The sequence below is a fragment of the Arcanobacterium buesumense genome, from assembly GCF_012563545.1.
Classification (GTDB): Bacteria; Actinomycetota; Actinomycetes; order Actinomycetales; family Actinomycetaceae; genus Arcanobacterium; species Arcanobacterium buesumense.
Map to the genome: position 1 here is coordinate 461,371 of NZ_CP050804.1, position 230,686 is coordinate 692,056.

A 230,686-nucleotide genomic window follows, 5' to 3' on the forward strand; every position below is an offset into this window, starting at 1 on the left:
ACATGAGCCCAACATACCGTGCTGTGTATAACGTGGTATTACCTCAGGCAACTCAAATAGCTGATCATTTCCATGTGATTACGTTAGCCAATCGTGTGTTAGATACTGTACGTAGACGCGTACAAAATCAGACCTTGGGACACCGTGGGCATAAAAAAGATCCTTTATACAAGATTCGGCGTTTACTGACATATGGTAGTGAAAAACTACTGCCAGCAATGGTCCAGCGTCTAGAAAGCATGCTTGTGTTAGGAGATCCTCACGCTGAAGTAGCGATTGCGTATCGGATAAAAGAACGCTTACGAGAGTTTTATCAGCAAACAGATCTTGGTGTTGCGACCACCATGCTTGCAGAATTGATACAAACATGCCTGGATGTGGCTATGCCCCCAGAAATTCAGCAGCTAGGACGCACGCTACAACGATGGCAGCTTCAAATCTTGGCGTATCATCAAACGCATCTTTCTAATTCCATCACCGAGGCGTTAAACAATCTCATCAAACGTATTAAACGTATCGGATTTGGGTTCACGAATTTCAACAACTATCGCATTCGTGCATTACTGTATGCCGGTAAACCTAACTGGAGACTGCTGCATAATATCTTCGTGTAACCTGTTTACCAGTGAGAAGATCACAAGGCATTTTCTATCATCGAGTGTTCCTCGCACTAACAACAACGGGTTAACAAAGACAATGTATATTGCTTACTTTTGTATAGTTATTCCGGGCCACTAAAAATCTCATCACCGCCACATTAACGGCAACGAAAACACAGCTACTAACTTTAAAATCACTACACCAGCACTTGATACTAGGCCTGTAAACCCACCGAGTAACAACGTTTCACCCCGCTAAAACGCGAAGAACCCTTTTACTACAGCAATGCCTGGCGTCAGTAGTTGTCTGGTGTTTATTGATGAAGTTATGAAGGATGAGATTCTCTATGTGAATGGGAATAAAAGAAGTGTTTTGGTGGTTGGGGAAGTGGTAAAACGGGAGAGAATATGTATATCGTAGTACGGCAAGTAAAAGAAACACTATTCCCAGTCGAGGGCAATCCGCATGGTCCATTGCCTGCATATTTTGTGTTATGGACGGTAGTAACTGGCTTAGTGGATGCATACTCGTATCTTGTTTTAGGACGAGTGTTTGTTGCTAATATGACGGGCAACGTGGTGTTTGTAGGATTTGCCCTGGGTGGAGCTCCCGGGTTCACGTGGTGGGCGTCTATTTTAGCTATCTGCGCCTTTATCGTTGGTGCTTTTACTGGCGGGAAGCTCCGGCGTAGCCGTCTTGGTAACCATCGGGCGCAATTCTTAGCTGCAGTGATGACTGTTCAACTACTGCTTATGCTTTTTGCTATGGGGACGTCGTTGCTTCTTAACTCCACACTACAGTTGGTGGGACTTGTGGCGACTATTAGTTTATTGAGTACGTCGATGGGGTTGCAAAATGCTTCTGCGCGAGCTATCGCTGTTCCAGATTTGACGACAACCGTTTTGACGTTGACTATTACTGGGTTGGCTGGTGATGGAAGCCCGGTTGGAGAAAAAGAGCATAATGTTGGCAGACGTCTTGTCTCGATACTCGCAATGGCATTTGGGGCTTTTGTGGGAGCCGGATTTATTGTGCACGATCTGCCGATAGCTGTTTTGATCATGGCAGTTATTTTATTGAGTATTATTTTATGGCGATTGCTCGTGCATTCGCGGGATACTGAAGAATGGGTGAAACGATAACATTAATACTTGTTGCTAGTTTAGCTATGGTTTGCAGCTAGGGAGAAGGTGGTTTTGTGCGTTTATGGAGTTTAGATCCAAGCCATTTGGATAGGGCGGCATTAGTTGCTGGTTGGCGTGAGGGGCTATTGGCACAAAAAGTGCTTGCTGGCTTGACCAAAGGATATCAGCACCATCCGCAGCTCGAGAGATTTCGGGCCCAAGATGATCCGATGGCTGCTATTGGCGCTTGGCTAGCTGGACTCCATGAAGATGCTACTCGGCGTGGATACGCATTTGATGCTACAAAAATTACTTTCCCACCGCGGGTGATAACTAACATTCAAGTACCAGTTACGTCTGGACAGTTGGCGTACGAGGCTCAATGGTTACGAGCTAAAATTGAACGACGTGCACCACAGTTATTGCATCATGAGCCGTGGGTCAGTGGTAAATTTCGGACTCATCCGATTTTCGTCCTCACTGCAGGTGACGTGGAGGGGTGGGAAAGGAATTCGAAAGATGAGAATCCCTGTGGCTTATTTGACGATAGATAATTTATGCTTATATCGTTTTACTTATTCACTTGTAGGGTAAAATAATCACACGTGCAGTGGAGATTGCCTACTTAGAGAGCTAATTTAACTATGCCTACTTTTAATAGTTCCCATTCGGATTATGCTGTGCTGGCTGAGCGTTATGAGGATTTTGTGGGTTCAAGCCCGTATGGGACTTTTATGCAAAGTGTTGGTTGGGCGCAGGTGAAGAATAATTGGGATGCGGACTATGTTTATGTAGAAGATGAAGCTGGCAATATTAAGGCTGCCATGAGTTTGTTGTCTATTTCGAATGATGGTGGGCGGTCGTCGTTTACTTATGGTCCGGGTGCTCCGGTGTGTGACTTTTCTGATCGGGAATTGGTTGAGGAACTGATTGCTGAAGCTGAACCAGTATTGCGTCAGCGTCATTCATTTTTACTGCGCCTAGGAGTTTTCCAACCTTGGAATCGTGGACTCATCGAGCTTTGGCAGGATTCCCCTTATGTTGTGCGTAGCCAAGAACTACTTCCACGAGTTTTTACTAATCCACGGACGGAAATGGTTTTAGATCTTGCTGATTTCGATGCTGTAGATCCACTTGCTAGTTTTTCATCTAAAACTCGAAATAAGATTCGCAAGGCCGGAAAAAATGGTGTTAGTACTCGCTATGTGACTGTGGATTCATCAGATTACTACCATGTTTTGGATGAGTTTTATCGCCTCATTGAGATTATGGCGCAACGGCATGGTATTTCGCATCGGCCTTACGTTTATTTTGACAGGCTTATACGCGCTTATCCGAATGCTCGGTTATGGATAAGTGAACATGAATCAGGACAAGTATTAGCAGCGTGTATTGTTATTAGCTACAACCAGGTAGCAAGCTATGTTTACTCCGCATCTTCTGATCTTATGCGCCATCATCGGGCAACCTACCAGATGAACTATGAAGCTATTGCGCAAGCGGTTAGTGAGGGAATGTGCTCGTATAACATGGGTGGGATTTTAGCAGTTGATCCGACAGAAGGCTTGTATCAGTTCAAAGAGAGCTTTACTGGAAAAACTGGGGTGCGAGAATATTTTGGTGAGCTAGATATTATTCGGGATCACGCAGGCTATGGCCAGTTCACTGCATAAATAATCAGCTGAATATCTAGATAGATTTTCGGATGCTGAGCGGAAAAGCTAAATTAACGTCAGTGCCGTCTGTGTTAAAATATCTTTGTATTTTTAGTTTTATTTCCAAAGAAAGCTAACTTATTATGCCTACTTTTAATAGTTCCCATTCGGATTATGCTGTGCTGGCTGAGCGTTATGAGGATTTTGTGGGTTCAAGCCCGTATGGGACTTTTATGCAAAGTGTTGGTTGGGCGCAGGTGAAGAATAATTGGGATGCGGACTATGTTTATGTAGAAGATGAAGCTGGCAATATTAAGGCTGCCATGAGTTTGTTGTCTATTTCGAATGATGGTGGGCGGTCGTCGTTTACTTATGGTCCGGGTGCTCCGGTGTGTGACTTTTCTGATCGGGAATTGGTTGAGGAACTGATTGCTGAAGCTGAACCAGTTCTACAGGATCGGCACTCTTTTGTACTGCGCCTTGGGAGCTTTGAGTTGTGGAACCAAGAGTTGGTAGATATCTGGCGGGCATCATCATATATCATGCGATCGTCGGAATCCGCTCGAGGATCTTTTACCAATCCACAACTTGTCATGGTTTTAGATCTCGATAAGATTGACGAAGAAGATCCTATGATTTCTTTCCCTGCTAGCGTACGAAATAAGATTCGCAAAGGGGAGAAAAATGGAGTTGCAACACGATTCGTCACTGTTGATTCTCCCGATTATCGTGACGTTTTAGATAAGTTTTATCAGCTTATTGAAACCATGGCAGAGCGTCAAGGTATTCCGCATCGCCCGTATGACTATTATGATCGAATGATGCATGCCTTCCCTCAAGCACGGTTGTGGATTACCGAGCATGTTTCCGGTAAAGCACTAGCCGGAAGTTTAGGCGTGACATACAATCGGGCCGCCAGTGATGTTTATGAGGCGTCCTCGAACGATATGCGACAGACTCGTCCAAGTTTTCAGATGAATTATGAAGCTATCGCTCAAGCGAAACGCGATGGCGTGGATATTTACGATATGGGCGGAATTTACACAGCTGATCTCAGTGATGGTTTGTATAACTTCAAGGAGCGGATCTGTGGTCCAGATGGCGTTCGTGAGTATGTTGGTGAGCTCGATGTCGTGCGCAACCAGGAAAAATATCATGAGTTTATGGCGAAGTGGATGTAGTACACCAAGCTTGTGTTACGGATACCTTCCAGATAAAAGTTAGGGTGGTTTAATATGCCTACTTTTAATAGTTCCCATTCGGATTATGCTGTGCTGGCTGAGCGTTATGAGGATTTTGTGGGTTCAAGCCCGTATGGGACTTTTATGCAAAGTGTTGGTTGGGCGCAGGTGAAGAATAATTGGGATGCGGACTATGTTTATGTAGAAGATGAAGCTGGCAATATTAAGGCTGCCATGAGTTTGTTGTCTATTTCGAATGATGGTGGGCGGTCGTCGTTTACTTATGGTCCGGGTGCTCCGGTGTGTGACTTTTCTGATCGGGAATTGGTTGAGGAACTGATTGCTGAAGCTGAACCAGTATTGCGTCAGCGTCATTCATTTTTACTGCGTTTAGGTGTGTTTCAGTCCTGGCGGCAAGAGCTGGTAGCTTTATGGCAAGCGTCAGATTATATCATTCGCCCGGATGAAAATAGTAAAGGACGTTTTTCAAATCCCCGCACTATGATGGTTGTTGATTTATCGGCCATCGATCTCGATAAGCCGATGATGACTTTTTCTTCTAGTGTGCGAAACAAGATCCGCAAAGGGGAGAAAAATGGTGTTAGTACTCGCTATGTGACTGTGGATTCATCAGATTACTACCATGTTTTGGATGAGTTTTATCGCCTCATTGAGATTATGGCGCAACGGCATGGTATTTCGCATCGTCCGTATGACTATTATGATCGGATGATGCATGCCTTCCCTCAAGCACGGTTGTGGATTACTGAGCATGAATCAGGTTTGGCCTTATCTGCTTGTTTAGTTATTAGCTATGGTGATACGGCTACCTATGTATATGCCGCCTCGTCAAATGATATGCGGCAAACACGGCCAAGTTACCAAATGAATTATGAGGCTATTGTGCAGGCGAAGCGTGACGGTATGAGTCGCTACGATATGGGTGGCGTGCCACTTGTTGATTTAAGTGATGGGCTATATCGGTTTAAAGAGCGGTTTTGTGGTCCTGATGGGGTGTTCGAAACAATCGGTGAGCTTGATGTAGTCCGTGATGAGAGTTTGTATAGTCGTTTCATCGGAGCATAGAAATCTTTCCTTTTTATAACTTGTTGACTTCTTAATTACCGCGACTATACACTGAGTGACTAGAAGAACTAGTCACTCAGTGTATAGGGGGTTGTATGGAAGTCCAGTACGCATTCCTTGGTCTGCTCACCCAAGAACCAAATTACGGCTATGAGTTGAAAAAACTATACGATCAGCTGTTCGCTGGCGACAAACCAATTTTGCCTGGCCAAGTCTATTCCACTTTGGCTCGCCTCCTCCGCGACGCCAAAGTGATCGAAGTTGACGACGACGGCGCATCCAACGGACCTAGTCGTACCAGATACGCCCTCACCCCAGCCGGCCGCAACGCCGTCGTCGAATGGTTGGGAAAACCAGAAATGCCTTCCCCAACGCTCCAAGCAACCATGTACGGTAAAACAGTCCTCGCGCTCATCGTCGAAGGCGATGCTGCTCCCTACCTACGTGCCCAACGCAAACTGCATCTCGAACGCATGCGTGACCTTACCCGGCGTAAAAAAGACGCACCGATGGCCGAAAAACTCCTTCTCGACAACGCAATTTTTCATATCGAAGCAGACCTGCGCTGGATCGAACTTGCCAGTGCACGACTCGGAAAACTCAAGGAAGAGCTATGTCTGAAATAATCCTCACCGCCCGCGATCTGACCAAAACATACGGCACAACTCGCGCTATGCGTGGAATATCACTCGACGTCACGCGCGGCGAAGCCCTTGCTATTATGGGGCCATCTGGCTCCGGAAAATCTACCTTGCTCCACGCCCTAGCCGGTATCGAACTCCCTGATTCCGGAACAATCCAGGTCAACGGACGTGAACTCACCACCATGAGCGAATCGGAACGCACAATACTGCGCCGGCGCGACTTCGGCTTCGTTTTCCAATTCTCCCAACTCGTCCCTGAACTCACCGCACGTGACAATGTTGCCGTGCCACTCCTGCTCGACGGCAAATCAAAATCCAAAGCTTACTATGAGGCCGATAAATGGTTAGACACCGTCGGATTGCTCGAACACGCAACCGCGTTGCCTGGTCAGCTTTCCGGTGGCGAAGCTCAACGAATCGCTATCGCCCGCGCCCTGTGCCCGAAACCATCCATCCTTTTCGCCGACGAACCTACCGGGTCCCTCGATTCGCTCAACTCCGAAACCGTGATGACCATGTTTATGGATATTGCTCGAACAACCGGGATGACTGTCATTATGGTCACCCATGAGCCACTGATCGCTGCCTATGCCGATCGGGAAGTCGTTGTGCGTGACGGCCTGCTGGAGGGATAAACAATGTATCTATCGTGGACACTCCTGCGCACCTCTCTCGCACATACTAAAGGGCGCCTCTCGCTGATCGCCGGGGCAGTGGCACTCGGTGTCATGCTCTTGCTGACTGCTGCCTCATTTAATAATGCGCTATCTGTGGACTCGCCGTCGTTATGGTTACGAAGTATCGGTGATGAAATGGATGCCCAAGAAGGCGGCCGCCTGGCACCTGATCCAGCCAATTCTGTGCGGGTAACAAAAGATGACTTCAACCCGCTCATGAAAGTCGGCGCCAGTGAGATCCGCGGCGTCATAGTCGATTCCACGGCCACCGTGAACGCCCCAGAACTCTACGATATAACGTGGCCAGCTCCTGGAGAATATCTCGTTTCAGCTGGGGTGCGAACTCTGATGGAAGAGCATCCGGAATATCAACTTCACGATCGCTTTGGGGTAACCGATATCGGAAATCTGCCTCAGGAATTAACGGCCGGCCCAGACGATCTGTTCGTTATCCGCGGTGCACACTTTGGCGATACCGGGGTAGTAATCTCTGATTTTTCCCAAGCACCACCAGAATCGATCAAAGTCAGTGTTGTTATTATGTACCTCGGGCTGATCGTTATTCTCTTCCCCGTTTTGCTATTGATCTCTATCTCAGCCACCCTCGGCAGTGTGCAACGCGAACAACGCTATGCTGCACTGCGGCTCGTCGGTGCCACCAGCGGGCAAGTTGTGCGAATACTAGTCATGGAAGCACTGGTTGGTGCAGTGATCGGCTACATAATTGGACTAGCACTATTTTTGGCAGTGCGCCCCATCTTCCCAACCATTCGGATTGACGGCATGCGATTGTGGGCAAACAACTTTGCGATTACCCCGCTCCAAGCAGGTATCGTTGCCATTGCAGCTACTGTCTTAGTGGTCCTTGCCCACGGCTGGGGTATGCGCCACATCCATGTGTCACCATTAGGGGTCATACGCCGGCAGACCGCCACCGGCAAACCACATTGGTTACGGCTCCTACCGCTTGCAGTGAGCATTGGCGTGATCGCCTACGAATATGCGGTTGTAGACTACAATTCTGGCGTTGTTAATGATTCATATATTTTGATGGGAGCCGTTATTGGCGTGATGGCCGGCTTAGTGATCGCTAGTGCGTGGCTAACCTATAGCGTGGCACGGATCAGTGCTCGCTGGGCCCGCTCTGCACCAACGATTATTGGCCTGACGTATGTCAAAGCGCATGCTTCACGGATCTCACGTTCAGTTTCCGGTGTGGTACTCGCAGTTTTCGCCGGTTCCTTCTTCCTGACTGCCGTGTCCCAAACAGATGATGTTTTTGCCCGTGCTTCGCAAACCGTCCACTCGTTGCGTCCCGGTTCGTCAGCCATTCTTGGTTTCGACGACGACGCACCGGCACAACGCCTCAACGAACTGCTACAAGCTGAACCGAGCATCGAACACAGCCATGTTTTCCCGTTTATTGCAGGATCCTGGACAGTGTTTGACTGCCAAGTAGTCAATGACTACCTTGATACTTCTTGTGCCGATGGTGTTATTGGTATCAACCTGTGGGCATCGAATACCAACGAACAAGCACAGGTTAGCGCCACTAACCTTTCAGATTTCAAGCAACACGTGGGATCGGCTTATGGTGCAGCAACCGAGGGCACCCAGTATACGGTGATGGTAAAACTCCGTGACCCAAGCCAGCTAGAACAGTTGCGTTCCCTACTAGCACGTACACATCAGTTAGAAAACAACGAAGAGTCGATATGGATTTTCTCCGCCGGTGACAAATCCTCGTTTGCTGGAGTAGATGCCATTATTTTGCTCACCTACCTGGTTTACTTCGGCATTGGAGGAACAATCGCCGTCGCAATTATATCGATGCTGGTATCAACCTATGCTGGTTTGCTTGAACGCCGTCGTTCCCTGCTCACTCTCCGGCTCAGCGGTATGCAACCCAAAAGCATTACCCGCATGATGCTCATCGAAACCGTCGGACCGTTGACGACCATGCTGGTTATCGCCGGCTCACTCGGGTTCGGTGCTGCCTGGGTGATGCTCCAGATATTCTCCTCGACCCTTGATGCTACCTTCGACCCGATCCTCCTCGCAGTCCTCATCTGTGCGTTGATCCTGGCTGGTTGTGCGATTGTCGCATTGGCCCCAGCTATGCGACGCATTACCCAACCGGCAACAAACAGACAAGAGTGAGAGGATCAGAACTCATGTTTAGCACGCAAATCTAGTGCTTTACCTACGCGCGCCTCACGGGCCTGTGCCCACGGGATAGAAATATCACGCATGAGGCGCGCGACCTCCTCCGCGCCGCCTGCTTCCATAGAATCAGCAAGGTTCGCTAAATCAGAGGAGGACAGGTTTTGATGAAGTTTGGCTTTGCCAACCACTTCAGTAACAGCAAGTTCCATTCCTACGATGGCGCTGTAGGCTCGCTGAATCCGATGGGGCTGACTATCAGCCATCGTCCATACCGGTTCGTGATGCGCAACGAGTTGTTGCCAATGTTCGTGTTTCCAGGCGTCGTCGTCGAACGTATGGAACGCGCCCCGAATATGAATCGTCACATAATCCCAACTTGGCGCGGTAGGCATAACCGATCCGGGTTTTTCTGGCGGTAAATAGTGCCCGGGAACGTGCGCGTCAGCTCCAGTGACGATCAGTAACGCATCACCAGAATCGTGAACTTGTGGATTAACTCGGTTCAGGTGTGCTTGAACAACCTGCTTGCCGTCTTTTTCAACGACGACGAACGGGACCCGCGTTGCGTTAATACCATTCTTTCCAGTAGTGATCAGTTCCCCAACGCCGATACGGCTGGCGTAAGCGAGAGCAGCTTGCGGATCGAGCATATGTTGATGAGCGACGTACATCGTATTATTTTCCGATCAATCTGGTGATCTCATACTGCGTGAGTTCGGCATCTGGGCGGGTGTAAACACTGACATAAAAGTTTAATCCAGTTTCTGACTGGTGTTCTTGCCCGCGACATTCTTTCCAGCTAGGGGGAATATGTGGAGCATAGGAGTCGGCTTCTGGAATCATGAGATCAATGTGGGTGACAACAGCGAAATCACAATGTTCTAGCATGCTGCGATAAATATGACCGCCACCAATGACCCAGCAGTATGTGTCTGTGTGCTGGTGAGCATGCGTTAGTGCGTCAGTGATATTCCTAGCGACGATGCCTCCCGAAGCAACAAACTCGGTATCAGTTGATAAGACGATATTTGTGCGTCCAGGCAACGGACGAAATCGGTCTGGTAGCGACTGCCACGTATGCCGTCCCATAATGACTGGATAGCTCATCGTAGCGCGCCGGAACAAGGCTAAGTCTTCAGGCAAATGCCATGGTATCTGCCCATTTTTGCCCAGTGCGCCGTCGTGCGCTTGAGCCCATATTGCCCCGATCTTCATACTGCAACCGGGGCAAATAATGCTCGATGGTGCTGGTAGCCATCTGCGGCAGAAATATCATCCATCGTGTAGCTGAAAATATCGGGAGCCTTTCGGAGATGAAGAGTGGGGAACGGATAAGGTTCCCGAGAGATCTGTTCGCGGACTTGCTCAAGATGGTTGAGATAGATATGGCAATCTCCACCAGTCCAGACAAACTCACCTACATCAAGATCAGCTTGTTGGGCAATCATGTGAGTGAGTAACGCATAGGAGGCAATATTAAACGGTACTCCGAGGAACAGATCGGCGGAGCGTTGATAAAGTTGGCAGGACAATTTCCCATCAGCTACATAGAACTGGAAAAAGGCATGGCATGGTTGTAATGCCATCTGATCTAAGTCCGCCACATTCCATGCGCTAACGATCATACGGCGAGAATCAGGAGTTTCTCGTAACTGCTCTATCACCCGGGAGATCTGGTCAATATGGGAACCGTCTGGAGTTGGCCAGGAACGCCACTGATATCCATATACTGGACCAAGATTTCCATCTTCGTCTGCCCACTCGTCCCAAATAGTGATGCCGTGTTCGTGAAGCCAGCCAATATTGGTATCGCCACGCAAAAACCATAAAAGTTCGCCTTTAACGGCTTTCATAGCGACAAACTTGGTGGTGATACGCGGAAAACCTTGCGCTAAATTGAAACGCATCTGGCGACCAAAAACGGAAAGTGTTCCAGTTCCAGTGCGGTCTGTTTTCCGTGTCCCATTCGCTAAAACATCGGCTAGCAAATCTTCATATTGACGATTAATCATTGTATTCTCCGCGCGCCTTAACTAATAATTCGTTAACAAGCGCAGTGTCCTTGACTAAAATCTCTGGAACCTTATTCTCGATACCACGTTCGATCATCGCCCCGGCAAATGGAACCGAAACTTTCAGCTGTAACTCCAGCTTTCCGGCAGTACCACTGTCAGTATCAACCAGTAGAATCCGAGCAGTGCACTTAACCGGAAGCTTCGTCGACACAAGATAATCAATCTGTGCGCCGGCATCGGTTACCGTCTCTACGCTCGTAATTGTCACCGTTGCGCTCTTACCCAAAAACATCGATAACTGATCAGGGATCTGATTCGGTCCAGCAACAACTGTCAGCGTAGTACGTGCCTTGCCATCAACTTCCTCGCGGACTACGTCGTAATCGGGATGTCCGACCTCCTGCAACCGCCGGAAAACCAGTTCCTCGGAGCTCAAAACCTCAAGAACCTCAGTGAGGGTTCCACCATAGTGCAGATCATGTGTGATGTTCATACTCCTATTCAACACCATTTACCTCTATTGTTAAACTGTGTCTACACTAACAAATATTTTGCAACAACGAACTGCCCTTGCGTTCGACCAACGCGAGTGGCTTCACATGCTCACTGGAGACTGGCAAATACTGGCTGATATTTTGTTTGCTGACCTATTTTTAGTCGCGACAACAGCTGACGGTCCAGTCATTGCTGCCCAAACACGTCCAGCTACCGCAACCACACTGTACGAAAGTGATGCGGTTGGTACAGTTGTGGAACGAATTTATCTCAAAGGTTTTGAAGAAGCATTAGCTACCGGAGAGGTTATTACTTGGGGTGATGATGAAGTTGAAACAACATTCATCCCGGTGTTTTACCGAGGCCATAATATTGCCGTGGTGATTGCGGTTAACGCGCTTTTCCCTGATCGGCTACTGTCTCATGCGCAACATAATTATGATTCTATTGCTCAAGATCTCGCCCGGATGATCACGACCGGAGAATTTCCGTACAGTGAAGCCCCCTCGGGTTATCGACATGGTACCCCGCGCGTCTCAGATGGTGTCATCCATTTAAATGAAGATGGGGTAGTGCTATTTGCTTCTCCTAATGCGATATCCCATTTTCGGCGTATTGGAGTTGATGAGCCGCTCCATGATCGGATCTTGGCGGAATTGGTAACTGAAAAAATTGATGATTATTCGGCAGTTGATGAGTCTTTACCAGTTGTTTTGATGGGAAGAGCTGCCTGGATGGCAGAGCTGGAATCGCATTCGGTAACAGTATCGATGCGAGCAGTTCCCTTACGGCGCGATGGTGAACGGCTCGGCGCAATGTTGCTGTGTCGCGATGTGTCAGAATTACGCCGCCAAGAAAAAGAACTTATTACAAAGGATGCAACAATACGCGAAATTCATCACCGGGTGAAGAATAATTTGCAGACAGTATCAGCGTTATTACGATTACAAGCACGGCGAGCATCCTCTGAAGAAACTCGTGCGGCATTAGAAACTGCACAACGGCGAGTATCGACGATCGCTCTTGTTCACCAACAGCTATCGCAAACTATCAACGAAGTTGTCGACTTTGATGAATTATTTATTCCGGTGTTGAAAATGGCTGTTGATATCGCAGTTAACGATGTGGTGGTCACTTCCTCGTTCACCGGCTCATTTGGGTTTGTACGCGCGGAGGCTGCTGCGGCATTGTCTGTGGTGCTCAATGAGATTATTTCCAACGCAGTTGAACACGGTTTACCTCACGGTGGGCATGTGAACGTCGATGCGTTGCGTGATGGCTACGAGCTTATCGTGACAGTGCACGACGACGGCGTTGGAATCGGTGAGAATGGACCAGGATCTGGATTAGGGACACAGATTGTTAAGACCATGGTTTCATCTGAGCTCCATGGCAGAATCACTTGGGAAAACGGTGAAGATGGCGGAACTGTTGTCACTATAACTATGCAGATGAATTAACTTGCTTTGTGGGGGCATCCGTTCGATGGAACGGATGCCCCCACAAAGCAAAAACGCGATATAAGTTATGGAACGCGATGTACTCGTACTGAACGACGTTTAAGCGAACGCCGCTCATCTTCCGATAGTGCGCCCCACACGCCGGCATCCTGATTAGTTTCTAGCGCCCATTTTAAACAAGTTTCGACGACTGTGCAGGTACGGCATATACTCTTAGCCCGTTCTACCTGTGCTAAGGCCGCGTTGGAACTACCAACCGGGAAAAATAATTCCGGATCTTCGTCCAAGCATGCAGCATGATGTCGCCAGTCCATTGGGTACTATCTACTCTCCTATAGCCATTTTTATCTCCTATGGATACCTTCGCAGTTTTTCTGGTCAGAAGAAAGAGATAACGCTGTGACGTTTGTCAGTTTAGGGATACGTCACATCCAAATACTTATCGTAAGGAATTATCCGGCGTTGATAATTAGTTCGGATAAAAACGAATGCCAACGTGAAAAATAACAGGAGCCCCACTAGCATCCCAATAGAAATAAACGGAATGAATAAATCTTCATGGTAGTGCGAGCCTAATAAATAGAACCATAGTAGTGGCATGGAGCTTAAGCCCAGCAGCGCGCCAATAATAATATGGATACAGACATATCCGAGGTTTTCAATGATATAAGAGCGTTCAAGTCGGGTAGTAGACACCCCTAAACTGAGCAGTAGTCGGGTATTATCTCGATGGTGCTCGTGATGATACGTCGTCGTCGCTAGCTGAGCAATCAGTGAAGCGATAAGCCCGTAAAAAATAAGTAACGACAAAAGAGGGATAATCCAATTTGCTCGTTCCGCACTAGTTAAAACATCGTAGCTCACCCCGGTATCGACCCGGAACGGTTCAGATAATTGTTTTGAAATAAGTGAAGAACGGAACTTAACAAAATATTTTGATAAATCAGAATGTTGAGATTCTGTAGCGCGAACCCACACTTCGTCAACTACTGGAGCAGAAGAAAGTAGTCCAAGATCAGAAAGATCCATCACAACCCACGGACTAGAAGCCGTTTTCACGCTAAACAATACTAGTGAGCCGTCATCAGCCATAAACTCAAGGGAATCCCCGGCGGTCAGACCAAGATGGGACATAACATCACGGGGAACAAAAATCGTGCCAGGCACAGGAATATCAGCATGCTCCGAAGGTGAAAAATATGCTTGAGCCTGATCAGGATCAACTGCGCGAACTCGCATATCAGTTGACTCTAGATCTGTATATCGGTTAGTTAAGGAAAGCGTCGCATGCGTAACCGGCAGAAAAGAATCAACCCCTGGATACGAGGAAATCGTAGAGATAACGCTATCGGAAATACCGCTAGGGGAGTTCTCATCTGCCGTGACTGTAATATCGTAAGGGCTCACCTTATTAGCACTATGATTAACCGAATATGACGACGAAGAGTAGGTTGTCAAAACAATCACCAACATCGCTACCCCCAACACCACAAGCCGAGAACTAAATAGCGCATGGTGGAAAACATCAGGCTTCGTACCCGGATTAGCCGAAAGGAAGAGCGCCAAGGGGTTTTGTGTACGAGTAAGAAGACGACGGAACAAGCGGGTGGCATATAAGTGCGCCACAAGACTACCAAATACCAATAATGCAACTCCCAGCAGCGCCAAAGCATCCGTGTAAGAGGACCACGAATCAATATTTTGCACATGCCTACTGGCCAATGCAGAAAATACGAGTAACGTCGTCATAAGCACTATCCCGGCAAACCAGCGGGTAGCGCGGATGAAGATCTGCGTCTTCTTCGCTGGTGGACGCACTAAAAATAAGGGTGAACCGGCGGTATGCCAGGCGCCAGAAATTGCTGCCAAACACAAGGTTGTCAGCATAATCAACATGGTTTGGATTCCAGCGAAGGCTGAGGGCCGATAATAGGGCGAAAGGAAATGATAACCGGGAATAAACTGAATAAGAAGATGCAGTAACTTACCTAAAATGTGCCCAACAAGCATTCCGGCGGTAATGGATAAAATGCCAACAAGCAATAATTGCAGTAATGCTAGCAAAAAGATATGGCTTTGGGTTGCTCCCAAACTGATCAGTATGCGGTAGTCCCCGGTACGTGAGTGCAGAATTTTACGTCCGGCAAAATAAAGGGCAGATAAGGAACCCAACGCGGGAAGAAGGAGAATGCCATGGCCAGCTCCTCGAAGATTCGATATGTAGGCGTTGATGTGTCGTAAATGTTGTTCATAAGCTTGTTCCCGGGTAACAACAACTGTACCGGGAATATCTAGCAAAGAATCTTTGAATTCTTCAATCCCTACATTTTCTTGTTTGGTAACACGTATCACAGATTTTGCGATGGGCTGTTGACCAGCTGTTTTTTCCCATAAATCACGCATATCCATGCCGGAAATTGCATTAAATAGCGAGTCGAAGCTTTCATTTAGCGGGCTGTATGAGTAGAGTCCGCGCACTACTACTTCTTTAGTAATACCATGGGTGTTTAAACATGGGATGGTAAGAATAAGCCTGTCACCAACGGTAATATCAAGAGCACGAGCAATAGCTACTGGCAGGGCAATTTCGTCAGGGTTAGTGGGATATGAGCCTTTGTAAAAATCCTCATTCCGAAAGGATTTGGGTGGAATACTACCGATTTTTACTTGAGCTGAGCCTGAGCTACTCATAACTGATCCCCATAGTGGGGTGGCGGAATAAGCTTCATTAACTGTCGGCAACTGTTCCACCTGCGTTAAAAAATCCCGTCCTGGAAGGTCGGAATTATGAACGTTAACGTCTGCGCTCGTCAACAATGCTTGGGCAGAATATGATGCGGATTGATCCGCGTATTCTTGAGCAGCTAGTCCCAAAAAAATAAACATCGTTGAGACGAGAGTGACAATAATGGGAACTAAGTACAGCCGCCAATACGCAACAACATGTTCGAAGACGAAAGCTAACATTATGACGTCCGGGTAGCAGTGTTTTCCTGTGCGTATGACAGTGAGTGGAGCGAAGGATTAACAATCATGCCAGTTGGTTCGCCGTCGAGGAATAAATGAACGTGATCTGCATACGATGCTACGAAGTTACTGTGAGTAGACATAATGATTGAAATTCCATACTCTCGACAAGAACGCCGAAGACTGTCGAGGATCATTTCAGATGATTCATGGCGTAAAAATTGTGTTGGTTCTTGAGCCAAAATAAGTTGGGACTCTTTTAAAACTGCCCGGGCAATAGCAATCCGTTGGAGAACATCGGCTGTTACTTCCATCGGATTCATAGCCAAATAGGATTGAAGATTAAAGGAGGTAATGACGTCGTCTAAAAGATCTTCATTTACTGGTAAAGACGAAATAGTGTGTGCTAGTAATAAGTTTTCTTCGATAGATAGAGTTTCGACGATGTTGTGCCGGCTAAAAACGAAAGCCACATCGGTAGCTCGCAATGTAGCAAGTTCGCTGGCTGTGCTACGCGTGACATCAACGTCACACGTTATTATGCGCCCAGAAGTGACGGGATAAAGCCCACCGATAGCTTCGATCAGCAATGATTTAGAAGAGCCATTAGGACCCAGAATTGCCGAGAATTTTCCTCTCTGAAATGTCATGGACACATTGGTTATTTCACGATCTTGTGGAGTGGCATGAGAACGAACAGAGACGTCGATTAGTTGGGCAATGGACATGATTATTAGAGCTCGATATGTCCTGGGGTTACAATGCCAGCCTCATAGGCGATGACAACTGCTTGAACTCGGTCACGGACACCTAATTTTGAAAAAATACGTGTCACGTGGGTTTTAACAGTTGCTTCTGCAACAAAAAGGTGTTTGGCAATCTCAGCATTGGTTAGTCCGCGAGCAATGAGATAGAAAACTTCGCGCTCGCGGTCCGTAAGAACATCAAGGATTTCTGGTTTACTGGCATGAATTTGGATAGATTCGCGCGCGAGGCGATCGACTAACCGACGTGTTGTTGACGGTGCGATAACCGCATCGCCTCGATAAATAGTCCGGATCGCTTCAATCATTTTTTCAGTTGGTGCATCTTTTAGCAGGAAGCCGGATGCGCCAGCTCGAATTGCTTCCATCATGTAATCATCTTCGTCGAAGGTGGTCAGAATGATGATTTTAGGGTCAACTCTGGTAGGCAGGGTGGTACGTGTAATTTCTCGGGTGGTTGTTAAACCATCCATTCCTTCCATACGGATGTCCATGAGAATAACATCAACTGCTACCGCTTGGAGGCGATTAATAGCTTGCTGGCCATCACTTGCGGAGAGAACTACTTCCATATCATCGAGTGAATCGATAACCATCGTGAGACCAGAGCGCATCAGGTCCATATCGTCAACGAGGCCAACTCGAATAATTTCCTCAGCCATTATGCTCTCCTTTCATGCGGGTTTCCATCGTAAGGGATTGTCGCACGAACAATAAAACCGCCACCGGGACGTGCCCGTGCTTCTAGTGTGCCACCAAATAGCGCTGCGCGTTCAGTCATTCCTAAAATTCCATTACCTTTTCCGTCATTAGCAACAGATGCGCCACGTCCATTATCAATCACTGATAACGTAACATCAGTTTCATGCCATTCTAGTTTTATGACGATAGCAACATTGGGGCCGCCATGTTTCATCGCATTCGTGACTGACTCTTGGCAGATGCGATACAAAACGTTCCCGATACCAGCAGGCAATGTTTGAATAGGACCGATCTGGACAAACGCGATATCAAAGCCAGACTTTTGGACGCGCGCAACAAGACTATCAATATCCTGGGTGACTGGTTGGGGAGAAAGGAGTTCTTCCTCATCGGCTGGTTCGCGCAAGACGCCAACAATCGAACGGATATCGGTTAATGCAGCCCGGCTCATATCTGCGATTGTATCGAGAGCAACGAGCGCCTTGTCAGGATCTTTACGTCCTGCGTAGCGTCCGCCATCAGCTTGAGCGATGACGACGCCGAGCGTGTGGGCAACAATATCGTGTAAATCGCGAGCAATCCTGGTGCGTTCACGAACGACAGCACCACGTTGATTTTCCTCAGTTTCTTGTTGTAAAAGGTGTTGTGTGACATCGAACTTTCGGGCTTGGGCAACCTGGGAACGGCGCGCAAATCCAGCCAGTGTTGTGGTTCCAATAAGACCGAGGAGTGCGATGAAAAAGATGATGTCATGCCATGAATGACGCGGCAGGTGTTGAACCCAAAGAAATGCTAGCGCGCCAACGGCTGAGAGAATAACGAGGACGGCTAGGGCAATTCTTGCTTGGGTGGCAGCTGAATAAATCATGATAAGAACAACAACGTCGGCCACCATTAAAACACCGGGAAAAAATATACATCGGCATAAAAGGAAAAAGATAAACAGAATATGGGCGGATGTGGGATCGGAACGACGAATAAGAATATTGACAGCACACGCAACGCTTAACAGCCACAACAACAGAATTTGCAAGGAGGATAACAACGAAAAAGAGGTTAACAGTGGTATACAACCCGTTAAGCCAATAAAGCTCGCTAAGGTGATGTCCGAGCTGTGCGGAAAAGTGTTCGTTGGTTCTTCGGTCATACCATTTAGGATACGTGTTTTTAGGTACGATGGATACGTGGATGCAAAGAATTTTGAAGAGGCGCAAAAAAGTTGGCAAACGTTAGCGCCGAAGTTATTACATGCGCAAGAAGTCTACTATTCAACTGGTGAAATGGTCATGGTTGATGCGACTTACGATACCTATATGCGTCAGTTGCGGGAACTAGAAGAGCGCTTTCCGCAGTTATGGTCTCCGGATTCACCATCCACTAAAGTTGGTGCCAAACCGTCGCGAACTAATGTACCAGCTGTGCGTCATGCCCAGCGCATGTATTCTCTGCAAGATGTTTTTTCGCGTGAAGAACTTGCTGAATGGATGGCTAATGTTGGTCATGATTTGCCTGAGGGTGCGCAGTTTTCGGTAGAAGTGAAGATTGATGGTTTAGCTGTCAACTTAACCTATCGTCAGGGTCTTTTAGTGCAGGCAGCCACTCGTGGAGATGGAGTGACCGGTGAAGACATCACCAGAAATGTCGCAGCAATTTCGACTATCCCGCAACGTCTTTCTGGAGAGCATATTCCTGAGCTGGTAGAGATCCGTGGCGAAATTTTTTTCCCGGTTGCTCAGTTCCTTGAATATAATCAGAAAGTTGACCAGCGCAATAAACTCATCGATGAAAAGAATCAGTTAATTGCCGAGGCTAACAAAGAAATCGCCATTGAGAATCGGCGCATTCGTCAAGCTAATGCAACACTTGCCGAACATGAGCGGAAGGCTGAACGTCCAACGAAGCGTCGGGAAGCGCATATTAAGCCTTTCGTTAACCCACGCAATGCTGCCTCCGGTACGATGCGCCAAGATGATTCAGGATCGCTTGCCTTACGTTCACTGGACTTTATTGCCCACGGTATCGGTGAATTACGTGGAGTCGACGACGATTTACGTGCCACATTAGGGCACCAAGAAGGCGTGTACCAAACGTTTAAGGCGTGGGGATTGCCGGTTTCTGATGCAACTCAAATATGTACTACCTTGGCGCAAATCAATGATTATCTTGATAAATATCAGCACGCGCGTGATTCGTTACCATTTGAATTTGATGGCGTTGTAATAAAAATTGATGATCGGCGTATTCAAGAAGAGCTAGGCTACACAACACGTGTGCCACGCTGGGCTGTTGCTTACAAGTTTCCACCCACTGAAGTACAAACTCGGCTTCTAGATATTCGGGTACAAGTTGGACGCACCGGACGAGTGACTCCCTATGCGGTAATGGAACCGGTATTTGTTGATGGTTCGACTGTTTCGCAAGCAACTTTACACAACCCCTCAGAAGTGGCTCGTAAAGGCGTCAAAATTGGTGACATCGTCGTCGTACGCAAAGCAGGAGATATTATTCCGGAAGTGGTCGGTCCAATTGAAAGCGAACGCGATGGCACCGAAGTTGACTTTGTTATGCCCACTCAATGCCCAGACTGTGGTGCACCGATAGCCGCTATATCGGAAGGTGACGTTGATCTACGATGCACGAACCAACAATCATGTCCCGCCCAGCTGACTCAACGAGTAGCTCATATCGGTTCGCGTGGGGGATTAGATATTGAAGGCTTAGGAGAAGAATCCGCAGCATGGCTATGCCAGCCGGATAAAAACCGGCCGGACGCCTTAATGGCCTTAGCCACCGGTCATACTCTTATCGTAGAAGATAGCAATGGTCGAACACGCAAAATTTTCTTGACCTTCGCTCAACGCCAAGAACGAGAAATTGTCGATGCTCACGGGGCTATTGTGGACCATCAAGATATTATTTCACCGCGGCTCCAAAAAGAACTTGAAATCCCGGCGCAGCAAACTCCGATTCTGAGCACCGAAGCAGACCTCTTCCACCTTCAGGCTGATCAAGCACGTGATGTTTGGGTTTGGCAGCCAGAAAAATCTCGGGGTGAAGTGACAGGGAATTGGAAATATGTCCGCGCTGCATGGACTAAACCACAGTGGAGCGGCGCTGGGGATAAGCGTACAATCGTTAAACCATCCGTACCGGCAAAACCACTGTTAACCATGCTGGACGAAATAGAAAAGGCAAAAACTAAAGATTTGTGGCGCAAAATAGTCGCGCTCAATATTCGCCACGTTGGGCCAGTTGCTGCAAGGGCATTGTCCGATGAATTTGAATCTCTGGATGCGATGCGCGCAGCGTCGCTAGAATCACTTGCACAAGTAGACGGCGTTGGCACGATCATCGCTTCATCTTTCTTGTCGTGGTTTGACCAATCATGGCATGAGGAGATTGTTACGCGATGGACCGAGGCTGGGGTAACGTTTACCCATTGTAAGCCTACGGCCGAGGTTAATCAAACACTGGCCGGGCTCACTATTGTTGCTACCGGCAGTCTAGAACACTTCACCCGTGACGGGATTAACGAAGCGATTAATGCTGCGGGAGGAAAAGCAACCGGTTCAGTTTCTGCGAAAACAGACTTCGTCGTCGCCGGACCTGGTGCTGGTTCTAAAGCTACAAAAGCAAGCAACCTCGGGATTCGGATCTTAACCGAAGAACAATTCCGCGAATTATTAGCAACGGGCATCGCTCCGCAGTGAGCTGACGTCGATGTGGTAGGCACAACCCAGTTGCGATACGAGGTTTGGCTATCACACGAACGGAGCCAACGGCTTCATAAGCCTTTCTGCCAACCGGGCAAGTTTCGAGCGGGCGTCCCACGACTGGTGTGTCAGCTCCACGCAATTACTCAAATCAAGGCGGAAAGTTTCTTCCATAATCGCAGCGAGGTCGGCGTCGTATATTTCGGCGTTGACCTCATAGTTGCCAGCCATCGACAACCGATCCAAATTTGCGGTTCCAACCGTTGTCCAAATACCATCCACAGTCATCGTTTTAGCGTGAACCATTGCGTCTTTATACAGGAAAATACGGCAACCAGCATCGAGTAATTCAGTGTAATGCGGACGGCCCACCCAATCGGCAATAATGTGATTCGAATACTGTGGGATCAAAATCCGCACGTCCACACCCCGCCGGGCAGCGTCAATTAACAGTGTTTTAATCGCATAATCAGGGATGAAATATCCCATGGTGATCCATATGTTTTTCGACGCCCGATTAATTGTTTCTAGATACTTGGCGCGAATAGGGTAGGAGCGATACACTGGCACGTTCTGAGTCACCGTAAAGGTTGATACCCACGAACGAACCGAATCATCTGGAATAATCGGATGATGTGAAGCACGGTAAACATTCCACAAATCGATAAAAGCGCTTTCCAATTCCCACGCGCGCGGTCCAGTGACTCGAATATGAGTATCGCGCCAATGATCTGCGTATAGCCGGCCAATATTGTAGCCACCCACAAAGCCGATCTTCCCGTCAACAACCAAAATCTTGCGGTGATCGAACCCAGAATCTTTCGAACGAGCAGTCAAAATCCACGGGCGCAACAGTGGGAAGCGAATAACATGAAGCGAAGGAAAATCAGGGAATCTACGAGATTTAGGATTCTGATTTAAATTGCCGAGGGTATCAAGAATAATAAACACGTTAACTCCGCGCGCAGCGGCAGCAATTAAGGCATGACGGAAGCGATAGCCAACGTCGTCAGCTTTCAAAATATAAGACTCGAAATAAACCCGGTCAGTAGCGGATTCGATAGCCTCGATCATGTCATCATAAAGATGATTGCCAAATGTGTATACTGTCACTTCAGAATCTGAAACCCGAGCGGTGCGCGGTTGAAGATGCGGAAACTCGCCTGTTTGCGGGTTTCGCCGTTTGCGTTGTGCATCCACTGCAATAATTGCACCAATTGCTGCGACTTGGACAGTTAAGCCAGCCAAAGCAGTATATTTTAGAACTTTTTTTGCACGTGATGCGGAGCGATTTTTCCAAAATGCCATGCACATAGTTTACTATACGTTTCGCCACAACCGCGGTGGGAAGATACCATTGAAGTATGTCGACATTTTCTAAAGAAGAGGTAGCCCGCTTAGCGGACCTCGCACGCATTTCCTTAACAGATCAAGAGCTCGAACAATTCGCTGCGGAACTTGAGGTTATTAACAAGTCAGTTTCGCGATTAAAAGAAGTAGTGAGCTCTGATATTCCACCAACATCCCATCCGATTCCACTAACTAATGTGTGGCGTGAAGATGAGGTCGTTTCCGGATTAGATCGGGACGAAGTTTTAGCAATGGCCCCGCATGCTGAAGATGGCAAATTCGGTGTTCCAGCAATCTTGGGTGAGGAGTAAGACGTGGTAAAAGATTTACATAAGAAAACCGCATGGCAGCTTGCTGAGTTGCTTCGTTCAGGAGAAACAACCTCGGTAGAAGTAACGACGATGTTTTTGGATCGGATTGAAAAACTCAATCCGAAGATGAACGTTTACTTAGCTATTGATGCCGAAGGTGCACTTAAGGAAGCTAAATCCGTAGATGAGGATCGGGCAGCTGGGAAAGATTTACCTTTCTTTGCCGGTGTCCCGGTAGCTCTTAAGGACAATATGTGCCAACGTGGGGTTCCTACTACCGCGGCATCGAAGATGCTAGAAGGTTGGTTGCCACCATACGATGCTACGGTGGTGCGACTGCTGAAGGAAGCTCGCTTGCCAATTCTCGGGCACACTAATATGGACGAATTTGCTATGGGTTCGTCAACTGAGCATTCAGCTTTTGGTCCGACGCAAAACCCGTGGGGCCACAATTTGATCCCCGGCGGTTCCGGTGGTGGTTCGGCTGCTGCAGTAGCAGGCTATTTGGTTCCATGGGCGCTTGGTTCGGATACGGGTGGTTCGATTCGCCAGCCAGGAGCAATGACTGGAACTGTGGGCACTAAACCAACATATGGTGCGGTATCGCGCTATGGGATTATTGCGATGGCTTCGTCATTGGATCAAGTGGGGCCAGTTGCCCGCGATGTACGTGACGCAGCAGCCTTACAAGAAATCATTTCCCAACACGATCCGCTCGATTCGACGTCGTTAAACAATGATTTTTCCACTCTCGTTAAGGCAGTGGAAGAAGGTTATGACCTTGGCGATCTATCTGGAGTCACATTTGGTGTGGTCAAAGAACTTGATGGCGAAGGTTTTGCTGCCGGGGTGCTTGACGCGTTCCATACTGTGGTAGAGAAGTTAAAGGCTGCCGGAGCGAAATTCGTTGAGGTGTCTTGTCCCTCATTTGACTATGCGATGGCTGCCTACTATTTGATTATGCCGGCTGAAATGTCGTCAAATTTGGCGCGCTACGATGGTGTACGTTTCGGTAATCGTGTACTGCCAAAAGAGGGCCCGGTAACCGCTGAAACGATGATGGCAGCAACTCGTGAAGCAGGATTCGGTACGGAAGTTAAGCGCCGGATTATTCTTGGCACTTATGCTTTGTCTGCTGGAACGTATGACGCGTATTACGGCTCAGCGCAACGGGTTCGCACGTTGGTCCAGCGAGATCTCACGGCTGCTTATGAGCAAGTCGATGTTCTTTTGACACCGACGACGCCAACTGTGGCATTTAAGTTTGGTGAAAAGCTTGATGACCCGATTGCTATGTACAAGAACGATATGACGACTATTCCAGCGAATTTGGCTGGTACGCCAGCGATGACGGTTCCAATTGGGCTGTCGGAAGGTTTGCCGGTAGGTGTCCAAATTATGGCGCCAACCTTTGAAGATGCACGAATGTACAAAATAGCAGCAATGGTAGAAAAGGTGGCTGATCCAGCTGCTAGCCAACCTGCTATGGATATGTGGGAGGACTGAAAGAAATGACTGAATTGAATGACTATGCAGACGTCGTCGCACATTATGATCCGGTACTTGGTATCGAAGTGCACGTCGAGCTTTCCACAAAAACTAAAATGTTTGATGGCGCTCCCAATGAATTCGGTGGTGAACCAAATACGTTTATTACCCCAGTATCATTGGGCTTGCCTGGATCATTGCCTGTGGTTAATAAGAAGGCAATCGAGTATGCGATCAAACTTGGTCTGGCGCTAAATTGCAAAATTGCCGAGTCGTGCCGGTTTGCTCGTAAAAACTATTTTTATCCGGATTTGGCGAAGAATTTTCAGACATCGCAATCTGATGAACCCTTGGCTTTTGATGGCTACTTAGACGTCGAACTCGATGATGGTGCGGTGTTCCGAGTCAAGATTGAGCGTGCACACGTTGAAGAAGATGCTGGTAAGAATACTCACATTGGTGGCGAAGGGCGTATTCATGGTGCTGACCATTCGCTAGTTGATTACAACCGTGCAGGCGTGCCACTTGTGGAAATCGTGACTCGTCCGATTGAAGGTTGTGGCGATCGTGCACCAGAGGTTGCCGCGAAGTATGTTCAAACTATTCGCGATATTGCCCGTGCAATTGGAGTTTCAGAAGCTCGTATGGAGCGCGGTAATGTTCGTGCAGATATCAATGTGTCTTTGCGTAAGACTCAGCAGTCGCCGTTGGGAACGCGCACTGAAACAAAGAATGTTAATTCTTTCCGCTCGATTGCTGCCGCAGTTGAGTTTGAAATGCGCCGACAGGCGGCAATTTTGGATGCCGGGCAAGCAGTACTTCAAGAGACTCGTCATTTCCAGGAGCTTGATGGTACGACGTTGCCGGGACGGCCAAAGTCGGATGCAGATGATTATCGTTACTTCCCAGAACCGGATTTGGTGCCATTGGCGCCACCGCGTGAGTGGGTTGAACAGTTACGGGCAACATTGCCAGAGCTTCCGGAGCAAAAGCGGCGGCGTTTGCTTGCTGAATGGGGCATCTCTGCTAAGGAAATGCGCGATATTGTCAACGCTGGTGCGTTAGTTTTGATCGAAGATTCTGTCAAAGCTGGAGCGACGTCGGCCGGGGCGCGCAAATGGTGGATGGGTGAGCTTGCTCGTTATGCTAAGGATAATGAGATTGAACTTGCCAATGTTCCAGTCACTAGTGAACAGGTAGCCGAACTGGATGAACTTGTGGAGTCTGGAAAGCTAACCGATAAGCTAGCACGGCAGGCCCTGGCTGGGGTGTTAGCTGGTGAAGGCTCACCAGCTGAGGTTGTGGCAGCTCGTGGTTTGGAAGTAGTGAGCGACGACGGCGCGTTGAACGCAGCGGTTGATGAAGCGTTGGCTGCTAACCCCGACGTTGTTGAAAAGATCCGTAGCGGTAAAGTCCAGGCTGCTGGCGCTATTGTGGGGGCTGTTATGAAAGCAACACATGGCAAAGCAGATGCTGCCCGGGTTCGAGAACTTATCATGGAGCGCGTTCAGCTCTAAAATAGTAATGCGCAGGAGCAGGAATTTTTCTGTTCTCCTGCGCTTTACTATGTGTAGCTATTACAAGGAGAATTTATGTCAAAAACACTGCCTAGCTACAATGTGACCATACGTATTGCGCTTCCATTTGAACCGCGAGCGACGGCCATGTTAGTTAAAGAATTTGTTGATTATGGTGCGATTGTTACCGGTGTGGATATGGTGGAGTCGGATGAAGCTAATCTGCTGACCGATGTGACTGCTAAAGTCGATGATATCGAGCACGCTGAGCATATTGCATCCAAATTAGAGGCGCTAGATGGCGTGCATGTGCTGGGAATTCACGATTCAACAGTGCAAGCGCATTTGGGTGGAAAGATTGAAATCGCGCTGAAACGGCCGTTGAATACGCGTCAAGATTTGTCGCGGATTTATACTCCTGGAGTGGCGCGAATTTCGAATCTCATTGCTAAGGATCCGCAGCTTGCGCGTAAATTGACGATTAAGCGAAATACGGTTGCTGTTGTTTCAGATGGTACCGCCGTTCTTGGTTTAGGTGATGTCGGGCCTAAAGCAGCAATGCCGGTGATGGAGGGTAAGGCAGCACTCTTTAAGAAGTTTGGCGACGTTGATGCCTGGCCAATTTGCTTAGATACAACTGATACTGAAGAGATTATCAGCATTGTGAAAGCGATTTCGCCGGGTTTCGGTGGAATTAATTTGGAGGATATTTCTGCTCCGCGCTGTTTTGAAATTGAGCGTCGATTACGCGAAGATCTTGATATTCCGGTCTTTCATGATGATCAACACGGTACTGCCGTAGTAGTTTTAGCCGCTTTGATCAATGCGTTAAAGGTTGTTGGGAAGAAGATAGAAGATATTCGCATCGTTGTGTCTGGTGTGGGTGCTGCAGGCAATGCGATTATTCGCTTGCTGATGAATCAGGGAGCGCGTGACATTATTGGTGTTGGACGTAATGGTGCACTTGGACCCTTCCGTGAAGAAGAAGGTGAAGATCGTAATTGGATTGCGCAAAACACTAATCCGCGTCGTCAGCAAGGAAGCTTGCGAGACGTGTTAGAGGATGCTGATGTTTTTATCGGTGTGTCAGCTGGAAATATTTTAGTTGGCGACGATATTGCTACGATGGCGAAGGATCCGATTGTTTTTGCGTTGGCTAACCCAACGCCGGAAGTCGATCCAATTCAAGCTGCGCAACATGCGGCGATTGTGGCGACTGGGCGTTCAGATTATCCAAATCAGATCAATAATGTGCTGGCTTTCCCGGGAATTTTCCGTGGAATGCTTGATGTGAAGGCAACACAGGTAACTGATCGCATGCTTGTGGTTGCGGCGAATGCGATCGCCCAATCGGTGTTACCCGAACAGTTGAATGCCAATTTCATCATTCCAGGTGTTTTCCACCCAACGGCTTCTAAGCAAGTAGCGCGTGCTATCCGTGAGGAATTTAAGCATTCGTTAGCTATGGAAAATGAAATGTGATTCTGGTATTTGGTAGGCCTAGGCAGGCGAGGCAATATCATTGCCTCGCCTGCTATTTTTTGCTAAAAATCAGCAATTACTTTATATGTGATGGGTGTTACGTTGTTTTGGTTTGACGGTTGGGGTGGGGGTGCGTAAAGTTTTTATCTGTCGCCGGGAGCGCGGTTGTGTTCTTTGGTGGTGGCGCTGGTTTGGTGCGTGGTTGTGACTGGGTGTTTTTGCTTGGTTGTGGTTGTGTGTTAGACTGGTGTGGATAGCCTTCTTGATGGTTGCCTGGCTTTGTTGTTGGGTGGTTGTTGGGTGTGGGTGTGTTGTTTGATATCTCAATAGTGTGTCAGCTTTTTACAATGATTTTTTGTTTGGGAAGCGGATTGTGCTGGTTGCTTTTTTGGTGGCTGGTGTGGTTTGTTTTCTTTTTTATTTTGGATGAGCTAGTTTTGGTTTGTCTGTTTTGTTGAGTCTGTTTTTGGGCTTTTCGAACGTGTATTGATTGGATGCCTTTTTGTTGGGTGTTTGGTTTTTGTTTGGAGAGTTTGATCCTGGCTCAGGACGAACGCTGGCGGCGTGCTTAACACATGCAAGTCGAACGATGAAGCCCTAGCTTGCTGGGGTGGATTAGTGGCGAACGGGTGAGTAATACGTGAGTAACCTGCCCCCTTCTTCGGGATAAGCCTTGGAAACGGGGTCTAATACTGGATATTCTGCTTCTGCCGCATGGTGGGGGTTGGAAAGGGTTTCTGGTGGGGGATGGGCTCACGGCCTATCAGCTTGTTGGTGGGGTGATGGCCTACCAAGGCGTCGACGGGTAGCCGGCCTGAGAGGGTGACCGGCCACATTGGGACTGAGATACGGCCCAGACTCCTACGGGAGGCAGCAGTGGGGAATATTGCACAATGGACGCAAGTCTGATGCAGCGACGCCGCGTGGGGGATGAAGGCTTTCGGGTTGTAAACTCCTTTTAACACTGAACAAGGCGTAAGTTGAGGGTAGGTGTTGAATAAGCGCCGGCTAACTACGTGCCAGCAGCCGCGGTAATACGTAGGGCGCGAGCGTTGTCCGGAATTATTGGGCGTAAAGAGCTCGTAGGCGGTTTGTCGCGTCTGCTGTGAAAGACCGGGGCTTAACTCCGGGGCTGCAGTGGGTACGGGCAGACTAGAGTGCGGTAGGGGTAATTGGAATTCCTGGTGTAGCGGTGGAATGCGCAGATATCAGGAGGAACACCGATGGCGAAGGCAGGTTACTGGGCCGTTACTGACGCTGAGGAGCGAAAGCATGGGGAGCGAACAGGATTAGATACCCTGGTAGTCCATGCCGTAAACGTTGGGCACTAGGTGTGGGGCCTATTTCCATGGGTTCTGTACCGTAGCTAACGCATTAAGTGCCCCGCCTGGGGAGTACGGCCGCAAGGCTAAAACTCAAAGGAATTGACGGGGGCCCGCACAAGCGGCGGAGCATGCGGATTAATTCGATGCAACGCGAAGAACCTTACCAAGGCTTGACATACACTGCGACATGCTAGAGATAGTGTGGCCTTCGGGGTGGTGTACAGGTGGTGCATGGTTGTCGTCAGCTCGTGTCGTGAGATGTTGGGTTAAGTCCCGCAACGAGCGCAACCCTTGTCTTGTGTTGCCAGCACGTTATGGTGGGGACTCACGAGAGACTGCCGGGGTTAACTCGGAGGAAGGTGGGGATGACGTCAAATCATCATGCCCCTTATGTCTTGGGCTTCACGCATGCTACAATGGCTGGTACAGAGGGTTGCGAGCCTGTGAGGGTGAGCGAATCCCTTAAAGCCAGTCTCAGTTCGGATTGGGGTCTGCAACTCGACCCCATGAAGTCGGAGTCGCTAGTAATCGCAGATCAGCAACGCTGCGGTGAATACGTTCCCGGGCCTTGTACACACCGCCCGTCACGTCACGAAAGTTGGTAACACCCGAAGCCCGTGGCCTAACCTTTTGGGGGGAGCGGTCGAAGGTGGGATTGGCGATTGGGACGAAGTCGTAACAAGGTAGCCGTACCGGAAGGTGCGGCTGGATCACCTCCTTTCTAAGGAGCTGCCTTACACCTGGTTTTATTTGTTTGATTGTGGGTGTGCTGATGCCTTTGTTGGTGTTGGTTTGGTGGTTTTTAGTGGAAAATTTTTTTGTTGTGGGAAGTTGGCATGCTGTTGGGGTGTGGGGTAATACTCCGTGCTGCCTGTGGATGATTGATGGCCTGTGTGGTTGTTGGTTGTTTGTGGTGTTGGTGTGGTGGTTGAGAATTGTATAGTGGACGCGAGCATCTTTGGTTTTTTGTAAGTGTTCAAGAGCGTTCGGTGGATGCCTTGGCATACGGAGCCGATGAAGGACGTTGTAGCCTGCGATAAGCCTCGGGGAGTTGGCAAACGAGCTGTGATCCGGGGGTGTCCGAATGGGGGAACCTGGCCAGAGTTGTTTCTGGTTACCAGCATCTGAATGTATAGGGTGTTTGGGGGTAACGCGGGGAAGTGAAACATCTTAGTACCCGCAGGAAAAGATATTCTGTGAGTAGTGGCGAGCGAAAGCGGATGAGGCTAAACCATGCGCGTGTGATAGCCATCGGGTGTTGCGTGTGTGGTGTTGTGGGGCCATGTTTGACCTTGCCGATGTGGGGTCGGGTAGTGATAAATGCTAGCGTGTAGACGAATCAGTTGGGAAGCTGGACCGTAGACGGTGAGAGTCCGGTAGTTGTAATGTGTTAGCCTGCCTTATGTGGTGCCCGAGTAGCACGGGGCCCGTGAAATCCCGTGTGAATCTGCACAGACCACTGTGTAAGCCTAAATACTCCGTGTGACCGATAGTGTAGTAGTACCGTGAGGGAATGGTGAAAAGTACCCCGGGAGGGGAGTGAAATAGTACCTGAAACCGGACGCTTACAATCCGTCAGAGCCTCCTTGGTAGGGGTGATGGCGTGCCTTTTGAAGAATGAGCCTGCGAGTTAGTGGCATGTAGCGAGGTTAACCCGTGTGGGGGAGCCGTAGCGAAAGCGAGTTTTAAAAAGCGGTTTTTAGTTGCATGTTCTAGACCCGAAGCGGGGTGATCTACCCATGGGCAGGTTGAAGCACGTGTAAGAGCGTGTGGAGGACCGAACCCACTTCAGTTGAAAATGGAGGGGATGACCTGTGGGTAGGGGTGAAAGGCCAATCAAACTCCGTGATAGCTGGTTCTCCCCGAAATGCATTTAGGTGCAGCGTCGTGTGTTTCTTATCGGAGGTAGAGCGACTGGATGGCCGATGGCCCTTATCGGGGTACTGACGTCAGCCAAACTCCGAATGCCGGTAAGTTAGAGCACGGCAGTGAGACTGCGGGGGATAAGCTTCGTAGTCGAGAGGGAAACAGCCCAGACCGCCGGTTAAGGCCCCTAAGCGTGTGCTAAGTGGGAAAGGATGTGGAGTTGCTGTGACAACCAGGAGGTTGGCTTAGAAGCAGCCACCCTTGAAAGAGTGCGTAATAGCTCACTGGTCAAGTGATTCTGCGCCGACAATGTAGCGGGGCTTAAGTACACCGCCGAAACCGCGGCAATGAAATTTTTTTTGTTTTGTTGGGTAGGGGAGCGTCGTGCGTGAGGTGAAGCAGCACAGGTGACTGGTTGTGGATTTCGTACGAGTGAGAATGCAGGCATGAGTAGCGAATGACGGGTGAGAATCCCGTCCGCCGAATAACTAAGGGTTCCAGGGCCAGGTTCGTCCGCCCTGGGTTAGTCGGGTCCTAAGGCGAGGCCGACAGGCGTAGTCGATGGGCAACCAGTTGATATTCTGGTACCGGCGAAAGACCGTCCGTGTTGAATCGTGGGATACTAACCATCCGAGCTATGGTTCCTTCCTTCGGGTTGGGGTTGTGGTGAGCGTGGGAACTGATCGCGTAGTAGGCAAGCGTGTTAACAGGGGTGACGCAGAGTGGTAGCTTCGCGTGGCTAATGGCTTGCCACGTTTAACAGCGCAGCCTGTTTCCTAGGTAAATCCGGGAAGCGTGTAGGTGAGGCTGGATGATGACCCATTTTTTGTGGGGAAGTAGAGTGATCCTGTGCTGTCGAGAAAAGCCTCGACGTTAGGTCTTAGCCGCCCGTACCCTAAACCGACACAGGTAGTTGAGTAGAGAATACTAAGGCGAGCGAGTGAATCGTGGTTAAGGAACTCGGCAAAATGCCCCCGTAACTTCGGAAGAAGGGGGGCCCGGACCTTGAAGCCTTTTAACAGGCTAGGGGGAAGGGCCGCAGAAACCAGGGAGAAGCGACTGTTTATCAAAAACACAGGTCCGTGCGAACACGTAAGTGGATGTATACGGACTGACGCCTGCCCGGTGCTGGAAGGTTAAGAGGAACGGTTAAAATACTTTTGTGTTTGAAGCTGTGAATTTAAGCCCCAGTAAACGGCGGTGGTAACTATAACCATCCTAAGGTAGCGAAATTCCTTGTCGGGTAAGTTCCGACCTGCACGAATGGCGTAACGACTTCTCCACTGTCTCAACCGCGAACTCGGTGAAATTGCATTACGAGTAAAGATGCTCGTTACGCGCAGCAGGACGGAAAGACCCCGGGACCTTTACTATAGCTTGGTATTGGTGTTCGGTACGGCTTGTGTAGGATAGGTGGGAGACTTTGAAGCGGCCACGCCAGTGGTTGTGGAGTCATTGTTGAAATACCACTCTGGTCGTGCTGGATGTCTAACCTTGGACCATGATCTGGTTCAGGGACAGTGCCTGGTGGGTAGTTTAACTGGGGCGGTTGCCTCCTAAATGGTAACGGAGGCGCTCAAAGGTTCCCTCAGCCTGGTTGGCAATCAGGTGTTGAGTGTAAGTGTACAAGGGAGCTTGACTGTGAGACCGACAGGTCGAGCAGGTACGAAAGTAGGAACTAGTGATCCGGCGGTGGCTTGTGGAAGCGCCGTCGCTCAACGGATAAAAGGTACCCCGGGGATAACAGGCTGATCCTGCCCAAGAGTTCATATCGACGGCATGGTTTGGCACCTCGATGTCGGCTCGTCGCATCCTGGGGCTGGAGTAGGTCCCAAGGGTTGGGCTGTTCGCCCATTAAAGCGGCACGCGAGCTGGGTTCAGAACGTCGTGAGACAGTTCGGTCCCTATCCGCTGCGCGCGTAGGAAACTTGAAAAGGGCTGTCCCTAGTACGAGAGGACCGGGACGGACGAACCTCTGGTGTGCCAGTTGTACCGCCAGGTGCATGGCTGGTTGGCTACGTTCGGGAAGGATAACCGCTGAAAGCATCTAAGCGGGAAGCCTGCTTTGAGATGAGGTTTCCATAAACATTATTGTTTTGTAGGCCCCCTATAGACCATGGGGTTGATAGGCCAGGCGTGGAAGCATCGTAAGGTGTGGAGCTGACTGGTACTAATGGCCAACCATTTACAAAAAAGTTTCCTTATCGTCAGTGTTTTATTATGGAACATGTTGATGGTAATGCTGCTCGCGTCTACTATACGATTCTTGACTCCCACACGTTGTAGTGCGTGTGTGTTATGTCAACCATTTTGACGGTGGTCATAGTGGTAGGGAAACGCCCGGTTACCATTCCGAACCCGGAAGCTAAGCCTACCAACGCCGATGGTACTGCACTCGAGGGGGTGTGGGAGAGTAGGACACCGCCGTCACTTAACGTGATATAAGGGGAGGGTGTTGACGATAAGTCAACACCCTCCCCTCACCTATACTCACAAGCGATCCGACATACAGTTTGTAACCCACTGAGATGTATGTTTTTCTTGGTGAGTCTTTATTTCTTTTGGTTAGTCCGCGACTTTTATTATCTCGTTTAGTGTTGATTGATGCTCAACGCACTAGGGTATAGTAAATCTATGCATAGAATCTTGATTGCTGCGGTAGCTTATCTTTTGCTTGGACTGTTTCTTAGCGCTTTGTACCGGCTGTTTATTCGTCTCATTCAGTTCGATGGCCCGACAGCTTTTGGCTCGATGTATATGTATACATTTGTTCTAGGAACACTGTTTTTTCTTTTGTTGAGTATTGTCGATAAATATTTTGAACTCTCTGATCACTCTTTGTTTACACGGTGGTTCATTTTGTACAATGTTGGTCTGATCTGGACCGTTTCTGGTATGGCAATTCAAAACGTTGTTACTGCGTTGTACGGCCAACAGGTATGGGATGCTACATTATCCGGTGTTGTAGGTATCGGGCATCTTATCGTGGCTATTTCATGGTGCTGGTTATTCAGCATCATATACGTCGCGATACGTGGCGATATACAGGCGGGTGACCACTTACATTTTCGATAATCACGAATGGTCATGGTCATTTATATTGTTGTGGGCACGTCATCAATGACGTGCCCACAACAATATTTACCCGCTTTTACTTGCAGATTTAACGGCTTATTTCAAAAACATCCGGAATGCCATCGCCATCCTCATCGCGTAACTTTTCCTTCTCCAGTTCCTTGTAATATCGATTGCGTGGAGTCAAAATAAGTACCGCTAATAATGCTGCGAGTACAGAGGCCAACAATATGCCCACTTTGGCGGCATCGTTGTTAGCGTCACCTAATCCGAACGATAATTCTCCCACCAGCAGGGATACGGTGAAACCAATTCCTGCTAAAAAGCCAACGCCAATAGTGTCAAACCATGTTATTGAACTATCTAGATTTGCGCGTGTTAGCTTTGTAAGCAAGAAAGTAGATAAGACGATACCGATTGGCTTTCCGAGTACCAATCCAACGATTATTCCCAAAGCTACTGGAGAACTGAGCGAGTTCAGTAACCCATCCCAACCTCCGATTGCCACTCCTGCTGAAAAGAAAGCGAATACTGGTACGGCAAAACCAGAAGATAGAGGCCTGATTCCGTGTTCAAACATTGAAACTAGACCAGGGTTATGGCTACCATGCCCTGTCACTTCAGGCCGATGATGCGCGAGCGCTGTTTGAGCAGTTGTAGAATCCAACGATACTGGAACTACGAAACCTAAAACCACCCCAGCGATTGTGGCATGAATGCCCGCTTCATGAAGAAAATACCATGCCGTCAGTGCTACCGGGAAAAGTATCAGCCAAGATGCCCAACGATTTTTTACCCAAAAAATATGAAATCTGCGTACCAAAAAAGCAAAGATCATAACTGGTATAACGAAAAGCGCAAGATACAAGGCGTGAACTTCATTGGTGTAGAAAATGGCGATAATTGTGATAGCAATGAGGTCATCAACAACCGCTAGTGTGAGCAAGAAAAGTCTGAGCGGACTAGGAAGGTGAGAGCCAATAATCGCTAATACAGCTACTGCAAATGCGATATCTGTGGCTGTGGGTATTGCCCAGCCTTGAATTGTCTCTGGATGGCCCCAGTTAATAGCTGCATATATCCCAGCTGGCACAATGACCCCGCCAATAGCGGCGACAACTGGAACGATTGCTCGCGAAGGAGAGCGCAAATCACCGATCGCAAATTCCTGTTTGAGCTCAAGCCCGACAAGAAAAAAGAATATAGCAAGTAAACCATCCGCTGCCCAATGCCCAACGCTAAGGTGTAGATGTAAAGAGTCAATACTTAGCGTGGTATCTCGTAGGTTTAAGTACGCTTCACTCCATGGCGAATTTGCCCATACAATAGCGATGACAGCAGCGATCATTAATGCAATGCCGCCAGTTGTTTCTTTGCGAAGAATTCCTCCGATACGCACATGCTCGGCGTAACTACCGTACGAAAGAATAGTGCGTAGTTTAGATGGTTGAGGTTCAGTCACGGTGTCCCTTTTCATGTAACGGTCAAAGAATGTGCCGACCAGACTTCCCGGCTCTCCTGACCACAAGTGTACGGCACATTAGCCGATGAGATCTGTATTGGCTGGTTAGATTGGTCAAGTTTGGGATATATGACGCGCATGAGGCAAGCAAATACTTAACAATAGTTCCATGACGTTACCGACGAATCCATACTACGATGTTGCCACTATAGCCGAAGCTTACGTTGATGTCCGGCCGGGTTATCCGCTTGAGTTACTGAGGATTGTATGTGCCGACGACGGTCAGAACCGGTGTCTTGTGGATATAGGGGCTGGAACTGGGAAACTCACAACCACGCTATGCGATATTGCTGGGCAGCGTGGGCGCGTTTGGGCTATCGAGCCTAGCCCAGACATGCGCGAGCAGCTTATTCGGCTTATGCCAAACCTTAAAGGCCAAATACTGCCTGCGAGTGGTGAAGAAACAACGCTCAACGATGCGATGGCAGATATTGTGTTTTATGCTCAAAGTTGGCATTGGGTAGATCCCATCAAAGCTAGTAGGGAAGCGGCTCGTATCCTACGTCCAGGTGGAAAACTCGTCGTTTTATACAACCAAATGGATGTGTCAATTCCATGGGTAAAAAGACTGAGCCGTATTATGCGTTCTGGTGATGTGCACCGTCCGACTGATAAACCGCTCGTCGTCGAACCTTTTACGCAACCTCGATTACATATGGCAACATGGCAAGATCGGCTGACTCCAACCCAAGTATGCCAACTTGGTACAACGAGATCGTCATGGATTACCTCCACAAACGAAAATCGCGCGAAAATGCAAGCGAATCTGAGATGGTACTTATACCAAAACCTTGGATATGGCGATGAAGATATTGTCGAAATTCCATATTTGACGTATATGTGGGTGATGGAGCGGGCAGAAGTGTGAGATAAAATTCCCGGAGAAAAATCATAATTGGGCGATACGGCCCGGTCAAAGCTTGTAAGTCGGGCATAAAATGGAGCACGCATATCCTACCGTTTTAGACCAGTTATGAGAGAAGTATGGACGATCAGCCCACCAACAATCCGGTACAGAGCCAGGAAACGATAGCCGAAAAAATTCATTGTATTTTAATGCTTGGAACGATGCTTTTAGCGTGTGGCGCTGGAGCTTATCGAGTCAAAGCTGCGATGTCACGAGCAGCTAAAGCAATTGGCTTAACAAAGTTAGAGTCAGCGGTGTCCATGACTGACATTACAGTTACTGCATGGCGGGGTAAAGAATCTTACACAAGCTTTGGCGAACAGCGTCGTGTAGGCGTTAATGCGGAAAAGCTCGATCGTATTATGCAGGCCGTTGCGCAATTGCATGAAGGAATGACAGCTGAGCAATTACGTGTGATCTTGCAAGAAACAACTAAACGAGATCGCCATTACGGTTTGTGGACAACAGTTTTTGCTTCGGCGATTGCTTGTGCGGGATTCTGTTTCCTTAATGGTGGGCGCATAGTTGAATGTACCTGTGTTTTCTTTGCTGCTGGAATTGGTCAGCTTATTCGCAAACTTTTATTAGGCCGCGGAATTGCGCATTTCATTATTTGGATTTTATGTGCAGTGGCATCGACGATGGTTTATATTCTGCTACTTGAGATTGGTAGCGTAGGTGGCTTGCCTTATCTTATCCAGTATGAGTCTGGATTGATTTCCTCTATTCTTTATTTGATTCCTGGATTCCCGCTGACGACGGCGATGCTTGACTTTGTTCGAAACGATACGCAATCAGCTCTTGATCGTTTTTCATATTGCATCATGGTGATTGGTTCTGCTGGTGTCTCTGTGTGGATCGTTGTGCATGCCCTTAATTGGCATGTTGATGCAGCTGTTGTTCCGCCGCTACCATTTTGGACAATGACGTTCTTACGTCTTCTGACGTCTTTTGTGGCGGCCTATGGATTCGCGGTACTATTTAATGCTCCGTGGAAGGTGTGTGCTGCGGCTGCAGTAGCTGGAGCTTTTGCAAACACTAGCCGTTTATTATTGCAGGAGAACTTTCATTTGCCTTGGCAGCTCGGAGTAGGTTTGGCTGCCATGCTTGTTGGAATCGTGGCAACGATGGTGGCATGGAAGACGTCGCATTCTCGCGTGTCACTCTCCGTACCGGGGGTGGTTATTATGATTCCTGGAGTCCCATTCTATCGCGGTCTAGTGGCGTTAAATGAAGGTAATTTCCAAGGCGCAATTTCGACATTCGCAGAAGTTTTCTTCGTCATTATGTCGATTGGATTTGGTTTGGCAATTGCTCGTGTACTGATGGATGACGGCTGGCGTCATGATATGGATACGTCACACTTGCCAGAGACCTTAGGCTCTGATGTGCGCGACGCAGTGTAATTGTTTTGGGTATTAAAAGGTGGAGGTTGCAACCTCCACCTTTTAATACCCAAAACCTCAATGGTCTTTAGAACCCGGCAAAGGAACCGAGTATTTGGCCAACGAAAATTTTGGCTACCATGGCAACTGGATAAACCATTGCATAGCCTAGTGCGACGCGTGGATCGAACGATGTGCGGTCGTTAGCGAAAGCGAGAACTGCTGGCTGTGTTTGGATACCACCCAGAGCGCCAGCCAAGCGTGTACCGCCGGTGGATGTCAGTAGGCGCATAGACAAGTAGAATCCACCACCCACGATGCAGGTAATCATCATTCCGAGGAAGAGGATTTGAAGCCATGCTCCGCCGGTGAAGGCAACTAGGATCTGAGAACCTGCCTTTGTTCCAGCATAAGCAAGGAAGACCAGTAGACCTAGTTCGGCAAGAACCTGACATGTGGTATATGGCAAAGTTGTTACGATTCGACCTATGCGGCCCAATCGTCCCATGACTAGGCCGACGATGAGAGTTCCGGCTGCCGAACCGATAGAGAAGGTTAAGCCAGAAGGAGTTAGAATTTCCCATTCACCGATGATGATGCCCAGTGCCATACCTAGGCCAAGAGCAATTGGGTTAATATCGGTTAAGCCATGCGAAGAATCACCGAAGTACTTTGAGATCTTTGCTAATGAATGAGTTGGTGCAACGACGCGGACCCGATCGCCTTGCTGAAGCCGAATGCTCGGATCAGCAGACATATCCGTATCGCCACGTCGAATTCGGGAAATAGTGGCACCGAATTTATCTTCTAAATCCAGTTCCTCAATTTTTCGTCCCGCAATATCAGAGTTAGAGATTGTGATTCGTCGGAAATCGAGGTAGCGCCGATCGGCAATCAATGAATGCGACGAACCGTGACCAACGAGTTTGATAGCTCGATCAACCTCGGCAACCGTTCCAATAACAGTTACTAGGTCATCTTTTTCCAAAATATCGGAATTGCTAGGCAACCAAATTGGACCAGTTTCTCCCCGTCGAATACGAGAAAACTGCAGAGTACCGCCAATTGCATCTACAAGCGAGCCGATCGTTGGTTGGTCAGTGCGCTCAACTCTAATAGTTCGGTTGCTAATCGGTGACGGCTTATCTTTATCTGCACTTCGCCGAGATAACGCTAATGCGGCAAAGCCCAGCATTCCAATGACTCCAAAGAGGTAGGCAATTGCGTACCCAACTGTGGCTAGCGCTGGATCACCTGAAGCTGTGCTTGCGGCAGAAAGGGCTGGGGTATTTGTTGTAGCACCGGCAAATGTACCAGCAACAAGCGCCCAATCCATGCCTAGTGCTCGACCAACACCGGCAGCAGCGGCTGCTGCTACGGCAAATGTGCCTAGCATTAGTAAAATGGGAACAATTGAGGACTTAAGCGTGCTGAAGAAGGTAGGCCCAGCGGAAATACCGATCGCAAAAGCAAAGAGGGCAAGGCCAAGAACACCAAGATCGTGTTCGACCTCGAGCTTATAGCCTGAATGGAGTGCCCACGCGGTGACTCCGATAGATAAGAAGAGCACGGCGGCAGCACCCAAAGAAACTCCGCGAACACGGAGTTTGGACAAAATAGCACCACTTCCGACGAGGAAGAAGAGCAAAAGAACTTGATTGTCAGCAAAAAGCTGAAATAAGAACGACATTAGACTCCTGAAGAGCAAGTGATGGACAAAACACTATGATTTTATAGATAGTTCACATCCATCATAGCTGGCTTTCTACATAAACTTGAGTAGATAGTCCCAAGTTTCGTTTAGCTGCGCCTAAAGACAGCCATTGATGGCGAATATTTCTGCCTATGCTGAAACTCTAAGTGAACGCCGTTATGCTTATTAATATAAGAATCGAGGAAGATTCAAGGAGAAAAATGGCTACCGTCCGCGTTGAAGAAGATTTACTTGGTACTCGAGAAATTCCTAATGATGCCTACTATGGAGTTCATACTCAACGTGCAATCGAAAACTTTAATATTTCCGGTGTCACGATCAATGATGTGCCAGAATTTATTAAGGCCATGGTATGTGTTAAAAAGGCTGAAGCATTAGCTAATCGGGACAAGCGAGTTCTGTCTGCCAAGGTGAGTAAAGCTATTGTGACGGCATGTGACTTGATCTTAGAAGATGGCCGTTGCATGGATCAGTTCCCGGTAGATGTTTTCCAAGGCGGAGCAGGGACATCGGTCAATATGAATACCAATGAAGTCGTGGCCAACTTAGCTCTAGAAGTATTAGGCGAGCCAAAAGGTAGCTACGACATCATCAATCCTAACGATCATGTTAATAAATCCCAGTCAACAAACGATGCTTACCCGACTGGTTTTCGGATCGCGTTATATCGTATGGTGGAGCATCTTATTGCTGAAGTTGAACGGATGGGTGCCTCGTTTACCGCTTTGGGAGAAAAACACGCGAACGTGCTAAAGATGGGACGGACTCAACTTCAAGATGCAGTCCCTATGACTATTGGGCAAGAGTTTGTGGCTTTCGGCGTCCTCATGAACGAAGAAATTCGTAATCTTAAGCTGGCTTCGGATTTGTTACTTGAAGTAAATCTTGGCGCTACAGCAATTGGAACAAAACTGAACACTCCTGAGGGTTTCCAAGATATCGTCGTCGCCCGCCTAGCAGAGGTTACTGGACTCGATGTCATTGCTTCACCAAACCTTATAGAAGCGACATCTGACACTGGTGCCTATATTTCAATCCATTCGGCGCTCAAGCGGCTAGCGGCCAAACTATCAACGATCTGCAACGATTTACGTCTTATTTCTTCTGGGCCGCGGGCTGGCTTGAATGAAATTAACTTGCCTGAAATGCAGGCCGGATCGTCAATTATGCCGGCTAAAGTCAATCCGGTTATACCGGAAGTAGTTAATCAAATTTGTTTTAAAGTCATGGGCAATGACAGCACGGTTATGCTTGCTGCTCAAGCAGGGCAGCTTCAACTCAACGTTATGGAACCAGTTATCGCACAAGCGATTTTCGAATCTATTTTGTTACTTGAACGGGCGCTGGTCACACTTCGGGAACGATGTGTTGACGGCATTACCGTGAACGAAGATATCTGCCTGGGGCACGTGATGAACTCAATCGGTATTGTCACCTATTTAAACGATATTATCGGTCATCATAACGGCGATCTCGTTGGGAAAGAAGCGGCGCGAACGGGTAAATCAGTACGCGATATCGTGTTAGAACGAGGTTTGATGACACAAGCTGAACTTGATCGGGCATTATCCGTGGAGAACTTAATGGCTCCCGTGTACATGGGGGAGATCTTCCCAGATGATTCCCACATGGAGATCCGTGACTAAAGTAGGTAGCAGTAGGCGTACCATAGACTGGTAATACTAACCTGTTCAAGGAGTTGAGTCCATGGTACGCATGCCTACGTCGTTAGAAGAACAAGCTGGCCTTTGCTGGCCACTTGCCGATGAGGTAGCGCGACGTTTTCCCATTGTTGAGCATCCAGCACCAGCTAGTGAAGAGAAATATCGTGCGGTGATGAAATCGCTAAAGTTCGGTGAAGGATTTGGCGATTATATGGCTCGGGTATCGTGGGATGGGGAGCGAGGCTGGCATGGACACCGGATTGAGCCATATGGACCGCTTGCTCTTGATCCGGCTGGGGCGGTACTGCATTATGGTCAGGAAGTTTTTGAAGGTTTGAAAGCCTACCGTCACGCAGATGGGTCGGTGTGGACTTTTCGCCCCGCCTATAATGCAGCACGGTTAAACGCGTCAAATCAACGATTGATGATTCCGCAATTTCCGATTGAAGATTTTTTGGGCTCAATTGCAGCGTTGGTGCGAGCTGACCGGCGGTGGGTTCCGGCTAGTGCTGGGGCGAGTCTCTATTTGCGTCCTTTTGTTTTTGGTTCCGAGGCTTTTTTGGGCGTGCGGGCAGCTAATCGGTTTGAATATGCCGTCGTGGCTTCGCCGTCGGGTCCTTATTTTACGCATGGTTTTACGCCGATTAATGTGTGGGTGGAGCAAACTCATCACCGTGCTGGTCCAGGCGGAATGGGAGATGTAAAAACTGGTGGCAATTATGCGGCGTCCTTTTATGCTAAGTCGCATGCTTTTGAACGTGGTTTTGACGAAGTTCTTTTCCTAGATGCGGCTACTAATTCGTTTATTGATGAATTGGGCGCAATGAATGTTTTTGTGGTGATGGCTGATGGTTCAGTGCGAACGCCGGCGTTGTCTGGGACGATTTTGCCTGGATCAACGCGGTCTGCTATTTTGTACATACTAGATGATGAGGGCGTGTTGGCTCATGAGGAATCTATTGGGTTAGATGAGCTGTGGGCAGGAATAAAGTCGGGTGCGGTAGTAGAGATGTTTGCCTGTGGTACGGCCGCAGCAGTGGTATCCATTGGGTCGTTAACGAAAGGTCACGAGCGACTTAATTTGCCGGGTTCAGCGTTTGCTCATCGGATATATAAGGCGCTAACAGATATCCAGTTCGGTATTGCTCCAGATCGTTTTGGTTGGATGTATAAATTGGCCGATGGGGAATAAAAACCGTCCGTAATACCCTTATCTAGTAAGGGTATGGGTGAAGATCCTGTGCTCAAATAAGGACTTTAGTCCCTACGGTGATAGTGCTGTGAGCAGGACTACCGTCAGTTTTCTGCCGATAGCTGTTTTCGCTAAGTATCTTCAGCTCTGGGAGACTAATCTATAAGTAGCGCCAGCAGTCAGTTGCTGGGTAACAAATGCGGTCAGTGTGGACTGACATATAACAAAAGTCCCGCTGGTTGCTATGAAAAGGAGTAGTGAACCGTGACTCAAACAGCCGAAACTGCTACACATCCAGAGTGGGAAGGCTTTAAGGACGGTCTATGGCAGGATGCTATTGACGTTCGTGACTTCATCCAGAAGAACTACACTCCATATGAAGGTGATTCCTCATTCCTCGCTGATGAGACTGACAAGACTCGTCGCGTGTGGGAAACCTTAGAGGAAAAGTACCTCTCGGTGGAGCGTCAAAAGCGTGTGTATGACGTAGATGTCGATACCCCAGCTGATGTTGATGCTTTTGGTCCTGGCTACATTTCGGAAGATGACGACGTTATCGTCGGTCTGCAAACCGATGTTCCACTCAAGCGTGCGATGATGCCAAATGGTGGATGGCGCATGGTTGAAACTGCGATCAAGGAAGCGGGCAAAGAACCAAATCCTGAAGTGAAGGAGATCTTCACAAAGTACCGTAAGACTCACAATGATGGGGTCTTTGATATCTACACTCCACGCATCCGGGCAGCGCGTTCATCCCATATTATTACTGGCTTGCCAGATGCTTATGGCCGTGGTCGTATTATTGGTGATTACCGCCGAGTTGCTCTTTACGGCGTTGACTTCCTCATCGAACAGAAGATGAAGGACAAGGATCTATACGCAGATCAGCCATTCAGCCAAGATTGGGCACGCAATCGTGAAGAAATTTCGGAGCAGATCAAGGCTCTCAAGAAGCTGAAGAACATGGCAGCAAGCTATGGTTTTGACATCTCCCGTCCTGCAAAAACTGCGCAAGAAGCTGTTCAGTGGACTTACTTTGGCTATTTGGCATCAGTTAAGTCGCAAGATGGCGCTGCAATGTCCTTCGGCCGTTTGTCTGGCTTCTTCGATATTTATTTTGAACGTGATCTAGCTGCTGGCTTGATTACTGAAGAAGATGCCCAGGAAATTATCGATCAGCTTGTGATCAAGCTTCGTATTGTACGTTTCTTGCGTACTACGGCTTATGATGAGATCTTCTCTGGTGATCCGTACTGGGCAACTTGGTCCGATGGCGGTTTCGGTGAAGATGGACGTCCACTTGTGACAAAGACTTCTTTCCGTTTGCTCCAAACCCTCGTCAACCTTGGTCCAGCTCCAGAACCGAATATCACCATTTTCTGGTCTGAGAAGTTGCCACTCGGATACAAGCGCTTCTGCGCGCAGGTATCTATTGAAACTTCTTCGATTCAATACGAAGCTGATGAGCAGATCCGTGGTTACTGGGGCGATGACGCCGCTATTGCATGCTGTGTTTCGCCAATGGCTGTGGGTAAGCAGATGCAGTTCTTTGGTGCTCGCGTCAATGCTGCAAAGGCATTGCTTTACGCCGTGAATGGCGGCCGCGATGAAATGACTGGTAAGCAAATCGTCGATGGCTTTGAAGGTATTCAAGGTGATGGTCCACTCGACTTTGATGAAGTTTGGGCTAAGTACGAGGACATGCTTGACTGGGTAGTTGGAACCTACGTTGAGGCACTCAATATTATCCACTACTCCCACGATAAGTACGCATACGAAGCTATGGAAATGGCGTTGCATGATTCGGAGATTATCCGAACCATGGGCTGTGGTATTGCTGGTCTATCTATTGTTGCTGATTCGTTGGCTGCAATTAAGTATGCAAAGGTTACCCCAGTCCGTGATGAAACTGGATTGATCGTTGACTACAAGACCGAAGGTGATTTCCCAACCTACGGTAACGATGACGATCGCGCTGATGATATCGCGGCAACTATCGTTCACACAGTGATGGAAAAGATCAAGAAGATCCCGATGTATCGCAATGCGATTCCAACCCAGTCAGTTCTTACCATTACGTCCAATGTGGTTTACGGCAAGGCAACTGGAAACTTCCCATCAGGTCACCGTGCTGGAACGCCATTTGCTCCAGGTGCAAACCCAGAAAATGGTATGGATACGCACGGTATGCTTGCTTCGATGCTATCGGTTGGTAAGCTACACTACCAAGATGCCCTTGACGGTATCTCATTAACAAACACTATTGTCCCATCGTCCCTCGGCCGTGACTTGGCTGAGCAGGTCGATAACTTGGTTGGCATCATGGATGCTGGCTTCATCAAGAAGGGCTAAAGCCCAGTTTCGTTTAGCGAAACATTTCACTCCCACGAAAGGAAAATAACATGGCTACGACGTATGAAGAGCGTCTTGCATCGATGAAGGCACAGCGCGCCGCCAAGGGTGGCGTTCAGGGTCTTTACCACGCGAACATCAACGTGCTCAACCGCGACACCCTTGAGGACGCAATGGAGCATCCAGAGAAGTACCCACAGCTAACCGTTCGCGTATCTGGTTACGCTGTCAACTTTGTTCGTCTCACCCGCGAGCAGCAGCTCGACGTTATCTCCCGTACCTTCCACGAGGGTATGTGAGAACTTTTAAGGACTGATCTACTCTATGACGACTTCTACGCAAAACTCGAGTGGCGAGCAATTTGACGCTACCCGGTATTGGGGCTCCGAAGGGAGCACTGGTGAATACCGCCCCCAACCAATTGAGGATGAAGTCCCACGTTTGAGTGGAGCAGGTCTTGACGGAGTTTCCTTGGCAGGGCCGATGTCACATCATGAACACGTTTCTGGTGTGCAAGCTGGTGACATCGGCTCTGTCCACTCTTGGGAACTTGTAACGGCAGTCGACGGTCCAGGTACCCGGTTAACAACATTTTTTGCGGGATGCCCACTTCGTTGCCTATACTGCCACAATCCCGACACCTTAAAAATGAGAGAGGGCACAGCGGTACGCACTGCTGATATGCTCGAAAAAATTTCTCGCTATAAGGCTGTTTTTACTGTCTCGAATGGCGGCGTCACCTTCTCTGGTGGCGAGCCAATGATGCAACCGAAGTTTTTGGCCCAATTATTACAGGGCTGTAAAGATATGGGTATCCATACTGCAGTTGATACGTCCGGTTTCTTGGGCGCAAATATGACTGACGAGATGCTCGATAATGTTGATCTTTTCTTACTCGATGTGAAATCGGGTATTCCCGATTACTATAAACGTACGACGGGCCGCGATTTAGAACAAACGTTAAAATTCGGGAAACGACTCGTTGAGCGTGGAAACAAGATATGGATCCGCTTTGTTCTTGTTCCTGGGCTAACAGATGATCCAGACAATGTTGAAGCCATTGCTGACATTGTTGAAAGCTGGGCCACAAGTGTTGAACGAGTAGAAGTGCTACCATTCCACCAAATGGCCCGCGATAAGTGGGCATCGCTCGGTTTGGAATATCAACTCAACGACGTCGAACCGCCGTCGAAAGAATCAACTGAAGCGGTGCGTGAGGTATTCCGTAGCCGCGGACTGACAGTTTTCTAACTCCTCACTTTAGGCTCGCGTAACCGAATAAGGATACGTAATCCTTGGTCTTACGTAAATATTAGTCTTACGTATTTATACTGGTCATTGAGCTCTCATTGAGATCTATGTGCTAGAGGATCTCCTAAGACTGCCAGTTCCTCTTTTGAGAGCTCCCATGTCAGAGGCGCAAGAAGCGGAATTCCAGTCGACATGACATATGGATAATTCTCATAAACAAAAAATTTTACTGTTGTTTCTTTCCCATCGGCACGAAGATGCGTGATCTCATACGTGTACTTCGTGCGTGCATCTTCTGGAACCTCTCTGGTTAACCCGGCAAAGGCATCTTTGTCGGCATCGGAGGCAACGATATTTGCAAGTAAGGTTGAGAAAAAAATCGAGATCTTTTCGCGCTGTGAACGTGGTGATCTGTTGCTCATCAGCATTAAATACAGTGACGCTATCAGATGTATTCTCTTGGTATTCTGTGCGCATAGCAGACGAGCAAGCGGTGAAAAACAAGACAGACACGACAAACAGTATCGAGAATCTAGTAACTCTGTTAATGTTTGCAGTCTATTCGCGGCCAGAATGACGCGCAAACAGTTTGCATTTTCTCGATTAATTGACTGGCGAGCACATGAAAATCGTTAGTATGCAACCGAAGAATCATGCTTGTTGTGCTGGACGAGCACCGAAAATTGCGGTGCCGACACGAACAACAGTAGAGCCTTCTTCAATGGCAATACGCATATCGCTGCTCATTCCCATCGAGAGCACATCGGCGTCGGCTAACCCGGGAAGGTTCCGCATCTCTTCCGCTAGTCTCCGCGTCAGCACAAACGAGGAACGAATGTCTGTGTCGGTGCCCTGAGCGCCAATCGTCATCACCCCCGCAATGTGAATGGAAGGCAGAGCCGATATCGCGCGCGCCAATTCAACAAAACTATCCGGGGAACAACCGAACTGAGTGGATGCGCCAGAAGAATTTATTTGTAGAAGTATCGGATATAGGCCGGTTACTTCACCACAAGCTAATCGCGCTTCTTGCCGGCGGTTAATACGTTGTGCAGTTTTTAGTGAATCCACAGTATCTATTCGATCAGCCCACTGCATTGCAACAGACAGCTTATTCGACTGAACATGTCCGATAACCGAAGTAATAGGGAAGAATCCAGCGTTGTGTAATCCTTCAGTGGACGTAGCAAGCTGATCGATGAGATTGTGTCCCATTAATGTTCCGCCAGCGTTATAAGCCTCAGCGAGACGCTCCAGCGGTTGGTGCTTGGCTGCTAGCATCAGATCAACATGCCTACCGTGAGCAAAGCGCGAAATATCGTCGCGCACCCGGGCAATATTGTCAGCAATATCTATCGGGTGCATCATTTATCGCTCACCTAGTCGGATCGGTTGGAGTACCAGCCTGTCACTCTTGTCGGAAGCATCCAAATCGACAATAGCCCACAAACCCCACGCTCCTGCATCATCACCAGAATCTAGAATCTGCAATGCTAGCCAGACCCGACCGCTGCTATGCGATTCGAGTAAATCGGAGGCATCACCATCATCCATTCCTGCTTGGAGTAAATCGGCGAAGGAGGGATCTTCCAAAATTGCGAAGAACTGCGTTCCGCGTGCCGTCTGATCAGTGCCAAGGAAATCATATTCATCGAAGTATGGACCAATCGCGTCAGCCCAGCGGTCGGCATCCCATCCAGAATCGCCGTCTAAGCGCTCTAATTCTTCGTAGTCTTCCCGATCCAAAAGCTCAACACGATAAAACATTGCGTTACGAACCGCCACTCGCAGAGCATGCTTATTACGAGTAAAAGCAACGTTGCCGTCGTCGTCGGCACCAAACGCAGCTTCTTCACCCTGTACTGAATCTTCTGAACCAAGAGAATTCAATTCGGCAAGTGTCACGCGCCCATCAGCTAATGCCTCCCATTCGTCAAGGAGCGAAGAATCGATAGAGCGCACTAGGCGAGCTAGCCAATCGATAATATCTTCAACCTCATCGGTGCGCACAGCCAACGGAACCGTCTGCCGCATCGCTCGGTAGACGTCCGTAATATAGCGCAAAAGGACGCCTTCAGAGCGAGCTAAGTCATAGTGAGCGACAAACTCAGAGAAGGTCAAACCATCTTCAATAAGCTGACGTACAACAGATTTTGGTTTTAATTCTTGACCGCGCACCCACGGGTTCGTTTTGGCATAAGTTTCTAAAGCGGGCTCGAGGAGATCAACGAGGGGTTTAGGCCACGTAACTTCATCGACGAGCGCCATACGTTCGTCATATTCGACGCCCTCAGCTTTGAGCTTGCCGATCAGTTCACCGCGCGCTTGGCGTTGCTGAGCATAAAGCGCTGGAGTGGGATCCTCACTGACAGCTTCAATAATCGACACCACATCGAGCGCGTAGGTAGTCGATTCCATATCCAACAGATCGAAGGCTGCTAGCGCGAATGGGGCAAGAGGTGAATTCAGGGCAAAATCAGATGGCACGTCGCGCGTGAAATGGATAGCGTTCTCATCTCCATGTTCTGCTCGCCATTCGCGGTTCTCATGAGTGATAACCCCTGCGGTTCGTAGCGACTGATAAATCGTAATGGCTTTACGAACGAGGGTATTGCGCTCGCGGTGTGGTTCATGGTTGTCACACAGTACAGTTTTTGCTGTTGCTACTGGGTTTGGGCGTTGGAGTAAATTCAGGATCAGGCTATGATCTACTCGCATGCGTGAAGTCAGCGTTTCGGGTTGCGCGGCAACCAAGGTGTTAAATGTGTTTTCGGACCAGCTTATTGTTCCTTCGGGAGCTTTAACTTTTTGGACACGTTTGATTTTCGCTGGGTCATCACCGGCTTTGCGTAATCGGCGAGCGTTTTCGATGTCATGTTCGGGAGCTTCGACGACGACGTATCCGACGGTGTCAAAGCCAGCTCGGCCAGCGCGCCCGGCAATTTGATGGAATTCGCGGGCCGTAATATGGCGTTGTTTGGTGCCATCGAATTTGGTTAATGAGGTCATAAGAACAGTCCGAATGGGGACGTTAATGCCAACGCCTAAAGTATCGGTTCCGCAGATAACGTTGAGTAGTCCGGCTTGTGCGAGGCGTTCTACGAGCCGCCGATAACGGGGGAGCAGTCCAGCGTGGTGGATGCCAATTCCAGCTCGTAACAGCTTTGATAAGACTTTTCCGAAACCTGGGGAGAACGTGAAGGACGCAAGAGCGGAAGCGATTCGTTCTTTTTGCTCTTTGGAAGCAACTGCCATTGATTGGAGCGCGAGTGCTTGGGCGACTGCTTCACGTTGGGAAAAGTGGACAACATAGACTGGCGCCATGTGGGTTGCGATGAGTTCTTTAATAACTTCACCAATCGGTTCAGTTGACCAAGAAAAATGGAGTGGTACTGGCCGAACGGCGTCGTCGACGATACTTACCGAACGATTAGTGCGACGGGTGAGGTCTGCGGTTAACTTTGTGGTATCGCCAAGGGTGGCAGAAAGGAGAATCTGTTGGGCTTGTGGCAGTGTTAAGAGCGGAACTTGCCAGGCCCAGCCGCGTTGCGGATCGTCATAGAAATGGAATTCGTCCATGACGACGATGCCGACGTCGGCTTGATCGCCTTCGCGTAACGCAATATTGGCTAAAATTTCTGCAGTTGCACAAATAATAGGAGCTCCGGCATTAATTGATGAATCGCCGGTGACCATACCAACATTATGTGCCCCGAAATGACCGATAAGCTCGAAGAACTTTTCTGACACGAGAGCTTTAAGCGGAGCGGTATAGTAGGCGGTGCGTCCGGTTGCTAGCCCAGTAAAGAGAGCTTGCATAGCGATCATCGACTTCCCAGAACCAGTCGGCGTGGAGACAATAACATGGTCTCCAGAAACGATATTCAAGAGTGCTTCGTCTTGATGTGGATACATCTGTTTACCGGTAGACGCTACCCATGCACTGAAAGCCTCGTACATATCTTCTGAGCTAGGAGATAGTCCGTGAGCATCTTCTAACGCATCGAGGGTGATATTGAGGCCAGGAATATCGGTGGTCATTGATCATCTCCGTCAGGATTAGCGTAATGTCCTTAATATATCAGGTTTACTATGGAGGAATGCTGCCTAGAATTTCCAGAATTTCGCAAGGCGGGTATTTCTAGGGCAACCCTAAAACACCTGAGCTACGGAGATCAAAAATGGTTGTTGGAGCTGGTTAGGGTAGGGTAACATCAGTGTTGAATCCGATTGCCAACATGGTGTTGGCAGGCTTGAGATAACCAGTGAAGGTTGTGATAGCCGAGTTAGAAATAAAGGAACTTGCAATGGAAAATCACCCTACTCGCAAGCTTGTCTTTGCTATTATTCGAATTATTATTTCCGCAGTTATTGCGGTAGCTCTGGTGAAGTTTGCGTTTTTTCCTGACCAGCAGCCCAAAGAGCCATTACACGGCCAGGGGAATTTTGTGCTTCCTACAGTGACTCCAATTCGTGGAGATATTAAAAATGATTCAAAGTTTGACGCAGTAGTTTTACGCGATGCCGCCAAAGCCATTAAATCAACAGCGGAAGGTGAGATCGTTCATTTTTTCGTTGCTGATGGAGCGAGTGTGGAACAAGGCGCACCACTACTACAGGTGAAGACTACAACAGTTGTTGAGACAGCTGCACCAGTTCCGTCCATCGGAGACGACGGAGAGCTACCGGAAGTTCAGCCGCAGTCAGTTGAACAAACGTCATATAACAATGTCCTGGCACCAGCTACCGGCACGGTGAATTTCGATGCCATGCTCAAACAGCATGTGACATTTAATGATCCACTTGGCGCCATTGTTCTGGCAACTTTCCATGCTAATGTGTCTGTTACTCCAGATCAGCTTTATGCATTGCAGTCAATTCCAAGTGAAGCAGAAGTGGTGATCGCCAATGGTCCGGCACCGTTTATGTGCACGAATCTACGCACTATATCGACAACAATAGTGGGGCAATCCCCTGATGGTGGCAATCAAAATTCGTCTCCCCAGTTAGTGTGTGATATTCCAGCTGATCAAACTGTTTTTGACGGCATTAAAGCAACACTCAATATTGCTGGCGAGGAAGTCAATGACGCCCTATTGTTGCCGGTAACAGCGGTAGAGGGCCGATTTAGAGAAGGTAAAGTATATTTGCCAGCTGACGATTTTGGTGGTGAACCAACACCAGTAGTGGTGCAATTAGGTATCAACGATGGGCAGCTGGTTGTTATCACCGAAGGACTAGATGAAGACAGCGAAGTTCTAGAGTTTGTGCCACGCAAATCCGATGATGAACATAATAGCGAAAAAAATATGCCAATGGGGTATTAGGGGACTAATAATGCTCAAACTTCGTGATATAACACGGACGGTCACCTTGCCTAATGGCGAAGATTTACATATCTTGCGCGGTGTTAATTGTGATATTGCTTCGGGAGAACATATTTCTATCGTAGGCCATTCGGGTACCGGTAAATCAACCTTGCTTAATATTATTGGGCTTCTCGATCAACCAACGAGTGGAATATATCAGTGGGATGAGACAGACGTGTTAAGTCTTTCTGACGGACAACGTTCTCGGTTACGAGGAAGTAAGGTAGGATTTGTTTTCCAACAATTTAACCTATTTCCTTCCCGAACTATTCTCAACAATGTTGAAGTCCCGTTGTTTTATAATTCCGGCTTAGAGCTTTATCAACGCCATGAGAAAGCCGCATATATGCTTGAATCTGTTGGCTTAGGCGATCGGCTTGACGCATTTCCTAGTCAGCTATCGGGAGGTGAGCAACAGCGAGTGGCAATTGCTCGGGCATTGATACGTAACCCGCATATTATTCTGGCTGATGAGCCGACTGGAGCACTTGATCCTGAAACTGGAATGCAAGTGATGGATGTATTAGAGCGTGCTGCAAAAGCGCATAATTCTGCGTTGATAGTTATTAGCCATGATGTCAACGTCGCGCAGCGGGCTTCGACCGTCTATCAGATCTCAAACGGTGTATTACATAATGTGACAGGATTAGCTGATCCCTTTGGTTTCCAAGCTGTCAAAGAGGACCTCGCGATCGGGTCAGGGGCAACATCATGATTCACAACATTATTGGTGCTCTCATCGAAGCATGGGAAGAAGTAAAGATCAACCGCGCCCGAGTAATCCTGTCATTAATCGGAGTAGGGGCGGCGGTATGGGCAATGGCTACCGTTATTGCTTTAGGAACAATCCTCAATGATGTTCAACAACGTACTATCGCACAATGGAACGGTCAACCAGGAACAATTACGGTCACTGTTTTCGAACATAGTCCTGATGGTGAAATAGAAGTCAATAGACCGGTGGAACAACATGCAAAGCAGAATGCGGAACGTATGAAACAGTTTCGTCGAGCAATTGACAATACTGTAGATAAACTCGGTATTACGGTATGGACAACAAAATCAGACATCCAACTCGCTTCGATTGATGCACCAGATTTTGATCCTTGTCCGCAACATTATCAGGATCTATGCCCTGGTGAATACCCCCAGGCTATGGCAGTGGATCCTAATTATTTCAAGCTTCATGCGCATAAACTTGTTGAAGGCCGATTTCTTCATGCGAATGATAACCAGCTTCAGATGAATCCAGCGGTTATAAACGAATCTGCGTGGGCTACACTCGGTCAGCCTGCTATTGCAACATATCCGCGGATATGGCTGAGTAAAGATCATAAAAAATCAGTGACGGTAGTGGGAGTGGTGAAGAATGTTAGCGCCTTCGAAAATGCGACAATTTATGTATCTGGAGAAGCCGAACCTTTTATTTTTCCCGACTCAGTCCAGTCGTCACTTCCCTCATTCTTATTTCTTGCTCCTCAAGGAGAAGAAGAGCAAGCTAAAGATGTGAGCCAAGCAGTGTTAGGCTCCTTCCTTGGAGATTCATATCAGGTTAATGCCTACTGGGATGAAGGTTACGCCGAACAAAGCGCCCAGCAAAGTAAAATCATGCAGACTGTCGTCGCTGGAATTGGCGGAATCGTGATTTTGCTTGGCGCACTCGGGTTATTGACAATGAGCATTGTGACTGTGAAAACTCGGGTACGAGAAATTGGTATACGTCGGGCTGTTGGGGCTTCGGCAAAACGAGTCTTTTTTGCAGTATTCCTAGAATCTGTTGTGGCAACGTCAGCTGCAGGTTTTATTGGAGTGATATTCTCTGTTGTCACTTTGCGTGTTTTGCCAGTGGTTATGCCAAATAGTTATCTTTTTGGCGAATTTGCGGCAGTAGCGAATGAAATAGCCTATCCAATGCAGGCAGCGATTATTGGCGTGGGGATATCGGCTAGTGTTGGTGCCTTATGCGGAATTATTCCAGCAACGATTGCGGTAAAGATGCGCCCTATTGACGCAATTCGCTTTTAGATAAATAAAAGGTTGGCACGATAGATATCGTGCCAACCTTTTATTACGTGTACACCGCCTGGGACTTGAACCCAGAACCCTCTGATTAAGAGTCAGATGCTCTGCCAGTTGAGCTAGCGGTGCTCATTCAAAACATTGTTTTGAGATTCAAAATCCCCAGACGAGTCCAGGGATTTCGATTCGTACACCGCCTGGGACTTGAACCCAGAACCCTCTGATTAAGAGTCAGATGCTCTGCCAGTTGAGCTAGCGGTGCGCAACAGCTAATACTCTAGCGCACCATACTTTTATTGGGCAACTCAGGTGGCAAAATTGCTGATGTGATCACTAGCACCTAACTGTGGTCAATTAGACTGTGCGGATGAGGTAATTATCTTTAGTGCTAAAACCTTGCTTTGTAAAGTAGGCTGGATCAGTTGTGTTCAGAAGAGCAATGCGTAGCTGTGAGACGCCAGCTTGAGTAAACATATCCTGGTGTGCATAAACATAGCGTCCCGGACCTAGATCGCGGAACCGCGCCGTGACATAATCAATAACGATGGTTGCGTAAGCATCCGTCGTCGTCATAGCAAAGATTCCGACGATCTCATCTTCATGCATAATAAATTTCACGTCGGAACCAACTAAATCGTCGGCTGAAAAATGTGGATAACTGGCCTGAATATCGTTTGCATTACGAGATAAGAAGTGCTGGACAAGCGCATCGTCTGGTTGGGCGGAAACAACCGCATAACCGCGTTGTTCTGTTGCTCCTTGACGTGAAAGCCGGGCGATCCAATAAGCGTCGATGCCAACAATAACACCATTCATTGCTGCATAAGGCCAAATACCGAAATAGATATTGTAAATCGTTGCTATCAATGATCCGGATAGGTTGAGAATGCGGAACCGCCAAACGCTAGGAATCCACAACGAAACGACAACAAGTATCGATCCAGCCCAACCGAAAATTTCCCACCAGCTCATCATAACCTTCTTTCTTATGGCGGTATATACGCGTTAAGAGCACATTAGAATTAATGAATAAGCCTACCGTGTATAGTGGTGAATATGGTAACTGTGAAACAAGCAGGGCGAAGTGAGGATGAAACCGTTAGACTTGTTTCGATTGGGCTTTTCCTGATCCATGTGCGCCGAGTGCGTATTATGAGCAAACGTGAGCATTGAATGAAAAGGCGGTACAAGTGTCTGCACCAATAGTGACTCTGGCAACTTCGCAAGACCTACCGAACCTCGATATTGACGAACAAAACCTTCCGGATGCGCTACGTGACCGTGGGCTTGAACCACGGATTGCAGTGTGGAACGATCCGTCAGTGAACTGGGATGAAGCAGGGACTGTTGTTATTCGTTCGGTGCGTGATTACGCGAAATACCGGCAAGACTTTTTAGCTTGGACCGCCTCATTACCACGCGTTCTAAACTCGGCGAACACCATCGCATGGAATTCTGATAAGCATTACCTCAATGCGTTGGGGAAATATGGTTTACCTACTATTCCAACTATGTGGTTAGAGCCTGAAAAGAACCTTTCCAAGCAACAAATCCATTCGCGCTTCCCGGCGTTTGGTGATTTTGTTGTCAAGCCAGCTGTGGCTTCTGGCGGGCGAGGAACTGGACGTTACTCAGCAGTCGATGCCCAACAGCGCGGTGAAGCGGTAGAACACGCCATGTATGAGCTATCGCGTGGCCGAACTGTTATGGTCCAGCGGTATTTGGAAGAAATCGATAGTCAAGGTGAAACTTCGCTCGTCTATTTCAATGGTATGCCTGCCTATCAGGTAGAAAAGGAGCCAATGCTCCATCCGCGGTTTAGGAATGATCGTGAAGATGGCGTTGTGGAAGAAGTGGTACGCGCATCCTATGCCACCGAAGAAACATGGCGCTGGGGAGAGCGTATCCGCCGAGCACTTCATAGCCATATCAAGGACACTAACGGAAAAGATGAACTGTTATTGTTTAATCGCGTTGATATTGTGCGTGGTGACGAAAACTCGAGCGAAGAATTCTACGTCGTTGAGATTTCATTGATTGACGCCTCGTTGTACTTGAGTCAAAATGATGATCATCTCAATATGTTTGCAGATGCAATTCAGATGCGAGTTGATTGGTGACTGTAATCACGTCGTGTTTGATTAGCGCTACGGCAAGAAAATCGGTATAGTTTTTCTTCGTTGCAGTGCAACAATGGTGGCTGTAGCTCAGTGGTAGAGCACCTGGTTGTGGTCCAGGGGGTCGCGGGTTCAAGCCCCGTCAGCCACCCCATCAAGACCGTTGGTTTTCCAACGGTCTTTTTGTATTGAAAAACTCGATATGTGGTGGCGTCCTACTATGTGTCTTTACAGTTGATGCAGAACAAAGCTTTACGCGTGTGCCACGTGCATAAATATGTGTGGGGTGGTTGCCCACGGGCAACCACCCCACACACATACCACTTGGCCCCTCATGGGGTAGAAAAATATCGTCTACTAGAGATTTTCATGCGCTCGTTGGGCACGGTCTACAGTGAGATCCGCTTTGATGAGTGCTGCTTGCTCTTTTGCTTCATCGGACGTAGGCCCCTCATCGCTCGGCCATAGTACCGCCCGATAATAGCGAAGCTCGTCAATCGAATCATAAATATCACCGAGAGCTTGGTGGTTTCCAGTTTTTTCTGGAGCAGCGAAATACGTTCGCGGAAACCATCTTTTTGCGAGTTCCTTGATAGAGGAGACATCAATGACCCGATAGTGAAGGTGATCAATGAGCTTGGGTACATCGCGTGCAAGGAAAGTACGATCGGTGCCCACGGAGTTGCCTCCTAATGGTGCTTTCCGGGGATCTGGAACGAAGCGTTTGATATATGCTAAACACTGTTCTTCTGCTTGGGCCAGTGTGACTCCGGTTTCCCAGCGCTTTATCAATCCAGTAGCAGTGTGCATATTGCGTACGAAAGCGTCCATGTTGGCAACGGCTTCTTCAGGTGGTTTGATAACGACGTCGAGGCCGTTATCAAGCGGGTTTAGCTTAGCGTCTGTGACAACAATAGCAATTTCAACAAGTGCATCGTGTTCCAGGTCTAAGCCAGTCATTTCACAGTCGATCCATACGATCGGCGTATTTTGGGCAGGAAAATTACTCACTTATAAAGGATACCAAGCTTGCCTTGATAAGCGGAATGCTAGCACCCCGAGCGGGACTCGAACCCGCAACCTACAGATTAGAAGTCTGGTGCTCTATCCATTGAGCTATCGAGGCGTACGGACAGGATTTTACACGAAATATGGAAATTTTTTATCAGGTGCGCCTACTGATGTAGTAAAAGAAAGATTAAGACCGTCACAGATATGGGAAATATACGTGTTGATGCTACAAAATACTACGGAATGGGTTGTAATGGAAAGGTGACTGCCAACTCGTTTTCTCGTAAGAACCTTGCTGACCTTGTGCGCCGAACAGTAAGCGCACTTCGGGAGGCGACTTTGCCATTAGAAATGCCAGGTTCGTTTAATTTAGAAGGTTCGCGCCGTCAGCTATTAACACAGCTCGAATCTAGAATCTTGCCGCATATTGAAGCCCGTGATGTGCCGGCAGTTATCGTTTTTGGTGGTTCATCGGGTGCCGGAAAATCAACGTTGGTAAATTCGATTGTGCGAGCTGATGTGTCACCTGCATCAGTTTTGCGACCAACTACACGTACACCAATGGTTGTTATGCATCCTGATGATGCTGAAGCAATGAGTGATCACGCTTTGCTTGAGATGGGCAAGGACGTCCAGATTTCTTCCGCAATTCAGGGAGTCGTGCTTGTTGATGCGCCAGACCTCGATTCAGTGGACGATACTAACCGGGAACTGTCAGCGCGGCTGCTTGACGCGGCTGACCTGTGGGTCTTTGTGACAACGGCCGCTCGTTATGGGGATGCGTTAGCATGGAACACTTTGCAAAATGCTCATGAGCGTGGAATTACGTGTGCTGTTGTTCTCGATCGTGTGTCTGAGCGTGCTTTAAGTACAGTTCGCAGTGATTTAGCTCGTCGGATGGGGGATTTAGGCCTTGCCGATGCGCCGTTGTTTATCATTCCAGATCAGGGTGCCCATGAAGGTTTATTGTCAGAATCAGTTGTGGCAGAACTGCGTTCATGGTTAGAGATGATAGCTGCAACAAAAATGGGAGATTCGCTCGTCGATCGGACAACGCGCGCAACCCTGCCCGCATTACGTGAGCAATTATTACAACTGGCTGATGCATTAGAAGTCCAAGAACATGCTTTGCAAGATTTGAAGGACAAAGCCATTGAAAGTGCTCATGGGCCGCTAGAAAAGTTGTGTACAAATATTTCTCATGGGCGATTCGGCCAAGGGGCGCCAACGGCCTCGTGGCTTTCGTTCGCGTCGACTGGTGGCGTGTTGGCTGGTCTAGTGTCAAAGTCTAGACCATCGATATTTGATCGGAAACGAAAAGCTCGGGATAATGCGGTCACGGCAAGTTTTGACATTCTTTATACGGCGATCAAAGTAGCGTTGACGCAAGCGCTTGTCACTGCGCAAGCCCAAGCCGATGAGGCATGGAAGAAAGATGTGGTCAATACGGCACAGCTGCGTGAGCAAGTACGTCAGCGTCTTGATATTGATGCTATTGTGACAGCTACTGCCCAGGAATGGAAGAAAGATCTAGCGCATATTGCGCATAAGGTTCCAGCGCATCCGTGGTTATCGCATTCGGGTGTGGCATCTTTATTAGGCTGTGCTGCCGGCGGTATTTCCGGTGCTAATTCAGTGGCGCGGTCAAGCGGTTTAGAGGCTCGTGTAGACGAGGCCCAAGAAGCCTTAGTAGCTCGTGTTAATGAAGCGCTAGATGCCTTGACTGGTATCTATATTGCTGTTGCCAGCGAGATCAAAATTACTGATAGTACCGATTTACGATTACGTGCAAGCGAGTATCTGGCTCATTCGTAAGCTAGACATCAGGAGGAAGAGACAAGATGGAAGATCAGCAGGTAATCCGTGTTGAAGGTGCTCATGCAATTGCAGATCGTTTAGAGCGGTTGCAAGATGCAGTTGCGGCTGGGGGACAATATTTCGATCCTTATGTTTCTGCTCGTGCCCAAGATGATCTTCGTCGTACCCAAGAGCGGATGAGCCTAGGTACTGATATTACTGTTGCAGCGTTAGTTGGTGGTACTGGCTCTGGTAAGTCATCGCTTTTTAACGCGATAACAGGGCTTAATTTTGCTGATTCTGGAGATATTCGGCCGATGACCGAGCGGGCAACAGCATGTACCTATGGTACGGATGCGTCAGCCTTGCTTGATTATCTAGCTGTCGATCATGATCGCCGGATTGAATACGACTCAGAATTAACAGTTGGACACGAAGAATTTGACCGGCTTGTGTTGATTGATTTACCAGATCATGATTCAGTGGCGGTGGAGCATTCGGTTGAGGTTGAGCGACTTTTGCCGATGGTCGATATTCTCATTTGGGTGTTAGATCCACAAAAATACGCTGATCAGGTGTTGCACACTTCGTATTTAGAGAAGCTGACTGAACGAGCTGAAGTGATGGTGGTTGCGCTTAATCAGATTGATACCGTTCAGCAATCCCAGCGACAAGTATTACTCGATGACGTTCGTAAACTCCTTGCCAGCGATGGTTTGCATGATCTTCCCATCGTGATGACATCGGCGCTTACGGGGGAAGGCGTGGGTGAATTGGCGGGCCATATTCGTACTGCTATAAGCCGTCCTTCTGTGGCTGCGACGACGGCGGCTGCCGAACTTGACGCTATTGGCCGCCGGTTGCGTTTTAATGTTGGTTCTGGCGAAGCTGATGTTCAGGGATCTCAGCGTACCGATATGATTGACCGTATTTCTCGGGCTAGTGGTGTTGGTGCGGCAGCAGAGTCAGTCCGAAATGCTGGCCGGTCCTTGTTTTCAACTGCTTATGTTCAGCCGGAAAAGTTGGGGCACTCGATGTCGGTGGCGGTGCGAGATAGTTGGATGGGATTTGTTCGACGCGGCTTGCCTGATATTTGGCAGGACGCGGTAGTAGCTGATGTTGCTAGTGCGGAACGGTTGCGGCATGCAGTGGGGAATGCGTTGAAGGCTGTTGCGTTACCACGATTGAACCGTGGTTTTGCTTGGGCGCTGAGTGTGTGTGCTGCAGTTGTTCTGGTTGTTGGCATCGTTTTGGGTGCGGTTGGTTTGCCGTTTTCTTCTGTTGGCGGTCGGTTAGGTACCGTTGGCGTGGGATATGTTATTGCCATTATTTTATGGGTTGTGGCAAAAACGTGGTTACGCCGACGGGCTGGCGCGCTTGCTCAGCAGTACGAAGACCAAGCGCGTTTAGCAGTTGGTGAAGTCTTTGATGAGACGATGGTAGCGGGACCAGCGAAAGTGCTTGATAAGCATAAAACTACTCGTATTTCTCTGGAAACCTTCATTTAATGTGATTTGATTTTGTCCACTAAAGATTTCTAAGAAGTGCTTTTCCACAGATTAATTAATGAGGCGACGAGAGTGTTCTTTAGCGTTCCACAATAGTGATGTACCTATTGTGGAACGCTTAAAGGAGCACATGATGTCTAATGAAACATTTGTAACTATTCGGGGATACGTTGGCAGTACTCCAACGGTTTTTAATAACTCAGCTAACCGTGATACGGGTGAAACTCTGACGACGAAAACAACCGTCATCCGGGTTGGTGTTACGCCACGGTATTATTCGAGGGCGAAGCGAGAGTTCAAAGATGGTAATACTGCTTGGTACACCGTTCGAACATATGGATCTTTGGCAGATAATGTGGCACAAAGTGTAGAAAAAGGGACTCCCGTTCTTGTGCGTGGCCGATTAACTGCGCGTGCCTATGAAGATAAAAATAAGGTTATGCGCACCGAGCAAGTGATACTTGCTGATAGTTTGGGAATTGAATTAACTTACGGAAGTGCCAGCTTTACTAAAAAGTCAGCTATGCCTTTAGAGACGATCCCGGGAGAACCTCAGTATGGATCTGGGCCAGTAGAAGATGTCATTGATGAGCAATTCTCCACGTCGCGTGAGCCTGAGCCTGAAGAAGATCCTGCTGGCGTACTCACTAATGTTTTAACGTGAGAAAAACAGCGTCACTATGGTTGGCAATAGCCGTTGAGTCGACTAAGGTTGGTGGTGGTTAACCAGTTCCATTTGCTAGCTATTGGAGAAACGTGGCTGAGTTTATTTACAATATGGTTCGTGCTCGAAAGAAGATCGGGGACAAACTTATTCTTGACGATGTGACAATGTCGTTCTACCCAGGGGCTAAGATCGGTATGGTCGGCCCTAATGGTGCCGGAAAGTCAACAATTTTGAAGATTATGGCTGGCCTTGATGAGCCATCGAATGGCGAGGCTCGGTTGAGCCCAGGATATTCGGTTGGTATTTTGCTTCAAGAGCCACCGTTGAACGAAGAAAAGACAGTACTAGAAAACGTTCAAGAAGGTGTTGGCGATCTTATCGCTAAAGTGCATCGCTTTAACGAAATTGGTATGGAAATGGCTGATCCAGATGCCGATTTCGATGCTCTGATGGATGAGATGGGCAAGTTACAGACTGAAATTGATGCCGCTAATGGTTGGGATATTGATGCTCAACTAGAGCAGGCGATGGATGCGCTGCAGTGTCCTCCGGGGGACACTCCAGTTAATGTTCTCTCTGGTGGTGAACGTCGCCGAGTGGCATTATGTAAGTTGCTTTTAGAAGCTCCTGATCTTCTCCTACTTGACGAGCCCACAAACCATTTGGATGCGGAATCCGTCTTATGGCTCGAGCAGCATTTGGCCAAGTATCCAGGTGCCGTTATTGCCGTCACCCACGATCGCTATTTCCTCGATCATGTCGCGCAGTGGATCGCAGAAGTTGATCGTGGCCATCTGTATCCTTATGAGGGTAACTACTCTACTTATTTGGAGAAGAAGCAAGAGCGTTTGCAGGTTCAAGGGAAGAAAGATGCCAAGCTCAAGAAGCGTTTGGCCGAAGAACTTGAATGGGTACGTAGCTCGGCTAAGGGACGGCAAGCTAAGTCAAAGGCTCGTTTGGCACGTTACGAGGAAATGGCTGCTGAAGCAGATCGAACTCGTAAGCTCGATTTCGAAGAGATTCAGATTCCACCAGGGCCACGTCTTGGTAACGTGGTATTGGAAGCAACCAATATCAAGAAGGGGTTTGGTGATCGTGTATTGATTGATAACCTTTCCTTCACGTTGCCGCGCAACGGTATTGTCGGAATCATTGGACCAAACGGTGTAGGTAAGACGACGCTATTTAAGACTATCGTCGGTCTCGAACCGCTCGATGAAGGAAATCTGAAGATCGGTGAAACAGTTAAACTGAGCTATGTTGATCAGAACCGCGGTGGAATTGACCCAGAAAAAACTTTGTGGGAAGTCGTATCTGATGGTTTGGACTATATCCAAGTAGGTAACGTAGAGATGCCTTCACGCGCTTATGTATCAGCTTTCGGGTTTAAGGGTGCAGATCAGCAAAAGAAGGCAGGTGTGCTTTCTGGAGGTGAACGCAACCGACTCAATCTCGCGTTAACCCTCAAGCAGGGTGGTAATTTGATTCTTCTCGACGAACCAACTAACGATCTCGACGTCGAAACATTAGGTTCGTTGGAAAATGCCTTACTTGATTTTGCTGGATGTTCGGTGGTTATTACCCACGATCGTTGGTTCTTGGACCGGGTTGCTACCCACATTTTGGCTTACGAAGGAACTGAAGAGAATCCATCAAATTGGTACTGGTTCGAAGGAAACTTTGAGTCTTATGAGAAGAACAAGATCGAGCGGCTAGGTGAAGATGCAGCTCGACCAGGTTCATCTGCCTACCGTAAACTCACTCGGGGATAAAACTCGATTGCGGAACTAAACTCGGCGGGTAGGAACAAACACATGGTGTTTGTTCCTACCCGCCAAACTTTTACGAAAAATGTGGAATTATTGCGAGGGGAAGTGGTGTATTTATCGCTACGTGATGTTACGGGTACGAGTCATACCTTCTTGAGCCATCGTTGCGATATGAACGCCATTTTGGAAGAACTTAGCAATAGAAAGTCCTCGGCCACCTTGTGCTGATGGAGAGTCAAGTTCAGCTAATACCCAGTCGGCCATATCAACATCTCGATGCCACCAAATAGCGTGATCGAGGGTAGCAAGAGAAATATCTGGGCTCAGCCAAAACATTCCGTGCCTGCGCATCACAGGCTCTAACATGAATTGATCTGTGGCAAATGCCAGCATAGCTCGATGCAGGAGTTGAGTAGTTCCGGCTGGCATAGGATTACGGGACTTAAACCAAATCAACGTATGGCCATCTCGCTTTATAGCCGGCTTAACCCAAATCGGGCCATCTACGTGGCGCATATCAATCGCACTCGTTGTGTGCATATGCTTTGAAGCAGGATGATCAAAATTTGCAAAAAATTCCACTGAAGATTCTAAACTGTGGGGATGAGGCGCCCATGGCATGGAAGAAGAGTGCTCCACTCCGGGTTGTTGTTCTTGAAAAGAGGCACGGCAGGAAAGGATTGTTTTACCATGTTGCGATGCGTGTACGCGTCGGGTGGAAAATGAGCGCGAATCATTAACTTCTTCAACATCAAAATTAATCGGTTCGTGTTGATCTCCGGGACGTATAAAAGCTGCTGTAATGGAATGAATATCGCGATGCGGATAAGTGTCCATCACCGTGGCCCAAGCAGACATAACGGCTTGCCCGAAAACTTGTCCGCCATAGACCCGACCATTTATTTGGGAGAGATTTGTGCCGGTGTAACTTCCTGGTTCCCGCACGCGAAGACGTAATGTTCGCAAGATGGAGGCGAGTGGTTCTTCAGTAGATTGTGGAACTGGCAGAAATGCCGTCATGAGTACCTCCTAGATATGCACGTGACTATATTTTACGTTAGTTTGCGTTTTGACAACGACATGCGCATGTCAGTTACAGAAAATCATTACATTCTGGCAGAATGAGAAGCGAGAAAAGTAGTGAGGAAGCTACTTGTGTACGCGTCAAGGAGAAACAATGCCAGATCAGCTACTTGATCTTGATAAACTTCATCGGTTAGCAGATGCCTATAATGTGGCAACCGAATTCTGGGCTTTCAATGGGGAACATGAATTTGTTGACCAAGAAACTCTTATCGCTGTACTTGCTGCGATGGGGGTGGATGCGCGCACAAATGAAACGATCAATGCTGCCCTTATTGCAAAAGAAGAAGCTCCGTGGCGCCAGATCCTTCCACCGTGTGTAGTTACCCGCAATGATCATGAATATATTGTGCAGGTCCATGTTCCACACGGCTGGGATGTTTCCCTGAGTGTTATCTGCGAAGACGGAACTGAACGTAGCGTTCGGCAAGGGGAAGATTTTACTCCGCCGCGAACGATTGAAGGCCACGAAATTGGGCAAGCTAGCTTTATTATTGATCCAGGTTTGCCGCTTGGATATCACACATTGCTTGCCAAGGTTAGTCATGCAGACACCGAGAAGATAGCGGAAGATCGCACAACGCTGATTGTTACCCCAGGACGGTTAGACAAGGGCTCACTTGCGTTCAAACGTTCTTGGGGAATGATGGCTCAGTTGTATTCAACTCGTTCCGCACAATCATGGGGCGTCGGCGATGCTGACGATTTACTCGAGATGGCATCACTTTTTGGTTCTATGGGGGCTGATTACTTACTTGTTAATCCGCTTCATGCTGCCGAGCCAATTGAGCCGCTTTCGCCGTCGCCTTATCTGCCAGTTACTCGACGGTTCTTCAATCCCATGTATATTCGTCCGGAGAATATTCGCGAAGTAGCCTATCTTTCCGGCCCAGAGCGTTCTCTTATTACCTGGGCAGCCGAAAATGTGAAGAAGGATTCGGTTAAGAATACTCATATTGATCGTGATGCAGCATGGAAAGCAAAGCGTGAGGCTCTTGAAGTGATTTTCAAGGCCGGACGTTCCCAGTCCCGCGATCGTGAGTTTGCGCAATACCGTCATAATGAAGGTCAGGGCCTAGAAGATTTTGCTTTGTGGTGTGCTCTAACTGAGGTTTATCAAGGTCAACCTTTCCCAGAAGAATTGCATGATGTTCATAGTCGAGCTGTGGCAAAGGCTCGCGCTTCGCTACAAGAGCGCATTGATTTTTGGGCATGGTTACAGTGGATTATGGATCAGCAGTTAGCTGATGCACAGCGTGCTGCTAAAGCTGCTGGAATGACATTTGGAGTGGCTCACGATCTTGCAGTGGGTGTTCATCCACAGGGGTCTGACACGTGGACTATTCCAGAGGCATTTGCGAAGGGCATTGGTGTTGGTGCTCCACCGGATATGTATAATCAGCAAGGCCAGAATTGGTCTCAGCCACCGTGGCGTCCAGATGCCCTAGAACGGATGGACTATGCGCCGTTTCGTGACATGGCTCGTACTGTGTTGCGTCATGCGGGTGCTTTGCGAGTTGATCACGTTATGGGGCTGTTCCGTTTGTGGTGGATTCCGGAAGGGTCAGCGGCCAGTCGTGGTACGTATGTGCGTTTTAACCATGACGCTATGGTCGGTGTGCTACTCCTCGAAGCTCATCGAGCCGGAGCTGTGGTTATTGGTGAGGATTTAGGCAATGTGGAACCGTGGGTGCGTGAGTACTTGCGTGACCGTGGTATTTGGGGCACTTCAATTTTCTGGTTTGAAAAAGATGAACAGGGTAACCCCTTACGTGCGGAAGATTACCGGTACGATGCGATGGTGTCAGTTGATACGCATGACTTGCCACCTGCTGCTGGTTATCTCGCCGAAGAACATGTGGATTTGCGTGCCCGATTGGGGCTACTTGTTGATCCGGAAGAAGAAGTGCGCGCACAGGCTCAGCATGAACGTGAGACGGTATATGCTCGACTGCGTGAGTATGGTTTGATTGGTGAAGATCCGTCAGAGCGTGAAGTTATTGAAGCTCTGCATGTCTATTTGACGAAGACGCCGTCGCCTTTGCTCTGCATTTCGCTTGTCGACGCAGTAGGAGAACGTCGCGCTCAAAACCAGCCGGGTACTGATCAAGAATACGCAAACTGGAAGATTCCGTTGGCAGATGGTACCGAGAAGGTAGTATTAGTAGAAGAATTAGCACAGCATCCACGACTTCTATCGCTGTTGGAGTCTTTTACGCAAGCTTTTAATAGTTAGAAAGTGGATGCGTAAGATGAATGCGGGCGGTTTTCCGCCCGCATTCGCGACTGTAGGGAAGGTATTCGTGGAACTCGTTGCGCAGGATTTCGTTTTAGGTCTTGGTGGCCAAAAGAATATTCTTGAGGTTACGCCTGCCTATACTCGGATTCGTGTGAAAGTTGCGAGTTTAGGGCCGGTGGACGAAGAAATCTTGCGGGCTGGTGGTGCCTATGGTGTGGTTCGGCAAAAATGCTATGTGCAGTTAATTGTTGGGCCAGGCGCCGACCAGCTCGCTCAAGAAGTGAGCGAGCTGGTCGGCGCCTAGTTTGGCCGGGACGTCGCATAGATTATCTGTGACGTCCGAACGTTAATATTTAACGATGAATTCGTTTTGCTGCAAAACGATTGACAATCATTGCGATGGCACCGTCACCGGTCACGTTCGTTGCAGTTCCAAAAGAATCAACAGCTACGTAGAGGGCAACCATGATGCCATACATAGGATCAGTAAATCCAAGTGTTCCTTGAACTACTGATTGTGCAGCGGTAATTGCGCCACCAGGTACGCCAGGAGCTGCGATCATGATGATGCCAAGCATAAAGATGAAGCTAATAATTGCTCCTGGCGAGGCAGTAATACCGAGCATGTATTGCAATGCGAGTGCGAAAGCAGTGATTTTAATAGTTGATCCGGCAAGATGAATCGTTGCACATAGGGGGACAACAAATCCTGCTATATCTTCTGATACGCCATTTTTTAAGGTTGAACGTAGGGTGACTGGGATAGTGGCGGCAGATGAAGCAGTTCCTAATGCAGTTGCGTAAGCATCTCGCATATTCCACAACGAGCGGAGCGGATTGTGCCTAGCAATAATTCCGGCAATTGTGTATTGCAAGAGAAGCATTGCAATTGTTAAGACGAAAGCAAATAAAATAACTTTTGCCATTGCCACAATAACGGTTTCGAACTGGCCGGATTTGGACATGTTTAAGAAGATGCCGAATACGTGCAATGGCAGAAGTGGGACGATTGACCGGCGGATAATGAGGTTGATGATCCTACGAAATTCGCTAAATAGCTCAATAATTTTATTGGCATTTGCGGCAACGGCGCCAAAGCCGACGAGGAAGGCTAGAATCAGTGCGGTTAAGACACCGAATACTGGTGGCAGAGTGAAACCGGCGTCCATCAGGGAAGCAACGGCATTTTCTGGCTCGGCTAAATCTGGCACTTTTTGATTTGCCAGCAAGCTAGGGAAAAAGACAGTAGCTAGGCCCCAGGTGCTTAACCCGGCAGTAATTGTTGATATGTAGCCCAGAGCGACTGTCAGAATGACCCAGCGGCCACCAGACTTCCCCAAGTCAGCAATAGCTGGCGTAACAAGACCAACAATAATTAGTGGGACGACGAATCCGAGGAATTTTCCAAAGATGTCGTTGAAGGTTGCAAACGGAATAATGGCTACTTCAGGTAGTACTTTACCTAAGATTGCGCCGCAGATTATTGCAATAACAATCCATACTAAGAGGTTGCTGAGCAACCTCTTGATAATAGGAGGCTCCATGATTGTCCTTTCTCGCGGGGGAATCGCTCGATATGAGGCTCTTATGGTCTGTTATCCTAGGCGATTTATAGGGACCGAGGAAAGCTCGCTCACAGTGTGGACAAATCTTCAAAGATAGTTTATAATTCAACTATGAAGAGATTTGGTTTTTTAAGTTTTGGTCATCATTCAATCGACGGACGTGACGGTCTCGACGCTGGCGAAGTTCTTCGCTCAAGCGTTGAACTTGCCCAAGCAGCCGATGAAATCGGCGTTAATGGCGCGTACTTCCGTGTTCACCACTTTGCACCGCAAGGTGCTTCACCTATGCCGCTTATGGGAGCCATCGTTGGTGCAACTAAGCATATTGAAGTCGGTACCGGAGTTATTGACATGCGATATGAAAATCCGTTGCAACTAGCTGAAGAAGCAGCTGCATTGGACTTACTATCTCAAGGCCGTCTCGCTCTCGGAGTTTCGCGTGGTTCACCAGAACCTGCGTTGCGCGGTTGGGAAGCGTTTGGATATGGGGCCAAAACGGAAAACGGTGCCGATATGGCTCGCGAAAAATTCGAATTGTTCCTCGCGGCTATTCGTGGGTATGCGTTTGCAGAAGCTAATTCCCTTGACCAGCAATACCCACAGATGTACAAGCCTGGCACACCACTACCTATCTTCCCGCATTCACCGGGTCTTGAACAACGCGTATGGTGGGGGTCAGGAACACGACTATCGGCTGAACAAGCAGCTAAAGATGGCGTTAATCTCATGAGCTCGACACTTGTTTCTGAAGCTGATGGATCAAGCCTAGGCGAACTTCAAGCAGAACAGATTCGAGTCTACCGGCAAGCATGGCAAGAAGCTGGCCATGATTGGGAACCACGGGTTTCCGTATCGCGTTCGGTGTTCCCGATTGTTACGGGTGAAGATCGAGAAATGTTTGGTTTGCTTGCCAGCGATAGTGACCAGATTGGTTTGCTTGAAGGCGCAACGAAGACCACCTTTGGCCGCACCTATGCGGCAGAGCCAGATGTTCTTATCGAGCAACTGAAGGCAGATCCAGCTATTGCCGCTGCGGACACGTTGATGCTGACAATTCCAAACCAATTAGGAACAGATATCAACACGCGCATCTTGGATAACTTCGCTAAGCATGTTGCTCCAGCACTTGGATGGCAGGCGAATGCTGAGATTTAGCAACAACGACTGGATCGGAAACGATTGAACTGGGGTCGGGTTTGTGGTTCTACACCACAAACCCGACCCCAGTTCAGTCTTTTGAAAATGAATTAGTCTTCCATTCTGGCAGCTAACACATAGGTACCACCAACAACGAGTCCGCCGCCAACTAAATTACCTGCGCCAGCAACCAGTAAGCTCATCGTGGCAGCGCCTAAAGAAATGCCACCGGCATCATTCATAAAAGCCAATGAGAACGAGGTCATATTTGCGACGACGTGCTCGAACCCGGCAGCCACAAAAACTGTAATTGCCCATGCGATAACAATGATCTGGGCAACTTCATTCTTCATTCGATTAATAGTCCAAATTGCTAAACACACCATAACGTTACACATGATTGCCCGGAAAAAGACCTCTGAATAGTCTTTGTGAAGTTTTCCAGAGACAACCGCATCGAGCATCTGGTAATTCAACGAATCCTTCTTAAAGACGTTCGCTGCACTGATTAACGCAGATATAGCAATTGAGCCAACTAGGTTGCCGATGAGCATGAAAGCAATAAGCCACGCGGCGCGAAGTGCACTCACTTTTCTACGAATTGCTGCTAGCGGCATGATCATCATTCCTGAGGTGGCCAGCTCGCCACCTGCAAAAACAACGAGTACCAGGCCAATACCGAAAACTAGACCCATCATAGTGCCAGCTAGGTCCGAGCCATGAACATACATTCCGGAAACGCCCGCATACATAAACAAGCATCCGATTCCTACAAAAGCCCCAGCAAGAGCTCCGCCTACCAAGTAACTGCCCACATGCCGTGCTTTATTTGACTTAGCAAGGCCTGCTTGCGCTTGGTTATCAAGTGTTTGGCCAAAAGTATCCATTACAAGTCCCCAATCATAAGTGTGGGATGAGGGAAATATTCCTCATCCCACACTTGACAATGTACAGTTAAAAACTACGCATCTGCCTTTTGTGCGTGAGCAGCTCGTTGCGCATGTGCAAGTTCCTCAGAGAACAAACGTCGAGCAGCTGGAGCTACGTCTTCGTTATCTGCTAGCCATGCTTCGCCTAAGGCGACAATATCAACGCCTAAGTCTTGACGTCCAGTGAGCTTCGTTGGGAATGCTCCGCCAATGAAATTCGAAGCGATTTCAACAGTGCGGTTCTCCCATTGTGATTCGATAAGCGCAAAATATTTGTCCACAAATGGAACGAGAAGCTCTGGAGCACCCAAAGTAAAACCATAGGCGGCGGCTCGTTGAATCGAATTGGGTACCACTCCGCCGGTGATTTCTTCCCAAGCAGCAATCTTAGCCTCTGGAGTAGAAATAGCTGCCCGGGCGCGTGCTGCGCTTGCTGCACCCGAGGCCGTATTGTCACGTTCAATACGTTCAGTCTCGATGTCTTCTGCCGTAACTCGATTGGCTTGAGCTAACCGAGTTAAAATAACCCAACGGAAATTTGCGTCAACGCTCAAACCAGCAGGAACATTAGTACCAGCAAGCCACCCCTCAACTCGATCAATTTGTTCATCAGTATGAGCCATAGACACTGCGGCCATGGATAGCTGCAACTGACGGTCGCTTTCTGGAGCCGCGTTAGCAGCTAGTTGTGCAAGTTGATTCCCAACTTGCGTCTGCAATTGCTCACGTTTAGCTGGCGCTGAGTACAAATTAACTGCCGTCGACAACTGATTAATCAACGAACGTAGCACAGTGCCATGATCTTCAGTTTCTAGTGCACGCAATACAAGCTGCGCGTAATCAGATGCTGGCATCTCGCCGTCGCGCGTCATATCCCAGGCAGAGAACAAGACGAGAGTACGTGGCAAACGATCGGTAAAGGCATTGATATTCTCGATCGCAAACGCCAACGATTCTTCATCAAGACGAACCTTGGCATACGCCAAATCGCCATCGTTAATCAAAATTAACTGTGGACGTTCAATGCCGGAAAATGCTGGAACAACAGTGGTTTCGCCGTCGATATCTAACTCGGTGTGCGCAACCCGAACAAGCTTACCGCTCTCATCGAGTGAATAACCGCCAACGCCAATTCGATGTGGACGCAATGATGCGCGTCCATCACTTGACTGTTCAATAGCAAACTCGGAAATCGTTGAACCATTCATCGTCATACGCGGACGTAAAATATTAATCCCGGATTCTTGCAACCAGAGCTTTACCCACTCGGTTAGATCGCGGCCAGATGCCGCCGAGAGCTCAACCAACAAATCCTCGAGCGTCGCATTACTCCATGCCTTCTTCTTCAGGTATTTTGAGACTCCAGTGAAGAACGCATCACGGCCAACGTAAGCAACAAGCTGCTGGAAAACCGAGGCTCCCTTGCCATAGGTGATGCCATCAAAATTAACCTGAACATCTTCTAAATCACGAATTTCAGCGGCAATTGGATGAGTCGAGGGCAATTGATCTTGCATCTGAGCCCACGACTTCTCCGAAGAATTAAACGTTACCCAGGCATCAGTCCAGCGGGTTGCTTCGGCAGTAGCTACATGCGAAGTGAACTCAGCAAACGACTCGTTAAGCCACAAGTCATTCCACCACTTCATCGTCACCAAATCCCCAAACCACATATGGGCAAGCTCGTGAACTACCGTAATAGCGCGACGCTCAACTAGAGCCTCCGTTGGACGAGAGCGGAACACATAATCGTCTAGAATCGTCACACAGCCTGGGTGTTCCATTGCTCCCGCATTATATTCTGGTACAAAAATCTGATCGTACTTTCGGAATGGGTAGGGAACGTCCCATGCTTTTTCAAAGAAGTCCATTGCCTGCTTAGTAATATCGATGATTTCTTGGCTATCTAAATATTCAGCAAGTGACTTGCGCGCATAGACGCCCATCGGAATTGTTCGGCCATCCATCGATGGATGGGAATCCGTGGTGCCTTCATATGGTCCAGCAACAATACAAGTCAAATACGATGAGATACGTTCAGTAGGAGAGAACTCCCACGTAGCAAAACCATCGCCGGCAGGCTTAGGCTGCGGGGTTGGTGAAACTGAGAAAACCTTCCAGTGCTCCGGGGCAGTGACAACAAACGTAAACTCCGCCTTGAGATCTGGTTGTTCAAAAACTGTGTACATCCGGCGCGAATCTGGCACTTCGAACTGCGAATAGAGGTAGACTTCCCCATCTGCCGGATCGATAGCCCGGTGTAAACCTTCACCGGTATGAGAGAACTCACAGGTTGCGTCAACAAAAAGTTCGTTCTCTTCTTGCAGGTTTTCTAGCAAGATACGTGAATCAGAGTACGCTAAAGTTGGGATTTCGATGCCATTAAGTACAATCTTTTCAACCGATTGAGCGATAAGGTCAATAAAAGTTGCCGTACCAGGAGTGGCACTAAACTTGGCCGTGGTCTGAGAACGGAACGTAGTATCGCCACGGAGATCCAATTCCACTCGGTAACTATGGGTGGTGATGAGCTCGGCACGTTGTGCGGCTTCGATGCGCGTAAGGTTTTGTCCTGGCATGGATCGTCCTTTCGGTTGTGGGGTGGCGTAGTTGTCAGTGTGTCACCCAAGGGTGTGACAAAAAGTCACGAAACGATACTAGTTTACGCGCAGAAACGGGAAGATAACAGGGCGACGACGATAAAATCCAGTTTGTGGACCGGTAGAGCCGGTGTTGAGCCTTCTTAACGCATATGTCGAGGGTTATGTATCCGTTGGATAATGATGGAACAGCTTAGCTGACAAACCGAGCATGAGGCGCATGCTGAATCATGTTCTCGATAGCTGGGTGTATGAAATGTCCATCATCAGATTGCGGTTCGCCAGCAGCTTGAGCATAGGCGTATAAAAATTTAGTAAGGGGAGTACCAATATCGACTGATTCAGGTGCGGCATGAGCCAAGGCACGTGCGCCGATGCCGTACAAAAGCATCCCGGGGAGAACCTCTTGAGATAGATCTTCACGGGGCATTGCAAATGGGATATCAATCCGGCGTGCTCCAGCATGTTCATAAAAGCGAAGGCGTGCTGTCGGGTTGCCGTAGTTACTGACATGGGTATGGATCTGTGGATCCTCAACTTCGAGCAAAATGAGCAAAGGATCGTAGCGCTGAGTCAATACGCGTACGGTTTCGTGCAATAAACGTGAGCCAATTCCACCACCGCGGCCAGCTTGACCAACCGCCAGCCAAGCTATGAGAATGACTTCTGTGCCCGCATCTGACTGTCCGGTAAAGTCCGAGATGCTCAAGGAAACGGCCACCGGTTGATGATGGATAAAAGTGGCTAATGGGAAGATGATTCCGTCATCGAACATTGCCATGAACCCCGAGCTTTCCGGTCGTTCACTGGCCGGAAAGCTCGGGATCAGGATATTGTCAATGATCTGGATAAACTCATCCCGGGTAGGGATTCGAATTTCCATTATTACCAGATCCGGACTCGTTCTTCTGGAGCTAAGTAGAGAGCATCGCCGGGTTGGACATTAAACGCTTCGGCAAATGCATCCACATTCTTCACCACACCGTTACACCGGAATTCTGATGGCGAGTGTGGATCTGTCGCTACTCGCTGAATCATCAGCTCATCACGGCGTACCTCTTGCCAAATACGAGCATAGGAGAGAAGGACTCGTTGGATGCCACTGAATCCTGCCAAGACTGGGGCTTCGTGACTTGAAGCCAAACCTGCGCGACGGCAAGCAATATCATAGGCTTTCAACCCGATCGTTAACCCGCCCAAGTCTCCAATGTTTTCCCCTAAAGTCAATTCACCATTAACATGGTGTGGTGAATCTGCCGGGAATTGTGCTGGTACATAGGCGGAATACTGATCAACGAGTGCTTTGGTTCGTTTCGTGAATTCAGTGAGATCGGTGTCAGTCCACCAGTTATTGAGCCGGCCACTGCCGTCATACTTTGAGCCTTGGTCATCAAATCCGTGCCCGATTTCATGACCAATTACTGCGCCAATTCCGCCGTAATTCCAGGCTGGATCAGCTTCGGCGTCGAAGAATGGCGGCTGTAAAATTGCTGCTGGGAAGACAATTTCATTCATTACTGGGTTGTAGTATGCGTTAACTGTTTGAGGGGTCATATGCCACTCGTCACGGTCTACTGGCTTGCCAAGGCGAGCGATATTATCCGTAAACTCAAACTTAGAAATAGCTCGAATATTGCCCAGTAAATCATTGTCTGAAATATCTAGTGCAGAGTAGTCTTTCCATTTGACCGGGTAGCCAATCTTTGGGCTGAAAGAGGCGAGCTTTTCAAGGGCGCGCTCGCGTGTTTCATCAGTCATCCAGTCCAAGCTGGTAATAGATTCACGGTAGGCGGCGAGCAGATCCTCAACGAGCTGCTCCATTTTTTCCTTGTGCTCTGGTGGGAAGTGTTTGGCGATGTAGATTTTTCCAACAGCTTCGCCCATGCCGCCGTTAACTAAGACGACGGCGCGTTTCCACCTATCGCGTTGTACTTCTTGACCCGAAAGTACTCTTCCATAGAAACCGAAGTTTGCAGTGGAAATATCTTCTGATAGGTAAGGGGCACGAGCGAGGATAAGATGCCAGCGCATATAGGTACGGAGAGTATCGACGTCGAAGCTGTCCCATACTTCGCCTAGACCAGTAAACGATCGTGGTGTCATACATAAGATTTCTGGTGCATTTTCGGCTGTGATACCCAGTGCTGTCAGAATCGCTTTCATGTTGAAATGACCCGTGAGCTCGGTAAACTCGTGGTAGCTCATGACATTGTTGGTTGCCTCGGCGTCTCGCGATTCGACAACAGTGAAATGGTGAGAGGCAATGGCGGTTTCTACCGCCAGAATCTTTATCGCTGCTTCTTTAGCTGCAACATCATTGACACCGGCTGCAAGCGAGTAAAGAGTGGGAATAAATTGCTTGTATGCCTCTAAAATTGGGGCATATTCTTCCGAGTGGTATAAGGCTTCGTCTGGTAGTCCGATACCTGATTGGTAAGCCCAAGGAATGTAGCGTTCCGGATTATTACGATCAGCGTCAACATCAATTCCAAACGGACCACCGACTCCAGTGGAATACAATCGTGCGATAGCTAATTCCAGATCTGCTTTAGTGGTAGCTGAATCAAGTAGATTGAGTTCGGGTTCCAGCGGTGTTGCGCCTAGACCGTTGATCACACTTTCGTTCATAAACGAGTTATAGAGCGCGCCAATTTTTGCTGCGTTCGGATCACTAGACCCTGATTGTGCAAGTTCAGTAATAATTGTGCGGACATCTTCTTCAGCTTGATTACGCAGATCGATAAATGATCCGGCAGAAGCTTGGTCAGCAGGGATCTGGGTTGACTCGATCCATGTTCCATTCACAAAACGGAAAAGATCATCTTGTGGGCGCACCGAAGCGTTCAGTGCATCGGTTACTTGTTGTGTTGTGCTATCAATATTCATGGAATAAGCCTACCGGATGTGGGTAAAATAAGATACATGCGAATACATATTGCGGCAGATCATGCCGGTTTTGAATTGAAAGCCCATCTTATTGAGCATCTACGTGGTCAAGGACATGAAGTTACTGATCATGGATACAAAACGTATGACAAAATGGATGCCTATCCACCAGTGTGTTTTGCAGCTGGAGAAGCAGTAGTAGCTGATCCTGGTTCGTTAGGAATCGTTATTGGCGGTTCCGGTAATGGCGAACAAATGGCAGCGAATAAAGTCTCCGGAGTGCGTGCAGCTCTGGTGTGGAACGAAGAAATCGCTACCCTTGCACGTGAGCATAACAATTCGAATGTTATTTCGATTGGTGCACGCCAGCATTCCATTGAGGAAGCAACGCGATTCGTTGATATTTTCTTGGCAACTGGCTACGATCCAGAATCTCGCCACCAATCACGCATTGACATGATGAGTGACTACGAAAAGTAACTGGTTACAGTACTGGCCTTTATAGCGATAGTGCAGCGCCCCTAAATGATCGGGCGCTGCACTATTTGCATAAGAATTATGTGGTGCAGTTTAAATCCATATCGCAGGATCAAGGTGCTCACTGACTGCCGTATTATTACGTGCTGGCCGATTTTTGGCAGGTACACCAACAGCAGTGTTTCCAGCTGGTACGTCTTTAACAACAACAGCGTTAGCTCCTACGGCCACATCATTGCCAATAGTGATTGGACCGAGAACTTTTGCTCCCGAGCCGATGACTACACGATCGCCAACGGTAGGGTGGCGTTTCCCTTCAGACATGGACACTCCGCCCAACGTGGTGCCATGGAAAATAACCACATCGTCTCCGACTTCTGCTGTTTCGCCGATAACAACACCCATTCCATGATCAATGAATAACCGTCTGCCGAGTTCAGCTCCGGGATGGATTTCGATACCGGTGAAGGCGCGTACACCTTGGGCTAGAATACGTGCAGGTGTTTTCAGCCTTTGATGTCCCCACATACGGTGTGCTATGCGATATCCCCATACTGCATGAACGCCAGGATAAGCGAGAAAGACTTCAAGAAGATTGCGAGCAGCCGGATCACGGTTGATCACGGTTTGCATATCCTCTTTCATCTGTTTAAAGAGGCCTAGGTGTTGATCGTGCATGAGGTTCCGTTCAGTCAGCGAGTCCAGCGAACAATGGTGTGGAAACGTAGCGTTCGCCAAAATCAGGAATGATCACGACGATAGTTTTGCCAGCATTTTCTGGCAGAGCTGCTACACGATGTGCAGCTGCAAGTGCAGCACCGGAGGAAATGCCTACTAAGAGCCCTTCTTCATGGGCGGCTCGGCGGGCAAATTCTAGGGATTCATCGGTCGTGATAGCTATGACGTCATCGTATAATTCCGTATCGAGTACTTCTGGAACAAAATTTGCGCCGATTCCTTGGATGCCGTGTGGGCCTGCTTTTCCTTCGGAAAGAAGTGGAGATTCTGCCGGCTCAACAGCGATGATGCGTAGTTGTGGATTACGTTCTTTGAGGTAACGCCCAGTACCCGTTAGTGTGCCGCCAGTACCAATCCCGGCAATGAAAATATCGACGTTTCCGTCAAGGTCATTCCAAATCTCTGGGCCAGTAGTAGCGTAATGCTTTTCTGGGTTTGCCACATTGGAGAACTGTGAGGCTTTAATCGCTCCGGGAGTTTGTTCAACAAGTTCTCGAGCTTTCTCTACTGCGCCGCGCATACCTTCTTCTTTGGGTGTCAAAATGAGTTCGGCGCCAAATCCGCGTAAGAGCGCGCGCCGTTCTTTTGACATAGATTCAGGCATGGTCAAAATGACTTTGTATCCACGAGCAGCTCCAACCCAGGCCAGAGCAATGCCAGTGTTTCCGGATGTAGCTTCAATGATCGTGCCACCAGGTTTGAGTGCACCAGAAGCTTCCGCAGCGTCAACAATAGCGACGCCGATACGATCTTTAACTGAGTTGGCAGGGTTGAAGAATTCGAGTTTTGCGGCCACTGTTGCATTGGTTCCAGCAATTTTGTTGAGGCGGACAAGTGGGGTATTCCCAATAAGTTCAGTGGCATTGTTGTATAACATGTTATTTCCTATCTGAGATTTGAGCGATTATAACGGATGATGAGCGGTGAGCGCCAAGCATGCATATGCACAGCTAGAGCCTGACGCTCCTCAGACAGGTACATGAAAACACGGTGGGGAACGCGATGATCTTGGTCATGAGAGTTCTCCTTTCCGTTACATGTTATTGAAAAATAAACATATTTAGTCTACGTCCGTAGGGGAAAATAATCCAACTTCTGATATGTTTTTCGCCCACAGCGTGCTAACCCTGGAAGATCCCAGCGGGCTCGTCAGTAATTGTAACGCCATCGGCAACGGGTTGTCCTTGCCCACGAGTTAATTCTGAAACAAAGACGACGAAGGCAGCTTCGTCGTCAACAGCAATCCGAAACGTTACTCCCTCGGCTTCATAGTGAGTATCAAGGACATCGTAACCACGTGCGCGGGCGTCGGCGTCAAATTTCCCCGCACTATCATGGGGCAACGTCAAACGAAATACGGAACGGATAACTGGAGATACCATCGGTGCTCCTACCAGAGCATGCCTAACTGAATCAGAATATGCCCGAACCAACCCACCAGTACCGAGAAGAGTTCCGCCAAAATAACGGACGACGACGGCAGCGATATCGGTTAAGTGCGATCCGACTAAGACGTCGAGCATCGGGCGGCCGGCAGTGCCGGAAGGCTCACCATCGTCGGAGGAATGATTGACAGGTTGGGCATGCGGGATATTGACGCTAAAGGCGCTACAGTGATGGCGAGCATCAGGAAATTCAGCACGTGCATCCGCTACGAGCTGGCGGGCTTCTTCGGGGGTATCAACCCGTCGAATTATTGTGATAAAACGCGAGCGCTTGATCTCTAATTCGGAACGTATTTCGGTCCCGGAAGGTAATCGGAGTAAAGTAGTCATCGGTATTAAGTGTACCAAGAGCGTGGTCCAGTGGTTCTGCGCACAAAAACCCATAGTTTGATGATGATTCTTCTCAGAACATGCTAAAGTAATTGCTTGTCTGCTTGGATAACCAAGCTTGCTTGGTAAGAGCCAAGCACATTGATCGTAATGAAAGGAGCGGTTGGACTCATGGCAGTACCTAAGCGCAAGATGTCCCGTAGCAACACCCGCTCTCGCCGCTCCCAGTGGAAGGCTGAGCTCACCGAGCTTCAGACCGTCAAGTTCGCCGGTGGCCGCGAGGTGCGTATCCCGCGCCGTTTGGCAAAGGCCGCACAAAAGGGTTTGCTTGACTAATATAAGCTAATAAGAATGGCTCCGACGGTAACGTCGGAGCCATTCTTATTTTCTTTATTGAATAGGGTATGGGGTGAAAATAGCGTAAAATGGTGGCAGATTTGTGCATACAATTTAAGGAGATCACGTGGCCCGCAAGTATCTAAGTGCTTTTGGTGCATTGGTTCTTTTGTTTGCTGGATGTGGTGAGGATCAGCCACAACCACAATCGCAACAAGAAACGCCACAGGCATCCCAGCAAGAAGACCAGCTAACCACGTCGCTGTCGGAAACAACGCTTAAACGTGCGATTAAGAGTGAAGATCTCGTTGAGGAGGTCCGTGACGGTCGACTCATCATTGATGGCGCTACCTTGCATATGGAATTACCAGGTGACTTCTCTCGTCAGGAAACAAAAATTCCTGGCCGGATTGGGCAGTGGGGTTCTGCTAATCAAGATCGGCGAGCAGTTTTAAGTGTGGTGGGAACGGCAGGAGTTGCCCCAGATGCAGAGAAATATGCGGAGTATTTGCGTGCTGCACCGAGTTTGGCGGGTATGGATGTTGAGTATCTCGGTGATGTAGAATTCGGTGAAATATCGGCTCATCATTTCCGCATCACCGGAGCTGATGCATTTGTTGAACTATTTAGCTGTGAATTTGATGGAATTTCTTATGAGCTTACGGTGAAAGCAACCGATCAAGCCGGAATCGATCAAATGCGTGATTTTGCGTTAGCTACCCGAGTTTCCCCTAAAGATAAGCGTGATCTTAACGGTAGTGCAGGTAGCGGTGATGTAGTGAGAAGTGAAAGTACTACTCAAAATTATTATGAGGATGATGCGCCTTCGCTTCCACGTACGGGTGGTAGTGTTGAAAATTCTGAGCAATCAATCTCACCGCAACCAGCAGTCCCTGATTCTCAAGAGGCAGAGGTAGAACAGCCGCTACCGGCCCAACCAGCGCCACCTGCAACTCCACCAGCACCGCCAGCAGATGGTAATGAAGAACCTAATAACCCTGGTGAAGGAGCCGAGTAAAGAAGATGCTGACATCTGTAGGCGGGTCACGGCGAATTGCGGCACCGCGTGATAAGGGTGAAGTGCGTATTCCAGCACTAGGCATTCTTGCTGGTGAGCTAGTGTGTTTTTTTGATGTGCGCCCTGCACCTGTTGGGGGAGATGGACGAAAGTTTACTGGCGAAGTTATGGCTTCTGATCTGCCTAATCCGAACCAGCTAGCGTATGTTGAACTCACTGGAAAGCATGAGCTTTTAGAGCATCATTTTTATACACCCGAACCGATAGCTTCCGATTCTTGTGTAGCTTCAGATCAGGAACAAATAACTGTTGCTTATGCATCTGTTGATAGTCCGGTGAGCTATATTTCTTCACGTTTTTCCGGGCCAAGGCTGGCTGCTTGGGTTGCGGTGGGGGATGCTCGTGGCGAATTTACGCATCGTCGTCTTGATGTGCTCTACGATGAGACGCATGCAGATGCCCTTTTCGCTACGTCAGGCTCAACGATCATGCTGGATGGGGCCGCGTTGATTCCTTATGTTATGCGCCATGGTGAGAAGATGTCGGTGCGAGTTGCCCATCTCCGGAATGGAGAACTTGTGACATTATCAGAGCCCATTGCTCATTCTTCCTATCCAATCGATGAGACATCGTTAGCTTTAGACCCTGATCTAGGTATTATTCTCAATGCTCGAATTCAGGGTTTTGAAGGCAAGGGCGCTGGCGGACGGCTTATCTCGTACAGTGAGGATGGCGTGACTTTTTCGCCGCTGAGCTATCGAGCGTTACCTGATCCGGGGTGCAACGCAAAAGCTCTTGGTGAATTGTTCATCCATCCGCATTCGCCTAACGATCGGACAAATGGCGCCGTCGTAGATATGGTTTCTGGTGATGTTGTCTATCGTTTTGATGAAGGGGAATTCGGTTATTCTGATGCGATATGGCATGATGGGCGGCTCACCGTTGTTGCAGAACGCAATAACGAGTTATGGCAATGGGATTTAGCGCTGACGAGTAGCATGTAGCCAGCCAGTTACTACTCCACGTTTCGGGGCGAAAAGCCACACAAGAATAAATATTGCGGTGAGGATCAGCACGATCATAGCGCCCGTAGGAACGTCCCAAGCCCATGAAGCCCAGATACCTAAAAAAGCACCTAACGATCCGATAGCAGGAGAAATAATCATCATCGTTGCCACTCGGTCAGTAAGCATACGGGCGGCGGCAGCCGGAGTGATCAGTAGTGCTAAAACGAGGATATTTCCGATAGTTTGCACTGAGATGACGACGGCGGCAGCAACAGATAGATAGATGATGAGGTCAGCTACGAGGGTGGAAATACCAAGACTGGTGGCGTAATCGCGATCGACACTGACAGCGACAAGTTTGCGGTGGTAGAACGCAAGAATCGCAACGATGAGGAATCCTAAGCCTGCTACAGCGAGCATATCGGAATCAGTTGAACCGTTAAGGGATCCGAAAAGAAAAGATTCTAAGGAGCCGGTGTAGCCAGGTATTCGGGACATGATAACCAAGCCAAGTGCGAACGCAGCGGCAAAGAAAACTCCGATAATCGAGTCTTCTTTCAGACGTCGGTGTTGGGAAAATAGGGTAATAAGTAACGTGACAATCACGCCAGCTAGTGCGCCACCGAGCAAAATTGATCCTTGTAACGCAAAGGCTGCGGCGACGCCGGGGAAGACGGCGTGAGCAAGCGCGTCACCAACGAAAGACATTCCGCGCAAGATCACGTGCGTTCCGGCCACTCCGCAGACGATGGCGGCGAGGATTGCGACGACGAGAGCACGCGGCAAGAAGCTCAGCGCGGGATTGGTGAGGTCAGTGAGGAAATCTATCAGGTTCATGCAAGCCCTAAACTTTTCAATAGTGATGAATCAGCGCGTACTTGATAGGTGTCCATCCACAGCTGGGGATCACATAAGGCTGCGGGTGGCCCGAAGGCACGGACAGTTCGATTAAGCATAAGCAGATGGCTGGAGGTATCTACTGCGCCAGGCAGATCGTGAGTGGACATAATGATGCCGACGCCATCGTTGGCTAATGACGTGAATAGGTCAGTCAACGAATCTTGGTTGGGGTAGTCCAATCCGGTAAATGGTTCATCGAGTAGGAGCAAAGAGGGTTCGGTGACGAGTGCTCGGGCCACGAGAAGTCGTTGTTTTTGCCCACCAGATAGTTCTGCTAGGGCACGTTCGGAATAGTCAGCTAATCCCACGGTGTCAAGGGCACGATAGACAGCTTGCCATTCAGCTTTTCCTAGGCGGGAAAACCAGCGCCGGTGTGGGATAAAAGAGGTAGCGACAAGTTGTTCGAGGGACATGGGATAGTCCCATTCGATTTGCCTTGATTGTGGTACGTAGCCGATTTTTGCGTTGCGTGTTATCGTTCCGTTAAAGGTGGGGATAAGTCCGTTGATAGCGCGCATGAGCGTAGTTTTGCCGGCTCCATTGGGTCCTATCAGGCCGATAAGTTGGCCTGCTTCGACGTCGAAACTAATACCGGTTAAGACATTACGTCCCCCGAGGCGTACGCTGACGTCGGCTACCTGTAACAGTGGTGTCACAGTTCGTCCTTCGCTTTCTTTTTGGTAGCAGATTCGCCGCGCTTAACGATCAGGAGGGTGATCAGAGCCCCGATGATGACAAGGCCAGCGCATCCGGCAATCAGAAGTACAGTATGTGACGATGTGGCTTGTGTGGAGGCAGAGTTGGCATTTGCACTATCGGCAGGTTCGGTATCGGTAGGCGCGGAATCGGTATCAGTGTTACCCGAAGCGGTTGCGTTTTCGCTACGAACTGCTTGGTCAAGTGCGCCGGTAGCATCCGTGTCAGTTCCTACTGCAAAAGTAAGAACTTGAGTATCGGAGACGGTTGTACCGTCATTGAGAGTGGCAGCGGCGGTGAGGGTGACATGGTGGATTCCAGGCTCGGTGAAGACCCAGTTGGCGTGGGTGTGCGAGTGGAGTTCGACGTCGATGGGTTGCTGTTCATTTTTATCAGAGGTCCAAAGAACTTGAGGAGCGCCAAAGTTGCCGGCTTGAACAAAGACGTTGAATTGGCCCGGCCCTTCATGGCCACCGTATGTTAGTGTGACTGTTCCATTAACGTTGTCAGCTACAGCTGGGTCTTGAGTATTCCAACCGAGCCAGACAACATTGGGGATTTCTTGTTGCGGTACAACCCATACGTTGTGGTTTGGAGCTTTAATAAAAGAATAGGTGTCATCTTCTGGAACTGGCAGGATGCCGTCATCGCTGACGCGGTAGATCATGTCAGAAATATGGCGCCACACCGGGGTTGTTTCGGTGTCATCGCGAGCCATGAGCTGCCATTGACCGTCCAGCATTTTAGGACCGAGATCGATATGGCCGGCAGATCGTTCTACTTCTTGACCTGCCGGAGCGATGGTTTCATTCGCATCAACTCGTTGAGTTAATGCTGGATCGGCTTCTGAAGAGTCGGTTGTTGCCCAGGCAGGGGTGGCGAAGCCAAGTGCTAAGAGGCTGGCGATGATGACAGTGGTGCGGGGCAGTTTCATTGGTCTACCTTTGGAATGTCGAGGTCTGCTGGCCACGGTGGTAAGGAACCGGGATTCAGACACGTGGATACGGTTGTTGTTAAATTAGTCATGAGGTCGATGTAACTTTGCCCGTCTTGGACAACATCGCCGGTGATTGAACAGATGTTGATGTTGTTGGCGTGTGCCAGATTTGTTAATGCTGGTGATTGCCCGGCTCCGCCGAGTTCTGCGAAAACCGCGGGGATATGCAAAGATGCGAGAGTGGCTGAGAGATTTGTTAGATCACGTGTTGAAGGTTCGAGACTGGGGTTGGGAGAGACGTAGCCGGCGATTTCTAGACCGTATCCTTTAGCGAAATAGCCGTATCCATCGTGACTGGTGACAAGACGCCGATTTTTGGTTGGAATAGCGGCTAATGTTAGGCGCATCCATCGATCTAGTTTTGTGAGTTTTTCTTTATATGCCGTGGCATTGGCGAGATAGCTTGCCTTATTGGCGGGATCGAAAGTTACGAGTGCATCAGCAATTGTGTCAACATAGGCAAGTGTGTTGCGAACATCAAGCCACATGTGCGGGTCGATTTCGCCATGAACATGTTTGCCGATAACAGCTTGGGCAAGGATCCATACATCGTCCCCAGGTTTGCCAATAAAACGCCAATCTCCGCTGGTTGGAATGGTTGTTGCGGTGGAGTGGGGAACGGTGATAACTGCGTGGCTAGGATTTTCTATGAAAGATGTGCCAGATGCGTCTTCACCACGTAAAGTGATGCCTCCAGTAAGCGAGGCGGTGATATCGAGGTGTCCTGAGTTGATTATGCGTGCGGGGTGTCCGTCGTCGTCAATCATGGTCTCGGCGATGGTTGCCGGATCGGTGCCGACGGCGAATGTGAGTGTGGTGGAACCGAGGTCGGTTGTGTCGTCTTCATGATTGAGTGCGCTAGTCAAATCAAGATGGTAAATACCGGGCTTCGCGAATGCCCAGGACATATGGGTGTGTGCATTGGTTGGTAGTGCGAGGGAATCGGCTGGGGAAATACCGTCAGAGGCGTTGAGCCAAGCGTTGGCTTGCCCGAAGGTGCCAGTGGTAAAAGCGGCCATAGTGGCTGGTCCAGTGACGCTGGTGGCAGTGAAAGTGACGGAATCTTGGTTGCCACCGGATCCATCTACTCGCAGACCGAGCCAAGCAGTTGACAGTGAAACGTCTTCAACCAGCGGAATATGGTAGGCACCAAATGGGACGGATTCGTCGCCTAAAGCAACAATGCGGGCATTGCTGGGGAGATTGGCGTGTAGTGAATCCATCAGTGCTGCATCTTCTAACAGGAGCTGATTGGTAATGGCGAGGTCGGCATAGGCGATTGCTCGGATTGTTGAAAAGCTCGCTTCGTATGTGTGGGGATCGCGTCCTGGTGGGACGAGTGGGACGACGTCGATATGGTCGCCGGCAATATTGCGTGTGATATCGGCTAAAAATGGAGTGGAAGCAACGATATGACGGGCGTTGTCGTGCTGTGGGGCTGCGCAACTGGCTAGCATAAGCAGTGTTGTGATGACGGCGATGATCCGTTTCATCAAGCCCCTCCCTCCCTAGGTAAGAATAATTCTCAATAGATATAAGAATAATTCTCAAAATAGATTTTCTCAAAACCATAAGTGTGCAAATGGCTATATACCTGATGTTGTAAGATTTGGCATAATTATTGAGAGGCTTCCGGGGTTGATATTTGCGTATTAGGATTAACTTAGGTGACACTAACCTGATTGAAGGTGATTTCTATGATGAAGTATCGCGCTATGCCTTGGCTCGTTGTCTCTCATTACGTCCGAAAGTCGTTAACGAAGCACTACTGTGACGCGCAGACTAAAAAATGATCAATAATGCCCATGAGGCGTATAAAAATCTTCTCGACAAAGCTGAAGACATCGGCTACCGCAGTCCCATGTCCAACAACCTTTATATGGTGTTGGCATTCTTTTCATTTCATGTTGGCAATAAGGACTTAATTCAACACGATGAAATGAAGAAGATAATAGATGAGTTTTATGACAACAAATTAATACGCCGCTATCTGGGGTTAATGAATCTCAACAAGCCAGGGGTGTTTAAGGTGTTTGAGCGTGGGATACATAAGCGTGCGGCATGGATCGAAAAAAGAAGAGACGTCTACCCGAAGAATTGGGATTTTGATTTCAGCACTCAACATGTTGACGGCTTGTATTATCGGTTCACTATTTGTCCGATTGCTAAGCTCTTTCAGGAAAATTATTTTGCCGGATATACGCCACTATTTTGTGCAATGGACTATAAGAATTTCGCATTAATGCGTGAAAACTTGCATCGGGACCATATCATCGCTAAAGGTCATGGAGAATGTGATTTCTGGATTGTTCCAGACAGCATAACGGACCCGAAATAGACATGGCAGGGTGTAAGAAATAAGTGTCGCCATACATGTAGCCGGGGAAGCGCAACAACAGCGTTTCCCCGGCTACATACGTCTTTTGCTAAAGTACGAACTCAGTGCTCGTCGTAGTGCTCTCCGTGGGGTGCGTGGTGGTGACCGTCGTGGATGTAGTCGACGTGGTCGCCGTGTTGGATTGCTTCGTGGCCACAGTTTTCGCCGTGCTTGTGTTCGGCAACGGTGTGCTCAGCAACTGTCTTGTGCTCGTCGTAGTGGTCCTCGTGGAGTGCGTGGTGGTGACCGTCGTGGATGTAGTCGACGTGGTCGCCGTGTTGGATTGCTTCGTGGCCACAGTTTTCGCCGTGCTTGTGTTCGGCGACGGTGTGCTCGGCAAGATGTTCGTGATTAGTCATGACCTTTTCTTTCTTGTTGTACGTGTTTATTAATGTTGGTGTGGCGACGAAAAAGAATCGGTTGATTCTTGAACGTGGGTTAGAGCATCGGTGACAACATGAGCGACGTGGTCATCAGCGATCTGATAGATCATTTCTTTACCGTGGCGGGTAGCGGTGACGAGACCGACTGTGCGCAGGGTGCGTAAATGTTGTGAGACCAGTGGTTGAGACATGTTGGCTTGCTCTGCCAATGCACCAACTCCTTGTGGCTGGCTATCAAGGAGCACTAACAGTTCAAGGCGTGATTCGTTTCCTAGCGCCTTGAAGAGTTCTGCTGCTTGAGGCAGTCCGTTAAGGAGGTTCATGCCTTAATCATGGCACATATATAAAAGAATTACAATATATTTATGTAAATAATAATGAGAGTCAATATTAAGAAGATGAATGACGTTTAGTTTTCGGGTTTGAGTTCCATGTATTGCGCAGTTGGATTGTCCTTTAACTGAGCAACTTGGCTCATCAAGAGCTTACGATCTGCAGCGCGGAAAAAATCGAACTCATCGGCATTGACCATCAATACTGGGGAAGCCGAGTAGTGGTTATGCACCCAATCGTCATAGCCTTCCCACAAGGTTCGATAGTAAGAAACAAGATTTTCATCTTGCTCAAATTCGCGCCCACGAGCACCAATACGCTCCATAATCGTGTCAAACGACGCATGTAAATAAATCATCAGATCTGGCGCCTTTTTCGGGAATTGAGCGATTTCTTTCATCATCTCATCTAAAATTTTGGCGTAAAGACGAAACTCTTCATGTGAGATGCGGCCAAGGTCTGTATTCACCTTAGCGAAGTACCAGTCTTCATAAATGGAGCGATCCATAATCGATGGACCACCGAAAAGTGCACGTTTAATATCGCGGTAGCGCGAGGTAAGAAATTCGAGCTGAAGTAAGAAAGGGTAGCGTTTGATGAGCTGTTCTTCTTCAGATGCTGTGTAAAACAGGGGGAGAATATCATTGCCATCAACGTTTTCGGTGTAAAGATCAATATTGAGATCTGCCGCGATCACTGACGCGAGAGTTGTTTTACCAACTCCAATCATTCCGCCGACAACTAGCATGACTCTCCTCAGGTGTGAATAAATAAGCTGAACACAATTTTATGCCTTTACCTAGTTGCGCGCGTTCTGAATCGATGTGAGGAGATTCGCTAAATATGGGGTTGCTCTAGGTGGCACTGCACGATATTTAGTGTGATCTGATAGTTAATCATTGTATTTCCATAAATGAGTGTGTTTAACTTGCTTTATTATTAATTATTGAGTGGGGCAGGGTTGCTATAGTGACTGTTCGAAATCGTGGTTTAAGTAGTTGTAAGTGGTTCTATCTTTTTGTCGTCCTAGTAGTCACATCTTTAGTCACGCTCAGCGTTACCCCAGTGCTACAAGCCCACGCTGCGGATCGTCAAGAATATATCTGTGAATTTGAATGCGATATCCAAGCGTTCATTGACGAAGCAGGCACGAACCCAGCACGTATTGTGCTTTATGACGGCGACAATATGGTCACCTCGACTATCATCATTAACCCGGGCCAAGATATTGAGATGGTCGAGGGCGAGCCGTTTAGTCCGATGGTTTACTCTGACGGTTCGCTATTGAACCGCGAAGATGGTTTTGCTCGTTCCCTCATCCATGTGAAAGAAGGCGGGAAACTCACTCTTCAAGCAAACCCGTCTGGTAAAACTGCAAGCAACATTGGCGTATATGCCCGTGGAGAATATGTCTCAGCCAGTTCGCCTACCATTCTTGTAGAAGGCCAGCTTGTCCTTGGCAAAGGATCGAAAGTATACGGTGCCCGAAATCTTTCTGGCGTGTACCAGGGCGCAATCACCGTCACAGGTAAGAATGCTTCATTGATGATCGACGGCGGGACAGTCACCGATAATTGGCGTGCTCAAGATCCGAGTTCGACCCAGTACGGCGCTGGAAATATCGCAGTCACTAAAGGTGCACGGCTTATCATGAACTCCGGATTGGTCAGCGATGGTCATGGTTCAGCTGTCAGTGGTGCGTCATATGGCGAAACCGGTGGCATTGGCGTTTACAACGGTGGCTATGCCGAGATTAATGGCGGCGAAGTCACTAACAACGAAGGTTTTGGCGGCGGTATCGTGGCATGGACATGGCCACAGAACCGAACAGCTACCCTACGTGATCCAGAAGGTGAGCGCTCGAACGTCGTCATCAATGGTGGAACTATCTCAAAAAATAGAGCTGGTTTTGGAGGTGGCGGCGCACTCGTCTTCGGCAACGCAACGTTGGTGATGAACGGTGGTGAGATAACCGAGAATACTGCACCTAATGGTGGTGGAGTTAATACGATGGATCTCTATGTGTGGGGAGCAGACTACACATGGCAAGAAATCGATGGTGAAGGACCAGCCCAAGGTTTTACTGCAGAAGAATGGAAAGAATTAGTTCCAGGTAGTTTCACGATGAATGGTGGAACTATTGCCAAAAATGAAGCATCGCGTACCGGTGGTGGAGTGAACGTCATATCTAATACGGTTGATCTGCGTGGCGGAGAGATTTTAGATAACACCGCTGAAGGACAAGGCGGCGGGGTGTATGTTGCAACTAAAACATATACCGCACGCATATTGAACGCTCTTATTACAGACAATACTTCGTCCGCTATTGGCGGTGGTGTTTGGACGTGCCCGACTGGTTCAGTGACATTCTATGTTACTGATGGTGTAGCGGTTGCTAATAATTCAGCGAAAAAATTCGGTGACGATCTAGCGCATTTGAACTATGGTGGTGCTCATGCCGCGCCGATACGGTTATCAGAACGAATGCTTGGCGGCGGAATTTCGCAGTGGTACGACGACGGTTCACTAGCTACTGGAACGACTCGTTTTGATCCGGACAATACTGGCGATCTGCGAACCCCCGAAGAAGTTTTTGAGCTTTCCAATGCCGGAATAAAGAATGTCTCGCCACAAGAGTCTTTAGAAATAGCAAAGAAGTTTGCACAGTTAACGATCAGTGGTAACGCTGCACCGTTAGGTGGCGGAGTTGGAACAAATGGGCATGTAGTTTTTGGCACCCCAGAGCAAACCAGTATTCAGATTGAAAAAGTATGGATTGTCGATGGGGTAGATGTTACTGATTCTGGTGAGGATCTCACTGATGGGTATGCGGGTAATCCGGTGCACGTAGATGTGCTCCGCAAAGACTACTCCGCACAATCTGGCCAAGTCGAAGAAACGATTGTGGACACGATTGAACTGTCATGGAATGCCGGTTGGAAAACTAGGATCGACAACCTTCCGAGAAATAACGCTGACGGTGACCCCATCGAGTACGGTGTGCATGAACATGATGTAGAAGGTTTTACTTCTACTGCTATGGTTGAACGCCAGTGGGACGGTTCGTGGCTAGTAAAGCTGACAAATACCAAAGATGAACCGACCGTAACGTCGTTGCGCTTGGCTAAGAAGTGGACACCGGGTGCCCCGAGTAACGTGGAATCATTGTCGTTTGATGTTATCGGGACGAGTGATGATTTCCCGGATGGCCGAGTCATCCACACAGTTGATGTTACTGCACCTAACTGGACGACGACGGTCACGGACCTACCGATTAAGACGGATGCAGGTCATGATATTTCGTACTCTGTGCGTGAACATGACGTGCCTGGTTACGTTTCTGTGGTTTCTTCTAAGAAGAATGACGATGGTACGTGGGTTGTCGATGTTGAGAACACCGTGAAAACGTATGATCTTCGCTGGAGTAAAACTGGCGAGGATGGCGAATTGCTCGGTGGTGGCGTTTTCCAGGTGACAGGTCCTGATGGTTTCGAGCTGTTAGTGAAAGACGATTCGGATGCTGATCTTGATAAGAAGCCGGGTGTATTCCAGATTAGCATTCCGGTTGCTGGTGAGTACACGTTAGTTGAAGTCCAAGCACCGGCAGGATATGAGCTAGACGCTTCGCCACGTACTATTCGAGTTGATGAGCCGACGAGCGTGACGGCTCCGCATACTAGTGGTGTGTTTGGTGCGATTGTCAATAAGCTTCTTCGTACGGACATCACTGTTGAAAAGCACTGGGTTGGTGAAGGTCAGAAGGTTGACGTTCAGTTCCAGTTATTGTCTGCGATCGCTGGTGAAGATCCGCAACCTGTGGGAGATCCGGTAATGCTCGCTGCTGGTGCTACTAGTTATACGTGGACCAGTTTGCCAATGTTCTGTGACGGGAAGAAGCTGACATATTCGGTTCGTGAGCTGACGGTGTCAGATAATTTCACCAGCACGGTTGACGGTTTTGTGGTGACAAATACGTTCACTCCGCCGACACCAATTCCGCCGATGCCGCCGACACCACAAATTCCAGAGTTATCAAAGACTGGGATAGATGTCTCAGCTTTGGGACTCGTGAGCTTACTTTTACTCATTGGCGGCGGGATGGTACTGCGCCGGCACCGAAAAACTGGCGCTTGTGGTGAACTGCGATAGCCCACAGGCTTCCGCCAGCACAAAACGTCCACGTGCCACACAATGTAAGCAGGCTAACCCAGCCCACGATACCGGCAATCGTTGCCACAGCGCTTCCGGCGATAACCGGCACCTCGCTGAGCATTGCACCACCTAAAGCGAGCGTACCAATAGGGAATGTCAGCGCCCACCAGCCAGGTGAAAAAGCCATATTATTGCGATAGCCACGCCATGTTTGACCAATCGCAAAACCAATAACCGGCACGGCAATAACAAGCATGACTAGCCCATAGATCACTGCCGTCGTCGTCGCAAAAGACTGGGCTTGCGGAGCCAAAAACAACGAAGCTGAACCAGAAATCGCTACCGCAGCAGCCGTCGATTGACCAACCACACCTAACGGAATCCACGAGCTAATCGAAGCGTCCACCGGGAGTGGCTCAATTCGGTTATGCCAAGCGTAAGCGAGGATGAAAATAATCGTGCCGTGCGTCAGAGCAAGAATAAAACATAAAAACGATAAGGTCAGCATCATAAACTGCAAACCCGGTGTGTGAAAGTGACGCAATAGCAGAGCACCGGTAGTTGCAGAAACCATCGGGCCAACTACTGCCAGACCCCACACCGGAAGTGGAGTGCCAACATGTCGCGACATGGTGTGAGCCAGAAAAGCTACGTTCGTAACTAAACCAATCACTGTGCCAATTGACCACAAAACGGTATCCGCCGGCAAGACAATGCCAGACAACCCAATATGCGGACCAACGGTAAGTAAAGCGCTACCAACAGAGAGATAACCCATTGACACGGTTCCCCATGCCGGATCAACCACAGGGACGAAATGTACATTGGCTCGCTCGGAAGTATGCGTGCGTTCGAGGCGAACCAGGTAGCCAACAGTGAGAACGATTAATAACACTATCCCAATAAATAGCAAGGCGCTGGCGGGATAGACTAGCCACGGAAAATCACCAATATACCGACCCAAGAGGTTGGCTAAAAGTCCGGTACCCATCACCGAAGAAAACCAGGCAGGACCAAGCGGAGGTAGAATAATCGCACGTTTTTTCACGTGTCTTATTCTTCCTGCTCAGAGATAAGAAAATCCACTAGCAATTCATCGTCATGGTCACATCGTCGTGATAATATGCGCCAGACGTGAACTAGTGTGTTCCGAGATCTGACTGATTCATCTGCAATAGATATACTTCATCACGTAGCATCGTGGCCTCGGTGAGCGTAATTTTATTATCTTCACGTAATTCTTGAATACATCCAAGCTGGAGACGTAGCGCCTCAACTTCTAAGAAATCAAGCTGTTCGCCCATGGTTTGATAGCGTGGTGTGCTATCGATATCGTCTGCCGAATCATCGTCGCTTGTTTGCGGAACAGATACGTACTGTTCTCGGGTTGTGTGTTCGAGTTGCTCAAGCATCTGCCGGTGGTCACGCAACAAATAAGCACGTGCTTGTTGCATAGTTGACGATGTCGTGGGCACATTCTCCAAATATGAAATAGCGAAATTCTCCAACGCCATTCGAGCCTGACGCAGTTCTTCGACAGACTCTGGGTTCAGTTCGCCACGGTGTTCTTCGGAGAAGGAACGAGCGCGATTTGAGATAAACGTCCACATGCTCTTCAAATTAAAAGATCGACGACGACGATGCTTGAGCACTTTTTCCAGACGTTCCAAGGTGTGTTCAATAGAGTCATGGCTAAAGTGAGAAATTTCGCCACGCTCAAGCAGATCATTCATATAACCGCGTTGATGAGAAATCAGATCCAGACGAAGCTGACGCGAAATCGCGGAAAACTCGTCACCTACTGTTAATTCAGCAATCTCACGCCGATAGCGACTAACGATCAGCGCTAGGGCAATCGGGTAGCGATGTTCAAACTTGGCGGTTAATGAAGAAATGAGGGAACGTAATACGGCGGCACGAACCTCATTCTCCCGCGTCTTTTCTTCATCTGAAACCTCGAAAGGTGTTAATGCGGGAACCACGAAATTAGCCAATAGCAGCGTACAGAGGATAATGCCGGAGGCTAAGAAAATAAGTTCATCACGAATCGATTGCCCGTGGGTACCTAAAATTCCATAAGGTAAGGTGAATGCGATCGTTAAGGTTACTGCCCCCTTCGGCCCGCCGAGAGTTGTTACCCAAGCAGGAACCAAGAGATCTCGTAACGAATCAAAATCTGCTAATAGGCCCTGTTTCATCGTGATGTAATCAGCGATAACAACCCATACGTAGCGCACCAGAATAACAACAGCGCTACACACTAGTACCAAACCGAGCAAGGAAAGCGGATCGGCACTTTCCTCCCACGAGTGAGTCAAAATACTTGGTAGGTTCGAACCGAGGAAGACAAAAACAACGCCGTTTAAGATAAAGCCAAGAACATCCCACACACCCGAAGAAACAATCGAAATGCGTGCGGTGTAAACCGTCGAAGGAAGTGGGATTAACGTGACGAGGAGGCCAGCACCCACTACCGCAAGAATACCGCTGACGTGTAACGACTCGGCAATGAGGTAGATGGCAAAAGGCGTCAAAATCTCGAATGTTACGTGGAAAACCGTTGATTCAAGACCCATGCTACGAACCGCGCGGGTAATTCCGAGTACAACAACGCCCAACACGATACCGCATATCAATCCACCGCCGAATGACAACGTGAACGCTGCGGCTGCTTCCCGAATACTGAAAACACCAGTCACCGCAAGCCCCACGGCAAACTGGAAAGAGACGATGCCAGAAGCATCATTGATTAGAGCTTCGCCGGACAGTAACGCTGTTTGGCGTTCGTTGAGCTTGGCGCTTTTTGCGAGAGCAGTAACTGCTACCGCATCGGTAGGGCCAAGGGCGGCTCCCAATGTCAATGCGGCTGCTAGTGGAATTGAAGGAGAAAGCCAATGTAAAACAAAGCCCACAGCAAAGACGCTGGCTACCACTAAACCAATGGCCAACGACAAAATTGAGGGCATATGTCTAGCTAATGAACGTTTAGAGACTTTTCGGGATTCGTCGTAGAGTAGTGGCGCGATGAATAAAACAAGGAAAAGGTCAGCATCAATTGTGAGATCGAATGGTTCACCGATCAGAATTGCGGCGAGCATACCCATCGCAATTTGAATCAATGGCAATGACAATCCGGAAACAAGCTGATCGAGTACTGTGGACAGCAAAATGATTGTGAACAGTAGCAAGATAAGTTCAAGAGCTTGCATTTTATCTCCAGAGGTTTAGTGACATCCGCCTTTGGCAATATTTAGTGGTATTGCGTCAAGGCATGGATGTTGAGAGCGAAGCATATTAGGCCACTTAATATCGTACATGAGACAAGGGATATGCGCTGTGTCCACGATAGGTCACAGCGCATATCCCTTGTCTGATTACGGAGCTACTTCTTTCGAACAGCTACAATGTCCTGGGTCTTGATAGTCATGCCGATGCCCAAACCAAGTAGGCCAAGAATCGTCAATCCACCCATGTTCGCGTCCATTCCAGTCTTAGCGAGCTGAGGTTTTTCTGGCTGTGGCTGTGGGTCAGGAGTCGGCTCCGGGGCAGGGGTCGGTTCTGGTGTTGGTTGTGGTTGCGGGTCAGGAGTCGGTTCTGGTTCCGGTTCCGGAGCAACCGCATTCCACGGGTCGGAATTAGTAACCTCAAGATCGCGCACCACAGAAATTGCCGCTACTGAGGCGGTATCTTGATGAGTGGCTCCCAAAACCATATCTGTCAGCGTGCCATGGCAGTAGATTTTTTCGCCAACCTCAAAACGCTTCAGATCTTCAAAGACAACCGGCTGGTCATTGAGTGTGCATTGGATATTGCTGACTTTCCCAGTCGTATTCGGATTCGTCTTATCCGTCAACCGTAAATCTTGTAACGCAATATCACCAGTATTAGTGATCACCATGCCCACGTGGACACCTTCGGACACATCATTGGTATCGAGATAGTAAGGGTCAGTAACGTCGTCGTGATCACCGTCAATGATCCCCTCGGCAAGGGTGTACTTCTCAATATCGATTGCCGGGTGAACAATACGTGAGTTTGTAATCGTCAAATCATCTGTCTGTGTTGATTCGAAATTCTCCGGCACAGCGGGGTTTCCTTGTGAATCAACTTCGCGCACTGAATAAATCCACCGATGGCAGTTCCCATCTCGGTTAGGCAGATTTATCCAGGTCGCCGTCGTCGTCTCGCCAGTGATGACTGCTAATGCAAGTCCCGGAACAGGTTGCGGATCGGTTCCCGCAATATGTCGCATCAACTGGAAAGAAACGTGCGGGGCAGACATCTTATCTAGGTGTTCCCAGACCTTCGTTGCTGTCTTGTCTTCGCCACTAAGTTTAACGCTCACGGTGTTGGAGGTATTGACCATAGCATCGTCAATCCATGCTTCTGCAGTGTTTTCGATCGGAGAGAGATCAATTTGCGCATTTTGGTATTCGGTGGTGCTCGGGCGCACGTCAATCTCCAGCTTGAGAGTTCGCAAATCTACTTCGTCAAACCCGTTAATCAGTAGCTTGGAAAAATCATTAATCTCTGCTTTCACAAGCGTGCCCTGATCCGTAGAGGTCTGCGTTACCAGAACTGGAACATCTAGTTTCGCACCTTGAGACTCCACGTATCCGCGACCAGCAATAACCTCTAGGCGGGGGCTGACCATATCTTGGATACTGAAATGTATATACGAGGTAGAAAGATCTGTTGAAGGTAAGAAAGCGAACTTCCAGTTGGCATAAATGGACAGCGGTGCAGACATCGTGAATGTCACCGGATCAGCTAGCTTATCTCCGTCACATCGTTCAATTTCTGCTTGATCGGCGACACTGCTGACTTTGGCAATATCAGGCGTGACTGGGAAATAAATCTTGAACGGAGTTTTGCCTGGAACGGTGGAACCTGGGGCTGGTCCGACTCCAGCATTTTCGTTCTTTCCATCCATCAGAATGACGAATTGGCCTTTTGGATTTTTTGATATGGAGATTTGCCGGGGTTTAGAAAGGTTGACGACGCTGGCCGGCACTTCCTTCACCGTTAGCGTGTAGTCACCTTCAGCAAGATCGCTAAAGATCGCTCGACCGTCAGCTCCCGTTGTTGCTTGACGGTCAGTGCTTGGATCTGCGGAAGTTAGCGTAAAAGTAACGCCCGATAAAAGATCGGCGGAGTCAGGCAATGCTGAGCCAGTGTTGTCATGCTTGAATGCTGAAATCTGTAATGTTGCTCCGTCCGCGGCTTGCGCTGGTAGGCTACCGCCGGGAAAAAGCATGCCGGCAAATGCGATAATTAACGCGGATAGAACCGCTAGCGAAATCGAGAACCGACCTTGTTGTGACTGCCTCATCAGGAGTCTCCCCGTCTTGTGATATCTAAATATGATTGAGTGCGTTTTAATCTACCGGAAAATCAACAATAAATAATGAAAATGGTGGATTTCGTAGGTAGGTCACAGTAGGGGATTGGTCACGGAGGGTAAAAATAAAGTGGCGCCACCACAACGGTAGACGCCACTTTATTCCTCTAGTAACTCATTCAGACGTCGAGGCGGCAAACTTTTCCATCTTCGCCCGATATTCTGGAATGTCAGACGCTGGGATGGATCGTGGCCAAGAGTCGGCGCGGAAGTATGCGTCCGTTCCACCATCGAGGAAAATGACTGATCCGCACAAGAAATTTGCTGCTGGCGAGAGCATGAAGATTGCCCACTGTGCTACTTCTTCCGGCTTGCCGAAGTCGCGAACTGGAATGGGGTAGGACTTGATTGCCGGAGCGAGTTTCGGGTCGGCAAGTTGTGCTGAGAGCATCGGGGTTCGGATTGCTCCGGGAGCAAGAGCGTTAATGCGGATACCGCGCCCGGCCCATTCTTCGGTTACCCCGATGGTGCGCATCCAGTAAGTGATGGCTGTCTTAGAGCCGGCATAGATGAAATTAGGGGATGCCTCTGGACCGGCTTGGGCAGCGATTTCTAGGGCCTTGTCAATGTCGCGCTCGCGGAAGGCGGCAACGACGCCGTCTGGAACGCCCGGAACAGTGGTGGTTGAATTTGAGGAGAAAATGACGACCTTTGCATTTCCGGCCTCAGCTAGTTCTTCGTGTAGACCCTCGAGTAGTTCGACGACGCCGAGATAGTTGACCTTGGCGATGAGTTCTTCGCGGCCGGGGATAGGTCCAAGGCCAGCTGCCAGTACTGCGCCATCGAGGCGGCCATTGGCTAGTTTCTTTACTTCAGTGACGGCATGTGCGCGCCCTTCGGGCGATGAAAGATCGGCTTTGACATCTGCCTTGTGGAGATCGACGCCGATGACTCGGTGGCCTTCCCAGCGAAGTTGTTCGGCGGTGGATCGGCCCATTCCAGAAGCGGAACCTGTTACAACGTAAACACCCATTGTGTCTTCCCTCCATGAGAAAATCTTGTCTGGTTGTTACGGACATACAAACGGTATGTTCGCTTTCCAGCGGTGAAAATACGCTTCGTTGCGTATGTCTTTAGCCTAGCGAGTAGGACTATAGTCAGCAATGGTTTGCGCCAGCGGAGAATAATTGTGTCGCTAAGGTATTTTGAGAATTGGTTCACAGTCGTCGTTCTATGATGGAGGTGTGTTAACTGAAGTGTATAGTTATGCGTATAAACGTATAACTATACTGAAAGGTTCGTAGTTCAGACATGGCAAAAGAACGCATCCTCCTGGCATACTCTGGTGGTCTTGACACGTCAATCATCATTCCCTGGCTTAAAGAAAACTATGACTGCGACGTTATAGCGATGGTCGGTGAAGTTGGAATCGGCGTCGACGGCGAAGCGCTAACGCACAAAGCCCTCGCCTGCGGAGCTGAAAAAATATACATCGAAAATCTGACTGAAGACTACATCGCGCACTACATCTATCCAACTTTGCAAGCCCAAGCGCGTTACGAAGGAAGCTACCTCTTAGGCACCTCAACCGCACGTCCTTGTATCGCCAAGCGCATGGTTGACATCGCCCGCGCAGAAAAATGCACCGCCATCGCCCACGGATGCACCGGCAAAGGAAACGACCAAGTCCGCTTCGAACTCGCCATCAAAGCACTGGCCCCGGAGATGAAAATAATTGCGCCATGGCGGACATGGGACATCACCTCCCGCGATGAAGAAATCGACTATGCCAACGCCCGTAACATCCCCGTGCCAGTTACCAAAGAAGACAACTATTCAATGGATCAAAATATTTGGCACCTCAGCCACGAAGGCATGGACCTCGAAAACCCTGGAAACGAGCCCAATTACTCCGCTTTACTCAACATTGTCACCAGCCTAGAACAGACCCCAGATCAGGGAGAATACGTCGAAATCGAATTCGTCTCCGGCATCCCAGTCCGGGTAGATAACGTCACGGGCGACGTCGACATGCTCACGTACCTCAATGACAAAGCTGCCAAACACGCCGTCGGCGTCATCGACATCGTCGAAAATCGGTTAGTCGGCATGAAGTCCCGTGGCGTATACGAAACACCAGGTGGCACTGTCTACTACGCAGCCCACCGGCAACTCGAGCTCCTGTGCCTGGAACGCGATACCCTCCACTATAAAGATCTCGTTGCCCAACGCTTCGCTGACCTCGTTTACAACGGACAATGGTTCCATCCACTGCGCGAAGCCCTCAGTGCCTTCGTCGACAAAGCCAACGAAACCTTAACCGGAACTGTCAAACTCAAACTATATAAGGGCAACATCATTCCAGCAGGAACCTCGTCACCGTTCTCGCTCTACGACGAAGCCCTATCTACCTTCGATGAAGACGACGTCTACAACCAGTCCGACGCCACCGGATTTATCAATCTCTTCGGTCTTCCTACCAAGGTTGTGGCCCAGATGAAACAGCGCGCGGGCATTATGGAGGGGAAGTAATGGCTGGGGCATTGTGGAGCGGACGGTTCCAAAAAGCCACCGACGCAGCCGTCTGGGCAATGAATTCCTCGCTGGACTTCGATAAACGTCTCTATGCCCACGACATTTCCGGTAGTATCGCACACGCAACTATGCTTGCGCAGATTGGAATTTTGACTTCCGCTGAGCTTGAAGCGATCACAGGCGGGCTCGCCGGTATCAAAGCAGATATCGACAGTGGCGCGCTCGTTATCGGCGGCGCAGCTGAAGATATCCACATGTTCGTCGAAGCAGAACTCACCAAACGAATAGGCGATCCTGGCAAGAAGCTCCACACCGCTCGATCGCGCAACGACCAAGTCGCCACCGATCTCAAGCTCTGGATGCGCGACGAATTGGGGGAGATCGACTCGTTAATCCGTGAGCTGGTTGCGGTGTTTATTGAAGTTGCGAAGCAACATGTCGATACTGTCATGCCGGGGTACACCCATCTTCAACGGGCACAATCTATTACACTTGCACACCATCTGATGGCTTATGTGCACATGTTTATGCGTGACCTGCAGCGGTTAGGCGAAGCCGGGAAGCGGTTGAACTATTCACCGCTAGGGGCGGCAGCGTTAGCGACGACTACGTATCCAGTAGACCGCGAACTCACCGCGAAACTCTTGGGTTTTGATGGGGTGGCAACCAACTCACTCGATGCAGTTTCAGATCGTGACTATGTGATGGAGATAGCCGCGGATTTAGCGATATTCATGGTTCATTTATCGCGGTGTAGTGAAGAAATTATTTTGTGGGCGAGTGCAGAGTATGGCTTTATCGAGCTTGATGATGCGTATGCCACCGGAAGTAGTATTATGCCGCAAAAGAAAAATCCGGATGTGGCAGAGCTGACGCGCGGTAAAACTGGCCGAGTGATCGGTGATGCGATGACGTTGCTGACAATGATGAAAAACCTGCCGTTGGCGTACAACAAGGATGTTCAAGAAGATAAAGAGGCAATCTTCGATGCTGTCGATACTGTGAAGTTGTGTATTCCGGCGTTCGCTGGGATGGTGGCAACGATGCGGGTTAATGCTGCGGCAATGCGGCAAGCGGCTGGTGGCGGTTTCACCAACGCGACTGATTTAGCGGACTATTTGGTGATCAAAGGTGTCCCGTTCCGCCAGGCTCACGAAATCACAGGCAAACTCGTGCATTATTGCGTCGATAAGCGTATTCATTTGGAAGAGCTAGGGCTTGAGATGCTGCGCGAACACTGCGAACTTATTGCGGACGACGTCTATGACTATCTCGATATAGCCAACTGTGTGGCGCGCCGGAATGTTGTGGGCGGACCGGCTAAGGAAGCCGTGCTACGAGACATAGCAGAAGTTGAGAAGAAGCTGTAAAGCGGAAGGGGTGTGCATTCAACGGGGCAATAGCGCAAACCTCGACCATATACGCCGAGGTTTGCGCTATTGCCACATTAGCTGCCGAAGGTAGAAGTGTATCAGGGGGCCGAGCCACAAAAATGCCGGTGTTCAACTCAATTCTTTGATGATCGATTGGCTGATTTGTTGTCCTTGTAATAGGCAGACATAGCGATGTAGTGGCCGGAGTATTCGGCGCAGTGCCGATCGCCGGCGTGTGGCTGAGGTCGGAATATACCCGATAGAAATAAAGAGCTGGGTACCACCCGCAGCTGGTTCTAGCTCTATATGCACAACTCGCTGGTTCGCGCGGCGAATCTCAGGCAAGCTGAATTGCCATTCAATGGTTTGTTGGTTGGTGAAAGCGGTGAGCTGGGCGTGGATGGTGTGTGGTGGCGATTGCCGTATTTTGCGGTTCGTAGCTAGCTCTGGTGATTGCATTTCCCAACTTGCGCCGACGTGGAGATTTGCAGGTGCGCTCGTAACGCTGGCTACTGCGGGATTCCAACGTGGCATGTGTGCTGGATTGGCGAGGAGCTCCCATACTTGGTCAAGAGGTGCAGGAATAAAACTTTCGGTTGTTGCTGACAACTGGTGGTTAGCTCGCGGTTCGTGGCTATGTTTGGGGTGGGGGTCAGCGTTGGTTGAATGCTCGAAGTCATCTAGGTGCTCGATTATTTGCTCAGCAGATGTCCCGAAGCGGTGAAGGATCTGTTCGATAAATCCGCTTGGTTCACGTACAAGTTCGTGGAGTAACGCGCTGGTTCCTTCTCGTTCCTTGTCTTTAGAGGCGCGCTGTATGATCTCTAATGCCGGTTCGGACCACGAGTAATTCATTGTCTTTGGTAGGTGGGTGCTCGGAGTGGACGGGGTGAGGTTTATTCCTAGGGAAGTGAGGTCATCAGCTTGCTGTGTCGCTACCGCATGGCGTGCTGTTTCTAATGTGATGCCGTAAGTTCGCAATACTTGGCCAGCTATTTGTTCATGAGTAGTGAGGGCTAGGAAAAGATGTTCGACACCGAGTGTTGATTGTTGAGAATGTGAAGCTTCGGTTATAGCGGCTTGAGTTAGTTTTTGAAGGGTGAGTAGCGATGAAAGTATTTTAGTCATCGTTGCCTCCGGGGAACTGGAATTGTTGGATCGATCTTTTTTGCGTATTTGCGGTGAACTGCCTGTCGCGAAATCCCGAGACAAGCGGCTATATCTTGCCAGCTCATCCCGGCTTTGAGTCCGGCCTCAACCTGTGCTAGTTCTAAACGCTCGGTGAGGGAGTGCAAGGTCGCGACGGCGCGCAAGCCGGATTTTGGATCGCGCAGATCTGCGGCGATGTCGGTAATATTTAAGGTGTCCATATTAGCAATATATGTTGCTAATATGGTTCTGTCAACAAATGTTGCTAAGTTGGCTATCGAAATAGCTTGTCCAAGCCTTCAGATATTTTCGAGATAGCGTAGGGCTCCGGCGAACTGGCCATACTCTACATTTTCTTTGGTCCACCAACTGTAGGAACAATGATAGGGTACTCTGTTCTGAAGGAGCGCGTCACGGTTATAGAACGCATAGACTTTTTCCGCCAATTGCAAATCGGAGCGTAACAGTAATTCAGAAATTTTCCTGATAGGCTCTTGTTTCCATGTATTTCCTGACTTTTTATGCTGCCCCCACATGGGGATAATGAAGTCAGCTGTGGTTGCGCACTGTTCAACCAATGTTAGGGTTGCCCTTAGAGTTGTCCCTTTAGCAGAGTCAGATAGCAGACTCCACTGTCCAGGAACATCGGAACTCTTTGTGCAGACGAGCGGAATCAAGTTGAGCATCGTGACCGAGCGAGCGGGGTATTCGAAAACACCTTCCTCTATTTTTTGAAGGATGGTCTGGGTCGTGTTATCTCCGTGAGGTCCGCCAGGAGTTTTAGGGGTCAGAGTTTTACTGAATTCGGATGCCGTCGAAGGGTTCATTCCGATAAATAAGTAATTTTTACCTGATTGTTCATCGCATATAGCTGAGAAATCCCGCTTAAGAAACCAACGGAATTCTAGATCTGCCCCACTCGGGTGGGAAGAATAATGAACGGGCTGACTTTCCAGCTTGTCGAGTAAGGCGGCCTCGTCGATAACTAACTCCTGGGTCATGGCATAAGTGTAACTGAAATATCGCCTATCTATCCGTATTGAATGCATATTGGCGTTTTGGCTAGGGATACTATTCGGTTTGAGATTGTTGTATAGAAACTCCACTGAGAAGAAAGTACGGGCATGCCGAGGGGCACGCAGATCCGGTGGATTTAATCGGCGTTAAAATCACCAGATACGAGGAGCGGGTATGCCCGTTCCCAGCCGCCTAGTTGGCGAGCGCGTTTCCCGCCGTCGACGATAAGCCCGTGAAATTTTGCCAATTCGGCAGTAGTAAATTGGCTGTGCTCAATAAGTGGATCGAGGGTTCGTTTAGCTGCCGTGTAGTTTCGATACTCTCCGTATCCGGTGGCTGCTAATAGCCGACGGGCATAAAGATCGTAAATAAAAACCGGTCGGTCATAGATATAAAGCAAAAGATCATCGGCAGTTTCTTCACCAACTCCACGAATCCGCAGCAACTCCTCGCGCAACTGCGGCGTGCTCAAGTGTTCGGTGTGCTGATCGTGTTCGATGAACCAAGAGGTGAGCTCTTTGAGATAGCGTGTCTTGGTGTTGTAGTATCCACACGGGCGAATCAAGCTAGCCACCGTTTCGTCGCTGGCAGCCAGGAGGCGTTCCGGGCTCAGCATGCCGGCCTCGCGTAGATTATCGATGGCAGACTCGACGTTGTGCCACGAGGTGTTTTGGGTCAGTACCGCGCCGATGGCGATTTCGAATCTGGATTCGCCTGGCCACCAGGTTCCGGCAGGTATCTGCTGTTCCAAAAGCTCAAAGAGCTCTCGCATTGTATGGCTCATATCGTCTCACCGTCATTGTACTGACCGTCTTTATCGTGCCGCTGCATCGCAGTTTTATGCGGAGAGGTTGTGCACCAAACAGGGAAATAGGGCAAACCTCGACCATATACGCCGAGGTTTGCCCTATTGCCACATTAGCTGTTGCAACTGGCGGCGTATCTCAGGCAAGAGCGCCACAGGTTAGGCAGGGGCGCTAGTTCTAGCAGGGTGCCCGCAAGTATAAACGGGAGCCCCGCAGTTCAAACAGTGGTGCCGTAGCTCTACCGTAGCTCTACCGGGAACTCCTCAAGCAATCGCAGCCAAATTTCGGATGCGGTCGGATACGCAGGCACGGCATGGCGCAGAACTCGCACCGGCAATTCGCCAACGACAGCAACTGTGGCTGCGTGGAGCAATTCAGCAACATCCGAGCCGACGAATGTTGCACCGAGTAGCACGCCGGTGTGCGCATCTACGACGAGCTTGGCTTTGCCGTTCGTATCGTCACGTAACAGTCCAACTCCGGCAGCGGATGTGATCTCAACTTCGCTGGTGAGCACCTCGCGTCCCTGCTGGCGTGCTTGAGCTTCGGTCAGGCCAACCGATGCGACTTGCGGATCAGTGAATACGACCTGGGGAACAGGAACCTCTACATTCGGTGCGGTTTCGGGTGTGCCCGCAAGTTTCGCGCCGAGCACCCGTGCCTCATATTTGCCTTGGTGGGTGAGAGGTGCGCCGGTTCCGGCATCACCAATGGCGTGGAGCCACTCGGGCAGGTTTCCTTCGCGCACATCGTCGGGGGAGAGGCCAACAGTTTCGAGTCCGACGTTTGCTAACGCCGGGCGCCGGCCTGTTGCAACCAGAAGCTCATCAGCCTCGAGAGTTTTCGCTGTGCCCTCATCTGTGGAATGCGAACGGGTAACGACGTTGAGGTGTACGGTTCCGCCATGAATGTGACCGATCTTCGTATTCGGGTTCGATGCCGGATCGCGCTTAACTGCCGTCACTTCAGCGTTCGTGATGACTGTGATGCCCTGGTTTTCAAGGGATTCCTTAACGAATTGGCCAGCAAAAGGTTCAGAGCGATCTAGGAGTGACGATCCGCGTACAAGCATCGTTACCGTACTTCCTAGTGCTTGCATCCAGGTAGCTGCTTCGACTGCGACGACACCACCGCCTACAATGACTAAACGATCTGGGACCTCAACGACTCCAGTTGCGTCACGCGATCCCCACGCATGTAGATCTTCGTACATGACTGGAACGACCGGTTTCGATCCGGTGGCTAGAACGACTGCAACGCGTGCCTCGACGGTGTAGGGTTCGGTGGTTTGAGGCTCACCAGCGGTTGTGCCGCCATCTACTGGCGTGATTTCAACCCGGCGTTCACCCACGATACGTGCATGGCCGCGTGCCACTTCCAAGCCGGCGTCTTGTGCCCAGGTTATTTGGGAGCTGTCATCATATTCGCTCACCCATTCGTCACGGCGAGCCAACATGTCGCGTGCATTGACACTCGCGCCGCTGACACCCTGCACGTGATCTGTTGCATGTGTTAGATCCACAGGACGCAGGAGCGCCTTACTTGGAATACATGCATAGTAGGCACATTCACCGCCAAACAGTTCCTTATCTACGAGGAAGACGGAGAGTCCACCATCGTGGGCATATTGCGCCACGTTTTCGCCTACCGGGCCGGCGCCGATAACAATGACATCTACTGTTTTAATACTCATAACTCCACAGTACACTCCTTTATAACCTTTGCGCTGGGCTCTAGGTACAGTTCAGCGCAGAGGAATATTGTATTTCCAGGCTTGTGAAGTTACCGAGATAAAGATCGCGTGATACTTGATATTAACGATTCCGTTTGGCTTCAAGTACGCCAACGAGACCACCGATTGCGGCGAGGTTCTTAAAGAACTGGATCTGTTGCATACCTTTTGCCTCCGGAGCAGACTTCCAGAAAGGATGCCCGGCGAGCGTCGTCGGAACAAGAGCACCAACAAGGCCGAGCGCGGAAAGCTTCGGGAAAATGCCAAGAGCTAGTGCCGCGCCGGCGCCAACCATAACAGCTCCGTTTGCGCGAACCATGAGATCGGCTTTTTCGTGGCTAACCTCAATGCCAAGATCGGCCATGAAATCCTGTGTGATCTGTACGCGACCGCCTGGCTCCTTGACGGAATCAAAACCCGCTGTGACAAAAATTCCAGACAAAGGAATCTATGAAAGTTTCATTACTCCATCTAACTTTTTAATACACCACGTAGGCATTAGCCGAATGCTACTCGACGGCGTCGAGCGCACATCTTGAAACCACACTAGCACTGTTGCGGTACGGTGCAGGTGCGTTTAAGGTGACAGTGAAATTCTCTGAAATATGCTTACTAGGACTGTTGAACACCAAACTCTTATAGCAGGTGTACAGGTTATGAGGAGCGCGTGGTGAAGTGGTTTTAGCGCTGTGTCCGAGTGAGGTGACGAGAATGTTTTGGCGGCATGATCGTGAAAAGACCCAACGTAGGCTTGACGATGTCAGTTAAACCACTGTCTCCATATTCGTATCAGGATTGTCCTAAGCTATCTCACGAGCATTTTATCAAACGCATGCCAAGGCTGAGGACAAACGTTACCAGCCCTACTAAAGGGGGGGCTGAAAGTTAACAAGCGTTACAGGTCGAGGTGGAAAAAGATCCACGCTACCTACGTCGCAGCCCACCCGCTGTGTGAGGACTGCCTTGAAGGTGGGGTGTCACTCGCCGGTGCAGGAAGTCCACCGTGTTCTCCCGTGGGAACATGGCTGCACCCACGACTTTGATAATCATCGTTTGCTGTGCAATTGTAAAAAGATCAAGAATTAACTGAGCTGAAGAAAGTTGACAAGTTGCCTACGGGAGGTACTTTTGAGATTGAGTGTTATTTCCCAGAGCTTAACGATCAGCGTAGTCAGGTAGATGCCCAGTTAATGCAGAATTCTTCTAATAATGGCAAGTTTGAAGTTGAAAAGTTTGGTATGACGTAGGATATTTCAGGTTAGATACGCTTGTTCAGTGGTGATGTACGTGGCTGAAAGAGACGGTGCTTGCTCAAGGGTCTAATTAAGTCATTGAAAAAAATAATGTAATTAATTGAAACTAAAGTATGTCTTTGTTAGTGTTTTAGGACACGCTAGGCGCGATCGGGGGAAGTGAGTCCATTGAAAAGATCATCGAACAAGCTCAATCCGTGCGTCCTGACGGAAACCTACATAAAACTGGCAGGAGAATATGATGTTTTCGCCGTATAGTCAGGTATGGTTTCGTGATGCATTGATGTTGGTTGTCATAACAGTCTTAATGCTCCTGATTAGTTACTTTGTTTTCGATATTTTCCCGTGGCAAGCAGCCTTGACCATGTGCTGTATTGCCCTAGTGGGTTTTGTAATCGGAATCTTCCTGAGAATACGAGAGAACAAAAAAGAAGGGCTCTAAAGAAGCTGGCGTTGGAAGTTAAACTCGTCTATGGCACTCATCCGGTCCTGTCATGGATGGTGGACAACATTCACGTGCGCACCGACCCGGCAGGCAACATCAAACCCAACAAACAAAAATCCACTGAAAAGATCGACGGCGTCGTCGCCACGATCATGGCCCTCGACCGTGCCATTAGAAACGGCACCGGACACGTCAACAATAGTGTTTACGACGAGCGCGGGCTATTGTTTGTTTGACGTATTTGACCTGCACAAACAGTAACTAAGTGAGAACTACCGACTATCTGAAGCTCCCAGAACTGACAGTGACGACGATGCCAGTGGCCCTCGCAGCGAAGGAACGCCACGTCTACGACCAGCTGAAAGCTGACCTCGTCCTCGAACTAGGGGAAGAAACGATCGATGCTGCCAACGCTGCCGCCTTATCCGGGAAGTTGCTACAGATGGCCTCGGGTGCGATCTATACCGCAGACGGCAAATGGGCTCTGATTCATGACCGGAAGCTCAACGCACTCGAAGACATCTACGAGGCAGCTAATAGCTCTCCGTTGCTGGTGGCGTACTGGTTTAAGCACGACCGCGAACGCATCCAGAGTCGTTTCCCTCACGCACGAGAACTCAAAACAAGCGCAGATATTGAGGCCTGGAACCGGGGAGAGTTCACTCTCGGCCTGATCCACCCAGCCTCAGCTGGCCACGGACTGAACCTCCAGGCAGGCGGGCACCTGCTTGTGTGGTTCTCGTTGACGTGGAGTTTGGAGCTCTACCAGCAAACCAACGCGCGGATCTATCGGCAAGGCCAGAGTGAGCCAGTCACGATCACGCACCTAGTAGCAGAAGGGACGCTCGATGAAGCCGTCCTTAAAGCACTCGAAACGAAAGATGCTACTCAGGCCGCGCTAATCGATGCGGTCACACACGAAACCCACACAACCACGACCTCTTCTCGAAAGGAACTCTCATGCATGTGATGACCAAATACCTTGACACAAAGAAAGCCGCCATCGCCGCCCTTCAGGACTATACGTTGATGGAACAGATCATCGACACCACCGATAACTCAATCAAGGCAGCTTATGCTGATGCGGCCAGCCCAGCGTCCCCACGAATGGACGGAACACCATCCTCAGGCGACCTCCACGCGTCCGAGAACAGGATCATGGCCACGATCGAACGCATCGATACCTACAAGGCACGATATGTGGAGGCGCGTCAATACATGGACTGGTTCCTCCCAGCATGGGAAATCATCTCCGAGGACGACCGTTTAGTGCTGGAAGCGTTCTTCCTCGGCGAAGGAACCCAAGAGGATGCGGTTCAGCAGATCTGCAACCATTTCTACGTCGAACGCACCACCGCCTACCAAAAGAAGTCGCGCGCCTTGGCTCGTCTTGCGACCGCACTGTATGGACGGCTATAGGTGTGCACCCAGTGCGTTAAAAGGTGTCAAGAACGGCGGATGCATATGCGCCTTTTCCTATGAGACGATGTAGGTGGTTGAAAAGTAGGACAAGCCCCAAGAACCCAGCATCGGGAACTTGGTGCTTCACCATGCTCAGGAAAGGAGCAAAGCGATGCCAGTCAAACCAGCTTCCCGTGCTCCCACCCTGGTTGCCCTGAATTGACCCGCGAACGCTTCTGCGAGACCCATGCCAAGGCTGAGGATGTGCGGTATCGGAAGTATCAGCGTGATCGGAAGATCAACCGCCGCTACGGATCGCGGTGGCGTAAGATCCGCGCTGCCTACGTCGCCCAGCACCCGCTCTGCGAAGACTGCCTCGAGGCCGGTCGGTACACACCCGTGCAGGAAGTCCACCACGTGCTCCCGCTTGAACACGGCGGCATCCACGACTTCGACAACCTGCGGAGCTTGTGCAAGCCCTGCCATTCAAGGCAGACCGCACTCGATGACGACCGCTGGCGGCAAGCACCACGGGTCTACACGTATTGAGTCCTTGCCAGTCAATTATCGGTGCAAGATAATTGTTACATGTTTGTTTTGACCTGTGATCACCAAATCCCGAACCGTCCACCATTGCGGGTGGAAGTCGATGATGAGGTCGTCGTCGAGCACCGCACAAGTGACTGGCCTGAATTCGTTTTCGTCACCGCATACAAGGGTTCCGGCTGGGTGCCAGCTCGACATCTCGCTATTGATGGCAACACTGCGACTGTGATTCGACCATATGACACCACTGAATTAGCAGCTCGTGTTGGTGAACGCGTTGAGCGCATTCATAACGACGCTCAATCAGGGTGGTCGTGGTGTCGCAATGATCGAGGCGAAGAAGGATGGGTCCCCAACCGCAGCCTCGACCAGCTTAACTGACAGATGAAAAGCTTGGCACAGCCAAGAATTTAGTGAGGGGCTGGGGGCTCTCGATCTCTACGAGTGTTGGGAAGGTCAGCGGGCGGGGCCAACCGCGCACAAAGTACCCAATTCAAACAGGGTATTAACGACGATTTCTTTCATCTTGGTTTTTACTTTGCGCTTGCTGGTTTTGCGTGGCGGAGATAGTAGAAGGCTGTGCACGAAAGTGCCACAACTATTATCCAGGAGATTCCGTAGGGCAACCTAGACGTTACGTGATTATCAGTGAAGGCCATCACGACGATCGATGTTGTCAGCGGGATAAACATTGTTGCGGATAGTGATTCGATGATGACCGACGAGCTTGCCATCTCTTCAATCGTGATGCCGTCAGGAACAGCGGGGTCTTCAAAGAAAATATTGAGAGTGTCGAGGTAGGTTAGTCCCATACCAACGCCAGCGATTGACCACAAAACAATGAAGACTACCACGGGAGATGAAGGCTGCCAGTTGCTGAAGGTCAAAACACCGATCGATATTGACGACGCAATGAGCAGTCCGAGGCCAATAGTCGATCTCATCCGATAGGCGCGTTGAGTTACTGCTGGTTTCATCCCGCAAAGTACTCCGAGGACAGCCCATGCCAGACCTCCTCCGGTCAGAATGTAACCAAGAGAATCAGCCCGTGCAAGATAAATATCATGTGCGGTGATGCTGACGAGTTCGTTGGCTACGAAATAGCCGCCAGTTAAGAAGAACATTCCAGCAAGCGCATCTCTTCGAGGGGTATGTTGCCGGAAAGTGCCGGTAGGCATGAGCAGGATAACTACGCGGCCAAGTACAACAACGCCCACAATCAGCAATGCGATCTTCACAATCCCGCTTGTTGGAATGATGGTAACGGTTACACCTGCGATGATGAGGAGAAGTGCCATATATGAAAATGGTGCGTCTTTTTTAGTGCCTTCCTTTTTTAAATTAAAAGCGATAACGATTCTGGTGACCACTAACAGCGGTAAATAAAGCAACATTGCCCATCGCCACGACAATAGATGCGTGACCCAAGCGGCATAGGTCGGTCCGACGATTGAGGAAATTACCCAGCTCGCTGAAGCGAAGGCGAGTGTTATTTGTCTTGCCCGTCCGGACAGCCCGAGTGCTACTGCGCCAATCGACGTCATTGCAAGGATAGAACCAGCTAGGCCACGAAGTATTGACCCGGTAATATAAATGACGACATTAGGGGCAAGAGCGCTAATAAATGCTCCAATAATGACGAATACGGTTGCACACATTAAAAGCTTTGACAACCGTATCCGGTTCATCAAAGCAGCTCCAATCGGCAACCCAGCCATAGACACGATAGAGGAAATACCAAGGATTACGCCATAGTAGCTTTGAGCATGAAGGTCTTTAGCCATAATAGGCAAAATCAGTTGGTTCAAATAGCTTTGCATCCCGCCAATCAGTTCAAGAATAATGACGGCTACTGCAATTAACAGTCCAGAGGTATTTCTTTTCATGACGAGCATTCTAACAGTGTGGAAGAGGATTAATATTTAGCTGATTGAGAGGTGTTGGCTCAGGCTGATGTCCAAGTAGTACTGGTTCGTACTGGATTGCCTGTTTTCCTAGATGAAGATCCCCGACAGCGAAGTTTGGTACTAAGCCAGGGACTAAAACGCGGATAACAGAAATCTGTAAGCTTTGTACGTCAGGTGACGTTACGTCAACCATGATAGGTTCTAGTGACATGCTATCAAGCGTTGTTAAATAAAAGTCTAATTCATCATCCGAAGATTTAAAATGGTGATCGGGATATGAGTACTCACTTGTTTGAGTAGGGAAAAGCCACGGCTCTACCCTAGAGAGTAATCTTTGATCCAAATAAACTTGTTGTTGAAGCATAAGATCGTTCAGTGTCGAAAAATCCGATGAATAATAATCAAGATAACGGCGATCTTTTCGCCAAGGTTTGGCAATGCCTTCCCATAGCTCACCGCGTTCAATAGCTTTAAAGAGTTCTCCATGAGGGTTTAGAAGATCAAAACTACCTGCTTGAAGTGTGCATGCCTCGGTAAGTGCCTTTAGTATTGCAGATTCATTAGTTGGTCTGCACCCAAAACCTGTGTTGACAATGCCGGATTCTGTATTTAATACAGTAGCTGCGTAAATCGGAATTTGGAAGCGGTTCTCTATGCTAACGATTGAGACACGATTACCTTTATTTTCAAACTCTTCAATGAGTTGCGCCACGGAACTATCTTTTGGAATAGATAAGCTCGAACTATGTGCTGGATTGTGCCACCAACACATAGTGGCGTGGCGTTCCATTATCTCTTGTAAAGCATTGATGCATGCAGATATGGCTGTTTTTCCCGCTGAAATGCCAGCATAAGCAGGAGCATTGATATGTGGCAAGGGATAATCGCCGAACTTTTTAAGCCTTCGATGGTTAACGAATACCATTGATACGGGGACAAGTCTTTCTTTTCCTTGAAAACTTTGTCCTTTGATCCATGTAGTCACAGTTTCTTCATTAAATTTTTCAAAACGGTTATTGAAAGTATGGAGTTGTTCGGGACTAAAAAGAATGAAATCAGTGGGATCAACTGGGGTTAGCCCGTCATTCCTAAGAGAAAGCTGCACTACCCTTGACAACCTTTTCTAGGTCGATGATATTGACGCAGTAACGTTCGTATGCTTCACCTAGTGCCGATAGTTCCGCACTTCGTAGGTCGTCGAATGTGCTTCCCTGGCAAACAGTATTATTGGCCCAGGGGGAAGCGAAACGAAGGTCGGCCACATCGCTTTGAACGGTCACTAAAGATGAGGGCAGTGATTCGTGGTTTTTAATTCGGCGAAGTGTTTTAATAATGCCGTGACGAGGATTTTGGCTTGCTAGCTCGGAGTAATTACTCGGTGCAACTTCTAGTGGCTTAGAGCCTGTCAATCTGAAAGGAATTAGTTCAGAATGATAGAAAGCTTGAGACGTATAATCATATTCCGAAGTTATATAGGCGGCTCCGTCTATTTTCTCGGGGAACCAGATCTCTTGATGCTCAATATATTTATTTAAAATATGGGAGGTTAGCGTATCTAATGATGTTAAATATGGCTCTTTAGAGCGAATTTCATAGATATCTTGCCTAGGGAAATTAGTTTTTCTTCTCGTCTCGATGTCGGAGTAAAACATCCCGTCTTTCGTTAAGGTGGGACTTAAGCATGAGATTGGAAGTGAAACTTCGAGAATGCGAGTCTTTTTTGACAGATTTACTGCGAATTCTGCTAGGCTTCTTTTCCGCTCAATCGAATCGGCTGCTGTTACTATCAAAAGATTTGAATCGCTTGCGTGTTCCAGCAAGTGATTCAGTCGTTGCTTAGACTGGTCTAGATTTTCGTCTAAGGAGTCAATAAAGCAGACTATGCCTTCTGGGATAACGATATCTTCAAGTTCTATTTGTGTAGAAAATGGCGTATGAAGGGCGATACTTTCTGATACTGGGATTTTTTCTTTGGGGGCGTACAGATCCCCTTCCGAATCCCGAACAAGTGTAATAAACCCTGAATTTTGCCAAACAGTAACGACCTTCATACTGCCAATTTCCCCTGAGCTAGATTTATTCGGGGTCTACCGATGGGTGGTGATTACCGTTTGGCGCGAGAATATTCTCCCTCCTGGGATTAACCTCAATTTTCACAAAATCAGCTGTTTTAAGTTCAGTATCCACGATTCCTCCTTTTGTTCGTTAGTGATCCTATACTCCCGTAACGGTAAACTTACTTTAATATTGGTTAAATATGCAATAGTAATGTTTAGGGAAATATCTATGGCTAAAGATGGCACGAATCGTGGTGGCCGCCGCGTGCGAGCTGGTGCGAAGCCTGATGCGTTGAATGAGAAGCTCACAGCAGGCCGCCCAGCTACTCGGCTGGAAGATCCGCTCAATGAGCCTTTTGATTTTGAAGGCAGCGATATTGGTGATGGTGCGATACTTGCTGGGGAGACAATGCCCGAACCCTCGGATTACCTTTCTGAGGTTCAGCGTGATGGTAAACCGCTTGGCGCTGACTTGGTCTATCGAGAAACGTGGCAGTGGCTTGATGCCCGTGGCTGTTCCCAGTTCGTGGCACCAAGGTTGATTGAATCTTATGCGCAGGCGTTTGCTCGGTATGTGCAGTGTGAGCAGGAGATTTCGAAGTTCGGTCTGTTGGGTAAGCATCCGACGACGGGTGCTGCGATCGCGTCTCCGTTTGTTGCTATGTCGCAGTCGTTTGGTAAGCAAGCGAATGTGTATTGGTATGAGATTTACGAGATTGTGCGTGCTACGTGCACGAGTGATTATTCGGGCGGCGCTCCTGGTGATGACGTGATGGAACAGCTCCTCAAAGCCCGCTCCTAGCTCTTTCTTTCTTTTGCCTGCCTGTGTTTACGGGTGGGCGCTTTGCTCTGCCCTGTTTCTTTGAAAGCGAGTGTGTGTATGTCTGCTACGAAGACTGCTGAGGCCACTTGTATCGGCCATCCCGATAAGCTCTGCGACAGAATCGCCGATACGGTCCTTGATGATATTCTCTACGACGACCCAACTGCGCGTGTAGCTGTGGAGGTTATGGCGTCTGGTCATCGGATTGTTGTCACGGGCGAGATCACGACGAAGGTACGTCCCCGCATCCGTGAATCGGTGCGTTACGCGCTAGTGAAGGCGGGCTATAAGCCGTGGAAGTTCCTCGTCTTCGTCTGGACAAGCCGCCAATCCCCAGACATCAACGCAGGAGTCTCCAAATCCATAGAGGCACGCTTCGGTGACGACACCGAATTCGCTCTCCAAGGAGCTGGCGATCAAGGCACTGTCTACGGTTACGCCACGAATGAGACGCGAGAGCGTTTGCCATTGCCGCTCGTGCTCTCACATGAGATCTGTGCCCGCCTCGATAAGGCTCGCAAGGACGGCACGATCACCGGCATCAAGTCCGACGGCAAAGCGCAGGTGAGTGTCCGCTACGACGACGCCGGACAACCCGTAGCGATCGAAACCGTGGTGGTCTCCATCCAACATGATCCAGCCAAGGATCTGGATGAGTTGGAAGCTGAGGTGAAAACTTTAATTGTTGCCCCGGCGTGTAAGCCGTACCTGCCGATCGGTGCTGATACCGAGATTCTTATTAACCCGTCGGGCATGTTTACCGTGGGTGGCCCGAAGGCTGACACTGGTTTGACAGGGCGTAAGCTCATGGTCGATACCTATGGTGGTCTTGGCCCGCATGGTGGTGGAGCGTTTAGTGGTAAGGATGCGTCCAAGGTTGACCGGTCGGGTGCTTATATGGCGCGTCTGATTGCGAAAACCATTGTTGATGCCCGCCTCGCAGCTGAGTGCCAGGTGAGCATTTCGTATGCGATTGGGAAGGCCGATCCCGTTGCTTTCACTGTTGACTCGCTCGGGACTGGTGAGTATTCGGACGAGATCCTCACTAAGGCTGCTTCCGAGGTGTTCGCGCTACGGCCTGGCGCGATTATTGATGCTCTAGGTCTGCGAGCTCCCGGTTACACGTGTTATTCGACTTATGGCATTTTGGTCATGTTGGTGTGCGTTGGGAGAACTCGTTTGCTCATGTTGATGCGCTGCGGAAGGCGGTGAATAAGTATGCTTATGAAAACAATGCCGATTAGTGAGCTGAAACCCGCTGACTACAACCCCCGCAAGGACCTGAAGCCCGGTGATGCCGAGTATGAGAAGCTCAAGCGTTCCCTGACCGAGTTCGGCTATGTTGAACCGGTCATTTGGAACCAGACGACTGGCCATGTCGTCGGCGGTCATCAACGTCTGAAGGTCCTCGAAAACCTTGGACACACGGACGTTGACGTGATTGTTGTTGAGTATGACGAGACGCGGGAGAAAGCCCTGAACATTGCGCTCAACAAGATCAGTGGCGAATGGGATAACGATAAACTCGCCCTCTTGATTGCCGATCTTGACGCGAGTGATTTCGATGCGGAACTGACTGGTTTTGACGACGCCGAGATCGCCCAACTCATCGGCTCGTTGGACGAAGGCGAAGTCGAAGACGACGAGTTCGACCTCACCGCAGCGTTAGAAGCCGCCGCGTTTGTCCAACGCGGGGATGTGTGGACAGTAGGCCGCCACCGGTTGGTATGCGGCGACGCCACCTCACAAACCGATGTTGAACTGTTGATGGGTGGTAAGAAAGCCAACTTGGTGTTGACTGATCCGCCGTATAACGTCGCTTTTGAATCTGGTTCTGGCTTGTCGATTAAGAATGACAAGATGGCTGGCGATAAGTTCTACGACTTCCTCCACGCAGCGTTAACTAACATGGCTGGGGTGTGTGAGAAAAGCGCATCCGCTTACGTGTTCCACGCTGACACTGAAGGGCTAAATTTCCGCCGCGCCTTCCTAGAGGCAGGCTTCTACCTGTCCGGGTGTTGTATTTGGGTGAAAGACTCCCTTGTTCTCGGTCGATCTCCCTACCAGTGGCAACACGAGCCAGTTCTGTTTGGTTGGGTGAAAACGGGTAAACATCGCTGGTATGCGGATCGGAAGCAGACGACGATCTGGAACTTCGCCAAACCCCGCAAAAACAGTGACCATCCGACGTCCAAGCCCCTCGACCTGCTGGCGTATCCGATACAGAATTCGACGCAGGCGAATGCGATCGTGCTCGATACCTTCGCAGGCTCAGGATCGACATTGATGGCGTGCGAGGCTGCCGACCGCATTGCCTACTGCATGGAACTGGACGAGAAATATGCCTCCGTTATCCTCAGGCGGTATGCCGAACATACTGGGGACGCGGCTGGGGTCACGTGTCTGCGAGGCGGTAAAGAGTATGCGTATTTGGATCTGGTGAAGGACGTCGAACGGGCGGGATAAACATCCCTCATTTCCCTTGAAAATAAGCCGAAAATGACTGGATAAGCGCCCACACCTATGGCTGACGCTTCTATATTTGTCAAGCTGCTAGAGCGATTTGTTTCTTGGTTAGTTCTTTGGTGAGGAGTCGGTAGATTTTGCGGGCTAGATAGCGTTTTATTAGCCGGATCGTTTCACGTTTGGTTTTGCCTTCAGCTAGTCGTTTTTTCATATACTCGCGGGTCTGCTCATCGTTTCTTAGGCGTACGAGGGCTATGGTGTGAAGGGCGTTATTGAGTGCTCTGTCTCCGCCTCTGTTGAGCCGGTAGCGTATCTTGTTTCCTGACGAAGCTGGTATTGGGCTGGTGCCTGCTAGTGCTGCGAAAGCTGCTTCGCTTTTGACCCTGCCTGCGTGGGAGTAGGAGATAATCATTTGCGCTGCTGTGACTGGTCCTACTCCTGATAGTTCCAGTAGTGCTGGTGCCACCAGCTGGACGAGTATCGCTAGTTGGGTTTGGTTTTCTGCTAGTTGCGCACGAGCATCGATGATGGCTTTGGCGAGGCGCCGCGCTTCTTGTTTGGCAACGAGGACGTCGATAGCCTCATCGGGATGTGCTTCAAGAGTGGCGAGCTGGTGGATTTGTGTTACCGACAGTGCTTTTCTGGCATCAACACCAAGATCGGCACAGCGGGTCAAAGCCGTGAGTGAGTTGATGTGAACGGTCGTGGTGCGGGTGAGTTGTTTCCTTGCAGTTACGAGGATCCGCAAGGCTTCACGATGGTTGCCTTGCCTGGGGATAGTCAGCTCGGTTTCGTCTTTACCAAGAGTCCTGGCAGCGATCTGGAAGGCATCTAGTGCATCATTTTTGGCGAGTTTCTTACGGCCATGCGCTAGAAGTCGCGGGGCTTCAACCACGCGGTAGCCTGCCTGCTCTAGGAAAACACGGAACCTAGCACCGTAGGAGGCTGTCCCTTCCATTGACACCAAAACCTTGCCTGCTTCGGTACTCGCGTGTCTGGCTATCCATGCTTGCGCGCGAGCGTGCCCTTTAGGAGTGTTCGTGAATGAGTGACAAAGGACTTGGGCTCTCGTGGAACAGTCCAGGATCGATAGCACATGGTTTCTGGCGTGTGTGTCGACTCCCACAATGAAAGGGTAGATGTGTGCGACAATTGCCATATGGATTCAACCTCCTTGGTTGTTGAAACTCTGGGTTGTTTCTTACCTTGAGGTCTGATCCGGTTTCATATTCTTAGAGTCGCGTCTAGGACTTGGTTTGCTGGCAATACTGTGACGAGTCACGCCAAAGAAGAATTGGCGGACATGCTTCTAATCAAGCCAATGCTCACCGGCCGGATCAGACCACAGCCCTAGCAGCGGACATGTCAGCCAAAAGCACCAGAAACCGCGAGTTCTTATAAAGAGATCATGACCTCTGCGCCAGTATGTACACGAGTCACGCCACCAGAGCTATGGTCTAATCCTGCCAGCTGATCCCAGACCAGCCACACCCAAAAGTCTCACAGTATGTACATGACCAAACAAGAGGTAAAGGAGAAGGTCATGAGCAAGAAAACAGCCGCAAAGCTTCTCGAGATCGCCAAACAAAACAGTCTCGAGATCCAAAACCGAGGCGATCTTGAAGTCCGTCGCAGTGACAGTGAGGATTTCCTCGAGGTCAGCGTGTGGGGATTGAAAGCCATGCTTGATGCCGCTTACCAGCTTGGAAAGGCAGGCAAGTGATGAACAACTTCGCACGCGATAAGCAAGCAATCCAAGACGGTGATTCGGTACAGGTGATGAAGCGTCGCAAGGCCGAGATCACCGCCCTAGAAAACAAGCTGGGACGGGAGAAGAACGGTTTCCGCGCCTCCATCATCGCCCACCAGCTCGAGGAGCACCACACCGAATACACGGCGCTTGACGCTCTGATCTAAACCCCGCACAGCGCGCCTGAACCTGCACGGTTTAGGCGCGCTGTGCTCTCACGTTCACGCCCCACTCGCTGGGGCTTTTCTTACTTCTTAGGAGAGGAGGTGGGACACGATGCGTCAACTAGAAACTTATACGCCTACACGGTTTATGGCTGATGGCTCTACGTATGACAAGCGTAAAGCCGACTACGCGGTCGCGTTTATTCAAGCTTTGAAGCATACGAAGGGCCGCTGGTCCGGTAAACCCTTCCAGCTGATTGATTGGCAAGAGCAGATCATTCGTGATCTGTTCGGCACCATCAAGCCAGATGGTTACCGCCAGTTCACCACCGCCTACGTCGAGATACCCAAAAAGATGGGCAAAAGCGAGCTCGCCGCAGCCGTCGCGCTGCTGCTGACGTGTGGGGATGGTGAGGAACGCGCCGAAGTCTATGGGTGCGCGGCAGACCGCCAGCAAGCATCCATCGTGTTCGAGGTCGCGGCCGACATGATCCGCATGAGCCCTGCCCTCTCCAAGCGCGTCAAGGTTCTCGCCAGTCAGAAGCGGATCATCTACAAACCCACCAACTCCTTCTATCAAGTGTTGTCGGCTGAGGCGTATTCGAAGCACGGGTTCAACATCTCCGGCGTCGTCTTCGACGAACTCCACACCCAACCCAACCGAGCACTCTTTGACGTGATGGCCAAGGGATCTGGTGATGCCCGCACCCAGCCCTTGTATTTCCTGATCACCACCGCGGGTACCGATACCCATAGCATTTGCTATGAGCAGCATGAAAAGGCTGAGGACATCCTCGCAGGCAAAAAGCATGACCCGACCTTCTATCCGGTGATTTATGGTGCGGACCGCGACGATGACTGGACGGACGAGGAAGTGTGGCATAAGGCTAACCCGAGCTTGGGGATCACTGTTCCGATCGAGAAAGTACGCCAAGCCTGCACGTCCGCGAGACAGAATCCGGCTGAAGAAAACACCTTCAGACAGTTACGACTCAACCAATGGGTGAAACAGTCGGTGCGGTGGATGCCCATGCACGTCTGGAACCAAAACTCAGCACCCGTTGATCTATCCGACCTCGAGGGGCGAGTGTGTTACGGCGGGCTCGACCTTGCCTCCACAACGGATATCACCGCATTCGTCCTCGTATTCCCACCCCAAACCGGGGATGAACCGTATGTGATCGCGCCATGGTTTTGGATACCACAAGACAACCTCAAACTCCGCGTCGCGCGTGATCACGTGCCCTACGACCTGTGGCAACAGCAAGGCTTCTTGCAGACCACGGAAGGCAACGTCGTTCATTATGGCGCGATTGAAGCCTTCATCGAGCAACTTGGGCAGCGGTTCGATATTCGCGAGATTGCGTTCGACCGTTGGGGCGCTGTCCAAATGAGCCAAAACCTCGAAGCCTTAGGTTTCACCGTCGTCCCTTTTGGGCAAGGCTTCAAAGACATGAGCCCACCGTCAAAGGAGCTGATGAAGCTCGCGCTTGAAGGTCGGTTAGCTCATGGCGGGCACCCGGTCCTGTCATGGATGGTGGACAACATTCACGTCCGCCAAGATCCGGCAGGCAACATCAAGCCTGACAAGCAGAAATCGACCGAGAAGATCGACGGTGTCGTCGCCACGATCATGGCCCTCGACCGAGCAATCAGATGCGGACAAGGAGCCACGAGCGGAAGCGTCTATGACGAGCGCGGCTTACTGGTGTTGTAAAGAAAGATGCGGGGTGAGATTGGCAAGAAAATACTCATCTCACCCCGCATCGATTATGAAGCGACAACTACGGCAACTGTGAAGCTTCTTCAAGAAGAGCTTCTGAAGTCCAGACCTTATTCATTGGCCCCGGACGAGAGGGCAAATAATTATGCGCGTACTGGTATGAAGCGTGGTGGTCAAAGGGCTTCACTATGAAACAGCGCCCACCAGACTGGCTGAACACATTAGGTACCCATTTCTCGATATACCCGCCATCCAGGATGAATCCACCGTAAGAGGCCACGACGATCGATTTATTGTCGACCAAAAAATCAGTATCTTTTTGGCTTACACGCCAATGCCCAGTCACTCGAAGGGTTCCTTCAACAATTTGCGCCCAAATGTCAGCAGAAACGTTACGGTGAACTTCATCGAGGACATCTTTACGCTGTCCCCAGGTGGCATCGAAATATAGAGAAGGGCGAGCCTTCTGTTTTTCGACTCCCATCGAACAGACTAGAGCTTTTTGACCATTTTCAACCAACAAAGGGCGATTTCTAGCAGAAGACAGGTACCCAATATCCCAACCGGAATATTGTTGATTTCGCTGATTCGCGCTATCAGAAAATATTGAGATGAGATTAAGATCGATGAGTTTACTCATCGTGTTAGAACCAACTCCGAGGATTTCCTTGGCGGTTTCGAAGCCGTAAACGGCATTATCAAAGCTGTACATAATAGATTCCTTTTCATTGTTCGGGCAACACCCAAATAGGTGTTGCGTGACTTGAAATTTTGTTGTTAGATTCGGCGAACTAGTTGTTAGATTCGGCGAACTACTTGTGTAGCAGCCGCTCCAGTAACAATTAAAACACAGTGCGCACATCATGTCAAGCGGGACTGAGTAGATTCACCTAGTCTCAATTTATAGGTGGTAAATATGGGTTTCCTGAATTGGCTGCGCGGCGACACCACCCGCAAGACTGAGGATCATGCGGTCAGCTCTGGCTACAGCTTCTTTTTCGGGGCGACATCGTCTGGTCGTCCGGTGACAGAGCGCTCCGCGATGCAGATGACTGCCGTGTATTCATGCGTGCGGATTTTGGCTGAAGCTATTGCTGGGTTGCCGTTACATGTTTACCATCAGGAGGCGGATGGGGCGAAGGTGAAGGCCTTTGATCATCCGTTGTATCGGTTGTTGCATGATGAGCCGAATCCGGAGATGACAAGTTTTATTTTCCGAGAAACCCTCATGACGCACTTGTTGTTGTGGGGTAATGCGTTTGCGCAGGTGTTTCGTAACGGCCGCGACGAAGTCATCGGTTTGTATCCGCTCATGCCAAACCGGATGACCGTGGGCCGTAACGAACAAGGTCGCCTGTATTATGAGTATCAGCGCAGCTGGGATGAACCCGCAGGCAGGTTCGAAACCGTTAGGTTCTCTCCTCATGAGGTGTTGCATATTCCAGGGCTGGGCTTTGACGGTCTGGTTGGGTATAGCCCGATTGCGATGGCCAAGAACGCCATCGGCTTAGCTCAGGCTACCGAGGACTATGGGGCGAGCTTTTTGCTAATGGTGCGGCTCCGGGTGGTGTGCTTGAACACCCTGGCACGATTAAGGATCCGGCCCGCGTTCGCGAGTCCTGGCAGTCCACGTTCGGTGGCGCTCGTAATGGGAACAAGCCATCACTAAAACGCTCTTGGCTCCTTGTGAGAAGCCGCAGATTTTATGTGAAGTTCAACTTCGAGGGCTTGCTGCGCGGTAAATATAAGTCGCGGATGGATGGATACACGGTCGTTCGGCAGAACGGGTGGATGAGCGCCAATGATATCCGTGAGCTGGAAACCTCGACCGTATCAGTGAACAAGCTGGCTGGGATTTGTATTTGGTTAATGGCAACATGCTTCCGCTCGGCCTTGCTGGTGCATATGCCAGTACCCAACCAGCAGAGTCCGAACAGATAGAACCGGAGTCTGAGTCTGTTGAGGAGCCTTCGAGTAACGAACTGCCCCTAAGGAGGAGGGTACGAGACGTTTTGGGACTGGCTCACACCTAAGCCAAACCATGACCTGGATGCTGAGAGCGTCGGGGTTTTGCGTATCCACGGTAGAATCGCTGAAGAATCCTGGCTCAATGACAACGTCACACCCGCCGTCTTCACCAATGAACTCAACGGAGGGCATGGAGAGAAAAGAAAAACAGTGGCATCGAACACAAGATGCAAGTACGCAGTCTAGTGCTACAACTACAAAGACGACGGTGAACAATCTTGTAACACTGCGACTGCGAAAGCCGGGCAGATAGAGGCACTGATTGATAAAAACTAACGCCACGATTTGGAATCGTGGCTTATGCCAGTCCTGTTACCCGGAGCTCGATGTTGTTTGCCGGGTGGCCATCAGATGTGAAGATGTTTGGATAATCGGTGTTCTGGCATAATGCTTATTGCGTCGGGCAGTCGACGATGAGCTCTCCCGATACTGTTGCTTCTGTGCCAGGAATATTGCCAAAAGAACCGGTAACTGTGTAGGTCTTTCCCTGGTGAGTGGCAATGAAATTGCCTGTCCTAGGGTTATTGGAGGACCAGGCGTGGGCTAAAACCTCTTGATTTGTTTCAGTAGGAATTCCATAACCGATTCCTACGTCAAGAACGTCGATCGCGTCGTCCGATTCCCAAAGCGTTGCCCAGTAAGGAGAATCGGAATTTGGATCCCAGTCAGCTGGAAGCGCGACAATACGAACCACATTTCCGTCGACGTCGCATGAGACAGATGCTCCGGAAAGATCAATATTGTCGCCATTCCACGTTGCACGCGCACTACCAGAGGGTTTGGGTGTGCTAGGCGAAGTCGCAGAGGAAGACGGCGAATGTTGGTCAGAAGGTGAGTGCTTGTGAGCGTCATCTGCTGGTGAACACGCGCTGACAGTACTCACTGCTATGCTCGTTAATGCTAAAAGACGAAATAGGGTTATTTTCTTGTAGAGCATCACGCGCCACCTTCCAAATAAGACACATAGCGGCTTGACCAATGCACTCGTTATTATAAACAGTTTAGCTACTTACTTGCAGGGAACGCTTTTGCTCTGAAGACTCGTGTTAGTGCCATGCACTACAACTTCCTACTGATCATCGTCGATCGTCTAGTGGAGACTTAGACGTCGAAAATGATAAAAGTTGTGTGAGCCCTCAACCTCTGTTGAGCAGGGATTCTGTTGTTTCTAGGGTTGTTTGCTGGCGTGTTGGACGCTCGGTGATCAGGTGATCGTTGCTGTTTCGACTACTCGGCTAGTGAGCATTTGAGACTGAGGGGTCTGCAGATGGGGTTGCGTTGCGGGTATCGGAAATAGGAGAGGAGGGCGAATGTGAAGAGAATACTGAAGTATCCATCAATATTCCTTAGCCCGTGCAGTGATTGAACACTGAAAAGTGTGTGGTTAAGAGGGCTGCAAACTATCAACAAAAATTAACGTCTTACACCAAGAGATATTGATTGTAACGTAGGACACAATTGTGATAGTCTATGTACGAATTAGCATATCGGGAGGTGGCGTGTCGTCATATCTCGAAAGGAACTACAATGCCACATAAAACTACCATTCGCATCGGTTCAATCATTGTGCTTTTATTTACGCTGTTCACGGGGCTCAGCCCTGCCTACGCACAGGCAGATACTGTGGCACCATCAGAAACTTTGACCGTTGAAGAATACGAGGCGTATCTCAGTCAAAATTCTCCCGAGACGCTCGCAGAATTCCGTGCCCTGACTAACCAGCAGCAGGACCTGTTCGTCCGAGCTCTACAGGATCCAGCACTTTACACAGACGCGGCTACGGATCTGCCGGGAGTGACCACCGGACTCACCCGCTTTGAGCTTCCGACGATCTCCGCTCCTGACAATCGCTTGGTGTCGGCGAGCGATATGCTCGCCAATGGCCCAACATACGTGACAAACGCATCAACTATAGACAAGAATGTCTGGTCTACTCGCTGGGTAAAGATCTTTGGTGTTAAGGTAATCGAGTTCCGCATGGAACTCGGATACCAAGTTCGGTATGGTAAAGTTTCGAAGATTAATTACTCTAACGCCTATACATCGCGAAACTGGAATCCAGCGGTCCATACCTCCCTGCTTCAGAAGTCCGCTTGGGTGTCTGCGGGAGGCAGATCCGCTAAGATGAACGCTCGCTTCTCGTACAATATTGGTCCACTCAAGGGACTGTCGTGGCAGATGCTCGTACTTAGGGGTGACATGACAGCATACCCGAGTGGCGGAGTCTCAACTTACTGGGTAGGGCAGTGACCATGGGGGCCACAACGCAAAAAATGTCTATGAGCAAAAAAAATGCTATTGGTGCAACGATTGTCTCAGGGATGCTAGCCCTGTTCGTCCCATTCCTCTCAGCATTTATCAGTGCCATCCTGATAGTAAAAGTCAACAGAACGAAAGGAATCTGGGCTAGCAGTATTGTTGTTGTGAACGTCTTCATTGGTATCGTCAATCTTACTGTTACAGCTTTAGCCATCGGCACAGGATTAGCGCTTATCGGGATAGCCTGACATACTGACGCGTAGGTACCGGATAGACTCTAAATGCTCACGTGCTCCCTGAAAGCTGGACTCGATAATTGGGTTCTTTCTTTCAGGGAGTACTTCTATGTTGCCATCGAGTAAGGTTAGCGTGAGTCGGCATGAGTGTTTGGTGGAGTTGTTTAAGGCTAGGTTTGGAGCTAATGCTACAACCATTAAGACGCTCATTTTGATACAAAGCCTGGCAGTGTCGGGTAGCGAGTCAAGATGAGCGTTTTTGATTGTAATGTCCTATAGCCCTATAGCCCTATAGCCCCAAAGCTACAAGCCATAACAATAGGAACACAAGCGAGGATAGATTTTAGGCTGATCACACTCTAAGTGCGAACCGCCTCCAGCACACCCCGCTAAAATCCGAAGAGCCCGAAAACCAGCGCTGACAAACAAAAAGCCCATCTGGACTATTTGTATCCAAATGGGCGCCTAGTGGAGCGGGCGACGGGAATCGAACCCGCCTCTGCAGCTTGGGAAGCTGCCATTCTACCGATGAACTACGCCCGCAGTGGCGAAAGCCAACGACTTAACTATACACGTGTGCGCCCCGTTCGTCACCTTGAGGAAGCCACCTCGAGTCACGCTCAGTCACGTCACCTTGCAAGAGTCACCTTGCAAGAGTCACCGTGACGCGGCGCCCGTTCCACCTGTTTCAGTTAGATACGTCAGCACGGCGCGCACCCGGCGATTTTCTTCGCCCGGAGCCAGTCCGAGTTTGCTGAAAATATTTGCCACATGTTTCGATACAGCCGCCGCGGATAAAAACAAGTCCGCCTGGATTTGCGCATTGGATAGTCCGCGCGCCATGAGCTCAAGGACTTCGCGCTCGCGGGGCGTGAGCGCCGCGAGCGCGGTAGACCGGCCACGGATGAGCCCAGCAGCAACTTCTGGATCGACGACGACGCCTCCGCCAGCAACCATATCCAGCGAGGTGACGAAGTCGGCCACTTGGGAGACGCGCTCTTTGAGTAAATATCCGATCCCGCCGCGGGCCATTCCGTGCGCCGAGCCAAACAACGATTGGGCATAGGCGGGTGCAACATATTGAGATAGCACCATTACTGCCAGGTTGGGATAGGCACAGCGCAATTCATCAGCGGCGCGTAGGCCGTCATCAGTCAGCGTCGGTGGCATGCGTACATCAGTAAGAACGATGTCGATCTGCCCGCCGTCGTCGATAATTTTGCGTACCCCGGACACAAGTTCGGGGGCAGAACTGGCCTCGCCAACAATCTCATAACCCACGCGTTGCAAAATACCGGACAGCCCGGCACGCATAAGGGCGGCGTCGTCGGCAATAAAAATTGTGTGGGTCACTGGTTTTCTCCTGAGTGTAGAACGATACTTGATTCGCCGGTGCGTAAGAGTAGCGGGATTTTTCCGGTTATTTTGGTGGGGCCACCGGCAGGGGAGACGACGTCGAGCGTGCCGCCGAATGCGGCGAGCCGTTCGCGCATTCCGGCAAGCCCGTGCCCACTACTTAGCTGCGCACCGCCCGGCCCGGTATCAACGACCGATACGTGCAGGTATTCGTCGGCAGCAAGCATAACCGTAGCCTCAGCGTTTGGTGCATATTTCGCAGTGTTTGTGAGCGCTTCAGCCACCAAGAAGTAGGCCGTAGCCACCACGCCTTCAGGTAGGTCAGGTAGCGGATGGGGGACGACGACGCGCACCAGCAGTTCACAGCGTTCGGCAATATCGCGTACGGCAGCCGCCAATCCCATGTCAGACAGTAGCTTAGGGTGAACATTGTTGACCGTTGCCCGCAAAGCTGCCAACCCTTGTTGATTAGCAGTTTTTGCGCGAGCTATTATCTCGGGTAGGTCAGCCAGTTCGGCAGGCAATTCGCCAGCCAAGGTGACGATGAGTTCGAGTTCGCCCAGCGCCATTCCGGTAGCAACAAGGTATTGTTGGGCGCCGTCGTGAAGGTCGCGTTCGATCCGGCGTCGTTCGATTTCGAACGCTTGCACGATTTCACGGCGTGATTCGGTCAGGTGAGCGATTTTCTGGGCGTACGACGTCGAACGCGAAGAAAATAGCCGGCGCAGAAAACTCATACTAGTAATATTAGCGGGTGGAAGCTGGCACAACCGCCACAGACGCGAAAGGTAGGGCTGGCTCTACCTTGAAAATGGGAGGTAGCACCATGGTGTTCGCTACCGTGAGCCGGGAAAATAGGAACCATGAACGAAATGAATCTCCGCGGTCGCGGTTTACTGAAAACATACGGTGACGTCCACGCGTTGGCGGGCGTCGATATTGATATCAAGCACGGCGAGCAGGTGGCGATTATGGGCCCATCTGGTTCCGGTAAGTCAACCATGCTTCACGTGCTGTCGGGTATTTTGCAGCCAGATGAAGGCCAGGTGGAACTCGGGGAGCTGTCGATCTCGTCGATGTCAGATGCGAAGCGCTCGAAGTTGCGCCGGTCCAAGCTTGGTTTCGTGTTCCAAGACGGACAGTTAGTGCCGGAGTTGACGGCCCGCGAGAATGTTGCCTTCCCGCTGTTGCTTAACGGTGTTTCGCGCCGCAAGGCGCTAAAGACCGCAGAAACGTGGTTGGAACGGCTCGGGGTGCGTTCGCAGGCTGCTAAGCACCCAGGGGAGATGTCTGGCGGTCAGGCACAGCGAGTGGCGATTGCTCGCGCACTCGTGCACGATCCGGCGATTTTATTTGCTGACGAACCAACGGGCGCACTCGACCAGGCAACCGGGCACGAAGTGATGCAGTTGTTGACTGCTACCGCAAAAATGAACGGCACGACCTTGGTGGTTATTACCCACGATACCCAGGTGGCCTCGTGGTGCCAGCGTTTGGTAGAAATTCGTGACGGTCTAATTCACTATGACGGGGCGGTGTCACGATGAAGTCGCTGTCTTTAGCCGCGATGCTGACGCGTGCCCGATTAGGGGCACGCACCGGCAGCGGTATTTTGGATGTGTTTGCGGTTCTTGCGTTCGCGGTGTCATCATGGCTGACATTGACCACGTTGGGTGGCGTCTTCATGTTCCAAACGCGTGTTGGGGCGATCAACCAGGCTGTTGCAACGGCATTCCATAGCGATGTGCGCACCGAATCAATTGGCGAAATCTATGCAGCGTTCGCAGTTATTGCGTTGGCGTTATTGACGATCCCGTTGTTGTCGCTCGGCTCGGGGGCTGCACGGTTAGGTGCTGGTGGCCGGGAACGTCGGTTGGCATCGTTACGTCTGATGGGAATGAGTGCCGGCCAAGTTTTGGTGATGTCGATTGTGGAAAGTATTTTGCAGGCGACGATTGGCTATGTGCTAGGTTTGGCTGTTTACCTGGCAACTTTGCCAGCGTGGTCTCAGCTGACCTTTGGCACGTTGCCGATTAATACGGCTCATATGTTGCTCCCGTGGTGGATGTTGTTAGCGGCCTACGGCCTGATGCTCGTTATTGCTAGTATTTCAACGATTGTTGGCTTGCAGCGGGTAACCATTTCGCCTCTGGGTGTCGCTCATCGCGTTATTCCAACGAGCGTGAAAATGTGGCGCTTAGCTGTGTTGGGCGTAGCGTTGGCTCTCCTGTTATATATGACGGCAACCTTCTCGCCAAGCTCGGTTGATGTTGGTCAAGTTCTTTCTATCGGTCTCGCCGTGGTGATCTTCTTTGGCGGTTTGGCCTTGGCAGGGCCGTTGTTTATTCAGCTGACGATGCGACCGCTCGTTTTTACCGGCTCACCAGCACGGCTCATCGGTATTCGCCGGGTGGTTTCGCATTCGCGGGCGGCGTGGCGCAATGTCAGTGCGGTGGCACTCATGGGTGCAGTGGCAACGTTGGTGTCCACGATGGCCATTGTTTCGCTAGATTCAACAGTTGGCGATCAAGCGCAATCGTATGCGGAATTGATGGCCCACGATATCCCGCAAGGCGTGCTGATTGCGTTTGCTTTCTCCTTGGTTATCGGTGCGGTGTCAACGATGATCCATCAAGTCTCGGATGTTTTTGACCGCAGTGATGAAACGCGTGCGCTGGTGTATGTTGGCACGCCCGTCTCGACGCTCATTCGCGCCCGGTTTATTCAGGTGATGTATCCGTTGCTCGCAGTGTTGGTGATCGTGGTGGGGCTGTCATTCGTGCCTTCGCTAACGCATCCGGCATTGGTGAAGTGGGGGAACATGCTCGCACTGATGACGATGATTGGTTTGGGTATCGCTTTGACGTTTGCTGCTGTGGCCGTCACGGTTCCGATTCAGCATCGGGTTTTATCGGCGCGGGTACGCCGCAACGATTAGGTCCGTTAGTCAGATTTGGTGGCGCCGGTGTCAAGCTGGCGCCACTGAATTTTTATTCCCGGCGTTGCAGTGAGTTTTTCGAAGAGTTCGTCCGCGCCGTCGCAGATCGCGTCGGCTACGTCTTCGCCACCGGAAACAATATCAGCGACGACGGCGTGTGGCTCAGATTCGCTGACGTTGGGGTATATTGCCCATCCGCCACGCCCGGCTACGCCATTCTCATCATGTTGTAGGGAGCGGATGAAAGATGTGAATGCGGTGCGCAGCACGGCAGCATCAGAGTGCGAGATGATGGCTCGAAGGGTTCGCGTATAGCTTGGGGGCTGGGTCCAGAGCCAATCGTAGTCGGGCACGTAGGGACGGGATTGCTGTTGGTTTTTCATGGGTATCCTCTCGCGTGTATCGGTACGTGTAGTCTATCTGTTTCTTTAGTCCTGCATAAGGGAATGATCATGCATTATGATGTTCGGTATGTGCAAATAAAAATGTTCGGCATATACAAACACTTGCGTTAATCCGTTACGGGAAAGGTAAAAGATGAACATTCCAGAAATTCTCCAGGCGGCTGGACTACACAATAAAGTGGTTGAAGAGTACGTCGCGTACTGGGCAGAGATAACTCAGCCAGATAACATCGAAGTTATTAATGCGGCTGATGATGAACGCATCGTAAATGAAGCACTCGCTGCTGGAGAAATTTTCCCAGCAGGTAAGGATCGGTATTATTCGCGTTCCTATTACAAGGACACTGCTCGGTCCGAAGAACGTACCGTGGTTGCCACTCATCGTCCCTCAGATGCTGGGGTCTACAACAACTGGCGCGATGCTTCCGAAGTTACGCAGCGTCAAATTGAGCATATGCGTGGCGCATCACGTGGTAAGACGATGTATGTGGTGCCATATTTGATGGCTCCAGTGGGATCTCCACTCGAAGATTACGCCCGCGGAGTTGAACTTACTGATAATCGCACGGTTGCAATTCATATGATTCGGATGGCGCGAGTTGGCGTCGAATATTTGAATGATCTCACCGATCCGTCAATGTTTGTGCGTGCCGTCCACGTTACCGGTGATTTGGAAAACCTTGGCCAAGGTACGGCGGATGATCAGCGACTTTTCGCTACTGTTGCTGACGATCGCACAATCTTGCATTACGGCTCGTCATATGGTGGAAACGCATTACTGGGCAAGATTGCACACGGGCTACGCCAAGGATCTTTTGATGGCTGGTTCTCCGGAGAATTCTTAGGTGAACAGTTTATGCTTATCGGTATTAAGGATAAGCAGGAAGATCGCACCTATTATGTTTGTGGTGGCTTCCCATCGGCGTCGGGAAAAACAAATCTTGCTATGATGCTCGCCCCGGAAGCCCTGGGTGATCGTTATGAAGTCTACTTCTATGGTGATGATATTGTCTGGTTGCGTGTAGATCCAGAAGATGGCCGTCTCTATGGCATGAATCCCGAGTTCGGCGCTTTTGGCGTTGCTAAGGATACTAACTGGGATACTAACCCGACTGCGATGGAGTCACTTGCTCCCGGAACTCGTACTCTCTTCACGAATGTGGCATACAATCCGCAAACGGAGGAGCTGTGGTGGGAAGGCAAGACTCCGGAATATCCAGAAGACGTAACCGGGTGGCTCGATTGGAAGGGTGAACCAATTGCAGATCGTCCTGTAGAACGTCAGCGTTCTGATGCTAAAGGTGATGAGTGGGCGCATCCAAATTCGCGTTTCACAACAACTTTGGCAAATGTTCCCAATATTGCGCCAGATTACGATGCGCCAGCAGGTGTTCCAATTGATGCCATTATTTTTGGTGGTCGTGTTGCGGACCGTGAACCGCTTATTCGTGCAATAACTGACATTGCCGAAGGCGTTTACGACGGTTTGACGATGGGCGTGCAGGCTACCTTTGCTGCCGAAGGCAAAGAAGGCGTTTTACGGTATGATCCGATGTCTATGCGTCCATTTATGTCCTACCCAGAAGGTGATTATGCCGCACATTGGTTGAAGATTATCGGTCAAGCAAAAGACACACCTATCTTCGCTCATGTGAACTGGTTCCAGCGTGATCCAGAAGATGGACATTTCCGCTGGCCAGGCTACCGCGATAATCTGCGTGCGCTGTTATGGCTGTTAGATCTTAAAGAAGGCCGAGCAAAGGGAACTCAAACACCAGTTGGCATCGTGCCCACCATTGAAGAGCTCAACCTTGATGGCTTTACCGGTTCTCTTGAGGATCTTGCTGAGATCTTGCGGATTGATCCAGAGCTTTGGGCTCGTGAACTTCAAGCACGGCGTGAGCATCTGGAGCAGTTTGATCGTTTGCCACAAGAGATTTGGGATGCTCATGAGAAAGTGGCAGCGGCAGTTAAGTCCGCCCAGGCTGAGTAACTTGCGACGATAATAACCTTTTATGCCACACCTGAGGTGGGGATGCGCTCTTCCTAGTGTATCCCCACCTTTTGTTGTAAGAAGTGCTTTTTGAGCTGTTTTTATGGCACTATGTTAAGACGTCGATAGTGAATGAGGTGACGCGTTCGATGAGTGGCATGTGGGTGATAATGGCGTGTGTTAGCGCCAGTATTGTGCTGGTGGCATGGGCTTGTTGGCGCTTGGTTCAGCCACGTCGGTGGCGCACAACAGGAACTCTTATTATTGCCGGTGGCGTATTGATGTGGCTCGCTGCGTTGTTGAGTTTCGCCTTGTATGTTGAGCGGATGCCATCGTGGGCGGTTGTTGGAGTGAGTTGCATCGTCGTTATTGGTGGCTATCTTGGACTGGGGCTTAGTGCATTTATGGTGCATGCTCGGAAAAATTCGCATGGTGATATAGCCGCGGGTTGTGATGTTGTTGTGGTTTTGGGTGCGGGTTTGGTTGGGGAGCGAGTGAGTGCTTTGCTGGCTGCCCGATTGGATCGCGGGCTACAGCTTGCGTTGGCTGGGGGAGCGGACGCCATTGTTTGTTCTGGGGGCCAAGGCGCGGATGAAGTTATTTCCGAGGCGGCTGCGATGGCACGTTATTTATCAGGTAAGGTGCCTGAATATATGCGTGTTATTTTAGAAGATTCATCGACGACGACGGAGGAGAACCTTCGCTTTAGTTCTCAATTAATTACTGCGGATGTAAATCCGAATGCTCAAGTTGTGGTAGCAACGAGTAATTATCATGTTTTGCGTACGCGTGGGTTGGCGCGGCGTGCAAGGTTGGATTGGCCGGTTTATGGCGCGCCTTCAGTGCTTTGGTTTTTTCCTACTTCATTTTTGCGTGAGTATGCAGCAGTGCTGGTTTTTCACTGGCGGTTTCATGCCGCAGTGCTGGGAGGCCTATGTGCTGTTATGGCTGCTCTTGCTTTTTAGTTACGGGCGTCACTTGCAATTATTTTATGGAGCAATCTAAACTTACATAACTCTCTAATGAGAGCGGTTCTCAAATGTGTGAGGGGGGGAACGGAATATGGATAGTTTGGCCATCGTTGCATAGTGTGAAGGGCGATCTAGTTCGTAAATTCCTTGTTGGTGTCAAAAGCAATGACATTGCGAGCAACCTCGGCAGTCAGAGAAAGGCAAAGTTGATGGCTACATATTGCCAAGTTACTGGCCGTAAACCACAGTTCGGGAAAACGGTTTCACATTCGCATAAAAGGACAAGTAGACGGTTTAATCCAAATCTGCAAACGAAACGGTATTATGTTCCGTCGCTGAAGCGCACGGTCACTATTACGGTGAGTACGAAGGGGATTAAAACGATTGATTCGCGTGGAATTGAATCGGTTGTAGCTGATTTGATTCGCAGTGGAGAGTTGTAAGGAGAAGGAAATGGCAAAAGTAGCAGATGTTCGACCAATTATTAAGTTAGTGTCAACAGCCGGCACGGGATATACCTACGTGACAAAAAAGAATCGGCGTAATACGCCCGATCGGATGGTATTGAAAAAGTATGATCCCGTTATTCGCCAACGGGTGGAATTTAAGGAATCTCGCTGATATTAGCAGGTGACTAGATATATGAGGGTGCCCCCGCAGGTTTTCTACGGGGGCACCCTTTGTGTTCAGATATTTGAGTTTAGTACTTCTACTAAACTAGCAAAGTTGAAATCAGGCGTTACGGCGACGGATAGCAGCAGCACCACCGAGGGTGGAAAGAGCTGCGATACCAGCAAGGGCACCTGCTGCGATACCGGTCTTAGCAAGTTCACCCTTCTTTGCTTCTTCGGCAGCCTTCTTGGCTGGGGTGAGCTTCATTGCTGGAGTGGTTTCAGTTGCTGGGGTGAGCTCTTCCATTGGCCAAGCTTCCTTGGAGTCATCAACAGTTGGAGCGGAGTTTGGAACCTTGGTTGCGCCAGGAAGCTTTGCGAGGCGATCCTTGGCGTCTGCGCACTTGGCCATGTCGTAGTACTCAGTGCCTTCGGTGCAGAACCAGTCGATGTCAAGCAGTGCGTCCTTGATGCGGAGATCCTTGAGGTCAGCATTGAGGTTTGCGCACTCGTTGAAGTCGTAGTACTCAGAACCCTCTGCGCACTTCCACTCGGCAGTGAGTTCCTTGTCCTTGATAGCGTTCTTTACAGAGTCGCCAGATGGTGCTGTAGTTTCTTTACCAGCATCTTTGGCGTCCTCGAGTGCTTGCTGCGCATCTTTGCACTTTTTCATGTCGTAGTACTCGGTGCCTTCGGTGCAGAACCAATCAACATCAATTTGTGCGTTATGGACATTGTCGTTTACTGCAGGTGCTTCTTCTTGCTTGGGAGCTGCAGCTGCGTCTTCGAGGGCCTTCTTAGCCTTGGCAAGATCATCTTCAGCAATTGCGCACTTCGCCATGTCATATGTCGGCGCAGTTTCGGTGCAGAAATAGTCGACGTCTAATTGAGCGGTACGAACAGCGGATTCGAGATCTTCGTTTGCTGCGAATGCAGGTGCGACAGCTCCGAAACCGGCGAACGCGAAAGCGAGACCGAATGCGGCGGCCTTCTTGAAGTTCTTCATTTAATAACTTCTCCTAAAATCATAGAGCCAACCGTTGAAAGATTTGGCTACTAGTTAAGTGGTTCAGGAATAACTGTAATTCGCATTTGCTATGGGCGCTAGGTAAAAATAGATTTTGGTAGCGATTTTAAGGTCTAAATACTAGATTTTCTCGTTAGTCGAGTGAGCGACACGCCGACAGATCATTGCATTATCAGGAAATTCCCAGCTAACTCTCAGACTGCGTTGAGGCTGCTATGATTTACGTCACAATCATGATGGCGTCTATGGGAAATATATCTTCCACAATCGGTACTTACTGCAAACGATTAATGTGGAGGTGCTAAATGCTATCCGTTTATGCAGTCCTACGTAATTCCATGTTTGGGTATGAAAAGAGCGAGTGACGAGAATCGAACTCGCGTCATCTGCTTGGAAGGCAGAGGCTTTACCATTAAGCTACACTCGCTTTGCCAGCCGAAACTGACTTAATGAGTTTAGCAAGGGTAGGGAAGGACTGCAAAATTTTTTCCACTAACGTGATCTGAGCCTCAAGATTGACGTCGATTAGAATTTTCTATCAAACTCCTTTAAAGTTTTTAGAGCACGGGATATAGCGCAGGTTGGTAGCGCGTCCGCTTTGGGAGCGGAAGGTCGTGGGTTCAAATCCCGCTATCCCGACCATCATTAAGCCCGAGGGTCACCAATACGGTAACTCTCGGGCTTTTTCTTTCCTAAGTTGTGTTTACCTTCATTCCCTAACAATGCAGACCTAACCGCCGACATGTTTTATGATGGAACAGTATGCGCAAACGCAACGAGCCACTTCGGCGTCGTTGCGTCATAGCTCGAAAACAAGCTCTGCGCCTCTGACAGACGTTCGCCTACCAAAATGGCGAACCCAACGGGCCACGGCCCCCGAATACGTGAGTGGAGAAATCCCAGTGAAGAATTCCGTTGAGCACCTCAGCGAGACCCGCGCCAAGCTATCCGTCGAAGTTACTGCCGAAGAATTCGGCCCAGACTACGAAAAGGCTGCTAAGGCTCTCGCCAAGCAGGTCAACATCCCCGGCTTCCGCCCGGGCCATGCCCCACGCCGCATCCTCGAAGCGAAGATCGGTAAAGGCTACATTATTGAACAAGCCATCAATGACAGCATGGATAAGTACTATCAGCAAGCTGTTGCCGAAGCTGATCTCTTCCCGATGTCACGCCCAGAAATCGCCATTGACGAAGTTCCAGAGATGAAGGGCAAGGGCGATAAAACAGCCCTGAAGTTCACTGTCGAAGTTGATGTTCGCCCAGAAATCATTCTTGCTGATCCAGCAATGATGACAGTTAAGGTTTCCTCCGTTGCCGTTTCTGACGACGACGTAACCGCCGAACTCGATGCACTTCGTGAGCGTTTCGCTACCCTGACCACCGTTGAGCGGGCAGCCGCTAAGGGTGATCACGTCACCATTGATATGGTTGCTACGATTGATGGCGAAGAGATTGACGATGTTGCCGGTGTCTCCTACAAGATTGGTGATGGCAACATGCTCCAGGGGCAGGATGAAGCTCTCACTGGCGCAAAGGCTGGCGATGAAGTTGAATTCACTGCCAAGCTCATGGGCGGTGCTCATGAAGGCGAAGACGCTAACGTTAAAATCACTGTTCACTCAGTGAAGGAATCTGAACTTCCAGAAGCTGATGACGATTTCGCACAGCTCGCCTCCGAATTTGACACCATTGATGAGCTCAAGGAAGATCTGCGCAAGACCGTTGCTAAGAACAAGGGTAATGACGCAGTTGCCGAAGGAACTCAGAAGCTGTCTGAGGCACTCCTCGAAGCAGTTCAGTTCCCGCTTCCTCAATCAGTTGTTGACGAAGAAGTTAAGAGCCACCTAGAGCGCGAAGGTAAGGAAGCAGACGACGCTCACGGTGAAGAAATCCGTGGCGAAGTTGAAGAAGCGTTGCGTACCCAGCTCCTTCTTGATGCCTATGCCAAGGCGTTCAACGTCGATGTTGCACAAGATGAACTAATTGAGTTCCTCGTTTCTCAAGCGCAGATGTACGGCATGGATCCAAATCAATTCATCCAAGCTGCCGCACAAACCAACCAGATTGGCGCATTCGCCGGTGAAATCGCCCGTAACAAGGGTCTTATTGCTGCTTTGCGCTTAGCAAAGGTTGAAGATGAGAACGGAACCATCGTTGATGTGGCTGAGGTTTTAGGTGAAGCTCCAGAAGGTGAGACTGTTCCAGACTTCGCTGCGCAAGAGAAGAAGGTAAAGGTATCCGCTAAGGCTGACAAGCCAGAGAAGAAGCCTGCAAAGAAGGCTGAGAAGGCCGAAGCTCCAGCTGGCGATTTTGATCCAGCAGCACACAAGGTAGATGAAGTTATTGCCTACCTCGAATCTGCCGATGAAGCCGAAAAGGCACGCGTGCTCGAAGCTGAAAAGGCTGGAAAAGCTCGCAAGACCATTATGGCTCTCGCCTGATAACTAACAAAAAGGAGGGCTACGCGATAAGCGTGGTCCTCCTTTTTTATTGGGAGCAGTGCGATGTGCGAATGACAATCGTGGCAATAGTGCAAACTGAAACGCATCAGGATGAGATTTTTGCTATTACCATGATTGCTTTAAGGTTATTCTCCCACGCCACTAGCGAACGCATCTATGTAACACCAGCAAAATCAAGGTAATCTCTTATATGGAATATGTAAGACCATATTTTGGTTTTACTATGAAACACATTTATGGTTTAACGCCACAACAAAGGGGAATACGTGACTACCACGCCACAGCTCGCCGGAGGCAGTGCAAACGGCCTCGGACTCGGTGATTCGATATACAACCAGCTCCTCAAAGAGCGCATTATTTGGCTCGGCGATCAGGTCAAGGACGAAAACGCAAATATTATTTGTGCTCAACTCCTTCTTCTTGCAGCAGAAGACCCAGAAAAGGATATCTACCTTTACATCAATTCGCCTGGCGGCTCAGTAACTGCCGGTATGGCAATTTTTGACACCATGCAATACATTAAGCCAGATGTTGCAACTGTAGGTATGGGATTAGCTGCTTCCATGGGGCAGTTCTTACTTACTGCAGGAGCAAAAGGCAAGCGGTACATCACCCCGCACACTCGTGTTCTCATGCATCAGCCACTCGGCGGTGCTGGTGGAACTGCAACTGAAATCCGGATTAATGCGGACCTGATCTTACAAATGAAACAAGAACTATCCGAACTTAATGCCAAGCATACGGGTAAGAGTGTTGAACAAATCCTTGAAGATTCGGATCGGGATCACTGGTTTACTGCCCGTGAAGCACTCGAATACGGTTTCGTGGACCACATTATTGAAGATTCATCATCTGTTGTTGGTGGCGGCGGAATGCACCACTCAGCGACTGAAAATCAAGAAAACTGAGGAAGGAGACGCACATGATTAACGCAATGAACCCGAATCAGATGTCTATGATGCCCGGTGGAAGTGCGCCACAAATGCCGTCAAACCGCTATATTCTTCCAAATTTTGAAGAGCGTACCCCATACGGATACAAGCGTCAAGATCCATACGCCAAACTCTTTGAAGACCGTATTGTCTTCCTTGGCGTGCAAGTCGATGATGCCTCCGCTGATGACGTCATGGCCCAATTATTGGTACTCGAATCGATTGATCCAGAATCGCCAATCACCATGTACATCAATTCGCCAGGTGGATCATTTACCGCGTTGACCGCGATTTATGACACCATGCAATACATCAAACCGCAGATTCAGACTGTCTGTTTGGGTCAAGCTGCTTCGGCTGCGGCAGTATTGCTAGCGGCTGGAAGTCCCGGCCGCCGTCTGGCGTTGCCAAATGCCCGTATTCTTATTCATCAGCCAGCAATGGAAGGCGTTCAAGGCCAAGCCTCCGATATTGCCATTGTTGCTGACGAAATCGATCGTATGAATGACTGGCTAATCGATACTCTCGCTTTCCACAGTGGCAAGGACCGTGACATTATCAAAAAGGATATTGCTCGCGATAAGATCCTTACCGCCACCCAAGCGAAAGAATATGGACTAGTTGACCAAGTTCTTACCTCGCGTAAGGCCGTAGATCCACAACTAGCACAATAGAGCATATACCTGTCATGCAGGAGACAAACGGCGGGGTTAAGCATCAATGTTTGGCCCCGTCGTCGTCAATACACGCCACAATCCCAAACACTTCCCACAGCACGTAATATAGTGTGGAATAGAAACAGCCGAATAAACACAACGAATGGAGACTCCCGTGACACGCACGGCCGATGCGGCAGATACGCTCAAATGTTCCTTCTGCCAAAAAAGCCAGCGCCAAGTGCGCAAACTCATCACCGGATCAGGTGTCTACATTTGTAACGAGTGTATTGAACTGTGCAATGAAATCATTGAAGAGGAATTCGGAAATGATGCCCAACCGCATGAAGAAAAAGAGCTCCCAAAACCGGCTGAGATTTTCGACTTCCTCAATGAATACGTCGTCGGGCAAGAACGTGCAAAGCGCACCTTAGCCGTGGCTGTCTACAACCACTACAAGCGGATTCGTTCCCAAGAGGGTTCTTCCCTCAAAACGAAAATGCCTGAAGAAAATGTTGAGATCGGGAAATCTAACATTTTGCTTATGGGCCCAACCGGCACTGGAAAAACCTATCTGGCACAGTCATTAGCAAAGATGCTGGATGTGCCATTTGCTATCGCAGACGCGACTGCACTAACAGAAGCTGGATATGTCGGTGAGGACGTAGAAAATATTCTCCTCAAACTTATCCAAGCAGCTGAAGGCGATACTGAACGTGCCCAACGGGGAATAATTTACATCGATGAAATCGATAAAATTTCACGTAAATCAGAAAACCCTTCGATCACCCGTGATGTTTCTGGTGAAGGAGTGCAGCAGGCGCTACTCAAAATTATCGAGGGCACAGTCGCTTCCGTGCCACCACAAGGCGGACGAAAGCATCCACAGCAAGAGTTCATCGAAATTGACACGTCTAATGTGCTCTTCATTTTGGCGGGTGCTTTTGCTGGAATGGAAGATATTGTTTCATCGCGTACCGGCCGCCGGGGAATCGGATTTGGTGCGAAATTACATGATGCTGACCGTGGAACCGAAGTCTTTAGTGAAGTAACCCCAGAAGATCTGCATAAATTTGGTATTATCCCAGAACTCGTTGGACGTCTCCCTATCATCACAAACGTTGAAGAACTCACCGTTGATGACCTTGTAGAAATTTTAACCACCCCGAAGAACGCTCTTTTAAAGCAGTATCAAAAAATGTTCGCCCTCGACGGGGTCATACTCGACGTCACCCCGGAAGCGCTACGGGCGATAGCGGAAGAAGCAATTGCTCGTGGTACAGGAGCCCGCGGATTGCGCTCTATTATGGAGAATTTACTCCGTGAACTGATGTTCGAGATACCTTCACGTGATGATGTAGAACGTGCAGTTATCGATGCCGACGTCGTAACTGGTACTGCGGAACCGCGATTAGTATTGCGCGGCGCCCAAGGGCAGACTGCGTAGCCCTATTTTGGCAGTGTGGGTGTTAACCCAGACAGTTTGTGCGTCGGGTAGGTTGGGCACAACAATCCTTTCTCGTCGTCGGAGGGTAGTAGGTTGCCTTCGTTCGTTTCCCGTTATAGCCGGTACACTTCCCGATAGTTTCGATGAAGACACATAGAAATACTCCCTAGAAGAAGATCCCAATTCTTGAGCCAAATTTTTAGGGAGCATTTCAGGATTTAGAAATCTTCATATCTATTTGTGCATGACCTGCAAAACTAGCAAAATGGCTTAGGTATATTTCTCAAACCTTCAAACGTGTCGGATAGACTAGGAAGCCTCACTAATCGTAATATTTCGTAGGTCAGGTGCTGGCGCTAGAGGATTGCTTAAAGTCAGAGTATTCCAACCTTGTTGGAGGTTAACACGAGCCTCTACTGTCTTAAAGGCACCCGAAAACGATCCGGTTGATAGCTTAGTAAAATGTTCTGTTTTCTCATTATTGATGAACATGTATAAATCTCGGTGCTCGCCACTACGATACTCAACTTTTATGTTATATGTTCCGGCGACTGGAGCATAGACGTTATTAAGTGTCACGTCATTTGAAGTTCCACCGATCCACCGGGTAGAATTCGAATCCACTCTTGTTTCTCCACGCATAATTCCATCCATCGTAGCTATTTGATAGGGTAGCGTTTCAGGAACAAATTGGTATGCTCGAAAATAGTCAATTTCAAATTCTTTGGGGTAAGCAATATTAGGGTCAAAGGGACCAGTCCAAGAATTATTTTCACGTTTTTCATACACACCCAAATAGGTAAGCATCGGGTATGCAGGTGACATCGATGAAGAATATTTTAGTTCGCCATCAATAAATACTTTGATCCCAGTGGGTTTCCACTCAAAGCCATAGGTATGGAAGTCTGCTGAAAGATCGGTCCCGGTAGATATTTTTGAAGTCCATGGAAATAAGTGAAGCCAGTCGCCCCATGGGTGGATTGCTGACTGTGCAGTGGAAGCATTATGTCGGCCTAAGATCTCAAAAATATCAATTTCGCCATTCTGACGTGATTTGCCATTGTTCCCTTCTGGCAAATCTTGGTTGGCGCCAGTCATCCACCATGCACTGTGAACACCACCGCCATTGGCGGCTTTGGCGCGCAATTCGAAGTATCCATATTTTTGCAAATGTCCACGGAATGCTTCGGTATGTTGAGCAATATCTGGGTATCCAGTCCATTTATGTAAGTAGTCTTTTTGGTATGTTTGTATGGAAGATACACGTGTTGAACCATCATAAACTGGATCCCAGGGTAGTTGATCTTTCGTAACACGAAGCTTAAGTGTCCCATTGGAAATTTCATAGTTTGCTTTGGTTCCAGCAGATGTAGACCAATGCGGTAGATAATTATCGGTAAAAAGATATGGATTAAGTGCCGTGCCATTAAATTCGGCAGACGCAGTAAGAATGAGTTTGCTTTTTTGTGGTGGCTCTGTTTCCAGTTCAAAAGTTTCGGGTTCTACAGTTTGTGCATAATTAGACACCGGATAATCGTTATTTGACTCTGCTGAGGTTCTTGATATATCACAATAGGGTAATAGTATACTTGTTGTGCATGTCAATAAACTTGTGAGTGATTGTGCCAGTATGGTATTTACTCGCATTATTTTTTTCCTTTCAAAGATCGTGCATTAGTGGCTTCATTTAACAAGAAGGCGATCAGAGATTCGCCCTGTTGGATGCAGGTAGTCGCCAAAGCGAACAAGGTCTTGATCAATTGTGTATTCATAGCGACTAATTTGTTGAATTTTTGGGCGTTGTCTGGCGCGATTAATCCATTGACGCACCGCTTCTTTTTCGCGATCAGTCAACCATGTGGATGGACATGAACTTTGTGGGAATTCGCATATTAAGCTTGCCTGGCCAGTTAACGTATTGATTTCTGGCGATAGTAGTGAGCCGCGAGTTCGAAAATAGGCGACATCTGGGTCGCAGTCAATTGCTGCTTTCAGCCATGTCCTACTGAGGGAGTTGCGCAAGGCATTAAGCACAGAAGGCCCAGAAGGATCATTAACACGTTCTACATTATCCCAATATGGTGCAGTGTCAGGGCTGACTCGAATTCCATCAAGAACTCCGAATGATGCGTTAATAACAGCACCCGAACCTAGTAGATAAACGTCATCGCCAACAGTATTGCGTATTGTTTCTAAACCTTTCCGATACGCATCTTCACGTAACATGTCACCGGTGCGTTGACCACTGATTGATGCTGCATAAAGGAAATCGAGTTTGAACATGTCGATTCCCCAATGAACAAGACGGCTCATAGTGTCCGCTAACCATTCGTGCGCAAGAGGGTTAGCAAAATCGAGTGTGTAGTAATATTGTCCCCAATTATATCCGGCAGGTTTTAGATTGCCATCATCATTATGGAGAAAGAGTTCTGGAAAGCGTTCAATAACGGGTGCCGATGATACTGCAATAAATGGTGCTATCCAAAGCCCAGTTTTCATTCCAGCGTCATGAATCTGTGCAGCTATATCGGCGATCCCGTGAGAGAATTTTGTATTGGGATTCCAATGGCCAACACTCTGTTGCCAACCATCATCAATTTGAATAGCCCCGTACCCTAGTTCTTTAGCTGGTGAAATTTCGGAAATAATGATTTCTTCAGTGATTTCTTCGAACCATGAGTACCAAGAAGACCACATAGGGCCACAAGTATCCATTACATGAAGCGGTTGGCGCATATTTTCTAATGAAACGATTTGTGCGATGTAGGAGTTAAAAACATCGCGTTCATTACCTAAAGCCACAAACCACTGAGCATGTTCCCCTTCACAGGTAGCTGTGATTCTCTCGGTGGAGATCGTCAAAAGTGGTGCCGAGGTGTTAATAGCACCTATCAAAAATGTTTGTCCGTCCGGGCCATTTAAAGCAGTCACCATAGCGCTGCGATGAAGTGTCGTGCTATCAGTGGTTATATCCTCGGCTGTGAGGCTACGATCTGGTTTATTCCAGATACGCCAAGGTTTCCGGTCCAAAGACCACCAGCGGGTAGGAGTCCATGAATTCCAGCCGTGACGATAGTATTCAGTGTTTCCCCATGGGTGAGGTAATGATAATTTGCGCGCTGAAATTATATATCCGCCTGCTACTTTTTGCGCGTTATCGATATCTATTCCAAATGAACGATAATCTACTGTCGTTGCCATGGTGTACCCCTATAAGCCAGCGGGGTGAGATTAACGTTGTATATAGTAAACCTCACCCCGCCAAACCGTTATTTCGTATCAGCTAAAATTTGATTGACTTTCTCATTTAAGGTTTTGAGAGCTTCACGTGGTTTAACTGATAGTTGTTCTATTTCATCAATAACAACTTGACCCTCAGCACCAATTTCATTTCCCTTATCAGTGATGGGGTAGTATGCAAGATTTGCTGGGTTTTCGGTTATTTCAGTAAAGGCTGAGACATCACGCCCTGCTTTTTCGTGCGCTGCAGCTGCCTTGGTAGAGAACTCTTTTAATGATGGAAATACTGTCGCGTCATCGGCAACAATGGATTGGCATTTGTCTGATGTGAGGTATTTTACCCATAGCCAGGCCCCTTCGGGGTTCTTTGCTTGCTTGGTGATAGAAGGCGCTAAACCGTTAATGATTGTTTTACGTCCTTGTGGGCCAATAGGAAGGGGAGCGAAGCCGAATGTATTCTTTTCCGATGAAGACCATAAATTGATCCGCCATGATCCATCTGGTACTAGGGCTGCTTTTCCTTGTTCCATCATCGGTTCTAAACCTAGCGGACCAGCGATCTCTAAGGGAGTGACATAGCCAGCAGCGATCTGTTCTTGCCACCAGCTTAATGCCTCAGCTAGCTTGGGGTCAGCTAGCTGATACTCAGTGCCAAATGGGTTTTTGTCGAGATATTGGAAACCATTTGATAGGGCAAGCCAAGACCATGGCCCCTGTCCGACAATTCCGCCACCTTTCTCCAAACCCCAACCATAAACTTTAATATGTTCTTTATCGAAGCCTGGTTCATCGCCGCGTTTACCATTTTCATCAACTGTTAAGTGAGCAATGAGTTTTCCAAATGTGCCACCGTCTTGTGGGTTCCAGGTGAGGTTTTTCAGTTCGTCCGAAGTGATGCCCGCCTCTTGGACTAATTGGGTATTGTAAACTAGTGCAATGGTATCCCAGTCTTGTGGAATGCCGTAGCGAGCACCGTCTTTTTCCCATAGTGAAGCTAAATCACCAGTGTATTGGCTAAAGTCGATATCTCCATCATGGATGAATGTATTAAGGTCTAGTAGTTGTCCTTTGCTAGCAAGTTCTGGATAGTACTGAACATGATTAGTGATCACATCAGGGGCAGTGCCAGAGACAAAATCAGTTGTCAGATTTTTCCAGTAATCATCCCAGCCTTGTTGCTCGATCGTGACTTTAATGCCAGTATCTTTTTCAAACGCTGTCGCACATTTCTGGTAAGTTGCTTGCTGGCCGGAATCCCACAGTCGATAGGTAACTTCCGTTGAATTGCCTTCTGTATTAGCACTGTTTCCGGACACCGGTGTTCCATTAGCGCACGCTCCGAGGCTTAAACAGACTGTGGCAACGATTGCTCCGAGGCGCATATTAGTCCGTGACATAATGATTCCTTTCTTTCGACGTCACTGTCGATCAATAGTTAAATGAATAGATTGAAACGTTGATATTATTTGGCGGCTGTTAAACCTAGTGAGTTTACTAGCCGTTTGCCGAAGAGCAATAAGAGGATAAACATTGGAATGATTTGTAGTGTTGCAGCTGCCATAAGGCCGGCCCAATCTGGTCGGGTCGAAGGGGAAGATTGAGCAAAAACAGATAGAGCGACGTTTAATAAGCGAACGTTATCAGCTTTGGCAATTAACTGTGGCCACATATATTCATTCCAGCCAAACACTGCCTGGATAATGGCTAACGTGGTGATTGGTGCAGAACTCATTGGAACAATCATTTTCCGAAAAACAGTCCAACGGGAAGCTCCGTCTAACATGGCGGCCTCTTCGACTTCCCGGGGAAGAGAGAGCATGAATTGGCGTAAAAAGAAAATGCCGAAGGGGCATATCAGCACATACGGTGCAAGAAGTCCTTGGAAAGTGTTGATCCACGCGAGTTGGTCCATAAGAACAAAATTCGGTAGTGCGATGAAAATTGGGGGAATCATCAAGGCAGTTAACAAGACTACGAACAGAGTGTCGCGTCCGCGAAAGTGTAGACGTGAAAGTGCGTAGGCGGCCATTGTAGAAGTTGTTACTTGAGCACACACTAAGATGACGACGAAGAGAATTGAATTTCTTAAGTAGAGCAAAAAATTGATGGTAGCTGCGGTGCCACCAGCTGCGATACTTTCTTCCGGAGTTGTCATTCCCAATACTCTCCGGAAATTGATGAACGTTGCGTTATCAGGTACTACAGAGTAGTTACCCGAAAAAATCTCCGAGTTTGGTGTCAATGCAGTTCGTAAGGCCCAGAGTAACGGCAATAGCGTTACAACGATGAGCATGATAAGAATACCCCAGCCTATAATGCGGGAAGTGGTTGGTTTCTTCGACGTCATTGTCATCACTTCTTCCTGTTGAGAGTATTGAGATTAATCCAGATCGGATTCGTTTGAGCGAGCCAAACGCAGTTGAATGATGGTTAAGAGCATAAGTCCGAGCATAAGAACTACGGCCATCGCAGAAGCGTAGCCCATGTCAAATTGTTCAAAAGCCTTTTGATAAATGTAAAGGTATATGACTCGTGTCGAGTTGCCAGGCCCGCCAGAAGTGGCTACTGAAACAGTGTCGAAGATTTGGAAAGAGCCAATCATTGAAACCACAACTACTAGCACGAGAATGGGTCTCAGTAGGGGGAGGGTAATATGGTGGAAAGCTTGCCATGTTGAGGCTCCTTCGGTTTCGGCAGCTTCGTAGATCATTGTTGGTATGGTTTGCATGCCGGCAAAGAGCAGGAGACCGGTGTAACCCATATTTCGCCAAGAATTAACTAATGCCACAGTATAGATGGCAATATCTGAGTTGCCATAAAACGATATCGGACCAATGTCAAGTAAGCCGATCAGGTGGTTGAGTAGTCCTACGGTAGGATCGAGAATAAATAATGTAATTGCTGCGATAGTGACATTAGGGACTAGCCAGGGTAGAAGGAGCGTCGACCGGATGAGGGTAGACTGTGAGACTTTTTGCATCAATAAGGCAATGCCTAGGCCAGCTATGGTTTGAGTGGTGATATTTACGATAACGTAAGTAAAGGTGACTTTGATGGAATTAAGGAATGTTGCATCTTCGATCAGGCGTTTATAGTTGTCAAGTCCTACCCATGTGGGTTCTTCTAACAAGTTCCAATCAGTTAGAGAGATATGGATACCACGAATGATTGGAATGCAGTAGAAAATCAGAAATCCGATAACTGCTGGTGCGAGGAAAATAATTGCAGCTCGGCCTTCGCCTGGTCTACTGAAATGGCTACCGTAAGGTGGGTAGGGGTGTTTCGTGGATTTAGGGGACATAAACTTCATCGGATCTCCAAATATACTGATGTAGCTTCGTTGCTAAGATTTGCGGAGTGTTCGACTTGCCGTGGTTACATTATTACGTTAGTTTCTTATGTATGTCAACTGTTAAATCTATTCAAGGGGCAACCCGCCGAGTCCAGCGCCGTGTCAATCTTCTTGCCACCTACGAACAACTTGTTAGTGGCGCCTACGCAATTAGTGCTATTGCTAGCAATATTGGTGTAACTCGGCCAGCGGCGGAAAGTATTGTAGATGATTTAAATAAACTTGGTTGGCTTACTCAACTTCAGCCTGATAAATCCTTTGGAAGGCCGGCGATACGATGGACGGTCAACTCACGAACAGTCTATGTTCTGGGGTTGGATATTGGTGCTCATCATTGCACATCGATGCTTTCTGATTTGCGTGGTGAAGTTATCTCTGAGGAGACGATAGAGCTTCCCCCTGACCTTCCAGCACAAGAGCGTCTTGAACGTGCTAGCGCCACTGGATTAACTGTAATAAAAAAGGCAGAATTGTCGAAAGAAGATATTACACTGTGTGCAGTTGCGTCCCCTGGAGTTATCGATAATGGAATTGTCCGTTATTTCGGTGGGTCTGGGATGCCTGGATGGCAAGGTCGCAATATCGTCAGCGAGGTATCCCGAGCATTTGGCCGACGAGCAATTGTCGCAGGTGATTGTGCTCTTGGTGCTTTAGGAGAAGCGTGGCAAGGTGCTGCAGTTGGGCATGACGACGTCGTTTATGTTTTATCAGGAGAGCGTACTGGAGCTGCAGCTATTATTAATGGGCGAATTCATCGAGGCTATCTTGGGGCGGCTGGGCTTATTGGGGAACTTGCGCCTCTAAGGTGGCGTGAGATTGAAGCGGGTACTTATGTTCAGCAACTCTATGAAACTACTAATATTCCCAGTAGGACTGAGATTTTTTCGAAGTATTATGAAGATCAACAGTCACGGGAAATCGTTGACGATTTCGCTGACGCTCTCGCTCTTGGAACTGCCGCAATGATACTAGCTTTGGGGCCATCACACGTAGTCCTTGGTGGAAAGTACTCCACCTTTGCAGACCGATATCTGACGCGCTTTATCGACAATCTAATGGATATCTGTCCAATCATGCCAGAAGTATCAGTATCGAAACTTGGGTCTCGAGCGATTTGTTTGGGTGCTGTGCGCTACGGCCTTGACTATATTAATGAGTCCCTCTCGCAAAGTGTGCTGTCAACAGATGTGTTTCCTTCTGTAGAGGGCTTTAACCAACACTTCGAGCACACTTTCTAGAGCCTACTCGCCGTAAATTTCTCGGATATGGTCTTCAAACGCCTCCAACACTACATTGCGTCGGACCTTCAACGACGGCGTTAAGTATCCGTTACCTACAGTGAAATCTGTAGGAAGAATAGTGAACTTACGGATAGACTCCGCACGTGAAACTCGCTCATTGACTCGCTTTATTGCGCGGTCAACAGCAGCTACTACCTGTGGATCGCTAATAGCATCGGCAACTGTCATTGACGGTAAGTTGTGGTTCATAAGCCACTGTGGCAAAGCCTCGGCGTCCAACGTTATCAAAGCCCCAATAAATGGCTTCTTGTCGCCAACAACAACGACCTGTGAAATTAGCGGATGGGAACGAAGCCGATCTTCCAACACAGCCGGTGCAACGTTCTTTCCACCTGCGGTAACGATCAGTTCTTTCTTGCGTCCAGTGATCCATACGAAGTCATCTTCATCGATTCGCCCAATATCGCCGGTACGGAACCAGCCGTCATCCGTAAATGCAGCAGCCGTAGCCTCCGGATTATTATGGTAACGCTGAAACACGTGGTCGCCCTTGATAAGAATTTCGTCGTCGTCGGCGGTCTTAACGTAACATCCCGGGTAGGGTAGGCCAACTGATCCAATGCGCATATAGTTTGATCGGTTGACTGTTGTTGGTGCAGAGGTCTCAGTTAAACCATAACCTTCCAACACGGTAAGCCCGATGCCACGGAAGAACGAGCCAAGCCGTTCGCCCAGCGGTGCGCCCCCAGAAATAGCGTAGCGCAACTTGCCGCCAGTGATCTCCCGCAACTTCGAATAAACGAGCTTGTCGCCCAGCCGATGCTGTGCAGTGAGCTTCGCTGACGGGCCTTTAGCAGTTCCTTGTGCTCGTGAATAGTTAATAGCGACCTTAGCAAACGTACGGAACAACCGCAGTTTGATACCTTTACCCGCCTTTGAATCGGCCGAGTTGTAAATCTTTTCGAAAATACGCGGCACTGCCAAAATGAAAGTTGGCTTGAACGACTGCATATCAGCTACGAGATTCTTCGTGCCACAGTATCCAACAGTGGCGTTACCAATCATTGCGACCAGGTTAATGAATCGAGCAAAGACGTGCGCTTGTGGCAAGAATAAAAGTGTACGGGATCCTTTATATGAGATGACGTTCGTCAAACCTTCATCGGTCGGTCCATTCATAGCCACATGCAACACATTACGATGCGAGAGCTCCGCACCCTTAGGGCGTCCAGTTGTGCCGGAAGTGTAAATGATAGTCCACAGATCGTCCGCGTGGATCGCATCGATACGCTCATCGATAATGTGATCGTCCTCGATATTTCCACGGGCAGAGATTTTCCCTTGGGCGTCTTCGCTGATCACGAAAGCGTCTTCAAAATGGTCAAACTTTGCCAAAATTGGTGCGAGAACGTTGTACATTCCCTGGTTTTCCACGATCGCAAAGCGGATGTGTGCGTCTTGGATAATCCATTCTGCTTGTGCCGTTGATGAGGTCTCATAAATCGGGATAGCGTGGGCGCCCGCGAATTGAATCGCAAAGTCGAACAGCGTCCATTCGTATGACGTGTGGGCCATAATCGCGATGCAATCGCCGGGCTGTACACCCATGGCGATAAAGCCACGTGCTAAGGAGCGTACCTCTTCGATGAGTTGATGCCATGTGACGGGCACCCAGTTATTGCCGAGATTTGACTTGCGTTCAATCACGACGTGCTTGGATCGTTCCTCGCCATAGCGTCGAATAGTGGACGGGACGGTCATATTATCGGATATTTTTACTAGGCCAGGAATGAATGCTACGCCTTCATCTTCAATATACTTGCTCACGGAGGTCCTCCTTCAGGAACGCTTAACCATTCTTACGATACCGTAAGTTTTTGTGAAGGGGGAGGATATTGCGTGTGTTGCGTGCGACGCACATAGCCATATTATGGCACGAGCCCGGCACGATGTAACGTCAATGCCGGGCTCGTATTTGAATAGAAAGATTACTTCTTCTTTGGCTCTGGTTCAGCTAGGTCATAAGCCGTCACAGTCGGTGTTTCCACATCGCTTGTTTCGACGACGAACTGGCCATCTACGTGAGCGGCTGCAACAATATCGGAGCTAACTGCAGCAATCTTCGCCTCGTCAAGTTCCGGAACTGTCAGCGTGACAGTGTGGAACGAGGTACGCTGCGAGACCTTATTCTCCGACTTAATTTTGCGCAGTGCTGCCAACGCTTGACTTGCAACGTGTAAGGTAGCTGGATCGGCATCACCAGAAGCTTGAGCCAATGGAACAATCGATGGCCACTGTGCACGATGAACAGATCCAGTGCGATACCATGACCAGACCTCCTCAGCTGCGTATGGCAGGATCGGAGCGAATAAACGAACGAACGTATCCACTGCAAGGTTCAACGCAACACGTGCAGAGCGTACTGCATCGGTATGGCCAGCGGCAGCATACTTTCCGTCCCGGTCATATGCGCGATCCTTAACAAGCTCGAGGTAGTCATCGCAGAAAGTCCAGAAACACGTTTCGGAGATTTCAAGTGCTCGAGTGTGATCGTAGTTCTCGAATGCTTGAGTTGCTTGTTCAACCACGTGAGCAAGCTCAGCCAGCATAGCGCGGTCGAGCGGTTCGGTGACCGCAGAAGAATCGAGATCGACCTTCACGCCAGCGCCGCCCATCTGCAACGCAAACTTCGAAGCATTAAGAAGCTTCATCGCCAAGCGACGACCAATCTTCATCTGCTGCTCATCGAAAGCTGCATCAGTACCCAAGCGTGCCGAAGCCGCCCAATAGCGAACCGCGTCCGAACCATGCTTTTCTAGCAGACCCATCGGGGTCACAACGTTACCCTTGGACTTACTCATCTTCTTACGGTCCGGATCCAAGATCCAGCCTGAGATAGCAGCATGCTTCCATGGGACGTCATCAAATTCGAGATGGGCACGAACCATGGTGGAGAAGAGCCAGGTACGAATAATGTCTTGGCCCTGTGGGCGAACATCCATCGGGTAAACCTTGGCGAATAGATCTTCGTCAGTTAACCAGCCGCCAGCGATCTGTGGAGTCAACGACGACGTCGCCCACGTATCCATAATGTCAACTTCGCCAACGAAGCCGCCAGCCTGGCCACGCTGCTCCGCAGTGAAACCTTCAGGAACATCGGTGGTTGGATCGATCGGGAGCTGGTCGATAGACGGAACGATAACGTCGTCGTAATCAACATCGCCAGCTTCGGTGACACGGTACCACAATGGCAACGGAACGCCGAAGAAACGCTGACGGGACACGAGCCAGTCAGTGTTCAAACCTTCAACCCAGTTATTGTAGCGAACCCGCATAAAGTCAGGATGGAAAGCAACTTCCTCACCGCGAGCCAAGAGGTTATCGCGCAGATCCTTGCCGTTGGAATCCTCATGCGGGCGACCGCCGTTGCGGATGTACCACTGACGGGAGGTAACGATTTCGAGTGGCTTATCGCCCTTTTCGAAGAAGTTCGTCATACGAGTGGTTGGCTTTGGTTCACCAAGCATTTCACCGGTTTCCGCCAACTTTTCGACAAGTGCTTTACGAGCAGAGAACGTGGTCTTGCCAGCCATCTCTTCGTACATCGAAACGCCTGCCGGGGTAGTGATCCACTCTGGGGTCTCGTTCAGCAGACGACCATCTTTGCCAAGCACCGAGCGCATTGGCAGCGCCAGCTCGCGCCACCAGACGACGTCGGTAACGTCACCGAACGTACAGCACATTGCAATACCCGCACCCTTGTCCATCTCTGCCTGTGGATGAGGTAGGACTGGAATTTCGACGCCGAAGACTGGTGAGGTAACAGTTGTGCCGAACAATTCTTGGTAGCGTTCATCGTCTGGGTGAGCAATAAGTGCCACACAAGCTGGCAGTAATTCTGGGCGGGTGGTTTCAATGACGACGTCGTCACCGCCGTCGGTACGATGGAACGCAAGTGAATGGTATGCGCCAGGGTATTCGCGGGCTTCCAACTCAGCCTGGGCAACTGCGGTCTGGAAGGTAATATCCCACAGACCCGGGGCTTGTGCCTGGTAGGCTTCGCCACGTTCAAGATTCTTAATGAAAGCAGCCTGGGCAACCTTTTGTGCCTTAGAACCAATGGTTTGGTAATTCTGCTCCCAGTCGACTGACAGGCCAAGGTGACGCCACAACGCTTCAAACTGCTGCTCGTCCTCTTGGGTCAGTTTCCAACACAACTCGATAAAGTTTGGTCGGGAAATAGGCATCTGGTCAGCGAACTTGATCGACTTGCCATCGCCACCATCATGCGGTGGCACAAAATCTGGAACATACGGCAATGACGGATCAACACGCACGCCATAGTAGTTCTGTACGCGACGTTCAGTAGGCAGGCCATTATCATCCCAACCCATCGGGTAAAAGACATTCATTCCCTGCATACGCTTGTATCGCGCAACCGTATCGGTGTGGGTGTAGCTGAACACGTGGCCGACGTGTAGCGAACCAGAAACGGTAGGAGGTGGGGTGTCAATCGAATAGACCTGAGCGCGCTCAGTGTCACGATCGAAGCGGTAGGTGCCGTTCTCGGCCCAAGCCTTGCCCCAGCGATCCTCAAGACCCTCGAGCGATACCTTGTCCGGAACCTCGGTGTTATCGAGTAATGCGGAATTATTTTCAGTCATGGCTCTATTCTTCCATGTTTTCCAGCATTCGTGCGCCGGTGGGTAAGGTGGTAGCTGTCACGTTGGGGAGTTTGAGGCTAGGCCTGATCGCGTACCACCGCAGCTCGCACCCCAGCAACAACTGCTGGGGAGAACCCGGCGTCTTCCATCGCCAACAAGCCAGCGATCGTGGTACCACCAGGAGAGGTGACCCGATCGACCAGTTCAGCTGGGATGGCCGTATCAATCGAATCCAAAACCATTTGAGCTGAACCAAGTACTGCCTGGGCGGCAACGCGCACAGCTTCGCGCTTCGTCATGCCTTCCGCGAGCGCACCACGAGCGAGGGCATCAATATACGTATATGTCCATGCTGGGGAACAACCCGCAATCGCGGAAAATGCGGAGAAAAGATGCTCCGGCAGGGTGGCTACCTCGCCCACTGCGCTGAACAGTTTTTCCACGGCGGCAAATTTTTCCGGTGATACGAAGGCGTTGGCGCACAACCCCGTCATTCCCATCCCGATCTGTGAATTGACGTTCGGCATTGCACGCACAATCGGCTGATTGGCCGGGGCGTGGCTGGCAATATCCGCGAGTGACACCCCAGCAGCCACCGAGACTAAAAGTGTACCAGGGGAGAGGTGAGGGCTGATCTCGTCGAGCACACTGGCGATGAGGTAAGGCTTGACTGCGAGAACGACGATCTGGCTGGCCGCCGCCACCTCCGTATTGTCAGTGGTGAAGCGGGCACGGAGTTCGGTGGCAAGCTGGGTGCCGGCGTCGGTGTTGTGACGCGAAAAAATAATCTGCTCGCCAGGCGTGCCGGAAGAAATAAGGCCGTGCATGATCGCGCTGGCCATCGAACCGGCGCCAATAAAACCAAGAGTCGTCATGGACCTACCGTTGAGATTTTCTGTCAAGATTTTGCTTAGGCATTTCGGTCAGTTCATTGCCGTTTTGAAGTGCCTTGGAGCCTCGCGGATGAGGAGGATAGTCTGTTGGGGACCCTAGGGATTTGTATCTTAGCCGTTGGATATTGCTACGAGGTATTTCTTTGTGTGCATCGAGATATTCGTAGAACCACGCTTGTCCGTCTCGGACCCAACGTTTTTTGCTCGCTGAACCCCAGGCGCAGATAACGAGAGTGTTTTCCGGAGTGTAGTGCCCGTTATAGAAAATGGCGTCGAGCGTCTGATGGAAGATTCCTCGATAGATGTCCGAATTCCCATCGAGAAGATGTGAAACCTTTTCGCTCTTTGTTTCGATAATTGACAGAAGATTAATCATCGTCAGCCGCTCGTAGTTCTCAAGAACAGAAGCTTTTGCGAACCAATTGTAAACTTGCCTTGCAGTATTGTCAGACTTTTCTCCTTGGAAAGCAGAAGCTGTCGAAGGATTCATTCCAATAACCACACAATGCTTGCCAGTGTTTCGTTCGACAGCTTTATGTGTCAGGAGTAGACGAAGTTTTACTTGGTCGGTCAGATCCGAAGCATCATCTAATAACTTCATATCTACGAGTTTGCCGCCGGGGATTTCATCAAATAAGGCTTGATCCTTTTTGGCACTATCCGGATCTGAATCCTGTAGTACTTGCTTGATCTTGTCTAGTAATCTATGCATAGTAAAACATTAGCATTCGGTTTGATTTCAGTGCGTCTTTTTCGAGTTTTATTTCTGAGTAAGTATCGAAATCTAGGTCCAGTATTAACAGTAGGTGGGTAACTCCTGTAATAACTGGAGAACAGATACTTTCTGGTTGTTCTACTAACCTTGCCTATTCAGATGTGTAACATCGAATGAGGGAAGTGATGTGCAGTGAATGGGGCAATAGCGCAAATCTCGACCGTATACGTCGCAGTTTGCGCTATTGCCCGATTTATTGCGAAACCACCACTCCGCGATCGAAGGAGTAGACCTGATCTGCGTGCTCGGTGTGTGCCAACCGGTGGGTGACCTCAATAATCGTCACCTCGGGCAGTTCGCGCGCCAGGCGCTCGCGGATACGAGCGTCCAGCTCAACGTTCAAATTCGCGGAGAACTCATCAAGAACCACCACATAAGGATGCATAATCAATGCCCGCGCCAAACCGAGTCGCTGTGCTTGCCCGCCAGATAGCTGGGTACCGTCTTGGCCGGTGCGGGTTTCTAATCCATCAGGCATGGCACGCACTTCGTCAGCTAATTCTGCCATTTCTAGGGCTGCCCAGACTTCCTCATCGGTGGCGTTTGGGGCGCCGAGACGAACGTTGTCCGCAATTGTGGTGTCCAGAATTTGATTCTTTTGGGTCACGAGCACCACGTGGGAGCGCAGCTCATCGAGTCGGATATCGCGTACTGGCACACCGTTGATGAGGATATCGCCAGCAGTTGGATCGTCGAAACGCAGCAACAATTGCGCGGCAGTCGTCTTTCCAGAACCAGAATGACCCACGAAAACTGTGTGCGAGCCACGCGCAACCTTCACGTTGATGTCCTTCAACGCTGCTTCACTATTATCGGCTGTTTGCGGATAATGGTAGGTGACGTTGCGCCATTCGATCATTGCGTCTTCATCGGACGACGTCGGGAAATCGCGTTCGCCGTCGGCCACACCATAATCGCTGTGGGCAATCGTCCAGATCCGTCGTGCGGAGGCGAAGGAAGCGTCGAGCGCACCGATAGCATCTTCAACTCCTTTTGGCCCTTCGAAAAGCCGCAATGCTCCGGCTGCTAAGGCTACGGTGAGTGCCGGGTCTAATCCGCTAGCATATCCTGCTACAGCCACACCAATAACCGAAAGAGCAGATAGTGAAATGTTGAGTCCGCGGCGCAATCCACGGAAAAGCGCGGGACGGCGGGTGTCAGCTGTGACGATGCCAGCAAGATGATTCATCTGGTCGAGACGTTCAGCTTCAAGGCCATAACCAACCACTTCCTCGGCGCCGAACACCGAATCGGTTATGTGCGAGACGAGGTCGGCGCGATGTGCGAGCTGAGTGGAGGTTGCGCTAAACGATTCGCGTGCTCCTAGCCACGGCACGAGCGTCATTGCTAATAGATAGCAGATAGCTGGTGGCAGCACCACGAGCCAGGAGACGTTCATTCCCAAGGATAGGAAGAAAATCGGTGGGACAACGAGCGCCGAAACTACGGGCGCGAACGTGTGCGCATAGACCACTTCGATCCGGTCTACATCACGGGTCAGCGATGCCAACAAGTCTCCAGAACGGGTTTGAGTAGTGATCATCGGGGCTTGAGGCCAGAGTTTGGAGAAGGCGTAGCCACGCAGTAGTTCTAAGGCTTTAAACGCTACGAAATGTCCAAGGAACTGTTCGAGATAGTAAGCGAGAGCCTTAGCAACTGCCACTATTACGATGCCAACGAGGTGAGCACCTATTGGTTGGCCGGCGAGCGCATTTATGACAGTCCACCCAGCCCAAGCAAAAAGCACGATGTCTAGCGACAAACTAAGGAAGCGGAAAAATGTTGAAAATAAGAGCGGAGTATGAACTGGCTGAGTAATACCTGTCAGCCATCGCAACAGTTCCCGATTTGAAGGCTGAGTTAAAGGGGCGGTGCGATTCATGAACGTACTCCTTGGGAAACAGTGCCGTTAGTGACGGTGTAAACCTGGGTGGCTATGCGAAGTAGTGCACGGCGATGGGTAACCATAACAACTGTCAGATCGGAACTTATGTCAGCGATAGCATTAATAATGTGCGTTTCGGATTCCGGATCTACGTGTGAGGTGGGTTCGTCTAGGAAGAGGATGTCGCGTTCGGAGAGGAAGGCGCGAGCCAGTGAAATTCGTTGGGCTTGGCCGCCCGATAGGCGTGATCCGCGTTCGCCAACATCAGTATGTAAACCATCTGGCATTCGCCGAATATCATGGGCAACGTGGGCGCGTTCGAGGGCATCCCACATGTCTTCTTCAGTAGCGTCTTCGCGTACCAACCGCAGGTTGTCGGCAATGGTTCCAGTAAAGAGCCACGTGGTTTGAGAGACGGAGGCGGCCAGTTTGCGGATATCGGCTGGGGTCAGGTTGCGCAGTTCGTGACCGGAGATCACGATAGAGCCGTCTTGGAGTGGCAGTGAACCTTTGAGAAGCCCAAGGAGCGTTGACTTTCCGGCACCAGATGGGCCAACGATGCCAACTTTTTCTCCGTTATTGACGACGACGTTGGCCTCATGCAAGACCTCGCCGCGACCGTAATTGTAGCTGACGTTCGATACCTGGATGCGGTGGTTATTAACTGGTGTCTGAGTGGTGGGAGTATCGCTGACTACTGGGGTGGAGGTGGGCTCTGGATGGGATTGCAGGTAGCGTTTGATGGCTCGCTGGGCGGCGATTCCGCCCATGCCGATGTAGAAGAATCCAGCAACTTGGCTCAGTGGTTCGATGAATAATACTAGGAGGAATAGGGCGCTGACGGCACCGGCTATGTCTACGCGTCCGGCGTTGATTCCCCACGAAATGAGGAGAACGGACCAGCATACGAAGACGAGGGAGAAAACTCCGTCAAGGACAATGATAACGATTTGGTTTCCGGCCAAGATTTTCATGATTGCCCGGCGGTTCTTTTCGCCTTGGATGCGCAGTGATGATTCAAGACGTGGGCCAGCTCCGAAAAGACGTACTGTGGTGAGGTTGCGAATAACGTCGAGGTATTGGGTGGTGAGTTTGGCTCGTTCGGCACGCGAGCGTGCGGATACGCCGCGGAAAAGTCGGAGAAATCCGCCAACAAGCAGTGGGACGACGGGGATAGAGATAGCCATGCCGAGGCCTAGGTGCCAGTCAACACCGACAGTGATGTAGATGACTAGCAGTATGGGGGTGAAGAGCGCGGCGAGGGTTGAGCCGAGGTATTGTTGACGAAAATCGGTGAGCCGTTCGGCGTTATCTGTCATGAGCTGAATGAGTTTCGCTGATGAAAATGCGTCTGAATCGTCTTTGGGTAACGATGTGGCTGTGAAGATGCGAGACAGTATCCGATGCCGGATGCGTTTTTCTTCGGCGCGGGCGTGGGCGACGCCGGAGACGATTTCGAGTATTCCGAAGACGCCGGCGGCCAAAGCGAAGAGTGCTGCGATGCCGAACCAAGGTGTCCACGGCTGTGCACCGATGAGGAATGGGGCAAGAGCATTCGCAGTGGCAATCAGTGCAATAGCTACACATAGTTCAACAAAAATTCGCATCAGTGCGGTGTAGCGAGTTCCCCGTTTCCCGGCAGGGGAAATGACCTGCAGTGCAGGATCGGATGTTCGACGTCGGAATGGTGACACGATGGTTCTCCAAGTGATGACAACAATATCTCGAAACTAAGGGTAACCTGAGTTGGGAGGAGAACTCTAGGCTGAAAGTAATGGAATACTTTTTTACTTAGCGACACATTGTGCGTTTAAGGTTCAGCAATCTTTATATGTGGGTAATGATTAAGAGACATGGTTGTGTTGAAGTGTCGCCTATTGGGGAACATGGTGTATCTCACGCAAGGAATTTCACGTTACGTTCTGTAGAAATGCCCGAGATCATTGACTAAGCTAAGGAGATGCAATGATCCGGCAATCACCGGGGAGTATTCGGAAGAACGGCACCGTGTCTTGGTAAAAGCAGGCACAGTGCTTACTAGAACCGAACGGTTGGGCTCGTCAACGCCCCTAATGAGTGGCCACGCCTCGGCTCCGCTATCGAATATGATTCGATAAGCGAAAACAAGGTTTGGCAAGCGAGGTGGTACCGCGCAAACGCCCCAAGGTGGCTATGCGTCCTCGCCTGACCGAACACTATGAGGAGTTCCTACATGGGCGAGCCAACATCGAGCCGTTATCCACTCCACCGCACAGATGATGTGGTGGCTTCACCGAATTTCCCACACCTCGAAGAAGACATTCTTGCCTATTGGGAAAAAGATGAAACCTTCCAGGCGTCCATTGACCAGCGGGAAGGCCGTGAATTCGTCTTCTACGATGGTCCTCCTTTTGCTAACGGTCTGCCGCACTACGGCCACCTGCTTACCGGATATGTGAAGGACCTCGTTGCGCGTTACCAAACTCAGCGCGGCAACCGCGTTGAGCGCGTTTTTGGTTGGGATACCCACGGTCTACCAGCAGAACTTGAAGCAGAACGCATCCTTGGCATTGAAGATAAGTCTGAGATCGAAAAAATCGGCATCGAAAAATTCAATGACGCCTGCCGTAGCTCAGTGATGAAATACGCCGCCGAATGGAAAGAATACGTCACCCGCCAAGCCCGCTGGGTCAACTTCGACGGCGGTTACAAAACCCTCGATCCAACCTTTATGGAATCGGTGATCTGGTCCTTCAAGTCGCTCTATGACAAGGGCCTAGTCTACGAAGGCTACCGTGTCCTGCCATACTGCTGGAACGATCAGACCCCATTGTCCAACCACGAATTAAAGATGGACGACGACGTCTACCAAGACCGTCAAGACCAAACGGTTACCGTGGGCCTGCGGATGGAAACTGGTGAACTGGCCCTGATCTGGACCACCACGCCGTGGACTTTGCCATCCAACCTAGCAATTACTGTTGGTCCAGACATCGACTACGTCGTCGTCGAACCAACCGAAGGGGATCTCGCTGGCGAAAAAGTTATCATTGGTAAAGAACGTCTGAGCGCATACACCAAGGAACTCGGCGAAGAACCACGCATCGTCAAAGAGGTTAAAGGCCGCGACCTCGAAGGTCTACGTTACGAACCAATCTTTGACTACTACACACGCGACTCCGAAGCACCCGGGCCAAACGCTTGGCAGATCTGCCTTGCCGACTACGTCACCACCGAAGATGGAACCGGACTCGTCCACACCGCACCATACGGTGAAGATGACATGTTCGTCCTCTCGGCAGCTGGCGTGAAGGTGATCGAAACCGTTGATGCAGGCGGTAAGTTCTTCGACGTCGTCTCTGACTACGCCGGTATGCACGTCTTTGACGCCAACCGGCCAATCATCAACGACCTTCGCGATGCCACCGGCCCAATCGCCCGCCGGGACCCAGCCGTGCGCGCCGTGCTCGTACAAGAAAAGTCCTACGTCCACTCCTACCCACACTGCTGGCGTTGCCGTAAGCCACTGATCTACAAGCCAGTGACCTCTTGGTTCGTGGCCGTCACCAAATTCCGGGACCGCATGGTAGAACTCAACCAAGAAATCACCTGGCAGCCAGAACACATCAAGGACGGCATCTTTGGACACTGGCTTGAAGGCGCTCGCGACTGGTCTATTTCGCGTAACCGTTACTGGGGAACTCCAATCCCAGTGTGGAAGTCGGATGATCCTACATACCCACGTGTTGACGTCTATGGTTCGTTTGAAGAACTTGAGCGTGACTTTGGCCGTCTGCCACGCGGGCGCGACGGCGAACCAAACTTGCACCGCCCATTCATCGATGATTTGACCCGGCCAAACCCGGACGATCCAACCGGAAAGTCCACGATGCGCCGCGTCACCGACATCCTCGACGTCTGGTTCGATTCCGGCTCGATGCCATATGCTCAGGTACATTACCCATTCGATAATCACGACTGGTTCGAATCCCACTACCCAGGGGATTTCATCGTCGAATACATCGGCCAAACCCGCGGCTGGTTCTACGTCATGCACGCCCTAGCAACCGCCTTATTCGACAAACCGGCGTTCACTTCGTGTATTTCACATGGAATCGTGCTCGGCAACGACGGCCGGAAAGCCTCCAAGTCGTTGCGCAACTATCCAGATCCGATGGAAATGTTCAACTCCTACGGTTCGGATGCAGTGCGCTGGATGCTCATGAGCTCGCCGGTGCTACGCGGTGGAAACCTCGTGGTTGATGAAGCGGGTATTCGTGAAGCCATGCGTCACGTTATCTTGCCATTGTGGAACACCTGGTACTTCTACGCGCTATACGCCGGAACGGTTGATGGCGGTAAAGGATACGTATCAAAGGGACTGACGAGTGAGCCGACCGATGTGATGGATCGCTATTTGCTTTCTCGTACCTCCATGTTGGTATCGGATGTTCGACAGTCACTTGATGGGCTTGATATTCCAGCAGCTACTCAAGCAGTACGCGCCTATCTTGATCTGCTCACCAACTGGTATGTACGTACCTCGCGTGATCGCTTCTGGAATGAGGATAAGGCGGCATTCGATACGCTCTACACAGTGCTCGAAACCCTTATGCGAGTGGTAGCTCCGTTGCTCCCGCTGGTTTCCGAAGAGATCTGGCGTGGATTAACTGGTGGGCGTTCAGTTCATTTGACTGACTATCCAGAAGTTGGGGTAGTTGACGATGATCTGGTGGCCGTTATGGACGAAGTGCGTGATGTTGTTTCGGCTGCCCATTCGCTGCGTAAAGCTCACAAGTTGCGGGTGCGTCAACCATTGCGTGCGCTTACTGTGGTTACCGAGCTCGATTTAGCGCCGTATGCAGAGCTGATCATGAGTGAGGTTAACGTTAAGAGCGTTAAGATTCAGTCCGCTACAGAATCGGGACTTGAAGTTTCCACCGACTTAGCTGTTTTGCCTCGTGAACTAGATCCATCGGTTCGTAAGTTCACGTCGGCTTTGTTTAAGGCGGCTAAGAGTGGCCAGTGGGAGCGCACCGAATCTGGAGTACGGATGCTTATCGATCCACCAGTTGAGCTATCGCCACATCAATACGAGATGACGACGTCGGTGAGCGCTGAAGAAGGCTCAGTTGCCATGGTGTTAGCGTCGGGCGCATTTGTTGTTCTCGATACTGTTTTGGATGCTGAGCTGGAAGCAGAAGGCTACGCTCGGGACGTGATTCGTGCAGTTCAAGATCAGCGCAAAGCTGAAGACTTGCATGTTGCTGATCGTATCCGTCTAGTATTAACTGTTCCAGAAGAGCATCGGGTAGCGGTGGAAGCCCACCGAGACATGATTAGTGCTGAAACGTTAGCCGTAGAATCAGAAGTACGTACTGGTGAATTTGCCGTTCAGGTAGAAAAGGTGAACTAAATGAATGACGCTATGGATTCGGCTTCGACGCCGGATGAGATTGATGAAACAAGTCAAGCGTTAGCTGCCTTATTCGCCTCGCCGCTATTTGCGGGGCCGGATCCAAGCGTCGTTTCCGATATTAATACTGCTGAAGAACGCGAAACTGCCCAATGGGTAGAAGACGCTGGGATTCAGGAGCGGGTACGGGAAATATATACGTCAATCGTAGCGCGAGCACCTGAGCATAAAGTTCAACCGTCTCTTGATCGAGTTCGGCGGGCGTTAGATCTTATGGGCAATCCACAAGAATCCTTCCGGGTTATCCATATCACTGGCACTAATGGCAAAACATCTACGGCTCGAATGGTTGAAGCACTGTTACGCGAACGCGGATTACGTACTGGACGCTTCACCTCGCCACACTTGAACTCGGTGCGTGAACGGATAACTATTGATGGTATCGCTATTAGTGCTACAGATTTTGTGCAAACGTGGGAAGATGTAGCGCCGTTTATCGAGATGGTGGACGCAGAGTCGCTTGCCCATGATGGGCCGCGCATGTCTTTCTTTGAAGTTTTTACGGTGATGGCGTATTCCGCTTTTGCTATGGCGCCGGTAGATGTTGCCGTGGTTGAAGTAGGAATGGGCGGACGTTGGGATGCCACCAACGTGATCGACGCCGATGTTGCCATGATTATGCCGATCTCGCATGATCATGAAAAGTGGCTCGGCCATGAACTAACTGATATTGCCTTCGAGAAGGTCGGTATCGTCAAGCCTGGGTCAACGCTTATTTTGGCACCGCAAGATCCAGAAGTTCGGGCAATGGCCTACGAGCAAGCCCACCGTGTCCAGGCTAATATCGTGGACAACTTCGAGGTTTTGAGCCGGGAGGCGGCTGTTGGTGGACAGTTGATATCGTTGCGTACGCCAGCCGCGATCTATGAAGATGTGCCATTGGCAATGTTAGGTGCTTATCAAGCAGAAAATGCTGCCGCTGCATTAACGGCTGTTGAAGCGTTCTTCGGCGGTGCAGCTATCCCTGGAGATATTGTCGAACATGCGCTGATGTCAACAAGTTCCCCCGGCCGGCTCGAAGTGGTGAAATCTTCACCACTGGTTATTATTGATGCCGCGCACAATCCAGCGGGAGCAAAGGTTACGCGTGAAGGCCTCGAAGAATACTTCCCGGGACCCCGCGTTGCTGTTTTCAGCGCAATGGCAGATAAAGATGTTGAAGGAGTTCTCAGTGAACTTGAGCCGGCTTTCCACACTATTGTGGTTACCGAGATGGCTGGTGATCGAGCAATGGACATTGAGGATTTACAAGAAATCGCTATCGATATTTTTGGTGAAGACCGGGTACGCGTGGAAACTGAGCTTCTCGATGCGATTGCTAGCGCCGTCGATATTGCCGAAACCATTGATCCAGATACCATCGCGCCAGCATCGGTAACAGTTCTTGGTTCAATTGTGTTAGCCGGGCAAGCTCGCGAACTTCTCGGTGCCAGCGTCGTTGATAGCGGGGTAAACTGATGACTATGAAACAAACAACACTTATTTTAATCAAACCAGATGGTGTGCGCCGTGGACTGACCGGACACATTCTGGCCCGGATTGAGGCAAAGGGGTATCGTATCGAAGCGATGCATATGCTCACTGCTACGGCCGAACAGTTAGCTGCTCATTACCATGAGCATGTCGATAAGCCATTTTATCCAGGTATTGTTCGCTATATGACCTCCGGACCATTAGTGGCTGCTATTGTCAGCGGACACCGCGTTATCGAAGGTGTGCGTTCCTTGAGTGGAGCAACGGATCCTACTATTGCTGCACCAGGAACAATTCGCGGCGATTACGGTTTTGATACTGGGTCAGATGCTATCGAAAACCTTATACATTCGTCAGATTCTCCGCAGTCAGCCGAGCAAGAAAAACGTGTGTGGTTTTGATGTGGGTTCGAACATGGGTAATGCGTGCTGCCGAGCTTATCACTGAGCATCGTGAGTATCTTATCGGCCTTGATAGAGCCATCGGAGATGCTGATCATGGGGAGAATCTCGATCGTGGATTTCGGGCAGTTGTAACCTATCTGAAAACCACCGAAGATACGCGTGCTGAGGATCTGTTGCGGGGTATCGGACAAACGCTTATTTCTCATGTTGGCGGAACCTCGGGGCCATTATACGGTTCAGCTTTTATCCGGATGGCGGACGTAGCTACTGATGAACTCACGCCGGTTAGTTTGGCTACCATGCTAGATCGTGCCGTCGGGGCGATCCAAGCGCGTGGACACGCGCAAGCTGGCGAAAAAACAATGGTAGATGTGTGGTTACCAGTTGCCGATGCAGTGAACAATGCAGTTGATAACGAGGCCGAACTGGCTACAATGGCTGAGTTAATCGAACGTACTAGTCAGGCGGCAACACAACGTACCTGCGATATGATCGCCACTAAAGGCCGGGCATCTTACCTAGGTGAACGAACCCTTGGCCACATAGATCCAGGAGCTGCGTCAACAAATCTCATCTTCCTAGCATTGCGGGAATGTGTAAACTAGAACCGTGCACTTAAAAACACTCACATTGCGTGGTTTTAAGTCCTTTGCTTCTGCAACCACGCTTCACTTTGAACCAGGGATTAACTGCGTCGTTGGCCCGAACGGATCGGGTAAATCGAACGTAGTTGATGCCCTGGCATGGGTCATGGGCGAACAAGGTGCAAAAAATCTTCGTGGCGGACAGATGACTGACGTGATTTTCGCCGGTACTGCCAGCCGTCCAGCATTGGGGCGTGCGGAAGTCTCACTCACGATAGATAATACTGACGGAGCGCTGCCCATAGATTATTCCGAAGTGACAATATCGCGAACTTTGTTTCGTGCTGGTGGTTCGGAATACGCGATTAATGGTACCGCTTGCCGGCTTTTGGATATTCAAGAACTGTTATCTGACACCGGTATGGGGCGGCAAATGCACGTTATTATCGGCCAAGGAAAACTCGACCAAGTTCTTACCGCCACTCCGGAAGACCGGCGCTCATTCATCGAAGAAGCTGCTGGTGTGCTTAAACATCGTCGTCGAAAAGAAAAAGCTTTGCATAAACTCGACGCGATGCAAGCAAATCTTACTCGTATCGAAGATTTAACTGCCGAACTCCGTCGCCAGCTTGGACCGCTTGCCCGGCAGGCTTCAACTGCTCGGCGCGCCCAAGCCATTCAACAACACGTGTTCGATGCCCGTGCCCGCCTGCTCGCCGACGATCTTGCCCAAGCCCAAGCGCGGTTAACCACCCAGACCACAAATGAAGAAACGCTAACTCAACAACGCCAAGCAATTAATCAGGCAGTTATTGACGCGCGTGCTGACGTGGAACGTCGCGAAGCCGAGCTAGCGCAAAGCGCGCCACATTTAAATGAACTTAACCAGACTTGGCAGCGTGTCACTTCCTTAGCAGAACGTTTCTCCTCATTGCGCGCGCTAGCTAAAGAACGACAGCATTCGCTTACGGCGGTGGCTCCAGATATCCATCGTGGTGAATCCCCGGAATCAATGAGGCAACGAGCACGAGCTGCACGAGTAGAAGAAAATGACTTAATTCAAGCAGTTCAACAAGCCAGTGACAGCTTAACCCTCGCTGTCACGCAACGCGAACAAGCAGAACAAAAAGAACGAGGTATCGATGCTGAGTTAGCTTTACTCAACCGCACAATTGCGGATAAACGAGAAGCTAGCGCTCGCCTGGTCGGAAAACTCGCCACCGTTAAATCACGGCTCGAATCACTAAGCGCAGAACGCGAACGAGTTGTTAGTACAGCTGCAGATGCCAAAAAGCGTGCTACTGATGCGGGGGAACAAGTAGCCCGATTAGAACAAGATATTGTGGCACATACTGATGGTGATGACACACTAGCAATTGAGCATGAAGAGGCTGCTAAAGACCTTGCCAGCGCTCAAGAAAAGTTAGAACAAGCCAGAAATAACCTCTCAGCTGCCCAGCACCAACATGTAGCATGGCAGACAAAAGCTGAGACATTAAAAATGTCATTAGCTCCTGAGGACGCTACCGCTTGGGCCATTAATGAACACCGAATGGGGATTAATGGGCTGGTGCGCGATGCTATTCACGTTGACGCAGGCTGGGAAGCTGGGATAGAAGCAGCGATGCTTGGCATTGCTGAAGGGGCTGTAGTTGACGATGTAGATTTAGCTATTGATGCTTTGCGGGCAGCTAGAGAAGCAGAAGCTGGACACGTCCAATTTTTGATCAAAGCACCGCATTCTCTTACTGATCACACGGATGAGGTGATTGCTCAAGCCGCAGTATCAGAGCGGGAAGCCCGGCCAGCAAGCGCACTGATTCGTGGTGAAGACCCAGTTGCTTGGGCCTTACGCCGATATCTGATGGATACTATTGTGGCTAGTGATCTAGCTATTGCACGCAAATTGATGGCAGCTGGAGCCTATCGTGTTGCCACATTAGCGGGAGATGTTATTACTCAGACATCGGCGCGTGGGGGAGAAGTTGAGCATAAAGCGACGTTGGCTCGGCAAGCGTTTTACGAGGATGCTGTTCGAGAAGCTGAAAAAGCTCGCGATGCTGAGGCGGCGGCTAATGCGGATATTACTGAGGCTATCAAGGCTCGAGATGTTGCTCAAGAAAGCTATGAACTTGTTAGTGCACAACTGACGAGTCGCGATTCGCATATTGCAGCGGTCAGCGCACAGCTTGGAATTCTACGACAAACACTTACTGCAGCACACGCCGAGCAAGAACGATACGCACAGCGTATTGAACGTATCGACGACGATATTACAACTTATCGCGAAGAACAAGCCGCCCTCGACGCTGAGCATCGCCAAGCTTACGATGATCCACAAGTGCATAATAACCGGGTAACTGAGCTTGCCAGCGCACGAGAACAAGCTCATCAAGCAACAGTGACCGCACGAACAAATGAAACTGAGGCGCGGTTAGCATTACGGACAAAAGAAGAACGTTTGCGCGCAGTAGCTGGGCGAGCTGATGCGCTAGAAAATACTGCGCAGTCAATTCAGGCACGGATTGACCAAGAAAAACGTGCGGCACAGCGGCGCGCTCAAGCTAGTGTGGTAGCTAGTAATGTTTACGAGTATGCGCAGCGAGCGGTGATTATTGCCCAACGCATCGTTGAACAAGTCGAACGTGAGCGCACTGAATTTAACGAAGCTCATGCTCGTCAAGAATCTGAGATGTCACTGGCCCGGCGGCGCCTTGATTCGGCGTTACAAGAACAGCGCATATTTGACGACGACCATCACCGCCATGAACTGTTGCTTGCTGAATTGCAGTTAACATACAAGCAACTAGCGGAACGCGCCATTGACGATATCGGAATGGAAGCCGAGACGTTGATTGAAGAATATGGCCCACATCAACCCGTCCGTGATCTGGAAAATAGTGATGATTCAGAGAGTATTCGACAATATCCATACGTTCGGGCAGAGCAAGAAAAAAGATTGGCTCGTGCTGAACGGGATTTGGCGAAACTGGGCAAGATTAACCCGCTGGCGTTAGAAGAACACGCCGCTTTAGAAGAGCGACACACCTACCTTTCGGAGCAACTTGCTGATTTGCGGCAGTCGCGCGCTGATTTATTGCAGATTGTTCGCGATATCGACGAACGGGTCCATGAGGTGATGACCAGCGCATTTACTGATGTTGCCCAGGCGTTTTCGGAGATTTTCCCGCGGTTGTTTCCCGGCGGTGATGGTCGGTTAGTATTAACCGATCCGGAGTCAATTTTGACGACTGGTATTGATATTGAGGCTCGGCCACCGGGCAAGCGTGTTAAGCGTTTATCCTTGCTTTCTGGCGGGGAGCGATCACTGACAGCGATCGCCTTCTTAGTTGCGATTTTTAAGGCACGCCCGTCACCGTTTTATGTGATGGATGAAGTTGAAGCAGCTCTTGATGATGTTAACTTGTCACGTTTGCTAGATATTTTTGTTGAGCTTCAAGAAAATTCACAACTTTTAGTTATTACTCACCACAAGCGCACGATGGAAATTGCCGACGCATTGTATGGTGTTGCCATGCGTGAGGGCGGAATCACAACTGTTATTTCCCAGCGATTAAAAGATGTTATCGAAGTGTGACTGACGAAATAGCGTGCCCTGTATCGATTAGAGTCAAAAGACAGGCACACTAAGAGTGTGTGGTTACCGTTGATTACTGTGTTTGTTATTTCTGTTTTGGCGATCGGTGTTATTTGGCTGGTCGCTTCTTGGCGTCGTCCCCAGGAGGGTTTCATTGAATATTACGTTGATTCAATAAAAGCCATGCGCGCTGATCGGCTGGGAACAGATGAGTTCGACGTCGAACACTGTGACGTATCAATTTCTGATGTTTTTTCAACCTTTACCCCTTATGAAGGTGACGCATATTTAACCCCTGATGAGCTGAATGCGGCAGTGAGTGAATTTGCTACGTCGCCGGGTGTGGAAAAGGTTAAAAAGGTCGCAGATCTGTTAAAGAAGGAAAATCACGCCGCGTAAAGTTTATTTTTCCGTCATTGTGCGGGAAGATTAACAGGTGGAAACAACAACTCTCATCATTCTTGTCCTAGCAATCCTCGGCCTCGTTATTCTCGGCGGTGCCGTCAGCTATATTAAAAAGCGTCATACGCGCCAACTTCCGCCAGCTACGCGCTTAGTGCTTCCAGATGCGGAAGATGACGACGTCGTACCAACCCCACAAACTATTGGGGAGGACGTTGCCGAAACGGTACCCGATCTTCTTGATGCTGAGGTAACGCCGTCGCTCGACGTACCTGAATCAGTTCCGTCACGGCTTCAGCGACTGCGCGCTCGTCTCGCTCAGTCTGGCACTATGGGTAAAGCCCTGGTGAGTATTCTTTCGCGCGGTGACCTATCTGCAAGTGACTGGGAAGAACTTGAAGAAACCTTGCTGATGGCAGACGTGGGCTTAGATGCCACTATGGAGATTCTCGATAACCTTCGTACCGCTGTTAAAGTTACTGGTCCGCAAGCTAACGTGCGGGAATTGTTGCGTGCGGAGCTATTATCTGCAGTCAATGTGGATATGGATCGGTCGCTAAACTTAGCTGGCCAGCCGGCAACAATTCTCATGGTGGGTGTGAACGGGACTGGTAAAACAACAACGACTGGCAAATTAGCCCGTCTTCTTATTGCCGAGGACCGTAGTGTCGTATTAGGTGCGGCAGATACTTTCCGTGCTGCTGCCGCCGATCAGCTTGCTACATGGGGAGAACGTGTAGGTGTTGACGTTGTACGATCTGATCGAGAAGGTGCTGACCCGGCGTCGGTCGCTTTCGAAGCTGTCAAGCAAGGCGCTGATGACGGCGTCGACGTCGTCATTGTTGATACCGCTGGTCGTCTCCAAAATAAAGCTGGTTTAATGGATGAGCTGGGCAAAATTAAGCGCGTGATGGAAAAAACTGTGCCAACCGGTGAAGTTTTGCTTGTCTTGGATGCAACTACTGGCCAAAACGGGTTGCGCCAGGCTGAGGTTTTTGCGGAAGCTGCTGGTATTACTGGTATTGTTTTGTCTAAACTTGATGGCACTGCAAAGGGAGGAATCGTGATTTCTGTTCAACGTGCCTTAGGCGTGCCGGTCAAGTTTGTCGGACTAGGTGAGGGCGCGGATGATTTTGCCCCATTTGATCCGGAAAACTTTGTTGATTCACTATTGTCCTAATTTCTTCTTCCTTGGTTAGTTCCCTTCGAAAGGTTTGTCATGTTTAACTCCCTCTCCGATCGTATTACTGGTTCGTTACGCAATCTGCGTAAGCGTGGCCGGTTATCTGAGCAGGACGTCGAGGAAGTTATTTCTGACATTCGCCGTGCATTGCTTGATGCTGACGTAGCCTTACCAGTGGTTCGTACGTTTACTGCTGCCGTGCGCGAAAAAGCAGTAGGCGCGGTAGCTTCTCAGGCGTTGAATCCTGCTCAGCAGGTTGTCAAGATTGTTAACGAAGAACTGATCTCCGTACTGGGTGGCGAGTCCCGGGAATTAAACTGGGCACAAGGCGGGCGGCCAACCGTTATTATGCTCGCCGGTTTGCAAGGTGCAGGTAAAACTACCCTCGCTGGTAAACTTGGCCAGTGGTTGCGAGAAAACGGCAAACGTGCACTTCTTGTTGCTTCTGATTTACAGCGCCCGAATGCTGTCCAACAGTTATCGGTGATAGCTGGACAAGCTGGGGTAGATGTGTGGGCGCCAGAGCCTGGTAACGGTATTGGTGACCCGGTGCAAGTTGCTCGATCAGGTGTGGCGCATGCCCAAGAAAACGGCTTCGATGTAGTCGTGGTCGATACCGCGGGTCGTTTGGGTATCGATGAAGAAATGATGGCGCAAGCTCGCGATATTCGTGATGCTGTTTCGCCAGATGAAGTTTTGTTCGTGTTGGATGCGATGATCGGCCAAGACGCTGTGACGACGTCCTTGGCGTTCCGTGATGGCGTTGGATTTACTGGCGTTGTCCTTTCTAAGCTCGACGGCGATGCGCGTGGTGGTGCCGCATTGTCGGTACGTGGCGTTACCGGGCAACCAGTACTCTTTGCCTCCACGGGCGAAAAACTTGATGCTTTTGAGCGCTTCCATGCTGATCGGATGGCGTCGCGTATTCTTGATATGGGTGATATCCTCACCCTTATTGAACAGGCGGAGCGCACCTGGAACGAAGAAGAAGCCGCTGATTTAGCGGCTAAGATGGCCGGTGGCGATTTTACTCTTGACGATTTCCTTGCCCAACTTAACCAGATGCGCAAAATGGGTTCAATGAAGAAACTCATGGGAATGTTGCCTGGCATGGGACAGTTCCGGGAAGCTATTGAGAGTTTCGATGAACGCGAAATAGACCGTCAAGAAGCCATCGTGTTATCTATGACGAAAAAAGAGCGAGCTAATCCTAAGATTCTTAATGGCTCGCGTCGTTTACGTATTGCTAAAGGCTCGGGAACAAGCGTCCCAGAGGTCAATTCTTTGATGGAGCGTTTCGAGCAGGCCAAGAAGATGATGACGCAGATGGCGCGCGGTGGAGGTGTACCAGGTATGCCAGGAATGCCAGCGATCCCAGGTATGCCTGGCGGAGGATACACCAAGAAGCAAAATAAGAAAGCTAAGAAGAAGAGTGGCTCGAAGAAAGGCCGGTCGGGTAACCCAGCTAAGCGCCGGCAACAAGAACTTGAAGCCGCACGTAAGCGTGCTGAAGCTGGAAGTTCTTTTGGTGGGGGAGCTACTTCCCAACCCGATGTCAACATTGACGATTTAAAGAAATTCTTACGATAGAACGCTGATGGCGAATTATCGGCTCACTGGCACTTTGCGGGGAACTGTTCGCGCTGAGGCGTGGATTGTGGATGGGGTGATAGCATATCGTCCGCCACAAGGGCGAGTCATTAATATTCGGGGTTTTATTTATCCAGGGCTTCTTGACGCCCACACCCATCCGGGTCTGAACCGAGATGGTAACCTGTTGCCACACCAAGAGGTCCGCAGGCGGTTAGAAGCTTTGCGTAGTTGGGGTGTTACTGCGGTACGCGACAGCGGCGGCCAACAAAACCCGGGCGATGACCGCTCCGATGGGCTTCCCCGTATTATTCACTGTGGGCAACATATTTCGCGTCCACGCCGCTACACCCGGCATTTGGCGGTAGAAGTCGAACCTGAAGATCTGGTTGCGCAAGCATTGAACGAATACGAAAAATCTGATGGGTGGATCAAAATCGTTGGCGATTGGATCGATCGTGAAGCAGGAGACAACCTTCCGGTGTGGCCACGCCAAGCACTCGTTGAGGCAGTCGCTGCTGTGCATGAACGTGGCGGAAAAGTGACTGTGCATTCGTTTTGCACTGAAACCATCGACGATCTACTCGAAGCGCGAGTTGATGGTATCGAGCACGGCACCGGAATGAGCGCCGAACATCTACAAGAAGCTGCACATCGCGGAATTCTGATCACTCCTACTGTTCATCAGATCCGCCGATTCCCAGAATTTGCGCATGCCGGGGCGCGTTTCCCGAAGTACGTGCAGCGAATGTTGGGCATGGACGCCCGCCGCCGCGAACATCTTGAACTGATGATTGAATCTGGTGTTGCGATGCTGATGGGAACAGACACAGCGGAAAATGTCACTGAGGTCGCTATGCCACATGAGCTTATTGATGCAGTTGAAGACGGTTTTTCACCAAAGCTCGCCATGGCAAACGCGAGCTATGATGGCCGGCGCCGGCTCGGATTCCCCACCTGGGAAGAAGGAATGCCAGCCGACTTCGTCGTCTACGGCAACGATCCAGAAGTCGGCATTCGGCAAACTCTCACCCCAGCATCAGTCTTCATTGACGGTATTCGGTTCCCAGGGAAGAATTGATCGATCGTATAGCTCGAGGCTCAATCTACATCTGAGTAGATTGAGCCTCGAGTTTTTAGCATCATACAGCTTCAGTTGCAGACTTTTCGTTCCACTAGCATTAGCGAGAACGCTGGGTGTACAAGCTCAATGTGCCTAGCCAGACCGTGATCCCCGCAATGCTCAGAACTGCCGAAAGTGGCGTGCCTGCAAGATAGTTCAGCATCGACGGATATTTTTCGATATTCACAACACCGTTGTAGAGCGCGAGGAACAACAAGAATTCGCCGAGCAAAAACGCGATGGTGAGATTACGTGACGCAGAATTCCAGGTGGACGTCACCAATAGAGCATTCAGCGCTGCAATACCGACGAGGGTCAACAAGAATGCGATGATCATCGGCAGGAATGGGAAACCAGTTCCTGATACTAGCGGAGAAGCGAAGACCACGTAGATCATTGCCGCCAGTAGCAAGCTACCAAATGACGTCAAGGTCAGTGCTTTCTTCATGATTACTCCTATGTAATAGTGTGAGTACTTCACTGCACAGTCACCTCAGCAGTGATAAGCACACCACGCAAAAGCTGATACATATAGTATAACGGAGATTTCACCTGAAAATACCCGGAATTAATCTTCTAACGGAATGAAGCCCTGCGGAATATCTTTATATGATTCCGGATCGTTAATCGGTTCGACGTGGACGGTCACGACGGCGTCGTCAAGCGCCTCTTTGATTTGGGTAACGAGCATCTCGGCAAAGTCGTGACCCTTCTTCACCGTCCAGGAATCAGGAACCAAGGCGTCGAACTTAATGAATCGCTGATGGCCAGAAACGCGAGTCTGTAACCCGTGAAAGGCGATCATTCGCGGATGCGAATGCGCCGCGAGAATCGCCACGATCGTCTGATTCTCACTATCTGGCAACGCCACATCCATCAGTCCAGCTAAGGCGTCGCGCATCAGCCCAATGCCCACGTAGATAATGTTGAGCGCCACGATAATAGCAACGATAGGATCGAGATAGACCCAATGCGTCAGCGCCACTAAACCAACACCGATAATAACTCCTAGAGAAGTGACGATATCGGTGAAGAGGTGATGCGCATCGGCAGTTAACGACGGGGAGTGGTAGCGTCTGCCTGCGCGGAACAATACCAATCCGGTTGCGAGGTTAATCAGTCCGGCGACGAGAGAGACGAGAATACCTAACCCGATCGACTCCACTGGAGCCGGGTGTAAAATCCGGCCGATAGCAGAGAAGATAATTAACGCGGCCGCCCCGAAGATCATCGCCCCTTCCAAAGCTGCCGAGAAGTACTCGGCTTTCGCGCGGCCAAATGTGTAGCGTGCGTTAGCAGGTTGCGCGGCCAGTTTGAGTGAAATGACAGCTACGATTGCTGCTACCAGGTTCACCACAGACTCCATTGCGTCCGAAAGTAGCGATACGGAACCGGTGATTTCGTAGGCGGTATACTTTAGTGCAATGGTTGCGATTGCGGCCACCACAGAAAGCCAAGCATACGTGGAGATATTGCGCGGTGAACGAGATGATGAATGCATACCTCTATTGTGCGCACGAACACGGGTATCTCCACAATGTGAGGTGAGGGATGCCACCTCTGAAATATGTGCAATAAATGGTGTCACAACTGGAATTCTGGCAGAATAGTTCGTTGTACTCAGGTTGCAGTTCGGACCTCTCACCGGATGAATGCCTCAGTTAGGAATAGGTCGTCAACACGTGTATTTCCCACCGTAGAGACGTTGTGTTCCGCCCAACTAAAGAACCAGGAGTGACCACTACAGTGGCAGTCAAGATTCGTTTAAAGCGCATGGGTAAGATCCGTGAAGCGCAATACCGTGTTGTTGTCGTCGATTCGCGTAAGAAGCGCGATGGTCGCGTCATCGAAGAGATCGGTTTCTACAATCCACATACTCAACCTTCTACCATCGATATCAATTCTGAGCGTGCTCAGTATTGGATCAGCGTTGGTGCACAGCCATCCGAGCCAGTACTTGCTCAGTTGAAGATCACCGGTGATTGGCAGGCCGCCAAGGGTCTCGAAGGTGGCTCCACCTTAAAGACTGTTGAAAAGGTTGATGCTGACAAGGCTCGCGAAGAAGCTATTAAGGCCGTTCAGGACGAAGCTGAAAAGCGTCGTGCTGCGAAGGCTAAAGCTCGTGAAGAAGCCGAAGCTAAGGCTGCTGCGGAAGCCGCTGAAGCTGAAGCACCAGCTGAAGAGACTGAGGAAGCCTGATGCTAGCCGAAGCCTTGGAACACCTCGTCCGTGGAATCGTGGACAACCCCGAAGATGTCGAGGTTTCATCCCGAACCAACCGCCGTGGCGAGCTTCTTGAAGTTCGCGTAAATCCGGAGGACTTGGGCCGCGTGATTGGTCGTAACGGCCGCACGGCCAAGGCGTTGCGTTCTGTGATGAGCGCACTGGCAACAAACGGTTCCGTTCGCGTTGATGTGATCGAAACAGATCGCTGATTTTACGTGTAGCAGACCCGCCCTTGGAATCCGAGGGCGGGTCTGTTTTTCAAGAAAGGCCATTTTAATGCTTGTGACAGTCGCTATCATCGGTTCCGCTCGTGGACTAAAAGGAGAAGTGAAGCTTAACGTTCGTACCGATTCCCCGGAGCGGCGCCTCGTCGTCGGAGCTATGTACGAAACCGATCCAGCGGAGCTTGGCCCAGTAACTATCTCATCGGTACGTACCTACAAAGGATCAACTTTCGTCACTTTTGCCGAGTATGCTGATCGCAGTGGTGCTGAAGCATTGCGCGATACCAAACTCGTTATTGAAACTGATGAAGATGATATTGAAGACGACGCATGGTATCCGCATGAACTTATTGGCTTAGAAGCCCTTGATCCGGAAGGGTACGAATTAGGCGAAGTTACTGGACTAGAGCCAGGCCCAGCCCATGACTATCTTCTTGTGCGCGAACCAGATGGCATTATTACCCGCGTCCCATTCGTTAAAGCAATCGTCACTGAGGTAGATATTGACGATAACTGCGTGATCATTGACGCTCCGGTAGGACTTTTCTCTGACGCTGACTTGGAGATTGACTAATGCGGATTGACATTATGACCGTCTTCCCGGAATTCTTCGGTGTTTTGGACGTCTCCTTGGTAGGGAAAGCCCGCCGTCGTGGCCTTATTGATATTGCAGTCCATGACGTACGGGACTGGACAACTGATATTCACCGCACTGTGGATGACACTCCATTTGGTGGTGGAGCTGGCATGGTGATGAAACCGGATGTGTGGGGACACGCTATTGATGATGTTCGTGCCCAAGCAGATATCTCACAAACCTGTGTGCTAGCTATTCCTACTCCTTCTGGTGAACCCTTAACGCAGGCTCGATGCTATGAATTAGCCAAGGCAGATCATCTCATTATTGCCTGTGGCCGATATGAAGGGATTGACTCGCGAGTAGCGCAATATTACGCTAGCCAACCTAACGTCGTCGTCTACGAATATTCTTTAGGTGACTACGTATTAAACGGTGGAGAAGTAGCCGCAACTGCGTTAATCGAAGCGGTGGGCCGCCTGGTGCCAGGTATGGTTGGCAATCCAGAATCGCTCGTAGAAGAATCGCATGGGCAAGCAGGCTTACTTGAATATCCAGTTTATACTCGGCCAGCTAACTTCCGCGGAATGACGGTACCTGAGGTACTCACATCAGGCAATCATCAAGCGGTTGCTCGGTGGCGTCGAAATCAAGCATTGGAACGAACCGTGCAACGCCGGCCAGATATGATTGCGCGCCTGACCAATTTAGATAAAAAAGATACTGCATTTTTAGCTCAATACGGGTGGATACGTCCGAAAAAATCAGACCAGCCAGTACGAAAAGTAACAGTGCGTCGGGCCGATAATAACGACGTTAATTCGCTGGTAAGCCTAGCTGCCCAAACATTCCCAGATGCGTGCCCAGCTAGTCTTGACCAACAAGCGATTGCACAACATATCTCAGAAAATTTCACTGCCGAACATATCAGTTCTTGGCTAACCAACTCGGACTATATCGTCACTGTTGCCCAACTTGCAGGAGAACTTATTGGTTACAGTGTCGTTGTCACTAATCCAGATCTGGTTTCGGATTCTGGCGCGCCAGATAATGCAAATTGCGCCTACCTGTCTAAATTCTATCTTTCTCGACCTTGGCGAGGTTCGGGGCTTTATGAGCTACTGATGGCAGCAACACTACAAGCTACCCAGAATAACACCGTTGAACATCGACTAAGCCATATCTGGGTGGGAACCCACGAAACGAATAAGCGAGCTATTAACGCATATAAGAAAGCTGGTTTTATTCGCTTTGGACGACGAACTTTCCGAGTGGGTGACGTGGATAATACCGATGTCACTTTAGTGCGAGAGCTAAATCTGGCAGAATAAGAAACGCTTGCCATAATGCACATACGAAAACCTGCCGCAGGGGGCGGTATGTGAGGCAAGAATAATGCACATACGAACGGGGGAAACCCCGGAAAGCATTCTGACCTGCGTGCAGAATGGTTGAGAGAATCATGGATTTTCTAAAGAAGATTACTGAATCCCAGCTCACTGAGCGCCCAGACTTCCGCGCTGGCGATACCGTTAAAGTCAACGTCAAGGTTGTCGAAGGTAACCGTCACCGTATCCAGGTCTTCCAGGGTCTGGTTATTGCTCGCAAGGGTGGCAATGGCGTCAACGGTACTTTTACCGTTCGTAAGTCCTCCTTCGGCGTAGGTGTGGAGCGTACCTTCCCACTTCACTCGCCAAATGTTGACTCTATTGAAGTCGTCACCCGTGGTGATGTGCGTCGGGCTAAGCTGTACTACTTGCGTGATTTGCATGGTAAGGCAGCTAAGATCAAGGAAAAGCGCGCTGACGCTCGCTGACCTCAGCCGTCGAAATGCCTCGGTTTATGCCGGGGCATTTCTTTTTGTGATAGAACTGATACCGGACGCGCGGATATGGCTCCAGCACAAATTAGTCTCCTTATGTAATCTTGAAACAGAGCTTAAAACCACATGTCAGGAGCGTAATGTCATCGGAAAACGATGGAGATTTTGAGGCCGAGCGGTATGCGCCGGCTCCTGAAGTGATGCCGCCATCCTATGAACCGCAATCTCTAGAAGAAGCACGTGCGCAACGGTTGCATATTGTTGTGCCGCAAAGTAGCGCGCCGACTGTATCACTAGGCCGTAGAGTCATTTCCTCACTGCTGGAAATCAGTACTATCGTGGCCGTGGCTTTGTTGTTTTCTGTTTTGCTGAAAACATTTTTTGTGCAAGCCTTTGAGATTCCTTCCGGTTCCATGGAAGATACGATCATTATTGATGATCGTGTGGTAGTCAATAAGCTCGCCGATACTGCTGATGAACTCAACCGGGGCGATATTATTGTTTTCCTAGATCCTGGCAACTGGTTGGCAAATGTTGATGTTCCGCAAGCATCGGGTATAAGAGCCGGATTGCAAAAAGTCGGCGAAGCCATTGGCTTGGTTCCTAAAAATGTTGGTAGTCATTTAATCAAACGTCTGATCGGCTTACCTGGGGATCATGTGGCATGTTGTGACGATAAGGGACGGGTTACAGTTAACGGAGTCGGTATTGATGAAACCTATATTAAGCCAGGGGTAGCTCCGTCTGATGAAGCATTTGACGTAAGAGTGCCACGCGGCCATGTCTGGGTCATGGGCGATAACCGTTCCGATTCTTCTGATTCTCGCTATCATCAGCGCGTGGAAGGGTCCGGTTTCGTTCCAGTGCGAAATATTGAGGGACGAGCATGGTTACGGATCCTACCAGTTTCCCGGTTTGGTACATTGCCTGATGCTTCGGAAGTTTTTGAGGGTGTTCCCGATCCGCAACGGTGAAGGTGAATATTGGTGTTACGTCCAGACCGCCAAGTAGAACGAGAGTTACTTGCTACCATTGCCCCCGGTACTTATGTGGCTGGGGTAGATGAAGTAGGCCGAGGAGCACTTGCGGGGCCAGCTAGTGTGGGTATCGCATTGGTTGGCATGGAAACAAGCGATGATTTTCCAGATAATTTACGTGATTCGAAACTGCTTTCACCTGCTGCTCGGCAGGCGTTAGTTGAGCCAGTTCGTGCCTGGGTGAGCGCATCGGCTGTTGGCCATGCGGATGCTGAAGACGTTAACGAATATGGAATTATTGGGGCGTTGCGAATTGCGGCTAAGAATGCGTTACTGCAGCTTACCGATTTCCCGATTGGCGCAGTGTTATTGGATGGTAGCCACGATTGGTGGAGTTCAGATGGACTTTTTGATCCGGGTGCATCTTTACCGCACTTTCCGGTGCGGATGGAAGTTAAAGGAGATGCGCGCTGTGCTGTGATTGCGGGGGCGAGTGTATTGGCTAAAGTTGAGCGTGACGAGATCATGATTGCGGCTGCAGAACAATTTCCTGGTTATGGTTTGGAACGCAATAAAGGTTATGCCTCGAAAGAACATATTGCTGGACTGGGCGCACGGGGTGCTTCGCGTTTTCATCGTACGGCGTGGAAATTACCTGGGATAAAATAGTCGGAGGAACGGGAGAAGAATATGAGTGAGTTAGAAAATTACGAGTCAGATGCCGAACTCGCGTTATATCGGGAGTATCGGGAGGTTGTTAATCTATTCCGTTTTGTGGTGGAAACTGAACGGCGCTTTTATCTTGCTAATGATGTTGATGTTAAAGTACGTGCATCTGCCGGCGGCGATATTTTTTTTGAAGTTATGCTGAAGGATGCGTGGGTGTGGGATATTTACCGTCCGTCGCGTTTTATTCGGGAAGCTCGTGTGGTGACGTTCAAGGATGTGAACGTTGAGGAATTAAATAAGCCGGATATCACTCACGAACTTGAGATGTAGTTTTTTCGACGACGATGGCGTGCCCTGTGGGTTTGATTTGTCCACGATTATCGCTTGATAGTCATTTTTCCACAGAAGCTTCTGGTTGCCGGTGAGTAAGTGACGGTTTTTGTTTTCATGAATATATGAAAACAAAACAGAAAACTCAGGCCCTTGGTATATGGGGTGAAGAAACTGCTGCACGCTATCTGCAATCTTTTGGGTGGACAATTCTTGATCGTAACTGGCGATGTTCGCGCGGAGAATTAGATATTGTGGCATTCGATCCGTATCGTGATGCACTCGTTGCAGTTGAGGTTAAAACTCGGCGTTCGCTTCGTCAAGGCTTGCCACAGGAAGCCGTCACGCCAGCTAAACTTGAGCGAATCCGGCTAGCATTTAGGCAATGGCGCAGTGCACAGCATCGGCGTGCCACCCATATTGCCATTGATGTCCTTGCGTTGACGGTTGAAACATATGACAACTTTCGAATTAACCATATTCGAGATGCGCTATGAGTACTGGTATTGTCGGACGCGCAACTGCAACGACTCTCATCGGGGTTCATGCGCATGTGGTGTTAATTGAAACAGTTATTTTGCCAGGACTGCCGCATTATTCGATTATCGGTTTGCCTGATACGGCAGTAAGCGAAGCGAGAGAACGTCTTCGGGCAAGTTTTTCTTATGTAGGACTACCGTGGCCTCGGGAACGAGTAACTATTAATCTTTCTCCGAGTGCTTTACCTAAAACTGGAACTGGACTAGATGTTGGCTTGGCGATTGCGATTTTAGCTGCCCAAGGATACAAACCATTAGAAGATAAGGTTCTTGCGTTAGGAGAACTTGGCCTAGATGGTACTATCCGTCCTATCCGTGGTGTTTTACCTAGTGTGGTAGCTGCTCAAGAGCAAGGTTTTACAACTGTTATTGTACCCGAGAGCAATGCGGGCGAAGCCCAGCTAGTAAAGGGGATAAAAGTTATTCCAGTAGCCCATCTTGCGCAGATAGCTCAATGGATGGGTGGCGGGGTTGAGCCAACTTGCTCGTGCTCTCACCAGAGCTCACAACAATCGGTAACAACTGGGAAAAAGATTGGTGATATGGCAGATATTTATGGCCAACCAGATGCGCTATTTGGTGCGGAAGTTGCCGCTGGCGGGGGACACCACATACTGATGATTGGTTCGCCAGGCGTTGGCAAGTCGATGATTGCACAACGTATGCCTGATATTCTGCCAAATCTTACTGATCAGCAAGCTATTGAGGTGGCTATTATCCGGTCTATCCAAGGGATTAGCTCAACTCACCTCGATTATCGGCCTCCTATTGCTGCTCCACATCATAGCGCTTCTATAGCTTCTCTTATTGGTGGCGGTAGTACGATAGCTCGTCCAGGGGCTATCACATCTGCACACCATGGATTGCTGTATTGTGACGAGTTTAGCGAGTTTTCTCCGCGGGCCATTCAAGCATTGCGTGAACCGTTGGAAACTGGACAGATAGATATAGCGCGCTGTGCAGCAGTCGTGCATTTTCCGGCTCGGTTTCAGCTTGTGGCTGCCACGAATCCCTGTCCGTGCGGAAAACGTCTCGATGGGGCAGGAGCCTGCTCGTGTACTTCCCGTGACCTACGCACATACCAGACTCGGTTAGGTGGCCCGGTACGTGACCGAATCGATGTCGTCATCCATCTTAATCGGCCAACGCGCGCTGATATCCAACACGGCCCTACCGCGACAACTGAGCAAATGAGGGAACGCGTACAGCAGGCTCGGCAACGCCAATATACGCGCCAACAAACACTCAACAGCCAATTATCTGGTACATGGCTTCGTGCTCACACCCCGCTCAGTTCTACGATGTCCAAACTTTTTGATACCCGCTTACGATCTGGGCAACTATCGATGCGAGGAATGGATCGAATCATGCGTTTAGCATGGACGGTTTGTGATCTTGCTGGCCACCAACATCCCACCGACGACGATCTAGCTCTCGCCTTTTCCTTACGTACCGCATTGGAGGAATGATGATTAGTGCTGAACATCGGGCTGCTCAAGTATGGACCTATCTATGTGAGGGTAACAATCCATTAGCACATGCACTCATTGCAGTAGCAGGTTATGAACAGGCCTTAGCATGGGTTCGTGAATATGCAACTGGCAGTTCAACGAGTCAGGATTTTAGTAAGGCAATAGAACGAAGTTGCGCTCGCGGAGGCTATGTTAAGCGTACAATGCAAGCTTGGCAATTGCGCCTATCTACCTATCAAGAGATAAGTGATACAGCGATGAAGCGTATGGGTGTATCATTTCTCATTCCAGGTGATGAACACTGGCCGGTAGCACTTGATGATCTCGCGGAGCCAGTGCTCGGCCTATGGGTGCGTGGCCATGTCGAAGTATTGAATCGTCCAGCGATAGCCTTGGTTGGTTCGCGGGCTGCTAGTTCTTATGGTCAACGCTTAGCATGGAATTTAGCGAGCGATATTTCTGATACTCACGTGGTGGTTTCCGGTGGTGCTTTTGGAATAGACTCGCAAGTTCATCGCGGAGCACTAGATAATTCCCAACCAACGATTATTGTTTCTGCTGGGGGTGTAGATCGTCCGTATCCAACAGCTCATACTGACCTTTTCAACGCAACGATTGCGAGCGGGGCAGTACTCTCTGAATCAGTAATTGGCGCAGCTCCACAACGTCATCGTTTCTTGTCTCGCAATCGCATTATTGCTGGTTTGGGTAGTGCGACAGTAGTTGTTGAGGCTCCGGTGCGTTCTGGCGCATTGTCTACGGCACGGCATGCCATTGGTAATAATCGTCCAGTAGGAGCATGCCCTGGAAGTCTTGATTCACCTAATGCTCAAGGGTGCCACCTGCTTATTCGTAACGGTGCTACGCTGATTCGGCACAGCGAAGATATCCGGGAATTAGTCTCGTGGCAACAATTGACTCTTGGAAGAGACGAAGATATTTTTGTGATCCCAGATGATGGCTATGATCCACTGCGTGAACGGGTGTGGGAGGCGATCCCTATCACACGTAGCGTACATACCACTGCAATCGCGCATGTTGCTGGGATGAGCGAACGTGATGTTCTAGCGAAGTTATCGCTTTTAGAATTATCTGGGCGAATAGCGCGTGAGGGCAACCGGTGGAAGCGAGTTCCCTCCCGTGAAAAATAAGGCAGGGTCATATTGGCACGGTAAGATAACAATATGACTGAAGAGCTGGCACAACCCTTGGAAGAGATTCTTACGCAGTATCTCGATGAACTTGACATGCGCAGGGGACTATCAACACATACGTGCCGTGCTTACCTAGCTGAAGCTCGCTCATTATTCCTTTTTCTACAAGCCCAATCAGATGACGTCACCAGAGCACTTGGGCAACTTGACATTCGTGACTTGCGTGCATGGTTAGCTCATCGTGTTCAAGCTGGCCATGCTCGATCATCAATTGCGCGTCACTCTGCTGCTATCCGAACTTTTACTGCTTGGTTATATAAAAGGCGAATAATTGAACATGATCCAGGAGTTCAGCTTAAAGCCCCTAGGGCATCAAATGAATTACCGCATGTTCTTTCTGTTGAACAAGCACGAAAACTACTTCACGTAGCGCAGGAGCGCACGTCAGACGGTGATCCGCTACGTATTCGTGATGCTGCTATATTCGAGCTTCTCTATGCAACGGCTATCCGTGTTAGTGAATTGACAGGGGCGAATATTACGGACATATCGCCGTCGAACACTATTAGGGTGCTCGGTAAAGGAAACAAAGAAAGAATCGTGCCCTTTGGCCGGCCCGCACGCCGTGCTCTTATGGCGTGGCTTGATGTTCGTGCAACTGTTGTCAAGCCTGGTGAACAGGCATTATTTGTTGGAGCACTCGGTAAACGTATTGATCCGCGTGTTGTGCGTAGCTCGTTGTCAAAGCTCACTGCAATAGCCCAACTGCCAGATATTACACCACACGATTTGCGTCATTCGGCAGCAACACATCTTCTTGATGGCGGTTCTGATTTGCGTACAGTCCAAGAGATACTAGGGCACGCATCAATCGGTACTACACAGCGTTATACTCATGTCAGCGCTGAACGGCTCCGAGCTGCTTTTGGGCAAGCACATCCACGTGCGTGATACCGTTCCACAAATAGGCTAAGGTTATCAATCCAGCAAGACGATTGGCCCTTCTAACAAAGATAACGGATTGATATAGCGGTCTTTGCCTCGTTTTGCACCCCAATGCAGGCATGATCGGGGTGCGCAGTGCGTGCCATCAACTGTTCCGATCACGTCATGGCGGCGGACGTGCTGGCCTTTGATAACCATCGGAATTACGGGTTCAAAGGTCGTACGAATGCCGTCCTGGTGTTCTAGGGAGATTACTTGACGATCGTTGAGTGGGCCCGCATAACGAATAATGCCATCTGCTGGTGCATAAACTGGCGCACCAGCCTCCAGGTCAAGATCAACTCCACGATGTCCAGGATTCCAATTAAACTGACCTATCGAAAACTCGCGCAAGATTTTTACCGGATGCCCAGAAGGCCAATCGAAAGCTTGCTTGGGATGCGGTTTTGTTGGCTGTTCATCATTGACATTCTCCTGCGAAGTAGCAGGTGTAGAATTGAGTGGAGTAAGTCCCGCAGAAGTGTTCACAATACCAATAACTGCAACAAGTAATAGTGTAGTGTTAAGTAATTTCGACATAGCCACCATTATTGTAATTATTCAAAACCATTATCCGGGGAGTATTTTTTCTGTGGAAAAGCGGAAATTTGCCGAATTATGTGGACAAGTCACTTGCTGAAAATGTCAGCAATGCCACGTCATAACTCCACTTACTTACTCGCGTTAAAGGTGGGGTTTCGGGTACACTAAAAAGGCTATACGAGTAGCAAATTCGCGCGCACGAACGCCGAAAGGTCACTATCGCATCGGTGCTTATGTTGTGATAGATGGTGCGCCAGGATTCATTAACAATCCCGTTAGTGAATACTAACCGTAACTATCGCGCAGGAATCCCTGTGCCTGAGAAAGGACGACCATGGCAGTCGTTTCTATGCGCCAGCTGCTTGAAGCTGGTGTCCACTTCGGTCATCAGACCCGCCGTTGGAACCCAAAGATGAAGCGTTTTATCCTTACGGAACGCAACGGTATTTACATTATTGATCTTCGCAAGACTGTTGAAGATATTAACTCCACATACGAATTCGTTAAGGAAACCGTTGCCCACGGTGGCAATATTCTTTTCGTTGGTACCAAGCGTCAAGCTCAGCAGCCAATTCGTGAACAGGCTGAGCGTGTTGGTATGCCATACGTTAACGAGCGTTGGTTGGGCGGTATGCTCACCAATTTCGCAACTGTTTCCTCTCGTATCCAGCGTTTGAAGGAACTCGAACTCATCGACTTTGATGATGTTGCAGGTTCGAAGTTCACTAAGAAGGAACTGCTGATGATGCGCCGCGAGAAGGAAAAGCTGGAGCGTACCCTCGGCGGTATTCGTGATATGCCAAAGGTGCCATCGGCAATCTGGATTGTCGACACCAACAAAGAACACTTGGCTGTTGCCGAAGCACAAAAGCTCAACATTCCAGTTGTTGCAGTTCTTGATACCAACTGTGATCCAGATGATGTCGATTACGGTATTCCAGGAAACGATGATGCAATTCGCTCCATCGAAATCCTCACCCGCGTCGTTGCTGATGCTGTTGCTGATGGTCTTCTTGCCCGCGGTCGCGGTAAGAATGCTGAAGAAGATCCAATGCCGGAGTGGGAGCGCGAAATGCTCGCTTCGGAAAAGGCTGAATCAGACGCAGCAGCTACCGAAGCTGAGGCAACTGAAGCTCCAGCTGTCGAAGCTGAAGCTTCAACCGAAGAGTCCGCTACCGAAACAACCGAAGCCTGATTTTTTAGGCTTATAGGGAAGGTATATTTACATGGCAAATTACACTGTTGCTGATATCAAGGCTCTCCGCGAGAAGACTGGCGCCGGAATGCTCGATGTTAAGAAGGCACTAGCTGATGCTGAAGGCGATACCGCTAAGGCTGAAGAACTTCTACGCTTAAAGGGCCTGAAGGTTGCTGCAAAGCGCGAAGGCCGTACCGCTAGCGCTGGCTTGGTTCTTTCCAAGATCATCGATTCTGAAGCTGGTCAGACTGGCTACATCATCGAAGTTAACTCTGAGACTGACTTCGTAGCTAAGAATGAAAAGTTTATTGCATTCGCTGAGGAACTCTTGGAAGCTGCTATTGCTTCTCAGGCTACATCTGTTGACGCTCTTCTCGAAGCTTCACTTGCTGAGGGAACTGTCAAGGATCGTATTGACAACTTCACTGGTGTTATCGGTGAGAAGCTTGCTGTCGGTTCACTTGAAACTCTTTCTGGTGATCACATCGAGTCTTACATGCATCGCACCGCAACTGATCTGCCACCACAGGTAGCAGTTCTCGTCGCAACCGATGATGCTGGCACCAAGGTTGCTCATGACGTTGCTGTTCACATTGCTGCGATGAACCCACAGTTCCTCAATGAGGAAGAAGTTCCAGCTGACGTTGTTGACAACGAGCGCCGTATTGCAACTGAAATTACCGTTGCTGAAGGTAAGCCAGAAGCAGCTATTGCAAAGATTGTTGAAGGTCGTCTCAAGGGCTTCTTCAAGCAGATTACCCTTGTTGATCAGGCATTTGCTCGTGATCCAAAGATGTCTGTTGGACAGGTCATTGAAGCTGCTGGTGGCAAGGTTACCGGTTTCAAGCGTGTTCGCGTTGGCGAAGCTGCTGCTGCCGCTGATGCTGAGTGAACATATAATACTCATGTAGCTGTTTAGCTAAAATACGTTAAGGGCGAGGTTCAATGAACCTCGCCCTTAACGTATTTGGGCGCTATATTTGGCACTTAACAGTGCGAATTTCTAAATTTTAGAGTGATAGCCAGTGGCTTTTAGCGACTAATCCCACCGCCCTATTAACGCATAAGAGGGGTAAAGAGGATAGAATTATGGTGGTTTTACCCGCATATATAGGAGTAGTATTCATGAGTGTAGTTGTGGCATACAAATACACCACAAACCCACAAGATGCTCGAGTAGCAGCTGACGGTACAGTGGACTGGTCACGTGCAAAACCTGCGATGAGTGACTATGATCCGGTAGCGGCACAGGTCGGCAAGGAGCTCGCTGTACAGCTCGGCACCGAATCTATCGGGATAAGCGTCGGGCCAGCTGTTATCGGTGGTTCTATGGCGCGCAAAAATGCGATGTCTAAAGGCTTTTCTCGAGGAATAATTTTAGCTGATGAGCAAGCCAATGATCTTAACCCCACCCAGTATGCCCAACTTCTATCACAACTCGTTGCACGAATTGATGATGCCACAATCGTTATTACCGGGGATGCGTCAATAGATAACGGTGCCTCAATGACATCTGCGATTCTTGGTGGTTATCTTGGCTGGCCAACATTCCAGCAGGTGGAAAAGATTGAGCCACAAGGCGATGGATATGTGCTTACCCAGCAGGTGACCGGCGGTACTCGCACGGTAGAAGTTACTGGCCCAGTTGTTGTGGCAGTAACCTCCGATGCGGCACGTGTCCCAGCGCCGTCGATGAAAGAAATTCTGGCCGCTGGAAAGATGCCAGTTGAGGTTATTTCAATGGCAGACGTCGAATCAGCACCTGCAGGTGTGAGGATCACCGGTCATGCCAAGCCAGCTGAGCGCGAACGCAAGCGCGTTATTTTTGCCGGCCCGGACGCTGTTAACGAACTCGTTCAAGCTCTTCGCACAGACGGCGTACTCGATGGAAAGGAAGCCTGATGGCAACCACATGGATTCTTACCTCCACTGGAGAAATTGCTGACCTGGTTGAACTTGGCCGGCAGCGCGCTGACGTCATCACCGCCGTCGTTGTCGGAGACGCAGAAGTTGCGGGCGTAGATTCAGCGATCACTATTGCTCTCGACGCCGATATCCCAGTTGAAGCCTTAGCACCAGTTGTTGCACAAACAGTTAGCGCAGGTGCCGACGACGTTGTACTCGTTGCAGATACGCCAACAGATCGCGTCTTGGGTGGGGCAGTGGCTGCCAAGCTTGATGCGCCTATCCTTGTTGGGGTGCGTTCTTTAGGCGAGCACACCGCTCAGGTTTCTCGATTTGGTGCTATCACTTTGCAAACAGTGCACTTTGATGGTCCAGTTGTTGCCATCCATGCCGGCGGTTCAGCAGTCGACGGCGAAGCAGTAGCTCCACAAAGCGTTACCGGTCAGCCGCTGCCTGCGCGCGTCAGCGCCTACGACGTCAGTGAAACCCCAGATATTGATATTGCGCATGCTCAGCGTGTTATCTGCGCTGGTCGCGGTTTCGAAAACAAAGAAGATCTGCAACTCGCACAGAACCTCGCAGATGCGTTGGGTGCTGAGCTCGGCGTATCGCGCCCATTGGCAGAAGGCTACGGTTGGATGCCGCGCGAAAGCTACATCGGTGTATCGGGTCAGATCGTTGCGCCGGAACTTTATGTCGCTATCGGTATTTCCGGTCAGATTCACCACACTGCTGGCGTGACTGATTCGCAAACAATCGTGGCAATCAACAATGATGAGCTGGCAACGATCTTCGATTTCGCTGACTACGGCATTGTTGGCGATCTTTATGCGGTCTTGCCTGAGCTTACTGCCGCTGTACAGAAATGAGTTCTGAGCACGTGAGTATCGACTACGATTTTGACGTTATCGTTGTAGGAGCTGGCATTGCTGGTTTAACAACCGCGTACTTGCTGGCGAAAGACGGTCACGAAGTATTGTTGGCCGAACGCGGTAACGAGCCAGGGGAGAAGAATCTTTCCGGCGGAGTTTTCTATTCGCGTGTGATGGACGAGATTTTCGAAGATTTCTCCACCCAAGCACCAGTTGAGCGCTCGATTACCCGCAACGTATTGACCTTGCTGAATGCGGAGTCGGCTGTGTCGGTGGACTATTGGGATGCCTCGCTTGCCGAACCCACCAATGCGGTGACGGTGTTGCGCGCCAAGCTTGATCCGTGGCTTGCCGAGCAGGCAGAAGAAGCCGGTGTGACGGTGATGAGCGGCGTCAAGGTCGATGAGCTTGTGACGAGCGAGTCTGGTGCCGTATGCGGTATTCGTGCCGGCGAAGACGTGTTGCATGCGAAGATCGTGGTCTTGGCTGATGGCGTGAATTCTTTCCTTGCTAGGGCTACCGGACTGCGTGAGGCACCAGCCCCGTCTCACCTGGGTGTGGGTGTGAAGTCGGTTATTCGTATCGGTGAAGACGCAGTGAACCAGCGTTTCGGCGTCGGCGGCGACGACGGCGTAGCATACGCGCTCGTCGGGGACGCCACCCGCGGGGTGCCAGGCGGCGCCTTCTTGTATACGAACAAGGATTCGATCAGTTTAGGTATCGTGGTCAACATTGCTGACCTGGCAAAGTCCGGGCACGACGTCGTCGTTCTCCACGATCATTTCCTGGCCCACCCGTTCATCCAGCCACTCATTGCCGACGGCGAGTTGCTCGAATACGGCACCCATATGGTTGCCGAAGGCGGGCAAGCGATGGTTGGCCGCCTCGCATTCGATGGTGCAGTGATTGTTGGCGATGCTGCCGGGTTCACGATCAACAACGGTTTCGCTATTCGCGGCATGGATTTGGCGGCGGAGTCGGGACGTTGCGCTGCCCAAGCAATTCAATTGGCGTTGAGCACTGGTGATTATTCGGCATCGACGTTGGCCTCATACGAAGAAAACATTGCCCAGTCGTGGCTAGGTGAGGACATGGCCACGTTCAAGAAAGCTCCAGAGCTACTTGCCAGCACGCCAGAACTTTACGGTCCGCTCGGCGAATACGCGGCCAATGTGTTGCGCGGGGTATATCGCATGGATCAAACTCCACGCACTAAGATCGCCTCGCTCGTTGTGAAGAAGATGAAGACGTCCGGGTTGAGCGTGTGGAAGCTCGTAAAGATTATCCGCAAGATTCGAGGAGGACTGTGATGGCTAAGAGCGAGTTTTCACTTCCGCCACTTAATCGCCGATTAGCTGGTAATTCTTATGAAACCGACGACGGCAATTCACATATCGAGGTTCACCAAGAAGAGCTGGCTGCGAGTGGTTTTGCTGATACGCTTATCCGTATTTGCCCAGCAAAGGTGTATTCAAAGAACTCTGATGGAACGGTAGCTGCTGAATATGCGGCATGTTTAGAGTGCGGTACGTGTCTGGCGCTGGCGCCAGCGGGTACATTGAGTTGGCACTACCCACGTTCCGGTATGGGTATTAGTTATCGTGAAGGTTAAATAGTAGCTAAGAAATCAGCGCATAAAGCGCGCTGTTGGGAGAATACGTTGCGGGAGATAACCTACGAGGTTATCTCCCGCATTAGTAGCACTATGCAATGGCGCGATTTCGGCGCCATAATATTAGAGCTGAAGTCAGTGTTAATGAGGCTAAAAAGACAACAAGGCCTAATGCTAACAGCATGCCTAGAAGCCAATTAGGTTCGTCTGTTGTTATGCGTTGTCCCGCAAAGAACACTGCTGTAACCATGGCGATACTGATTGCGGTAGCGATACGCTGGCCGGTTTGTAAAAAGCCGCCAGCAGTTCCACCATGGGCATGGGGCACATCCATCATTGTCAGAGTTTGATTTGCTGATCCGAAAGCTCCGAAGGCAAAGCCTTGAAACGCCAGCGGGATGGCGGCCCACCAGAAACTCAATCCGTGCTCGATTCCCCAGACAACAAGTGCTAAAACACTAGAGCTTGCAACGATGAGGACGGCACAAAACACTTGAATAGCCGCGCCATGCTTAACTGCATGGCGACCACTCCACATTGCTCCGATGGCTGAGGAAGCAGCGTTAGGTAACGTTAATAGACCAACGCTTAACGCTACAATTCCTACTCCTGTTTGAAGATAAATTGCCACGATTGCCATAATTGCTGGCCCGGCCATGAAGAATAGTGAGCCAGTAAGCGTACCAAGCGCATAGGTAGGCAATTTAAGAAGATCAAGATTCATCATTGGATAGTGGCCACTATCTTTGTAGTATTTTTCCCATTTTATCCAACCGCCAGTCAACAGCAGACCAATCGGCAAGAAAATCCAAATCCAAGGCATGGAATGAGTCATAAACGGTAACATAATAAAAAGTACCGAGAGAGATAGTAATAATGAGCCAACGGGATCGATGTCGATTTTTCCGCGCTTAACAACAACTTTTTTGCCAGCTTTAGTGGTTTGCTCAATATATTCTTGTTGTACTTTTTCATGGTTAGGCCCGACAGTTCGCCGTTCCTTACCAAACGGTAGCCATCTGATAGCTAGAGTTAAGCCAATAAGGCCTAGGGGAACATTAACGAAGAATCCACCACGCCAACCGAGGTCATTACCAAGCCAGCCAATAAGAAAACCAGACAAAATTGGGCCGATTGCCACCGATAAGGAGACAACAAGACCGAATAAAGCAAATGCTTTGGCACGGGCATGACCTTCAAAATACTGAAGAATAAGTCCAGTTGTTTGCGGAGAAAGGATTCCTGCGCCGATACCTTGGACAATACGGAACAGGTTGAGCATCAGTACGTTAGTTGAAATACCGCAAGCCAGCGATGCGAAGGTAAAAATTGTGAGGCCGACGACGAACAATGATGAGCGTCCTAAAATATCGCCTAAACGTCCGGCTGGAACTAGAACTATGCCAATTGCTAGGGCGTATCCAGAAAGAACCCACTGCAGGCCACCATCCGAAGAATGGAGTGCTTCGCTTAATGCCGGGAGCGCATTATTAACAGAACTAACCTGGACAAGTGCCATCATCAAGGGCACGAGGAGTACGGTTAAGAGCTGACGTTTATCGTAAACGCGTGTTGATCCAGGTACTGTAAATGCGTGTTCGGCAGGTACCGATCCTTCTTTTCTTTTCATCGATTATCTTTCCTCATTAATAGTATGGATCGATACTAATCCTTTCGAATTTCAACTAACAGTGGGCAGGCCACAATTTTGTGGTGATCTTTATGACCATCTAGGGTAGAGAGTATGAGTGAAACAGTGCGCATTGATGTGTGGTTGTGGTCAGTTCGGCAAACAAAGACACGGAGTTTAGCTACGGCAGAGTGTAAAGCAGGTCATGTGCGTATCAATGGAACGGTTGCGAAACCGTCGTCGCCAGTGAAAATAGGTGACGAAGTACGCTATCGGTTCCAGGGGTTCGATCGTATTTTGCAGGTGACTGGCTTATTGACAAAACGCACGAGTGCTCCGCGCGCTCAAGCCTGTTACACCGATTTAAGCCCGCAACGTCCGAAAATTTTTATTCCAATTTTTACTAGGGAACGTGGTACTGGCCGACCCACCAAAAAAGAGCGACGCGAATTGGACCGAATTCTTGGACGTAATTCGAACTACGGTCACATGGGGTAGAATCTTTGTAGCGCGAACTAGATGAAAGGTGCACCATGTCTTTTGATATGGCCGCGCACGGCACGCGCCGTGTGCTGTTGAAACTGTCAGGTGAGGTCTTTGGTGGTGGCGACATCGGCCTTGATACTCAAGTACTTCGCCGTACTGCGCAAGAAATTGCGGAAGCAGTGCGAGCTGGCGTACAAGTAGCCATCGTCGTTGGTGGGGGAAACTTCTTCCGTGGCGTGGAACTACAAGAAAACGGTATGGATCGAGCTAGAGCCGATTACATGGGGATGCTAGGAACAGTGATTAACGCTGTTGCATTGCAAGACTTCCTCGAAAATAGTGGTATCCCAACTCGGGTACAAACTGCGATCACTATGAGCCAAGTTGCGGAAGCCTATATTCCGTTGCGGGCAATTCGGCATTTGGAAAAAGGAAGAGTTGTTATTTTCGGCGGCGGTGCCGGAATGCCATACTTTTCTACTGATACAGTTTCTGCTCAGCGTGCTCTTGAATTACGCTGTGATGAACTTTTGGTTGGCAAAAATGGTGTTGATGGGGTCTACACTGCCGATCCGCGGAAAGATCCCACAGCCATCATGCTAGAATCAGTCACCTATCAACAAGCTCTCCATGACGGGCTGAAAGTAGTAGACGCAGCGGCGTTTTCTCTCTGCCAAGACAACGGAATGACCATGCGCGTTTTCGGAATGGGTACACCAGGAAACGTGTCGCGCGCCTTACGCGGTGAAAAGATCGGTACCCTAGTGACATCAACCCCGAAAAGCGAGGACTAAGAATGATTGACTCAACATTGCTCGAAGCTGAAGAAAAGATGGGTAAAGCCATCGAAGTAGCACAAAGCGATTTCTCTAAGATTCGTTCTGGACGTGCAAACCCAGAACTGTTCACATCACTGATTGTGGATTACTATGGTGCGCCAACCCCGCTCCAGCAGCTGGCAACAGTCTCTGTCCCAGAAGCACGTACTGTTCTTATTTCGCCCTATGATCGTTCTGCAATGAAAGATATCGAGCGGGCTATTCAAGAGTCTGATTTGGGTGTTAACCCAACTGATGACGGCCAAGTCTTGCGGATCAATCTGCCGGCATTGACCGAGGAACGTCGTCGTGAATACGTCAAGATTGCTAAGGCAAAGGGCGAGGAAGCCCGTATTTCGATCCGTGCAATTCGCCGTAAAGCTAAGGAAACCTTAGATAAGATCAAGAAAGACGGCGATGCGGGCGAAGATGACGTCGAGCGCGCTGAAAAAGAACTTGAAACATTGACGAAAAAGTATGTCGATAATGTGGATACTCTCCTTGTAGCTAAGGAAAAGGAATTAATGGAGATCTGATCTTGACCGCACCAAGTCCAACAAAAAGTCTGTCAATCGTGCAACGACTTCGGCCACACCCGCCGCGGCCGCCGAAAGAAGTAACCTCTAAGGCTGGACGTAATGTACCAGCTGCAGTAGCAACGGCTGGCGTATTGTTGGGCTTGGTTGGCCTATCATTGGCCTACAAGATTGAGATTTTCATAGCGTTAGCTATCGTCTTCCTAGTTGCTGGATTATGGGAAATTGCTGGGGCATTTCTTGCTCGTGACATTCGCATTCCGTTTATCCCAGTGGCAATTGGTGGCGTAGGGATGATGGTGGCGACGTGGATTGGGGGCTTGACTCCCGGTTTCCTTGTTTTCCTGATAAGTGCGCTGATAGTGATTTTGTGGCGTACTTATATGCCAGCACCGAATGCTATGCGAGATGCTATGGCGGGACTTTTCGCGCTTGCTTGGATTGGCATTTTTTCCATGTTTGCTATTGCTTTGGCGGCGTTAGATAACGGACCATTGGCGATTGTTGCTTTTGTCTTGTTACCGGTAGCTTCGGATACGGGTGGCTGGTTAGCTGGAATAACTTTCGGCAAGCACCCGATAGCACCATCGATTTCGCCAAAGAAATCGTGGGAGGGGTTTATCGGTTCTACGATTGGCGCACTTTTAGCGGCTGGCTTAACTGTCTGGTTCGCACTTGGTATGCCATGGTACGCAGCTGTTGTTATCGGCTTGATCACGCCGATTTTTGCCACCGCAGGTGACTTCGCAGAGTCACTATTGAAACGTGATCTTGGCGTTAAAGATATGGGATCGGTCTTCCCAGGACACGGTGGGGTACTAGATAGGGTAGATTCACTTTTGTTTTGTGCCCCGATGCTTTATGCCGTGTTAACCTATGGCTTCGGCTTAAGCTAGTTCGGTGTAGCACCTCGTGAATTGTTGCAAGGACTGGAATGAAGAAGACTAAACAAGTTATGCCCCGCGTGGAGCAAGGCCCGCGCCCGTCGCTGTCGTTTACTGAACAGCGTCATGGTAAACCGCCACGGCATTTGGTCGATCTCAGTCGCAGTGAGCGGCGTGCGATGTTTGCCAATGAGGGATATTCACAGTTTCGAGCTGATCAGATATCGCGCCATTATTTTGAGCATAATTGTATTGATCCAGACCAGATGACTGATCTTCCGCAAACGCAGCGAACCGAGTTGGCTAAGACTTTTTTGCCCCAGTTGATAACAAAAGTTCGTGACCAAATCGCTGACGGTGGCACGACGATTAAAACATTGTGGAAACTGTTTGACGGGGCGGTTGTTGAATCGGTATTGATGAAATATCCAGACCGGGCGACGCTTTGTATTTCCTCGCAGGCAGGCTGTGGTATGGCATGCCCATTTTGTGCTACCGGCCAAGCTGGTTTGACTCGAAATCTGACTACGGCTGAGATTCTCGAGCAGTTGCGATATGCCCGTAAAGCTGCTGCTGAAGGAGTTTTTGGCGAGTCAGTGCGAGTAACGAACGTGGTATTTATGGGTATGGGCGAACCACTAGCCAATTATTCTGCAGTGCGTGACGCGTTGCATCGGATGGTAGATCCTGTTCCTGCTGGTTTTGGTATGTCAGCTCGTAATATTACTGTCTCAACAGTTGGCATGGTTCCGGTTATTAAGAAATTAGCCAATGAAGGTTTACCGGTGACGTTGGCGGTGTCGCTACACGCTCCAGATGATGGTTTACGCGATGATCTTATTCCGATTAATTCACGCTATAAAGTGGGTGAATTATTGGATAGTGCGCGGCATTATTTTGTGCGTACTGGCCGGCGGGTGTCCATTGAGTACGCGTTGATTAAAGATATGAATGATCATCAGTGGCGGGCAGAATTATTAGCGGCCGAACTTAATTCACGCGGCCGTGGTTGGGCGCATGTCAATCCAATTCCGCTTAATCCTACCCCTGGATCAATTTGGACAGCGTCAACAGCGGCAGATACGCGAACTTTTGTTCAAACATTGACTAAGGCTGGGATCTCGACGACGATCCGTGACACTCGTGGTTCAGATATTGATGGGGCTTGTGGTCAGTTAGCTGCCGAGGTTGTTGATCGGGAGCATGTCTCACGACGGGCAGCCCAAGCTCAAGCTGCGGTGGATGCGCGTATTGATGCCCATCGTAGTGAACCTCAAGATTTTGATTCGACACTAGCCGCGATAGCGGCAACGAAGAATGGAGAAAGCGATGACTGATACGTTTGCTCGGGTTGGCTGGTTTCGTTCCGGGTACGATCCCGCTCAGGTCGATTCATTTTTAACGCAAGCCAAAAATGCCTATGCTGCTGGACCAGAAGACACTTCTGAGATTAATGAAGAAACTGTCCGGAATATGTCATTTGGGTGGGTGCGTAATGGGTACCATGCTCAGCTAGTGGATGCCGCATTAGACCGGCTAGAACGTGCTTTTGTACAACGGCGCCGTGCTAACCGTGTTCGAGAAGCTGGTGAGGAACAGTGGTTACGCGAAACCTATGAGCGAGCAACTAGCTTGTATCCTCGGTTGCGCCGTGCGCCTGGAAAACGGTTTGCGCATCCGGAAGGTAAGGGATACGCGATTGCTGATGTGGATGCGATGATGGAACGTATTATTGCTTTCTTTGATAACGCTGAGTCCTTGACATCGGCGGATATTAGGAACGCAACATTCGCTTCAGCTTCCGGTGATAATGCTTATGATGAAGCGGTTGTAGACGTGTTCTTAGATCGGGTTATTTCGGTTTTGCTAAGTGTGGAATGATGCGAAACGTCATTATTCTGGGATCGACTGGGTCGATCGGTACGCAAACGCTCGATGTTATCTCACGCCATCGGGATATCTTTCATGTCCAGGCTTTAGGTGCAGGTGGTTCGCGGATTTCGCTCCTTGTACAACAAGCTGGAGAATTTGATGTTCCTATTGTGGGCTTGGCTGACCGTGAGGCTGCCGATGAGTTTAGTGCACAGTGGCGGCAACTGTTCGCGCATCGTGCTATGCCACAACTTATTGCTGGGCCACAAGCTATGGTTGAGCTGGCTGGTTTAGGCACAGGTACGAGCATTGAATCTTCTGACGTGGTAGTGAACGGTATTACTGGCTCTGTTGGTTTAATGCCTACATTGACAGCATTGCGTTCCGGTGCGACCTTAGCATTAGCGAATAAAGAGTCTTTGGTTGTTGGAGGGGGACTAGTCCGTGAGGCAATGTCATGGCCCGGCCAAATTGTTCCGGTAGATTCCGAACATTCGGCTATTGCTCAAGCATTGCGTTCGGGCCGTCACCGTAAGGGGCTAACATCGCCTATTGTTGATGGCACAAGCGAAGTCAATCGAATCATTTTAACGGCTTCTGGTGGGCCATTCCGGGGCAAAAAACGTCATGAGCTTACTGACGTGACGGCGCAACAGGCTCTTGACCATCCCACGTGGGCGATGGGGCCAGTGGTAACGATTAACTCATCAACTTTAATGAATAAAGGCCTGGAGTTGATAGAAGCAGCCTACTTGTTTGATGTCGAGCCAACGAATATTGTTCCGATTGTTCATCCGCAGTCAGTGATTCACTCAATGGTAGAGTTCATCGATGGTTCCACGATCGCTCAAGCTTCTCAACCAGATATGCGGTTGCCGATTGCGTTGGGCATTTCGTGGCCGGATCGCCTCAGCGATGTTACGCCGTATCACCCGTGGGATCAGCCCACTGCGTGGACTTTTGAGCCGCTTGATCATGAGGTTTTTCCGGCAGTAAAGCTAGCACAGCAAGCCGTTGCTACTTCTTCGTTACATCCGGCACTTTTGAATGCGGCGAACGAAGAATGTGTTAGTGCGTTTTTAGCTGGAAAAATACCATATTTAGATATTGTTGATACGGTTGACGAGGTGTTGAATATGATGGACATCCCCGCGCAACGAGATATTGATACCTTACTTGAAACCGAACAGCAGGCTCGGGTATTAGCACACGATGTTATGCGTCGGCGTGCCTAATTAAACGAAAGTAGAAGAATGCTTCCTGGAATTGTTTTTATGATCGTCGGGCTAGTTATTTCGGTAGCTATCCACGAACTTGGTCACCTTATTCCGGCAAAAAAGTTCGGTGCAAAAGTTAGTCAATATTTTGTCGGTTTCGGTCCAACACTATGGTCAGTTCATAAAGGTGGAACTGAGTGGGGCATTAAGGCTCTTCCGTTAGGCGGATTTGTGTCAATTGCTGGAATGCTGCCGCCGGCTGGTAGTAACACGCCAACAACTAAAAAAGATGGTTCGCTGACGTTGGCTCAAGAAGCTCGCCTGCAGGCTGCTCAAGAATTCGACGATCCGTCCCAACCGGGTGCTTTTTGGCATTTGCCGGCCCGATTAAAAATGATTGTCATGTTTGGTGGGCCAGTGACGAATATGATTATCAGTGTTGTGTTATTGGCAGTAGTAACAGTTGGAATTGGATTGCCCAACTTATCGACGACGATTTCACAAGTTGCTCGCTGTGTAGATAATGCACAAACCTGCACGCCGGCTCCAGCATCTGGCATCATTAAACCCGCAGACACAATTATTTCGTGGGGCGCAACTCCAGTGCACACGTGGCAAGATATTCAACAGGCGATTGTCGACGGTGGGACTGCACCTACCGACGTCGTCGTTGAACGTAACAATACTCGGCAAACTCTCACCGTGACTCCAGTGATACGGGAGAGCGAGGATGGATCAGGACATGTTGTTGCAAAGCCGTTTGTAGGAATTGGGCCAAAAATTGAACGCGAACTAGGGACGCTTCTAGATGTTCCACAACAAGCATGGGCGATGGCCACCGGAACGGTAAAGATACTTGTCCGCCTGCCAGTTAAACTTTGGGATGCGGCAGCTACGCTCGTTACTGGGGAAAAACGTAGCCCAGATTCCGTTGTTGGCATCGTCGGGATTGCTGATGTGGCTGGGTCGATTAGTGCTACGGATGCCCAAGACTACGGTTTTTGGGATCGGCTTGCCGATTTGCTGATGTTGCTTGCCGGGCTGAATATGACATTGTTTATTTTTAATATGATTCCATTGTTGCCACTTGACGGTGGTCATATTTTAGGCGCAATCATTGAAGGGTTACGCCGGCATATCGCATTTGCTCGCGGTAAACCAGATCCGGGACCGTTTGATACTGCGCGGCTATTGCCGTTGAGTTACGGGGTCATTCTTTTCTTTGTTTTCATGACCGTATTGTTAACTGTGGTCGATATCGTTAATCCCATCGTGTGAGATGGTCGTAAGAGTGGAATAATACAGAACGTGAATATGCCAATTGCTTTAGGAATGCCAGCTGTGAAAGAAGCCGATCCGGTTTTGCGTCCACGGAAGAAAACTCGCCAGATTCAGGTCGGCGATGTCAAAGTTGGTGGCGATGCTCCGGTGTCGGTCCAGTCGATGACCACCACAAAGACTCACGATATTGGTGCTACATTGCAACAGATTGCTGAGTTGACTGCTGCTGGTTGCGATATTATTCGAGTGGCTTGCCCAACAGATAAAGACGCAGACGCGTTAGCAACCATTGCTGATAAGTCACAAATCCCGGTGGTTGCCGATATTCATTTCCAGCCTCGTTATGTTTTTGCTGCTATTGAGGCTGGTTGTGGAGTGCGCGTTAATCCGGGAAATATTAAGAAATTTGATGACCGTATCCCGGAGATTGCGGCGGCTGCGAATGCGAATGGGACAGCTATGCGTATTGGTATTAACGCCGGTTCGCTTGATCCGCGTCTGCTTAAAAAATATGGCAAGGCTACTCCAGAAGCCCTTGTTGAATCCGCGGTTAATGAAGCACGATTATTTGAAGATGCGGGATTTTACGATTTTGCTATCTCAGTGAAACATCATGATCCGGTGACGATGGTACGTGCCTATGAGCTGTTATCACAGGCGGGGGATTGGCCACTGCATTTAGGTGTTACTGAGGCCGGCCCAGCTTTCCAAGGAACGGTAAAGTCTGCGGTGGCATTTGGTGCGTTACTTTCCCAAGGTATTGGCGATACGATTCGGGTTTCGTTGTCAGCTCCACCAGTTGAGGAAGTTAAGGTGGGGGAGGCGATTTTACGTTCGTTGAACTTGCGGCCGAAGAAACTTGAGATTGTTTCGTGTCCCTCGTGTGGGCGTGCTCAGGTTGATGTCTATACGTTAGCAGAGCAGGTTTCGGAGGGCTTAAAAGATATTTCTTTCCCGTTGCGGGTTGCTGTGATGGGCTGCGTTGTCAATGGCCCAGGCGAAGCGCGTGAAGCGGATCTCGGGGTTGCTTCAGGTAATGGCAAGGGGCAGATTTTTGTGCGTGGCAAGGTAGTTGATACTGTGCCAGAAGCTGATATCGTGCCGACGTTGATTGCACGTGCTCGGTTAGTTGCTGAAGAACTCGGTTTGGCAGAAGACGACGACGCTACCCCAGAAGTGATCGTGTGAGATGATGTGGCCGTTGCGTCGTCGTGGAGATTTGCGGCGCTTAACTGCCCTTGATTTATCTCAGGCACGTCTTTTTTTGGACCAAGATCCTGTTGGGTCGGTTTTAGCGCGTGTGCCTATTGAGTCACGAGTACGCCGGCCATCGCATGCTGTTGGGATTGATGACGACGGTGGTGGCTTGCGAGCCTTATGTTGGCTAGGTGCAAATATTATTCCGGTGGGATTTGATGACGAAGGTCTTGATCAACTTGCCGATTATGTGCGGCGCCATGATCGGATTGCTAATTCGATTGTAGGACCGGCGGACCAAGTATTAGGTTTATGGCAGCGTATTCAAGCTGATTACCCGCAACCGCGAGAGGTGCGTGAGCACCAATTGTCTATGGTGTGGTCCGGGGAGTCGAACTGTGGAGTAGATACTACGGTTCGGATGGCCAAACCCGCGGAAAGTGGTCTTATTCTGCCTGCCTCGGTAGCGATGTTTATCGAAGAAGTTGGTTACGATCCAACAAGCTACGGTCCTAGTTACGCTCAACGTGTTCATGGGCTTATACGTCACGGACGAACGTTTGTGCGTATGGGCGGCGCAGGTGGACAAATGCGTGTGGAGTTTAAGGCAGATATTGGTGCTCTTGGCGGTCATGTTGCCCAAATACAAGGGGTTTGGGTACATCCAGATCTGCGTGGTTGGGGCCTTGCTGGGCCAGCGATGGCACGGGTAGCTCAGCTGGTGAGTGCAACGATCGCGCCAACTGTATCGTTATACGTCAATGATTACAATATTGCAGCGGTACGGGCCTACGAGAAGGCAGGTTTCGTCGTCGTTGGAGAATACGCAACTGTTCTTTTATCCTAACGATAGTGTTGAACGCCACGTGAGATTCTTTCGGGGAAATGGGGTAAGGGCGCGTAAACAGTTAAACTGGAATCGTGCTAAAAATGTCTGAACTCTTTGTCCGTACCCTCCGCGACGATCCGGCCGACGCAGAGGTCCGTTCTCATAAACTGCTGGTACGTGCCGGATACGTACGGCGCGCTGCACCAGGTATTTATACGTGGTTGCCACTTGGCTTGAAAGTTCTTCGTAAAGTCGAAGCTGTAGTCCGTGAAGAAATGGATAATGCCGGTTCGCAAGAAATGCATTTTCCAGCGTTATTACCACGCGAGCCATTCGAAGCAACGAATCGTTGGGAAGAATACGGTCCGAACTTATTCCGGTTGAAGGACCGGCGCGAGAATGATTATCTGTTAGCGCCAACGCATGAAGAAATGTTTACGTTGGCGGTGAAGGACATGTATTCGTCGTATAAGGATTTGCCGGTATCGTTGTATCAGATCCAACATAAGTATCGCGATGAGGCTCGTCCGCGTGCCGGTATTATTCGTACCCGCGAATTTATTATGAAAGATGCATATTCTTTCGATATCGACGACGCTGGATTGGATCGTTCATACGAAACGATGCGTTCGGCTTACCAGAAGATTTTTCATCGCCTCGGTATTCCTTTTGTTATTTGTTCTGCTCAATCAGGTGCGATGGGTGGCTCACGCTCGGAAGAGTTTTTATCTCCGTGTGAGATTGGTGAGGATACATTTGTCATGTCTGCTGGTGGGTATGCTGCCAATACGGAAGCTGTGACGACGCCTGCGCAGCCAGAGCAAGACTATTCTGACGTCCCGCAGTCTCATATTGTGCCAACGCCGGGCACAACGACGATTGCTTCGCTTGTTGAGATGGCGAATCAGGTTGCCCCTCGTGCAGATCGAGCATGGCAGGCGAGCGATACGTTGAAGAATGTTGTTGTTGCTTTTGTTCATCCTGATGGTGAGCGTGAAGTTGTGGTTATTGGCGTGCCTGGTGATCGAGAAGTCGATCTGAAGCGCGTTGAAGCTAATATTGCGCCCCTTGAAGTGGAGATGGCCACTGCTGAGGATTTGGCACAGCATCCGGAACTTGTTACCGGTTATATTGGGCCAGAAGTTGTTGGACCAAACGCTGCTTCCCGCACGATCAGTGAGGAAGGGGAGATCTCCGGTTCTGTACGTTACTTGCTCGATCCGCATATCGCTCGCGGTTCTCGTTGGATTTCTGGTGCAAACGAGATTGACCAACACGTTTTCGATCTGGTCTATGGCCGTGATTTTGAAGCTGATGGCACGATTGAGGCAGTTGAGGTTCGGGAAGGGGATGAAGCTCCAGATGGTTCTGGTCCGCTGACAATCGAACGCGGTATCGAAATTGGGCACATCTTCCAACTGGGACGCAAGTATGCGAAAGCTCTAGATCTTACTGTCTTGGATCAAAATGGCAAGATGGCAGTGGTAACCATGGGCTCCTATGGTATTGGCGTCTCGCGTGTGATGGCTGCGCTAGCGGAGCTGAATTCCGATGATATGGGTCTGAAGTGGCCACTTCATCTTGCTCCTGCTCAGGTGCACGTGATTGCAACTGGTAAAGATGCTGCGGTATTTGATACGGCGCAACGTTTTGCTGATGAGCTATCTGAGCGTGGTCTTGAGGTTCTTTATGATGATCGTGTCAAGGTGTCAGCCGGCGTCAAGTTTGCTGATTTCGAACTGATCGGCGTGCCATTCGCGATTGTTGTTGGCCGTGGATTGAAAGACGGCAAGGTAGAAATCCGGGATCGTCGCAGTGGCGAAAATATTGAGGTTGCTATTGACGAAGCTCTTGGAAAGCTCGATGCTGTGATGGCACAGGCTAAGTAACCCGAACTATCCATCATCTAAGTGACGGTTGGCTTTCTAGTCAACCGTCACTTAGTTTTATATCAGTTTTTTGGAGCTAACCCAGGTGTTGCCGATAGTTGCTGTGTACTGGCAAATTGGCACAAGAATGCTGTGGTTGCTTCGCGTTCATCAGCCGAAGCGTGTTGGGCTTGTTCGATCAATTCATCGACCACGATCTGTGGTCCTGCTGTTTCGTCGCTATCAGGAACGAGCGGAGCTAACGCCGGGCGCGAATCGGGGGTACCGGCGTCGAGCATGTTTTCTGTTAACTGTGTTAAAAGGGAAATTTGTTGATGAAGATCAGCGCGATCTGCTACGTCGGTGATAGCTGCGTGGTATTCAAGCCATTGGCGGCTAACTTCTAAGGAAGCTAAGGTTTTCTCTCCCGTGATATGGGTTCCTAAAACCGAAAAATCGGGGTTGTGGCAGGCAGTGGCAGGAGTGTCGCTAGGGATAAGATGTTGTGCTAAGAGGCGGGACTTTGTTGCGATCGAGGTTGCGAGGCTACCGTCAAGATCGGTGCTAGCAACAAGCATATCGGCAAGAGCCAGTAGTTCAGTATGAAGTTCTTCGACGCTTATATTCGTAGCGGTCAGGTCAAGAGTTGGATTCTGGTAGCCTTCAGGAGCCCCGTCGGGCCAAGGAATCCACACGTTTCCAACAGCTGTTAACCATTGGGCACTAGCTTGGCTAATTTCTGTCACGGTTTCGCTGTTATCTACAAGCTTTGGGTCTGCCAATAATTGTTGGGCGAGATTTTGGGTGCGAGAAATCGCAACAGCGCTATTCTGGCGCTCTTTCTCTGCTTGGCTCGGCGGTTCAGGAGCTACGGAGACATGCTCTAAACGGGCCCCCATAAGGACCATAGATAAGGCAAAAACTGCGATACCAACGATGGCTATTCCAATAAAAGATAGCCATGAAGCAAGAGCGGATCGGGAATGAGAAGAACGTTTAGCCATAAGACTACTTTGCCACACTAGGTGTTTATGTGTGTAATGAGCACAGCAAAACCGAAATATAGAACGTGATTTTTCTGCTGTACCATGACAGCAATAGTGTCAAACCGGTAGTGTTGGGAACATGGTAGATAATGTATCGGCGCTCATTGCGCAACTTCTTGATCCTGTTGTGCAGGATTCGGGTTTATGGCTGGAGACTGTTCGCGTTGTTGGCGCGGGTAAGCATACGGTTGTTCGAGTTACTGTTGATCTGCCAGCTGGACCAGGTGGTGTTGATTCTACTCAGTTGACAGATGTTTCCCGAGCTATTTCACAGGTACTTGATGAGCATGACCCTATTCGTGGTGCTTATACGTTGGAGGTATCAACACCTGGAGCTACTCGTGAGCTATCGCAGGAGCGTCATTTTTCGCGGTCGATAGGTCGAAAAGTTGCGTTCGTATTGGCTGATGGGACAAAACTAACTGAGCGTATTTGCGATGTTGCCGATGGCGTTATCACGCTTGCTGGTAATCCGGGTACAATTGCGGTTGCTGACGTAGCACGTGCGCACGTCATATTAGAGCTGAACAAAGCTGGGGGAGAGAACTGATGGAACTGTCTATGAACGAACTTCGGATTGTAGAATCCGAACTTGGTATCGATCTGAATTTTCTGCTTAATGCTATTGAAGAAGCTCTTGTCCATGCCTATAACCGCATGCCCGGAGCCGTTAAAGGCGCGCGGGTAGACTTGGATCGTACTACCGGAAAAGTCACGGTGTGGGCACCGGAAGTAGATGAGAATAATGAAGTTATCGGCGAATTTGATGATACCCCAAATGACTTTGGTCGCATTGCGACCTCTACTGCTCGGTCGATTATTTCCCAGCGGTTACGAGATGCCGAAACTGAGCGCGTTTTAGGAACATTCCAAGGTAAAAAGGGCCAGCTAGTTTCTGGTGTTGTGGAAGGAAACGCAGGTTCGTCGTCGGTATCACGTGATTTGTTTATTGAACTGGGTGAGCACCGGGGACTGTTGCGTGCTGATGAGCAAGTTGCATCGGAGCACTTCAAGCATGGAGATCTCATTCGTGCACTCATATTAGATATTGCAGTTGGTACGCATGGGGCGTCGATTCGACTATCGCGTTCCCACCCAGATTTTGTCCGCCAACTTTTTGAAACTGAGGTTCCAGAAATTGCTGATGGGACAGTTGAGATTGTTGCATTGGCACGCGAAGCAGGGCATCGTACGAAGGTTGCTGTGTGGAGTAATGACGATTCGGTTGGTGCTAAAGGTGCTTTGATTGGCCATAATGGTCAGCGTGTTCGTGCTGTGACTCAAGAATTGCACGGAGAGAAGATCGATGTTGTTGATTACGACGACGATCCAGCTGTGTTTATTGCGGCTGCGCTTTCTCCGGCGAAAGTTGCTGAGGTGGAAATCCTCAACCGTGATATGCGTCAAGCGCGTGCCATAGTTCCTGATGATCAAGCGTCGTTAGCTATTGGTAAGGAAGCGCAGAATGTGAGATTGGCGGCCAAGCTAACTGGCTGGTCAATTGATATTCGTAAGGAATCAGAATAAGGCGTTGATGTGTGAGCCGTGCCCAGGCAATGTGTGCAGGGGCACGGCTCATATCGTTTAATTTAGGCATGGATGTACAGTAGAATGAGTTCTGTATGTCTGTGTTAATGCTATCGACTAATAAGAACAGGGCCGGTTTACCTAATCGGATCATGATTCGTACCTGTGTCGGTTGCCGTACTAAGGCGTACCGGAACGAGCTTTTGCGTGTAATTGCTAGTGATGATGGTTGTCTTCAACCCGATCCTCGCGCAATTATGCCAGGGCGAGGGGCGTGGATTCATCCGCGTTCCGAATGTGTCGCACAAGCGATTAAAACATCTCAGTTTGCTCGGGCGTTTCGGCGCTCAATTTTAAGCACGGATGTACTTGACGCTTATGTGAGTGATTTTGTTCGATCAGCACATGCGTGTGCTAATAACCCAATGAAAGCGGGTAGAGAGCCGATGGGCACCCGATGAGTACCCAGCGATGAGCTGCCAAACAGGGGCCTGACGCACAGATTGCGCGGGCCAAGACATAAGGAGAAATGTGGCTAAGGTCCGCGTCCATGAACTTGCTAAAGAGATTGGTGTGACAAGTAAGAAATTACTTGAAGTGCTTAAATCTGAAGGCGAATTCGTTAAATCTGCGTCCTCGTCAATCGAGGCACCAGTCGTGCGTAAAGCACGTGAATATTTTGAAAATCATCCCGATGAAGTGGATAAGAAGAAGGTTGCTAAGAAGCCAGCTCCCAAGGCTACGCCAACGAGCGTAAGCCCAGCTAAGGCTGCAGCGCCTCAAGAGACACCAGCTTCGGCTAGTGTTGAAAAACCAAGCGCACCAGCTCCGGCTGCGCCAAAACCTGCAGTCAAAAAAGCTACTGCAAAAACAGCTGCGAGCAAACCGGCACCTAAGAAGCCAGGCCAGGTAGCAGCTAAGGCGCCAACTGCGCCAGCTGGCGAATCTACCGCGAACGAAGCTAAGCCAGCAAAGAAGCCAAGCCCAGCACCACGCCCGGTTGCTCATGGCGTGACTCCAGGTTCAGCACATGCCTCAGCAGAAGCTGCCCGTGATGCTGCTCCACCGCGTCCAAGTGGTGGCCGTGGCCCACGTCCAGGTGCGCCACGCCCGGGTAACTCCCCATTTGCGCCTAAGCAAGGAATGGGTGGACGCAATGGACAGGGTGGTCAAGGCCGCGGTCCACGTCCGAACGGATCATCCTTTGCTGGCAAGGGCCAAGGAGGCCGTGGCGGCCAAGGAGGCCGTGGCGGTCAAGGCGGCCAAGGCGGTCAAGGCCGCGGTCCACGCCCAGAAGGCAGTGCTCGTCCAGCACGTACCGGAACAGGCGTGCGTCCAAGTCCGAATATGATGCCGGAACAACAAGTACCAGCTGCTACTCCAAACCGCGGCGGTGGCCGTGGCCGTGGAGGTAACGGTGGCGGCGGTTTCGGTGGCGGTAATAACGCTGGCGGACGTCCTGGGTTTACCCGTTCAGGCGGTAAAGCACGCGGCGGTTCAACTGCAGGTGCATTCGGACGCCAAGGAGGCGGCCGTGGCAACCGCAAGTCTAAGCGGGCAAAACGTCAAGAGTGGGAAGAGCAGCAATCACCGATGCTCCAAGGCGTCCAGATTCCACGTGGCGATGGTTCCACTGTGGTTCGGGTACGCGCTGGCGCATCTCTAGCTGACTTCGCAGAACGCATTGAAGCAGATCCAGCAGCATTGGTTACCGTCTTGTTCCGTATGGGCGAGATGGCAACAGCTAACCAGTCCTTGGACGAAGATACCTTCGCACTCCTTGGTGCCGAACTTGGTTATGACATCAAGATCATGAGCCCAGAAGACGAAGATCGTGAGATTCTCGAATCCTTCGACATTGATATTGACGCTGAGCACGCTGACGAATCTGAAGAAGATCGTGTGCCACGTCCACCAGTAGTGACCGTTATGGGCCACGTTGACCACGGTAAAACCAAGCTTCTTGACGCGATCCGTAACGCCGACGTCGTCGAAGGCGAAGCTGGTGGTATTACCCAGTCCATCGGTGCATACCAGACTCACGTCAAGGCCGAAGACGGCGAACGTGCCATCACCTTCATTGACACCCCTGGTCACGAAGCCTTCACCCAGATGCGTGCCCGTGGTGCGGACATCACCGACGTCGCCATCTTGGTTGTTGCTGCAAATGACGGCGTCATGCCGCAAACCGTTGAAGCAATCAATCACGCACAGGCCGCAAACGTGCCGATCGTCGTCGCCGTGAACAAGATCGATGTTGATGGTGCAAACCCAGATAAGGTTCGTGCCCAGCTCACCGAATACAACTTGGTTGCCGAAGAATATGGCGGTGACGTCGCATTCGTCGATATCTCTGCTAAGCAACGAATCAATATTCCGGCCTTACTCGAAACCGTACTCACCACCTCCGATATTCTCGTTACCCCAATGGCTAACCCGAACAAGCCAGCGCGTGGTGTAGCGATTGAAGCAAAGCTCGATCAGGGTCGTGGCTCGATTATTACCGCGCTCGTCCAAGAAGGAACATTGCGTATCGGTGATCCGATCGTCGTTGGTACCGCCTATGGTCGTGTGCGTGCCATGATTGACGAACACGGTAACCGGCTGACTGAAGCTGGCCCGGCACGTCCGGTTCAGGTTCTTGGTTTGACCTCGGTTCCTGGGGCTGGCGATCAACTCATCGTCGCTGACGATGATCGTACCGCACGCCAGATTGCGGAACGTCGCGAAACTGCCAAGCGTGCAGCAACTTTGGCCAAGCGTCGCAAGCGCGTCTCGCTTGAGGATCTCAACGCAGCTATCGAAGAAGGCAAGATCGAAAACCTCAACCTCATTATCAAGGGTGACTCCTCTGGTTCGGTTGAAGCACTCGAAGCATCCTTGCTCGATATCGAGATCGGTGGCGACGAAGTCCAACTCAACGTGATCCATCGCGGTGTTGGTGCAATTACGCAGTCCGACGTCGATCTGGCAACCGTTGACAACGCCATCATCATTGGCTTCAACGTTCGCCCAGCAGAGCGAGTAACGGAATTGGCTGATGCTGAAGGCGTAGAGATGAAGTTCTACTCCGTCATCTACGCGGCAATCGACGAAGTCGAGGCGGCTATGAAGGGCAAGCTCAAGCCGATCTACGAAGAAGTTCAAGTGGCAACTGCTGAGATTCGCCAGGTGTTTAAGTCCGGTAAGGCTGGTCTTATCGCTGGGTCGATCGTTCGTTCTGGTTCGATCCGTCGCGGTCACAAGGCACGCCTGATCCGTGACGGTAAGACGATTGCGGAAAACCTGGAGATCGTATCGTTGCGTCGTGAAAAAGATGATGTGACTGAAGTGCGCGAAGGCTACGAGTGTGGTATCACTCTTGGCTACAAGGATATTGCCGAAGGTGACATCATCGAAACGTATGAGATGCGTGAGAAGCCACGCGACTGATCGTTACGTGACTATACGCAAAGTGAGGAAACATGGTTAATCCACGAGCAGCTAGAGTAGCTGAGCGTATTCAGCAAATAGTTGCCTCCATGCTCGGTAAGCAGATCAAGGATCCGCGGTTAGGCATGGTGACAATTACTGATGTGCGCGTTACTGGAGATCTTCAGCATGCAGATGTGTTCTACACCGTTTTCGGTGACGAACACGATGCGAAGAGCACCGCAGCCGCATTGCGTTCTGCCACCGGAGTGATTCGCTCCAATGTTGGAAAGCAGCTCGGATTGCGCTTGACTCCATCGTTGGCTTTCCATCTCGATGCTTTGCCAGAGTCAGCAAAGTCTATTGAAGACTTGCTGGTTGCTGCTAAGTTTAGGGATGAGCAGATCCGCCAGATGGCTCGAGAAGCACAGTATGCGGGAGATCCAGATCCCTACCGTCGTCCAGAAGACGACGAGCAGGACGAACCCGTCGAGGATTTCGCACAGTAGTGGCGCGAAATCGTCAACAGATGCAAGATCGCCCCCGGCGCGTAATGCCGTGGGGCGATCTGCCGCGTGGTGGACATGAAGCTGCCGATGGGTTAATTTTGATCGACAAACCGCAAGGTGTGACCTCGCACGATGTTGTGGGTGCGATGCGCCGGTTGGGTGCGACTCGCAAAGTTGGACACACCGGAACTCTTGATCCGATGGCTACCGGTTTATTGACGGTAGCGTTTGGGCGGGCCACTAAACTCGTCCAGTATCTCACTGGTGCTGATAAGCGGTATCTTGCACGCATTGTTATTGGTGTGGGTACGGATTCGGATGATGCTGATGGTACTGCGATAGCGCCAACTGCCGCGCAGAGTGCACGTGTTGGCCAGATTACGGCTGCGGATATTGATGGTGCGATGGCTGAACTTACCGGCTCGATCCAGCAGGTTCCGGCAACTGTTTCGGCGAAGAAGATTGGCGGTAAACGCGCCCATGATCTGGTTCGTGACGGGCATGATGTGGAGCTTGCTGCACAGTCAGTAATAATCCATAGTTTTGACCGTACCAGCGATGTTGTTGCGCATACCCACCAGATGGAGGGGTTGAGCTTCCCGGTGTTGGCGTTCGATGTGAGTGTGGCGGTTTCTTCGGGAACCTATATTCGTGCGTTGGCTCGCGATCTTGGCGAAAAACTGGGGGTGGGTGCGCATTTGACGATGTTGCGCCGCACCCAGGTTGGCAAGTGGGATATTGCGGATGCGCATACGGTCGAGGCCCTGTGTGAGCTGATAGTGGGCGAGCAGTCGTTGCCGATCGTGGGTATTGATGCGGTGTGTGCTCTAACGTTCTCCCGGATTTCGGTGACTGCCCAGGAGGCTGAGCGCCTCGGGCGCGGGCTTTTTATTGAACGCCGTGATCCAGAGCGTATTGCGGGTGCCAATAAATGGCCGGCGTGTGCGTTTTTAGGTGAGCAGGCGGTTGCTATCGTTTCGCCGCGTTCCAAACAGTTGAAACCTGATTTACAGATTCGGATCTAGATGTAGGGCAGTGCTGCGAGATTAGTGTGCACGAAACCGGGGAATACGGGGCGATAGGGTGCTATAGCGCACGATCTCCCCGTATTCCCCGGTTTTGGTAGCTCATCTGATTATTAATGTGCGCATTAGCTTGAACACGCAGGAAAATGCTTTTATAACGAATTCCGTTTCGTTATCATGTGTAGATAAACAGCTCAATGGTGAGAAATTTTCGGGAGGGATATATGCAACGGTTTTTGCGAGTTGTAGTTGCCATGATGTTGACCGGCAGTATCCTAAGCGCCTGTAGCGAAGAACCGCCTCCACCGCAAAGTTCAGTGGACGATGTTGATGTTACTGGGTTGAACTTGAAGGCAGATATTGATCGTGACTCATGGATGATTACTTTGCCGGCAGATCGTTTTGGAATTTCTCGAGATGAAGAGGATATAATTTCTTCGGCGTATATGGGAGCCAGTATGACGTGCTACAAGAAATATGCGCCTGATCAAATTTGGGTAGATTTACCTCCTCTTTCTGGCTTAAATGCGATGAATCCTCCTGTTTTCTCGGAATTTGGCGTGTGGCGAGTAGGTATGGCGCAGCAATTTGGTTTTGATGCTCCTGCGACTGCTCGTATTCCTATTGCAGGGCGTTCTGATGTTCGCACACCTATTTCCAGAGAAGTAGTTGCGAAAGTTTACAAAGATCGAGGGGCGATCCCTACGGATGTTTTCGAAAAAGCAGTTGCTTCGTGCGAGGATGATCTAGATATTCAAAAGTTTAAAAACCCTTACGAGTTGGTTATTGCGCCGTGGTGGGATGAGATTAATCAGGCGCGAGCCAAGCTATTTGACGACGATGCGGCTCGCCAAATTTATAACGACGTTGCTAGTTGTTTCGAATCCGAGGGTTTGAAAATGGCAGAGGAAGGGTTTGGGGGAGTTGAGAACTTCGATTTTCGGCGTAAAAAGAATAATCCTTATCCTGCTAAAGAAGAGATAGATATTGCACTGAAAGTAGCTCAATGCCAGGAGAAATTCGATGCTACACCGAAGCTTGCTGAGATTTTAGCTGAGAAACAAGCCGACATTATTAAGAAATATCCGAATGAATTTGTTTCGGGCCGCCAAAAGATCGATGCTCTCGTTGCAGATGCGAAGCAATACATACAAGAACATCCCGATGTTTACGTTAAAACGGACTAGTTCTTATGTGCAGTCGGTCTCTTCATCACGGATATAGAGTCGTGAGTTGTCTGCGTTTCGAACGAATATGGTGAGGATAGGGAGTTTAAGTATGTTCATTAAGAAATATGGAGTGTTCCTTGTTTCTCTCATGATGGTTGTGAGCGCCTGTTCTTCTGTTGATTCTGGGGTAGACGTAGACTCGTCTGCATCTTCTAGCATGGGTCTGAATCTGAGCGCGGAAGTTGATAAAGAGTTATGGACGGTAACGTTGCCATGGGATCGTTACACGATGACGGATGAACAGCGCATTATCCTTGTTTCTGCAGAATCTTTTGGACTTGCCGAGTGTACACGTGAGAATATGCAAGACGTTGCATGGACTGCAACATTGCCGGAAGCCCTCAAGGGTGTTAACCCGCATGTTTTTATGGAATTTGGGCCGTGGGTTAAAGAAATGGCACAGCAATATGGTTTTTCGTCAGCCGAATTCTCAGATGTACCGATCAATGGTCGCGATCTTGTGGCTAAGAGCAAAGAACAACGTGATCGAGAAAGAAAAGGGATGCAGAGCAATGCTACGTTTTCAGAGCGAGACATAGAGCTTATGCATGAAACGTGTGATTCGTATCCCCAAGTTAAGAGATTTCAGTTAAAAGAACTCGATGTGCAGGGTCCATGGACAAAATTACTGGCTGATACTCGCGATCAAATTTTCGAGGATAGTCGCGGTAAAGCAGTTGTGGAAGAACTGGCTCAATGTTTCATAAGTAAGGGGCTTAAACCAATTGAGGGCGTTCCCGGATATGTAGAAGGAGTTAGCCCACAACGTAACCCGACTTCAGAGAGTATTGCTCTTGCTTTGAAGGCTGTGGAGTGTCAAGAAGAAACTGATGCGACGCCGCGGTTGGCGCAGGTGTGGGCTGATTTGCAGGCTCCGATTGTGAAGAAGTATGCCAAAGAGTTGATAGCCCAGCGTGAGTTGATTGACGAGCGGGTAGCAGAAGCAAAACAATATATACAAGAACACCCTGAGCTATTGGAACCTCCGGGGAAGTGATAGTTCATGACGGTGAAGTTAGTGGCGGTTTATGGCGATGAAGAAAGTGAATAGTTCTATGAAAAAGCATGTAATGTCGATGATTGTACTATCAAGTGCGTTGTTTTTGAGTGGAGCGTGTTCTCCTGATACTTCAGCTGGCGAGGCGGAACCATCTACCTCGCCGGTTGGGGTTGATGTTTCGGTGAAGGTTGATCGGGATTCGTGGGTTATTGAGTTGCCGTGGGATAGGTATCGACTTACCCGTGAGGAAGAGGCGTATTTACTTTCCGCATGGTCGGCAGCAAAGGCGGAGTGTACTCGGGCTAAACTGGACGGGTTGGTATGGACTGGAATTCCACCAGAGGTGATGCTACAGGTTAATCCGCCGGTGTTTAGTGAGTTTGGTCCGTGGAATAAGGATATGGCTGCGCAGTTCGGGTTTACCCGGGTTGAGACTTCGAAAACACCGATCGCGAATCGTGGATTGAGTGCGCGAAGCGCGGAAACTAAAACTGCTTGGGCGCTTCGAGAAGAGTCAAACGCTAGAGTGCTAGAAACGGCTGAGGATAAGTTTCATGAGGCATGTGATTCATATCCACTATCTAAGAAGTTCGATGTGAGAGAAGTCAGTGGTTCGGGTCCATGGTTTAATGAGTTTGGCGAGATTGAGATCAAATTGTTTGATGATCCGCGGGCGCAGGAGATCGCGGGTGAGTTGGAGGCGTGTTTTGATAAGCAGGGGTTGCAGATGAGTTCTGCATCACCCGGCTTTGTGGAAGGTGTTGATAGTTTTATTGATCCGACTGAGGAGAGTATCGCGATTGCGTTGAAGGCGGCGCAATGTCAGGAAGAAACTGATGCGACGCCGCGGTTGGCGCAGGTGTGGGCTGATTTGCAGGCTCCGATTGTGCAGAAGTATGCCAAGGAGCTGATAGCCCAGCGCCAGTTGATCGATGAACGAGTAGCAGAAGCAAAACAATATATACAAGAACACCCCGAACTATTTGAACTACCAACTAAATAAAACCACTTAGAATAACCCGTGTAATTTCGCGTATCAAAAGGAAAAGCATACTGATGCACAATGAAGAACCGCAGCAAACGAATAAAAAACGCTACGCATGGATCATCGTCACCATCATCATAGCCATAGCGGTACTTATTGGTGCATTCTTGCTGGGACGATTTGTGCGTTCAGGAAATGACGAAGCAATCGCCAACGCACAACATAAACCAGAAATAACCGCCCAAGTCGAAGAACGGGAATTCCCTGCTGAGCCGATAGAAATTCAGGGAAGCGTACAACTAGGCTCAACCTTCCCGGTCACAGTTGCAGCCGGTGAAGGTGGACAAGCAATCGTCACTGCCACACCACGCTCGCCAGGCGAAACAATCTCCTCCGGGCAACTTCTCGCCCAAGTATCTGGCAGGCCAGTTATTGCACTCGATCTTCCCTTTGATATGTATCGCGATATTAAAACCGGAGATACTGGCGCCGATGTTCGCGAACTACAACGTGCTCTCGTACGACTCGGACTATACCGTGGCATCGTCGATGGCGAATATGGACCGCTCACCGCAAACGCTATGAAGGAACTATATAAGCGCGTTGGGGCAGTGTTGCCCGAACCACCCAAAGAACCAGAGGCACAACCAGCAGCTGCGCAAAGCCAAGCACAAGAACCACAGAGCAATCCGGCAGATCAAGGCGCAACTTCCACGCCGTCTAACTCCCCAACACAACCAGCTACCCAAACACCCAAAAAACTCAACCTCCCAACAATAAAAGCAAACGAAATATTCTCCCTCACCCAAGGCTCTGCAACCATTATCGAGATAGCGCCACTGAACACCAAAATCAGTGCAGAAACACCACTCACGAAACTCCGAAGTGGGAAAGCAATCGCAGTCGCCCGCGTCGGCGTCGGAGACAAAAACCTCTTCAGCGTCGGAGCAAACGTTGAACTGAGCGCCGTCGGCTCAACCGAAAAACAACAAGCCACCGTCAACGCAATCAGTGAGTTCAAAGACGCCGATGTGAACAACCCCGCCGCACAACTGCCCGGGCACGATGTTAGCGTGGACCTACCCGGCGAAGGATACACCGACGGACAAGAAATCATCCTCTCCATCGCAAACACCGAACGGCAAGCCGTCTCCGGACTCACTGTTCCGCTCAGCGCACTACGCGAAGATACCGGCACAACCTACGTGTTAAAGAAAGACCCAGCAATCAAACCAGAAGGAACAGCGAAAATAGAAGTCAGTGTAGGACGAACCTTCGACGGATTCGCCCTCATCACCAGCGACAACATCCAAGCCGGCGACACCGTGGTCATAGGCCAATGAGCGTACTCAAACTGCGCAACATCCGCAAAACCTATGATGTGAAACCACCGGTGCCCGTACTACACGGCGTTGACCTCGACGTCGAAGCAGGAGAACGCGTAGCCATCGTCGGATACTCAGGAGCAGGAAAATCCACACTGCTCAACATTATGGGACTACTCGACGAAGCAACCTCCGGCGAATACGAGCTCGACGGGCACCTGACAACAAAACTCAGCGCCCGAAAACGCGATCGGCTCCGAGCCGAAGTACTGGGATTCGTATTTCAGGACTATCACGTACTAGGGCATCGAACCGTACGCGAAAATCTCGATATCAAACTCGCGATCTCCGGGATTGATCCGGCACAGCGCGAAACCGTCGTCGACGAAGCATTAGCAAATGTTGGACTAACAGAGCGGAAAAACTCCCTCTCTAGGCTACTTTCCGGCGGAGAAAAACAACGCCTCGCAATCGCGCGCGCCATCATCACCCACCCCAGAGTCCTCCTCGCCGACGAGCCAACCGGAAACCTCGACTCAGTCAACGCCAAAACCGTACTCGACCTCTTCGACCAGCAAGCAGCCAACGGAGTCGCCGTCGTCGTCATCACCCACGATGATCGCCTCGCATCGTGGGCACAACGCGTCCTCCACTTAAAGGACGGCAAAATCTATGAGTAAATACAACATCGGTCACAAAATACGACAACGACGCGCCGCTATCGCCGACCTCCTCGCCGACGTAGCGATCGAACTGCGCGCCCGGATGGCGCGAACCATCCTCATGATGGCGGCCGTAGCATTAAGCACCGGAGCTCTACTAGCGTCGGTAGGTATTTCGCAAAATGCTGCCCACCAAGTAGACGCAGACATCGCCGCCTCAACCATTGACCAAATCCTACTGACGAAAGCCGATGGGACTGGTGACGGGCCAGGAGGCGATGCAGATAGAGCGTCTCGCGGCCCTGACGGGCAAAAAGTCGAAACATATTTCTACCCCGCCGATGCAAAAGAACGACTCCTCAAAATCGATACGGTAGCAGCCGTCGGGCGACGGTCAAACCTCCTAGACGCCATCCATCCGACCATTACCCATCCGATAACCCACGATGAGATCAATACCATCAGCATTATCGGTGCCGAAGCGTCATATCTCGATGCGGCCAACGTAGACAAGCCCACACAAGCCTGGATGCTTGACCAAGCATACGATGTCGTTTTCCTTGGCGAAAGCGCAGCAGAAAAACTTGATATACCAGTAACTTCCGATACCCGAGGGCTCAAAGTATTAGTTGACGGACTAGCCTATTCCGTAGCCGGATTCCTCCCCGGTGAAACACTGGAAAACCACATCGTCCTCCCGTTGAAAACAGCCTTTCACCTCGCCGGTGGAGACAAACAAACCGATATTCTTATCCGCACCAAAATTGGTGCCGGCTCCCAAGTATCAAACGTTGCACGGCTAGCGCTTATGCCAAACCAGCCCGAAAAACTCTCAGTCTCGCAAGTCGTTTCAGTTGAGAGCATTCGAGAAAACGTTTCCGGGCAATTAGCGCAACAAGCGGCATGGGTAGGGGCGTTCCTGATTGTGCTTACCGTCTTGCTCATTGCGAACTCCATGATTGTTTCAGTAACCGCTCGCACAACTGAGATCGGAGTGCGGCGAGCATTGGGGAGTTCGCGCGGGCGAGTTGCGGCAGTGTTTTGGGTTGAAGGTGCCGTGACCGGAGCACTCGGCGGACTCGTTGGAAGTGCAGTGGCGTCGGTTATTATCGTTGGCGTTTCAGCAGTTAGCGGATGGACTGCGTTACTCAATATTGGATGGATCATGCTCGGACCGGTGCTGGGTGCTGCGGTAGGCGTTGTTGCTTCGGCATACCCGGCGGCACGAGCGTCAATGATTCATCCGGCGATTGCGGTGCGCTCGAACTAGGTTGAAGCTACATGCTTAGAGCTTGGGTGCTTAGCTGATGTGGCAGATGTGCACGAAACCGGGGAATACGGGGCGATAGGGTGCTATAGCGCACGATCTCCCCGTATTCCCCGGTTTTGATACGGCATATCGCCGTAGGAGAACCATCAACCGATTGAGAGCTGGGCGTATTATGATGGTGCCTATGACTGAAGAGAAAAAGGGCTGCGGTTGCGGCGGCAAAAAGGCAGAAGCTACAGAAACCCAAACGGTTGAGGTAGCAACAGAAGAAAAGCGCGGTTGCGGTTGTGGCGGGCATGGCCACGGAGCAAATGGTCATGGCAAGCAGAGTCACAGCCACGGTGAGGGTCAAGGCCACGGCGGGCATGGCCACGGTGGTTGTGGCTGCGGTGGAAAAGGACGCCACCACGGTGTGCGTACCGAAAATACTCCAGCCGGCGCACCTGACGACGTATCGCAAGGGCGCACCCAACTAGGATTGCGTGGAATCTAACGAATGCAGATATGGCATAAAAGTTCCGATATCCCGGCCGATATCGGCTCTACCGTTGTTACTATTGGAATTTTTGATGGCGTACACAAAGGCCATCAAGTCGTGGTTCAAGAAACGGTGAAGCAAGCGCGTGAACGAGGCTTGAAAGCAGTTGCTTTAACCTTCGATCCCCACCCGCGTATCGTGCATAACCCTGACGCCCCGATGCCGCTGATTACCTCACTTGCTGACCGGTTAGAACGCCTAGAGGCTGCAGGTATCGATGCGGTTTTTGTTCAGCACTACACATTGGAGTATGCAAACCAGGCTCCGGAAGAATTTATCGAGTCCCAGCTTGTAGGCATGCTTCACGCGTCGGTTATTGTGGCGGGTGAAGATATTCATTTTGGCCGGCAAAACACCGGCGATGGTCAATTGTTGCGCACCTTCGGAACGGCTATTGGATTAGAAACTGTCATTGTTGATGACGTATGTAATTTAGATGATGGCCGCCGATGGTCTTCGACGTGGGTGCGAGATTTGTTGCGTGCTGGCGATGTACGCCAAGCTGCGGAAGTGTTGGGCCGTCCGCATCGGATCCGTGGAATAGTCCAGCATGGGTTTAAGCGTGGCCGGCAGTTAGGATTCCCGACGGCGAACCTGCCAGGCGTAGGTGTTGGCGAAATTCCGGCCGACGGCGTGTATGCCGGTTGGCTGGTGCGTACTGTTCCAGAAACGAAAGCTACCGAGCATTTGCCGGCTGCTATTTCGATTGGCACTAATCCGCATTTTGATGGGGTAGAGCGCACGGTGGAAGCTCATGTGCTTGGGCGTAGTGACCTGAACCTGTATGGGGAAGAAGTTGCTATCGACTTTATTGATTATGTACGTCCGATGATGAGTTTTGGTGAGCTTGATGGATTACTCTGCCAAATGGATGACGATCTGCGAACTGCTGCCGATGTGCTGTCTGTACCGGTAGCTGGGCGGGTCGATCCGGAATCAGTGACCGCGCATTAAATGAGGTACCCAATCTCACAGTGCTCAATTCGGGCAGAATTTCAAGCCGTGGTAGAATCGAACAGCCGTTGGATCGGCCACGGAGTGTCATCGCTCGAGAGAACAAGCCTCGGGCTCCGTGCAACAAGGATGAAAAGGAGTGATCGTATGGCTCTATCTGCAGAGCGTAAGAACGAAATCATTAAGGAATACGCAACTCACGAGGGCGATACTGGTTCTCCAGAAGTCCAGGTTGCAATTCTGTCTGCCCGTATCAAGGAATTGACAGAGCACTTCCGTACTCACAAGCATGATCACCACTCACGTCGTGGTCTGATGCTTCTCATCGGTAAGCGCAAGCGCCTCCTCGGCTACCTCGCCGCAGAAGACATCGAGCGTTACCGTTCATTAATCTCCCGTCTCGGCCTGCGCCGCTGACGTCAAACTTATCGGCCCGGCCGCCACGGTTCGGGCCGATAAGTTTAATGTGCGCCTTTCACCCCATAAAGGCACGTAATCGCGTAGAATAGATTACGTAACTGGCGGCCCGTCGTCGTCAATATGCATAATACGCCCAGTGTTGTGCACGGCGCTTAGCGCCTACGGAAAACCGCGTACCTCGCCGGTACGCATCGAAGATAAAGAAGCTGCCCGCGAGGTTCGGTCCTCGGTTATGGTGAACGGAAACTAGTGAAAGTTAGCCTGTCCGTTCATGAGAATCGATGACCGCACCGGGGCGATAACCGTAAAGGAGATCCCATGGAGGGTCCAGACGTAAAATTTGCTGAAGCCGTTATTGATAACGGATCATTTGGCACTCGAAAGATTCGTTTCGAAACAGGCTTATTAGCTCGGCAAGCTGCCGGTTGTGCAGTGGCATACTTAGATGATGAAACCACCGTATTGTCAGCAACTGCTGTATCAAGCCAGCCGCGCGAACATTTTGATTTCTTCCCGCTCACTGTAGACGTCGAAGAACGTTCATACGCTGCCGGACGAATCCCCGGATCATTCTTCCGCCGTGAAGGTCGTCCAACCACTGATGCTATTTTGGCTGCCCGCCTCATTGACCGCCCACTACGCCCAGCCTTCGTTAAGGGCTTGCGTAACGAAGTCCAAGTTGTGGCAACCATCCTCACCATTCACCCAGATGACGCATACGACGTCGTAGCCATCAACGCTGCGTCGATGTCCACTCAGCTGTCCGGTTTGCCATTCTCTGGCCCCATCGGTGGCGTTCGTATCTCCCTCATTGACGGACAATGGGTAGCCTTCCCGCGCTGGTCAGAAATTCCACGCGCAACCTTCACCATGGTTGTTGCTGGACGTATCGTAGGCGACGACGTCGCTATTATGATGGTCGAAGCAGAAGGTGGCGAAAATGTTATTGATAACATCGCCAAGGGGGGCGTTAAGCCAACTGAAACTGTTGTTGCCGAAGGCCTCGACGCTGCTAAAACCTTCATCCGCGTATTGTGTGACGCACAGGCAGAACTTGCTGCTCAAGCAGCTAAACCAACCGAAGAATACCCACTCTTCCCATCCTACGAAGATGCCGAATACGAAGCAGTTGCTGCAAAGCTTGGCAACCGTTTCGCCGAACTATGGGGCATCGTCGATAAGCATGAGCGCGATGATGCTCTCAACGAGCTTACTGCCGAAATCGTTCAATCCCTCACCGAAGAATTCCCAGAGCGTGACCAAGCACTGGCACTAGCAGTTAATGCACACTGGAAGAAGGCAATGCGCGAACGCGTCCTGACCACCGGTGAACGTATGGACGGGCGCACCCCAGTTGAAATCCGTACCATCACCGCAGAATCTGGTATTTTGCCACGAGTTCACGGTTCGGCACTTTTCCAGCGCGGTGAAACCCAGATCATGGGTGTCACCACATTGAACATGCTCAAGATGGAACAGCAAATGGATAACCTTTCCCCGGTTACCTCCAAGCGCTATATCCACCACTACAACTTCCCACCATACTCAACCGGTGAAACCGGTCGTGTAGGAACACCAAAGCGCCGCGAAATCGGTCACGGTATGCTCGCAGAGCGCGCACTCGTGCCAGTTTTGCCATCGCGTGAAGAGTTCCCATACGCTATCCGTCAGGTCTCCGAAGCCCTCGGCTCAAACGGTTCGACCTCGATGGGTTCGGTCTGTGCATCAACCATTTCGTTGATGAACGCCGGTGTTCCACTGCGCGCAGCAGTTGCCGGTATCGCTATGGGTCTTGTTTCTGGCGAGATCGACGGCGAACAGCGTTACGTTGCATTAACCGACATCCTCGGTGCTGAAGACGCCCTTGGCGATATGGACTTCAAAGTTGCTGGTACCCGTGACTTTGTCACCGCTCTCCAGCTTGATACCAAGCTCGATGGCATCCCAGCTGAAGTTTTGGCAGGAGCACTTGGTCAGGCGCATGATGCTCGCCAAGCAATTCTTGATCTCATCGAAGAAGCAGTTCCAGAACCAGAAGAAATGGCTCAAACTGCACCACGCATCATTTCCGTCAAGATCCCAGTTGACAAGATCGGCGAAGTCATTGGACCGAAAGGCAAGATGATTAACCAGATCCAAGAAGATACTGGCGCGGATATTACCATCGAAGATGACGGCACAGTATTCATTGGTGCAACCAATGGAACGTCTGCTGAAGCTGCCCGTCAAACCATCAACCAGATCGCGAACCCAACCATGCCAGAAGTTGGCGAACGCTTTGTCGGAACTGTTGTCAAGACAACCACCTTCGGCGCATTCGTTTCTTTGGCTCCAGGTAAAGACGGACTACTTCACATTTCGCAAATTCGTCGCCTTGTTGGCGGTAAGCGTGTCGAAAACGTTGAAGATGTCCTCAACGTGGGAGATAAGGTCGAAGTCGAACTCGCTGAAATCGATCAGCGCGGAAAGCTTTCCTTGCACGCAGTTCTCACTGAAGAACAGCTCGAAGCTGAAAAGGCCGCCGAAGCCGAGTTCAAGGCAAAGCGTGGCGAGCGCGGTGAACGTGGCGAGCGCCGGGAGCGTTCGGACCGGGGTGAACGCCGTGAGCGTCGCCCACGCCGTCGTACTCGCAAGGTTGAAGAATCGGCAGATTCAGCACCGTCAGCAGAGTCTGCTGAGTGAGCCGCCTAGGATAGTTACTTTAACTAGCTAATATGTAGCGGGACAGGGCTTCGGTCTTGTCCCGCTACATTATTACCTACCTAGCCATGATGCGGTGACGTAACATCCCAGTATTGGCTCATCTACTAAATGCAGTAGGATAGGTGAGTGCCGTTTTGTGTCTATACACATGGCTGACTTGTTCGTATGAGGGGGAATGAATGACCTTTACAACCGTGAACCTGCCGATGGATTCTTTTGAGACGTTAACTTTCATTGAAGACGGTATCGTTGGGCAGCGAACGATCTTGCCTGGCGGAGTGCGAGTGTTAACGGAAAAGGTTCCAGGACAGCGTTCAGTTTCAGCTGGTTTTTGGGTCAGTGCTGGATCGCGTGATGAGATTCCGGGACAAGAAGGCTCAACGCACTTCTTAGAACATATGTTGTTTAAGGGAACTGACACCCAAAGCGCCGCAGATATTTCCGCTTTGGGTGACTTCCTTGGCGGAACACTTAACGCCGCAACTGCCCGCCAGTACACCTCCTACTACGGGCGCGTATTTGCTGCAGATCTGCCACAGTTGATGGAATTACTTATCGATATGCTGACACGTTCGGTGTTAGATACCGAAGAAATGGAAACTGAACGTGGCGTGATTTTAGAAGAGCTGGCTGCATCGGAAGATGATGTAACGGATGTTGCCGAACATACGTTGCTTCCGCTAGTGATGGGGGATCACCCGCTAGCTCGTCCAGTTGGCGGTACACCAAGCACCGTCAGAGGATTACAGCACGGTGACATGTTGGATCACTATCATCGCAATTACCAGCCGCAGGAAATAATTTTTACTGCCGTGGGAGACGTTGATCATCGTGATTTTTGTGAATTAGTTCAGGCTTTGCTTCTTGGTGGTGGCTGGGTTCTCGACGACGGTGTGTTACCCGCACCGCGCCGGCGGGTTGCCGACATTTCCTATCCAGTTACAGGACAAGACGTACGAATAGAGCGTCCTGGAAGGCAGACTGCAGTAGCGCTGGGATGGCCAGGTTTGAAGATCGACGACGAACGAGAACACGCTTCTATGGCCTTGGAACTCATCCTCGGTGGCGGACCATCGTCAAGGCTCTTTCAAGAAGTACGCGAAAAGCGGGGGCTGGCATATTCAACATATGCCTGGCAAATGAATTCAGCCGAAGGCGGCGCCTTTTTCCTTGAAGCTCAATGTCAGCCAGAACACGCGGATGACGTAGCTGCGATTATGACCCAATGCTTAGAAGATATCGCGCGTGGGGGAGTATCGCAGCAAGAATTGTTAACGGCTTTTAATCAACGTCGAGCACAACTTGTTTTCTCTGCAGAAGCCAATGGGTTCCGGCGATCCCGGTTAGGGCAATCAGAGATTTTCCGCGGGGATATTTGGTCTATCGAGCATTCATTAGAAGCTTCTCGCCAAGTGAGAGCGGATCAAGTTCAGCAGTTAGCTGCTGATATCCTCCGCCGGCCGCGCTCGTCAGTCATTGTTGGTCCATAATAATTTACAACAAGGCCCACCATAAAAATTCAGCAACCTCGCTACCATCAATTTGCGCAACCCGGCGTAATGGGCGAGCTTGAAAACCTGATTGTGACAACAGATTTGTCATTTTATCGTGGCCTGCAATCACCCAGATATGTATTTCGGTAGCGCCGGCATCTTTTGCTATATCAGTCAGCGCAGCTAACATTCGAGGTTCGTGTTGCTGGGTGGCAAACCGTGAGGGAACATCGAATGCTTGAATCTCACGGGAAATCCGTTTCTTGCCGGTTTCTGAATCAAGACCGTCAGGATCGTCGTCGTCAAGAATAATTGGATCTGCCGGTGCGAGAACCGCGAAACCTTCCACGGTTTCATTCGCATCCGCAACGAGAACATGATAGCCGGGGATGGCTGGACGCGATAACGTATCGGTCCATGTTGAGGCGAGCGAACCGACGTCGAGCATCATGCGCACTTCACCACTAGCTGTTCGGCCTAAACCGGCGCTAATGGCTTCAAACATTGCCTCGGATTGAATGTGACCGATAGCTAGCGCATCTTGCGGAAGGGCTGGGCGGACAGATAATTTTTCACTACTCACATACTTATTGTCTCAAGTTCGTTCCGAGTTAGCGACTTGGTTCTGCCAAGGAAAGCAATCAGCTACAATAGATATTGTGAATGAATTATTGCCTCCAAAACTGCAGCCGGATACGGTACGCATCATCCCACTCGGTGGAATCGGTGAAATTGGCCGAAATATGACCGTCTTTGAGCTTAACGGGCGGATTCTTATTGTTGACTGTGGTGTGCTCTTCCCAGAAGAATCCCAACCAGGTGTCGATCTGATCCTCCCAGACTTTGATTACATTAAAGATCGGATGGATGACGTCGATGCTATTATCCTCACTCACGGGCACGAGGATCATATCGGTGCGGTTCCTTACCTTTTGCGCTTGCGTAACGATATTCCGATTATTGGTTCGGAACTAACTATTGCGCTCATTGAAGCCAAACTTGCCGAGCATCGCATCAAGCCGTATGTGATGGTTGTTCAAGAGGGCGACGTCGAACAAATCGGCCCGTTCGAATGCGAATTCATCGCGGTCAACCATTCGATTCCGGATGCACTTGCGGTGGCTATCCGCTCGGTAGCTGGCACGATTTTGCACACCGGCGATTTTAAGATGGATCAGTTGCCACTTGATGGTCGCATTACTGACCTGCGTACGTTTGCTCGACTCGCTGATGAAGGCATCGATCTGTTTATGGTTGATTCAACAAATGCTGAAGTGCCAGGATTTGTGCGTTCTGAAGGCGAAATCGGGCCGGTATTAGAAAATGTTTTTGCACAAGCCTCGGGGCAAATTGTGGTTGCCTCTTTTGCTTCGCACGTCCACCGTGTCCAACAAGTATTGAATGCTGCTGCGATATTTAACCGCAAGGTGTGTTTCGTGGGGCGTTCGATGGTGCGCAACATGGGGATCGCCGAAGAACTCGGATATCTAGATGTTCCTGATAATGTGCTCATTGATTTGAAGAATGCACATTCGGTTGCCCCAGAGCAGATTGTTTACATGTCTACCGGTTCGCAGGGCGAACCAATGGCTGTGCTTTCGCGTATTGCTAGCGGTAGCCACAAGACGATTTCAGTTGGGCCCAATGACACCGTCATTTTCGCCTCTTCGATGATTCCGGGCAACGAAAATTCGGTTTTTCGGTTGATTAACGGGTTGACGAAACTCGGTGCCCGCGTCGTCCACCAAGGAAATGCGAAGGTTCACGTTTCGGGTCACTCGGCCCAAGGGGAGTTGTTGTACTGCTACAACATTGTAGAACCTGAGTACGTGATGCCAGTACACGGCGAACCACGCCACCTGGTGGCCAATGGCGCTATTGCGGTCAAGACTGGTGTTCCTGCAGCAAACGTCTTGCTTACCGAGGACGGCTCGGTTGTTGACATGCATGACGGTAAATGTGCCATCGTTGGTGAAGTGCCGTGCGGTCACGTCTATGTTGATGGATCTTCGGTTGGTGAAATCACCGAAGCTGAACTCACCGATCGTTTGACGCTCGGTGAAGAAGGTTTCATCGCTGTTTTCGCAGTGGTTGACGGGCAAAAGCGCTCGATTATCGCTGGCCCACATATTCAAGCTCGCGGAATGGCAGAAGACGATTCGGTATTCGACAACATCTTGCCCAAGGTCACTGAAGCTCTGGAAGAGGCGGTCGCTTCCGAAGGTGCAACAACGTATCACATGCAGCAAGCTATGCGTCGCGTACTAGGCCGCTGGGCTGCCAAGTCGCTTCGCCGTTCGCCAATGATCATTCCAACGGTGATTGAAGCCTAAGTCGTGGATAGATAATGGTGGGCACCTCGGGTTGAGATGCCCACCATTATTTGTCTTTGCTTAGCGTCGAATAATGTTTTCGAGTTCCTCACCAGCGAGCAGGTGGCGAACTTGGCGTTCAATCAACCGCTTGAGGCGTGGTGCTAAAGCCTCCGAATATCCACCGTTATGCGCTGAGATAAGCACGTTAGGGTGAGAATAGAGAGGGTGAGTGGCCGGTAGCGGTTCCGGATCGACGACGTCGAACGCGAAGCGTAACCGGTCAGCATGCTTCACCATCGCATCCGTATCGACAATCACGCCGCGAGCCATATTCACAACCAACGCGTCATCCTTGAGCAAGCTCAAGAATTCGTCGTCAACCATGCCACGCGTCTCGTTCGTTGCTGGAACAATCAAAATAACAATATCGGCGTCCGGTAACAATTGCGGAAGCTGCGAGGTGGCGAAAACGTGCCCATCAGCGTCGTCACGTTCGCTACGGCCAACGCGCACCAGATCAACCTCGAATGGCGCCAAACGCTGAGCGATCGCCGTTCCGACGCCGCCTACGCCCACCAGCACTACACGCTGATCAGCTAAACCATGCGAATAGAACGTATCCCAGTTTCCGGCAGCCTGGGAGCGCACCGAACGTGGAATCTGGCGTTGCATCGCAAGGGTAAGCGCAAGCGTCAACTCCGCCGTCGACGTTTCATGAACAGTTTTCGCATTAGCTAAAACATGGTGCGCAGAAAGATGTGGGAGAACCGCATCATACCCGAGAGTCGAACATTGAAGATAGGTGAAATCGACACCGTCAAGATACTGATAATCCGGATTTCCACTAATCAATGGGGTAACAACTATGTCAATTTTCTGAACTGGTGCTGGGCCGCGGATATCCCAATCAACGATCTGAATATCGTCACCAAATTTTTCGAGAGTGCTACGAACAATGTCGTTGGGCGAAGAAACAATAAGAGTCATACCCTTAGCGTAATACACGTAAGCGATTTGGGTCGCAATCCATTCATTGACGGCGTGCCACATATGTGTTCTTGTGGATTTAGTTTTAGGCTATCGTTCAGTTATGCCCGTTGCATAGCTATGAGGAGGAAACATAGTGGCACGCTCCGGATCAGCCGAGAATTCACAACGTAAACCCAAAAAACCACAGCACGTGGAAGCAGAAGTAACCGATCCTACGCTCAGTGCTGCGGAACGTATTTTAGGTGGGCACGGCGGTCGCCTATTTATCCTGATGGGGTTGGCTATTGTTATAGCATTGCGTGAATGGTTTGGTCTTTCTGGTGCCATCGGACCAATTATTCACCACGCCACAGCTGGAGTTGTGGGTGTTCTTTCTATTTTTGTTCCAGTTTTGCTTATTGGCATTGTGGTTAAGCTTTTCCGCAGATCTCACGCTGAGACAACGCCGCGTGTGATGGTCGGTGGAAGTCTTATTGTGGCCGCTGTTGCTGGTCTGATCCATATTTTTATGGGTCAGCCAATGGTGACAGCCGGTTTTGCTAAAATCGAGCAAGCTGGCGGTATTATCGGCTTTCTAGTGGGTTCAGGACTAGCGAAATTGTTCTCCGTATGGGGTGCAGTTCCAATTTTAGTATTCGTTATTTTGTACGCTCTGTTGTATGCGACGGGGACATCAGTGCGGGATATTATTGAGTGGATTGGCGCTAAACGTGCACAGCGTGCCGAATTTGAGCCACATCATTCAGCATCAGTTCCTTTTGATCATCCAGAAGAAATCGACGATGATGCACCAGTTTCCCGGCTACGCCGGCCACGCAAGAAAACAACTGAGCCGACGCAGACTCAGATTGCGGAGCCAGATGTACAAGAAACGCCAGCACCTCAAGTTGCTAAACCAGCAAAGCCAGTAAATCCTCGTAAAATTGTGCCGACGGCGGTCCAGCCGGAGCGTAAAGCACCCAAGCCTGAGCCACTCCCAGAGCGAATTGAACAACTAGAGTTAGCTTCGAATATTACTTATACCTTGCCCTCGTTGGATTCGTTGAAACAAGGGCCACCGCATTTGGAGCGTTCGGAAGTAAACGATCGAGTGGTGGAAGCACTAACTCGGGTGTTTTCCGAGTTTTCGATTAATGCGGAAGTCACGGGCTTTTCGCGTGGCCCAACAGTTACGCAATACGAAGTTGAGCTTGGCCCTGGAGTTAAAGTTGATAAAATTGAGTCTTTATCGAAGAATATCGCCTATGCAGTTGCTTCGTCTGACGTACGCATTTTGTCACCGATTCCAGGTAAATCGGCTGTTGGTATTGAAATTCCAAATGCTGACCGCGAAACAGTTCTTTTAGGTGATGTTTTACGTTCGGCCGTTGCCCGCAAACAAACTCACCCACTCGTCGTCGGTGTTGGTAAAAATGTTGGTGGCCAATACGTCGTCGCTAATTTGTCAAAGATGCCGCATTTACTGGTTGCTGGAGCAACTGGTGCTGGTAAATCGTCGTTCATTAATTCGATGATTACCTCGATTATGATGCGGTCAACTCCGGAACAAGTGCGAATGATTTTGGTTGATCCAAAGCGCGTTGAATTAACGATTTATGCCGGTATTCCACACTTGATCACTCCGATCATCACCAATCCAAAGAAGGCAGCGGAAGCTCTTGAATGGGTTGTTCGAGAGATGGATCAGCGTTATGACGATTTGGCTGCCTACGGGTTTAAGCATATTGATGACTTCAATGCGGCGGTTAGAGAAGGTAAAGTTACGGCCCGTGAAGGCTCCCAGCGCACGCTTCAGCCATACCCGTATTTGCTTGTTGTTGTTGACGAATTAGCAGATTTGATGATGGTGGCGCCGCGCGATGTGGAAGCGTCCATTCAACGTATTACCCAGTTGGCGCGCGCTGCTGGTATTCATTTGGTGCTTGCTACTCAGCGTCCATCAGTTGATGTTGTGACCGGTTTAATTAAGGCAAATGTGCCATCTCGGTTGGCGTTTTCGACGTCGTCGGCAACTGATTCTCGTACCATTTTGGATGCGGTTGGTGCAGAGAAACTTATTGGTATGGGCGATGCGCTATTTGCTCCGGCTGGTTCAATGAAACCGATGCGTGTGCAAGGTGCTTGGGTTGACGAAGATGAAATCGCTGCAACAGTTAAGCATGTCAAGACGCAGATGCAGCCGACATATCGAGAAGATGTATTGCCGAAGCCGGGCGAAGTTAAGAAAGTCGACGACGAGATTGGTGACGATCTAGACGTTTTGTTACAAGCCGCAGAATTAGTGGTCAATACTCAGTTTGGTTCGACGTCGATGTTGCAACGAAAACTCCGCATCGGTTTTGCAAAGGCCGGGCGTATGATGGATTTGTTGGAGTCTCGGGAAATCGTTGGTCCGAGTACGGGTGGTAAAGCACGTGATGTGCTTGTCACTCCAGAACAACTCGATGATGTTATCGCTCTCATTAAGGGTGAAGATGTAGATTTGTCTGCCCCTCAAGCTGATGATGATTATGCTAGCGATGCGACTCAGGTTGTCGATACTGCACAGTATGCTGATGCTGAGGAAGGTACCGTAGTCATGCCGACAGATCGTTATGCGACTGATCCGCTAGCCGATACTGAGCAGAGCGATGTGGCACGTAATTGGTATGATGATGAACTTGACGATGAAGGTGAATCTGGCGAAGACGCATGGCAATTGACCGGGCGATAAGTTCCGTCCGGTGCGTTACCGACACTTTGGTAAGAAAACCTCTATGATATAAGGGTGAAACAACAGCGTATTTCTAATTTCAATATTGCTAACGTGCTCACTGTTATTCGGTTGATCTTGGTACCAGTGTTCATTGTGGCCTTTTTGAGCGTTACCGATGAGAGGTTGTGGCTGTCATGGGCAGTTTTTGCCATTGCCGCCATTACCGATAAACTCGATGGGCACTATGCTCGAAAATATAACCTTGTCACAGATTTTGGTAAGCTAGCTGATTCAATCGCTGATAAAGCCTTGATCATTTCAGGTTTAGTTTTGCTCTCGTGGCATGGGTATTTGTGGTGGTGGATGACGATCATCTTCATCGTGCGCGAGTTGGGTATTACCTTAATGCGTATGTTTATGGTGACGAAGAAAGTTATGGCTGCTGGTATAGGTGGGAAAATTAAGATGGTTGCCCAGTCTTTCGGCATCGCAGGTCTGATTTTGCCGTGGCATACCTTCTTATCTGCAACACTCACTGAGCTGTTTATCGGTGCGTCTTATGCGTTGATCGGAATTGCTTTGGTCTTTGCGATTAGTAGCGCAGTTGAATATGTTATTGAAGCACGTAAGATTAACGAAGAATCAAGTGAGAATGCAGTGTCTACGGTGGTTGAGAGCAAGTAGATAGCTGAGTGTTGGACGACGAATTAGCAGTTAGGGTTTTATCTCGATTAGCTCATGTAAAAATGACTCTTGCGGTTGCTGAATCACTTACCGGAGGTTTGGTGGCTAGTACTTTGGTGTCTGTGCCAGGTGCGTCGCGTGTATTTCGCGGTGGAGTTGTTACGTATGCTACGGATACCAAATCACAGGTGCTTGGGGTGGATTCTGCCCGTTTGGCGCGTACTGGTCCTGTTGATGAAATAGTGGCATGTGAGATGGCGGCTGGAGTGGGGCATTTGTTTGATGCTGATGTGGCGGTTGCAACGACTGGTGTTGCTGGGCCTGGTCCGGCCGATGGACATGATGCTGGAACAGTGTGGATAGGATTTTGCCAGCGTGGCGGGGGCTCTTGCGCTAAGATTTATCATTTTCAAGGTGATCGGCTGAGTGTGAGGGAACAGACAGTGAATGCTACTTTGCGCAGTATATTGTTGAATATTGAAGGTATTTAAGCTCGTGTGCAGGCGAATTTCAGTAAATTCACAGAATAGCTTGGGAAGATAATGGCATCAAGATGCGTTGAGTTAATTGATGAAAGCTAAAGCCGAGAGCTAAATAACTTGGCAAGAAGAGGTAGATTGAAGATGACTATGAATGACATGGCCCGCGAAACAGTTCTATTCCGTCGTGAATTAGGTGAAGTTCTTCGCGAGTATCGTCAACGGCAGGGGCGTACGCTCCGCGAAGTGTCGTCCGATGCCCGTGTTTCACTTGGTTATTTGTCGGAAGTTGAACGTGGACAGAAGGAAGCTTCTTCGGAGCTGCTTCACTCAATTTCTATGGCTCTCAATGTTCCCATGAGCCATGTTTTGCGTCTTGTTGCAGATCGAATTGACTTTGCTGAAGGGCGCATTCCACCTATGATGCGTAAGCCACGAATTCCAGATTCGATACCGGAGTCTTTGGTTCGTGCAGAAATGGCTGCAATGCGTGGCTAAGGATGAAGCATACTGAATTTTGGCAGTGTGTAGACCGTGCCTTTCCAAACGGGTTAGGCCGAAGTCTTGTGTCTGATTTAGTTATTCCTGAGTTAGGTTCCAAAACGGCTGAACAAGCATTGGCTGATTGTCAGGCGCCACAAGCTGTGTGGAGTGCGTTGCGGCGCACGATGGATTTGCCAGAACGATATGAATACTTGCATAAAATTAATCCTCGGGACCTTAGTGTTTGAAGGATAGTTAAAAGCGGGAGGCCACAGGCCTCCCGCTTTTAACTTATAATCTTTTAACTAATAATCTTTTAACTAATAATTATGGTGCCTTGTGTGTCGAGTAGACGGTCGAACAGATGTTCGGTTAGAGTTGTCCACAGAACATGATGTCAGCCTGTTTATCCGCAAACGGGAAAGCGTACATCGTTTTATGTCGGAGGTCGGTCATAAGCTGTTCTCATGGGAGCTCGGAGAGAGATTCTCGTGCTATAGACCTGTTCTGTTCAATGATTACAATAACGAGGAGCTTACATGGCTGCGAAAGATAAAGATGCGCGTGCAAAGGCGCTAGAAACTGCACTGGGTCAGATTGATCGTCAGTTCGGTAAAGGGTCAGCCATGAGACTTGGTGATGCACCTCCTCAGCGGGTGGCAGTTATCCCAACTGGCTCTCTAGCACTGGATGTAGCCTTAGGTATTGGCGGTCTTCCGCGCGGTCGCGTTGTAGAAATTTATGGGCCTGAATCATCTGGTAAAACAACGGTTGCGCTTCATGCAGTTGCTAATGCGCAAAAGCTTGGTGGTATTGCTGCTTTTGTTGATGCTGAGCACGCACTTGATCCAGAGTATGCGCGCAAACTTGGTGTGGATACTGATGCGCTGATAGTTTCTCAACCAGATACTGGAGAACAGGCACTTGAAATTGCCGATATGCTTATTCGTTCTGGTGCTCTAGATATCATTGTTATCGATTCGGTGGCGGCACTCGTGCCAAAGGCGGAGATCGAAGGTGAAATGGGTGATTCGCATGTTGGCCTTCAAGCTCGGTTAATGTCGCAAGCTCTGCGTAAACTGACAGGTGCCTTATCAGCAGCTGGAACAACGGCAATTTTCATTAATCAGTTGCGTGAAAAGATTGGTGTTTTTTATGGAAATCCGGAAACAACAACGGGTGGTAAAGCACTGAAGTTCTATGCGTCGGTTCGGTTAGATGTACGCCGTATTGAAACATTAAAGGAAGGTTCTACGCCAGTTGGTAACCGTACACGTGTAAAGGTAGTCAAAAATAAGATGGCGCCTCCTTTTAAGCAAGCTGAGTTCGATATCTTATATGGGAAGGGTATCTCCACTGAAGGTGGAATTATTGATCTTGCCGTCGATACGGGAATTGTTCGTCGCTCTGGCTCGTGGTACACGTATGAAGGGGATCAATTGGGGCAAGGAAAAGAAAAAGCGCGGCAGTTCTTACTTGATAATCCGGAAATTTCTGATGAGATTGAGCGTAAAGTATTAGCATCAATTGGAATTAATAAAGATGGTAGCCCAATTGCTGATCCTGAGGAAGCTCCTGAGCTATAAATTGTAGGACAGTAGTTCTTTACTGCCCTACCAGGCATGATAAACGATGGTAGATTACGCACACGGTGCTGAAGAACGTGCGGCTCGGAAAAAATACCGTTCCGCTCGCGAGATAGCACAACGGAAAAAAGAACGTGCCGAAGCCCGTACTGAAGAAGACTGGACGAGATACGCAAAGGATCTGTGTTACCGGCAGCTGGGGATGATGGAACGCTCAGTGTTTCAACTTCGTCAAGCTTTAGAACGTAACTTGGTACCCGAGGCCATTATTGTTCACACACTCGATGCGTTTAAGGTATCTGGGCTAGTTGATGATGCGCGATTTGCTGCGATGTTTGTAAGGTCAAAGTTTGCTGAAAAAACAATTTCCCGGCGGGGGCTTACTCAGGAGCTTCTGCGGCGAGGAATTGCCCCCGATATTATCGCTGATGCACTAGAGCAAATCGATACGGAAGACGAACAGCATGCAGCTGTAGAGTTCGCACTGCGAAAAGCTCACTCCATGCGTTTATTGGAACCGGATGTTATTCGGCGGCGGCTTTATAGCGCGCTTGCACGTCGTGGTTTTAGTGCTGATCATATTAGGTATGCGGTCGAACAAGCACTCAGTTCAATACAGGATAAATAATCGTTGATGCGTCAAAGATCGCATTTATAGAACATGCTTGGTCAACAACCCTCTACTAGACTGGCCGAATGTAGAACATTAAATACGGATGGGGTATACATGAGCGAGAAACCGCAAACTGCTGACGTCAAGACTTATGCTGTTCGCACCCTTGGATGTCAAATGAACGTCCATGATTCTGAACGAATGGCAGGCTTACTTGATCAGGCAGGTATTGTCCCGGTTGAGCTCGTACCAGAAAAAGCTGCTCGAGCCACTGAAGCTGGGGACCAAGGCGCTGATATTTTGGTGATCAATACTTGCTCTGTCCGGGAAAATGCAGCAAATAAGTTGTTTGGGCATTTGGGGCAGTTAAAATCTGTGAAAGATGCACGTCCAGATATGCAAATTGCTGTGGGCGGTTGTTTGGCACAACAATTGCGAGAAGGCATCATTGAACGAGCGCCATGGGTAGATGTTGTGCTTGGGACTCATAATCTTGACGTGTTACCTGTGCTATTGGAACGTGCCCGTCATAATAAAAAAGCTGCGGTGGAAATTGAAGAGTCATTAAAAGTCTTCCCATCCACGTTGCCAACCCATCGTGAATCGGCGTATGCGGCATGGGTTTCGATTTCAGTAGGATGTAATAACACATGTACTTTCTGTATCGTGCCGCACCTTCGTGGGAAAGAGCGTGACCGTCGGCCAGGAGAAATCCTTTCCGAAATTCAAGCTGTCGTAGATCAGGGAGCGATTGAAATCACTCTACTTGGACAAAATGTTAATTCCTATGGAGTGGGGTTCGGAGATCGAGGAGCTTTTGCTAAACTCCTGCGAGCTTGTGGAGATATTAACGGATTAGAGCGAGTTCGATTCACTTCGCCACACCCGGCAGCTTTTACGGATGATGTTATTGACGCCATGGCTGAAACACCAAATGTCATGCCCTCATTGCATATGCCTTTACAATCAGGCTCTGACCGAGTTTTGCGGGCTATGCGTCGCTCCTACCGGTCAGCTAAGTTCCTCGGTATCTTAGAACGAGTACGCGAGCGGATTCCGAATGCGGCAATCACTACCGATATTATTGTCGGTTTCCCTGGGGAAACCGAAGAAGATTTCCAACAAACGCTAGATATTGTTGAACAGTCCCGTTTTTCTTCGGCGTTTACTTTCTTATACTCGCCACGCCCTGGAACGCCAGCTGCCGATATGGCAGACCAAATTCCAGCAGATGTAGCGTCAAACCGTTATCAACGGCTCCATGAGTTGCAACAGCGTATCACTTTAGAAGAAAACAACAAGCTTGTTGGCGAACGCGTTGATGTTCTCGTTTCTGCTGGCGAAGGCCGAAAGGATGCAAAGACTGCTCGTATTACTGGAAGAGCAGCAGATAACCGCCTTGTCCATATTGCACTTCCTGACAATCTTGTTGATATGCCGCGTCCGGGAGATCTCGTATCTGCTGTTGTCACGCGTGCGGCTCCGTCACATCTTGTAGCTGATTCGGCACTCACTGGTGGTTTATTCGCTATTCGGCCAACACGTGCCGGGGATGCTTATGAAGCGGGAGAAAGGCGTAAAGCACAGTTAGCCGAAGAAGCTGCTGGTCGGGCACCTGTTTCTCTAGGGATTCCTAGTATCGGATTGCGGAAGAGCTAACGCATGGCTTCGCCTATTATTGCTGTCGTCGGAGCTACTGCCTCTGGGAAAACTGCCCTCTCTATCGAACTGGCACAGGCAATCGGGGGAGCTGAACGTGTAGAAATCATCTCAGCTGATGCAATGCAACTGTATCGCGGAATGGATATCGGTACTGC

General features: G+C 49.8%; 200 protein-coding genes, 7 tRNA genes, 3 rRNA genes and 4 pseudogenes (2 of these 214 running past the window's edge). 138 read left to right on the top strand and 76 right to left on the bottom strand.

Features of this window, described 5'->3' with window-relative positions; translation table 11 throughout:
- The 9 genes and pseudogenes from HC352_RS02045 to HC352_RS02085 all read left to right on the top strand — a co-directional run.
- Positions 1 to 614, top strand: a pseudogene (locus tag HC352_RS02045) (ISL3 family transposase); its annotated part reaches 121 nt to the left of the window's first position; the annotation flags it as partial.
- 393 nt (positions 615 to 1,007) lie between these two features.
- Complete coding sequence (locus HC352_RS02050) at positions 1,008 to 1,742, top strand: YoaK family protein (RefSeq protein ID WP_211080693.1); 735 nt, start codon at positions 1,008 to 1,010, stop codon at positions 1,740 to 1,742.
- A 56-nt stretch (positions 1,743 to 1,798) separates the two neighbouring features.
- A complete protein-coding gene (locus tag HC352_RS02055; protein WP_168917360.1) occupies positions 1,799 to 2,278 on the top strand; it encodes a pyrimidine dimer DNA glycosylase/endonuclease V in 480 nt (159 codons plus the stop codon).
- Positions 2,279 to 2,368: 90 nt separating this feature from the next.
- Entirely contained in the window at positions 2,369 to 3,397 is a 1,029-nt protein-coding gene (locus tag HC352_RS02060; protein WP_168917361.1) for a lipid II:glycine glycyltransferase FemX, read from the top strand.
- 125 nt (positions 3,398 to 3,522) lie between these two features.
- Positions 3,523 to 4,560 (top strand): lipid II:glycine glycyltransferase FemX, encoded by a 1,038-nt coding sequence (locus HC352_RS02065; protein ID WP_168917362.1) that lies wholly within the window; start codon positions 3,523 to 3,525, stop codon positions 4,558 to 4,560.
- A gap of 54 nt (positions 4,561 to 4,614) precedes the next feature.
- The gene (locus tag HC352_RS02070; protein ID WP_168917363.1) at positions 4,615 to 5,646 is read left to right on the top strand and encodes a lipid II:glycine glycyltransferase FemX; all 1,032 of its coding nucleotides are present in this window, start codon (positions 4,615 to 4,617) and stop codon (positions 5,644 to 5,646) included.
- A 95-nt stretch (positions 5,647 to 5,741) separates the two neighbouring features.
- Positions 5,742 to 6,272, top strand: coding sequence for a PadR family transcriptional regulator (locus tag HC352_RS02075; RefSeq protein ID WP_168917364.1), 531 nt, complete (start codon positions 5,742 to 5,744; stop codon positions 6,270 to 6,272).
- Entirely contained in the window at positions 6,260 to 6,925 is a 666-nt protein-coding gene (locus HC352_RS02080) for an ABC transporter ATP-binding protein (RefSeq protein WP_168917365.1), read from the top strand. The genes HC352_RS02075 and HC352_RS02080 overlap by 13 nt, the downstream gene beginning before the upstream one ends.
- A gap of 3 nt (positions 6,926 to 6,928) precedes the next feature.
- On the top strand, positions 6,929 to 9,127 hold the full coding sequence (locus HC352_RS02085; RefSeq protein ID WP_168917366.1) for an FtsX-like permease family protein: 2,199 nt from the start codon (positions 6,929 to 6,931) through the stop codon (positions 9,125 to 9,127).
- Between the two features lie 5 nt (positions 9,128 to 9,132).
- Here the strand turns inward: HC352_RS02085 and HC352_RS02090 are convergent, their stop codons facing one another.
- Genes HC352_RS02090 through HC352_RS02105 form a run of 4 tightly spaced genes read right to left on the bottom strand, consistent with a single transcriptional unit; the run spans position 9,133 to position 11,641 of the window.
- The gene (locus HC352_RS02090) at positions 9,133 to 9,804 is read right to left on the bottom strand and encodes an FMN-binding negative transcriptional regulator (protein WP_168917367.1); all 672 of its coding nucleotides are present in this window, start codon (positions 9,802 to 9,804) and stop codon (positions 9,133 to 9,135) included.
- A 4-nt stretch (positions 9,805 to 9,808) separates the two neighbouring features.
- Positions 9,809 to 10,348, bottom strand: a complete 540-nt coding sequence (locus HC352_RS02095) for a dihydrofolate reductase (RefSeq protein WP_168917368.1) — start codon at positions 10,346 to 10,348, stop codon at positions 9,809 to 9,811.
- A complete protein-coding gene (locus tag HC352_RS02100; protein WP_168917369.1) occupies positions 10,345 to 11,145 on the bottom strand; it encodes a thymidylate synthase in 801 nt (266 codons plus the stop codon). The genes HC352_RS02095 and HC352_RS02100 overlap by 4 nt, the downstream gene beginning before the upstream one ends.
- Positions 11,138 to 11,641: a DUF2505 domain-containing protein gene (locus HC352_RS02105; RefSeq protein ID WP_168917370.1), complete on the bottom strand. Its 504-nt coding sequence runs from the start codon at positions 11,639 to 11,641 to the stop codon at positions 11,138 to 11,140. Before HC352_RS02105 ends, HC352_RS02100 begins: the two co-directional genes overlap by 8 nt.
- Positions 11,642 to 11,678: 37 nt before the next feature.
- Between HC352_RS02105 and HC352_RS02110 the strand changes: the two genes are divergently transcribed.
- Positions 11,679 to 13,103: a sensor histidine kinase gene (locus HC352_RS02110; protein WP_168917371.1), complete on the top strand. Its 1,425-nt coding sequence runs from the start codon at positions 11,679 to 11,681 to the stop codon at positions 13,101 to 13,103.
- 65 nt (positions 13,104 to 13,168) lie between these two features.
- Here the strand turns inward: HC352_RS02110 and HC352_RS02115 are convergent, their stop codons facing one another.
- The 5 genes from HC352_RS02115 to HC352_RS02135 all read right to left on the bottom strand — a co-directional run bounded on the left by HC352_RS02115 (position 13,169) and on the right by HC352_RS02135 (position 18,683).
- Positions 13,169 to 13,417, bottom strand: a complete 249-nt coding sequence (locus HC352_RS02115; RefSeq protein WP_168917372.1) for a WhiB family transcriptional regulator — start codon at positions 13,415 to 13,417, stop codon at positions 13,169 to 13,171.
- A 100-nt stretch (positions 13,418 to 13,517) separates the two neighbouring features.
- Positions 13,518 to 16,070 carry an FtsX-like permease family protein gene (locus HC352_RS02120; RefSeq protein ID WP_168917373.1) on the bottom strand — a complete coding sequence of 851 codons (2,553 nt, stop codon included), beginning with the start codon at positions 16,068 to 16,070 and terminating at the stop codon, positions 13,518 to 13,520.
- A complete protein-coding gene (locus HC352_RS02125) occupies positions 16,070 to 16,798 on the bottom strand; it encodes an ABC transporter ATP-binding protein (protein ID WP_211080694.1) in 729 nt (242 codons plus the stop codon). The genes HC352_RS02120 and HC352_RS02125 overlap by 1 nt, the downstream gene beginning before the upstream one ends.
- A gap of 5 nt (positions 16,799 to 16,803) precedes the next feature.
- The gene (locus HC352_RS02130; protein WP_168917375.1) at positions 16,804 to 17,496 is read right to left on the bottom strand and encodes a response regulator; all 693 of its coding nucleotides are present in this window, start codon (positions 17,494 to 17,496) and stop codon (positions 16,804 to 16,806) included.
- The gene (locus HC352_RS02135; protein ID WP_211080695.1) at positions 17,496 to 18,683 is read right to left on the bottom strand and encodes a sensor histidine kinase; all 1,188 of its coding nucleotides are present in this window, start codon (positions 18,681 to 18,683) and stop codon (positions 17,496 to 17,498) included. The genes HC352_RS02130 and HC352_RS02135 overlap by 1 nt, the downstream gene beginning before the upstream one ends.
- Positions 18,684 to 18,720: 37 nt before the next feature.
- Between HC352_RS02135 and HC352_RS02140 the strand changes: the two genes are divergently transcribed.
- The gene (locus tag HC352_RS02140; protein ID WP_247645212.1) at positions 18,721 to 21,246 is read left to right on the top strand and encodes an NAD-dependent DNA ligase LigA; all 2,526 of its coding nucleotides are present in this window, start codon (positions 18,721 to 18,723) and stop codon (positions 21,244 to 21,246) included.
- Between the two features lie 51 nt (positions 21,247 to 21,297).
- On the opposite strand, the gene HC352_RS02145 is transcribed toward HC352_RS02140, so the two are convergent.
- Positions 21,298 to 22,557, bottom strand: coding sequence for a phospholipase D-like domain-containing protein (locus HC352_RS02145; RefSeq protein WP_168917378.1), 1,260 nt, complete (start codon positions 22,555 to 22,557; stop codon positions 21,298 to 21,300).
- Positions 22,558 to 22,613: 56 nt separating this feature from the next.
- Between HC352_RS02145 and gatC the strand changes: the two genes are divergently transcribed.
- From gatC to HC352_RS02185, 8 genes are all read left to right on the top strand, one after another.
- A complete protein-coding gene (gatC, locus tag HC352_RS02150; protein ID WP_168917379.1) occupies positions 22,614 to 22,910 on the top strand; it encodes an Asp-tRNA(Asn)/Glu-tRNA(Gln) amidotransferase subunit GatC in 297 nt (98 codons plus the stop codon).
- A 3-nt stretch (positions 22,911 to 22,913) separates the two neighbouring features.
- On the top strand, positions 22,914 to 24,416 hold the full coding sequence (gene gatA / locus HC352_RS02155) for an Asp-tRNA(Asn)/Glu-tRNA(Gln) amidotransferase subunit GatA (protein WP_168917380.1): 1,503 nt from the start codon (positions 22,914 to 22,916) through the stop codon (positions 24,414 to 24,416).
- Between the two features lie 5 nt (positions 24,417 to 24,421).
- Positions 24,422 to 25,915, top strand: a complete 1,494-nt coding sequence (gene gatB / locus HC352_RS02160; protein WP_168917381.1) for an Asp-tRNA(Asn)/Glu-tRNA(Gln) amidotransferase subunit GatB — start codon at positions 24,422 to 24,424, stop codon at positions 25,913 to 25,915.
- A gap of 75 nt (positions 25,916 to 25,990) precedes the next feature.
- The gene (locus HC352_RS02165) at positions 25,991 to 27,397 is read left to right on the top strand and encodes an NAD-dependent malic enzyme (protein ID WP_168917382.1); all 1,407 of its coding nucleotides are present in this window, start codon (positions 25,991 to 25,993) and stop codon (positions 27,395 to 27,397) included.
- Between the two features lie 521 nt (positions 27,398 to 27,918).
- Positions 27,919 to 29,443: ribosomal RNA gene (locus HC352_RS02170) — 16S ribosomal RNA — on the top strand.
- Positions 29,444 to 29,688: 245 nt separating this feature from the next.
- A 23S ribosomal RNA gene (locus tag HC352_RS02175) occupies positions 29,689 to 32,781 on the top strand.
- Positions 32,782 to 32,900: 119 nt separating this feature from the next.
- Positions 32,901 to 33,018: ribosomal RNA gene (rrf, locus tag HC352_RS02180) — 5S ribosomal RNA — on the top strand.
- The 16S, 23S and 5S rRNA genes sit together here, the layout of an rRNA operon.
- Positions 33,019 to 33,222: 204 nt before the next feature.
- Positions 33,223 to 33,663: a DUF2871 family protein gene (locus HC352_RS02185; RefSeq protein WP_168917383.1), complete on the top strand. Its 441-nt coding sequence runs from the start codon at positions 33,223 to 33,225 to the stop codon at positions 33,661 to 33,663.
- Between the two features lie 88 nt (positions 33,664 to 33,751).
- On the opposite strand, the gene nhaA is transcribed toward HC352_RS02185, so the two are convergent.
- On the bottom strand, positions 33,752 to 35,125 hold the full coding sequence (nhaA, locus tag HC352_RS02190) for a Na+/H+ antiporter NhaA (RefSeq protein WP_247645213.1): 1,374 nt from the start codon (positions 35,123 to 35,125) through the stop codon (positions 33,752 to 33,754).
- 169 nt (positions 35,126 to 35,294) lie between these two features.
- Here nhaA and HC352_RS02195 point away from each other — a divergent pair, with 169 nt between their 5' ends.
- Both HC352_RS02195 and HC352_RS02200 read left to right on the top strand, forming a co-directional pair.
- Complete coding sequence (locus HC352_RS02195) at positions 35,295 to 36,053, top strand: class I SAM-dependent methyltransferase (protein ID WP_168917385.1); 759 nt, start codon at positions 35,295 to 35,297, stop codon at positions 36,051 to 36,053.
- Positions 36,054 to 36,169: 116 nt separating this feature from the next.
- Positions 36,170 to 37,498, top strand: a complete 1,329-nt coding sequence (locus HC352_RS02200; protein WP_168917386.1) for a threonine/serine exporter family protein — start codon at positions 36,170 to 36,172, stop codon at positions 37,496 to 37,498.
- A gap of 67 nt (positions 37,499 to 37,565) precedes the next feature.
- Here the strand turns inward: HC352_RS02200 and HC352_RS02205 are convergent, their stop codons facing one another.
- Complete coding sequence (locus tag HC352_RS02205) at positions 37,566 to 39,167, bottom strand: aspartate:alanine exchanger family transporter (protein ID WP_168917387.1); 1,602 nt, start codon at positions 39,165 to 39,167, stop codon at positions 37,566 to 37,568.
- 224 nt (positions 39,168 to 39,391) lie between these two features.
- On the opposite strand from HC352_RS02205, the gene aspA reads away from it, so the two are divergent.
- The 5 genes from aspA (at position 39,392) to pflA (ending at position 45,650) form a co-directional block, all read left to right on the top strand.
- Entirely contained in the window at positions 39,392 to 40,837 is a 1,446-nt protein-coding gene (gene aspA, locus HC352_RS02210) for an aspartate ammonia-lyase (RefSeq protein ID WP_168917388.1), read from the top strand.
- A 61-nt stretch (positions 40,838 to 40,898) separates the two neighbouring features.
- Positions 40,899 to 42,047, top strand: a complete 1,149-nt coding sequence (locus tag HC352_RS02215; RefSeq protein ID WP_168917389.1) for a branched-chain amino acid aminotransferase — start codon at positions 40,899 to 40,901, stop codon at positions 42,045 to 42,047.
- 264 nt (positions 42,048 to 42,311) lie between these two features.
- Positions 42,312 to 44,399, top strand: a complete 2,088-nt coding sequence (pflB, locus tag HC352_RS02220) for a formate C-acetyltransferase (RefSeq protein ID WP_168917390.1) — start codon at positions 42,312 to 42,314, stop codon at positions 44,397 to 44,399.
- A gap of 50 nt (positions 44,400 to 44,449) precedes the next feature.
- On the top strand, positions 44,450 to 44,698 hold the full coding sequence (gene grcA2 / locus HC352_RS09100; protein WP_168917391.1) for an autonomous glycyl radical cofactor GrcA2: 249 nt from the start codon (positions 44,450 to 44,452) through the stop codon (positions 44,696 to 44,698).
- Between the two features lie 25 nt (positions 44,699 to 44,723).
- Entirely contained in the window at positions 44,724 to 45,650 is a 927-nt protein-coding gene (gene pflA, locus HC352_RS02230; RefSeq protein WP_168917392.1) for a pyruvate formate-lyase-activating protein, read from the top strand.
- Between the two features lie 95 nt (positions 45,651 to 45,745).
- On the opposite strand, the gene HC352_RS02235 is transcribed toward pflA, so the two are convergent.
- The 3 genes from HC352_RS02235 to HC352_RS02245 all read right to left on the bottom strand — a co-directional run bounded on the left by HC352_RS02235 (position 45,746) and on the right by HC352_RS02245 (position 49,691).
- Positions 45,746 to 46,072, bottom strand: a complete 327-nt coding sequence (locus tag HC352_RS02235; protein ID WP_211080696.1) for a hypothetical protein — start codon at positions 46,070 to 46,072, stop codon at positions 45,746 to 45,748.
- Between the two features lie 229 nt (positions 46,073 to 46,301).
- A complete protein-coding gene (locus HC352_RS02240) occupies positions 46,302 to 47,018 on the bottom strand; it encodes a YggS family pyridoxal phosphate-dependent enzyme (RefSeq protein WP_168917394.1) in 717 nt (238 codons plus the stop codon).
- Positions 47,019 to 49,691: a DEAD/DEAH box helicase gene (locus tag HC352_RS02245; protein ID WP_168917395.1), complete on the bottom strand. Its 2,673-nt coding sequence runs from the start codon at positions 49,689 to 49,691 to the stop codon at positions 47,019 to 47,021.
- A gap of 266 nt (positions 49,692 to 49,957) precedes the next feature.
- Here HC352_RS02245 and HC352_RS02250 point away from each other — a divergent pair, with 266 nt between their 5' ends.
- The 3 genes from HC352_RS02250 to HC352_RS02260 are packed head-to-tail and all read left to right on the top strand — an operon-like array spanning position 49,958 to position 53,044.
- Positions 49,958 to 50,977 carry an efflux RND transporter periplasmic adaptor subunit gene (locus HC352_RS02250; protein WP_168917396.1) on the top strand — a complete coding sequence of 340 codons (1,020 nt, stop codon included), beginning with the start codon at positions 49,958 to 49,960 and terminating at the stop codon, positions 50,975 to 50,977.
- A 10-nt stretch (positions 50,978 to 50,987) separates the two neighbouring features.
- A complete protein-coding gene (locus HC352_RS02255) occupies positions 50,988 to 51,734 on the top strand; it encodes an ABC transporter ATP-binding protein (RefSeq protein WP_168917397.1) in 747 nt (248 codons plus the stop codon).
- The gene (locus HC352_RS02260) at positions 51,731 to 53,044 is read left to right on the top strand and encodes an ABC transporter permease (RefSeq protein WP_168917398.1); all 1,314 of its coding nucleotides are present in this window, start codon (positions 51,731 to 51,733) and stop codon (positions 53,042 to 53,044) included. The genes HC352_RS02255 and HC352_RS02260 overlap by 4 nt, the downstream gene beginning before the upstream one ends.
- A gap of 50 nt (positions 53,045 to 53,094) precedes the next feature.
- Here the strand turns inward: HC352_RS02260 and HC352_RS02265 are convergent.
- The 3 genes from HC352_RS02265 to HC352_RS02275 form a co-directional block, all read right to left on the bottom strand.
- Positions 53,095 to 53,167, bottom strand: a tRNA-Lys gene (locus HC352_RS02265).
- A gap of 60 nt (positions 53,168 to 53,227) precedes the next feature.
- Positions 53,228 to 53,300: transfer RNA gene (locus HC352_RS02270), tRNA-Lys, on the bottom strand.
- A 92-nt stretch (positions 53,301 to 53,392) separates the two neighbouring features.
- Positions 53,393 to 54,013 carry a YgjV family protein gene (locus tag HC352_RS02275; protein WP_168917399.1) on the bottom strand — a complete coding sequence of 207 codons (621 nt, stop codon included), beginning with the start codon at positions 54,011 to 54,013 and terminating at the stop codon, positions 53,393 to 53,395.
- A gap of 215 nt (positions 54,014 to 54,228) precedes the next feature.
- On the opposite strand from HC352_RS02275, the gene HC352_RS02280 reads away from it, so the two are divergent.
- Both HC352_RS02280 and HC352_RS02285 read left to right on the top strand, forming a co-directional pair.
- A complete protein-coding gene (locus tag HC352_RS02280) occupies positions 54,229 to 55,158 on the top strand; it encodes an ATP-grasp domain-containing protein (protein ID WP_168917400.1) in 930 nt (309 codons plus the stop codon).
- Between the two features lie 76 nt (positions 55,159 to 55,234).
- Positions 55,235 to 55,309 (top strand) — tRNA-His (locus tag HC352_RS02285).
- 203 nt (positions 55,310 to 55,512) lie between these two features.
- On the opposite strand, the gene orn is transcribed toward HC352_RS02285, so the two are convergent.
- Positions 55,513 to 56,166: an oligoribonuclease gene (gene orn / locus HC352_RS02290; protein WP_256367956.1), complete on the bottom strand. Its 654-nt coding sequence runs from the start codon at positions 56,164 to 56,166 to the stop codon at positions 55,513 to 55,515.
- Between the two features lie 42 nt (positions 56,167 to 56,208).
- Positions 56,209 to 56,281: transfer RNA gene (locus HC352_RS02295), tRNA-Arg, on the bottom strand.
- Between the two features lie 89 nt (positions 56,282 to 56,370).
- On the opposite strand from HC352_RS02295, the gene HC352_RS02300 reads away from it, so the two are divergent.
- The 4 genes from HC352_RS02300 to ettA all read left to right on the top strand — a co-directional run bounded on the left by HC352_RS02300 (position 56,371) and on the right by ettA (position 61,910).
- Positions 56,371 to 57,981, top strand: a complete 1,611-nt coding sequence (locus HC352_RS02300; RefSeq protein WP_168917401.1) for a dynamin family protein — start codon at positions 56,371 to 56,373, stop codon at positions 57,979 to 57,981.
- Between the two features lie 26 nt (positions 57,982 to 58,007).
- Positions 58,008 to 59,471 carry a GTP-binding protein gene (locus HC352_RS02305; RefSeq protein WP_168917402.1) on the top strand — a complete coding sequence of 488 codons (1,464 nt, stop codon included), beginning with the start codon at positions 58,008 to 58,010 and terminating at the stop codon, positions 59,469 to 59,471.
- 130 nt (positions 59,472 to 59,601) lie between these two features.
- Positions 59,602 to 60,135: a single-stranded DNA-binding protein gene (locus HC352_RS02310; RefSeq protein WP_168917403.1), complete on the top strand. Its 534-nt coding sequence runs from the start codon at positions 59,602 to 59,604 to the stop codon at positions 60,133 to 60,135.
- A gap of 92 nt (positions 60,136 to 60,227) precedes the next feature.
- Complete coding sequence (ettA, locus tag HC352_RS02315; protein ID WP_168917404.1) at positions 60,228 to 61,910, top strand: energy-dependent translational throttle protein EttA; 1,683 nt, start codon at positions 60,228 to 60,230, stop codon at positions 61,908 to 61,910.
- A 117-nt stretch (positions 61,911 to 62,027) separates the two neighbouring features.
- On the opposite strand, the gene HC352_RS02320 is transcribed toward ettA, so the two are convergent.
- Positions 62,028 to 62,927 (bottom strand): acyl-CoA thioesterase, encoded by a 900-nt coding sequence (locus HC352_RS02320; protein WP_168917405.1) that lies wholly within the window; start codon positions 62,925 to 62,927, stop codon positions 62,028 to 62,030.
- Positions 62,928 to 63,084: 157 nt separating this feature from the next.
- Here HC352_RS02320 and malQ point away from each other — a divergent pair, with 157 nt between their 5' ends.
- Both malQ and HC352_RS02330 read left to right on the top strand, forming a co-directional pair.
- Positions 63,085 to 65,226 carry a 4-alpha-glucanotransferase gene (malQ, locus tag HC352_RS02325; RefSeq protein WP_168917406.1) on the top strand — a complete coding sequence of 714 codons (2,142 nt, stop codon included), beginning with the start codon at positions 63,085 to 63,087 and terminating at the stop codon, positions 65,224 to 65,226.
- 7 nt (positions 65,227 to 65,233) lie between these two features.
- Complete coding sequence (locus HC352_RS02330) at positions 65,234 to 65,533, top strand: PTS sugar transporter subunit IIB (RefSeq protein WP_305792417.1); 300 nt, start codon at positions 65,234 to 65,236, stop codon at positions 65,531 to 65,533.
- Between the two features lie 49 nt (positions 65,534 to 65,582).
- Here the strand turns inward: HC352_RS02330 and HC352_RS02335 are convergent, their stop codons facing one another.
- Positions 65,583 to 66,773 (bottom strand): dicarboxylate/amino acid:cation symporter, encoded by a 1,191-nt coding sequence (locus tag HC352_RS02335; protein ID WP_211080697.1) that lies wholly within the window; start codon positions 66,771 to 66,773, stop codon positions 65,583 to 65,585.
- Positions 66,774 to 66,905: 132 nt separating this feature from the next.
- On the opposite strand from HC352_RS02335, the gene HC352_RS02340 reads away from it, so the two are divergent.
- Entirely contained in the window at positions 66,906 to 67,949 is a 1,044-nt protein-coding gene (locus HC352_RS02340) for an LLM class flavin-dependent oxidoreductase (RefSeq protein WP_168917407.1), read from the top strand.
- 92 nt (positions 67,950 to 68,041) lie between these two features.
- Here the strand turns inward: HC352_RS02340 and HC352_RS02345 are convergent, their stop codons facing one another.
- The 4 genes from HC352_RS02345 to HC352_RS02360 all read right to left on the bottom strand — a co-directional run bounded on the left by HC352_RS02345 (position 68,042) and on the right by HC352_RS02360 (position 74,346).
- The gene (locus HC352_RS02345; RefSeq protein ID WP_168917408.1) at positions 68,042 to 68,818 is read right to left on the bottom strand and encodes a formate/nitrite transporter family protein; all 777 of its coding nucleotides are present in this window, start codon (positions 68,816 to 68,818) and stop codon (positions 68,042 to 68,044) included.
- Positions 68,819 to 68,892: 74 nt separating this feature from the next.
- Positions 68,893 to 71,439 (bottom strand): aminopeptidase N, encoded by a 2,547-nt coding sequence (gene pepN, locus HC352_RS02350; RefSeq protein WP_168917409.1) that lies wholly within the window; start codon positions 71,437 to 71,439, stop codon positions 68,893 to 68,895.
- A 214-nt stretch (positions 71,440 to 71,653) separates the two neighbouring features.
- Positions 71,654 to 72,343: a hypothetical protein gene (locus HC352_RS02355; RefSeq protein WP_168917410.1), complete on the bottom strand. Its 690-nt coding sequence runs from the start codon at positions 72,341 to 72,343 to the stop codon at positions 71,654 to 71,656.
- Between the two features lie 2 nt (positions 72,344 to 72,345).
- Positions 72,346 to 74,346 carry a M13 family metallopeptidase gene (locus tag HC352_RS02360; protein WP_168917411.1) on the bottom strand — a complete coding sequence of 667 codons (2,001 nt, stop codon included), beginning with the start codon at positions 74,344 to 74,346 and terminating at the stop codon, positions 72,346 to 72,348.
- Positions 74,347 to 74,382: 36 nt separating this feature from the next.
- Between HC352_RS02360 and HC352_RS02365 the strand changes: the two genes are divergently transcribed.
- The gene (locus HC352_RS02365; protein WP_168917412.1) at positions 74,383 to 74,826 is read left to right on the top strand and encodes a ribose-5-phosphate isomerase; all 444 of its coding nucleotides are present in this window, start codon (positions 74,383 to 74,385) and stop codon (positions 74,824 to 74,826) included.
- A 90-nt stretch (positions 74,827 to 74,916) separates the two neighbouring features.
- Here HC352_RS02365 and epsC read toward each other — a convergent pair whose 3' ends face one another.
- The 3 genes from epsC to HC352_RS02380 form a co-directional block, all read right to left on the bottom strand.
- A complete protein-coding gene (gene epsC / locus HC352_RS02370) occupies positions 74,917 to 75,501 on the bottom strand; it encodes a serine O-acetyltransferase EpsC (RefSeq protein ID WP_168917413.1) in 585 nt (194 codons plus the stop codon).
- Positions 75,502 to 75,511: 10 nt separating this feature from the next.
- Complete coding sequence (gene cysK / locus HC352_RS02375; RefSeq protein WP_168917414.1) at positions 75,512 to 76,438, bottom strand: cysteine synthase A; 927 nt, start codon at positions 76,436 to 76,438, stop codon at positions 75,512 to 75,514.
- A gap of 244 nt (positions 76,439 to 76,682) precedes the next feature.
- Complete coding sequence (locus tag HC352_RS02380; protein ID WP_168917415.1) at positions 76,683 to 77,336, bottom strand: IMPACT family protein; 654 nt, start codon at positions 77,334 to 77,336, stop codon at positions 76,683 to 76,685.
- A 171-nt stretch (positions 77,337 to 77,507) separates the two neighbouring features.
- Here HC352_RS02380 and rpmF point away from each other — a divergent pair, with 171 nt between their 5' ends.
- The 3 genes from rpmF to HC352_RS02395 all read left to right on the top strand — a co-directional run bounded on the left by rpmF (position 77,508) and on the right by HC352_RS02395 (position 79,694).
- The gene (gene rpmF, locus HC352_RS02385; protein ID WP_091282310.1) at positions 77,508 to 77,672 is read left to right on the top strand and encodes a 50S ribosomal protein L32; all 165 of its coding nucleotides are present in this window, start codon (positions 77,508 to 77,510) and stop codon (positions 77,670 to 77,672) included.
- Between the two features lie 127 nt (positions 77,673 to 77,799).
- Positions 77,800 to 78,690: a hypothetical protein gene (locus HC352_RS02390; RefSeq protein WP_168917416.1), complete on the top strand. Its 891-nt coding sequence runs from the start codon at positions 77,800 to 77,802 to the stop codon at positions 78,688 to 78,690.
- A 5-nt stretch (positions 78,691 to 78,695) separates the two neighbouring features.
- Positions 78,696 to 79,694: a sialidase family protein gene (locus HC352_RS02395; protein ID WP_168917417.1), complete on the top strand. Its 999-nt coding sequence runs from the start codon at positions 78,696 to 78,698 to the stop codon at positions 79,692 to 79,694.
- Here the strand turns inward: HC352_RS02395 and HC352_RS02400 are convergent.
- From HC352_RS02400 to HC352_RS02415, 4 genes are read right to left on the bottom strand one after another with little or no spacing between them, the layout of a single operon-like run.
- Positions 79,671 to 80,534 (bottom strand): anchored repeat-type ABC transporter permease subunit, encoded by an 864-nt coding sequence (locus HC352_RS02400; RefSeq protein WP_168917418.1) that lies wholly within the window; start codon positions 80,532 to 80,534, stop codon positions 79,671 to 79,673. The two genes, HC352_RS02395 and HC352_RS02400, sit on opposite strands and share 24 nt — an antisense overlap.
- Entirely contained in the window at positions 80,531 to 81,253 is a 723-nt protein-coding gene (locus HC352_RS02405) for a metal ABC transporter ATP-binding protein (RefSeq protein ID WP_168917419.1), read from the bottom strand. The genes HC352_RS02400 and HC352_RS02405 overlap by 4 nt, the downstream gene beginning before the upstream one ends.
- Entirely contained in the window at positions 81,250 to 82,227 is a 978-nt protein-coding gene (locus HC352_RS02410; protein ID WP_168917420.1) for a choice-of-anchor M domain-containing protein, read from the bottom strand. The genes HC352_RS02405 and HC352_RS02410 overlap by 4 nt, the downstream gene beginning before the upstream one ends.
- Positions 82,224 to 83,783 carry an anchored repeat ABC transporter, substrate-binding protein gene (locus HC352_RS02415; RefSeq protein ID WP_247645214.1) on the bottom strand — a complete coding sequence of 520 codons (1,560 nt, stop codon included), beginning with the start codon at positions 83,781 to 83,783 and terminating at the stop codon, positions 82,224 to 82,226. The genes HC352_RS02410 and HC352_RS02415 overlap by 4 nt, the downstream gene beginning before the upstream one ends.
- A gap of 296 nt (positions 83,784 to 84,079) precedes the next feature.
- Between HC352_RS02415 and HC352_RS02420 the strand changes: the two genes are divergently transcribed.
- Positions 84,080 to 84,628 carry an L-2-amino-thiazoline-4-carboxylic acid hydrolase gene (locus tag HC352_RS02420; RefSeq protein ID WP_168917421.1) on the top strand — a complete coding sequence of 183 codons (549 nt, stop codon included), beginning with the start codon at positions 84,080 to 84,082 and terminating at the stop codon, positions 84,626 to 84,628.
- 101 nt (positions 84,629 to 84,729) lie between these two features.
- On the opposite strand, the gene HC352_RS02425 is transcribed toward HC352_RS02420, so the two are convergent.
- From HC352_RS02425 to HC352_RS02435, 3 genes are all read right to left on the bottom strand, one after another.
- Positions 84,730 to 85,026 (bottom strand): hypothetical protein, encoded by a 297-nt coding sequence (locus HC352_RS02425; RefSeq protein ID WP_168916998.1) that lies wholly within the window; start codon positions 85,024 to 85,026, stop codon positions 84,730 to 84,732.
- 29 nt (positions 85,027 to 85,055) lie between these two features.
- On the bottom strand, positions 85,056 to 85,373 hold the full coding sequence (locus tag HC352_RS02430) for an ArsR/SmtB family transcription factor (RefSeq protein ID WP_168917422.1): 318 nt from the start codon (positions 85,371 to 85,373) through the stop codon (positions 85,056 to 85,058).
- Positions 85,374 to 85,459: 86 nt separating this feature from the next.
- The gene (locus HC352_RS02435) at positions 85,460 to 86,131 is read right to left on the bottom strand and encodes a deoxynucleoside kinase (protein ID WP_168917423.1); all 672 of its coding nucleotides are present in this window, start codon (positions 86,129 to 86,131) and stop codon (positions 85,460 to 85,462) included.
- A 221-nt stretch (positions 86,132 to 86,352) separates the two neighbouring features.
- On the opposite strand from HC352_RS02435, the gene HC352_RS02440 reads away from it, so the two are divergent.
- A complete protein-coding gene (locus HC352_RS02440; protein ID WP_168917424.1) occupies positions 86,353 to 89,532 on the top strand; it encodes a Cna B-type domain-containing protein in 3,180 nt (1,059 codons plus the stop codon).
- On the opposite strand, the gene HC352_RS02445 is transcribed toward HC352_RS02440, so the two are convergent.
- The 4 genes from HC352_RS02445 to HC352_RS02460 form a co-directional block, all read right to left on the bottom strand.
- The gene (locus HC352_RS02445) at positions 89,468 to 90,583 is read right to left on the bottom strand and encodes a TDT family transporter (protein ID WP_168917425.1); all 1,116 of its coding nucleotides are present in this window, start codon (positions 90,581 to 90,583) and stop codon (positions 89,468 to 89,470) included. The two genes, HC352_RS02440 and HC352_RS02445, sit on opposite strands and share 65 nt — an antisense overlap.
- Positions 90,584 to 90,674: 91 nt before the next feature.
- Positions 90,675 to 92,744 (bottom strand): cation:proton antiporter, encoded by a 2,070-nt coding sequence (locus HC352_RS02450; protein ID WP_168917426.1) that lies wholly within the window; start codon positions 92,742 to 92,744, stop codon positions 90,675 to 90,677.
- 173 nt (positions 92,745 to 92,917) lie between these two features.
- Positions 92,918 to 94,867 (bottom strand): SpaA isopeptide-forming pilin-related protein, encoded by a 1,950-nt coding sequence (locus HC352_RS02455; RefSeq protein ID WP_168917427.1) that lies wholly within the window; start codon positions 94,865 to 94,867, stop codon positions 92,918 to 92,920.
- Between the two features lie 184 nt (positions 94,868 to 95,051).
- Positions 95,052 to 95,909 (bottom strand): SDR family oxidoreductase, encoded by an 858-nt coding sequence (locus HC352_RS02460; protein WP_168917428.1) that lies wholly within the window; start codon positions 95,907 to 95,909, stop codon positions 95,052 to 95,054.
- Between the two features lie 278 nt (positions 95,910 to 96,187).
- Here HC352_RS02460 and HC352_RS02465 point away from each other — a divergent pair, with 278 nt between their 5' ends.
- Positions 96,188 to 97,408 (top strand): argininosuccinate synthase, encoded by a 1,221-nt coding sequence (locus HC352_RS02465; protein ID WP_168917429.1) that lies wholly within the window; start codon positions 96,188 to 96,190, stop codon positions 97,406 to 97,408.
- Positions 97,408 to 98,781 (top strand): argininosuccinate lyase, encoded by a 1,374-nt coding sequence (gene argH, locus HC352_RS02470; protein ID WP_168917430.1) that lies wholly within the window; start codon positions 97,408 to 97,410, stop codon positions 98,779 to 98,781. Before HC352_RS02465 ends, argH begins: the two co-directional genes overlap by 1 nt.
- 132 nt (positions 98,782 to 98,913) lie before the next feature.
- Here the strand turns inward: argH and HC352_RS02475 are convergent, their stop codons facing one another.
- The 6 genes from HC352_RS02475 to HC352_RS02500 all read right to left on the bottom strand — a co-directional run bounded on the left by HC352_RS02475 (position 98,914) and on the right by HC352_RS02500 (position 103,930).
- Entirely contained in the window at positions 98,914 to 99,912 is a 999-nt protein-coding gene (locus HC352_RS02475) for an SRPBCC family protein (RefSeq protein WP_168917431.1), read from the bottom strand.
- Complete coding sequence (locus HC352_RS02480; RefSeq protein WP_168917432.1) at positions 99,909 to 100,154, bottom strand: hypothetical protein; 246 nt, start codon at positions 100,152 to 100,154, stop codon at positions 99,909 to 99,911. Before HC352_RS02480 ends, HC352_RS02475 begins: the two co-directional genes overlap by 4 nt.
- 78 nt (positions 100,155 to 100,232) lie before the next feature.
- Entirely contained in the window at positions 100,233 to 100,934 is a 702-nt protein-coding gene (locus HC352_RS02485; protein WP_168917433.1) for a DUF1643 domain-containing protein, read from the bottom strand.
- 152 nt (positions 100,935 to 101,086) lie between these two features.
- A complete protein-coding gene (locus tag HC352_RS02490) occupies positions 101,087 to 101,734 on the bottom strand; it encodes an endonuclease III domain-containing protein (protein WP_168917434.1) in 648 nt (215 codons plus the stop codon).
- Positions 101,735 to 101,994: 260 nt separating this feature from the next.
- A complete protein-coding gene (locus HC352_RS02495; protein WP_168917435.1) occupies positions 101,995 to 103,449 on the bottom strand; it encodes a dihydrolipoyl dehydrogenase family protein in 1,455 nt (484 codons plus the stop codon).
- A 121-nt stretch (positions 103,450 to 103,570) separates the two neighbouring features.
- On the bottom strand, positions 103,571 to 103,930 hold the full coding sequence (locus HC352_RS02500) for a DoxX family protein (RefSeq protein ID WP_211080698.1): 360 nt from the start codon (positions 103,928 to 103,930) through the stop codon (positions 103,571 to 103,573).
- A gap of 1,243 nt (positions 103,931 to 105,173) precedes the next feature.
- On the opposite strand from HC352_RS02500, the pseudogene HC352_RS02505 reads away from it, so the two are divergent.
- The 5 genes and pseudogenes from HC352_RS02505 to HC352_RS02525 all read left to right on the top strand — a co-directional run.
- Positions 105,174 to 105,422, top strand: a pseudogene (locus HC352_RS02505) (terminase TerL endonuclease subunit); the annotation flags it as partial.
- A 29-nt stretch (positions 105,423 to 105,451) separates the two neighbouring features.
- The gene (locus HC352_RS02510; protein WP_247645216.1) at positions 105,452 to 106,156 is read left to right on the top strand and encodes a DEAD/DEAH box helicase; all 705 of its coding nucleotides are present in this window, start codon (positions 105,452 to 105,454) and stop codon (positions 106,154 to 106,156) included.
- A complete protein-coding gene (locus HC352_RS02515) occupies positions 106,147 to 106,605 on the top strand; it encodes a hypothetical protein (protein WP_168917436.1) in 459 nt (152 codons plus the stop codon). The genes HC352_RS02510 and HC352_RS02515 overlap by 10 nt, the downstream gene beginning before the upstream one ends.
- Positions 106,606 to 106,759: 154 nt before the next feature.
- A pseudogene (locus HC352_RS02520) lies at positions 106,760 to 107,136 on the top strand (HNH endonuclease).
- Between the two features lie 39 nt (positions 107,137 to 107,175).
- Positions 107,176 to 107,514, top strand: a complete 339-nt coding sequence (locus HC352_RS02525) for an SH3 domain-containing protein (RefSeq protein WP_168917438.1) — start codon at positions 107,176 to 107,178, stop codon at positions 107,512 to 107,514.
- 152 nt (positions 107,515 to 107,666) lie between these two features.
- Here HC352_RS02525 and HC352_RS02530 read toward each other — a convergent pair whose 3' ends face one another.
- From HC352_RS02530 to HC352_RS02540, 3 genes are read right to left on the bottom strand one after another with little or no spacing between them, the layout of a single operon-like run.
- Positions 107,667 to 109,019 carry an MFS transporter gene (locus tag HC352_RS02530; protein WP_168917439.1) on the bottom strand — a complete coding sequence of 451 codons (1,353 nt, stop codon included), beginning with the start codon at positions 109,017 to 109,019 and terminating at the stop codon, positions 107,667 to 107,669.
- A gap of 10 nt (positions 109,020 to 109,029) precedes the next feature.
- Positions 109,030 to 110,145: a YcaO-like family protein gene (locus tag HC352_RS02535; protein ID WP_168917440.1), complete on the bottom strand. Its 1,116-nt coding sequence runs from the start codon at positions 110,143 to 110,145 to the stop codon at positions 109,030 to 109,032.
- Positions 110,129 to 111,091: a YcaO-like family protein gene (locus HC352_RS02540; protein WP_168917441.1), complete on the bottom strand. Its 963-nt coding sequence runs from the start codon at positions 111,089 to 111,091 to the stop codon at positions 110,129 to 110,131. Before HC352_RS02540 ends, HC352_RS02535 begins: the two co-directional genes overlap by 17 nt.
- 235 nt (positions 111,092 to 111,326) lie before the next feature.
- Here HC352_RS02540 and HC352_RS02545 point away from each other — a divergent pair, with 235 nt between their 5' ends.
- From HC352_RS02545 to HC352_RS02555, 3 genes and pseudogenes are all read left to right on the top strand, one after another.
- On the top strand, positions 111,327 to 111,899 hold the full coding sequence (locus HC352_RS02545) for a P27 family phage terminase small subunit (RefSeq protein ID WP_168917442.1): 573 nt from the start codon (positions 111,327 to 111,329) through the stop codon (positions 111,897 to 111,899).
- Positions 111,900 to 111,977: 78 nt separating this feature from the next.
- Positions 111,978 to 113,164, top strand: a pseudogene (metK, locus tag HC352_RS02550) (methionine adenosyltransferase).
- Complete coding sequence (locus HC352_RS02555; protein ID WP_168917443.1) at positions 113,139 to 114,386, top strand: site-specific DNA-methyltransferase; 1,248 nt, start codon at positions 113,139 to 113,141, stop codon at positions 114,384 to 114,386. The pseudogene metK and the gene HC352_RS02555 overlap by 26 nt, the downstream one beginning before the upstream one ends.
- A 79-nt stretch (positions 114,387 to 114,465) precedes the next feature.
- Here HC352_RS02555 and HC352_RS02560 read toward each other — a convergent pair whose 3' ends face one another.
- Entirely contained in the window at positions 114,466 to 115,545 is a 1,080-nt protein-coding gene (locus HC352_RS02560; protein ID WP_211080699.1) for an IS110 family RNA-guided transposase, read from the bottom strand.
- 384 nt (positions 115,546 to 115,929) lie between these two features.
- On the opposite strand from HC352_RS02560, the gene HC352_RS02565 reads away from it, so the two are divergent.
- From HC352_RS02565 to HC352_RS02575, 3 genes are all read left to right on the top strand, one after another.
- A complete protein-coding gene (locus HC352_RS02565; protein ID WP_168916999.1) occupies positions 115,930 to 116,109 on the top strand; it encodes a DUF6900 domain-containing protein in 180 nt (59 codons plus the stop codon).
- Positions 116,109 to 116,303 carry a hypothetical protein gene (locus HC352_RS02570; protein ID WP_168917445.1) on the top strand — a complete coding sequence of 65 codons (195 nt, stop codon included), beginning with the start codon at positions 116,109 to 116,111 and terminating at the stop codon, positions 116,301 to 116,303. Before HC352_RS02565 ends, HC352_RS02570 begins: the two co-directional genes overlap by 1 nt.
- A gap of 109 nt (positions 116,304 to 116,412) precedes the next feature.
- The gene (locus tag HC352_RS02575) at positions 116,413 to 118,017 is read left to right on the top strand and encodes a terminase large subunit (protein ID WP_168917446.1); all 1,605 of its coding nucleotides are present in this window, start codon (positions 116,413 to 116,415) and stop codon (positions 118,015 to 118,017) included.
- A 67-nt stretch (positions 118,018 to 118,084) separates the two neighbouring features.
- On the opposite strand, the gene HC352_RS02580 is transcribed toward HC352_RS02575, so the two are convergent.
- Positions 118,085 to 118,735: a hypothetical protein gene (locus HC352_RS02580; RefSeq protein WP_168917447.1), complete on the bottom strand. Its 651-nt coding sequence runs from the start codon at positions 118,733 to 118,735 to the stop codon at positions 118,085 to 118,087.
- A gap of 204 nt (positions 118,736 to 118,939) precedes the next feature.
- On the opposite strand from HC352_RS02580, the gene HC352_RS02585 reads away from it, so the two are divergent.
- A complete protein-coding gene (locus HC352_RS02585; RefSeq protein WP_247645217.1) occupies positions 118,940 to 119,692 on the top strand; it encodes a phage portal protein in 753 nt (250 codons plus the stop codon).
- A gap of 38 nt (positions 119,693 to 119,730) precedes the next feature.
- Positions 119,731 to 119,964 carry a phage portal protein gene (locus tag HC352_RS09270; protein WP_247645218.1) on the top strand — a complete coding sequence of 78 codons (234 nt, stop codon included), beginning with the start codon at positions 119,731 to 119,733 and terminating at the stop codon, positions 119,962 to 119,964.
- Between the two features lie 478 nt (positions 119,965 to 120,442).
- On the opposite strand, the gene HC352_RS02590 is transcribed toward HC352_RS09270, so the two are convergent.
- On the bottom strand, positions 120,443 to 120,991 hold the full coding sequence (locus HC352_RS02590; RefSeq protein ID WP_211080700.1) for a hypothetical protein: 549 nt from the start codon (positions 120,989 to 120,991) through the stop codon (positions 120,443 to 120,445).
- Positions 120,992 to 121,578: 587 nt separating this feature from the next.
- Here HC352_RS02590 and HC352_RS02595 point away from each other — a divergent pair.
- Both HC352_RS02595 and HC352_RS02600 read left to right on the top strand, forming a co-directional pair.
- Positions 121,579 to 122,301 carry a hypothetical protein gene (locus tag HC352_RS02595; RefSeq protein ID WP_168917449.1) on the top strand — a complete coding sequence of 241 codons (723 nt, stop codon included), beginning with the start codon at positions 121,579 to 121,581 and terminating at the stop codon, positions 122,299 to 122,301.
- A 29-nt stretch (positions 122,302 to 122,330) separates the two neighbouring features.
- Positions 122,331 to 122,558 carry a hypothetical protein gene (locus tag HC352_RS02600; RefSeq protein ID WP_168917450.1) on the top strand — a complete coding sequence of 76 codons (228 nt, stop codon included), beginning with the start codon at positions 122,331 to 122,333 and terminating at the stop codon, positions 122,556 to 122,558.
- Positions 122,559 to 123,015: 457 nt separating this feature from the next.
- Here the strand turns inward: HC352_RS02600 and HC352_RS02605 are convergent.
- The 3 genes from HC352_RS02605 to HC352_RS02615 all read right to left on the bottom strand — a co-directional run bounded on the left by HC352_RS02605 (position 123,016) and on the right by HC352_RS02615 (position 124,639).
- Positions 123,016 to 123,089: transfer RNA gene (locus HC352_RS02605), tRNA-Gly, on the bottom strand.
- Positions 123,090 to 123,203: 114 nt separating this feature from the next.
- Positions 123,204 to 123,899, bottom strand: coding sequence for a response regulator transcription factor (locus HC352_RS02610; protein WP_168917451.1), 696 nt, complete (start codon positions 123,897 to 123,899; stop codon positions 123,204 to 123,206).
- Entirely contained in the window at positions 123,896 to 124,639 is a 744-nt protein-coding gene (locus HC352_RS02615; protein WP_168917452.1) for a sensor histidine kinase, read from the bottom strand. Before HC352_RS02615 ends, HC352_RS02610 begins: the two co-directional genes overlap by 4 nt.
- A 126-nt stretch (positions 124,640 to 124,765) precedes the next feature.
- Between HC352_RS02615 and HC352_RS02620 the strand changes: the two genes are divergently transcribed.
- Together HC352_RS02620 and HC352_RS02625 are read left to right on the top strand one after the other, a co-directional pair.
- Complete coding sequence (locus HC352_RS02620; RefSeq protein WP_168917453.1) at positions 124,766 to 125,449, top strand: ABC transporter ATP-binding protein; 684 nt, start codon at positions 124,766 to 124,768, stop codon at positions 125,447 to 125,449.
- Positions 125,446 to 126,840, top strand: coding sequence for an FtsX-like permease family protein (locus HC352_RS02625; protein ID WP_168917454.1), 1,395 nt, complete (start codon positions 125,446 to 125,448; stop codon positions 126,838 to 126,840). Before HC352_RS02620 ends, HC352_RS02625 begins: the two co-directional genes overlap by 4 nt.
- Positions 126,841 to 126,845: 5 nt before the next feature.
- Here HC352_RS02625 and HC352_RS02630 read toward each other — a convergent pair whose 3' ends face one another.
- Positions 126,846 to 127,223 carry a hypothetical protein gene (locus HC352_RS02630; protein WP_168917455.1) on the bottom strand — a complete coding sequence of 126 codons (378 nt, stop codon included), beginning with the start codon at positions 127,221 to 127,223 and terminating at the stop codon, positions 126,846 to 126,848.
- 154 nt (positions 127,224 to 127,377) lie between these two features.
- Here HC352_RS02630 and HC352_RS02635 point away from each other — a divergent pair, with 154 nt between their 5' ends.
- The 4 genes from HC352_RS02635 to rpmG all read left to right on the top strand — a co-directional run bounded on the left by HC352_RS02635 (position 127,378) and on the right by rpmG (position 130,829).
- Positions 127,378 to 129,237, top strand: a complete 1,860-nt coding sequence (locus tag HC352_RS02635; protein WP_168917456.1) for a phosphoenolpyruvate carboxykinase (GTP) — start codon at positions 127,378 to 127,380, stop codon at positions 129,235 to 129,237.
- Positions 129,238 to 129,365: 128 nt separating this feature from the next.
- Positions 129,366 to 130,202 carry a YdcF family protein gene (locus tag HC352_RS02640; RefSeq protein ID WP_168917457.1) on the top strand — a complete coding sequence of 279 codons (837 nt, stop codon included), beginning with the start codon at positions 129,366 to 129,368 and terminating at the stop codon, positions 130,200 to 130,202.
- 215 nt (positions 130,203 to 130,417) lie between these two features.
- Positions 130,418 to 130,651 (top strand): 50S ribosomal protein L28, encoded by a 234-nt coding sequence (rpmB, locus tag HC352_RS02645; protein WP_168917458.1) that lies wholly within the window; start codon positions 130,418 to 130,420, stop codon positions 130,649 to 130,651.
- Between the two features lie 10 nt (positions 130,652 to 130,661).
- Positions 130,662 to 130,829, top strand: a complete 168-nt coding sequence (rpmG, locus tag HC352_RS02650; RefSeq protein WP_168917459.1) for a 50S ribosomal protein L33 — start codon at positions 130,662 to 130,664, stop codon at positions 130,827 to 130,829.
- A 111-nt stretch (positions 130,830 to 130,940) separates the two neighbouring features.
- Here the strand turns inward: rpmG and HC352_RS02655 are convergent, their stop codons facing one another.
- Positions 130,941 to 131,825, bottom strand: coding sequence for a hypothetical protein (locus HC352_RS02655; protein ID WP_168917460.1), 885 nt, complete (start codon positions 131,823 to 131,825; stop codon positions 130,941 to 130,943).
- Positions 131,826 to 132,202: 377 nt separating this feature from the next.
- A tRNA-Gly gene (locus HC352_RS02660) sits at positions 132,203 to 132,273 on the bottom strand.
- A 138-nt stretch (positions 132,274 to 132,411) separates the two neighbouring features.
- On the opposite strand from HC352_RS02660, the gene HC352_RS02665 reads away from it, so the two are divergent.
- From HC352_RS02665 to clpX, 5 genes are all read left to right on the top strand, one after another.
- Positions 132,412 to 132,488 (top strand) — tRNA-Pro (locus HC352_RS02665).
- A 260-nt stretch (positions 132,489 to 132,748) separates the two neighbouring features.
- The gene (gene tig, locus HC352_RS02670; protein ID WP_168917461.1) at positions 132,749 to 134,287 is read left to right on the top strand and encodes a trigger factor; all 1,539 of its coding nucleotides are present in this window, start codon (positions 132,749 to 132,751) and stop codon (positions 134,285 to 134,287) included.
- A gap of 287 nt (positions 134,288 to 134,574) precedes the next feature.
- A complete protein-coding gene (locus tag HC352_RS02675; protein ID WP_168917462.1) occupies positions 134,575 to 135,216 on the top strand; it encodes an ATP-dependent Clp protease proteolytic subunit in 642 nt (213 codons plus the stop codon).
- Between the two features lie 14 nt (positions 135,217 to 135,230).
- Positions 135,231 to 135,914: an ATP-dependent Clp protease proteolytic subunit gene (locus tag HC352_RS02680; protein WP_305792418.1), complete on the top strand. Its 684-nt coding sequence runs from the start codon at positions 135,231 to 135,233 to the stop codon at positions 135,912 to 135,914.
- A gap of 157 nt (positions 135,915 to 136,071) precedes the next feature.
- Entirely contained in the window at positions 136,072 to 137,343 is a 1,272-nt protein-coding gene (gene clpX, locus HC352_RS02685) for an ATP-dependent Clp protease ATP-binding subunit ClpX (RefSeq protein WP_369801257.1), read from the top strand.
- Between the two features lie 309 nt (positions 137,344 to 137,652).
- Here the strand turns inward: clpX and HC352_RS02690 are convergent, their stop codons facing one another.
- The 5 genes from HC352_RS02690 to HC352_RS02710 form a co-directional block, all read right to left on the bottom strand.
- Positions 137,653 to 138,870 (bottom strand): family 16 glycosylhydrolase, encoded by a 1,218-nt coding sequence (locus HC352_RS02690; protein ID WP_168917464.1) that lies wholly within the window; start codon positions 138,868 to 138,870, stop codon positions 137,653 to 137,655.
- A gap of 156 nt (positions 138,871 to 139,026) precedes the next feature.
- A complete protein-coding gene (locus tag HC352_RS02695) occupies positions 139,027 to 140,544 on the bottom strand; it encodes a glycoside hydrolase family 36 protein (protein WP_168917465.1) in 1,518 nt (505 codons plus the stop codon).
- Positions 140,545 to 140,612: 68 nt separating this feature from the next.
- A complete protein-coding gene (locus tag HC352_RS02700) occupies positions 140,613 to 141,980 on the bottom strand; it encodes an ABC transporter substrate-binding protein (protein ID WP_168917466.1) in 1,368 nt (455 codons plus the stop codon).
- 65 nt (positions 141,981 to 142,045) lie between these two features.
- Positions 142,046 to 142,930: a carbohydrate ABC transporter permease gene (locus HC352_RS02705; RefSeq protein WP_211080701.1), complete on the bottom strand. Its 885-nt coding sequence runs from the start codon at positions 142,928 to 142,930 to the stop codon at positions 142,046 to 142,048.
- A 33-nt stretch (positions 142,931 to 142,963) separates the two neighbouring features.
- Complete coding sequence (locus tag HC352_RS02710) at positions 142,964 to 143,893, bottom strand: carbohydrate ABC transporter permease (RefSeq protein ID WP_231700088.1); 930 nt, start codon at positions 143,891 to 143,893, stop codon at positions 142,964 to 142,966.
- Between the two features lie 92 nt (positions 143,894 to 143,985).
- On the opposite strand from HC352_RS02710, the gene HC352_RS02715 reads away from it, so the two are divergent.
- Complete coding sequence (locus tag HC352_RS02715) at positions 143,986 to 145,173, top strand: ROK family protein (RefSeq protein WP_168917468.1); 1,188 nt, start codon at positions 143,986 to 143,988, stop codon at positions 145,171 to 145,173.
- 3 nt (positions 145,174 to 145,176) lie between these two features.
- Here the strand turns inward: HC352_RS02715 and HC352_RS02720 are convergent, their stop codons facing one another.
- The 6 genes from HC352_RS02720 to HC352_RS02745 form a co-directional block, all read right to left on the bottom strand.
- The gene (locus tag HC352_RS02720; RefSeq protein ID WP_168917469.1) at positions 145,177 to 147,003 is read right to left on the bottom strand and encodes an AMP-dependent synthetase/ligase; all 1,827 of its coding nucleotides are present in this window, start codon (positions 147,001 to 147,003) and stop codon (positions 145,177 to 145,179) included.
- A gap of 161 nt (positions 147,004 to 147,164) precedes the next feature.
- On the bottom strand, positions 147,165 to 149,840 hold the full coding sequence (gene valS, locus HC352_RS02725; RefSeq protein ID WP_168917470.1) for a valine--tRNA ligase: 2,676 nt from the start codon (positions 149,838 to 149,840) through the stop codon (positions 147,165 to 147,167).
- Between the two features lie 77 nt (positions 149,841 to 149,917).
- A complete protein-coding gene (gene proC / locus HC352_RS02730) occupies positions 149,918 to 150,715 on the bottom strand; it encodes a pyrroline-5-carboxylate reductase (protein ID WP_168917471.1) in 798 nt (265 codons plus the stop codon).
- Between the two features lie 4 nt (positions 150,716 to 150,719).
- Positions 150,720 to 151,445, bottom strand: coding sequence for a DUF1643 domain-containing protein (locus HC352_RS02735; RefSeq protein WP_168917472.1), 726 nt, complete (start codon positions 151,443 to 151,445; stop codon positions 150,720 to 150,722).
- 256 nt (positions 151,446 to 151,701) lie between these two features.
- The gene (locus HC352_RS02740; RefSeq protein ID WP_168917473.1) at positions 151,702 to 153,390 is read right to left on the bottom strand and encodes an amino acid ABC transporter ATP-binding/permease protein; all 1,689 of its coding nucleotides are present in this window, start codon (positions 153,388 to 153,390) and stop codon (positions 151,702 to 151,704) included.
- Complete coding sequence (locus tag HC352_RS02745; RefSeq protein WP_247645219.1) at positions 153,387 to 155,087, bottom strand: ABC transporter ATP-binding protein/permease; 1,701 nt, start codon at positions 155,085 to 155,087, stop codon at positions 153,387 to 153,389. Before HC352_RS02745 ends, HC352_RS02740 begins: the two co-directional genes overlap by 4 nt.
- 518 nt (positions 155,088 to 155,605) lie before the next feature.
- On the opposite strand from HC352_RS02745, the gene ileS reads away from it, so the two are divergent.
- Genes ileS through HC352_RS02790 form a run of 9 tightly spaced genes read left to right on the top strand, consistent with a single transcriptional unit; the run spans position 155,606 to position 169,163 of the window.
- Complete coding sequence (gene ileS, locus HC352_RS02750) at positions 155,606 to 158,788, top strand: isoleucine--tRNA ligase (protein WP_168917474.1); 3,183 nt, start codon at positions 155,606 to 155,608, stop codon at positions 158,786 to 158,788.
- Positions 158,789 to 160,306, top strand: coding sequence for a bifunctional folylpolyglutamate synthase/dihydrofolate synthase (locus HC352_RS02755; protein WP_168917475.1), 1,518 nt, complete (start codon positions 158,789 to 158,791; stop codon positions 160,304 to 160,306). It begins immediately after the preceding gene.
- Positions 160,306 to 160,722: a nucleoside-diphosphate kinase gene (ndk, locus tag HC352_RS02760; RefSeq protein WP_168917476.1), complete on the top strand. Its 417-nt coding sequence runs from the start codon at positions 160,306 to 160,308 to the stop codon at positions 160,720 to 160,722. The genes HC352_RS02755 and ndk overlap by 1 nt, the downstream gene beginning before the upstream one ends.
- Positions 160,722 to 161,330 carry a dihydroxyacetone kinase subunit DhaL gene (gene dhaL / locus HC352_RS02765; protein ID WP_168918578.1) on the top strand — a complete coding sequence of 203 codons (609 nt, stop codon included), beginning with the start codon at positions 160,722 to 160,724 and terminating at the stop codon, positions 161,328 to 161,330. Before ndk ends, dhaL begins: the two co-directional genes overlap by 1 nt.
- A gap of 4 nt (positions 161,331 to 161,334) precedes the next feature.
- Positions 161,335 to 164,907: a chromosome segregation protein SMC gene (smc, locus tag HC352_RS02770; RefSeq protein ID WP_168917477.1), complete on the top strand. Its 3,573-nt coding sequence runs from the start codon at positions 161,335 to 161,337 to the stop codon at positions 164,905 to 164,907.
- A 57-nt stretch (positions 164,908 to 164,964) separates the two neighbouring features.
- Positions 164,965 to 165,306 carry a hypothetical protein gene (locus HC352_RS02775; RefSeq protein WP_168917478.1) on the top strand — a complete coding sequence of 114 codons (342 nt, stop codon included), beginning with the start codon at positions 164,965 to 164,967 and terminating at the stop codon, positions 165,304 to 165,306.
- A 37-nt stretch (positions 165,307 to 165,343) separates the two neighbouring features.
- The gene (ftsY, locus tag HC352_RS02780; RefSeq protein WP_168917479.1) at positions 165,344 to 166,489 is read left to right on the top strand and encodes a signal recognition particle-docking protein FtsY; all 1,146 of its coding nucleotides are present in this window, start codon (positions 165,344 to 165,346) and stop codon (positions 166,487 to 166,489) included.
- A 39-nt stretch (positions 166,490 to 166,528) separates the two neighbouring features.
- Positions 166,529 to 168,082: a signal recognition particle protein gene (gene ffh, locus HC352_RS02785; RefSeq protein WP_168917480.1), complete on the top strand. Its 1,554-nt coding sequence runs from the start codon at positions 166,529 to 166,531 to the stop codon at positions 168,080 to 168,082.
- Positions 168,083 to 168,089: 7 nt separating this feature from the next.
- A complete protein-coding gene (locus HC352_RS02790; RefSeq protein WP_168917481.1) occupies positions 168,090 to 169,163 on the top strand; it encodes an amidohydrolase family protein in 1,074 nt (357 codons plus the stop codon).
- Positions 169,164 to 169,263: 100 nt separating this feature from the next.
- On the opposite strand, the gene HC352_RS02795 is transcribed toward HC352_RS02790, so the two are convergent.
- Positions 169,264 to 169,653 carry a hypothetical protein gene (locus HC352_RS02795; RefSeq protein WP_168917482.1) on the bottom strand — a complete coding sequence of 130 codons (390 nt, stop codon included), beginning with the start codon at positions 169,651 to 169,653 and terminating at the stop codon, positions 169,264 to 169,266.
- Positions 169,654 to 169,773: 120 nt separating this feature from the next.
- Positions 169,774 to 170,706 carry a cation diffusion facilitator family transporter gene (locus tag HC352_RS02800; RefSeq protein ID WP_168918579.1) on the bottom strand — a complete coding sequence of 311 codons (933 nt, stop codon included), beginning with the start codon at positions 170,704 to 170,706 and terminating at the stop codon, positions 169,774 to 169,776.
- Positions 170,707 to 170,951: 245 nt separating this feature from the next.
- Here HC352_RS02800 and rpsP point away from each other — a divergent pair, with 245 nt between their 5' ends.
- From rpsP to HC352_RS02860, 12 genes are all read left to right on the top strand, one after another.
- Positions 170,952 to 171,404: a 30S ribosomal protein S16 gene (gene rpsP, locus HC352_RS02805; RefSeq protein WP_168917483.1), complete on the top strand. Its 453-nt coding sequence runs from the start codon at positions 170,952 to 170,954 to the stop codon at positions 171,402 to 171,404.
- Positions 171,404 to 171,640 (top strand): RNA-binding protein, encoded by a 237-nt coding sequence (locus tag HC352_RS02810; protein WP_168917484.1) that lies wholly within the window; start codon positions 171,404 to 171,406, stop codon positions 171,638 to 171,640. Before rpsP ends, HC352_RS02810 begins: the two co-directional genes overlap by 1 nt.
- A gap of 67 nt (positions 171,641 to 171,707) precedes the next feature.
- Positions 171,708 to 172,229, top strand: a complete 522-nt coding sequence (gene rimM / locus HC352_RS02815; RefSeq protein WP_168917485.1) for a ribosome maturation factor RimM — start codon at positions 171,708 to 171,710, stop codon at positions 172,227 to 172,229.
- Positions 172,229 to 173,563, top strand: coding sequence for a tRNA (guanosine(37)-N1)-methyltransferase TrmD (trmD, locus tag HC352_RS02820; protein WP_168917486.1), 1,335 nt, complete (start codon positions 172,229 to 172,231; stop codon positions 173,561 to 173,563). Before rimM ends, trmD begins: the two co-directional genes overlap by 1 nt.
- Positions 173,564 to 173,694: 131 nt before the next feature.
- Positions 173,695 to 174,048 carry a 50S ribosomal protein L19 gene (rplS, locus tag HC352_RS02825; protein ID WP_305792419.1) on the top strand — a complete coding sequence of 118 codons (354 nt, stop codon included), beginning with the start codon at positions 173,695 to 173,697 and terminating at the stop codon, positions 174,046 to 174,048.
- 146 nt (positions 174,049 to 174,194) lie between these two features.
- Positions 174,195 to 175,028 carry a signal peptidase I gene (gene lepB, locus HC352_RS02830; RefSeq protein WP_168917488.1) on the top strand — a complete coding sequence of 278 codons (834 nt, stop codon included), beginning with the start codon at positions 174,195 to 174,197 and terminating at the stop codon, positions 175,026 to 175,028.
- Between the two features lie 12 nt (positions 175,029 to 175,040).
- Positions 175,041 to 175,700 (top strand): ribonuclease HII, encoded by a 660-nt coding sequence (gene rnhB, locus HC352_RS02835; protein ID WP_369801262.1) that lies wholly within the window; start codon positions 175,041 to 175,043, stop codon positions 175,698 to 175,700.
- A gap of 21 nt (positions 175,701 to 175,721) precedes the next feature.
- On the top strand, positions 175,722 to 176,030 hold the full coding sequence (locus HC352_RS02840) for a DUF2469 domain-containing protein (protein WP_168917489.1): 309 nt from the start codon (positions 175,722 to 175,724) through the stop codon (positions 176,028 to 176,030).
- Positions 176,031 to 176,155: 125 nt separating this feature from the next.
- Positions 176,156 to 176,527 (top strand): YraN family protein, encoded by a 372-nt coding sequence (locus HC352_RS02845; RefSeq protein WP_168917490.1) that lies wholly within the window; start codon positions 176,156 to 176,158, stop codon positions 176,525 to 176,527.
- The gene (locus tag HC352_RS02850; protein WP_168917491.1) at positions 176,524 to 178,038 is read left to right on the top strand and encodes a YifB family Mg chelatase-like AAA ATPase; all 1,515 of its coding nucleotides are present in this window, start codon (positions 176,524 to 176,526) and stop codon (positions 178,036 to 178,038) included. The genes HC352_RS02845 and HC352_RS02850 overlap by 4 nt, the downstream gene beginning before the upstream one ends.
- A complete protein-coding gene (dprA, locus tag HC352_RS02855) occupies positions 178,035 to 179,192 on the top strand; it encodes a DNA-processing protein DprA (protein WP_168917492.1) in 1,158 nt (385 codons plus the stop codon). Before HC352_RS02850 ends, dprA begins: the two co-directional genes overlap by 4 nt.
- A gap of 33 nt (positions 179,193 to 179,225) precedes the next feature.
- A complete protein-coding gene (locus HC352_RS02860; protein WP_168917493.1) occupies positions 179,226 to 180,146 on the top strand; it encodes a tyrosine recombinase XerC in 921 nt (306 codons plus the stop codon).
- A 27-nt stretch (positions 180,147 to 180,173) separates the two neighbouring features.
- Here the strand turns inward: HC352_RS02860 and HC352_RS02865 are convergent, their stop codons facing one another.
- Entirely contained in the window at positions 180,174 to 180,719 is a 546-nt protein-coding gene (locus HC352_RS02865) for a M23 family metallopeptidase (protein ID WP_168917494.1), read from the bottom strand.
- Positions 180,720 to 181,056: 337 nt separating this feature from the next.
- On the opposite strand from HC352_RS02865, the gene rpsB reads away from it, so the two are divergent.
- From rpsB to HC352_RS02895, 6 genes are all read left to right on the top strand, one after another.
- Positions 181,057 to 181,917, top strand: a complete 861-nt coding sequence (rpsB, locus tag HC352_RS02870) for a 30S ribosomal protein S2 (RefSeq protein ID WP_168917495.1) — start codon at positions 181,057 to 181,059, stop codon at positions 181,915 to 181,917.
- A gap of 31 nt (positions 181,918 to 181,948) precedes the next feature.
- Positions 181,949 to 182,812: a translation elongation factor Ts gene (gene tsf / locus HC352_RS02875; protein ID WP_168917496.1), complete on the top strand. Its 864-nt coding sequence runs from the start codon at positions 181,949 to 181,951 to the stop codon at positions 182,810 to 182,812.
- A gap of 233 nt (positions 182,813 to 183,045) precedes the next feature.
- Entirely contained in the window at positions 183,046 to 183,822 is a 777-nt protein-coding gene (locus HC352_RS02880; protein WP_168917497.1) for an electron transfer flavoprotein subunit beta/FixA family protein, read from the top strand.
- Positions 183,822 to 184,694, top strand: a complete 873-nt coding sequence (locus HC352_RS02885; RefSeq protein WP_168917498.1) for an electron transfer flavoprotein subunit alpha/FixB family protein — start codon at positions 183,822 to 183,824, stop codon at positions 184,692 to 184,694. Before HC352_RS02880 ends, HC352_RS02885 begins: the two co-directional genes overlap by 1 nt.
- Before the next feature lie 11 nt (positions 184,695 to 184,705).
- Positions 184,706 to 186,007, top strand: a complete 1,302-nt coding sequence (locus HC352_RS02890; protein WP_168917499.1) for an FAD-dependent oxidoreductase — start codon at positions 184,706 to 184,708, stop codon at positions 186,005 to 186,007.
- On the top strand, positions 186,007 to 186,309 hold the full coding sequence (locus tag HC352_RS02895) for a ferredoxin family protein (protein WP_168917500.1): 303 nt from the start codon (positions 186,007 to 186,009) through the stop codon (positions 186,307 to 186,309). Before HC352_RS02890 ends, HC352_RS02895 begins: the two co-directional genes overlap by 1 nt.
- 91 nt (positions 186,310 to 186,400) lie before the next feature.
- On the opposite strand, the gene HC352_RS02900 is transcribed toward HC352_RS02895, so the two are convergent.
- Complete coding sequence (locus tag HC352_RS02900) at positions 186,401 to 187,939, bottom strand: MFS transporter (protein WP_168917501.1); 1,539 nt, start codon at positions 187,937 to 187,939, stop codon at positions 186,401 to 186,403.
- A gap of 114 nt (positions 187,940 to 188,053) precedes the next feature.
- On the opposite strand from HC352_RS02900, the gene HC352_RS02905 reads away from it, so the two are divergent.
- From HC352_RS02905 to HC352_RS02955, 11 genes are all read left to right on the top strand, one after another.
- The gene (locus tag HC352_RS02905; protein WP_168917502.1) at positions 188,054 to 188,437 is read left to right on the top strand and encodes an RNA-binding S4 domain-containing protein; all 384 of its coding nucleotides are present in this window, start codon (positions 188,054 to 188,056) and stop codon (positions 188,435 to 188,437) included.
- Positions 188,438 to 188,472: 35 nt separating this feature from the next.
- Positions 188,473 to 189,219 carry a UMP kinase gene (gene pyrH / locus HC352_RS02910; RefSeq protein WP_168917503.1) on the top strand — a complete coding sequence of 249 codons (747 nt, stop codon included), beginning with the start codon at positions 188,473 to 188,475 and terminating at the stop codon, positions 189,217 to 189,219.
- Positions 189,220 to 189,221: 2 nt separating this feature from the next.
- Positions 189,222 to 189,779: a ribosome recycling factor gene (frr, locus tag HC352_RS02915; protein WP_168917504.1), complete on the top strand. Its 558-nt coding sequence runs from the start codon at positions 189,222 to 189,224 to the stop codon at positions 189,777 to 189,779.
- 38 nt (positions 189,780 to 189,817) lie between these two features.
- Positions 189,818 to 190,675 carry a phosphatidate cytidylyltransferase gene (locus tag HC352_RS02920; RefSeq protein WP_168917505.1) on the top strand — a complete coding sequence of 286 codons (858 nt, stop codon included), beginning with the start codon at positions 189,818 to 189,820 and terminating at the stop codon, positions 190,673 to 190,675.
- Positions 190,676 to 190,713: 38 nt separating this feature from the next.
- Positions 190,714 to 192,000 carry a dual-specificity RNA methyltransferase RlmN gene (rlmN, locus tag HC352_RS02925; RefSeq protein WP_168917506.1) on the top strand — a complete coding sequence of 429 codons (1,287 nt, stop codon included), beginning with the start codon at positions 190,714 to 190,716 and terminating at the stop codon, positions 191,998 to 192,000.
- On the top strand, positions 191,993 to 192,544 hold the full coding sequence (locus HC352_RS02930) for a DivIVA domain-containing protein (RefSeq protein ID WP_168917507.1): 552 nt from the start codon (positions 191,993 to 191,995) through the stop codon (positions 192,542 to 192,544). Before rlmN ends, HC352_RS02930 begins: the two co-directional genes overlap by 8 nt.
- The gene (dxr, locus tag HC352_RS02935; protein ID WP_168918581.1) at positions 192,544 to 193,770 is read left to right on the top strand and encodes a 1-deoxy-D-xylulose-5-phosphate reductoisomerase; all 1,227 of its coding nucleotides are present in this window, start codon (positions 192,544 to 192,546) and stop codon (positions 193,768 to 193,770) included. Before HC352_RS02930 ends, dxr begins: the two co-directional genes overlap by 1 nt.
- A gap of 18 nt (positions 193,771 to 193,788) precedes the next feature.
- On the top strand, positions 193,789 to 195,030 hold the full coding sequence (locus tag HC352_RS02940) for a M50 family metallopeptidase (protein WP_168917508.1): 1,242 nt from the start codon (positions 193,789 to 193,791) through the stop codon (positions 195,028 to 195,030).
- Between the two features lie 30 nt (positions 195,031 to 195,060).
- Positions 195,061 to 196,221 carry a flavodoxin-dependent (E)-4-hydroxy-3-methylbut-2-enyl-diphosphate synthase gene (gene ispG, locus HC352_RS02945; RefSeq protein ID WP_211080702.1) on the top strand — a complete coding sequence of 387 codons (1,161 nt, stop codon included), beginning with the start codon at positions 195,061 to 195,063 and terminating at the stop codon, positions 196,219 to 196,221.
- A gap of 1 nt (position 196,222) precedes the next feature.
- Positions 196,223 to 197,077, top strand: a complete 855-nt coding sequence (locus HC352_RS02950) for a GNAT family N-acetyltransferase (protein WP_168917509.1) — start codon at positions 196,223 to 196,225, stop codon at positions 197,075 to 197,077.
- A gap of 83 nt (positions 197,078 to 197,160) precedes the next feature.
- Positions 197,161 to 198,948 carry a proline--tRNA ligase gene (locus HC352_RS02955; RefSeq protein WP_247645220.1) on the top strand — a complete coding sequence of 596 codons (1,788 nt, stop codon included), beginning with the start codon at positions 197,161 to 197,163 and terminating at the stop codon, positions 198,946 to 198,948.
- Between the two features lie 62 nt (positions 198,949 to 199,010).
- Here HC352_RS02955 and HC352_RS02960 read toward each other — a convergent pair whose 3' ends face one another.
- A complete protein-coding gene (locus tag HC352_RS02960) occupies positions 199,011 to 199,931 on the bottom strand; it encodes a hypothetical protein (RefSeq protein ID WP_168917510.1) in 921 nt (306 codons plus the stop codon).
- A gap of 121 nt (positions 199,932 to 200,052) precedes the next feature.
- Between HC352_RS02960 and rimP the strand changes: the two genes are divergently transcribed.
- The 17 genes from rimP to HC352_RS03045 all read left to right on the top strand — a co-directional run bounded on the left by rimP (position 200,053) and on the right by HC352_RS03045 (position 219,021).
- Complete coding sequence (gene rimP / locus HC352_RS02965; protein WP_168917511.1) at positions 200,053 to 200,523, top strand: ribosome maturation factor RimP; 471 nt, start codon at positions 200,053 to 200,055, stop codon at positions 200,521 to 200,523.
- Entirely contained in the window at positions 200,523 to 201,500 is a 978-nt protein-coding gene (gene nusA, locus HC352_RS02970; protein WP_168917512.1) for a transcription termination factor NusA, read from the top strand. Before rimP ends, nusA begins: the two co-directional genes overlap by 1 nt.
- Positions 201,501 to 201,652: 152 nt before the next feature.
- A complete protein-coding gene (locus HC352_RS09185) occupies positions 201,653 to 201,961 on the top strand; it encodes a YlxR family protein (RefSeq protein WP_168918584.1) in 309 nt (102 codons plus the stop codon).
- A 70-nt stretch (positions 201,962 to 202,031) separates the two neighbouring features.
- Positions 202,032 to 204,932 (top strand): translation initiation factor IF-2, encoded by a 2,901-nt coding sequence (gene infB / locus HC352_RS02980; protein WP_168917513.1) that lies wholly within the window; start codon positions 202,032 to 202,034, stop codon positions 204,930 to 204,932.
- 32 nt (positions 204,933 to 204,964) lie between these two features.
- Entirely contained in the window at positions 204,965 to 205,420 is a 456-nt protein-coding gene (rbfA, locus tag HC352_RS02985) for a 30S ribosome-binding factor RbfA (RefSeq protein ID WP_168917514.1), read from the top strand.
- On the top strand, positions 205,420 to 206,445 hold the full coding sequence (gene truB, locus HC352_RS02990) for a tRNA pseudouridine(55) synthase TruB (RefSeq protein ID WP_247645221.1): 1,026 nt from the start codon (positions 205,420 to 205,422) through the stop codon (positions 206,443 to 206,445). The genes rbfA and truB overlap by 1 nt, the downstream gene beginning before the upstream one ends.
- 224 nt (positions 206,446 to 206,669) lie before the next feature.
- Positions 206,670 to 207,632 (top strand): hypothetical protein, encoded by a 963-nt coding sequence (locus HC352_RS02995; protein ID WP_211080704.1) that lies wholly within the window; start codon positions 206,670 to 206,672, stop codon positions 207,630 to 207,632.
- A 91-nt stretch (positions 207,633 to 207,723) separates the two neighbouring features.
- A complete protein-coding gene (locus HC352_RS03000) occupies positions 207,724 to 208,671 on the top strand; it encodes a hypothetical protein (RefSeq protein ID WP_168917516.1) in 948 nt (315 codons plus the stop codon).
- Positions 208,672 to 208,729: 58 nt separating this feature from the next.
- Entirely contained in the window at positions 208,730 to 209,677 is a 948-nt protein-coding gene (locus tag HC352_RS03005; RefSeq protein WP_168917517.1) for a hypothetical protein, read from the top strand.
- 53 nt (positions 209,678 to 209,730) lie between these two features.
- A complete protein-coding gene (locus tag HC352_RS03010; RefSeq protein ID WP_168917518.1) occupies positions 209,731 to 211,002 on the top strand; it encodes a peptidoglycan-binding protein in 1,272 nt (423 codons plus the stop codon).
- Positions 210,999 to 211,664 (top strand): ABC transporter ATP-binding protein, encoded by a 666-nt coding sequence (locus tag HC352_RS03015; protein WP_168917519.1) that lies wholly within the window; start codon positions 210,999 to 211,001, stop codon positions 211,662 to 211,664. Before HC352_RS03010 ends, HC352_RS03015 begins: the two co-directional genes overlap by 4 nt.
- Complete coding sequence (locus HC352_RS03020) at positions 211,657 to 212,916, top strand: ABC transporter permease (RefSeq protein ID WP_168917520.1); 1,260 nt, start codon at positions 211,657 to 211,659, stop codon at positions 212,914 to 212,916. Before HC352_RS03015 ends, HC352_RS03020 begins: the two co-directional genes overlap by 8 nt.
- Before the next feature lie 184 nt (positions 212,917 to 213,100).
- Positions 213,101 to 213,409: a hypothetical protein gene (locus HC352_RS08975; RefSeq protein WP_211080705.1), complete on the top strand. Its 309-nt coding sequence runs from the start codon at positions 213,101 to 213,103 to the stop codon at positions 213,407 to 213,409.
- A 3-nt stretch (positions 213,410 to 213,412) separates the two neighbouring features.
- Complete coding sequence (locus tag HC352_RS03030; protein ID WP_168917521.1) at positions 213,413 to 214,408, top strand: bifunctional riboflavin kinase/FAD synthetase; 996 nt, start codon at positions 213,413 to 213,415, stop codon at positions 214,406 to 214,408.
- Between the two features lie 147 nt (positions 214,409 to 214,555).
- Positions 214,556 to 214,825 carry a 30S ribosomal protein S15 gene (gene rpsO / locus HC352_RS03035; RefSeq protein ID WP_168917522.1) on the top strand — a complete coding sequence of 90 codons (270 nt, stop codon included), beginning with the start codon at positions 214,556 to 214,558 and terminating at the stop codon, positions 214,823 to 214,825.
- A 321-nt stretch (positions 214,826 to 215,146) separates the two neighbouring features.
- The gene (locus tag HC352_RS03040) at positions 215,147 to 217,510 is read left to right on the top strand and encodes a polyribonucleotide nucleotidyltransferase (RefSeq protein WP_168917523.1); all 2,364 of its coding nucleotides are present in this window, start codon (positions 215,147 to 215,149) and stop codon (positions 217,508 to 217,510) included.
- A 200-nt stretch (positions 217,511 to 217,710) separates the two neighbouring features.
- The gene (locus HC352_RS03045) at positions 217,711 to 219,021 is read left to right on the top strand and encodes a M16 family metallopeptidase (RefSeq protein ID WP_168917524.1); all 1,311 of its coding nucleotides are present in this window, start codon (positions 217,711 to 217,713) and stop codon (positions 219,019 to 219,021) included.
- Positions 219,022 to 219,025: 4 nt separating this feature from the next.
- On the opposite strand, the gene HC352_RS03050 is transcribed toward HC352_RS03045, so the two are convergent.
- Complete coding sequence (locus HC352_RS03050) at positions 219,026 to 219,607, bottom strand: hypothetical protein (protein WP_168917525.1); 582 nt, start codon at positions 219,605 to 219,607, stop codon at positions 219,026 to 219,028.
- A 76-nt stretch (positions 219,608 to 219,683) separates the two neighbouring features.
- On the opposite strand from HC352_RS03050, the gene HC352_RS03055 reads away from it, so the two are divergent.
- The gene (locus HC352_RS03055) at positions 219,684 to 221,357 is read left to right on the top strand and encodes a ribonuclease J (RefSeq protein ID WP_211080706.1); all 1,674 of its coding nucleotides are present in this window, start codon (positions 219,684 to 219,686) and stop codon (positions 221,355 to 221,357) included.
- Between the two features lie 60 nt (positions 221,358 to 221,417).
- On the opposite strand, the gene HC352_RS03060 is transcribed toward HC352_RS03055, so the two are convergent.
- On the bottom strand, positions 221,418 to 222,389 hold the full coding sequence (locus HC352_RS03060; protein ID WP_168917526.1) for a 2-hydroxyacid dehydrogenase: 972 nt from the start codon (positions 222,387 to 222,389) through the stop codon (positions 221,418 to 221,420).
- Between the two features lie 73 nt (positions 222,390 to 222,462).
- Here HC352_RS03060 and HC352_RS03065 point away from each other — a divergent pair, with 73 nt between their 5' ends.
- The 9 genes from HC352_RS03065 to miaA all read left to right on the top strand — a co-directional run.
- Positions 222,463 to 225,042 carry an FtsK/SpoIIIE family DNA translocase gene (locus HC352_RS03065; RefSeq protein ID WP_168917527.1) on the top strand — a complete coding sequence of 860 codons (2,580 nt, stop codon included), beginning with the start codon at positions 222,463 to 222,465 and terminating at the stop codon, positions 225,040 to 225,042.
- A gap of 54 nt (positions 225,043 to 225,096) precedes the next feature.
- The gene (gene pgsA, locus HC352_RS03070) at positions 225,097 to 225,708 is read left to right on the top strand and encodes a CDP-diacylglycerol--glycerol-3-phosphate 3-phosphatidyltransferase (RefSeq protein WP_247645222.1); all 612 of its coding nucleotides are present in this window, start codon (positions 225,097 to 225,099) and stop codon (positions 225,706 to 225,708) included.
- An 8-nt stretch (positions 225,709 to 225,716) separates the two neighbouring features.
- Positions 225,717 to 226,199, top strand: coding sequence for a CinA family protein (locus HC352_RS03075; RefSeq protein WP_369801270.1), 483 nt, complete (start codon positions 225,717 to 225,719; stop codon positions 226,197 to 226,199).
- 138 nt (positions 226,200 to 226,337) lie between these two features.
- The gene (locus HC352_RS03080; RefSeq protein ID WP_247645241.1) at positions 226,338 to 226,685 is read left to right on the top strand and encodes a helix-turn-helix domain-containing protein; all 348 of its coding nucleotides are present in this window, start codon (positions 226,338 to 226,340) and stop codon (positions 226,683 to 226,685) included.
- A gap of 2 nt (positions 226,686 to 226,687) precedes the next feature.
- Positions 226,688 to 226,918 carry a DUF3046 domain-containing protein gene (locus tag HC352_RS03085; protein ID WP_168917529.1) on the top strand — a complete coding sequence of 77 codons (231 nt, stop codon included), beginning with the start codon at positions 226,688 to 226,690 and terminating at the stop codon, positions 226,916 to 226,918.
- Positions 226,919 to 227,209: 291 nt separating this feature from the next.
- A complete protein-coding gene (gene recA / locus HC352_RS03090) occupies positions 227,210 to 228,256 on the top strand; it encodes a recombinase RecA (protein WP_168917530.1) in 1,047 nt (348 codons plus the stop codon).
- A 46-nt stretch (positions 228,257 to 228,302) separates the two neighbouring features.
- Positions 228,303 to 228,884 carry a regulatory protein RecX gene (locus tag HC352_RS03095; RefSeq protein WP_168917531.1) on the top strand — a complete coding sequence of 194 codons (582 nt, stop codon included), beginning with the start codon at positions 228,303 to 228,305 and terminating at the stop codon, positions 228,882 to 228,884.
- A 99-nt stretch (positions 228,885 to 228,983) separates the two neighbouring features.
- Positions 228,984 to 230,528 carry a tRNA (N6-isopentenyl adenosine(37)-C2)-methylthiotransferase MiaB gene (miaB, locus tag HC352_RS03100; RefSeq protein ID WP_168917532.1) on the top strand — a complete coding sequence of 515 codons (1,545 nt, stop codon included), beginning with the start codon at positions 228,984 to 228,986 and terminating at the stop codon, positions 230,526 to 230,528.
- Between the two features lie 3 nt (positions 230,529 to 230,531).
- Positions 230,532 to 230,686 carry the 5' end (the start) of a tRNA (adenosine(37)-N6)-dimethylallyltransferase MiaA gene (gene miaA / locus HC352_RS03105; RefSeq protein WP_168917533.1) on the top strand. Its footprint extends 787 nt past the window's final position, so only the first 155 of its 942 coding nucleotides appear in the window; it begins with the start codon at positions 230,532 to 230,534; its stop codon lies beyond the right edge, outside the window.

What these genes read in the sequence shown, in the direction of transcription:
- HC352_RS02050 (WP_211080693.1), top strand. Translation starts at nt 1,008, where the DNA reads ATGTATATCGTAGTACGGCAAGTAAAAGAAACACTATTCCCAGTCGAG.
- HC352_RS02060 (WP_168917361.1), top strand. Translation starts at nt 2,369, where the DNA reads ATGCCTACTTTTAATAGTTCCCATTCGGATTATGCTGTGCTGGCTGAG.
- HC352_RS02065 (WP_168917362.1), top strand. Translation starts at nt 3,523, where the DNA reads ATGCCTACTTTTAATAGTTCCCATTCGGATTATGCTGTGCTGGCTGAG.
- HC352_RS02070 (WP_168917363.1), top strand. Translation starts at nt 4,615, where the DNA reads ATGCCTACTTTTAATAGTTCCCATTCGGATTATGCTGTGCTGGCTGAG.
- HC352_RS02075 (WP_168917364.1), top strand. Translation starts at nt 5,742, where the DNA reads ATGGAAGTCCAGTACGCATTCCTTGGTCTGCTCACCCAAGAACCAAAT.
- HC352_RS02080 (WP_168917365.1), top strand. Translation starts at nt 6,260, where the DNA reads ATGTCTGAAATAATCCTCACCGCCCGCGATCTGACCAAAACATACGGC.
- HC352_RS02085 (WP_168917366.1), top strand. Translation starts at nt 6,929, where the DNA reads ATGTATCTATCGTGGACACTCCTGCGCACCTCTCTCGCACATACTAAA.
- HC352_RS02090 (WP_168917367.1), bottom strand. Translation starts at nt 9,804, where the DNA reads ATGTACGTCGCTCATCAACATATGCTCGATCCGCAAGCTGCTCTCGCT.
- HC352_RS02095 (WP_168917368.1), bottom strand. Translation starts at nt 10,348, where the DNA reads ATGAAGATCGGGGCAATATGGGCTCAAGCGCACGACGGCGCACTGGGC.
- HC352_RS02100 (WP_168917369.1), bottom strand. Translation starts at nt 11,145, where the DNA reads ATGATTAATCGTCAATATGAAGATTTGCTAGCCGATGTTTTAGCGAAT.
- HC352_RS02105 (WP_168917370.1), bottom strand. Translation starts at nt 11,641, where the DNA reads ATGAACATCACACATGATCTGCACTATGGTGGAACCCTCACTGAGGTT.
- HC352_RS02115 (WP_168917372.1), bottom strand. Translation starts at nt 13,417, where the DNA reads ATGGACTGGCGACATCATGCTGCATGCTTGGACGAAGATCCGGAATTA.
- HC352_RS02120 (WP_168917373.1), bottom strand. Translation starts at nt 16,070, where the DNA reads ATGTTAGCTTTCGTCTTCGAACATGTTGTTGCGTATTGGCGGCTGTAC.
- HC352_RS02125 (WP_211080694.1), bottom strand. Translation starts at nt 16,798, where the DNA reads ATGTCCATTGCCCAACTAATCGACGTCTCTGTTCGTTCTCATGCCACT.
- HC352_RS02130 (WP_168917375.1), bottom strand. Translation starts at nt 17,496, where the DNA reads ATGGCTGAGGAAATTATTCGAGTTGGCCTCGTTGACGATATGGACCTG.
- HC352_RS02135 (WP_211080695.1), bottom strand. Translation starts at nt 18,683, where the DNA reads ATGACCGAAGAACCAACGAACACTTTTCCGCACAGCTCGGACATCACC.
- HC352_RS02145 (WP_168917378.1), bottom strand. Translation starts at nt 22,557, where the DNA reads ATGGCATTTTGGAAAAATCGCTCCGCATCACGTGCAAAAAAAGTTCTA.
- gatC (WP_168917379.1), top strand. Translation starts at nt 22,614, where the DNA reads ATGTCGACATTTTCTAAAGAAGAGGTAGCCCGCTTAGCGGACCTCGCA.
- gatB (WP_168917381.1), top strand. Translation starts at nt 24,422, where the DNA reads ATGACTGAATTGAATGACTATGCAGACGTCGTCGCACATTATGATCCG.
- HC352_RS02165 (WP_168917382.1), top strand. Translation starts at nt 25,991, where the DNA reads ATGTCAAAAACACTGCCTAGCTACAATGTGACCATACGTATTGCGCTT.
- HC352_RS02185 (WP_168917383.1), top strand. Translation starts at nt 33,223, where the DNA reads ATGCATAGAATCTTGATTGCTGCGGTAGCTTATCTTTTGCTTGGACTG.
- HC352_RS02195 (WP_168917385.1), top strand. Translation starts at nt 35,295, where the DNA reads ATGACGTTACCGACGAATCCATACTACGATGTTGCCACTATAGCCGAA.
- HC352_RS02200 (WP_168917386.1), top strand. Translation starts at nt 36,170, where the DNA reads ATGGACGATCAGCCCACCAACAATCCGGTACAGAGCCAGGAAACGATA.
- HC352_RS02205 (WP_168917387.1), bottom strand. Translation starts at nt 39,167, where the DNA reads ATGTCGTTCTTATTTCAGCTTTTTGCTGACAATCAAGTTCTTTTGCTC.
- aspA (WP_168917388.1), top strand. Translation starts at nt 39,392, where the DNA reads ATGGCTACCGTCCGCGTTGAAGAAGATTTACTTGGTACTCGAGAAATT.
- HC352_RS02215 (WP_168917389.1), top strand. Translation starts at nt 40,899, where the DNA reads ATGGTACGCATGCCTACGTCGTTAGAAGAACAAGCTGGCCTTTGCTGG.
- grcA2 (WP_168917391.1), top strand. Translation starts at nt 44,450, where the DNA reads ATGGCTACGACGTATGAAGAGCGTCTTGCATCGATGAAGGCACAGCGC.
- pflA (WP_168917392.1), top strand. Translation starts at nt 44,724, where the DNA reads ATGACGACTTCTACGCAAAACTCGAGTGGCGAGCAATTTGACGCTACC.
- HC352_RS02235 (WP_211080696.1), bottom strand. Translation starts at nt 46,072, where the DNA reads ATGAGCAACAGATCACCACGTTCACAGCGCGAAAAGATCTCGATTTTT.
- HC352_RS02240 (WP_168917394.1), bottom strand. Translation starts at nt 47,018, where the DNA reads ATGATGCACCCGATAGATATTGCTGACAATATTGCCCGGGTGCGCGAC.
- HC352_RS02245 (WP_168917395.1), bottom strand. Translation starts at nt 49,691, where the DNA reads ATGACCACCGATATTCCTGGCCTCAATATCACCCTCGATGCGTTAGAA.
- HC352_RS02250 (WP_168917396.1), top strand. Translation starts at nt 49,958, where the DNA reads ATGGAAAATCACCCTACTCGCAAGCTTGTCTTTGCTATTATTCGAATT.
- HC352_RS02255 (WP_168917397.1), top strand. Translation starts at nt 50,988, where the DNA reads ATGCTCAAACTTCGTGATATAACACGGACGGTCACCTTGCCTAATGGC.
- HC352_RS02260 (WP_168917398.1), top strand. Translation starts at nt 51,731, where the DNA reads ATGATTCACAACATTATTGGTGCTCTCATCGAAGCATGGGAAGAAGTA.
- HC352_RS02275 (WP_168917399.1), bottom strand. Translation starts at nt 54,013, where the DNA reads ATGATGAGCTGGTGGGAAATTTTCGGTTGGGCTGGATCGATACTTGTT.
- HC352_RS02300 (WP_168917401.1), top strand. Translation starts at nt 56,371, where the DNA reads ATGGGAAATATACGTGTTGATGCTACAAAATACTACGGAATGGGTTGT.
- HC352_RS02305 (WP_168917402.1), top strand. Translation starts at nt 58,008, where the DNA reads ATGGAAGATCAGCAGGTAATCCGTGTTGAAGGTGCTCATGCAATTGCA.
- HC352_RS02310 (WP_168917403.1), top strand. Translation starts at nt 59,602, where the DNA reads ATGATGTCTAATGAAACATTTGTAACTATTCGGGGATACGTTGGCAGT.
- HC352_RS02320 (WP_168917405.1), bottom strand. Translation starts at nt 62,927, where the DNA reads ATGACGGCATTTCTGCCAGTTCCACAATCTACTGAAGAACCACTCGCC.
- malQ (WP_168917406.1), top strand. Translation starts at nt 63,085, where the DNA reads ATGCCAGATCAGCTACTTGATCTTGATAAACTTCATCGGTTAGCAGAT.
- HC352_RS02330 (WP_305792417.1), top strand. Translation starts at nt 65,234, where the DNA reads ATGCGTAAGATGAATGCGGGCGGTTTTCCGCCCGCATTCGCGACTGTA.
- HC352_RS02335 (WP_211080697.1), bottom strand. Translation starts at nt 66,773, where the DNA reads ATGGAGCCTCCTATTATCAAGAGGTTGCTCAGCAACCTCTTAGTATGG.
- HC352_RS02340 (WP_168917407.1), top strand. Translation starts at nt 66,906, where the DNA reads ATGAAGAGATTTGGTTTTTTAAGTTTTGGTCATCATTCAATCGACGGA.
- HC352_RS02345 (WP_168917408.1), bottom strand. Translation starts at nt 68,818, where the DNA reads ATGGATACTTTTGGCCAAACACTTGATAACCAAGCGCAAGCAGGCCTT.
- pepN (WP_168917409.1), bottom strand. Translation starts at nt 71,439, where the DNA reads ATGCCAGGACAAAACCTTACGCGCATCGAAGCCGCACAACGTGCCGAG.
- HC352_RS02355 (WP_168917410.1), bottom strand. Translation starts at nt 72,343, where the DNA reads ATGGAAATTCGAATCCCTACCCGGGATGAGTTTATCCAGATCATTGAC.
- HC352_RS02360 (WP_168917411.1), bottom strand. Translation starts at nt 74,346, where the DNA reads ATGAATATTGATAGCACAACACAACAAGTAACCGATGCACTGAACGCT.
- HC352_RS02365 (WP_168917412.1), top strand. Translation starts at nt 74,383, where the DNA reads ATGCGAATACATATTGCGGCAGATCATGCCGGTTTTGAATTGAAAGCC.
- epsC (WP_168917413.1), bottom strand. Translation starts at nt 75,501, where the DNA reads ATGCACGATCAACACCTAGGCCTCTTTAAACAGATGAAAGAGGATATG.
- cysK (WP_168917414.1), bottom strand. Translation starts at nt 76,438, where the DNA reads ATGTTATACAACAATGCCACTGAACTTATTGGGAATACCCCACTTGTC.
- HC352_RS02380 (WP_168917415.1), bottom strand. Translation starts at nt 77,336, where the DNA reads ATGACTACTTTACTCCGATTACCTTCCGGGACCGAAATACGTTCCGAA.
- rpmF (WP_091282310.1), top strand. Translation starts at nt 77,508, where the DNA reads ATGGCAGTACCTAAGCGCAAGATGTCCCGTAGCAACACCCGCTCTCGC.
- HC352_RS02395 (WP_168917417.1), top strand. Translation starts at nt 78,696, where the DNA reads ATGCTGACATCTGTAGGCGGGTCACGGCGAATTGCGGCACCGCGTGAT.
- HC352_RS02400 (WP_168917418.1), bottom strand. Translation starts at nt 80,534, where the DNA reads ATGAACCTGATAGATTTCCTCACTGACCTCACCAATCCCGCGCTGAGC.
- HC352_RS02410 (WP_168917420.1), bottom strand. Translation starts at nt 82,227, where the DNA reads ATGAAACTGCCCCGCACCACTGTCATCATCGCCAGCCTCTTAGCACTT.
- HC352_RS02415 (WP_247645214.1), bottom strand. Translation starts at nt 83,783, where the DNA reads ATGAAACGGATCATCGCCGTCATCACAACACTGCTTATGCTAGCCAGT.
- HC352_RS02420 (WP_168917421.1), top strand. Translation starts at nt 84,080, where the DNA reads ATGATCAATAATGCCCATGAGGCGTATAAAAATCTTCTCGACAAAGCT.
- HC352_RS02425 (WP_168916998.1), bottom strand. Translation starts at nt 85,026, where the DNA reads ATGACTAATCACGAACATCTTGCCGAGCACACCGTCGCCGAACACAAG.
- HC352_RS02430 (WP_168917422.1), bottom strand. Translation starts at nt 85,373, where the DNA reads ATGAACCTCCTTAACGGACTGCCTCAAGCAGCAGAACTCTTCAAGGCG.
- HC352_RS02435 (WP_168917423.1), bottom strand. Translation starts at nt 86,131, where the DNA reads ATGCTAGTTGTCGGCGGAATGATTGGAGTTGGTAAAACAACTCTCGCG.
- HC352_RS02450 (WP_168917426.1), bottom strand. Translation starts at nt 92,744, where the DNA reads ATGCAAGCTCTTGAACTTATCTTGCTACTGTTCACAATCATTTTGCTG.
- HC352_RS02455 (WP_168917427.1), bottom strand. Translation starts at nt 94,867, where the DNA reads ATGAGGCAGTCACAACAAGGTCGGTTCTCGATTTCGCTAGCGGTTCTA.
- HC352_RS02460 (WP_168917428.1), bottom strand. Translation starts at nt 95,909, where the DNA reads ATGGGTGTTTACGTTGTAACAGGTTCCGCTTCTGGAATGGGCCGATCC.
- HC352_RS02465 (WP_168917429.1), top strand. Translation starts at nt 96,188, where the DNA reads ATGGCAAAAGAACGCATCCTCCTGGCATACTCTGGTGGTCTTGACACG.
- argH (WP_168917430.1), top strand. Translation starts at nt 97,408, where the DNA reads ATGGCTGGGGCATTGTGGAGCGGACGGTTCCAAAAAGCCACCGACGCA.
- HC352_RS02475 (WP_168917431.1), bottom strand. Translation starts at nt 99,912, where the DNA reads ATGACTAAAATACTTTCATCGCTACTCACCCTTCAAAAACTAACTCAA.
- HC352_RS02480 (WP_168917432.1), bottom strand. Translation starts at nt 100,154, where the DNA reads ATGGACACCTTAAATATTACCGACATCGCCGCAGATCTGCGCGATCCA.
- HC352_RS02485 (WP_168917433.1), bottom strand. Translation starts at nt 100,934, where the DNA reads ATGACCCAGGAGTTAGTTATCGACGAGGCCGCCTTACTCGACAAGCTG.
- HC352_RS02490 (WP_168917434.1), bottom strand. Translation starts at nt 101,734, where the DNA reads ATGAGCCATACAATGCGAGAGCTCTTTGAGCTTTTGGAACAGCAGATA.
- HC352_RS02495 (WP_168917435.1), bottom strand. Translation starts at nt 103,449, where the DNA reads ATGAGTATTAAAACAGTAGATGTCATTGTTATCGGCGCCGGCCCGGTA.
- HC352_RS02515 (WP_168917436.1), top strand. Translation starts at nt 106,147, where the DNA reads ATGCATGTGATGACCAAATACCTTGACACAAAGAAAGCCGCCATCGCC.
- HC352_RS02525 (WP_168917438.1), top strand. Translation starts at nt 107,176, where the DNA reads ATGTTTGTTTTGACCTGTGATCACCAAATCCCGAACCGTCCACCATTG.
- HC352_RS02530 (WP_168917439.1), bottom strand. Translation starts at nt 109,019, where the DNA reads ATGAAAAGAAATACCTCTGGACTGTTAATTGCAGTAGCCGTCATTATT.
- HC352_RS02540 (WP_168917441.1), bottom strand. Translation starts at nt 111,091, where the DNA reads ATGAAGGTCGTTACTGTTTGGCAAAATTCAGGGTTTATTACACTTGTT.
- HC352_RS02545 (WP_168917442.1), top strand. Translation starts at nt 111,327, where the DNA reads ATGGCTAAAGATGGCACGAATCGTGGTGGCCGCCGCGTGCGAGCTGGT.
- HC352_RS02555 (WP_168917443.1), top strand. Translation starts at nt 113,139, where the DNA reads ATGCTTATGAAAACAATGCCGATTAGTGAGCTGAAACCCGCTGACTAC.
- HC352_RS02560 (WP_211080699.1), bottom strand. Translation starts at nt 115,545, where the DNA reads ATGGCAATTGTCGCACACATCTACCCTTTCATTGTGGGAGTCGACACA.
- HC352_RS02565 (WP_168916999.1), top strand. Translation starts at nt 115,930, where the DNA reads ATGAGCAAGAAAACAGCCGCAAAGCTTCTCGAGATCGCCAAACAAAAC.
- HC352_RS02570 (WP_168917445.1), top strand. Translation starts at nt 116,109, where the DNA reads ATGAACAACTTCGCACGCGATAAGCAAGCAATCCAAGACGGTGATTCG.
- HC352_RS02575 (WP_168917446.1), top strand. Translation starts at nt 116,413, where the DNA reads ATGCGTCAACTAGAAACTTATACGCCTACACGGTTTATGGCTGATGGC.
- HC352_RS02580 (WP_168917447.1), bottom strand. Translation starts at nt 118,735, where the DNA reads ATGTACAGCTTTGATAATGCCGTTTACGGCTTCGAAACCGCCAAGGAA.
- HC352_RS02585 (WP_247645217.1), top strand. Translation starts at nt 118,940, where the DNA reads ATGGGTTTCCTGAATTGGCTGCGCGGCGACACCACCCGCAAGACTGAG.
- HC352_RS02595 (WP_168917449.1), top strand. Translation starts at nt 121,579, where the DNA reads ATGCCACATAAAACTACCATTCGCATCGGTTCAATCATTGTGCTTTTA.
- HC352_RS02600 (WP_168917450.1), top strand. Translation starts at nt 122,331, where the DNA reads ATGAGCAAAAAAAATGCTATTGGTGCAACGATTGTCTCAGGGATGCTA.
- HC352_RS02615 (WP_168917452.1), bottom strand. Translation starts at nt 124,639, where the DNA reads ATGAGTTTTCTGCGCCGGCTATTTTCTTCGCGTTCGACGTCGTACGCC.
- HC352_RS02620 (WP_168917453.1), top strand. Translation starts at nt 124,766, where the DNA reads ATGAACGAAATGAATCTCCGCGGTCGCGGTTTACTGAAAACATACGGT.
- HC352_RS02625 (WP_168917454.1), top strand. Translation starts at nt 125,446, where the DNA reads ATGAAGTCGCTGTCTTTAGCCGCGATGCTGACGCGTGCCCGATTAGGG.
- HC352_RS02630 (WP_168917455.1), bottom strand. Translation starts at nt 127,223, where the DNA reads ATGAAAAACCAACAGCAATCCCGTCCCTACGTGCCCGACTACGATTGG.
- HC352_RS02635 (WP_168917456.1), top strand. Translation starts at nt 127,378, where the DNA reads ATGAACATTCCAGAAATTCTCCAGGCGGCTGGACTACACAATAAAGTG.
- rpmB (WP_168917458.1), top strand. Translation starts at nt 130,418, where the DNA reads ATGGCTACATATTGCCAAGTTACTGGCCGTAAACCACAGTTCGGGAAA.
- rpmG (WP_168917459.1), top strand. Translation starts at nt 130,662, where the DNA reads ATGGCAAAAGTAGCAGATGTTCGACCAATTATTAAGTTAGTGTCAACA.
- HC352_RS02655 (WP_168917460.1), bottom strand. Translation starts at nt 131,825, where the DNA reads ATGAAGAACTTCAAGAAGGCCGCCGCATTCGGTCTCGCTTTCGCGTTC.
- HC352_RS02680 (WP_305792418.1), top strand. Translation starts at nt 135,231, where the DNA reads ATGATTAACGCAATGAACCCGAATCAGATGTCTATGATGCCCGGTGGA.
- HC352_RS02695 (WP_168917465.1), bottom strand. Translation starts at nt 140,544, where the DNA reads ATGGCAACGACAGTAGATTATCGTTCATTTGGAATAGATATCGATAAC.
- HC352_RS02700 (WP_168917466.1), bottom strand. Translation starts at nt 141,980, where the DNA reads ATGTCACGGACTAATATGCGCCTCGGAGCAATCGTTGCCACAGTCTGT.
- HC352_RS02705 (WP_211080701.1), bottom strand. Translation starts at nt 142,930, where the DNA reads ATGACGTCGAAGAAACCAACCACTTCCCGCATTATAGGCTGGGGTATT.
- HC352_RS02710 (WP_231700088.1), bottom strand. Translation starts at nt 143,893, where the DNA reads ATGAAGTTTATGTCCCCTAAATCCACGAAACACCCCTACCCACCTTAC.
- HC352_RS02715 (WP_168917468.1), top strand. Translation starts at nt 143,986, where the DNA reads ATGTCAACTGTTAAATCTATTCAAGGGGCAACCCGCCGAGTCCAGCGC.
- valS (WP_168917470.1), bottom strand. Translation starts at nt 149,840, where the DNA reads ATGACTGAAAATAATTCCGCATTACTCGATAACACCGAGGTTCCGGAC.
- proC (WP_168917471.1), bottom strand. Translation starts at nt 150,715, where the DNA reads ATGACGACTCTTGGTTTTATTGGCGCCGGTTCGATGGCCAGCGCGATC.
- HC352_RS02735 (WP_168917472.1), bottom strand. Translation starts at nt 151,445, where the DNA reads ATGCATAGATTACTAGACAAGATCAAGCAAGTACTACAGGATTCAGAT.
- HC352_RS02740 (WP_168917473.1), bottom strand. Translation starts at nt 153,390, where the DNA reads ATGAATCGCACCGCCCCTTTAACTCAGCCTTCAAATCGGGAACTGTTG.
- ileS (WP_168917474.1), top strand. Translation starts at nt 155,606, where the DNA reads ATGGGCGAGCCAACATCGAGCCGTTATCCACTCCACCGCACAGATGAT.
- HC352_RS02755 (WP_168917475.1), top strand. Translation starts at nt 158,789, where the DNA reads ATGAATGACGCTATGGATTCGGCTTCGACGCCGGATGAGATTGATGAA.
- ndk (WP_168917476.1), top strand. Translation starts at nt 160,306, where the DNA reads ATGACTATGAAACAAACAACACTTATTTTAATCAAACCAGATGGTGTG.
- dhaL (WP_168918578.1), top strand. Translation starts at nt 160,722, where the DNA reads ATGTGGGTTCGAACATGGGTAATGCGTGCTGCCGAGCTTATCACTGAG.
- ffh (WP_168917480.1), top strand. Translation starts at nt 166,529, where the DNA reads ATGTTTAACTCCCTCTCCGATCGTATTACTGGTTCGTTACGCAATCTG.
- HC352_RS02790 (WP_168917481.1), top strand. Translation starts at nt 168,090, where the DNA reads ATGGCGAATTATCGGCTCACTGGCACTTTGCGGGGAACTGTTCGCGCT.
- HC352_RS02795 (WP_168917482.1), bottom strand. Translation starts at nt 169,653, where the DNA reads ATGAAGAAAGCACTGACCTTGACGTCATTTGGTAGCTTGCTACTGGCG.
- HC352_RS02800 (WP_168918579.1), bottom strand. Translation starts at nt 170,706, where the DNA reads ATGCATTCATCATCTCGTTCACCGCGCAATATCTCCACGTATGCTTGG.
- HC352_RS02810 (WP_168917484.1), top strand. Translation starts at nt 171,404, where the DNA reads ATGCTAGCCGAAGCCTTGGAACACCTCGTCCGTGGAATCGTGGACAAC.
- rimM (WP_168917485.1), top strand. Translation starts at nt 171,708, where the DNA reads ATGCTTGTGACAGTCGCTATCATCGGTTCCGCTCGTGGACTAAAAGGA.
- trmD (WP_168917486.1), top strand. Translation starts at nt 172,229, where the DNA reads ATGCGGATTGACATTATGACCGTCTTCCCGGAATTCTTCGGTGTTTTG.
- rplS (WP_305792419.1), top strand. Translation starts at nt 173,695, where the DNA reads ATGGATTTTCTAAAGAAGATTACTGAATCCCAGCTCACTGAGCGCCCA.
- lepB (WP_168917488.1), top strand. Translation starts at nt 174,195, where the DNA reads ATGTCATCGGAAAACGATGGAGATTTTGAGGCCGAGCGGTATGCGCCG.
- HC352_RS02840 (WP_168917489.1), top strand. Translation starts at nt 175,722, where the DNA reads ATGAGTGAGTTAGAAAATTACGAGTCAGATGCCGAACTCGCGTTATAT.
- HC352_RS02845 (WP_168917490.1), top strand. Translation starts at nt 176,156, where the DNA reads ATGAAAACAAAACAGAAAACTCAGGCCCTTGGTATATGGGGTGAAGAA.
- HC352_RS02850 (WP_168917491.1), top strand. Translation starts at nt 176,524, where the DNA reads ATGAGTACTGGTATTGTCGGACGCGCAACTGCAACGACTCTCATCGGG.
- dprA (WP_168917492.1), top strand. Translation starts at nt 178,035, where the DNA reads ATGATGATTAGTGCTGAACATCGGGCTGCTCAAGTATGGACCTATCTA.
- HC352_RS02860 (WP_168917493.1), top strand. Translation starts at nt 179,226, where the DNA reads ATGACTGAAGAGCTGGCACAACCCTTGGAAGAGATTCTTACGCAGTAT.
- HC352_RS02865 (WP_168917494.1), bottom strand. Translation starts at nt 180,719, where the DNA reads ATGTCGAAATTACTTAACACTACACTATTACTTGTTGCAGTTATTGGT.
- rpsB (WP_168917495.1), top strand. Translation starts at nt 181,057, where the DNA reads ATGGCAGTCGTTTCTATGCGCCAGCTGCTTGAAGCTGGTGTCCACTTC.
- tsf (WP_168917496.1), top strand. Translation starts at nt 181,949, where the DNA reads ATGGCAAATTACACTGTTGCTGATATCAAGGCTCTCCGCGAGAAGACT.
- HC352_RS02880 (WP_168917497.1), top strand. Translation starts at nt 183,046, where the DNA reads ATGAGTGTAGTTGTGGCATACAAATACACCACAAACCCACAAGATGCT.
- HC352_RS02885 (WP_168917498.1), top strand. Translation starts at nt 183,822, where the DNA reads ATGGCAACCACATGGATTCTTACCTCCACTGGAGAAATTGCTGACCTG.
- HC352_RS02895 (WP_168917500.1), top strand. Translation starts at nt 186,007, where the DNA reads ATGGCTAAGAGCGAGTTTTCACTTCCGCCACTTAATCGCCGATTAGCT.
- HC352_RS02900 (WP_168917501.1), bottom strand. Translation starts at nt 187,939, where the DNA reads ATGAAAAGAAAAGAAGGATCGGTACCTGCCGAACACGCATTTACAGTA.
- HC352_RS02905 (WP_168917502.1), top strand. Translation starts at nt 188,054, where the DNA reads ATGAGTGAAACAGTGCGCATTGATGTGTGGTTGTGGTCAGTTCGGCAA.
- pyrH (WP_168917503.1), top strand. Translation starts at nt 188,473, where the DNA reads ATGTCTTTTGATATGGCCGCGCACGGCACGCGCCGTGTGCTGTTGAAA.
- frr (WP_168917504.1), top strand. Translation starts at nt 189,222, where the DNA reads ATGATTGACTCAACATTGCTCGAAGCTGAAGAAAAGATGGGTAAAGCC.
- rlmN (WP_168917506.1), top strand. Translation starts at nt 190,714, where the DNA reads ATGAAGAAGACTAAACAAGTTATGCCCCGCGTGGAGCAAGGCCCGCGC.
- HC352_RS02930 (WP_168917507.1), top strand. Translation starts at nt 191,993, where the DNA reads ATGACTGATACGTTTGCTCGGGTTGGCTGGTTTCGTTCCGGGTACGAT.
- dxr (WP_168918581.1), top strand. Translation starts at nt 192,544, where the DNA reads ATGCGAAACGTCATTATTCTGGGATCGACTGGGTCGATCGGTACGCAA.
- HC352_RS02940 (WP_168917508.1), top strand. Translation starts at nt 193,789, where the DNA reads ATGCTTCCTGGAATTGTTTTTATGATCGTCGGGCTAGTTATTTCGGTA.
- HC352_RS02950 (WP_168917509.1), top strand. Translation starts at nt 196,223, where the DNA reads ATGATGTGGCCGTTGCGTCGTCGTGGAGATTTGCGGCGCTTAACTGCC.
- HC352_RS02955 (WP_247645220.1), top strand. Translation starts at nt 197,161, where the DNA reads ATGTCTGAACTCTTTGTCCGTACCCTCCGCGACGATCCGGCCGACGCA.
- HC352_RS02960 (WP_168917510.1), bottom strand. Translation starts at nt 199,931, where the DNA reads ATGGCTAAACGTTCTTCTCATTCCCGATCCGCTCTTGCTTCATGGCTA.
- rimP (WP_168917511.1), top strand. Translation starts at nt 200,053, where the DNA reads ATGGTAGATAATGTATCGGCGCTCATTGCGCAACTTCTTGATCCTGTT.
- nusA (WP_168917512.1), top strand. Translation starts at nt 200,523, where the DNA reads ATGGAACTGTCTATGAACGAACTTCGGATTGTAGAATCCGAACTTGGT.
- HC352_RS09185 (WP_168918584.1), top strand. Translation starts at nt 201,653, where the DNA reads ATGATTCGTACCTGTGTCGGTTGCCGTACTAAGGCGTACCGGAACGAG.
- rbfA (WP_168917514.1), top strand. Translation starts at nt 204,965, where the DNA reads ATGGTTAATCCACGAGCAGCTAGAGTAGCTGAGCGTATTCAGCAAATA.
- HC352_RS02995 (WP_211080704.1), top strand. Translation starts at nt 206,670, where the DNA reads ATGCAACGGTTTTTGCGAGTTGTAGTTGCCATGATGTTGACCGGCAGT.
- HC352_RS03000 (WP_168917516.1), top strand. Translation starts at nt 207,724, where the DNA reads ATGTTCATTAAGAAATATGGAGTGTTCCTTGTTTCTCTCATGATGGTT.
- HC352_RS03005 (WP_168917517.1), top strand. Translation starts at nt 208,730, where the DNA reads ATGAAAAAGCATGTAATGTCGATGATTGTACTATCAAGTGCGTTGTTT.
- HC352_RS03010 (WP_168917518.1), top strand. Translation starts at nt 209,731, where the DNA reads ATGCACAATGAAGAACCGCAGCAAACGAATAAAAAACGCTACGCATGG.
- HC352_RS03015 (WP_168917519.1), top strand. Translation starts at nt 210,999, where the DNA reads ATGAGCGTACTCAAACTGCGCAACATCCGCAAAACCTATGATGTGAAA.
- HC352_RS03020 (WP_168917520.1), top strand. Translation starts at nt 211,657, where the DNA reads ATGAGTAAATACAACATCGGTCACAAAATACGACAACGACGCGCCGCT.
- HC352_RS08975 (WP_211080705.1), top strand. Translation starts at nt 213,101, where the DNA reads ATGACTGAAGAGAAAAAGGGCTGCGGTTGCGGCGGCAAAAAGGCAGAA.
- HC352_RS03030 (WP_168917521.1), top strand. Translation starts at nt 213,413, where the DNA reads ATGCAGATATGGCATAAAAGTTCCGATATCCCGGCCGATATCGGCTCT.
- rpsO (WP_168917522.1), top strand. Translation starts at nt 214,556, where the DNA reads ATGGCTCTATCTGCAGAGCGTAAGAACGAAATCATTAAGGAATACGCA.
- HC352_RS03040 (WP_168917523.1), top strand. Translation starts at nt 215,147, where the DNA reads ATGGAGGGTCCAGACGTAAAATTTGCTGAAGCCGTTATTGATAACGGA.
- HC352_RS03045 (WP_168917524.1), top strand. Translation starts at nt 217,711, where the DNA reads ATGACCTTTACAACCGTGAACCTGCCGATGGATTCTTTTGAGACGTTA.
- HC352_RS03060 (WP_168917526.1), bottom strand. Translation starts at nt 222,389, where the DNA reads ATGTGGCACGCCGTCAATGAATGGATTGCGACCCAAATCGCTTACGTG.
- HC352_RS03080 (WP_247645241.1), top strand. Translation starts at nt 226,338, where the DNA reads ATGAATGACATGGCCCGCGAAACAGTTCTATTCCGTCGTGAATTAGGT.
- HC352_RS03085 (WP_168917529.1), top strand. Translation starts at nt 226,688, where the DNA reads ATGAAGCATACTGAATTTTGGCAGTGTGTAGACCGTGCCTTTCCAAAC.
- recA (WP_168917530.1), top strand. Translation starts at nt 227,210, where the DNA reads ATGGCTGCGAAAGATAAAGATGCGCGTGCAAAGGCGCTAGAAACTGCA.
- HC352_RS03095 (WP_168917531.1), top strand. Translation starts at nt 228,303, where the DNA reads ATGGTAGATTACGCACACGGTGCTGAAGAACGTGCGGCTCGGAAAAAA.
- miaB (WP_168917532.1), top strand. Translation starts at nt 228,984, where the DNA reads ATGAGCGAGAAACCGCAAACTGCTGACGTCAAGACTTATGCTGTTCGC.